This is a genomic window from Spirillospora sp. NPDC052242 (assembly GCF_040679555.1).
Classification (GTDB): domain Bacteria; phylum Actinomycetota; class Actinomycetes; order Streptosporangiales; family Streptosporangiaceae; genus Spirillospora.
In genome coordinates, this window is the sequence record NZ_JBFAUZ010000013.1 from 1 (window position 1) to 171,138 (window position 171,138).

The window sequence follows — 171,138 nt, forward strand, 5'->3', positions numbered from 1 at the left end:
GTGCCTCAAACGCTACGTCGCACGCGAGCTCTTCCAGATCATCACCGCTCACGATCTCGAACTCGCCGCTTGACATCCATAAGAGCATCCCCGGGCGGGCGCCGGCACCCCCGGCGCCCGTCCGCCCCAGGCCGTTCCGGGCGGACGCGTGAGACCCGCGGCGCCCGGGGTAGCACCCCCGTGGCGCGTCCGATCCGGGACGCGCCTTCACGGGACGTGGGGGGTTCGATGGCCGGGTTGCCGATGAAACTGCTCAAGACGCTGCTCGCCGTGGTGACGGCGGTGACGCCGGCGTCGCTTCCGGCGGTCGCGACGGCCGGGGTCCTGGGCGCCACCGCCGCCGTGACGGCCGGCTGCGGCGGGGGCGGCGACGAGGACGGCGACAACGAGCAGGAGCGGGACGACCGCAACGAGAACGAGCAGAACGAGGACGACGACGGCGGCTACTGACCCGCCGAACGCACCGGGACGATTCCGGCACGGGGCGCACCCGTAGCATCATCCTGCGGACGGACGGGTGCGAGGAGACGGCATGGTGCGGGACGGCGCGGAACCGAACGGCTCGGGACACGACGGCGCGGCGGAGCGGTGGGCGCGGGACGTGCGGACGCTCCGGGTGATCGGCGCCGGGGCGATGGGCCGCGGCATCGCGCAGCTCGCGGCGGCGGGCGGCGTGACCGTCGAGATCGCGGACGTCCGGATGGAGGCGGTGCGGGACGCCGTCGAGCACGTCTCCGGGATGTTCGACCGGCTGGTCGCGAAGGGCCGGATGACCGCGGCCGACGCGGCGGCCGCGAAGGAGCGGCTGCGTCCGGTGGGCGAGCCGCTGACGCCGTTCGGCGAGTGCGACCTCGTCGTGGAGGCCGTCCGCGAGGACATGGAGACCAAGCGCGCGCTGTTCGCCGCGCTGGAGAAGGCGTGCCCGCCGAAGACCGTGCTCGCCACCAACACCAGCTCGCTGCCGGTGACGGCGATCGCGGCGGCCCTCGCGGACCCGTCGCGGCTCGCGGGCCTGCACTTCTTCAACCCGGTGCCGCTGATGCGGCTGGTCGAGGTGATCCCGGGCGCGCGGACCGCCGGGTGGATCCCGGACGCGCTCGCCGCGCTCGTCCGCCGGCTGGGCCACGAGCCGGTGCGGGCGCCGGACGCGCCCGGCTTCCTGGTGAACCACGCGGGGCGCGGGCTGGTGACCGAGGCGATGCAGATCCTGTCGGAGGGCGCCGCCGAACCGGTGGACATCGACCGGATCGCCCGGGACGTCCTGGGCCTCAAGATGGGACCCTGCGAGCTGCTCGACCTGACCGGCATGGACGTCTCGCACCCGGTGATGGAGTCGGTGTGGACGGGCTTCTACACCGAGCCCCGGCTGCGCCCGTCGCGCGTGGGCCGGGCCCGGCTGGAGGCGGGGCTGCTCGGCCGCAAGACCGGCGAGGGCTTCTACGCGTACGCGGACGGCGCCAAGCGCGAGCCCGCGGAGATCACGCCGCCCGCGGACGCCGAGCGGCGCCCCGTGTGGATCCACGAGGACGCGGCGGACGGCGGCGAGCCGGGCGCCCGGGAGACGCTGGGCGCGCTGCTGGCGGCGGCGGACGTCGAGGTGGAGCAGGGGGACGCGCCGTCGGACCGGGCGGTCGTGCTGGTGACGCCGTACGGGGAGCCGGGCGGCTCGGTCGCCGTCCGGGCGGGGCTGCCGCCGGAGCGGACGCTGAGCGTCGACCCGCTCGGCGGGTTCTTCACGCGGCTCACGCTCGGCGTGCACCCGGCCGTGGACCGGGCGGCGGGACGGTCGGCCGTCGCGGCGCTCGCGGCGACGGGCCGTCCGGTGAGCGTCGTCCGGGACGGCCCGGCGCCGGTCGCGCAGCGGCTGCTGGCGTCGATCGTGAACGTCGCGTGCGGGATCGCCGAACAGGGCCTCGCCCGTCCCGCGGACATCGACACGGCCGTCCGGCTCGGCCTCGGCTACCCGCGCGGGCCGCTGGAGTGGGGCGACCACGTGGGCGCCGAGGTCGTCCTCGACATCCTGGAGGGGCTGTCGCTCGGCACGGGCGACCCGCGCTACCGGCCGTCCACGTGGCTGACCGAGCGGGCCGGCCTCGACCTCCCCCTGACCGAGACCGGCACCCGCCCGGCCGACCTCGTTTCGTAGCGGCCCGTAGCGCTCCGCCGACGTCCCCGAACGTTCCGGCGCCGTTCGGCCGCGGGCCGCGCCCCGTTCGGCGGCCGTTGGCCGCCCCGTCCGAAACCTCTATTTCGCGATCTTGATCCCGGCGGCCGGACGGCCCGGCCGCCGGGAGGCGGCGACACGGAGGTTCGGTTGATCGAGACGGTGTTCCGGACGGCGGACGCGGCCCGCGCGGCGGACCGGATCGGCCACTGGCGGGAGCCGGTGGGCCGGTCCCGCGCCCCGGTGGGGCCGGGCGGCGACCGCGATCGCCTCGACGCGGGCGAGCGCGCGCTGCGGCTCGGCACGGACCCCGACACGGTGACGGTCTTCGCGACCGCGACGACCCCGGAGACCTTCCGCCGGAGACCGGACCTCGTCCGGCGGTCCGATCCGGACGTCCTGTGCCTGTCGCTGGTGCTGCGCGGGTGCGTCGAGGCCGTCTGCGGCGACCGGGAGTTCCGGTACGGGCCCGCGCAGTGGCTGGCGCACGACCCGTCCCGTCCCGCCGCGATCCGCCCGGCCGGCGGCTCCGGCCCGGTCGAGTCGGTCGGGGTCGTGGTCCCGAAGCGGCTGCTGTCGGTCCCCGGGGACCGGCTCGGCCGGGCGATCGGGCCGCCGCTGCCGGGGCACGACGGCGTCGGCGGGCTGCTGGCGGGGACGGTGGCGAACATCCTCGCGGACCCCGGCGCCTACCGCGCGTCCGACGGGCCGCGCCTCGCGACCGTCCTGGCCGACCTGGCGTCGGCGCTCCTCGCCCACGCGATCGACGCGGGGGAGGCGGGCGAGGGCGCGCCGCCCGAGGTCCGCAGGCGGGCGCTGCTGCTGCACGCGCACGAGTTCATCGACCGGCACCTCCAGGACCCGGGGCTGACCCCGGCCGCCGTCGCCGCCGCGCACCACATCTCCGTCAGCTACCTGCACCGGCTGTTCAGCGCGGAGGGCCGCACGGTCGCGGCCTGGATCCGGCTGCGGCGGCTCGAGCGCGCCCGGCTGGCGCTGGCCGATCCCGCGCTGCGCGCCGTCCCGGTCCACCGCATCGCGGCCATGTGGGGGTTCACGCACCATTCCGCGTTCACCCGGGCGTTCCGCGACGCGTTCGGGCTGCCGCCCAGCGACTACCGGCACCGGACGCTCGGCGCGCCCACGTAGCCGCCCCGTGGACGCCCGCGGGCGCCGTGGGACGCCGTGGACGCCGTGGACGCCGTGGACGGATCGTCAAGGAACCGTCGACGGCAGGCCAAGGACTTCTCCCCCGATCGTGTCGAAGATCAACATGTGATGACACGACGTTTCGCCGTTCTCGGAACGGCACTGCTCGCGCTGGCGACGGCGGCCCCCGCCGCGGCGGCGCAGGCGCGGGAGACGCCCGCCGCGAACCCCTGGGCCGCCGCGACCGGCACGGCCGCCGGCTCCGCGTCGGCGCGGTCGGCGGTGCAGGTCGAGGAGTACTGGACGCCCGAGCGGATGGCCGCCGCGGAGCCGACACCGGCCCCCGCGGTGACCCCCGCCAAGGCCGCCGAGTCGGCGCAGGCCGCCGCCGCGGAGCCGCCGGTGGCCGAGCCCGAGGTCGGCGACGGCCACATCCCGTCCGCCGCCGCCTCCGGCGACCCGGCCTTCGAGACCAAGGCGCTGACCTACTTCTCCACCTCGAAGGTCTGGGCGGACCACGGGCGGATGCCCGCCCAGACCGTCGGGAAGCTCTTCTACACCCGCAACGGCTCCGGCTACTACTGCTCGGCCGCCACGATCAACTCGTCCAACCGCAACACGATCTGGACGGCCGGGCACTGCGTCACCGACGGCGGCGGCAACTGGTACTCGAACTTCGCGTTCGTCCCGGACTTCCATGACGGCAAGCGCCCGTACGGCACGTGGACGGGCCGGTCGTGGGCCGCGCCGAACGGCTACTTCGAGGGCAAGAACCACCGGTACGACATGGCCGCGATCGCGCTGAACCTCAGCAACGGCCGCAAGGTCGGCGACGTCGTCGGCTACCAGGGCTACCGGTTCGGCGAGGACTACAACGAGACGACGTTCCACGACACGCGGGCGTTCGGCTACCCGCAGAACACGCACCCGGCCCGCTCGGGGATCAGCTCGAACAAGCTGCGGTTCTGCGTCGGCTACGCCGCGGCGGACGCCCTCTACAAGCGGATCGGCTGCGACATGGGCGGCGGTTCCAGCGGCGGGCCGTGGATCACCGAGATGCCGCTCTCGCGCGGCTGGGGCTACATCATCGGGCACAACGCCTGGCACTACGGGAACGACCCGTGGGAGTACGGCCCCACGCTCGGGACGGCCGCCATCAACGTCCGCAACGCCGTCCACACCGACTGACACCGGCTGACGCCGGGCTCCGGCGGCTCGCCGCCACCCGGCCGACACCGCGCGCGGCGCGCCTCCGGCCACGAGGGCCGGAGGCGCGCCGCCGTCCTCAGGAGGCGTCCCGCGGCGGGGCGGGCTCGGTGTCGCTCCACCCCATGTCGCGGATGGCGGTGTAGTCGATGACGAACCCGGGCTCGCGGTCCTTGTAGGGGCCGCCCGGCTTCGTCAGCACGTTCTGCATGGCCAGCGCGTTGCCGGTCGCCTTGTCGAAGACGAGCTCCATGCGGCTGCCGTAGGCGCCCCGCTGCCCGGGCGGCGTGCCGAACTCGCCGGTGACCGTGGTGGTCCGGCTCCCGGACGTCAGCGCGACGCCCTTGCGGCCCAGCGGGTCGGTGGTCTCGCCGACGGCCTGCACGCCGGGCTCGGCCATCAGCGCCTTCATCAGCGCGGACCGCACCTTCGGCGGGACCGGCAGGTCGCTCAGCCGCCAGCCGACCATGCGGATCTTCTCGGCGGCGACGAACTCCTCGGTCTTGAGGTGCGCGGGAACGTCGAGCCCGCGCGACCGCAGCATCTCGGCCTCCGTCGTCGCCGGATCGAACGCCTCCTCGGCGAGCTTCTCCGGGTCGGTCGGCAGGTTCTGCAGCTCTTCGAGGGTGTACCGGCCCAGCCATTCCTTCTGCGTGTTGACGCCGTCCAGCTTCCACGGCGCCTTCTTCGCCATGTCGAAGGTGAGCCACTTGTCGCTCGACCACACCTTGATCTTCGACGGGGACCCGGCCTTCTTCCACGCCGCCTCGTCCGCCGGCGTCCACGTCCGGGGGCCGGGGAAGCTCTCGTAGTACGTCACCTTCGCCCCGGGCTCGAGCCCGGCCGCGACGAAGGTCGCGGAGCGCGCGCCGTCGATGGCGTACGCGCCGGTCCCGGCCGGCACGACGTACGACTGCCCGGACACGTGGTTCGCGAAGAAGTACTTGCCGGTCTCCTGCTTCGCGGCGTTCTCCGCCGCCACCAGGACGGCCTGCCTGCCGAGGTCGATCTCGCCCTGCGGGGCGCCCGCCTGCCCGCTCTCGGAAGGCCGCGTCCCCGATCCGATGACGGAGACCGCGACGGCCGCGGCGGCGCCGACCGCGACGATGCCCAGCCCGGCCTTGAACGGCCATCCGAAGCGGGCCCGCGCGCGCCGGCCCGCGGACGGGTTCGCGATCTCGCGCCGGAGGCGGCGGCGGCCCTCGTCGGCGGCCTTCTGGGTGGGGGGCTCGTTCAGCATCTCGGCGATCGCCTTCATCTCGTCCATGGTCAGTCTCCTTGCGTCGGGGCGAGAGCCGCCCGAAGCTTCTTGCGCGCCCGGTTCAGCCGGGACCCGACCGTGCCGAACGGGATGCCGAGCACGGCCGCGATCTCCTGGTGGGACAGTTCCGCGAGCGCGACGAGCAGGACGACGTCGCGTTCCTTGCGGGACAGCCCGGCCAGGGCGCGCGCGAGGCTCGGCCGCATCCCCGCGGCCGACACGGCGGTCGCGACGCGGTCCTCGTGGCCGCCCGCGTCCGGTTCGGCGCCGAGCCGGGCCAGCGCCCGGTACCGGCGGGTCTCGGCCCGCCGGTGCTGCGCGACGAGGTTCGTCGCGATGCCGAACAGCCAGGGCCGGACGTCGCCCTTCGCGGGGTCGAACGTGGCGCGGCGGCGGAACGCGGCGAGGAACGTCTCGGCGACGACGTCCTCGGCGGCCTGCGCGCCGAGGCGTCCCGCGACGTACCGGTGGATCACCGGGAAGTGCCGGTCGTAGACGTCGGTGAACCGGTCCGGGTCGTCGCGGGACGCGGTGACGAGCGCGGCGTCGTCGATCTCGGGCGCGGCGGTCACGGGGCCGTCCGCGGGTGCCGCGGGCGGGGGTCGTCGGGCATGTCACACCTCCGGGGGGATGGTCGTCACCCGGTACTCCACCGGTTCCGCGACCCGCTTTCGCTTTCCGTCGCCGCCGCCGGACGAGCGGAGGACGAGCGCGGCGAACAGCGCGGCGGCCAGCATCGCACCCGCCGCCGCGAACGAGCCGGCGGACACCGCGCGGGCGAACGCGTCGCGGGCGGCGCCGGCGAGCGCGGGGTCGCCCAGGGCGAGGGCGTCGCCGAGCGAGCGCCGCACGGCGGCGGGCGTCCCGTCCGGGAGGGCGCGGGCGTACGCGGCGGAGATGACGCTGCCGAGGACGGCGACGCCGAGCGCGTTGCCGAGTTCCTGCCCGGCGTCGTTCACCGCCGACCCGATGCCGGCCTCCTCGCGGGGGATCGCGCCCATGAGCGTGCTGTACGCGGGCGGCGCCCCGAGTCCGGCGCCGAATCCGAGCACGGTGAGACCGCCGACGAGCGCGCCGTAGCCGTCGCCGGGACCGGCCAGGCCCAGCGCCGCGAAACCGGCGGCGACGAGGACGAACCCGGCGACGAGGGCGTTCCGCGCGCCGATGCGTCCTTCGAGGGACGCGCCGACGCCGTTGCCGACCCCGGCGGCGACGGCGACCGGCAGCAGCGCGAGCCCGGCCGCGAGGGGCGTGAAGCCGAGGACGAACTGGAGGAGCTGCGTGAGCGCGAACAGCGTCCCGGCGAGCGCGAACCCGAACAGCGCGATGGTGACGGCCGCGCCGGTGAACTCGGGGCGCCGCAGCAGCCGCAGGTCGAGCATCGGCTCGGCCGCGCGGTGCTGCCGCAGGACGAACAGGGCGAGCGCGGCGGCGGCGAGGCCGAGCGCCCCGAGGACGTCCGCGCTCGTCCAGCCGTGCTCCGGACCGGAGATCACCGCCCACACGAGCGCGGACACGCCCGCCGTCGAGAGCACCGCGCCCGGGACGTCCGGACGGCGGCGCGGCCCGTGCGATTCGGGGACGAGCAGGAGCAGGCCGGCGACGGCCGCGACCGTGACCGGCACGTTCACCAGGAACACCGAGCCCCACCAGAAGTGCTCCAGCAGCAGCCCGCCCAGCGCGGGCCCGGCGGCGACGCCGACCATCGACGTCCCGCCCCAGATCGCGAACGCCTTGGCGCGCTCGTCCGGGCCGAACACCTGCGCCATGATCGACAGGGTGCCGGGCATGAGGAACGCGCCGCCCGCGCCCATCAGCGCGCGCAGCGCGACGAGGTGGCCGGGCCCGGCCGCGAACGCGGCGAGCAGCGAGGCGCCGCCGAACAGCGCGAACCCGGCCAGCATCGCGCGGCGGCGGCCGAACCGGTCGCCGAGGCTCCCGGCGGTGAGCAGCAGGCCCGCGAAGACGAGCGAGTAGGCGTCGATCACCCACTGGACGTCCGACGTCGTGGCGTCCGTCTCGGTCATCAGGGACGGGATCGCCACGTTCAGGATCGTGTTGTCGACGACGACCACGAACAGGCTGAGGCAGAGGACGCCGAGGATCCGCCATCGGTGCGGATGCGGTTCCGGGTGCGGATGCGGTTGCGCTTCGGCCATTGCGAGACTCCTTCTCGAACGGTGTGCGAGTCAATTCGCACACTGTACGAGTGCACTCGCACGCCGTTCAAGTCCCGGTACCATGTGCGGGACGAACGGGAGGGCGGTCGAATGGCGAAGGCGGCACCGGCATCTGTGTGGGTGCGTCCGGAGAAGGCCCGGCGCGAGCAGCCCGCGCTCGGCCGCGACCAGATCGTCGACGCGGCGCTCGAACTGCTGGACGCCGAAGGACTCGGCGGGCTGAGCATGCGGCGGCTCGGCACCCGCCTCAACGCGGGCGCGACCTCCGTGTACTGGCACGTCGCGAACAAGGACGAACTGCTCGAACTCGCCCTCGACCGCGTCATGGCCGAGGTGACCGTCCCCCCGCCCGACGGGGAGGACGGGTGGCGCGCGTCGGCCGCCGGGTACGCGCGCAGCCTCCGCACGATGATCCACCGGCACCCCTGGACGGTCACGCTGTTCGGCGTCCGTCCGATGCTCGGCCCCAACGCGACCCGGGTGATGGACGAGGCGATCGGCGCGTTCGCGGCCGCCGGGTTCGCGGGCCTCGACCTCGAGTACGCCTGGTCCCTCGTCGTCGACTACGTCATCGGCGCCGCCGGGGGCGAGGCCGGCTGGCAGGCGAACCAGGCCGGCGCCTCGCCCGCCGACTGGATCGGCGCGCTCGGCCCGTACCTCGAACGGGTCGGCGCGGAACGTCCGCTGCTCGCGTCCCACGTCCGCGACGTGTGGGCGAACGAGACCGGCGACGTCCTGGAGGGCCGGTTCGCGTTCGGGCTCGCGTGCGTCCTCGACGGCATCGAGGCCCGCCTCCCGCGCTGAACGCGGTAGGCCCCCGTCCCGGGCGTCCGGGGCGGGGCCTGAGCGGCGGCCGGCTCAGAAGGGCGGCTTCGCGGGCGGCTCCGGCTGTTGCCGCCGGACGGCCGGTCTCCCGGGTCAGCGCGGGGCGGGGCCGGTGGAGCGGCGGATGGCGAGGTGGGAGTCCAGGACGACCTGGTCGCGGGCGGGGCGGACCCCGTGCCGGTCGCGCACGGCCAGCAGCATGTCGACGGCGGTGCGGCCGGACTCCTCGAACTGGCCGGCGAGGGTGGTCAGCGGCGGCGAGCAGAAGTCCGCGCCGAAGATGTCGTCGTAGCCGACGACGCTGAGGTCCGCGGGCACGGCGACGCCGCGTTCGGCGCAGCGGCGCAGGACGCCGATGGCGAGCAGGTCGTTGTGCGCGACGGCCGCGGTCGCGCCCGTCCCGAGCGCGGCGTCGGCGGCGGCGGCGCCGCCCGCGACGGTGGGCGCGAAGGGGCCGATCCGCCGGGCGGCGATGCCGTGCCGCGCGGCGGCCGCGGCGAGCGCCTCCCAGCGCCGCGCGCCCAGCCAGGAGCGGGGCGGCCCGGCGAGGAAGACGATCGAGCGGTGCCCCAGCGAGGCGAGGTGCTCGACGATCTGGCGGGTGCCCTCGGCGTGCTCGACGATGACGCTCGGCACGCCCGCGACCTGCCGGCTGATCAGCGTGAGGCGGTGCCCGGCCGCGAGCTTCGTGATCTCCTCGTCCGACATCCGGCTCGCCGCGATCACGAACCCGTCGACGGACGGGCCGAGCCGCTCGATGTTGCGCGCCTCGACCTCGGGCGACTCCTCGGTGTCGCCGACGATGAGGGTGCAGCCCGCGGCGCGCGCCTGATGTTCGGCGCCCCGGATGACCCCGAAGAAGTGGGGGTTGGTGATGTCGGAGACGAACAGGGCGAGGGTGTCGGTCCGGCCGGACGGCAGCGCCCGCGCCAGCGTGTTCGTGCGGTAGCCGAGCCGGGCGGCCACCTCGGCGACCCGGGCCGCGGTCACGGCGTTGACGCGTCCCGGATTGGACATCGCGCGCGACACCGTGGACGGCGACACCCCGGCCTCCCGCGCCACGTCGTAGATCGTCGGCCGCGCCGCCCTGCCCTCCGCCCTGCCCTCCGCCATCCGCCGCCCCTCCGCTCGACCGCCGCCGCACGGCCCGCGCCGCCCGCACCAGTTTCACCGTGATGGAAAGTTTTGGCAACCGCTTGCCATGCCGCTGACCACGAATTTACTGTCAAACCGCACATTCCACCTCTGTGGCGGAGGTCACACGGCCGTGCCGCCCGGCAGCGAAGAACGGATGCCATGCGGGCGATCGTCCTGACGGAACCTCGGCGCGCCGAGGTCGTCGGCTCCCTGGCGGAGCCCGAACCCGGACCGCACGACGTGGTCGTCGAGATGACCGCGGTCGGCCTGTGCGGATCGGACCTCGCCGTCCACGACGGCACCCGCCCCGCCCCCGCCCTGCCCTGGGTGCTGGGCCACGAGGGCGGCGGCCGGATCGTCGCCGTCGGCGCGGCCGTCACCGACCGGCGGGTCGGGCAGCAGGCGGTGCTCGAACCCAACTACTGCTGCTTCGACTGCCCGCCGTGCCTGCGCGGCATGACCTCGGGCTGCGAGCGGCGGCTCAGCCCCGGCATCACGGTCCCGGGAGTGCTCGCCGAACGGGTCGCCGTCCCCGCGCGGTTCGCCTGGCCGCTGCCGTCCCCGGTCGACCCGGAGATCCTGGCGTGCGTCGAGCCGTACGCGGTGGCCCGGTCCGCGGTCCGCCGCGCCGGCGTGGCGCCCGGCACCGCGTGCCTGGTCGTCGGCGCCGGATCGCAGGGGCTCTTCACCTGCCTGACGTTGCTGGAGGCCGGGGCGCGGGTGTTCGTCACCGACTCCCGCGCCGACCGGGTCGCGTTCGCCGAGCGGATCGGCGCCCGCGCCGTCGCGCCCGGCGACGGACGCGCCTTCCCGTTCGTCTTCGACACCGCCGGGGTCCCCGCCTCCTGGGAGACGTCGGCCCGCCGGGTCGCGACCGGCGGGACCGTCATGGTGATCGGGATGAGCAGCGAGCCGGTCGGGCTGTCGACGATGGAGCTCACCCGGCGGCAGCTCCAGGTGCGCGGCTCGCTCATCTACGACCATCCGGACGACTTCGCCGAAACCGTCGCGGCCGTCGCCGACGCGGTCCCCCGGCTCGCGGGCGTGCTGCGGCCCGGCGTCCCCCCGGAGCAGGCGGAGCGCGCCTTCGCCGAGGCGCGCACGGCCCCCGGCAAATCCTGGATCGACCTGTCCGGCTGGGGAGAGGAGCGCCCATGACCGCCGACGACCCCGCGCCCCCCGAGCGGCCCCCCGGACGGCGTCCCGGCCCCGTCCTGCGGGCGCTCTCGCTCGCCGAGGCCGCCACCGCCGCCCTGCTGCTCGCGCTCATCGGCGGGCTGATGCTGCTCCAGGCCGTCCAGCGCTACCTGCCCGGCGGCGGCTGGGTCTGGACGGGCGAACTCGCGCGGTTCGCGTTCGTCTGGCTCACCTTCGCCATGGCGGGACACCTGATGGCCCGCGACGGCCACGTCGCCCTCAAGGTGATCGACATCGTGGCCGGGCCCCGGCTGCTGCGCGCCGTCGGCATCGTCGCCAACGTCACCGTCGCGATCGTGTGCCTCAACCTCCTCTACGAGGCGTGGGTGCTGGTCACGTCCGACGACGCGCAGACCTCGCCCGCGCTCGGCATGCCGATGCGCCTCTTCTACGTGATCCCGCTCATCGGGCTGGCCCTCACCGCCGTCCGTTCCGTCGTCGCCGTCTTCCGGCCGGAGCCCGAGACGGACGGGACGTCCGCGCACGGCGCCGGGGACGCGCAGGCCGGTCCCGACAACCGAGAGGAGGGGCGGCCGACATGAGCATGACGCTGCTCGCCGCCGCCATCGCCGCGCTCCTGCTGCTGCGCGTCCCCGTGGCGTTCGCGCTGCTCGGCCCCTGCCTGACCTACGTCTCCCTGGAGGGCTACTCCGCGGGCCTGAGCGTCCGGCAGACCACCGAGTCGCTCAACAGCTTCCCGCTGCTGGCCGTCCCGCTGTTCATCCTCGTCGGCGTCGTCGCGAACCGCGCGGGCATCGGCGACCGGCTGTTCGAGTTCGCGCTCGCCGCCGCCGGACGGGTCCGGGGCAGCCTCGGCTACGTCAACGTCGGGGTGAGCCTCGGCTTCTCCTGGATGAGCGGCTCGGCGCTCGCCGACGCCGCCGGCCTCGGCAAGGTCGAGATCCCGCACATGGTCCGCAACGGCTACCCGGCGCGGTTCGCCGTCGGCCTCAGCGCCTCGTCCGCCCTGCTCGGGCCGATCATGCCGCCGAGCATCCCCGCGGTGGTCTACGCGGGCATCGCCGGCATCTCGACGGGGGCGCTGTTCGCGGCCTCGATCGGGCCCGCGTTCCTCATGGCGGCGGGCATGGCGATCATGGTGTACGTCGTGATGCGCAAGCGGGACGACCTGCGCGGCGAGGCGTTCTCGTGGCGGCGGCTGCGCGCCGCCGGGGTGCGGGTCCTCGGCCCGCTGGGCGCCCCGGTGATCATCCTCGGCGGCATCCTCGGCGGCGTGTTCACGCCCACCGAGGCGGCCGCCGCGGCGGCGGCCTACGTGCTCGCGCTCGGCGCCGTCCAGCGCCGCATCGGCTGGCGCGACCTGTTCGGCATCGCCCGGGAGACCGCCGAGACCACCGCGTCCATCACGCTGATCATCGGCGCGTCCGGGCTGCTCGGCTGGATCCTCGCCCGGGAGCGGGTGCCGCAGGCGGTCGCCGACGCCATGCTGGGCTTCACCGACAACGCCCTCGTGTTCCTGCTGCTGGTCAACCTCCTGATGATCCTGCTGGGCGCCGTCCTGGAGGGCATCTCGGTCCTGGTGATCACGGTGCCGATCCTGCTGCCGATCGCCGCCGAGTTCGGCGTCGACCCCATGCACTTCGGCGTGGTCATCATCATGAACCTGATGATCGGGCTGCTCACGCCGCCGATCGGCGCGGTGCTCTACGTCATGAGCCCGGTCTCGGGGATGCCGGTCCACGAGGTCTTCCGCGGCACCCTGCCGTTCCTGATCCCGCTCCTGGCCGTCCTGATGCTGGTGACGTTCGTCCCCGGGACCGTCACCTTCCTGCCCGACCTGTTCGGCCTGTAGCGGCCGGCTCCCGCTCCCTTTCCGCCCCGACGCCTCACCCCACCCCTACCCCCACCCGTTGAGGAGCAGGCACATGCGCAAGACACCCGGAAAGGCGCTGCCGGTGCTGGCCGCCGCGGCCGTCCTGACGGCCGGTTGCAGCGCGATGAACAGCGGAGACGGCGACGGAACCGTCACGCTGTCGTTCGCCAACAGCTACGCCGACGACCATCCGCACACCCGCTGCGGGATCCAGGCCGTCGCCGACGCGGTCAACGGCCGGGACATCGGCGTGAAGATCGAGACGTTCGCCAACAGCCAGCTCGGCAACGACGCCACCCGCTTCACCTCCGTCAAGAGCGGCGACCTCGACATGGACGTGCAGGGCTCGTCCGCGCTCGCCTCGAGCTTCGCCCCGATCGGCGTCCTGGACATGGCGTACGCGTTCGACGGCCCGGACCACCTGTTCACCTTCTTCGACGGCGCGCAGGGCACCGAGCTGAAGAAGGACTTCGTCACCGCGACCGGGACCCGGGTCCTGGACGTCTGGTTCTTCGGGATGCGGCACTTCACCGCCAACTCGGCGATCCGGGAGCCCGCCGACCTCAAGGGCCTGCGGATGCGGTTCCCCGACTCCGAGATCTACCTGGAGAACGCCAAGGCCGTCGGCGCGGCGCCCACCGCGGTCGCGTTCGAGGAGCTGTACCTCAGCCTGCAGCGCGGGATCATCGACGGGCAGGAGAACCCGATCCCGACGATCGCGTCGATGAGCCTCGCGGAGGTCCAGAGCCACGTCAGCCTCACCGGCCACCAGACCGGCTCCCAGCTCATCGTCATCAACGACGACCGCTGGAAGGAACTGTCGGCCGAGCAGCAGCAGGCGCTGCAGAAGGCGGTCTCCGACACCCGCGCGAAGAACCGGACGTGCATCGAGGAGGCCGAGAAGAAGATCCTCGCCGAGTGGCGGAGCAAGGGGAAGCCCACGCTCGTCGAGGACGTCGACCGCGCCGCGTTCGCCGAGAAGGCCGGGGCGTACTTCACCGAGAACCTCAAGGGCGAGCAGGCCGAGCTCTACAAGGCCGTCCGCGCCTCCGCCCCCGCCGCGTCCTGACCCCGGCCGACTCCAGAAAGGACCCCTTCGTGCGGGTTCGCGTGCTGAACGGTCCCAACCTCGGCAGGCTCGGGGTGCGGGAACCGGACAAGTACGGCACCGCCTCCTATGCCCGGCTCGTCGAGACCTGCCGCGCGGCGGCCGGCGAGCTGGGCATCGAGGCGGTAATCCGGCAGACCGACGCCGAGCACGAGATGCTCGGCTGGATCCACGAGGCCGCCGACGACGGCGCGGCCGTCGTGCTCAACCCGGCGGCGTGGACGCACACGTCCGTCGCGCTGCGCGACGCCTGCGCGATGCTGACGGCGCCGCTCGTCGAGGTGCACCTGACGAACGTGCACGCCCGCGAGCCGTTCCGGCGGCACTCGTACATCTCGCCGGTCGCCGCCGCGGTGATCGCGGGCTGCGGCATCGACGGGTACGTCCTGGCACTGCGGTGGCTCGCGGCCCGCGACGCCGCCGACCGCGCGGCCGTCGGCGCCGCCGACGGCCGGCCCGGCGGATCGTGAACCGGCCGCACCCGGGAAGGGAGGGACCCGCCATGCGCCGATCGATCGCGACGGTGTGCCTGTCGGGCACGCTGGAGGACAAGCTGAGCGCCGCCGCGGCCGCCGGGTTCGACGGCGTCGAGATCTTCGAGAACGACCTGCTCGGCTGCCCGCTCCCGCCCGAGCGGGTCGCGGAGCGCTGCGCCGAGCTCGGCCTGGCCGTCGAGCTCTACCAGCCGTTCCGCGACTTCGAGGCCGTCCCGCCGGACCTGCACCGGCGGAACCTGCGCCGCGCCGCGCACAAGTTCGCGCTGGCGCGGCGGCTCGGCGCGGGCACCGTCCTGGTGTGCTCGTCGGTCGCGCCCGAGGCCGTCGACGACGACGCGCTGGCCGCGCGGCAGCTGCGCGCCCTCGCCGACCTCGCCGCCGAGCACGGGATCCGGGTCGCCTACGAGGCCCTCGCCTGGGGCCGGTTCGTGCGGACGTGGGAGCACTCGGCCGACCTCGTCCTGCGCGCCGACCATCCCGCGCTCGGCCTGTGCCTCGACAGCTTCCACGTCCTGTCGCGCGGCGGCGACATCGCGGGCCTCGCGGGGTTCCCCGCCGAGAAGCTCTTCTTCCTCCAGCTCGCCGACGCCCCGCACCTGCGCATGGACGTGCTCCAGTGGAGCCGCCACCACCGGCTCTTCCCGGGGCAGGGCTCCTTCGACCTCACCGGCTTCACCGCGCGGGTGCTCGCGGCGGGCTACGCCGGTCCGCTGTCGCTGGAGGTCTTCAACGACGTCTTCCGGCAGGCGCCGCCCGACCGCGCCGCCGTCGACGCGATGCGCTCGCTGATCGTCCTGGAGGAGTCGCTCGCCGGGCGCGGGGCCGCCCCCGCCGCCGGGGGACGCGCCGCACCGTCGCGTCCCGTGCCCCCGGCGGCGCCCGCGCCGGAGGGCTTCGCCTTCGTGGAGCTGGCGGTCGACGCCGAGGCCGGGACCGAGGTGGCCCGGACGCTCGCCGCGACCGGGTTCGCGCACGTCGGGCAGCACCGGTCGAAGCCGGTGCAGCTGTGGCGGCAGGGCGAGGCGCGGGTGCTGCTCAACGCCGCCGGCCCGCCGGGCGCGACCGGCGCCGCGATCGGCGCGTTCGCCGTCGAGACCGCCGACCCCGAACGCGCGGCGGCGCGCGCCACCGCGCTGCTCGCGCCCGTCCTGCCGCGGACCCGCGGCGCCGCCGAGGCCGACCTGACCTCGGTGGCCGCCCCCGACGGCACCGCCGTCTTCTTCTGCCGGACGGGCGCCCCGGACGGCTGGCGCGGCGACTTCATCCTCTCCGGGGCGCCCGGGGAGGCCCGGACCGGCGTCACCGCGATCGACCACCTCGCGCTGGCCCAGCCCTTCGACGCGTTCGACGAGGCCACGCTCTTCTACCGCTCGCTGCTCGGCCTCGCGCCCGAGCACGACGCCGAGCTCGCCGCGCCCTTCGGGCTCGTCCGCAGCCGGGCGGTCACCGATCCGGGCCGCCGGCTGCGGCTCGTCCTCGACGGCACGCTGCTGCGCCGCGGCGCCTGGGCCCCGGCCGTCCCCGATCCCCAGCACGTGGCGTTCGCGACCGACGACGTGTTCCGCACCGCGCGGGCCCTGCGCGAGCGCGGCGCCCCGATCCTCGCCGTCCCCGGCAACTACCACGACGACCTGGACGCCCGGATGCCGCTCGCCCCGGACCTGCTCCGCGCCCTCCGCGAGAACGACGTCTTCTACGACCGGGACGGCGACGCCGAGTACTTCCACCTCTGCACGCCGATCCTCGGGTCGCGGGTCTTCTTCGAGTTCGTCCAGCGCTCGCCCGGCTACACCGGGTACGGCGCCGCGAACGCGCCCGTCCGCATGGCCGCCCACCGCGCCGCCCACCGCGCCGCCCGCGCCGCGCAGTAACCTCCTGGGCGGGACGGACGAATCGGGAGGCGCGGCGTGCCGGTGAGCCACGACGACGACCTCGCCCGGCTGCTCGGCCGCGGCGAACTCGCCGACATGTTCAGCCTTCCGGCGGTCCCGCCGCCGGACTGGGAGCCGGTCTTCGTCCTCGACGGGCTGCAGATGGTCTGGGACGGGCCCGCCCCGGAGGACGAGCGCGGCGCGGACGTCGTCGAGCTGGGCGCGGACCGCGTGCCCGAAATGCTCGACCTCGCCGAACGGACCCGGCCGGGGCCGTTCTGGCCGCGCACGCCCGAACTGGGCGCGTACCTCGGCGTCCGGGAGAACGGCGGGCTGGCGGCGATGGCCGGCGAGCGGCTCCGGCCGCCGGGATGGACGGAGATCAGCGCCGTCTGCACCGTCCCCGAGGCGCGCGGGCGCGGCCACGCCGCACGGCTGGTGCGGGCGCTCGCCGCGCGCGTCCTGGCGCGCGGCGAACGTCCCTTCCTGCACGTGGCCGCCGTGAACACGGGTGCGGTCGCGCTCTACGAGCGGCTGGGCTTCGCGGTCCGGGAGCCCGTGACCTTCCGCGGGTTTCCGCGTCCCGTGACCGCCGCCGCCCGCTGACCGCCGTCCGCGCGGGGGTTACTCGGCGTAGGGCTGGTCTTCGCCCTGCTCGCTGTAGCCGAGGCTCCAGATGTAGCCGTCCGGGTCGGCGAAGGTGCCGCCGTACCCGCCCCACGGCAGCGCGCCGGCGGGCTTGAGGATCGTGGCGCCGGCCTTCTCCGCCTCCGCCATCACCTCGTCGACCCGCGCCTCGCTGCGGACGACGTAGGTGAGGACGAGCCCGCTGAAGCCGCTGCCCTCCGCGCTCGTGCCCACCTGGTCGGCCAGCCCCTCGCGGCCGTAGAAGCCGACGGGCGAGGCCCCGTCGGACTCGAAGAACACCGACACGCCCCAGTCGTTCTTGATCTTCCAGCCGAGGCCCTCGGTGTAGAACCGCTTGGACGCCTCCATGTCGCGGACGCCGAGGAGGATGGAGCTCACGTGCGCCTTCATGTCCGTCTCCTTGCTCGTGAATTCAGGGCGGACCCCGTCCGCCGTCTGGGGACCACGCTACGAACGGGCCGGGAGCGGGCGCTTCTCGATTCCTGACCGATCCGTTGACCCGGCCGCCGCGGGCGGGGTAGGACTACCCCCGTTCGGGGGTGGCGTGGGTCACGCTGGTTGGCCAACGATGCTCCGGAGGTGTTCGTCCGGCCACGAGGAGAGACCACATGCCGGCAGTCGAGTTCCGCGGGGCGCGCGACTTCCTGCTCGAGAACCGTGAGAACTACGCGGTGGCCTACGAGCGGTTCCGCTGGCCGGTGCTGACCGGCTTCAACTGGGCCCTCGACTGGTTCGACCGGATCGCCGAGGGGAACGACCGTCCCGCGCTGTGGATCGTCGAGGAGGACGGGACGGAGGCGAAGTACTCGTTCGCCGACCTGTCGCGGCGCTCGAACCAGGTCGCGAACCTGCTGCGGGAGAACGGGGTGCGGCGCGGCGACCGGATCATCCTGATGCTCGGCAACCAGGTCGAGCTGTGGGAGACGGTGCTCGCCGCGATGAAGCTCGGCGCGGTGATGATCCCGTGCACGCCGCTGCTCGGGCCCGCCGACCTGCAGGACCGGCTGACGCGGGGCGCCGCGAAGCACGTGGTGACGGGCGCGGAGCACGCGGAGAAGTTCGCCGGTCTGGAGGGCGGCTTCACGCGGATCGCGGTGGGCGCGCCCGTCGAGGGGTGGGTGCCGTACGCCGGCGCGTACGGGCTCGCCGAGGAGTTCGTCCCGTACGGGCAGACGATGTCGAGCGACACGCTGCTGCTGTACTTCACGTCGGGGACGACCGCGAAGCCGAAGCTCGTCGAGCACACGCACGCGTCGTACCCGGCGGGGCACCTGTCGACGATGTACTGGATCGGGCTGCGGCCGGGCGACGTCCATCTGAACATCTCGTCGCCCGGGTGGGCGAAGCACGCGTGGAGCAACATCTTCGCGCCGTGGGACGCCGAGGCGTGCGTGTTCATCTTCAACTACACGCGGTTCGACGCGGACCGGCTGCTCGACACGATCGAGCGGTGCGGCGTCACGAGCTTCTGCGCGCCGCCGACCGTGTGGCGGATGCTGATCCAGGCCGACCTGGGCCGGCTGAGCGCCCCGCCGCGCGAGGTGGTGGCGGCGGGCGAGCCGCTGAACCCCGAGGTGATCGAGCGGGTGAAGGACGCGTGGGGCCGCACGATCCGGGACGGCTTCGGGCAGACGGAGACGACCGTGCAGATCGCGAACACGCCGGGGCAGCCGGTGAAGCCGGGGTCGATGGGACGGCCGGTGCCGGGCTACCGGGTGGCGCTGATCGACCCGGTGACGGGCAAGCCCGGCGACGAGGGCGAGATCTGCCTGGAGCTGGAGGACCGGCCGCTCGGGCTGATGGTCGGGTACCACGGCGACGAGGCCCGGACGGCCGAGGCGATGGCGGACGGCTACTACCACACCGGCGACATCGGCTCCCGCGACGCGGACGGCTACATCACCTACGTCGGCCGGGCCGACGACGTGTTCAAGGCGTCCGACTACAAGATCTCGCCGTTCGAGCTGGAGAGCGTGCTGATCGAGCACGAGGCCGTCGCGGAGGCCGCCGTGGTGCCGTCGCCCGACCCGGTGCGGCTCGCGGTGCCGAAGGCGTACGTGACGCTCGCGGCGGGATGGGAGCCGGACGCGGCGACCGCGAAGGCGATCTTCGAGCACAGCCGGGCGCAGCTGTCCCCGTACAAGCGGGTGCGGCTGCTGGAATTCGGCGAGCTCCCGAAGACGATCTCCGGCAAGATCCGTCGGGTGGAACTGCGGACGAGCGAGATCGACAAGCATCCCGGCGCCGACGACCGGCCCGAAGGCGAGTTCCGTGAGGAGGACCTGCGATGACGCTCTCGTACGCCTCCGGCGCGTCGATGGCGCCGCTGCTCGGCGACACCATCGGCGCGAACCTGGACAAGACCGTCGCCCTGCATCCCGACCGGGACGCGGTGGTCGAGTACGCGACCGACCGCCGCTGGACGTACGCGCGGTTCGCCGCCGACGTCGACGCGGTCGCGCTCGGCCTGCACGGGCGCGGGATCCGCAAGGGCGACCGGGTCGGGATCTGGGCGCCGAACTGCGCCGAGTGGATGCTCGTGCAGTACGCGACGGCGAAGCTCGGCGCGATCCTCGTGAACATCAACCCGTCCTACCGGGTGCACGAGCTGGAGTTCGTCCTGAACCAGGCGGGCGTCCGCACGCTGGTCGCGACGCCGGTGTTCAAGACGTCCGACTACGCCGGGATGATCGACGAGGTGCGGCCGCGCTGCAAGCGGCTGACGGACGTGCTGCTGATCGGCACCCCGGAGTGGGACGAGCTGCTGGAGGCGGGGCGCGCGGGCGACGCCGGGGTGCTCGCGGAGATCGGCGCGACGCTGAGCGCCGACGACCCGATCAACATCCAGTACACGTCGGGGACGACCGGGTTCCCGAAGGGCGCGACGCTGTCGCACCACAACATCCTGAACAACGGGTACTTCGTCGGCGAGCTGTGCGGCTACGACGAGGAGGACCGCGTCTGCGTGCCGGTGCCCTTCTACCACTGCTTCGGCATGGTGATGGGGAACCTGGCGGCGACGAGCCACGGCGCCTGCGTCGTGATCCCGGCGCCGGCGTTCGACCCGCGCGCGACAATCCAGGCGGCGGCGTCCGAGCGGTGCACGTCCCTGTACGGGGTGCCGACGATGTTCATCGCGGTGCTGAACGAGCCGTCGCTGGGCTCGGCGGACCTGTCGAGCCTGCGCACCGGGATCATGGCGGGGTCGCCGTGCCCGGTGGAGGTGATGAAGCAGGTCATCGAGCGGCTCGGGATGGCGGAGGTCGCGATCTGCTACGGGATGACGGAGACGTCGCCGGTGTCCACGCAGACCCGCGCGAACGACACGCTGGACCGCCGCGTGTCCACGGTCGGGACCGTCCACCCCCACCTGGAGGTCAAGGTCGTCGACCCGGCCACGGGCGTGACGGTGCCGCGCGGGACGGCCGGCGAGCTGTGCACGCGCGGCTACTCGGTCATGCTCGGCTACTGGGAGGAGCCGGAGAAGACGGCCGAGGTGATCGACGCGGCGCGCTGGATGCACACCGGCGACCTCGCGGTGATGGACGACGAGGGGTACGTCAACATCACCGGCCGGATCAAGGACATGGTGATCCGGGGCGGCGAGAACGTGTACCCGAGGGAGATCGAGGAGTTCCTCTACACCCATCCCGACATCGTGGACGCGCAGGTCATCGGCGTCCCCGACGAGCGGTACGGGGAGGAGCTGATGGCGTGGGTGCGGTTGCGGGACGGCGCGGAGCCGCTGACCGCCGAGGCGCTCCGGAAGTTCTGCGACGGGAAGCTCGCCCGCTACAAGATCCCCCGGTACGTGCACGTCGTGGACGAGTTCCCCATGACGGTCACCGGGAAGGTCCGGAAGGTCCAGATGCGGGCGGAAGCCGTCGACATCCTGGGCCTCGGCGAGGCCGCGGCCGTGCGACACGCCTGAACGATCGGCGTCGGCAGGGTTACGGGACGGCCCCTTCCGGTGCATGCTCGACACATGGACGCGCGGTCATCGGAAGGGCGTCCCGCCGGCCCGGCCCCGGGACCGGAGCCGGGGCGGGGCGGCGACGCGGGCGCGGTGCGGTCGGCGGTGCTGGCGCTGCACCGCGCGACGGGCCTGCCGATGGTGTTCGGCGGGGCGCTGACCGGCCGGGACCGGCTGCGCATCACCGAACTGGTCGGCGGCCGCACCGACTCGCTGAACGGGCTCGTCGTGCGGCACGGCAACGGGCTGGGCGGCAAGGCGATGGCGCTGGGCCGCCCGGCGTGGGTGAGCGACTACCCGCGCGCGGCGACGATCAGCCACGACTACGACGGCCCGGTGGGCCGCGAGGGGCTGCTGTCGATCGTGGCGGTGCCGATCGTCGTGCGGCGCCGCGTCCGGGGCGTCCTGTACGGGGCGCTGCGGGAGCCGCTGGGGCTGGCCGACCGGGTGGTGGGCGCGGCGATGCAGGCCGCCCGCGACATCGAGCAGGACCTCGCCGTCCGGGACCGGGCGGACGAGGCGCTGACCCGGCTGCGGCCGGACGCGGCGGACTCGGCGGCCCGCTGGGAGGAGGTCCGCGCGGTGCACGCGGAGTTGCGGGCGCTGGCCGAGCGGGTGGACGACCCGGTGACCCGCGACCGGCTGCGGGAGGCGACGCTGCGGCTCGCCGCGGCGGGCCTGCCCGAGCCGGCGGCCGACGCCGACGGCGGGCGGGCGCCGCGGCCGGTGCTGTCGCCGCGCGAGCTGGACGTCCTGACGTACGTGGCGATGGGCTGCACGAACGCGGAGGCGGCGACGCGGCTCGGGCTGGTGCCGGAGACGGTGAAGAGCTACCTGCGGTCGGCGATGCGCAAGCTCGACAGCCACACCCGCATGGAGGCGGTGGCGGCGGCGCGGCGCGCGGGGCTGCTGCCGTGAGGCGGACGACCGTGAGGCGGACGACCGTGCTCGATCGGGCCCGGCGACGGGGTCAGGACGCGCGGGCGCACGCCCGTCGCCGCGGTTCGGCCCCCGCGGTCGTCCCGCTCGACGGATCGGCACCGCGCGGCTGCGCCGGGCCGTGATCGCTCGGCCGTCCCGCCGCGCGCGGCGCGGACGTCCGGCCCCCGATGCGTCGGCAACGGTAACACCTCCATGACCGGGCGTGTCCGGGAAATGCACCGATTCGGGGGCCGGACGGGCCGTCGTCCGGCGGCTACACGAACGCGCTGACGAGCAGCGCCATCGCGAAGCCGACGACGGACAGGATCGTCTCCAGCACGGTCCACGTCTTGAGGGTGTCGCGCACCGACATGTTGAAGTACCGGGAGATGATCCAGAAGCCGCCGTCGTTGACGTGCGACGCGATGATCGAGCCCGCGGAGATCGCGATGGCGATCAGCGCGATGCCCGCCTGCGAGTGGCCGCCGCTCTCCACGAGCGGCGCGACGATGCCGCCGGTGGTGACGATCGCGACGGTCGCCGAGCCCTGCGCGACGCGCAGCCCGCACGCGATCAGGTAGGCGAGGACGATCGTGGGCAGCCCCGCGTCCGACAGCGTCCCGGCGAGGGCGGTGCCGACGCCGGTCTCCGACACGACCTTGCCGAAGAACGCGCCGCCGCCGATGACCAGCAGGATCATGCCGACGGGACGCAGCGACGCGGTCGCGGTGTCGCGCAGTTCGGCGCCCGTGATGCCGCGCCGGATGCCGAGCAGGTACATCGCGAGGAGCACGGCGATGGTGAGCGCGACGACCGGGTTGCCGAGGAAGGTCAGGACGGGCAGGACCGACGCGTCCTCCCACCACACCGTGCCGAACGTGGCGAGCAGGATCAGCACGAGCGGGACGGCGATGATGAACAGCACGGCGCCGAGCGACGGCTCCGACGGCCTCTTGCCGGGCGTCCCGTCGTCCGCGCCGGCCTGCGGGCCCTGCTTCTCGCCGACGACGAACTCGTCGGGGACCTCGACGATGACGCGCTTGCCGATCCACGCGCCCCACGCGACGCCCGCGACCAGGAAGGCGGGGATGCCGCAGATCAGGCCGAAGATGATCAGCCAGCCGAGCGGGACGCCGAGCAGCCCGGCGGCGGCGACCGGCCCCGGGTGCGGCGGCAGGAACGCATGCGTCATGGACAGCCCGGCGAGCAGCGGCATCGCGTACAGGACGAGCGAGCGGCCGCCCCGCTTCGCCGTGATGTAGATCAGCGGCGCGAGAACGAAGATGCCGACGTCGAAGAAGACCGGGATGCCGAAGATGAGGCCCGCGAGGCCCATGGCGAGGGGGGCGAAGCGTTCGCCGACGAGCCCGAGGAGCCGCCGGGTGAGGACGTCCGCGCCGCCGGAACGTTCCAGGACGGCGCCGAGGATCGTGCCGAGCCCGACGATCGGCGCGATGTGCCCGAGCAGGCCGCCGAACCCGGTCTCCAGGATCGAGTCGCCGGACTTGAGCGCGGTCCCGACGATCTGCTCGACGCTCAGCCCCGCGACGAGCGCGAGCGCGAGGCCGGAGACGACGAGGGCGATGAACGGTTCCAGCTTGACCTTGATGATCAAGAACAGCAGCACCGCGATGGACAGGGCGCACAGCAGCAGCAGGCCGCCCGTCTCATGTTGCAGCCAGTGGACCATGGTGACCTTTCAGGGGGTGGGCGAGGGGTGGCGGGGGTTCAGCGGGTCGCGCCGTCCGGGGCGCGGCGCAGCGACCGTCCGGGGAGCGCGCCGGTGCGGGCGCCGTCGTCGACGACCGCGGTGCCGCCGACGAACACGTACGGGACGCCGTCGGGACGCCGCCGCGGCTCGTCGAACGTGGCGGTGTCGCGGACGGCCGCCGGGTCGAACAGCACGAGGTCGGCGTGGTACCCGGGACGGACGAGCCCGCGTTCGGCCAGCCGGAGCCGCCGGGCGGCCCGGCCGGTGAGGTGCGCGACGCACTCCTCCAGCGACAGGACGCCCAGCTCGCGGACGTAGCGGCCGAGGTAGCGGGGGAACGTGCCCCACGCGCGCGGGTGCGGCTTCGCGGCGGCCAGCAACCCGTCGGACCCGCCGGTGTGGCACGGGTGCCGCATGATCGCCTGGACGTTCTCCTCGTGCCCGACGTGCTGCAGGATCGTCGTCGCGAGGTCGTCCGCGAGGAGCCGCTCGACGTAGACGTCGAACGCCGCGCGTCCGGTCTCGGCGGCGAGGTCGGCGATCGTCCGCCCGATCACGGCCGGGTCCGGGGAGCCGGAGATCTCGATCGTGTCCCACTCGGACGGGACGCCGTGGCAGCCGTCGGAGCCCTCGACCTCCATCGCGTGCCGGATCCGGGCGCGTTCGTCCGGGTCGGTGAGCCGGGCGCGGAGCGCGTCCGGGCCGCCCGCCGACGCCCGGCTCGGCAGGAGGGCGGCGAGGGTGGTGGAGCCGGGGAGGTAGGGGTAGGTGTCGAGGCTGATGTCGCAGCCGTCGGCGATCGCGGCGTCGAGCAGGTCGAGCAGGGCGCCCGCGCGGCCCTTGTTGACGCCGAAGTTCATGGTGGCGTGGGCCAGGTGCAGGGCGCAGCCGGTGCGGCGCGACAGCTCGACCATCTCGGCGTACGCCTCCAGCGCGCCCGCCCCGTACGAGCGGTGGTGCGGCGCGTAGAACCCGCCGAGGGACGCCACGACGCGGAGCAGTTCGGCGAGCTCGTCGCCGTCCGCGTACATGCCGGGCGTGTAGGTGAGGCCGCTGGACATCCCGACGGCGCCCTCGCGCATGCCGTCCGCGACCAGCTCGCGCTGCCGGTCGAGCTCGGCGGGCGTGGGCGCGCGGTCGTCCCAGCCCATCGCCAGCATCCGGACGGCGCCCTGCGGGACCAGGTAGCAGGCGTTGACGGCGATGCCGGCGTCGAGCCGGTCGAGGTACTCGCCGACGCTCCGCCACGACCAGTCGAAGCCGTCCGGGTCGCCGTTCCAGCCGGCGATGGTGCGGCGGATCTGCGGGAGCGTCGCGTCGTCGGCGGGCGCGTACGACAGGCCGTCCTGCCCGAGGACCTCCAGCGTCACGCCCTGGCTCACCTTGGCGACGTGGTCGGGTTCGGTGAGCAGCGCCAGGTCCGAGTGGGCGTGCATGTCGATGAAGCCGGGCGCGAGGACGAGCCCGGCGGCGTCGATCGTCCGGCCGGGGCCGGTGAGCCGGCCGCCGATCTCGGCGATGCGGCCGTCCGCGATCCGCACGTCGGCGACGCGGCCCGGCGCGCCGGTGCCGTCGACGACCGTCGCGCCCTTGATCAGCGTCATCAGAACCACGTCCTGACGAGGTCGACGACGCGCGGATGCTCCGCGTCAGCGTCGTCCACGACGGGGATCAGCGTCCACTTGTCGAACGCGGTGCACGGGTGCGAGAGGCCGAGCCGGACGACGTCGCCGACCTCGACGGACGCGTCCCGCAGGAAGCCGTGCTGGTCGTTGACGGCGGTGACGCGCGCGCCGGCCACGGGCGCGGTGCCCTTGCCGCGGACGAGCTGCGGTTCGGGCATCCCCTCGTCGTACGGGACGTCGCGCTTGCCCGCGTCGAGGAGCGCGAGCGCGGGCTCGGGCCGGGACACGACGCGCGCCCAGCCGTGCATCGCCGACCGCAGGCTCGCTCCGGACGTCCCGCGCGCGAAGGGCGAGATGCCCCGGTAGAAGCCGTCGTCGTGGATCACGTACGCGCCCGAGCGCAGCACCGTCCGCCCGTGCAGCGGCCCGAGCACCTCGACGACCTGGTCGAAGTAGGCGCTGCCGCCGGCCGTCACGACCGGCTCGTCCGTCTCGTAGTCGAGGTCGCGGTGCAGGTCGGCGACGCGGCGCAGGTAGGCGTCCACGGCGGCGCGGCTCCCGGCGGACGCGTCGTGCGCGAACGCGCCCTCGTAGCCGCCCGCCCCCGCGAGCCGCAGGGTCGGCGCGCGGCGGACCGCGTCCGCGACCGCCCGCGCCTCCGCGTCGTCGCGGACGCCCGTGCGTCCGTCCGGGCCGCCGAGCTCCACGCACACGTCCACCGGACGGCTCGCGCGTGCGGCCCGCAGCGCCTCGTCCATCAGCCCGACCGTCCGGACCGAGTCGACCCACGACAGGAACTCGAATCCCGGATCGGTGTCGAGCTGGGCGCCGAGCCACGCGAGCCCGGCCGGGTCGACGAGCGCGTTCGCGAGCATCAGCCGGCGGACGCCGAACGCGCGCGCCACCCGGAGCTGCGGGAGGTTCGCGAGCGTGATGCCCCACGCGCCCGCGTCGAGCTGCCGCCGCCACAGCGCCGGGGCCATCGTCGTCTTGCCGTGCGGGGCGAGGTCCACCCCGGCGTCGCGCGTCCAGGCCGCCATCGCGGCGACGTTGTGGTCGAGGGCGCCGGCGTCGAGGGTCAGCAGCGGCGTGCCGAACGCGTCGAGCGGGATCGGATCGGCGCGCACGTCCGCGACGGACATGCCCTCCGCGGACGCGGGTACCGCCTTGAAGCGCCAGTCGAGCCGCTCGTCCCCGAGCGCGTCCACCGCCGCACCGTCGATGCTCTCCGCCATCACTGACCTCCCTTATTGCACTGTATGCAACGTACATTGCATTATGTGCTGCAGTGGTTGTAACATCACCGCCCGGAACCGGTCAACAGTGGAGAGGGCGGATGGAACCGACGGCCGTCTGCGTGGGCGAGACGATGGCGGTCCTGCTGCCCGAGCGGCCCGGACCCCTCGAGGACGTCCCGTCCTTCCGGCATTCCTGCGGCGGCGCCGAGGCCAACGTCGCCCGCGGCCTCGTCGCCCTCGGCGTGCCCGCCGCCTGGGCCGGCCGCGTCGGCGACGACGGGTTCGGCCGCCGCATCGTCCGCGAACTCGCCGCCTCCGGCGTCGACGTCCGCGGCGTCACCGTCGACCCCGAGCGCCCCACCGGCCTGTACGTCAAGGAGGCCGGGCCGTCCGGCAGCGTCCTGCACTACTACCGGGACGGCTCCGCGGGCTCGGCGATCGGCCCCGGCATGCTCGACGACCCCGGCGCGGGCCCGCTGCTCGCCGGCGCGCGGCTCGTCCACCTGTCCGGCATCACCGCCGCCCTGTCGGACTCCGCGCTCGCCCTCGCCCGCGCCCTCCTCGCCCGCCCCCGCGACCACCTGGTCAGCTTCGACCTGAACTGGCGGCCCGCGCTCTGGCGGCGCCGCGACCCGGCCGTCCTCCGCGAACTCATGGACGCCGCCGACATCGTCCTGCTCGGCGCCGACGAGGCCACCGCCGTCCTCGGCACCGCCGACCCCGACGCGCTCCGCGCGCTGCTCCCCGGACCGTCCACCCTCGTCGTCAAGGACGACGCGCACCAGGCGATCGCCGTCACCCGCGCGGACACCATCACCGAGCCCGCCCTCCGCGTCGAGGTCGTCGAGCCCATCGGCGCCGGGGACGCCTTCGCCGCCGGATACCTGGCCGCTACCCTTCGGGGGTACGGCCCGCGGCGCCGCCTCCGGCTCGGCCACCTCACCGCCGCCGCCACGCTCGTCGTGCCCGGCGACCACGGGCCCCCGCCCCCGCCGGACCTCGTGGAGGCCCTCCTCTCCGCGTCACCGGACGCGTGGGCGGCCACCACCGTGCGCGCCTCGGGCATCACCCGCCCGGTGGAGGAGACGACCCCATGAGCCAAAGCCTCGCGCGCGCGCTCGGCATCCTGATCGAACTCGGCGACGGCCCCCGCAACCTCGACGAACTCGCCGCGACCGCGGGCGTCCACAAGACGACCGTCCTGCGCCTCCTGCGGACCCTCGAAGAGGAACGGTTCGTCCACCGCGACGGCGACCACCGCTTCCACCTCGGCTCCCGCATGTTCGCGCTCGCCCGCGCGTCCCTCGAACAGCACGGCATCCGCGACGTCGCCGCCCCGCACCTCGCGCGGCTCAACGAGTCCACCGGCCAGACGATCCACCTCGGCGTCCTCGAAGGCGACCCTGGAACCGACGTCAGCGTCATCTACCTCGCCAAGTACGACTCCCGGCACGCGATCCGCATGTACTCCCGCGTCGGACTGCCGATGCCGCTGCACGCCACCGCCATCGCGAAGGTCCTCCTCGCCGACCTCCCCGCGCCCCGCCGCCGCCGCATCGCCGAATCCCTCGAGTACACCCGCTTCACCGAGAACACGATCACCGGCCCCCGCGCCCTGCTCGCCGAACTCGACCGCGTCGCCGAACAGGGCCACGCGATGGACGACGCCGAACACGAGACGTTCATCCGCTGCATCGGCGCCCCCGTCCGCGACGCCTCCGGCCGCGTCGTCGCCGCCGTCTCGATCTCCGTGCCCGAGGTCGTCCTCGACCGGGACGCCGTCCTCGCCCTGCTCCCCGACCTCCTCGCCACCGCACGCGCCATCTCCACCGACTACGGACACACGGAAGGAAACCCGGAATGAGCGACAAGACGCAGATCAGCACGACGGGCGCCCCGGCCGCCGCCTGGGCCTTCTCCCAGGGCGTCCGCAAGGGCCCGCTCCTGCAGGTGTCGGGCCAGGGCCCCCAGGACCCCGAGACCGGCGAGTACCTCCACCCGGGCGACGTGAAGGCCCAGACCACGCGCGTCCTCGAGAACCTGAAGGCCGTCCTCGAAGCCGGCGGCGCGACCGTCGACGACGTCCTCATGTTCCGCGTCTACCTCAAGACCCGCGACGACTTCCCCGCGATGAACGAGGCCTACGGCGAGTTCGTCAAGGCGAACTGCCCGAGCGGCGTCCTCCCCTGCCGCACCACCGTCGCCGTCGAACTCCCCCACCCGTCCATGCTGGTAGAAATCGACGCCCTCGCCTGCGTCGACTGACCGGTCGCCCGCACCGCCTGCGGGGGATCAGCGGTAGGTCCAGGCTCGGCCGGTGCCTCGGTAATCCTCGACGGGGATCGGGGCCAGACCTTCACGCATTCGGTCGGTGTAGAGGTGCCCGTAGAGGTGGTCGATCTCGTGCCCGGCCAGGCGGGCGAGTGCGGCGTCCAGGACAGTGATCACCGACTGTCCGTCCAGGCGTGTGTGGGCGACCTCCAGCCGGAGCGGCCGGGGCACCAGGCCGCGCACGTCGAAGAAGCTGAGGCAGCCCTCGTACTGCTCGTCGGTTTCGGGCGAGGCGTTGATCACGCGGGGGTTGAGCAGCACGAGCGGTTCGGCGTCCGGGTCGGGCGGGGCGACGACGGCGGCGGCGCGGTCGATGCCGATCTGCGGGGCGGCCAGGCCCATGCCCTTGCCGAACACGTGATGCTCGCGAACCCGCTGCATCGCGGCGAACAACCGGTCGATGACGTCGTTGGCCTCGGCGGCTTCGGCGGGGAGATCGAACGGACGGGCGGTGGCGGCAAGGATCGGTTCGCCTTGCTGGACGATCCCGGCGGCCTTCATCCGGTCGCTGGCGGTGCGCAGTTCGGGGCGGAGCTGGTCGGCATCGTCGTCACGGGCGCGGAATCGCCATTCCAGCCGGTAGCGGGCGCCCATCGGCGGGTCCTGGGTGGCCCACGAGAACACCAGCCGATCCCCGTCCTCAGTGCGGGTGATGGGGGTGCGCAGGGGGACGGCCTCGGCGGTGGTGGAGGTTTCGGTGCCCCACACCACCGGATCCAGCCTGGCCGGGAACACCAGCTCGACCGATAGGCGACGCGTCGGCAGCCGGACGGCGCGCTGGAACCATGGACCCCACCGTCCGTCGTCGACCTGGTAGCCGTACTCGATGGTCGAGTGCTGCCCAGGGTAGAGGGGGAAGCGTCCGCGGTCGTTGTCCAGGCACAGCCATGCCTCTTTGAACGAGTCGCGATCCTGCTTGGGGTGCCAGTTCATGGGTTCGCCGTCGCAGGTCGCGGTGAGCGCGAGTTCGTCCCAGGTGAGCGGCCGGGCCCGGTACAGGGCGTTGGACCGATCGGGCCGACCGGGGAAGCGGTCGACGCTGACGCGGATCAGGTAGCGAGTGACGGGTTCGGCGCCGCCGTTGAACAGCCGGCGCCGCTGCATCGGCCGGTAGGTCGTCCCGTCGTACTCCAGCCGGGCATGGTCCTCCTCAATGACCAGGCCCTCGGTGTTGCCCGCACCGGCCCCGGAGGCACGAGCGGGCCCGTCGGCTCGCCACGCCCGCCACAGAACGCCGCCCGCACCGAGCACGCCGTCGGCCTTGCGGGCGAAGTCCTCGCTGGCCGGATGGCGTCCGGCCTCCACGTGACTGACGTAGGACGGGTCGAACCCCATCGCCGCCGCCAGCTTCTTCTTCGACATCGCACGGCCCTCGCGCCATCGGGTCAGGGCCGCGCCGAACGGAGGCGTCCCCTCTGCGGAGGCGGTCACTGGATCCTCGGCCGGTTGCTGCGCGCCCATGGCCCCATCATCTCTTCGATTCGGGCTGAGGGACTGAATGAACCGTGAATGAGATCAGGTCAATGTGGCCTCACCGACCGTATCGAGAGTTTCCTCGCCTGTGACGACAACCTCGAGGAGACTCTCGATGACTCGCTTGGCTTCCCCCAACCCGCCGGACGCCGATCCGAATTTGCCGTTTCTGGTCCTCGGCGCAGGGCAGCGCACTCTCGAGGTGCTGCTGCCGGCGCTGCGCCGCGCCGTGCCGACCGCTCGGGTCGCGGCGATCTGCGACCCCGATCCCACCGTCGGCGTCCGGATCGCCGGGTTGACGCAGGCCGCTCGACCGACCGCGGACATTCCGGTGTTCTCCGAACTGGACCGGGCCCTGGCCGCGGGCCGATACCAGGTCGCGATCCTGGCCTGCCCACACGACCTGCACCAAGAGACGACGCTGCGGCTGACCGACGCGAACATCACGGTGTGGAAGGAGAAGCCCTACGCCCTCACTCTCCAGCACGCCGTCCAACTGGCGACCCGCGACGTACGGGTGCTGGCGCACCGTCCCCACGGGCAACTGCTGCAGATCGCGACCGACCGGATGGCGGCATGGGGACGGCTGCTGTCGTACCGGATCCGCATCACTCGCCCTACCGGCGACTACACCGGCACCTGGCGCGCCTCGGCCGAGCGGGCGGGCGGCGGAGCCATCTGCGACCTGGGCTACCACGCCTTCGACCTGATCAGCCGCCTCACCGTCCGGCCGTCCGCGCGACCCGCCACGGTGTACGCGGTCACCACCGGCTCGCCGGCGCACCGCCCCGCCGTCGAGGTCGAGGAGAGCGCACATCTGGTGATCGCCCACGTCGACGGATGCGCGGGCACCGTGCATCTGTCGCGCTGCGAAGAGCGTGCCGACGAAATCGACCTGGTCGCCGAGCAAGGACGCATCACGATCTCGGACGACCGGTCGGTGCTTCGCACCACCACTCCGGCCGGACGGACCCACCATGCCGAGGTGACCGCCGCCGACGACGACCCGTGGGCCGCGATGCTGTGCCACCACGCCCGGACCCTCGGCGACACTGCGGTCACCGCCGCCGAGGCCCGCATCGGCGTCGCCGCGACCGCGCTGATGGAGGCGGCCTACGCCTCGGTGCGACTCGGCCGTCCCGTCCAGGTGGCCTCCTGCGCCGGCGCTGGTCCGGCGACCGTCCCCGCACTGGAAGGGCGCGCATCATGACCTTCGCGTGGCCGCCCATCGACGACGAGGTCTCCGCCGCGGTCATGCGGCAACTGCACACGACGGTCTCCATCTACGACCGGTCGGGGATCATCGCCCGGTTCGAGGACGCCTTTGCCGCCCGCCACAACGCCCGGCACGCGTTGCTGACCTCCTCGGGTACTGCGGCGCTGCATTCGGCGTACTACGCGCTCGGCCTCGGCCCGGGCGATGAGGTGATCGTGCAGGACTACACCTTCTTCGCCACCGCCACCCCGCTGCTGCAACTGGGCGTCGTCCCGGTCCTGGCCGATGTCGACGTCCACGGCGAACTCGACCTCGGACGCGCGGCCGGACTGCTCACGTGCCGCACCAAAGCCGTGGTCATCACGCACATGTGGGGCAACCCGCAGAACACCCGGCGGCTGCGAGAATGGTGCGATGCGCGCGGGCTGGCGCTGGTGGAGGACTGCTCCCACGCCCACGGCGCCGCCCGCGACGGCGTGAGCGTCGGAGAACTCGCCGACGCCGCCTGCTGGAGCCTGCAAGGCCGCAAGGCCATCACCGCAGGAGAGGGCGGCATCCTCACCACCCCGCACCGGGAGGTCTACGAGAAGGCGACCCTTCTCGGGCATTTCAACAAGCGTGCTTTGGCCGAGGTGAGGACCGGATCACCGCTGTACCGGTTCGCGGATACCGGCCTCGGACTCAAATACCGGGCACACCCGCTCGGGCTGGCAATGGCCGAGGTGTACCTGCAGCGCCTGGACGACTGGCTGCTCGTGCGTCAGCGCCACGCCGCCCGCCTGGAGGACCTGCTGGCCGGACGAGCCGGCATCAGCGTGCTCACCCCGACCGGTCCCGACCGGACCGCCACCTTCTACGCCTTCGTGTTCACCATCGACCCGCACACCGCCGGGTTCTCCCGCGATGTCCTTCTCCACACCCTCCAGCGATGGGGATATGGCGAGATCACCACCTGCGACGCGATGCGCCCGCTGCACACCTACCCCGTCTTCGCCGCGCCCAGATCACCGGTCACCACCTACCGGGCCTCCTGCATCCGCTGTGAACCACACGTCGCCGAGCACCTGGCCGCCGCCTCGCTGCGGGTCCACGTTCCCGCCGACGACGGGCCGGAAGGACGCGCGTACATCGACGCCGCGATCAACACCCTCGGCCGGGCCCTGAACACCCTGTCCTCACCGCCCGGCCGGAATACCCTGCCGACGTGACCACCGCATCGGGCCTCGACATCCAGCAGTTGCACGCCGGCGCCGACCGCGACGGCATCACCAAACTCGTGGTCGGCGCCATCGTCCACACCGAGGGCCGTGTGCTCATCCTGCGCCGCTCCGCCGAGGACGCCTTCATGGCCGGCATCGAGGAACTCCCCTCCGGCGGCGTCGAGTCAGGCGAGAACCTGCTCACCGCACTCGAACGCGAACTCGCCGAAGAAATCGGCTGGACCGGGCCGCTCGCCCTAGATTCCGGTTTCGTCGCCCACTTCGACTACATCTCCGGATCCGGCCGCAATGCCCGCCAATACACCTTCGGCCTCGCCCACCGCGGCGGGCCCATCGTCCTGAGCGCCGAACACACCGCCTACCGATGGCTCCACCCCGCCGACCTGGACAATTCCGACGTCACCGACGAGACCGCTCGAACCATCCGGGACTGGGCCGCCTCATGATCCTCTCGGCGCAGCGAGAAAGCCGCCGATGCGGTCCGGCGCGGGACGGTTCCGGCCTCACCTAATCCGTCGGGCGGTGGAGGTGGCCGGTGGCCACCAGTTCGAGGGTGAGGAGGACGGCGATCGCTTCGACGGCCAGGAGGCCGATGAGGACGAGGAGTTGGATCGCGCCGGCCTCGATGGGGTCGGCGCCGCCCAGGAGGACGCCGACGAAGGCGCCGGGGAGGGTCACCAGGCCGACCGTCCGGGTCTGGTCCAGGACGGGGAACAGGGCCAGGGCGGCTGCGGGGCGGGCGACCTCGAGGGCCGCGTCGCGGGGGAGGAGGCCGAGGGCGAGGCCGCCCTCGTACTCGCCGCGCCGGGTCTCGAGTTCGTCCAGGGCGCGGCGGCCGGTCAGGCCGGTCGAGGTCATCGCGCCGCCGATCATGATGCCGGCGATCGGCAGGACCGCCACCGGGCGGGACGGGACGACGCCGGAGCCGACGAGGAGCGCGAGGACGGGCGCGACGCCGGCGGCGATCGGGGCGGCCGTCCACCAGCCGGGACCGCGGGTGCGGCCGGTGATGCGGCGGCCCGCCGTCGCGACCGCCACGACGACCATCCCGAGGATGAACAGGGCCGTCCAGCCCGCGCTCTCCAGGACCGCCGCGATCAGCAGGGACACCGCCGCGAGCTGCACCACGGCGCGGACGGACGCGATCACGACGTCGCGTCCCACGCCGAGGCCGCCGAACCGGGCGAGGAGGGCGGCCGACGCCGCGAGCGCCAGCAGGACCAGCCCGAGCACGGGGCCGATCTCCGGTGCCGCGTTCGTCACGGGGTCCATCTTCCCCTTTCACGGCGAATGTGATCACAGCGGGCCCGTCCGCCGATACCGTTGGACGCGTGGTGGACGACGAGACGACCGGGACGTCCCGCCGTCGGGCCCTCTGGCTGCTGGGGGCCGTCGCGGGGCTCGCACTCGCGGCCGACGAGGTGCGCCCCCGGCACGGGTACCGGACGGCGGAGGCGGAGATCGTCCCGGCGAGCCCGGCGGTGAATCCGACGCCGACCCCGCATCCGACGCTGCGTCCCGCGAGCTGGACGCCCGGACGGCTCGCGGCGCTCGACGAGCCCGTCCGGGTGCTGACGCGGCTCTCCCCGCCGCCGCCCGCGAAGACGATCGCGCTCACCATCGACGACGGCCCGCACCCCGAGTGGACGCCGCGGATGCTCGACCTGCTCGCCGAGCACGACGTCCGCGCGACGTTCTTCATCATCGGCGAGCAGGTGAAGGAGCACCGGGCGCTCACCCGGCGGATCGCCGACGCGGGCCACCAGATCTGCAACCACACGATGCACCATCCGCTGAGCCTCGCGGACATGCCGACGGGCGAGGTCCGCGACGAGGTCGCCGAGGCGCACGACCGCATCGCCGACGCCACGGGCGTCCTCCCCGGCCACTTCCGCGCCCCCGGCGGCAACTGGTCGGAGCGGGTCATGGACGTGATCGCCGAGTACGGGATGCTGCCCATCGACTGGTCCATCGATCCCCGCGACTGGGCGCGCCCCGGCGTCGGCCGCGTCCGGGACCGCCTGCTGGAGGCGGGGGACGGCGACATCCTGCTGTGCCACGACGGCGGCGGCGACCGCTCGCAGACGATCAAGGGGTTGCGGAAGGCGATCCCGGAGCTGAAGCGGCGCGGTCTGACGTTCGCGACGCTCTGACCGTCACGGGGCCGTGAGGGGTTCGTCCTCGTAGGCCCGGTGGAGGAGGGCGAGGAAGTCGCGGGCGGCGGGCAGTTTCGCGTCCTCGATCCGGTGGACCGCGACGCCCGGTGTCCACGAGTTCATGACGGCCGCCCCGGCGAGGGACGGCACGTCGCCGAGGGTCACCTCGGCGGTCCGCTGCGGGACGCCGAGCGCGTCGAGCCCGCGGCGGACGATGCCCATCGTCGTCCCGGTCAGCATCGCGGCCTCCGGCCAGACGACCGCCGAACCGTCCCAGAAGGCCAGGTTCCAGATCGTCGCCTCGCTGAGCCGTCCCCGGCGGTCGACGAACGCGGCGTCGTCGAAGCCCCGCGCCGCCGCGCGCCGCAGGTGGTACGTCTTGCCGACCTCGCCGACGTGCTTCACCGCCGGGAGGTCCCGCTCGTGCTCGACGGCCGCCAGGGCCAGCGGGCCCTCCGGTCCGGACGCCGGCGGCCCGGTGCGCACGAGCACCCGGGGCTCCGCGTCGGCGGCGGTGAACTCGCCCGCCGCACCGAACACGGTCGCCGTCAGCGACACGTCGTCCGGGCCGTCCGCGAGCGCCGTCCGGAGGAGCTCGCGGATCCGTTCGTCCGGTATCGCGCGTCCGAACATCTCGGCCGACGCGTTGCGGAGCCGCGCCAGGTGCAGGTCGAGGCCGCGGACGCCGCCGCCGCGCACCTGCATCGCGGTGAAGTGCGCGTACCCGGCGAACGCCAGCGGGCGCAGGTCCGCCTCGGTCGCCGTCCGCCCGTCCAGTTGCGCGACGTACTCGCTCATCGTCGATCCCCCCATGTCTCGTGGCTGCGTTCCCGACCGACTCTGCCGCCACCGGACGGGCGCGGCCAGTGCCCCGTTCGTCGTGCGACCACCGGTCCTGCCACCGGCAGGGTCAGGCACGCGGGCGCGCGACCGGCGACAATGGACGCCATGGACGATCGGCAGGCCACGCGGGAGTTCGACACCACCGGCGCCGAGGCGCCCGAGGGCGCGGCGCCCGCGCCCGCACCCGGCGAGGCGCCCGGGTCCGCCGTGCTGGATCCGCACGTCGAGCTCGGCGAGTTCCTGCGGAGCCGGCGCGGGCGGCTGACGCCCGAGGAGGTCGGGCTGCCGGTGTTCGGGCGGCACCGGCGGGTGCCGGGCCTGCGCCGCGAGGAGCTCGCGCAGCTCGCCGGGGTGTCCGTCGCGTACCTCACCCGGCTGGAGCAGGGCCGGGCCCACAACGCGTCCGCCGAGGTCCTGGACGCGCTCGCCCGCGCGCTGCGGCTCACCGCCACCGAGCGCACCCACCTGAACCACCTGGCCAGGTGCCGCCACCACGGCGGCGAGACCGCGCCCGAGGAGGTGCGGCCCGCGCTCCGGGCCATGCTCGCCGCCCTGGACGGGACGCCCGCGTACGTGACGGGACGCCGCACGGACGTCCTCGCGTGGAACGCTCCGGCCGCCGCGCTGTTCGGCGACTTCGCCGCCGCCGGCGGCAACCTGGCCCGGCTGGTGTTCCTGCGGCCCGACCACCCGTTCGCGGACCCGGAGCCGGAGGCGGCCGACGTCGTCGGCGCCCTGCGCCGGGACGCGACCTGCCACCCGGACGACCCGCTGCTGGCGGCGCTCGTCGGCGAGCTGTCGCTGCACAGCGACGACTTCGCGCGCCTGTGGGCGCGGCACCACGTGGAGGAGCGCGCCCACGGGACGCGGCGGCTGCGCCACCCGCTGGTCGGCGACCTCGACCTCGCGTTCGAGACGTTCCGGCTCCCCGACGGCTCCGAGCAGACGCTGACCGTCCACCACGCCCCGCCGGGCTCCGCCGCCGCCGACCACCTGCGTTTCCTCGCGAGCTGGGGCGGCGCCGACTCCTAGCCGGGGGTGTACCTGGGTACACCCCCGGTCCGGGGTCCGGGCACACTGTGCCGTGGGGGCGATCGCCGGAGACTGGACTCGGTGACGATGGCCGAGACAGACGGAGGAACCGGTGAACGGTCGACTGGTCGAGGAGACGCGGTGGCAGGCCCACGCGCGGGCTCCGTGGCGGGGGTTCCGGCTGGGGCTGCTGGGCGTCCCCGCGATGTGCGCGGGCGCCTGGTTCGTCACGGTCTTCATGATGATCTCGGGCCTGCTCGGGGTGCTGCTGTTCCCCCGCGCGACGGACCTGGCGCGCCGGATGACGGACGTGTACCGGCGGCTCGTCGCACGGTGGACGGGCGTCCGCATCGACCGTCCGTACCTGCCCGACCCGGAGCCGGTCGAGGACGGGATCACGCGGCGGGTGCGGCTGTTCGTGGCCCGGTTCCAGGATCCCGCGACGTGGCGCGACTACCTGTGGCTGGCCGCCGACCCGGTCGTCGTGATCTTCACGGCGGCGCTGCCCGGCTGGCTGATCCTGTACGGCGTCTGGGGCTACCTGCTCGCCGGGTTCGCCGGTGAGCTGATCGCGGACGCCGGCGGCAGCGACTGGTACGCGTGGGTGCACGTCACCACCGGGTACGGGACGGACGTCACCGCGCGTGCGACGACCGTCGCCCTCGCGACCGTGTTCATCGTCGCCGGGTTCCTCCTGGGCCCGCGGATGCTCGGCGTGTACGGGCGGTGGGCGCGGACGCTGCTCGGGCCGACGGAGAAGTCGCGGCTGGCGCTGCGGGTCCGGCACCTGACCGAGTCGCGGTCGGAGGCCGCGGACGCGTCGGCGGCGGAGCTGCGGCGGATCGAGCGGGACCTGCACGACGGGGCGCAGGCGCGGCTCGTCGCGATGGGGATGAGCCTCGGCGCGATCGAGCACCTTCTCGACAAGGACCCGGAGAAGGCGCGGATCCTGCTGGCGCAGACCCGCGAGTCGTCCGCGAAGGCCCTGCACGAGCTGCGGGACCTGGTGCGCGGCATCCACCCGCCCGTCCTCGCCGACCGGGGGATCGGCGACGCGATCAAGGCCCTCGCGCTCGACCACCCGATGCGCGCCGAGGTCGCCGTGGACCTCGACGGGCGGCCCGAGCCGCCGGTGGAGTCCGCCGCGTACTTCGCGGTGTCGGAGATCCTCACCAACGCCGCGAAGCACTCCGGCGGGACGCGGCTGTGGATCGACGTGCGGCACGAGCACGGGATGCTGCGGATCTCCGTCACCGACGACGGGCGCGGCGGCGCGTCCCTCGACGGCGGGACCGGGCTGCGCGGCGTCGAGCGGCGGATCGGTACATTCGACGGCGTCCTCGCCCTCAACTCCCCCGCGGGCGGCCCGACGATCGTGACCCTGGAGCTCCCGTGCGCGTTGTCCTCGCCGAAGACCTCGCCCTCCTGAGGGAGGGCCTGGTCAGCCTGCTGGAGGCGCACGACTTCGAGATCGCCGCCGCCGTCGACAACGGGCCGTCCCTGCGCCGGGCGCTGCTCGACCACCGCCCGGACGTGGCGGTGGTCGACGTGCGGCTGCCGCCGTCGTTCACCGACGAGGGCCTGCAGGCGGCGCTGGAGGCCCGCCGGCTCGTCCCCGGGCTGCCGGTGCTGGTGCTGTCGCAGTACGTGGAGCAGCTGTACGCGCGGGAGCTGCTGGCGGACGGCGGCGGCGGGATCGGCTACCTGCTGAAGGACCGGGTGTTCGACGCCGCCCAGTTCGTCGACGCGGTCCGGCGGGTCGCGGCGGGCGGCACCGCGATGGACCCGGAGGTCGTGTCGCGGCTCATCGCCGGCGGCACCCGCGGCACGCCCCTCGCCCGGCTGACGCCCCGCGAGACCGAGGTCCTCGAACTGATGGCGGAGGGCCGCTCGAACGCCGCCATCGCCGAACGCCTCGTCGTCACCGAACGGGCCGTCACCAAGCACACCGCGAACATCTTCGCGAAGCTCGACCTGCCGGTGACCGCCGACGACAACCGCCGCGTGCTGGCCGTCCTCGCCTACCTCAACCGCTGAGGCGTCCACGGGAACTCGGGGGCGCGGCGCTCCAGGAACGCCGCGACGCCCTCCCGCAGCTCGCCGCTGCCGTCCATCTCCGCGAGCCAGCGGGCGGCCCGGCCGCGGACGTCGCCGCCCGCGGCGACCGCGTCCACGATGTCCTTCGTGGCGCACTGCGTCAGCAGCGAGCGGGACGCGAGCGTCGCGGTGAAGTCCGCGACCCGCGCGGGCAGGTCGGCGACGACCTCGTTGAGGAAGCCGATGCGCAGGGCGTCGTCCGCGCCGATCAGCTCCGCCGAGAACAGCAGGTGCTTCGCCGCCGCGGGCCCGACCAGCCCGACGAGCCGGACGGTGGCGGCCACCGGGTAGACGATGCCGAGCCGCGCCGGGGTGATCCCGAACCGGGCGTCCGCCGCCGCGAACCGCAGGTCGCAGGCCGCCGCGAGCTGGCAGCCGCCGCCGACGCACACGCCCTCGATCGCCGCGATCGTCGGCTTCCCGAACGCGGCGAGGGCCCGCTCCGCGACCGTCGACAGGTGCGTGTCGTCGTCCCGGTGGATGTCCCCCAGTTCGCCGATGTCGGCGCCCGCGCAGAAGTTCCCGCCCGCGCCCGTCAGCACCACCGCCCGGACGGACGCGTCCGCGGCGAGCCCGTCGAGGATCCGGGGCAGCTCGCGCCACATGCCGGCCGACATCGCGTTCCGCTTGTCCGGGCGGTCGATCGTGATCGTCCCGACGCCCCCGGCGACCTCGCAGTGCAGCACCCGAGCATCGTAGAAGGGCCCCGGACCCCCGCCCGTACCAGGGTCGTCCTCCACCTGCAGAAGGACTTCCTTACGCCCCCGCCACACCCTCCAGGCGGATTTCGAGACACCCCCTGTGAGGGAGGAATTCCGGTGCCGTTCAGCGGATTCTTGTTAGTGGGCGGCTTTGAGGAAACGGAGTCCGTGGTGCAGCAGAGCACACGCGCCTTCTGGACGATCGGCCTGGACGATCCGCTGGCGACCGTGCCCGACCGGGCCGGCGCCAAGGCGGCGAACCTCGCGCGGGCCGCGTCGCACGACCTGCCCGTCCTCCCCGGGTTCGTGATCCCCGTGCCGTGCATGGACCGGCACGAGCGGTACGCCGACACCCACGACCTGCGGGCCGCGTGGGCGCGGCTGAGCCGCGACGGCGAGCGCGCCCTGGTGGTGCGGTCGTCCTCCACGCTGGAGGACGGCGAGGTCTCCTCGATGGCCGGCCGGTTCACGTCCGTCCTCGGCGTCGCCGGCTGGGCCGACTTCCGGCGCGCGGTCGACGAGGTCGCCGCGTCCGCGACCGGCCCGGGGACGATGGCGGTGCTCGTCCAGCCCGAGCTCGACGCCGCGTCCGGCGGGGTGATGTTCGGCGCCGACCCGGTCGACGGGCGCACCGACCGGGTGATCGTGTCGGCCGCGCCGGGCGGCCCGCAGGCGCTCGTCGGCGGCGAGGTCGACGGCACCCGCTACGACCTGACCCGCCGCGGCCGCCTCGTCGGCGCCGACCGCGACGGCGGCCCGCTGACGCCCCTCCAGCTCCGCCGCCTCGCCCGCCTCGCCGCGCGGACGGCGCAGGTGTTCGGCGGCCCGCAGGACGTCGAGTTCGCGTTCGGGCACGACGGCCGCCTGTGGCTGCTGCAGAGCCGCCCGGTGACGGCGCTCGCCCCGCTCCCCCCGCGCGGCGCCGTCCTCCTCGGCCCCGGCCCGGTCGCCGAGACTCTCCCCGACCCGCTGTCGCCCCTCGAGGAGGACCTCTGGCTCGTCCCGCTCGACCGGGGCCTCGGCGAGGCCCTCGCCACCGCGGGCGCCGTGTCCCGGCGGGCGCTGCGGCGCGCCCCGACCGTCCGCGCCGTCGGCGGCCGCGCCGCCGCCGACCTGCGCCGCCTCGGCGCCGGACCGGCCCGCCGCCGGCGCCTCGACCCGCTGAACCCGCTGCCGCCGCTGCGCCGCCTGCGCGCCGCGTGGCGCGTCGGCCGCCTGCGCGCCGAACTCCCCGCCCTCGCCGCCGGCGCCGCCGCGGGCGTCGACGCCGATCTCGCCGCCGTCCCGTCCCTGCACGAGCTCACCGACGCCGAACTGGCCGCCGCGCTCCACTGGACCCGCGCGACCCTCACCGCCCTGCACGGCCTCGAGGCCCTCGCCGGGACGATGGCGGGCGACGCTGCACCGGACGGCGCGACGGCCGCCGCCCACGGCCTCGCCGCACTGGCACGAGGCCGCGCCCGCGGCGACGACGACGCACGCATCGTCGCGTCCGAACCGGACGTCCTCACCCTCGCCCCGCCCGCGATACCCCCCGCCCTCGCCCTCCCCCCGACCCCCGACGTCCCCGCCACCGCCCGACCCCCCGCGTCCGGCGCGTTGGCGCCTCGGGAGGCTTTGCGGTTGCGCATCCGGTGGGTGCAGGAGCTCGGGGCCCGGCTCGCGTGGACGGCCGGGGTGCGGCTGGCGGACGGCGGGGCGCTCGCACGGGCCGAGCTGGTGCGGGCGCTGCGGCTGGACGAGCTGGTGTCGGCGCTCTACGGCGGGGCGCTGCCCGCCGACCTGGAGCGGCGCCCGGCGCCGCCGCGGACGGCGCCGCTGCCGGCGGCGTTCCGGCTGGCCGGGGAGCGGATCGTCGCGGAGGCGGCGCCGCCGGGGGACGGGGCGCGGCCCGCGGGCGGCGGGCGGGGCGAGGGGCTCGTGCACGCGGGCCCGGGGGAGCCGCCGCCCGGCGCGGTGCTGGTGGTCCGGACGCTCGCGCCGTCGCTGGCGTCGCGGCTGCCGGCGCTCGCGGGGCTCATCGCGGAGACCGGCAGCCCGCTGTCGCACCTGGCGATCCTCGCGCGGGAGATGGGGGTGCCGACGGTCGTCGGGCTGCGCGGCGCGGTCGAGCGGTTCCCGGACGGGACGCGGCTGCTCGTGGACGGCGACACCGGACGCGTCGAGACGCTGCACCGCGCGGACGAGGAGTCGGTCGCATGACGGCGCGGCGGCTCGGTTACCTGGTGCTGGGCGTGACGATCTTCTGGACGGCCGCGTACGTGGTCGTGTACCTGGTGCGGTGGGAGTGGCAGCGGGCGCTGATGTCCGGGGTGCTGCTGCTGATCGCGCTGGTGGTGGGGGTCGCGGCGGCGGGCGCGCGGCGGCTCGCGCGGATCGAGCGGGGGCTCGCGGAGCTGCGGGCCGAGCCGGCGCCCGTCCCGCGGGGCCGGTACGCGGAGGGCGGGACGGACGCGCCGCGGTTCCGGTGGCTCGAGGACGACGACCGGTACCGGGTGTTCATCCCGGTCCTGCTGGGCGCGGGGATCATCGTGTCGGGCGTCGCCGCGCTGGTCGAGCGGGTGTCGGGGGCGTTCGGCCGCGACGCGGGGCTCCCGCGGGGGCTGGCGCCGCCGGGCGGGGGCGTCCTCGCGGGCGCGCCGGAGCCCCGGCCGGACGGACGCGGCCGCGCGATCGCGCTCGGGCTCGCCGGGGCGCTCGTCACGGGGTTCGCCGTCGTCCAGCTCGCGGAGCTGACGCAGGACCGGCCGGACGATCCGGTCGCGGCGGCCGCGAGCACCCTCGTCATCGAGGCGGACACGCGGGGCGACACCGGTGCGGCGTCCGTGGACCCGCTGGTCGACCGGCTGTGGGAGTACTGCCGGGGGTCGACGCGGCCGTACGTGCAGGGCGGCGGGGCGGTCCCGCTGGGCGAGCGCCGGTACGCGATCGTGGTGCGTCCCGCGCTGGGCGAGCACGCGCTGCGGCGGATGCTCGGGTGCCTGCAGGACGGGCTGATCGACCGGGCGACGTTCCGGGTGGTGTCGGTGCAGCCGGGGTGAGCGGGAAATTCGCGCGGCCCCGGGAATGCGGAAGCGGTCGTACGTGCTGTAATGTCGAGGCAGCGTCCAAAGTTCGCCGCAGGCAGGCGGCGAAGGCGTTTTCTTCCCCGCCCGGGCCATCTGAGCGCCCGGTGATCGACCGTCCGGTCGCTTTCGGCCCGGACCGCCGCACCTAGGGAGCCGACGTCAGCCCGGTGAACCGAGCTGCTTCTCACATTTCCTCTCGCGTACGCGCCGCGGAAGCCGCCGCCGTACGCGGGGCATCGACCCCCGGCACGCGGTCTTTCGTCCGCATTCGCCGGAGAAGGGACACGAATGTCCATTTCCACCCTGAGCACCGGCCGCACCCCCGGCACGAGCAGCCCGCGGGGGCACGCCGTGCCCGCGCAGGCCGCCCGCAAGGGCGGGCAGCGGCGCCCCGCCGGTGACGAACCGCTCGTGCCGTTCAGCGGCGTCCTCGCCGTCCAGGACAAGCACGCGTTCGTGCGCACCTCCGGCTACCTCGCGGGGCCCGAGGACGTGCACGTCTCCCTCGCCCAGGTCAGGGCGCACCACCTGCGGCCCGGCGACATCGTGGCGGGCACGGCCCGGCCGCCGAAGACGGGCCGCGACAAGTTCCGCGCGATGGCGGGCCTGGAGACCGTCAACGGGCGCCCGCCCGCCGAGGCCGCGGGACGTCCCGACTTCGGCAAGCTGACCCCGCTGTTCCCGGACGAGCGGCTGCGGCTCGACACCGGCCCGCTCGCCACCCGGATCATCGACCTCGTCGCGCCGATCGGGAAGGGCCAGCGCGGGCTGATCGTGTCGCCGCCGAAGGTCGGCAAGACGATGATGCTGCAGGCGCTGGCGAACGGCATCGCGCGCGGCAACCCCGAGGCGCACCTGATGGTGGTGCTGATCGACGAGCGTCCGGAGGAGGTCACCGACCTGCAGCGGACGGTCGAGGGCGAGGTGCTGCACTCGACGTTCGACCGGCCCGCGCAGGACCACACGGCGCTCGCCGAACTGGCCGTCGAGCGCGCCAAGCGGCTCGTCGAGCAGGGCCACGACGTCGTCATGCTGCTCGACTCGATCACCCGGCTGGGCCGCGCCTACAACCTGGCCGCGCCGTCCAGCAGCCGCATCCTGGCGGGCGGTGTCGCGACGACCGCGATCTACCCGCCGAAGAAGTTCTTCGGGGCCGCCCGCAACATCGAGGAGGGCGGATCCCTGACGATCCTCGCGACCGCGCTCGTGGAGACCGGGTCGCGCATGGACGACGTCCTGTTCGAGGAGTACAAGGGCACCGGCAACATGGAGCTGAAGCTCGACCGGGGCCTGGCCGACCGCCGGATCTTCCCGGCCGTCGACGTGGAGGCGTCCGGGACGCGCCGCGACGAGCTGCTCATGTCGCCGCAGGAGCTGGAGCTGACGTGGCGGCTGCGCCGCGCCCTCACCGGCCTCGACCGGCAGCAGGCCGTCGAGCACCTGCTGGAGAAGATGAAGGGCACGTCGTCGAACGCCGAGTTCCTGCTCCGCCTCCAGCAGACGCTCTAACGCTCCGCAGGTTCCGCCGTGCCGCCGTCCGGGCGGAACGAGGCGAGGATCCGGTCGTAGAGGCGGAGATCCGGCCGCCACCGCGACTCGGGCGCGGAGAAGCACAGCTCGTACCCGGCCGTGCGGGTGCACAGCGCGTGCCGCCCGCCGCCCGCACCCCGCCAGGTGAACTCCCATTCGGCGCCGTCGCGGGGTCCCGGCCCGGACCCCAGCCGCACCCGGACGTACCCGGGGCGCCGCCCGTCCGCGACGAGCGCCCGCTCGGCGGCCCGCAGCCCCGCGAGGGGGTCGCCGGACGCCGGGGCGATGCGCAGCCCGCGCCCGGACGCGCCGTCCCGCCACCGCATCACCGCGCCGCGCCGCTCCACCCGCCAGGTCGCCGGGACCCGCACCGCGTAGGCGTCCACCTCCCGGTAGGGCGCCAGCTCGACGAACGGGTCCGCCGCCGGGGCGGTCGCGTGGCCCTTGCCGACCGACGTCCACCGCGCCGTCCACGTGCCGAGCCCCGCCGCGACGACGGCGAGCGCCGCGACGCTCGCGACCGCGCCGGGCCGGGCCCGCGTCCGCCGGCGCGCGGACCCGCCGGACCCGCCTGACCCGCCGGGCCGCCAGGGCGCGCGCGGGCGCGGGACGAGCGGTTCGTCCGGCCGCGCCGCCGCGTCCAGCAGCCGCGCGACCTCGCCGGCCGGGAGCCGGTCGTCCGGGTCGTGCCGGAGCAGCCCCTCGATGACCGGGGCGAGCGCCCCCGCCCGTTCGGGACGCGGATAGTCGCCGAGCAGCACCGCGACCATCGACCCGAGCGCGTGCGACCGCAGGAACGGGGACTCGCCCTCGACGGCCGCGTACAGGGTCGCGCCGAGCGACCACAGGTCGGACGCGGGCCCGCCCGGCAGGCCGTTGACCCGTTCGGGCGGCAGGTACGCGGGCGTCCCCTCGATCCCCGCGACCGCCCCGCCGGCCCCGCCCGCCGCAACCCAGGCTCCCCCCGCGTCACGCGCACCCAGCGTGTCCTGAAGATCCCGTCCGTCCCGAAGGCCCCGCTCGTCCCGGACGTCTTCGTCCTGCGGGCGTCCGGTGTGCAGGGCGAGGCCGAAGTCGGTGAGCAGCACGCGGCCGTCGTCGCGGACCAGCACGTTCGCGGGCTTGACGTCGCGGTGCAGGATCCCGGCGCCGTGCGCGGCGCGCAGCACCGACAGGACGGCCGCGCCGATCTCGGCGGTGCGCCGCACGCCGAGCGGTCCCCGTTCGTCGATCAGCCGGGCGAGCGACCGCGACTCGTGGAACTCCATGACGATCCACGGGCGCCCGCGCTCGACGAGGACGTCGTGGACGGCGACGACGCCGGGGTGCCGGAGCGCGGCGGTGGCGCGGGCCTCGGTGAGCAGCCGGCGGCGCAGCGCCGCGCGCTCGGCGTCGGTGGTGCGGGCGGGCACGCGGAGCTCCTTGACCGCGACGTCCCGGCCGAGGAGTTCGTCGCGGGCGCGCCACACCGTCCCCATGCCGCCGCGGCCGACCATCGAGAGCAGGCGATACCGTCGCGCGAGCGGCACCGGACGGTCCTCGGTCATGGGGAGGTTATGCGCGGGAACGCACCCAAGTCACGCCCCGCGCGGCCCCATGAATCCTTGACCGTCCGGCCGGGGGTCAGGAGGTCAGCACGCTCCTGGCCCACTTGTAGTCGGACTTGCCGACGGCCGTGCGCTGCACCTCGTCGACGACCGTGAGCCGGCGCGGCAGCTTGTACCCGGCGAGGCGGCCCCGGCAGTGCTCGGTCAGCTCGTCGAGGGTGATCGCCGCGCCGGGGCGGGGCGACACGACGGCGGCGACGACCTGCCCGAAGCGTTCGTCCGGGAGCCCGACGACGACCGCGTCGTAGACGTCCGGGTGGTCCTTGAGCGCGACCTCGACCTCCTCCGGGTACACCTTCTCGCCACCGGTGTTGATCATCAGCGAGCCGCGGCCGAGCAGGACGATCGTGCCGTCCTCCTCCAGGCTCGCGAAGTCGCCGGGGACGGACCAGCGGGTGCCGTCGGCGTCGGTGAAGAACGTCGAGGCGGTCTTCTCGGGGTCGTTGTAGTAGCCGAGCGGGATGTGCCCGCTGCGCGCCAGCTTCCCGATCTCGCCGGGCTCGACGACCTTCAGGTCGTCGTCGAGCACCGTGATGCCGGGCTTCATCATGAACCGGGCGGTGCCCTCCTTGCCGCCGACGGACGGGCCGCACGCGCCGGTCTCCGAGGCGCCGTAGTTGTCGAGGAACATCACGTTCGGCAGGTGCTCCTGGAGGGCGGCCTTCGCGCCCTCGGTGAGCGGCGCCCCGCCGGACGCGATGCCGAGCAGCGACGACGTGTCGTGGTCCCCGGAGGCGAGGGCCTTCGCGACCGGCCGCGCCATCACGTCGCCGACCAGCATCAGCACGTTGGCCTGCTCCTCCGCGACGAGCCGCAGCGCCTTGTCGGCGTCGAACGCGTGGTCGGTGTAGAGGACGACCTTCGCGCCGTTGAACAGCCCCATGAACGCGACCCACTGCCCGGCGCCGTGCATGACGGGCGCGCAGTCGAGCACGGCCATCCCGCCCTGCTCGGCGTTCTCCGCGAGCTGCTCGGGGCTCGTCACCGGGTCGCCGAGGACGTTGCCGCCGCCGAGGGCGCCGAAGAAGATGTCCTCGCAGCGCCACTCGACGCCCTTCGGGTATCCCGTGGTCCCGCCCGTGTACATGATGTACCGGTCGTCGTTCGACCGCGCCGGGAAGTCGTCGGACGGGTCGGCCGCGGCGAGCGCCGCCTCGTACTCGACGGCGCCGGGGACGTCGTCCGTCCCGCCGTCCTCCAGGACGACGACGTGGCGCAGCTTCGGCAGGTCGGCGCGGACCTCCTGGACGCGCGCCAGCAGCGACCGCTCGCCGATGAGCGCGACCGAGTCGGAGTCGGACAGGACGTGGTGCAGTTCGCCCGCGACGTACCGGTAGTTCACGGGGATCGGCACGGCGCTGATCTTGAACGCGCCGAGCATCGCCTCGATCCACTCGGCCCGGTTGTAGGCGAGGATCGCGACGTGCTCGCCGGCCCGCACCCCCGCGTCGGCGAGGTGGTGCCCGACGCGGCTCGCCCGCGCGCTCAGCTCGGCGAACGTGCGGCGTTCGTCCCCGGCCACCAGCGCCGGGCGGTCCGGCCCCGCCTCCGCCAGGATCTCGATCAGATCCGCCAGGTTGTAGCTTCGCGCCATGGCCGTCCTCGCCTTTCGGGGTGGGTGAGAAGGTTGTTCCGAATCATGCTCGGGTTGCCAGTAAGTACTCAATGACCCTGGACAGCGGGTCCAATGAGATGGATCACAAATCGCGCCCGGATCCGGCCACGCCGCCCGTCCTTACACGCCTCTTATCCGGGTACCGGCATGCTTGGTCGTAACGATTCAGCATCAGACGGGGGTAGTGGTGAGCCCAGGCGCAATGGCGTGGACGCCTCCGACGTGGGAGGAGATCGTCACCGAGCACTCCACAAGGGTGTTCCGGCTGGCGTACCGCCTGACCGGCAACCGGCACGACGCCGAGGACCTGACCCAGGACGTCTTCATCCGGGTCTTCCGTTCGCTGTCCTCCTACAGTCCGGGCACGTTCGAGGGCTGGCTGCACCGGATCACGACGAACCTGTTCCTCGACCGGGCCCGCCGCAAGCAGCGCATCCGCTTCGACGCGCTCGCCGACGACGCCGCCGAACGCCTCCAGGGCCGCGAGCCGAGCCCCGCGCAGGCGTACGACGAGCGGCACCTCGACGCCGACATCCAGCGGGCCCTCGACGGGCTCGCCCCCGAGTACCGCGCCGCCGTCGTGCTGTGCGACATCGAGGGCCTCACCTACGAGGAGATCGCCGCGACGCTGAACGTCAAGCTCGGCACCGTCCGCTCGCGGATCCACCGCGGCCGCGCCCAGCTCCGCGTCGCCCTGGAGCACCGCCGTCCCGCCGAGGTCCCCGAACCCGTCGCCGGCGCCTGACCCTGGCGGCCCCGGCGGCCCCGGTCAGGGCGGGGTCGTCGCGGTCGCGAGGTCCCTGACCTCCGGCCGCATCAGGTCCCCGAGCTTCGCGTAGGGGACGGACGTCGGCTTGAAGAAGTCGAACGTGAGGCAGAACTCGTCCGGGGTGAAGACCGTTTCCACGCGGTCCTTCGTGAGGGAGAACGACACCCCGGAGAGCGGATGGTCCGCCGCGAACTCGGTCCGTTCCGACAGCGTCCGGTAGCCGCACGCGGGGGTCTCGGGCGGCGGCTGGAAGCGCCGCGACAGCTCCGCCAGCTTCGGGTCCCGCAGCGCCGCCGCGGTGAAGATCTGCTCCGGCCCGAGCAGCCGCCCCGTCGCGAGCTCGATGTTGACGGCCTTCGGCGTGATGTGCTGCCCGCCGCCCGCGTACACCGGGACGCTCACCAGGTACCGGACCGACAGCAGCCGCGGCCCCCGGTACACGACGTCCGAGCGCATCTGGACGGGCCGCGGCGGCCCCGGCACCGCCTGGTTCGACAGCCCGCCCGCCTGCTCCAGGAACCGCCGGTAGTCCGCGACGGACTGGTCGACCGGCGCCCGCAGCGCCGCGTTGATCCGCTGCTGGACGGCCGGGTCCGAATGCCCGCTCACCTGCGCGAACCGGACCGTCCCCGAGGCCAGGTTGATGGACGGGTCGCCGATCGTCGCGGACGCGAGCGTCACCTCGCCGGGGGTGAACGCGCGCGGCGGCGGGCCGTCGTCGCCCGCCTGCCACACCGCGACGCCGCTCCCCGCCGCCACGACGGCCGCCGTGCCCCCGGCCGCCGCGATCGCCTTCGCGCCGCCGACCTTCGCGAGGAACCCGGCCGACGCCGACCCCGCCGACCCGCCCGCCGCGCCACCGGCCGCGCCCGCCGCGCCGCCCGCCGCACCCGCCGCGCCGCCGCCCGCGGCACCGCCCGCGAGCGCGCCGCCCGCGGCGCCGCCCGTCCCGATCCCGGCGGCCGCCAGCGGGAACAGCGACGCGAGCGCGACCGCCGCACCGGCCAGGACGCGCACGCCCCGGTCCTCCCAGCCGTCCCCGTACGCATCGCCCGCGACCCGCTCCAGCTCCTCGACGAACGCCGACGCGCTCGCCGGACGTCCGTCCGCGTCCTTCGCGAGTCCCGCCGCCACCAGGGGGCGCAGCGGCTCGGCGACGTCCTCGACCGGCGGCTCCTCCGACAGGTGCCCGCCCGCCCCCGCGAACGGGCGCCGCCCCGTCACGCACTCGAAGAACACGCACGTCGCCGCGTACACGTCCGTCGCGGGCGACACCGCCTCGCCGCGCCACTGCTCGGGCGCCATGTACGCGGGCGTGCCCGACGCCGACGCGGCCCCCGCCGCCACCGCCACCCCGAAGTCGATCAGCTTGCTGCGCCCGTCCGCCGGGACCATCACGTTCGACGGCTTGTAGTCGCGGTGCACCACGCCGACCGCGTGCGCCGCCGCGAGCCCCAGCAGCGACCCCTTCAGCACGACGAGCGCCGCCTCCGGCGCCAGCTCCCCGTGCCGGGCCAGCACCTCCTTCAGCGTGACGCCCTCGACCGCCTCCATGATCAGCGCGACGCCCTCGTCGCTCTCCACCAGCCGGTACAGCCGCGCCACGTGCGGGCTCTCGACCGTCCCGAGCATCCGCGCCTCGTGCCGCAGCGGCTCCCGGTCCGCCGCCGTCACGTACTTGATCGCGACCGGGGTGCCCGCGGTCTCGTGCCTGGCCAGCACCACGCGCCCCTGCCCGCCGCGGCCGAGCTCCATCACCTCGGTGAAACCGGAGACCCGCCAGTCGCCCACGCCTACCTCCCGAACGGCGCCCAAGGCCGCACCATGGCACAGCGCACCGGCTTCCTCCCAGCACCGTCGCGACCGAAATCACCGATACGGGCACGACGGAAAGCGCCGCGTGTTGGGGCGGGTAGGGTCGCGGCCATGCCGTCGCGTACCACCGTGCCGAAGGAACCGAAGGCACCCCGGATCCCGGCGTCGCTCACCCCCGCCGACCCCCTGCACGACGAACTGCGGGACGACGGCACCTACATCGCGCTCGCGTGGGGCCCGTTCGACCTCGTCGGGCACGACGTCGAGGGCGTCGACTTCGAGCGGTGCAGGTTCACCGACACGCGGCTGTCCGCCGGGACGCTGCGGCGCGCGGGATTCGCGGACGTCGCGCTCACCGGCTGCGACCTCGCGAACCTGCGGCTGTTCGACTCCCGGGCGTTCAACGCGCGGGTCGTCCGCTCGCGGCTGACCGGCACGTCCTGGACGGACTGCGGCTTCCGCGACGTCCTGTTCGACGAGTGCCGGGCCGACCTCAGCGACTACCGGTTCAGCAGGTTCAAGGACGTCGTGTTCCGGAACTGCGACCTGCGGGAGGCGAACTTCCAGGGCGCCGACCTGCCGGGCGTCCGGTTCGAGGACTGCCGGCTCGCGGGCGCCCGGTTCAGCGGCGCCACGCTGACCGGGGCCCGCTTCACCGGCTGCGACCTGTGGGACGTCGCGGGCGTGGAGAGCCTCGACGGCGCGGTGCTCGCGCCGTCCGACGCCCGCAGCGTCCTGCCGTCCCTCGCCGCCGCCCTCGGCATCACCATCGCCGACTGACCCGCCGGCGCGCGTATCCACATCCTGTGGACGGCCGGGCTTCACCGGCCGTTGCACCGGCGCACACCCCCGCGTGATGCGATCCCGCCCTGGACGCCGCCAGGGCGGAGGGACGCATGCGAGGAGACGGGATCCGGAGCCGCGGCACCGTGCCCGCCGGCATGGTGTTCGACCCGCTGCTGCCCGCCGGGACGCTCGCGCGGCTGCGGGCGGGCGAGGGGGCGCTCCTCCTCGACCGGCCCGGCACCCGGCCCGGTTCGCACCGGTTCCTGCGGCAGCGCCTGCTGGTGGGCGCGCTCGTGTTCGGGTGCGCGGTGGCCGCGGTCGAGACCGTCCGGCAGGTGGGCGGGACGGGCTGGGCGTCGGCCGCCGGGATCGCCGCGGCGTTCGCGTACGTCCCGGCCAACGCGTCCGACCGGCGGGCGACGGCGCTGTCGGGCGCGGGGCTGATCGCGTGCTTCTTCGGCGTCTGGGCGGTGTGGGCGATCGTCATGGCGGAGGCGTTCGGGACGGTGACGGTCCCGTTCGGGATCCTGCACGGGTTCGCGTTCGCGATCTTCCTCGCCTTCGGCGCCCGCGGCGTCACGCACGTGATCGGACGGGACCGCGCGATCGACCCCGCGGACCTCGGGCCCGTCGAACGCGCACGGCTCGCGGACGTCCGGCACGCGCGGGAGCGCGTCGCAGAGGCCGGGCGGCTGCTCGCCCCCGCGTTCGACGCCGCGCCCGTCCTGGCCGCGCTGCACGAGGCCGAGTGGGCGATGGCGGTCCGGATGCGCGACCGGGCGCCGCTGGTCGCCGAGATCGACGACCTCGCGGCGCACGCCGCCGCCGACCGGGTGCGGGAGGCGCCGCGGCCGGAGGCCGAGGCCGTCGCCGCGGCCCGGCGGGCCGACGCGGAGTTCATCGCGCAGATCTCCGCGTACCTGGAGCCCGTCGACGACGCCGTCCGCGCGCACCGCGAGTGGGAGCGGTACCTCCGGGCGGCCGGCGCCGCCCTCCCGTCCGACGCTCCCGCGGGCCTCGCCGGGCATCCCGACCTCACCGGCGACCTGGGGCTGGAGGCCGTCCGGCTGGTCCGCGAGGAGCTGACCGCCCGCGCGGTGGAGTCGAACGCCCGGTTCCTGGACGTCCTGCGCCCCGGCCCGCGGGGCACGCCGTCCAAGGGAGGGTGAGCGGACGGCGCGCCCCGCGGGGTCTCGGGTCAGCCGGTGACGGGGAGGTCGCCGGCCACCGGGGTCGGGACGGGCGCGGCCGACACCGGCGCGGACGGGGTCGCGGCCGGGGCGGAGGGCGTGCCGGCCGACGGGCCGCCCGGCTCGCCGCCACCACCGGGGGTACCGGGGTCGCCGGGCTTCGCGGCGGTCTTGCCGCAGGTGGCCGAGGCGATGCTCAGCTTCTGCGTCACGCCTCCGGGCAGCGGGAGGACGATCTCGATCGCGGTGACGGTGAGGGAGCCGTCACGGTCGCGGACGTGCCGGTTCAGCGTGACGGACGCGTTCCCGAGCTTCGGCAGGTCGATCTGCACGGCGCTGTTCGGCCGGGCGTTCGCCTGCAGCTTCCGGCCGTCCAGGGTGGCCCTGGCCAGGTGCGAGACGCCGTTGCCGTTCTCGCACTTGGCCGTGACGGCGGCGGCCTCCAGGCCGAGCCGCGACACGACGACGTCGGCGGCGGACGCGCGGGCGTGCCCGGACCAGGCGGCGGCGTTCAGGGCGCCCGCCCGGACGAGCGGGTTGTCCGGGAGCTCGGCGACGCTGTCGCGCTCGGGGCGCTGCGCGTCCGACGACACCGACGGCGTCGCGGGGATCGCGACCGGGCCGGTGGCGGCGACGGCGAACGCCGAGCCGGTCCCGCCGGCGGTCGCGGCGGCCGGGGCAGCCGGAACGAGGGGCAGGACGAGGGGCAGGGCGAGGGCGCCGAGGGCGACGGCGCAACGGGTGATCGTACGCATGGGGGTTTCTCCTTGGTCGTTCGTGTCAGGCCCGGATGTCGACGACGCTGCCGAGCGGCACCCGGGAGAGCCGGTCGAGGGCGTCGGCGGGGACGCGGACGCAGCCGTGCGTGACGGCCTCGCCGAAGACGGACGCGTCGCGCCAGCCGTGGAACGCGACCGTCCCGGGGCCGCCGCCGAAGGTGTCGAGGGTCGCCGAGTGGGCGCCGACGGGGAGGATCAGGGGGCTGTAGGTGGGTTCGGGCGGTGCCAGGGACGCGAGCAGGAACGTGCGTCCGGTGGGGGTGGGCGTCTTGGGGGCGCCGACCGCGACCGTCCACGTGCCCTTGTCCCGCCCGGACTCGGCCAGCGTCATCTCGCGGTCGCTGAGGTCGACCTTGATGACGTGCGTGCTGCGCGCGGCCCGCAGTCCCTTGTCGGGGATCCAGCCGGTCACCCGGTTGGGGCGGCTCGGCAGCAGGACGCGCCGCCAGCCGGGGCGGCTCTCCACGACGGGCACCCAGGTGGGGCCCTTGAGCTGCGTGGCGGGCAGCTCGGCGAGGGCGGGCCCGCCGGGTTCCGCCGACACCGGGACGGTCTTCTCCGGGTGCACGACGGTGGTGGGGCCGTCTGCGGGCGGCGCGGAGTCCCGCGGCAGCCCGTCGAGGGTGGTGTAGGTGGTGGCCTGGGGCAGGTCGCCCGCGGGGGCCGCGCCGGCGGCGCCGGCGGCGGCCTTCCCGCCTCCCCCGCAACCGGTCAGCAGCAGCGCGGCGGCGGCCGCGCCCGCCGCCAGCCCGAGCGGGACGCGGGACGGTTCCTCGCTCACGGAGCCTCCAGGTGGTCGTAGGGCCGGATTTGCCTCTGCGACCGCTCACTACGCACGGGGCGGGCGGAGGGTTGCACGCGGACGGGAACATCCCGGGGTTTGACAGTGTTTGAACACTCAACTAACCTGCGAACAGGTCGTTGAACTTTCAAGCACATAGGAGCACACCATGAGCATCGCCGCCGTCGCGCCCGAGCTGACCGCCGGGACCTGGAACATCGACCCGACCCACTCCGAGGTCACGTTCTCGATCCGCCACCTGATGACGAAGGTGCGCGGCTCGTTCACCGAGTTCTCCGGCTCCGTGCAGGTCGCCGAGGAGCTGGCCGACACGACCGCGACCGCCGAGATCACGATGGCGTCGATCGACACCCGCAACGCCGACCGGGACGGCCACGTCCGCTCGTCCGACGTGCTCGACGTCGAGAACCACCCCACGATGACGTTCGCCACCAAGGGCGTCCGCTCCGAGGGCGGCGACCACTACGTCGACGGCGAGCTGACGATCCGCGGCGTCACCCGCCCGGTGACCCTCGAGGTCGAGTTCCACGGCGTCGGCGAGGACCCGTGGGGCGGCACCCGCGCCGGCTTCTCCGCCACCACGCAGATCAACCGCCGCGACTGGGGCGTCGAGTTCAACATCCCGCTCAAGGGCGACAAGGCCATGCTCGGCGACAAGGTCGACATCCAGCTCGAGATCCAGGCCGTCAAGGCCTGACCCGCGCCTCCCGCGCGACGAGGGGCCGTCCACCCACCGGGTGGACGGCCCCTTTCACGTGCGCCGCTCCGCGGCGGGCAGGCGGGGAAGATCGTCGTCACGGTCTGACGGCGGTCACCGGCGGCGCATGCCGTGGCGGAGATCGACGTCGACGCCCGCCTCGGTGAACGCCCGCCGGACGCGCTCGGTCATCTCGTCGGTCAGGTAGTGGCGCCGCAGGTCCAGGCGGGCGAGGCCGCGGAAGGCTTCGTGGTCGAGGAGCGCCTGCGCTCCCTTGTCGGTGAGGGCGCTGCGGGACAGGTCGAGGCTCTCCAGCCTGGGCACCAGCGGCGAAGCGGCGAGCTGCTCGACCATGTCGTCGACGAACGTGAACTCGCGCAACCCGAGATGCCGCAGGCGGGGCATCGTGTCGCTGTGGAACAGCGCGTCGAGGGCCGCGCGCTCGTCGGGGTCCTGGGCGTCGGAGAAATCCTCGCTCGACCACAGGTCCAGGTGCTCCAGGGCGGGCAGCCGGCAGGCGGCGAGGCCCAGGACGTCGTCCGGGAACATCGGGCCCTGCAAGGCCAGCCGGCGGAGGCCGGTGTGCTCCGGGACCTGGAACCGCAGGCCGAACAAGGAGCACATGACGAATTCGGAGAGGTTCGGCAGCGCGCCCAGGAGCAGCGCCGTGTCGACGCCGTTGCAGGTGCAGCGCTGGTCGTCGTCGATCTCGCCGATGTACAGGGCCCGCAGGTTCGGGAAGTCCCCGGCGCGGCGCGCCATCGCCTCGACGGCGATCGCCAGCACTTCGTCGTCGCCCTGCTCGTCGGACCCGTCCGGCGGCGGGACGGTGAAGAGCGGCGGGCCCGCCGCGTCGATCGGTTCCTCCTCGTAGTCCTCGATCTGGCCGATGTCCAGCGTGCCGCCGAGGACGAGCGCCGTCACCTCTTCGCCCTTCACCCGCCGCGCGAGTTCCCGCAGGTGGTCGTCGGTGTAGGCGAACCGGTCGTCCGTCCGGGAGATCAGCGGCAGCCACCAGGCCACCGAGCCCGGGTCGGCGAGCGCCGCCCGCAGCCGCGCCGCGTCCCGCTCGGCGTCGGGTTCGAGGACGTCCGGCACCGGGGCGCCGAGCCGCGCGAGGGCCTCGGCGGCGCGTTCCCGCAGGTCCCAGCTGCCCCGCGACGGCAGCGCGTCCACCACGGGGAGCCCGCCGAACTCCACGATCTGGTTCCGCGGGTAGCCGGTGTGGACGATCTCTTCGGTCATGCCTCGATCTCCTCGGTCGGGAACGCCCCCTTAGGCGCCGCACCGCGCGCGCCGGTTCCCCCGCCGGAGCCCAACGGCCGCCAAACCTGCGGGCAAGACTCGTCGCGCCGAGTTGATCTTGTCGGGAGCGGGGGTACCCCCGTGGGCACCGGTCTTCGGGGGGAGGTCAGGACGTGGCGCGGAAATTCGCGGCGGAACTCGTGGGGACGCTGCTCCTCGTCTACTTCGCGGTGGGCGTGGCGACCCTGGCGGTGGTCGCGGTCGCCGCGCACGCCCTCCTGGAGCACCCGGTCAAGGCGACCCCGCTGCCGCCCCCGGACGCCGACCGGTAGGCGACGATCGCCCGTATGATCGACCCATGACCGCAGACGTCCCGGATCTCCCCCCTCGTGGTGACCTGCGGGTCTCGCACGCCGAGCGGGACGCCGTCGTGGAGCGGCTGCGCGAGGCGGCGGCCGAGGGCCGGATCGAGCTCGACGAGCTGGAGACCCGGCTGGAGGTGGCACTGACCGCCCGCACCCACGCCGATCTCGCACCGCTCACCGCGGACCTGCCGCCCGTCGTCGCGGCCTCTCCGCTCGTCCTCAAGGGCGGGGTGAACGGGGTCGCGCGGACCGGGCGCTGGGAGGTGCCGCCGCACATCACCGCGCACGGCGGCATGGGCGGCGTCAAGATCGACTTCACCCGGACGCAGTGCGCGCTGCCCGAGATCCGGCTGGACGTGGACGGCCAGACGGCCGGCGTCGTCATCGTCGTCCCCGCCGGCTGGGCGGTCGACAGCACCGGGGTGGACGGCGGCCTCGGCGGTCTCACGGACAAGACGACGCCCGACCGGCTCGCGGGCACGCCGCTGGTGCGCCTCACCGGCACCGGCGGCCTCGGCGGCGTCGTCGTCCGCCACCCCAACCGGTGGGAACGCCGCAAGCTGGACCGGGAGCCGCCCCGATGACGTACGTCGCCGAGCCCGCCCGCACCGGCGCGACCCGGCTGCCGGACGGACGGTCGTTCGGCTGGGCCGAGTGGGGCCCGCCGGACGGCGTCCCCGTGCTGCTGTCGCCGGGTGCCGCCACGAGCCGCCGGCTGGGGTTCGGCGCGGGCGCCGTGGACGCCCTCGGCGTGCGGCTGATCTCCGTGGACCGTCCGGGCCTCGGGGCGTCGACGCCCGCCCCCGGACGGACGTTCGCCCACTTCGCCGACGACGTGCGGGAGCTCGCGGGGCTGCGCGGCCTGGGCCGCCCGGCGATGGTCGGGAACTCGCAGGGCGCCCCGTTCGCGCTCGCGTGCGCGGTCGCGGGGGTCGTCTCCGGGCTCGCCGTCGTCTCCGGCTCGGACGAGGTGGCGGCGCCCGAGTTCGCCGCCGGGCTCCCCGCCGACCTGCGCGGGCTCGTCGCGGCGGTCGCGTCGGATCCGGCCGGCGCCGACGCCCGCTTCGCGGGCTTCGGCGCGGACGCCATGTGGGACATGGTGATGGGCGGCAGCCCCCCATCCGACCTGGCCGTGTACACCGAGCCCGGCTTCGCGGCGGCCTACCGCCGGGCCCTGGAGGAGGGCTTCGCGCAGGGCGCGGCGGCCGGGTACGCGCGCGACACGGTCCTGGCCATGGGGCGGTGGCCGTTCGACCTCGCGGACGTCGCCGTCCCGGTCGACCTCTGGTACGGCGAGCAGGACACGTCCCATTCGCCCGACAACGGGGCGTTCCTCGCGTCCCGGATCCCCGGCGCGCACCGCCGCGTCGTCCCGGGGATCGGCGGCGCGCTCCTGTGGACGCACGCCGCGGACGTCCTCGCCCGGCTCCTCGACCGGACGGCCGCCGCGCGGTAAGCGCCCGCCGGGTCAGTCGAGGCAGAACTCGTTGCCCTCGGGGTCGGCCATCACGATGTGGCCGAAGCCCATCGGCGGCGCGGGCTCGTGCCGTTCGAGCCGGGTCGCGCCGCGGGCGACGAGGCGCGCGGCCGCGTCCTCCAGGGCCGCCATGCGCGCCTCGCCCTCGAGTCCCGGGGCGGCCCGGACGTCCAGGTGCACGCGGTTCTTGGCCCGCTTGGGCTCCGGCACCCGCTGGAAGAACAGCCGCGGCCCGGCGCCCGCGGGGTCGACCGCCGCGGACGCGTCGTTGCGGTTCTCGGGCGGCACGCCCCACGCCTCCAGGGCCTGCTCCCACGTGTCGAAACCCGGCGGCGGGTCCTGCACGCGGTAGCCGAGGGCCTCGGCCCAGAACGCGGCGAGCGCGGCTGGGTCGGCGCAGTCGAAGGTGATCTGGACGTCCATGTCAGCTCGCCTCCCGACGAGAGTGCAGGTAGAGGTCGCGGAGCAGGCAGACCTCGGACAGGTGGTGGATCATCTCCCGGTTGATGTGCAGGACGAGCGTCGCCATCGGCCGTTCGGCGTACGGGCCCTCGGCCTCCCCGCAGGGGCGGGCGAGACCGTCCTCGCCGAGGGCCCCCACCCCGGCCGTCCACGTCGCGTACTCCGCGTCGAGCTGGGCCAGCGCGCCCGCGGCGGTGCCCGCGTACTCGAACGAGTAGTAGTCGGTGGGGGTGCGGCCGAAGTGCGAGGCGTTCCGCATCGCGAGCACGCCGACGACGACGTGCGCGAGCCGCCACGCGATCGTCGTGAACGGCGCCGGATCGGGCTGCGGGAACGCGAAGTCGATCGTCATCGCGCCGGACCCCGCCCGCACCGGCGCGGTGCCGGTGCCGCGCGGCCGCACGCTCCAGCAGCCGGGCACCGGCTCCCAGAAGTACTCGTCGTCGGTGAGGCCGTCGAGCCGCGCCCGCACCTGGCGGTCCCAGTGCCAGGTGAGCTGCTCTCTCAGCAGGGAATTCCACGTCATGGACCCGAGTCTTCCCCCAATAGCGGACAGGTACGTTCCGCGATTCGTGGAACGATGGCCCCGTGACCGTGGAGGGGACGACCGAGCGGGTGCTGCGGCTGCTCGCGCTGCTGCAGCGCCGCCCGTCCTGGACGGCCGCCGAACTCGCCGCCGAACTCGGCGTCACGGACCGCTCGGTGCGGCGGGACGTCGAGCGGCTGCGGGCGCTCGGCTATCCCGTGCGCGCGGCGGCGGGCGTCGGCGGCGGCTACCGGCTCGGCGCGGGCACCCGGCTGCCGCCGCTGCTGCTCGACGACGCGGAGGCGATCGCGACGGCCGTCTCGCTGCGCCTCGCGTCCGGCGGGACGGTCGCCGGGACGGGCGACGCCGCGCTGCGGGCCCTCGCCAAGCTCGACCAGGTCATGCCGCCGCGGCTGCGCGCCGAGGTGCGCGCGGTGCGCGGCGCCACCGACACCCTCGTCGGCCCCGGCGTCGAGGTCGGCCCGGACCTGCTCGTCACGCTCGCGCGGGCGTGCCGCGACGCCGTCCGGGTGCGGTTCCGGTACGCGGGCCGCGGCGGCGCCGAGCCCGAGCGGGAGCGGGAGCGGACGGTCGAGCCGGTGCGGATGGTCGCCACCAGCCGCCGCTGGTACCTGATGGCCTGGGACGTCGACCGCGCAGGCTGGCGCACCTTCCGGCTCGACCGGATGCGCGGCGTCGCGGCGACGACCTGGCGGTTCCGGCCGCGCGAGCACCCGGACCCGGTCGCGTACGTGCAGCGCTCGGTCACCGAGTCGCCGTACCGGTACGTCGCCCGGGTGCGGCTCCACGCGGCGGCCGACCGGGTGCGGGAGCTGGTGCCGCCGCAGGTCGGCCGCGTCGAGGACGAGCGCGACGGCCGGTGCGTCCTCGTCGCGGGCGGCGACGATCTCGACCGGCTCGCCGTCCACATCGTCCGGCTCGGCTTCGACGCCGAGGTGCTGGAGCCCCCCGAACTGCGGGAGGCCGCCGCCCGCCTCGCCCGCCGCCTGGCGGCGATGGCCGGCCCCGGCGAGGCGCCTCCGCCCTGACCGCGAAGGCGCCGGCGTGCGGTGGCGGCCGGTGCGCCATGCCCCGGTAGCGGTGGGCGGCCCGGCGCCGAGACGGGCGCTCCGCACCGCTCGCCCGTCCCGGGCCGCCGGGCGGGCTCAGCGGACGGCGATGGGGGCGGCCAGGAACGGGAGGGCGGTGAGCTCGCGGGTGAAGGAGACGCCGGTGATCTCGGCGGCGAGCGCGAACGTCCGGGCGAGCTTCTCCGGGTGCAGGCGCGCGAAGTCGTCCTTCCAGTCGTCCCCGCGGTCGGTCGGAATGCCGAGGCCGCGCAGCGCCGCGTCGATCCGGTGCGGGTCGCTCCCCCATCCGCCGTGCGGCAGGGGCGGCACGAACCCGCAGACGACCTCGCCGTCGACGGCGTAGACGAACCTGTCCTCGGCGTGGTCGTGCCGGGACACGGCGACCATCTCGCAGCCGCGCGAAAGCGCGGTGCAGCGCTCCGGCAGGACGGCGGTCCAGCCGCCGATCTCGACGGCGGCGCTGCCGCCGCTCGCCTGGACGACGCCGACGTGGCCGCCCTCGGCCTCCATCGCCGGTTCGTCGCCGAGGTGCCACAGCTCGGCGAAGGCGACCTCCCGGCCGGCCGCGCCGGGCGCGAACCGGCGCAGCACCTCGGACGGCGTCAGCCCGGGGTAGAGCGCCACGCAGAAGATCTCGTCCAGCGCGTTCTCGGGACGGTCGAACCGGCGGAACGGGGCGAGCGGATCGGCCATCCCGCCACCGTCTCACGGCGCGCCGGGCGCGCCTAGGCCGGTTCGGCGCCGGTCCGGCGGGCCCGGCGGAGGTTGCCGTACCGCAGGAGCATCGCGGCCGGGCCCGCGAGGAAGGACGCCCCGAGGATCGCGAGGGCCGCCAGGTCGGCGGCGTCCGGCTCTGTGACGCCCGCGAACCGCATTAGCACGAAGATCCCCATCACCCCTGAGGTGAACAGCCACGCCAGCCCCACCGCGAAGTCCGCCAGGGACGGACGCTCCATCCGGCGGGCGAACGTCGGGGCCGGGCCGGGGCGCGTCCGGGCCCGCCGCAGGGCCACCGCGGACCGGCCTGCGCCGGCCGCCGCGCCCACCGCCGCGGCGGCCGCGGGCCAGCGGTCCCCGACCTCCAGCGCCCAGACGAGCAGCGCGCTTGCGGCACCCGCCAGGACCGCCGCCGCGCCCGCGACCCGTGCCGCGCGCGCCCGCGCCGCCGGGGCGACCAGCCGCTCCGCCGCCTCGTGCGCGGCCATGACGGCGAAGGCGTGGCAGCCGAGAAGGCCGGCGCCTCCCGCGGCGAACACCGGCCAGGCGATGAGCGGAACGTCCACGATCGGCCTCCCAGGGTGTGATCACGTCTCCTTGGTGGACGCACCGGACGGCGCCCGGGTTCGGTGCCGGTTCACCGCTCGTCCGCCCCGGGGGCGGCCGGGCCGGGGCTCAGCGGGCGTCGTCAGCCCGGGGAAGAGCGCCACGCAGAAGACCTCGTCCAGCGCGTTCTCGGGGTGGTCGAACCGGCGGAACGGGGCGAGCGGATCGGCCATCCCGCCACCGTCTCAGGGCGCGCCGGGTCCGCGGAGGATGAGCGAGAGCCCGTGGTCGAAACGGTCGTCGAAGGCCGTGGAGGCGAAATGCGGGAGCACCCGCGCGAGGGCCGGATGCCGGTCCGGGTCGATGCGCTCGCCGAGCTCGGACGCCAGGGCGTCCGGGGCGGCCTGCTCCTCCTGGGCGAGCCCGAGGGTGAAGTAGATGAGGCTCCAGGCGGTCCAGGCCGCCTCGCGTTCCGGGCGGCCGCCGTCGAGGAGCGCGCCGATCAGGGCGTCCCCGAAGCGGAGGGTCGCGGGTTCCGCGGCGTACGTGCCCGCGACGACGGCGGCGCCGTCCCGGTGGGCGAGCAGGGCGCGGCGGTACCGGTGCGCGAGCTCGCGGGCGCGCTCGTCGCCGCGGGCGGGAAGGCCGTCGAGCGGCGCGCCGGCGACGATCGCGTCCGCCATCAGCTCCACCAGCCGGGCCTTGCTCTGGACGTGCCACAGGACGGTGTTCATGCGGACGCCGAGCCGGTCGGCGACGCCGCGGACGGAGACGGCCGCGGCGCCCCGCTCGTCCAGCAGGTCCAGGGCGGCGCGGACGACCTCGCCGGGGCCGAGCGGGCCGCCGCCCCCTTGCTTCTTGGTCACTGACCTAGTGTACTGGGCACCGTTGTTGGTCACTGACCAAGGAGGGATCTCGTGGAACAGGTCGTCATCGTCGGCGGCGGGCCGGTCGGGCTGTGGCTGGCCGCGGAACTGCGGCTCGGCGGAGCGGACGTCACGGTGCTGGAGGCGCGCGCCGAGCGCGACCCGCGGTCCAAGGCGCTGACCGTCCACCCGCGCACGCTGGAGCTCCTCGCGTCCCGGGGCGTCGTGGACCGCTTCCTGGCGGACGGCCGCCGCATCCCCGGCGGGCACTTCGGCGCCCTCGACGACCGCCTGCCGTTCGGCGGGCTGGACACCCCCTTCCCGTTCACGCTCGCGCTCCCGCAGGCCCGCACCGAGGAACTGCTCGAGGAGCACGCCGTCGCGATGGGCGCGCGGGTGCTGCGGCGCCACCGGGCCGTCCGCCTCGCCCAGGACGACGCCCGCGTGCGGATCGAGGCCACCGGGCCCGACGGGCCGTACGTCCTCGACGCCGAGTACGCCGTCGGCTGCGACGGGACGCGCAGCACGGTGCGGGAGGCCGCCGGGATCGGCTTCCCCGGCACCCCCGCGACCACGTGGGGCTGGCTGGCCGACGTCGTCCTGGACGACCCGCCGCCGGGCGGGGCGCTCAGCGTCTCCGGCCCCTCCGGCGGGGTCATGGTGGTGCCGCTGACGGAGACCCTGCACCGGGTCGTCGGCACCGACCCCGACTGGGTGCGGGCCGACTGGCCCGGCGACCCGACCCTGGACGACCTGCGCGCCAAGGTCGCCCGGATCGCCGGCGGCGACCTCGGCATGCGCGACCCGCACTGGCTGTCGTCCTTCGGCAACGCCGCACGGCAGGCCGACCGGTACCGCGCGGGCCGCGTCCTGCTCGCGGGCGACGCCGCCCACATGCACTTCCCCGCCGGCGGCGTCGGCCTGAACGTGGGCCTCCAGGACGCCGCGAACCTCGGCTGGCGGCTCGCCGCGACCGTCCTCGGCGCCGCACCGGACGGTCGCCTCCTGGACGGCTACCACGCCGAACGGCACCCGGTCGGCGCCGAGCTGCTCCTCGCCACCCGCGCGCAGACCGCGCTGATGACCGCCTTCGACTCCGACGGGCAGGCGCTGCGGACCCTGCTCGGCCGCCTCATCGCCACCGTGCCGGACCTGGCGGACGCGCTGGCCCTGCGGCTGACCGGCCTCGGCGTCGCCTACCCCGCCGCGCCCGGCGCGCACCCGCTGACCGGGCGCCGCGCCCCCGACCTGGCCTTCGCCGGCGCGACCCTCTTCACGCTCCTGCGCGCGGGCCGCCACGTCCTCCTCGACCTGGCGGGCGACGCGCGGCCGCTTGCGGGCGCGCACAGGCTGACGTACCACTCCGGCCCGGCGCTCGACCCCGGCGCGGAGTGGACGGGCGTCCGGGCGGCGCTCGTCCGTCCGGACGGGCACGTCGCCTGGGCCACCGAGGCCGCCGACCCCGGCGCCGCGGCGGCCGCCGTCGCCGAACGCTTCGCGGGTCTCGGCGAGGCGCGTCCGTCCGGCGCCCGGGTCAGCTCCGGGTCACCGGGCCGACCAGAAGCGGGAAGCCCAGCAGGTCACGGGTGAAGGGCACGCCGGTGATCTCGGCCGCGAGCGCGAACATGCGGGCCATCTTGTGCTCGTACAGGCGCTCCCACGACGCCTCCCACTCGTCGTCGTCCATGGGCTCGGTGGGCAGGTCGAGCCTGCGCAGGGCCGGGTTGAGCCGGTCCGGGTCGCCGCCCCAGCGGGTGGTGGGGCTGTGCGGGGTGAACCCGGTCACGAGCTCGCCTTCGGCGGCGTAGACGAAGCTGTCCTCGGCGTAGTCGTGCCGGGAGACCGCGACCAGCTCGCAGCCCCGCGAGAGGTCGGCGGCGTGGTCGGACAGGGTGGCGGACCAGCCCCACAGCTCGACGGCCACGCTCCAGCCGCTCGCCTGCACCACCCCGACGTGCCCGCCGCCGGAACCGCCGCTGGTCGCCGAGATGAACTCCGCGACCGTCTCCGACAGGTCGCCGAACGACATCTCCCTGCCGACCGTCCCGTCCGGGCCGAAGCGGCGCAGGACGTCGGTGGGGGCGACGCCGCGGAAGAACGACACGCAGAAGATGTCGTCGAGGACGCAGTCGTGGGCGTCGAGCCAGTGGAACGGGGCGAGGGGGTCGGCCATCTCGTCCTCCTTCGGGAACGGACGGCAGCTTCTCACGAACATGCGACACCCCCCGGAGCGCGGGACGCGCCGGGCGGGAGTCAGTCGGTGGTGGGGAGGCGGAGGGTGAGGTGGGCGCCGGTGTCGGTGGCGGCGACGGTGAGGGTGCCGCGGTGGGCGTGGGCGATCTCGCGGGCGATGGCGAGGCCGAGGCCGGTGCCGCCGGCGCCGCGGCTGCGGGCGGTGTCGAGGCGGGTGAAGCGCTCGAAGACGCGTTCGCGGTCGGACGGGGGGATGCCGGGGCCGTCGTCGGCGATGGTGAGGAACGCCCACCCGGCGGCGCGGCCCACCTCGACGGTGATGCGGGTGTCGGCGTAGCGCTCGGCGTTGTCGAGGAGGTTGCCGAGGAGCCGGACGAGCTGCATGCGGACGGCCGAGACGGTGACGCCGGGCGCGAGGTCGGTGACGACCTTGTGCGCGGACGTGCGGCGGCGGAGTTCGGCGGCGGCGAGGGCCGCGAGGTCGACCGGTTCGTGGGCGACGGTCCCGCCGGTGCCGATGCGGGCGAGGAGCAGGAGGTCGGTGACGATCGACTCGAGGCGGTCGGTGTCGCGGAGGGCGGACGTCACGACGGCCCGCAGGTCGTTGTCGTCCGGGTGCATGGCGGCGTCCTCGAGGTTGGCGCGCAGGCCGGTGATGGGGGTGCGCAGCTCGTGGGAGGCGTCGGAGGCGAACTGGCGCTGCCGGGCCACGGCCTTCTCGAGGCGGTCGAGGGTGGCGTTGGCGGTGCGGGCGAGCTGGGCGATCTCGTCCTCGCCCGGGGGCTGGGGGACGCGGCGGGACAGGTCGGTGGCGCTGATCTCGGCGAGCTGGGCGCGGATGGCCTCGACGGGGCCGAGGGTGCGGCCGACGACGCGCCAGGTGACCCAGGCGGCGAGGGCGGCGAGGGCGAGGACGCCGAGGGCCAGACCGGCTTCGAGGAGGCCGTTGTGCAGGTGGGCGGGGAGGGGCCGGGCGGCGTAGACGACCGGGGAGTCGGGGGCGGTGCTGACGCGGATGGCCTCGACGACGGCGCAGTCGCGGTTCGGCCAGGAGCCGCGGCATTCGGTGTAGTCGCGGACCCGCATGTGACTGGACGGCCAGAGTGTGCTCACCGGGGGACCGTCCGTAGCGGCGGCGTTCGCGTTCCGGACGCGCCCGCCCGGTTCGACCACCTGCAGGACGACGTCGCCGCGGGTGTCCGGGATGGGGGTGCGGAGGGTGCCGTCGCGGAGGCCGCCGCTGACGCGGCGGGCGTCCGCCTGCGTCTGCCGGAGGAGTTCGGCGCGGACGGTCGTGCGCACGGCGACGTCGACTCCGACGGCGGACGCGCCGAACACCAGGGCCGCGATCACGGCGGCGACGACGGTGTCCCGGGTCCTGATCGACCGGGGGCGCATCCGCAAGGGCCCTCCCATCATCACAGAGTGTCACGTGACCGGGACTTGACCCGCATGCTACCGAGCGGTCACAAATCGGCGGCCCGAAACTCCGCGACGGGTTTTCAGCCCTGCTCAGCGGGACATCCCGTTTTATGACGGTTCCCCCCAGAGCACCAGGGACGGACACATGGGCAGGGACGTGGCCTCGGCCAACATCAGCGGCGAGGATCGGCGGCGGTACAGGGAGAAGGTGCGCAGGTGCCTGGACGTCCTGGCGCGCATGCTGGGCGAGTCCCAGTTCGACTTCCGCCGCCCGCACATCGGCCTGGAGATCGAGCTCAACCTGATCGACGCGGTCGGCGACCCGCTGATGCGCAACGCGGACGTGCTGAAGGCGATCGCCGACCCCGCGTGGGCGACCGAGCTGGGCCAGTTCAACCTGGAGATCAACATCCCGCCGCGGGAGCTGGGCGGGGAGGGCGCGGGGGAGCTGGAGTCGGAGGTCTTCGACCATCTGCTGCACGCGGACGGACGGGCGCAGGAGGTCGGCGGCCGGCTCGTGATGATCGGGATCCTGCCGACGCTGCGGCGCAGCGACATCGGTGAGGAGACGCTGTCGGCCAACGCCCGGTACAAGATGCTGAACGACCAGATCTTCGCGGCGCGGGGCGAGGAGTTCCACATCGCGATCGACGGGGCGGAGCCGCTGCGGATGCACGCGGACAACATCACCCCGGAGGCCGCGTGCACGAGCGTCCAGTTCCATCTGCAGGTGAGCCCGGACCAGTTCGGCGCCTACTGGAACGCGGCGCAGGCGGTGGCGGGCGCGCAGGTGGCGACGGCGGCGAACTCGCCGTTCCTGTTCGGGCACCGGTTGTGGCACGAGTCCCGGATCCGGTTGTTCGAGCAGTCGACGGACACCCGTCCGGACGAGCTGAAGGCGCAGGGCGTCCGGCCGCGGGTGTGGTTCGGGGAGCGCTGGATCACGTCGGTGTTCGACCTGTTCGAGGAGAACACCCGGTATTTCCCCGCGCTGCTGCCGCTGTGCGACGAGGAGGATCCGCTCGCCGTCCTGGACGAGGGCGGCATCCCCCAGCTGGGCGAGCTGGCCCTGCACAACGGGACGATCTACCGCTGGAACCGTCCGATCTACGCGGTGTTCAAGGGGCGCCCGCACCTGCGGGTGGAGAACCGGGTGCTGCCGGCGGGTCCGTCCGCGGCGGACGTGGTGGCGAACGGCGCGTTCTACTACGGCGTGGTCCGGATGCTGGCGGAGGAGGACCGGCCGGTGTGGACGCGGATGTCGTTCACCACCGCGGAGGAGAACCTGCACCGCGCGGCCCGCGACGGCATGGACGCCACGATGTACTGGCCGGGCATGGGCAACGTCCCGGCCGCCGAGCTGGTGCTGCGGCGGCTGCTGCCGCTCGCCTACGAGGGCCTCGACCGGTGGGGCGTCGACCCGGCCCGGCGGGACCGGCTGCTCGGCATCATCGAGCGCCGGTGCGTGACCGGACGGACGGGCGCCGCGTGGCAGATCGAGACCGTGCAGGAGATCGAGCGGTCCGGGACGTCCAGGCACGACGCGCTGCGGATGATGACGCGCGCGTACGCGGCGCACATGCGGGGGAACGAGCCCGTCCACACGTGGCCGATCGGGGCGTGACCCGAGCATCTTCACAACATCCCCACATTTCACCCCCAGGGCCTCCATAGCGGGCTTCTAGAGTCGGGTGCCGTGACAGACCACGGCATCCGCGGGACGGACGTCCCCGCGCAGCGGGTCCTCGTCGTCGAGGACGAACCGACGATCGCCCGCGCGGTCGCGGACCGGCTCGCGGCGGAGGGCTTCGCGGTGGCGACCGCCGCCGACGGCCCCGCCGCCGTCGAGCGCGCCCGCGAGTGGCGGCCGGACCTGATCGTCCTCGACGTCATGCTGCCGGGCTTCGACGGCCTGGAGGTGTGCCGCCGCGTGCAGGCGGAACGTCCCGTCCCGGTGCTGATGCTGACCGCCCGGGACGACGAGACGGACCTGCTCGTGGGCCTCGGCGTCGGCGCCGACGACTACGTGACCAAGCCGTTCAGCATGCGCGAGCTGGTCGCCCGCATCCGCGCGGTGCTGCGCCGGGTGGAGCGTCCGGCGCCGGAGCCGCACGGCGGCGGACCGTCCGGCGAGGCGCGGCGGGCGGAGCCGCTGCGGGTCGGGGACCTGGAGATCGACCCGGAGGCGCGGCGCGTCCGCCGGGACGGCCGCGAGGTGCATCTCACGCCGATCGAGTTCGACCTGCTCGCCTGCCTGGTGCGCAACCGCGGCACCGTCCTGACCCGCGCCGTCCTGCTGGAACGCGTGTGGGACTGGACGGACGCGTCCGGAACCAGGGTCGTCGACAGCCACGTCAAAGCGCTGCGCCGCAAGCTGGGGCAGGGCCTCATCCGCACCGTGCACGGCGTCGGATACGGCCTGGAGGACGCGACATGAGCACGGTGCGGCGGCTGTGGGCGCGGCTGCCCCGGCCGCTGGACCCGCTGCGCTCCATCCGCGTCAAGTTCGGCGTCGTGGTGGTCGTGACCACGTGCGTCGCGGTGCTGACCGTGCTGTGGGGCTATCGGCTGGGCTTCCGGGCGCGGGAGACGCTGCCGGTGACGGTGCTGATCTCGCTCGGTGTCATCCAGCTCATCGCGCACGGCATGACCGCGCCGCTGCGCGCGATGACGGCGGCGGCGCGCGCGATGGCCCGCGGCGACTACAGCCGCCGGGTGCGGACGACGTCCCGCGACGAGGTCGGGGAGCTGGCGGAGGCGTTCAACCGGATGGCCGCCGACCTCGCGGAGGTCGAGCGGCAGCGCCGCGAGTTCGTCGCGAACGTCTCGCACGAGCTGCGCACCCCGATCAGCGCGCTGCGGGCCGTGCTGGAGAACGTCGCGGACGGCGTCACCCCCGCGTCGCCCGAGGTGCTGGAGTCGGCGCTCGACCAGACCGAGCGGCTCGGCCGGCTCGTCACGCAGCTCCTCGAACTGTCCCGCGCGGAGGCGGGCGCGACGCCGCTCGACCCGGCCCGGATGGACGCCGCCGCGTTCGTCGACGACGTCGTCGCGGAGGCCGCCGCGGGGCACCCGGACGCCGTGTTCGAGACCGACGTCCAGCCCGGCCTGCGGGCCGTCGCGGACCGCGACCGGCTGCACCAGATCGTCGCGAACCTGCTGGACAACGCCGTCCGGCACGGCCCGGCGGGCACGCCCGTCACACTCACCGCCCGCGCCGCGGGCCCGTCCGGCGGCCTCGTCGTGGAGGTCGCCGACGAGGGTCCCGGCATCCCGCCCGAGGAGCGGGCGCGGGTGTTCGAACGCTTCTCGCGCGGCGCCGCGTCCGGCCCGCGCGCCGGAACGCCCGGTGGCGGCACCGGGCTCGGTCTCGCCATCGCCCGCTGGGCGACCGACCTGCACGGCGGCGAGATCACCGTCCTCGACGTCCCCGCCGGCTGCCGCATCCGCGTCGTCATCCCCCCGAACCCCGGAGGTTCCGCATGACCGATACGCCGGTGTCGTTGCAGAAAACACCCTCGGCCCCGCCGCCCGCGCCGCGGGTGCCGCGCGTGCACGGGCCGGTGCCGCCGCCGTATTTCGTCAAGCCGACGAAGCTGCAGCGGATGTACCGGCGCTGGAAGCAGCCGGAGCCGCTGCGCCCCGCGTTCGTCGCGGCGACGGCCGGGGCGGGCCTGGTCGGCGCGCCGGCGCTCGGCCCGATGATGCTGGAGAACTCCTACGGCGTGGGCCTGCCGGTCGTCGCCGTCGCCGTCGCGGCCGTCGCCGCCGCGGCCGCGCAGCGCGCCGGACGGCTGGTGGCGCCCGCGACGCGCCGGCGCCGGGGCGTCCGCCGCGTCAACCTCACCGCGGTCGCGTTCGCGCTGCTCTCGCTCGCCCTGGTCGCGACGGTCGCGGTGCGCGACGCCGACTGGATCACGACGCTCGCGCTGCTGCTCGCCATGCCGGTCGCCTCGTACGCGGCGGCGGGCGGACGGTCGTGGGTGGAGCTGATCGGCGGCGGCCTCGCGTACCCGTTCAGCACCCTGCGGATGCTGCCGTGGGCGGCGCGCGGCGTGGGCCGCGCGGCGTCGTCGGGGCGCGGCGTGACCTGGCCCGTCATCCGCACCGGGCTGATCGCGGCCGGGCTGCTGCTGGTGTTCGGCGCGCTCTTCGCGGGGGCGGACGCGGCGTTCGGCGACCTCGCGGCCGGGCTGATCCCGGACGTCTCGGGCGGCAGCACGTTCGTCTACACGTTCGCGTTCGTCACCACGATGCTCGCCGCGCTCGCGGGCGTCCACCTCGCGCAGGCGCCGCCGCCGCTGCACCTGCTCACCCCGCCGCGCCCCGCCCCCGCCGGGCGCTGGTCGTGGATCGTCCCGATCGCCGCGCTCGACCTGCTGTTCCTCGCCTTCTGCGCCGTCCAGGCCCGGGTGTTCCTCGCCGCCGACAAGGACGCGCTGCTCGCCGAGACCGGCCTCACCTACGCCGAGTACGCGCGGCAGGGCTTCTTCCAGCTCGTGGTGGTGACGGTGCTCGTGATCGCCGTCATCGCGCTGGCGATGACGTGGGCCCCGTCGGCCGCGCGCGCCGACCGGGTGAGCGTCCGGGTCCTGCTCGGGCTGCTGTGCGCGCTGACGCTGGTGGTCGTCGCGGTCGCGCTGCGGCGCCTGTACCTGTACGAGGAGGCGTTCGGCTGGACGCGGCTGCGGCTGTGGGTGCACGCGTTCGAGATGTGGCTCGGGCTCGTCGTGGTGCTCGGCGCGGTCGGCGCGGTGTTCGGGTACCGCCGCTCGCTGCTCCCGCGCGCGATCGCGGCCAGCGGTGCCGCGTCGCTGCTGGCGCTCGCCGCGATCAACCCGGACGCCTTCATCGCGGAGCGGAACGTCGACCGGTTCGAGGCGACCGGCAAGATCGACGTGCTGTACCTGCGGAACCTGTCGGCCGACGCCGTCCCGGCGCTGGACCGCCTCCCGGAGCCGCAGCGGTCGTGCGCCCTCCGGCAGATCGCCGGGAACCTGGAGGAGGACGAGCCGGCGACGGCCGCGAACCTGGCGCGCGCCCGCGCCCGCGACCTCCTGGCCGACAGCCCGGTGAACGTCCACACCAGCGGCTACGACGTCTGCTACCAGATGACGAACCCCTACGCCCCGTCCCGGACGGAATCGCCGGGGTACTGACCGCCTGAGCACCGAGGGCCGGAAGGCCGAAGGCAGCGGGCGCCGTTCCGGGAGCGGCGCCCCCTTTCACGCGCCACAATTTGAACCATGGTACAAGTAGTACGATAGTTCAACTACTGATGGCGGGGTGGGACGGGCATGGAACGATCGGCGCGCGCCGGATGGCGCGAGTGGGGTGGTCTGGCGCTGCTGGCGCTGCCGACCATGCTGCTCGGGCTCGATGTGACGGCGCTCTACCTCGTCGTCCCGAACCTGGCCGCGGACCTCGATCCGACCGCGGCGGAGACCCTGTGGATCATGGACGCCTACGGCTTCCTCATCGCGGGCCTCCTCATCACGATGGGGACCCTGGGCGACCGGATCGGACGGCGCCGGCTGCTGATGATCGGGATGGCGGCGTTCGGCGCGACCTCGGTCTTCGCGGCGTTCGCGCCCAGTGCGCCATGGCTGATCGTGGCGCGCGCACTGCTCGGGGCGGCCGGCGCCACCCTCATGCCCTCCACGCTGTCGCTGATCGGCACCATGTTCACCGACGTCCGGCAGCGGGCCCTGGCGATCGGCGTGTGGGCGACGATGTTCGCCCTCGGGATGGCGGCGGGCCCGATCGCGGGCGGGGCGCTGGTCTCGGCCTTCTGGTGGGGAGCGGTCTTCCTCATCGCCGTGCCGGTCGCCGCGCTGGTGCTGGCCGGCGCGCCGGCGCTGCTGCCGGAGTACCGGACCCGCGCCGGCCGTATCGACCTGCCGAGCGTCGGGTCGTCCCTGGCGGCGATGCTGGCGCTCGTCTACGCGATCAAGCACGCGGCCGCCCACGGCGTCGACCTCCGGGCGGCGGCCGCCGTCCTCGTCGGCGGCGGCGCCGCGGTCGCGTTCGTCCGCCGCCAGCTGCGCCTGAGCGAACCGCTGCTGGACATGAAGCTCTTCACCGGCCGGGCCTTCTCCGCCGCTCTCGGCGTCCTGCTGATCGGCCTGGTCGGTTTCGGCGGGGTGATGTTCCTGGTCACCCAGTACCTCCAGCTCGTCGAGGGGCTCACGCCGACGAGGGCCGGGCTGCTGATGGGGCCGCCCGCCCTGGCCATGCTCGTCGGAGCCATCGGCGCCCCTCTCGTGGCCGGCCGGGTGTCGCCCGGGATCGTCATGTCCGCCACGTTGGCGCTGTCGCTGTCCGGATACGCCCTTCTCGCCCTGGCGGGAACCGGCGACGTGCCGAGCGTGATCGCCGGGTTCGCGTTCGTCTACCTCGGTCTCGGGGTCATCGCCGCGCTCGGCACCGACATCGTCGTGGGCTCGGCGCCGGCGGAGAGGTCCGGGTCGGCGGCCGCGCTCTCCGAGACCGTCCAGGAACTCGGCATCGCGGTGGGGGTCGCGCTCCTGGGCAGCCTCACCACGGTGATCTACCGGAGCACGGTCGAGGTACCGGCCGGGCTGTCCCCGGCCGCGGCCGAAGCCTACGGCGACAGCCTCTCCGGAGCCTCGTCCCTCGCGGCCGGGTCGCCCGCCTGGGCGCTCGACCCCGCGCGGACCGCGTTCACCGGCGGCCTCAACACCGCCGCCGTGGTGGCGGGCCTCGCCGTGGCGGCCGCGTCCCTGGCCTGCTTCGCGACACTGCGGCACCTCCGGCCGCTCGGCGACGCCGGCCGCCACGCGGAGCCGGTAGCCTCGACGAGCAGGAGCGACGATGACCGGTGAGCGGGATGACGGCGGCTGAACACGACACTCTCGACGGGCGCAGGCTGCGCGGCCGGCGTCGCCGGGCCCAGATCATCGAGGCGACGCTCGCGGTCGTCCGCCGCGACGGCGCCGCCGGCGTCACCCACCGCACCGTCGCCAAGGAGGCGGGGATCACCACCAGCCTGACCCTCTACTACTTCGCGACCTTGGACGACCTGCTGATCGCCGCCCTGACCAGCGTCACGGACGAGTACACCCGCCGCATCCGGGAACTCATCGAGTCCGACGACGACCCCGTCGACGGGCTCGCCCGGCTCATCGCCGAATCCGCCGGGGAGGGCCGGGAGCGCGCACTCGCCGAACGGGAACTGTCGACCCTCGCGGCCCGCCGGCCCGTCCTGCGGCCGGCCGCACGGCGCTGGCGCGACAACGTCGCGGAACTCGCCCGGACGCGAACCGACGATCCCGACGCGATCGAAGCCTTCGTCGCCCTGTCCGACGGCCTGTGCACGGCCATCCTCCTCGACGACGGGGAGGCCGACCCCGCCCACATCCGCGCGGTACTCGGCAAGGCGCTGCAGCGAACCCGCTGACCGCCCGGACGCCGCCCGGACGTCAGTCCGCCGGGAGGGCGTCGATGGTGAGGAGGGCGTAGGCGGCGAGGGTTGAGTCGTCGGTGATCAGGCCGCGCGCGACGAGCTCGCGGAACTCGGCGCGCGACACCCACCGCTGCCGCATGTCCTGCTCCTCGACCTCCCGGTCCGGCTCGCCGGGCGTCAGGTCGGTCGCGTGGAACACCGTGAAGCCCTGGCCGCTCGTGCCGTGCGCGCAGTTCAGGTAGCCGATGCGGCGCAGCCGTCCGGCGGTGAACCCGGTCTCCTCGGCCAGCTCCCGGCGGGCCAGCTCCGCGGGCTCGACCTCCGCGCGGCCGGGGGCCGACCCCTGCGGGAAGTTCCACGTCCGGCGGCCGATCGGGTAGCGGTACTCCTCCACCATGTGGAAGCCGCCGTTCTCCTCCGGGACGACCAGCACGAAGTCGGGCTTGTCGACGACGCCGTAGATGCCGCGCGAGCCGTCGAGGCGCTCGATCTCGTCCTCGCGGACGACCATCCACGGGTTCTCGTACACGACGCGCGACGCGATCCGGCGGACGGCGGGGCGCCCGCCGTCCGTCACGTCGCGGTCATGGAGGTCGGACATGTCAGACTCCCGCCCCGTATCGGTAGATGAGTTCGTGCCGGTGGCCCACCACCACCCGGTGGGTCACCTCGACCACCCGGTCGTCCTGGTCGTACGCGCGGCGCCACAGCGTCAGCACCGGCTGCTCCGGGCCGATCTCCAGCACCTCCTGCTCCTCCGCGCGCGGCAGCCGGCAGGTCACCGTCTCCTCGAACACGATCGCGAGGCCCGCCTCCTCCAGCCGCGAGTAGATCCCGCCGGGCCCGGTGTCGACCTCCCGCAGGACGGGGATCCGCTCGACGACGTCGAGCGGCACCCAGGTCGTCGCGGTCTGCACGGGCGGCTCGCCCTCGACGCCCTGGACGCGGGCGCGCCGCAGCAGCCGCGTCCCGGCGGGCACCGCGAGGCGCCGCGCGAGCCGCGCGTCCGCGACGACCTCGGCGACGTCCGTCCGGGTGAAGGGGGTGCGGCCGGAGCCCTGCGCGGACACGTGGAAGCCGCGCCAGCCGCCGACCTGCCGGGTGATGTCGGACGCCGCGCGGCGGATCCGCCCGGCGGTGCGGACCTGCACCCCCGAGCCGTGCTCGACGCGGACGAGGCCCTGGTCGGCGAGCATCCGCAGCGCCCGGCGGACGGTGGAGCGGTCGGCGCCGAACTCGCGGGCGAGCTCCCGTTCGGAGGGCAGCCACGCGCCCGGGTCGAGCTCGCCCTCGACGATCCGGGCGGCCAGCGCACTGGTGATCGCTTGCGCCTTCGTGGGGGGTCGCGGCATACCAGATCCTGCTCCGAACTGCGTACGTCGATCTCACGATCTCACACCGCGTCGGGGCACGGGGCCGGTACCGTCAGGCTCACCTTGCCCCGGCGCCACGTCGGGCACCGCGACAATCTCGGTCCGTGTTCTGCCGAACACGTTGTGACACGGGCCCCGGCGGCCTACGGTAGTCCTACCATAGGCCGACCAAGGAGTCCGCGGTGATGTCGGTGTCCATGTGCATGCCCGGCTGGCACAGCGAACGCTCGGACCGTGGCCTGCGCGCCACCCGGGTGACGCCCTTGACGGACTACCAGCTGCTGAACGGCTGCCTGGAGGAGATCGTCGCCCTCGACGAGGGCGAGCTGTGGCTGCTGTGCGACGCGCAGACCCGGCTGGCGGAGCGGGTCGCCACCGCCGAGCGGCTGCGGTTCAGGTCCGCCGGAAGCTGACGACCTCGCCGCTGTCCCCCACCGCGGCCTTCGCGGGCGGGATCAGGTGCTCGCCCGGCCCCGCCGCCAGCAGCGCGCGGGCGCGCAGCACGATCTCGAGGTCGAACCGCAGGTCCGGGTCGAGGAGCTGGTCACCGAACAGCTCCTCGAGCTGCCGCAGCCGGTACCGGACGGTCTGCGGGTGCACGTGCAGGCGCATCGCGACCTCGTTGGCGTTGCGGCCCGACTGCAGCCACGCCAGCAGCGTCTCGGCGAGCCGGTCCTGCTGGGACGGCCGCAGGTGCGCGAGCGGCGCGAGCCGCAGGTCCGCGAGCGCCGTGGTGAGCCCCTCGTCCTGGAACAGGATCAGCGTGGACATGTGCTCCACGCTCCGCACCACCCCGTCGCCCTCGATGACGCCGCGCTGCACCAGGCACAGCGTCTTGCGGGCCCACTGGAACGAGCGGCCCGCCTCCATGACCGGGACGGTCGGGCCGACGACGGCCGGGGTCCCGGCGAGCGCCCGGTCGACGAGCTTCGCACGGCCGGGGCCGTCCGGGTCCGGGATGATCAGGCTGGGGGTGCGGCGGGTCAGGTCGGCGAGCACGTCGGGCGGGAACGCCGTCTTGCGGTCGTCGCGGACCTGCCGGCCCAGCGCGACCGCCGCGACCGTCCGGGGCAGCGGCCAGTGCGCCGCCGCCGCGAGGTCCGCGACGGCCTCCGCCCCGGCCGGCGGGTCGGCGAACAGCAGGTCGAGCAGCCGCTTGCGGCGCCGCTGCATCTCCCCGGCCACCTCGGCCTTGGCCTGGGAGAAGCCCTCCGCCGCCGCGTGCGCCAGCTCGTCCTGGAACAGCATCAGCGCCTCGCCGACCGCGCCCAGCGTGCGGGGCTGGACGCGCAGCGCCTCGGCCCCCTCGGTGATACGGCGCCACGCGATCATGCCGCCGACCCGCATCGCGGTCTGCATGGCGTCGAGGCTGCGGCCCTCGCCGGCCTCGCCCCGCCCGATGGCGCGGAAGAAGTCGGTCACGGACGCGGGCTCGTGCTCCGGATCCGCCACCCGGTCGACGAAGTAGTGCAGCACGCGCTCCACGGCCTGCCGCAGGGTGCCCGAGTAGGCCCCGTCGCCCGGCCGGTCGTACTCGCGGACCCGCGTCTGGATCTCCTGCATCATGTCGTCCGCCACCTCGTCGAGGTGCGGCCGCATGTGATCGGCCAACTCCCTGGGCAGATCCGCCCAGGGTCGACCGGTGGCGCTCGAACCGTCGTCCGACACGTACCCTCCCCGCCGCTCGGTTCCCCTGCGTTCCGCGCCACACACACGGGGTAATTACCTACTTATGAGACCAGTGTGAGGCAAATCATGACCCGCCGACCGGCCAGGGCGAAAGTCTAGGTCGACATCCGACCAGAACCGGCCGCCCCTCCCGACGACTTCTCACATCTCCGCAGCGTCCGCCGACGATCACTTTGAGTGAACGCCCCTCTGATAGCATTCGATGCATATAGCGTCCAATGCATGGGCCTCTACGATGTCGAGATCGAGCCGGAGATCATGGAATGGCTGGACTCGCTCACCGACCGCGAGTACGGCCGTGTCGAACAGTTCGTCGAGATCCTCGCGGAGAACGCCGAAACGTTGGGCGAGCCGTGGTCGCGGCATCTGGGCGGCGGGCTGCGCGAACTCCGCATCCATCTGTATCCGCGTCAAGCGCGCATCACCTACTGGCTCGCACCAGGCAGGCGGGTCATCCTGCTCACGGTGTTCTACAAGACTCAAGACCGCGAGGTCGCGGAGATCGAGCGTGCGGAGCGGGCCATGAAGGTGTGCCGGGACGAGCACGGCCATGCACGGACGGACTACATCAGGGAGGTGTGAGGCAATGGGAGAGCAGCAGAGCCCCCATGCGCGCTGGGTGCCGGGCGCGGGCCGCGACAACGACGAGGTCCGCGCCGGGCGGGAGGAGGCCCGCATCGCCTTCGAGCTCGGGAACGCCGTCAGGGAACGGCGCCAGGCCATGGGCTGGTCGCAGGCCGAGCTCGCCCGGAGGGCGGGGATGACGCAGCCCGCCCTCTCCAGGTTGGAGGCGGGCGGCCCCACCCCGACCATCGGGGTGCTCGACCGCATCGCCCATGCGCTCGGGGCCAAGCTGACCGTGAAGTTCACCGACGCCGCCTGAGACCCGCGGTCGCGCGGGCGGGAGCGAGGGACCGGGCGGCGCGTGGGGGAGGGTACGCCGCCCGGGCCTCGGGGGGACGTGCGGGAGGGTCAGCGGCGGAAGCGGTTCAGGTTGTCCTCGCCGATGCGCTCGCGCATCGCGGGGTCGTCGACGCCCTGGCCCTCGGCGGTCGCGCCGCACAGGACCGCGACCTTCCCGACGTGCGCGTTCGTCTGGACGGCCCGGGTCGCCTCGCCGGCCTCGTCGAGGTCGTACACCTTCGACAGGGTCGGGTGGATCATGCCGAGCGAGATCAGCCGGTTGATCTCGACGGCCTCGTGGTAGTTGAAGCCGTGCGAGCCGATGATGCTCTTCAGCCGCATCCACAGGAAGCGGTTGTCGTACTCGTGCCGGTAGCCGGTCGACGAGCCGCACGTGACGATCCGGCCGCCGCGCTTGGCGACGTAGACGGACGCGCCGAACGTCTCGCGGCCGAGGTACTCGAACACGATCCCCGGGTCCTCGCCGACGAGGGAGCGGATCGCCTCACCGAGGATGCGGCCCGCCTTCGGGTTGCGCAGGCCCTGCTCGCCGAGATTCAGCTCGCTGCGGTTGATGATGTGCTCGCAGCCCTGCGACCGGACGATGTCGGCCTTCTCCTGCGACGACACCACCGCGACCGGGATGCCGCCGCCGTTGCGGACGAGCTGCGTCGCGTACGAGCCGAGCCCGCCCGTCGCGCCCCAGATCAGGACGACGTCGCCCTGCTTCATCCGCGCCCCGTGCGACCCGACGAGCATCCGGTACGCGGTCGCCGCGCACAGGATGTTCGAGCCCGCCTCCTCCCACGTGAGGTGCTTCGGCTTGCGGATGAGCTGGTTCGCCTTGACGATGCAGTACTCGCCGAGGGACCCGAAGTTCGTCTCGAAGCCCCACGCGAGCTGGCTCTCGCTCATCATGCCGTCGTCGTAGGACCCGTGGTCCTCCTCGTCCACGAAGAACGGGGACAGGACGACCTTGTCGCCGACCTTCCAGTTCCGGACGCCCTCGCCGGTGCGGACGACGACGCCGGAGCCGTCCGAGCCGAGGATGTGGTACGGCAGGTCGTGCCGGGCGCCGTACCAGCCCTGGCGGCCGAACTTCTCCAGGAACGCGAACGTCGGGACCGGTTCGAAGATCGCCGACCAGACGGTGTTGAAGTTGATCGCCGCGGACATCACCGCGACCACGCACTCGTCCGGGGCGAGCTCGGGCATCTCGACCTCGTCCACGTGCAGCGAGCGGCGCACGTCCTTGTCGGTCTCGCCTTCGAAGATCCCGACCTCGTCCTTGCGCGTGAACGCGGCGCGGAAGCGGGTCGGAAGGTCGATCTCCTGCAGCTCGGGGCCGCTGGCGCCGTTGCGGACGGCGTCGAGAAGCGGGTGGGACGAGCCGGGCTGAGCCATGGGTGTCCTCCGTGGAACGACGGGGTGGGGCGAGCCCTCAGCGGGCGGGGGTCGGCCGGCGGCGCGCGGCCGCGCCCGCGGCCTCCGGCGGTTCACTGTGCGGGACCGGGCCGGGCGCGCGCCCGGCGAGCCGGTCCTCCAGGTGCGCGGCGAGCGTCCGCACGCCGGGCGGGTCCAGCAGGTTGAGGTGGTGCACGCCCGGGATCGTCACCTTCTCCAGGTCGGAGCAGAGCCCGCCGAAACCGTTCGTCCCGTCGAGCACGTAGCGTGCGTCCCGGACGGCCCAGGGCGTCTCCTCGGGCGCGTAGTACAGGATGACGCGGCCGTCGTAGGGCCCCGGCCGGTACGCCTCCAGGGATCGGGTGTCCTGGTGGGACGTGAGCTGGTGGGTCAGCGCCGCGGGGGGAATGTGATCCACCAGCGGTGCCGCCCGCTCCATGACCAGCGCGAACTGCGCCTCCTCGTCCAGCCCGGACAGCTCCTCGTAGGTGAGCGCGACGTCCAGGCCGTACGTCTCGTTGATGTAGTCGGCGAACGCCGAGAACCGGCGCGCGAGCGTGTCGGACTCGTCGTCCACGGCGAGCGGGAGGCCCGCGTCGAACAGGGCGACGAACTCGACGTCGCGTCCGGCGGCGCGGAGCTGCCGGGCCGTCTCGTAGGCGAGGACGCCGCCGAACGACCAGCCGCCGAGCCGGAACGCGCCCTCGGGCTGCGCCTCCAGCAGGTGCGCGACGTACCGGGCGGCGCGCTCCTCGACGGACGGGGCGTCCTCGAACCGTTCGAGGCCGTACACCGGCTGGTCGTCGCCGAGCAGGTCGACGAGCTGCCGGTAGCAGGCGGTGGTGCCGCCCGCCGGGTGCGCGATGAAGATCGGGCGCCGCGTCCCGGTGGCCTTCAGCGGACGGACGGTCTGCCGTGCGGCCTCCTCGTCGGCGGTGCGGACGAACTCCGCGACGTGCTCGGCGGTCGCCGTCGCGAGCAGTTCGCCGCGCGTGACCTCGGTGCCGAGTTCCTTGGTGATCGTCGCGACGAGCCGGTCGGCCTGCGCGTCCGTCCCGCCGAGGTCGGCGAAGAAGTCCGCGGTGACGCCGACCCGGTCGACCTCGAGGACGTCCTCGAAGATCCGGACGGCGAGGCGTTCGGCCGCGTCGCGCGGCATCACGTACCCGGCCTCGGCGTTCGCGGCGGCCTGCGCGGGCGCGGGCGCGTCGGCGAGGCCGAGCTCGCCGGCCGCCCACTCCTCGAACACGTTGACGCTGGCGCCCTGCAGCAGCACGGACGCGGGGACGGTCAGGCCGAGGTCGTGCTCGACGCCGCTCTTGATCCGGACGGCGACGAGCGAGTCGAGCCCGAGGTCGGTGAGCGGGACGGCGGGGTCGAGGCGCTGCGGCTCGAACCCGAGCACGGCCGCGATCCGGTACCTGACCTGCGCGGCGATCGCCTTGCGGGCCTCGGCGGGCGGAAGGTCCTTCAGGGCGTCGACGCCCGGCCAGTCGCCGGTGTCGTCGTCCTCGCCGGCCGCTTCGGTGAGCGCCGCGAAGTACGGCATGTTCCGGATCTCGGGGAACAGCCCGACCGCGGTCGCCGGGTCGAAGCGCAGGACGCCCGTCGCCGGACGATCGTGCACCAGCAGGGCCTCGAGCGCCTCGGCGCCCTCCTCGGGGCTGATCGGCTCGATGACGGCGACGGCGAGGTCGGCGGCGCCGCCGACCCGGGACCAGGTGCCCCAGTTGACGGTCGTGCCGGGCCTGCCGTGCGCCCGCCGGTACGCCATGAGGGCGTCGATCGCGGCGTTCGCGGCGGCGTACGCGCCCTGCCCGGGCGAGCCGAGCAGCGCCGCGGCGGACGAGTGCATGACGAGCCAGTCGAGGTCGAGGTCCCAGGTGGCCTCGCTGAGCCGCCGCGCGCCCTCCACCTTCGCCGTCCACACCCTGTGGAGATCGTCCGGTCCGAGGTCGGCGATCAGCCGGTCGTCGATGGCTCCGGCGCCGTGCACGACGCCGCGCAGCCGCACGCCGCCCTCCTGCGCGACCCGCACCAGCCGTTCGGCGGTGCCGGGCGCCGCGATGTCGCCGAGGACGATCCCCACGTCGACGCCGCTCTCCCGCAGCCGCGCGATGACCTTCTCGGCCGCGTCGTCGGGTCCCCGGCGGCCCGACAGGACGATGCGTCCCGCGCCCCGCTCGGCGAGCAGCCGCGCGGTGACCAGGCCGATCCCGCCGTACCCGCCGGTGATCACGTACGCGCCGCCGCGCCGCACGATCCGCTTGCGCTTCGCGGGCGGCTCGGGCGCCGCGCCGGGCGCGAGCCGCGCGACGTACCGGACGCCGCCGCGCCACGCGACCTCGCGGGCGTCGCCGTCCGCGAGCAGTTCGGCGACGAGGTCGGCGGGCCGGTCGACGTCGACGTGCGTGGCGCGCTGGACCGTCCGCTCGAACGCCAGCACGCGGGTGAGCGCGCGGACGAACCCGTGCGCGGGCTCGCCGGCCTCGCCGTCCAGGACGGGCACGGCGGTGCGGGTCGCGACGTAGAGGCGGGGGCCGTCGGGCAGCGTGCGGCTGGTCCGCGCGACGGTGAGCACGAGTTCCTCGTCGACGAGCCCGGCGGACGGCACGAGCACGACGCCCGCGACCCGATGCTCGTCCATCGGGTGGTCGTCGGGCGGCGCCGCGCCGAGCCGGTGCCGGATCACGGTGTGCCCGCGCTCCTGCAGCCCGGCCGCCGTCGCGCCCGCGAGCGCGTCGTCCTCCTCGGCGAGCACCAGCCACGCGCCGCCCGTCTCGGGCGCCGGCTCCGGCGCCTCGGTCTCGTCCCAGACCAGTTCGACGAGCTTGTCGTGGAGGGGGACGGGGACGTCGGGGCGCTCGGTGCGGCGGAGCACGATGCCGGTGGCCTCGAGGAGGACCTCGCCGGCGGGGCCGAGCAGGACGACCGTGCCGGTCACGCCCTCCTCGCTCCGCCGGGCGGTCGCGTGGACGCGGCCGCCGCGGTGCGTCGGGCCGTGGACGCGCAGGCCGCCGATGGTCTCGGCGAGCCATACGCCGTCGCCGCCCGCGACGGCGGCGGCCTCGGCGGACAGGACGGCCAGGCACCGGTCGAGGACCTCGGGGTGCAGGCGGTAGTGGCGGCTGCCGCGCTCGGCGGCGGGGACCTCGGGCAGGTCGTCCGGGGCCTCGGCGGGGGCGGGGGCGCGGTGGTCCTCGCCGACGTCCGCGCTGGCCAGCCTGGTCCAGGTCCCGGCGGGGGTGCGGGCGTGGATCTCGACGCGCTGCTCGTCCTCGGTCCAGGTCGTGGTGACGATCGTGTGGTCGGCGAGCGCGAGGGGCCGCTCGATCCACAGGCTGTTGACGCGGACGGCGTCGGTGCCGAGGGCGCTCGCGCCGGCGGCGAGTGCCATCTCGGCGCACGCGGCGACCGGCAGGACGGGCAGCCCGTGGACGGCGAGGTCGGCGAGCCAGGGGCGGGCGGCGAGGCCCACGTCGGCGCGCCAGGCGTGCCGGTCCTCGCCGGGCAGTTCGACGTGCGCGCCGAGCAGCGGGTGCTCGTCGCGGCCACGGTCGGCCCGCGCGGACAGGTCGACCCAGTGGCGCTCGTGCCGCCACGGCGAGAACGGGACGTCGACGATCGCGCCGTCGGCGGGCGCGGCGACGGCGAGGCCGTGCGCGGCGAGCCGGGCGAGCTGCGCGTGGAAGGTGAGGGTGTCGTCGGTGTCCTGGCCCTTCGGCGCCCGCTTGAGGGTGTGGGTGACGAGCGCGCCGGTGCCGTCGAGGGTCTCCCCGACGGCGTGCGCGAGGATCGGGTGCGCGTTGACCTCGACGAACGTGCGGTGCCCGTCCTCGACCGCGGCGGCGACCGCGTCGGTGAGCCGGACGGGGTTGCGCAGGTTCGCGGCCCAGTACTCGGCGTCGAGCGTCGCGTCCGCGGCGGCGAACGCGCGCGGGTCGTCCAGGGCGGTGGTGTAGAGGACGATCCCGTCGGCGAGGGGCGTGCCCCGTTCGGCGCCGACGTCCGCGAGTTGTTCCCGCAGTTCGGGGAGCAGGGGGTCGACCTGCGGGGAGTGGCCCGCGCCCTCGGCCTTCACCATGCGGGCGAGGCGGCCTTCGGCCTCGGCGCGCTTCACGACCTCGGCGACCTGGTCGGCGTCGCCGGTGACGACCGTCTGCTTCGGCGACGAGTGGACGGCCGCGTACAGCTCGGGCAGGTCGTGGGCGAGGCGCTCGACCTCGGCGGCGGACGCGCCGAGCACGGCCATCGCGCCGCCGCCGACGAGGCGGGTGAGGAGGCGGGAGCGGCGGCAGATGACGCGGACGCCGTCCTGCGGGGTGAGGGCCCCGGCGACGACGGCCGCGGCGACCTCGCCCATCGAGTGGCCGACGACCGCGGCGGGCGTCACGCCGTAGGACGCCCACATGCGGGCGAGGCCGAGCTGAATCGCGAACAGGACGGGCATGGTCTCGGCCGGTCCGTCCGGTTTCGCTCCGGATTCGAGCAGGTCCCACAGGGCGGGGCCGCCCTCCTCGGCGAACAGCCCGTCGAGGTCGTCGATGGCCTCGGCGAACGCGGGCTCCTCCTCGAGGAGCCGCCGCGCCATGCCCGCGCGCTGCGCCCCGTACCCGGAGAACACCCAGACGGGACGGCCGGGCGCGCCGAGCGCCGAGCCGGTGACGACGCCCGGGTGGGGGCGTCCCTCGGCGAGCGCGGTGAGCCCGTCGAGCAGCCCGGCGCGGTCGCGGGCGGCGACGGCGGCGCGGGCCCGGCCGCGGCCGGCGCGGCGGTGCAGGGTGCGGGCGAGGTCGGGGAGTTCGACGTCGGCGTCGCGCAGCCAGGACGCGAGGACGGACGCGTGGTCGCGGACGCGGTCGTCGGCGGTGTCGGAGAGCGGGAACGTCCGGACGACCGCGGGCTGGACGCGCGGTTCGGGCGCCGGGGCCTCTTCGAGGACGATGTGCGCGTTCGTCCCGCCGAACCCGAACCCGGACACGCCCGCGCGGGCCGGGCGGCCGCGGTCGGGCCACGGCGTCTCCTCGGCGACGACGCGCAGCCGCAGGTCGTCGAACGGGATGTGCGGGTTCGGCTCGCTGTAGTGCGCGCTCGGCGGGATGACCCGGTGGTGCAGCGCGAGGACGGCCTTGATCAGCCCGGCGACGCCCGCGGCGGACTCCATGTGCCCGAGGTTCGACTTCGCCGAGCCGAGCAGCAGCGGCTCGTCCGGGGAGCGGCCCGCGCCGAGGACCTCGCCGACGGCCTTCGCCTCGATCGGGTCGCCGAGGAACGTGCCGGTGCCGTGCGCCTCGACGTAGTCGACCTCGCGGGTGTCGATCCCGGCGGACGCGTACACGTCGCGCAGGAGCGCGCGCTGGGCCTCGGAGTTGGGGGCGACGAGCCCGTTGGAGCGGCCGTCGGAGTTGACGGCGCTGCCCCGGACGACCGCGAGGACGCGGTCGCCGTCGCGCCGCGCGTCCGAGAGGCGCTTCAGCACGACCGCGCCGCAGCCCTCCGCGCGGACCATCCCGTCGGCGGACGCGTCGAACGCCTTGCAGTGCCCGTCGGCGGCGGTGCCCCCGGCGAGGTCGAACGTCATCGTGACGGTCGGGGACAGCAGCAGGTTCACGCCGCCCGCGAGGGCCACGTCGGCCTCGCCGCGCCGCAGCGCCTGCACCGCGAGGTGCGTCGAGACGAGGGACGAGCTGCACGCCGTGTCGACGATCATGCTGGGGCCGCGCAGGTCGAGCAGGTACGACAGCCGGTTCGCGATGATGCTGAGCGCCGCGCCGGTCGCGGTGAACGGCTCCAGGGCGGCCGGGTCGGACGCGGTGAACGCCGCGTACTCGGGCGCGGACACGCCGACGAACACGCCGGTGCGGCTGCCGCGCAGCGACGCCGGGCCGATCCCGGCGTGCTCGAACGCCTCCCAGGCGACCTCGAGGACGAGCCGCTGCTGCGGGTCCATGACGGCCGCCTCGCGCGGCGTGATGCCGAAGAACGCGGCGTCGAACTCGGCGACGTCGTCCAGGAAGCCGCCGAGGCGGGTGGTGTTGGCGAGCAGGTCGCCGACCTCGGGGGAGCCGTCGTCGAACGGGTCCCAGCGTCCGTCCGGGACCTCGCGGATCGCGTCGCCGCGGCCGGTGAGGAAGCGCCAGTAGTCGGCGGGGCCGGTCAGGTCGCGGTCGCCGCCGGGGAAGCGGCAGCCGATGCCGACGACGGCGATCGGCTCGTCGTCGGCGGGGGTCCGGGACGGGACGGACGGCGCCGCCGGCTCGGCGCTCGCGGCGGCGGCGAGGTCGGCGCCGGACGCGAGGGCCACGGACAGCTTGTTGATCGTCGGGTGTTCCCAGACGAGGGTGGCGGGGAGCGACCGGCCGAGCATCTGCTCGAGCTCGCCGGCGATCGCGACGGCGTCGCGGGAGGCGAGCCCGAACTCCTCGAGCGGGCGGTCGGGATCGATCTGGTCGGCGGTGGTCCGGGAGCGACGCGCGATCTGCTCGATCAGGTGCCGGCGAATCGAATCCTCGCTGATCCGAGCCCGATCCTGCGGGGTGTCCCGCGCGGCTCCGGAACGATCGTTGCTTGGCATGCGGTGGGTTCCCCCCATGAAACCGGGATCGTTCATCGAAGCGAGGGACCCACTTTGTCCCACGGTGCCCGGCTCACGATGCGCATCCAGACCACTTTTCTCCGCAGCCACTTGTCACGGCGATGACAAGACTCGGTAGTAACCATTGTGGCCTGATGGGATACTTGAGACACCCATCCCGGAGATGTGATGGGTAACCAGTAATGAACCAAAAGTAACAATAGTCCGACGAGACATTTTAGGGGGTAGCGGCGGATTTCCCGCGCGCGGGGGAGGTCACGCCGCGTGCACCGTTGACCCGGGGCAGATACCGATGGGCGCTGGCGGTCGTCGCCGTCAGCGCATTCATGATCACCATGGACAACACGGTGGTCTTCAACGCGCTGCCCACGATCATGGCCGACCTCGACATGTCGGACTCCGCCAAGGACTGGGTCGCCACCGGGTACATCCTGATGTTCTCGTGCCTGATGATCGCGGGCGGCCGGCTGACGGACGTCTACGGGCCGCGGCTCACGTTCACGTCCGGCATGATCGTGTTCACCGCGGCGTCCGCCGTCTGCGGGCTCGCGCAGTCCACGGACGTCCTGATCCTGGCCCGCATCACGCAGGGCGCCGGCGCCGCGCTCGCGCTGCCCGCCACCCAGGTCATGGTCACCGTCGGGCGCACCGACAAGCAGCGCTCCATCGGCAACATCGTGTGGATCGCCGCCGCGTCCAGCGCCACCGCCCTCGGCCCGACGATCGGCGGCATCATCGTCCAGCACTGGCACTGGGGCTGGATCTTCCTCATCAACATCGTGCCCGGCATCCTGGTGATCCTGCTCGGCATGTTCACCCTCACCGGGCACGGCGAGAACAAGGACGCCCGCGTCGACCTGCCCGGCGTGCTGATCTCCGCGACGATGCTGTTCGCGTTCATCTACGCGCTGGAGACCGGCACCAAGCACGGCTGGACCGACCCGTCGGTGCTCGCCGTCTTCGCCCTCGGCGTCATCGCGCTCGTCTGCTTCGTCATGGTCGAGAGCTGGGCCCCCGACCCGATGATCGACATGCGGTTCTTCCGCAACCGCGTCTTCACCGGCGGGCTCCTGTCGCAGATGCTCTACGGCATCGGCTTCAACGGCATGATGTTCTACTCCGCGACGTTCCTGCAGCGCTTCCTGGACTTCTCGCCGCCCGAGGCGGGCCTCGTCATGCTGCCCCCGGCCATCACGATCATGGTGCTGACGCCCGTCGCGTTCCTGCTCGCCGCCAAGATCGGCCCGCGCCCCGCGATCGGCGGCGGCATGGCGCTGATGGCCCTCGGCATGTTCCTGTTCTCCACGATCGAGCGCGGCGACGGCTACGCCGACCTCATGCCCGGCGTCATGCTCGTCGGCGTCGGCGCCGCCCTCGGCATGCCGCTCGTCATGTACGTGCTGAAGGCCGTCCCCGAGCAGCGGGCGGGCGTCGCGAGCGGCGTCATCAACGTGATCCGGGAGGCGTCCGGCGCGTTCGGCATCGCGATCGTCGGGCTGCTCATCCACCACGTCCCCGAGGAGGGCGCGAGCGCCGCCGAACTGGAGGTCTTCCGCGAGGGCACGTCGTCCGGGCTGATCCTCGGCGCGGCGCTCGTCCTGGTCGGCGGGCTCATCGGCGGCCTCACCCTGCCCAGCCGGCGCGGCTGGCTCGGCCCCAAGCACGGCAAGCAGCGCCCCCTCGTCGCCGACCCGCCCCCGCGCCGCCGCACCGCGACGCCCGCCCCGTCCCCGTCCCCCGCCCGCGCCACCGCGCCCGACCCGATCCCCGTCGGCGCCGGGGCCCCCGCCGTGGACGACCGCCCCGTCGCGGGCGCCGCCGCACGGGCGGCCGCCGAACCGCGCGACGTCCCGTCCGGCGGCGACGCCCCCGACGCCCCGCTCGCCTCCCCCTGGAAGGACGAGAGCATGCCCGACCCCACCCCCGGGCCCCACTGGTGGAACGACTGGGACGACCCCGCCCCGGCCCCCGCACCGCCGGAGCCGGCGCCCGCCCCGTCGGCCTGGCCCCCGCCGCCGAGCGCCGCCCCGCCCGCCGAGCCCGCGGCGCCCGCGCCGTCCGTCCCGACGGACGACGTCTGGTACGACCGGCCCGGCACCGTGCGGGACGGCGTCTCGATCGAGCCCGCCGACCGGGCGGACGCCCGCCGCCCGCCGCCCCCGCCCGCGGGCTGGTACCGGCCGTACACCCCCGACGAGGACCCGCCGGCCGGCCCGCCCGCCCCGCCGCCGCCCGGCCCCCGCGACGACGCCTGGTGAGGAGGCGCACGTGACCAGCATCGTGATCTTCGGCGCGGGCTCGCGCGGGGACGTCCAGCCCTGCGCCGCCCTCGGCCGCGCCCTCCGCGCGCACGGCCACGACGTCACCCTCGTCGCGAGCGCCCGCTACGCCCCGCTCGCCGCCCGCGCCGGCCTCGGCTTCGCGCCGCTGACCGCCGACCCCACCGAGATCCTCGAGTCGGACGCCGGGCAGGAGCTGCTCGCGGGCGGCCGCAACCCGGTGAAGTTCCTCGGCGGCTTCCGGCGCATCCTCGGGCCGATGGCCGAACGGCTCCTCGCCGAGTGCCTCGACGTCGCGCGCAAGCACGCCGACCTCGTCCTCGGGCCGACGCTCGGCGCGCTCCCCCGGCACATCGGCGAGCACCTCGGCATCCCGTGGGCGATGATCCACTTCCAGCCGAGCCGCGCCACCGGCGCTTTCCCGCACCCGTTCGTCCCGCGCGCGCGCCTGCTCGGCCCCCTCGCCAACCGGGCGAGCTACCACGCCGTCGACCAGCTCGCCTGGCTGCTGTCCCGCCCGTTCATCAACCCGTGGCGCGAGCAGGCCCTCGGGCTGCCCCCGCTGCCGCTGCGCAACGCGGCCGACGACCGCCCCGTCCTCGCGTGCTTCAGCCCGACCGTCGTCCCCCGCCCCCGGGACTGGCCGCGCAGCCTCGCCATGACCGGCTACTGGTTCCTCGACGAGCCCGGCTGGACGCCCCCGAAGGACCTCGCCGACTTCCTCGACGACGGGCCCCCGCCCGTCTACGTCGGCTTCGGCAGCATGGTCCCGAAGGACCCCGCGATGACCGGCCGGATCGTCCGGACGGCGCTGCGGCTCGCGGGCGTCCGCGGGATCGTCCAGGGCGATCCGGACACCTCGGACGAGCACGTGTTCGCCGTCCGCGACGTCCCGCACACGTGGCTGTTCCCCCGCACGGCCGCCGTCGTCCACCACGGCGGCGCGGGCACGACCGCCGCCGGCCTGCGCGCGGGCGCCCCCACGATCGTCTGCCCGTTCTTCGGCGACCAGCCGTACTGGGGCGAACGGGTCGCGGCGCTCGGCGCCGGGCCGTCCCCGCTGCCGTTCCGCGACCTCACCGTCCCGCGCCTGGCCGCCCGCATCCGCGCGGCCGTCGAGGACCCGGACATCGCCGACCGCGCCGACCGCCTCGGCCGCCGCATCCGCGCCGAGGACGGCCTCGCGCGCGCGCACGAGGCCCTAGAGCCGCTCCTGAACTGACGCGGGCGCCGTCCCGGGTTACTTCCAGGTCCAGCCGGTGCCGTCGGGCGAACGGACGATCTCGCGCCGTTCGCGCGGCGGGCGCGGCCGCCGCGGCTGCGGCGGCCCGTCCGCCCACGGCGCCCACGGCGCCCCCCGCCCGTCCGGCCGTCCGCCCGCACCGTTCCCGGCCCCACGCCCGTTCCCCGCCCCCGGCGCGGACGGGACGCCCGGTGCGGACGGCGCGGGCGGGGCGGGCGGGGGCTTCGGGCGGACGGGCTTGCCCGCCTTCCGCGAGCGCTTCGACGGCGCGGCGGGCTTCGTCCAGTGCAGCGTGTACGGGACGGGCTGCTCCTTCGGCAGCGGCGGCGCGACGCCGACGGGGCCGGCGGCGAGCGGGCCGCCGCTGCTCTCCCGCAGGTCCATCTTCGCGTGCAGGCCCCGCAGCGGCTTCGGCAGCCACCAGTTCGCCGACCCCATGAACCGCATCGTGGCCGGGACGAGCAGCGACCGCACGAGCAGCGCGTCCACGACGACGGCGACGAACATGCCGACGCCGATCAGCTTCACGACGGTGATCCCGGCGAACGCGAACGCGCCGATGACCACGAGGAACAGCAGCGCCGCGCTGGTGATGATGCTGCCGGTGTGCTGCATGCCGGACGCGACGGCGGTGCGGTTGTCGTGGGTGAGGTCCCACTCCTCGCGGATGCGGCTGAGCAGGAAGACCTCGTAGTCCATCGACAGGCCGAACACGACCGCGAGGATGAGGATCATGCTGGTGGCCTCGACGCCGCCGGTCGGCGTGAAGTCCAGCAGGTCCGCCAGGTGCCCGTACTGGAAGCCCCAGACGATCGCGCCGAACGACGCGCCGATCGACAGGACGTTCATCACGATCGCCTTCAGCGGCAGCACGATCGACCCGAAGAACATGAACAGCAGCACGAACGTCGCGACCCCGACGACGAGCGCCATCTTCGGCAGCGACTCCATCAGGCTGTCCATCAGGTCCATCTGCGCGGCCGTGCTGCCCCCGACGTCGATGTGCATCGGGTAGCCGTCCTTGGTGAGGTGCATGGAGCGGATCATCTCGACCAGCTCCTGCGCCTCCTCGGCCATCGGCTCGTACCGGTGCGTCACCGAGATCCGCACGCCTCCGTACTCGCCGGAGTAGCCGCTGAACTCGGCGGAGACGACCCCGCGCAGCTCGCCGAGCTCCTTGCGGAAGTCGTCCAGGTAGGGCGGGATCACGTCGCCCTCGGACGGCGACCAGTTGCGCGGGATGAGGTCGCCGGAGACGACGACGTCGATCGGCTCGGCGGACCCGTTCGGGAACTCCGCCTTGATCGTCTCGACGACCGTGCGGGTCGGGCTGTGCTGCGGCAGGACGCGCGCGTCGATGCTGCCGAACTGGACGTTCAGGAACGGCTGGAACATCACGGCCAGGATGGCGAGCACCACCGCGAAGTAGGGCAGCGGGTGCTTCATGACGCTGTGCCCGAGGCGGAACCAGAACCCGCTCTCTGGGTCCCGCTGCGCGCGCTTGGCGGACGGGCGCCGCCACGGCATCCGGCCGCCCTCGACGCGCGTGCCGAGCAGGGCCAGCAGCGTCGGGAGCAGGACGGTCGCGCCGAACACGGCGACCATGACGGTCGCGATGCCGGCGAGCCCGATCGTCCGCAGGAACATCTGCGGGAAGAGCAGGAGCCCGGCGAGGGCGGCCGACACCGTCACGCCCGACACCATGATCGTGCGTCCGGCCGTGGCCATCGTCGTGGCCAGCGCCGCCTCCCGGACCGGGCGCAGGGTCCGCTTGTACTCCTTCTTGGCGGCCCTGCGCGCGCGCCGGTCCCTTTCCCTCTTCCACGGTTTGCCCGGCGGGATGTCCTTCGCCGCCATGCCGCGTTCGAGTTCCTCACGGAACCGGCTGATGACGAACAGCGAGTAGTCGATGCCGAGGCCGACGCCCATCATCGTGACGACCTCGAGCGCGAACGACGTCACGTCCGTCATGTACGTCACCGCGTGCAGGACAGCGAAGCCGCCGATCATCGAGAACACCGCGACGCCGACCGGCAGCATCGCCGCGACCATCGCGCCGAACAGGATCACCAGCAGGACGATCAGCGGACCGGCGGTGATCATCTCCGCGCGGACGATGTCCGCGACGACCTGCGAACCGAACTCCTGCCCCAGCGGGACGCTCCCGCCGAGCTGCGCGTCGAGGCCCGGCGCGTCCAGCCGGTCCTTGATCAGCTCGTAGTTCTCCAGCTTCTCCGCGCCGGTGTCGCCCGCCAGCTTCACCGCGACGAACGTCTTGCGCCCGTCCTGCGACGCGAACGACTCCGCCGCCTCGCCGTTCAGCGACCAGTACGAGATCAGCTCGCCGACCTGCGCCTCCGGCAGCCGCGCGACCGTCGTCACCACGCTCGCCATGTACTCCGGGTCGTCCACCGTCATGGTGTCGCTGGAGTACAGGACGATCACGTCGGGGTTCGTGCTGCCGAAGTACGTCGCGCCGAGCTTCGCGACGAGCGTCGAGGACGCGTCCGGGTCCTCGAAGCCGCCCTCCTTGAACTTCCCGAGGACGCCGATGCCCCAGGCGCCCGCGACGCCGGTGAGCAGCACGATCAGGACGAGGCTGAGCCAGCGCCGCCGGTGGATGAGCCGCCCCAGCCCCGCGAGCATGGTCCTCCTTGTGTCGAGGTGACCCGTTACTTCCGCGACGCGAGCTTCGCCGCGGTCGTCGGAAGCACGCCGTCAAGGTAGCGCTGCCGGGTCGCCGCGCGCGCGATCTTCCCGCTGGACGTCCGGGACACCGCGCCCGGCTCGATCAGCACGAAGTCGTGCACGCTCATCTCGTGCTCGACGTTCACCGCCGCGCGCACCGCCGCCTCCACCTCGTCCAGGTCGAGCCGGCCCAGCGGCACCCGCCGGTTCCGTTCCGCGACGACCACCAGCCGCTCGGTGTCCGCGCCCGTCAGCGCGAACGCCGCGACGTGGTCCGGACGGACGGCCGGGTGCGCCTCCTGCGCGGTGACCTCGATGTCCTGCGGGTAGTGGTTGCGGCCGTCCACGATGATCAGGTCCTTGATGCGGCCCGTCACGTACAGCTCGCCCTCGTGGACCACGCCGTAGTCGCCGGTCCTCATCCACGGCCCCGCCGGCAGCTCCCCCGGCTCCGCCAGCTCGCCGCCGAACGTGTCCTGGCTGCGCTCGGAGTTCCGCCAGTAGCCCGGCGCGGTGTTCGGGCCGTGCACCCAGATCTCCCCGACCCGCCCGTCCGGCTGCTCCAGCCGCGCCTCCGGGTCCACGATCGCGACGAGCTGCCCGGACGGCCGCCCGCACGACACGAGCGTGCTCGTCCGGTCGGACTCCGGGTCGCCGAGCCGCAGCTCACCGCCCGTCAGCGCCGCCCGGTCCACCGCGATCGTCTTCGGCGGCGCGTCGTCCGCCGCCGCCGTCACGAACACCGTCGCCTCCGCGAGTCCGTACCCGGGCGCCTGCGCGCCCGGCCGCAGCCCCGCGGGCGCCAGCGCCTCCGCGAACATCGACAGCGTGGACGTCCGGATCGGCTCCGCGCCGTTCAGGCACGTCGTCAGCCCCGACAGGTCCAGCCCCTCGATCTTCTCCGGCGTCGCGGCCGTCGCCACGTACTCGTACGCGAAGTTCGGGCCCGCCGTGTACACGTTCTTGCCGGGCCGGTCGGCGATCAGCCGCATCCAGCGCAGCGGGTTCATGATGAACGACACGGGATCGGTGTAGATCGCGTGGTCGCCCCGCACCAGCGGCAGCGCCATCGTCGCGATCAGGCCCATGTCGTGGAACAGCGGCAGCCAGCTCACCAGCTCCGGGTCCGGCTTCTCCGGCGCCCAGCCCGACCAGAGCTGGATCGCGTTCGCCGTCACGTTCCCGTGGGTGATCTCCACGCCCGCGGGCCGCCGCGTCGAACCCGACGTGTACTGCAGGTACGCGAGATCGTCGAACCCGAACGGCTCGTCCGTCCAGCCCTCGCCCAGCGCCGGATCGACCTCCTCGGCGAACACGATCTCCTTCGGCTGCGGGACGTCGTGGTCCGCGAGGAACTTCTCCACGTGCGGCAGCGCGTTCCGCGTCGTGACGATCACCGCCGGTTCGGCGTCGGCGTACGCGCCGATCAGCCGGTCCGCGTGGCCCGGCAGGTCCGGCGAGAACAGCGGCACCGCCACCACGTGCGCGTACAGCGCGCCGAGCATCGTCATCATGTACTCGAGCGTCTGCGGCAGCAGCAGCGCCGCCCGGTCGCCCGGCTCCGCCACCTGCCGCAGGCGCACCGCCAGCGCGCGCGCCCGCCGGTCCGTCTCGGCCCAGTCGTAGGTGATGTGGACGCCGGACGGGTCCAGCGCGAAGTCCACGAACGTGAAGGCGGGGGCGTCCGGCTTCTCTCTCGCCCACCTCGCGAGCCGCTCGATCAGCGGGGTGCGCCCGGCGCCGCCGGGCAGGAGTTCGGGGAGCAGCGAGCCCAGTGCCATGGATGATCTCCCGGGGGGACGGGCCGGGCGGGCCGCACGAGATGGGCGCCGCCCGCGAGGGGTGGGCCCGGACGGCCGCTCTGCGGGGCGTCCGGCTACCTGCGAATGATCGTGAAGCTACCCGATGGTAGGCACCGCGCGATATTAGCCGCCGGGCACATTGGCGGACGCCCCGTTTGTCACGGCGATGACAAACGGAAACACCCGGTCACCCACCGTGCCCGGCACTTCGATCAGCGGGAGAAGATCTGCTGCATGATCCCCCGGCGATGCCGCCCCTGATACGTCGTGTCCGGGTTCTCCCCGTCCGGCAACTCCGCCAGGTAACGGCTCTCGGCGTCGATCAACTGCTCGAGTTCGCCGCGATCGAGAAACACGCCCTGGCATCCCGGGCATTCCTCGATCACGACCCCGTGGCGTTCGTGCGTGTCGAGCCTCGTCGAGCACTTCGGGCACTGCATCGTGGCTTCTGACATCCGGATCCCCTGTCCGTTAAGACGGTGTTGGCCGTCAGCGGGCCAGCTTATGACGCCGTTCCCGATTTGGCACGACCGGGTTCATCGCACGGATCCGCCGTCACCCGCCGGACCGGACCACCCGCACCCACGCCGTCCGCCGCCGCCACAGCCCCACGCACGCCGCCGCCCACACCAGCGCCAGCTCCGCGATCGCCGCGATGCCGAGCACGATCGCCCAGTCCCGGCCGTCCCCCCGCCCGAGCGCCGTCGGCGACAGCAGCGTCATCGCGTCGTCCTCGGCCGCCGGCGCGCTCGGCGGCGGCAGCACGACCGGCGCCGTGGGCGTCAGCGACGGCAACGGCAGCACCGGCAGCGCCTCCGGCGGCACCGGCGCCCCCGGATGGCCGCCCCCGCTGGGCAACCCGGCCCCCGAAGGCACATCCCCGCCGCCGTCCGCCCCCTCCCCGGACGTCACCTCACCACCCGCCCCACCTCCGGACGAGCCACCACCACCGCCGCCGGACTCATGCCCCGAGGGCCCATGTCCAGAAGAGTCGCCATTCGCCCCACCACCCGAACCCGACCCGCTCCCGGACGAACCACTGTTCGCCCCGCCGCCCGAACCCGAGCCGTCGCCGGACTCACTCCCCGACGAACCCGCCCCACCATCCGAGTGCGAGCCCGACCCGCCGCCTGACCCGTGACCCGAACTCGAGCCGCCACCCGAGCCCGAGCTGCCGCTCGAACCGGAGCCGCCGCTCGAACCGGAGCCGCCGCTTGAACCTGATCCGCTGCCCGAGTGCGACCCGTCATCCGAACCCGAGCCATCGCCTGAGTGCGACCCACCGTCCGAGCCCGAACCACCACCCGAGTGCGCCCCACCGCCCGAATCCGACCCACTACCCGAGCCCGAACCACCACCCGGGTGCTCGCCACCGGCCTCGCCCGTTCCGCCGCCGGACGGGCCGGCGGTCGGCGTCGCGTCGCCACCGGTCGTCCCGGCGTCTCCGGCCTCGCCGGGCTCGCCATCGGGCCCGGGTCCGGCACCCGAAGGGCCGCCGCCGGACGAGCCGTCCGGGCCGTCCTCGCCGCCGCCGGGTTCGGCGCCGGATTGGCCGCCGTCGGGCCCGCCCCCGGTCGGGCCGTCACCGGACGGGGTGCCGGTCGGGGTGTCCGATGCCGTGTCGTCGGGGGTCTCGCCCTTGGGGCCGGGAAGCACCAGGGCTTCGCACTCGTCCCGCGGCCCGGACGCGGGCGGGTCGTTCGGCGTGGGGAGGCAGTCGGGGGTGAGGGCGAGGACGGCGCGGGTGACGTCGGGCGGGGTGTTCTCGGCGGTGGCGACGACCTGGACGTCGATGCGGTCGTGGACGGACGCGACGGGGATCTGCAGGCCCGCTCGGCGCACGCGGGGGCGTTCGCCGAGGTCGCCGAGTGGGCAGCGCAGTTCCTGCAGGCCGGCGGTCTCGCACTCCCAGTCGAGGGGGGACCAGAAGGCGGGGCGGTCGGCGGTGAGGCGGAGGGCGGCGCGGTGCGCGGTGCCGCCGGTGGCGTGGACGCGGACGGTGTAGGTCATCGCGTAGTGGTGGCCCTGGGTCTCGCCGCCGCGCAGGGTGACCTCGGTGTGCAGGCGGACGTCCGGGACCGCGCGGGCCGCGGGGACGGCGAGCGCCAGCGGCAGTGCGGTGCCCGCCATGAGCGCGATCCAGCGCGTCCTGATCCGCCCCACCGGCTTCCCTTCTCGCTCGTTCTTTCGGTTTCCCGGGGGGTCGGCGGCACGGCGCCGGGCGTAGAGGGTTATTGCCAGGAGTACCGTGCTTCACTCCCGTCCAGATCATCTTTCGCAAGGCGAAAGCGGGTTTCCGTAGAATGGGCGGGTTCGCGAGGGAGAGGAGACGCCGGGTGGCGGAGTCCGTGCGGTCGCTGGAGCGCGCGTTCGAACTGCTGGAGCATCTGGCGGACGCGGGCGGCGAGATGGCGCTGTCGGAGCTGACGGAGGTGTCGGGGCTGCCGATGCCGACGATCTACCGGCTGATGCGGACGCTCGTCAACCGCGGGTACGTGCGCCAGGAGCCGTCGAAGCGGTACGCGCTGGGGCCGCGGCTGATCAGGCTCGGGGAGGGCGCGGGCCGGTTGCTGGGCTCGTGGGCGGGGCCGGTGCTGTCGCGGCTGGTGGACGAGGTCGGCGAGACGGCGAACATGGCGGTCCTGGAGGGGGACGAGGCCGTGTACGTCGCGCAGGTGCCGTCGCGGCACTCGATGCGAATGTTCACCGAGGTCGGGCGGCGGGTGCAGCCGCACTGCACGGGGGTCGGGAAGGCGCTGCTGTCGCAGCTGCCGGAGGCGAAGGTGCGGGAGATCCTCGCGCGGACGGGCATGGCGGCGCACACGCCGAACACGTTCACCGACGCGGAGTCGCTGATCGCCGAGCTGGCGCGCGTCCGGGAGCGGGGTTACGCGCTGGACGACGAGGAGCAGGAGGTCGGCGTGCGGTGCGTGGCCGTTCCGCTGCGGGGCGCGCCCGCGCTGACCGCGTTGTCGGTGTCGGGCCCGTCCGGACGGCTGACCCGCGAGACCGTCCCGGACGTGGTGCCGATCATGCTGGCCGCCGCCGAGCGGTTCGCGCGCGAACTGGGCCCGCTCGGTTGAGCGGCCCGGACGACCGGCTCGCGGTCATCGACGGGATGCTCGCGGCGCCCTTCCCGGAGACGGAGACCGGGACGGGCGGGCAGGGCTGGAGCGGGCCCGGCTACCACTGGCGCGTCCTGAAGGCCGGCCGGGACTTCTGGGACGACCGGAGCGAGGAGGTCGTCGAGGCCGCCGAGGAAGAGATCGAGGCGGCGCACGACGCGCTGGTCACGGCGCTCCGGGAGCGTTGGGGCGAACCTCGCGAGGTGGATCTGACGCCCTTCACGATGGGGGAGGCGCCGAGCAGGGAGCCGCAGGATCTGCTCTCCGCCCACACCTCCGGCATGCTCGTGTGGCCGCGACCGGACGGGCGGTGGCTCGCGATCGCGACCGGGCAGGCCGACGCGGAGTTCCCGATCATGCTGCTCGCGGCGGTCGGGGAAGGGGCGGTGGAGGCGTGAGTCAGTCGACGGGTTCGCCGACGACGACGCGGGGGCGGCCGCCGCGCTCCCAGGCGACGTAGTCGCCCGCGGCCTTGACGAGGGAGGCGGCGAGCCAGAGCGCGACGCCCGCGTCGTCGACGAGGCCGATGCCGAGCAGGATCTCGGGGATCGCGTCGATCGGCGACAGGATGTAGACGACGCCGAGCGCGAGGAGGCCGAGCGTCCCGTACGACATGCCCTTGTAGTCGCCGCGGACCACGGCCTTGATCATCCGGGGGACGGCGCGGGTGCGTTCCCAGAGGCCGGGGGCCTGCGGGTCGAGCGTCTCGCCGTAGATCTGCCAGGCCTGGCCGGCGGCGGCCGCGCGGCGCTTTCCGTCCACTGGCGCTCCCCTCGGGTGGCTTCGGTGCGGGCGCGCCCCCGCGGCGCCCGCGTTTACCTATGACGTGATGTCCGAGGGTTTTGTTCCCCCGGATCCGCTGTGACCCGGGCCTCACCGGATGTTCCGCGACCCGCGGTGAGGTGTTCATCACCCTGGAGGTCAAAGTCGGGTAATTCGGCCGCGCGTCCGGCCACGCACTGCGAGCATGGTGTCACGGGAGGTGCGACTCCCCTCACCCACGCGACCGGCACCGCCCGCCGAGCACCGCAGGGAGCTGACGCAGATGAGCGGCGATCGTCCGAACCGGCCCGTGCACGGCACCGTCGCAGGCGGCCGGTACGTCGCGCTGCCCCCGACCGCCGTGGACGCGGTCGCGTCCGGTCCGGTCCGGTTGATGGTGGTCTGGCCGGGGTTCGATCCGCCGCGGACGGCGGAGGCGCTGGCCGCGTCGATCCCGCTGACGGGCGTGCCGGTGTGGCGCGCCTACCTGGACCTGCCCGTGCAGCTCCCCGGGGGGCTGGGCAGCGCGGCGATCCTCGACGAGTCCGGTATCGGGCTGTACGGGACGGCGGTCGAGCAGGCGGCGGGGCGGCTGCCGGAGGCCGTGGACGGGCTGCGCCGCGACCTCGCGGTCCCGGACGGGCCGGTCGCGCTCGCGGGGTTCAGCACCGGGGGCGCGGCGGCGCTGCTCGCGGTGGCGCGCGGGGACGTCGCCGTGGCCGCGGCCGCCGCGGTCGCGCCGGTCGTCGCGCCGTCCCGGGCGGCGCGGGCGGTGGAGAAGCGCGCGGGCCGCGACCGGTCGTGGACGGACGCGTCCGTCGCGCTCGCCGAACGGCTCGACCTCGGCGCCCTCGCGGGCGACATCGCGGCGCGGGACGCCGAACTGCTGCTGGTCGGCGGCGCGAAGGACCGCGTCGTCCCGTCCGGCGAGCTGACCGGGCTGCGGGACGCGCTGCAGCGGCACGGCGCGGCGGTGGAGACGGCCTCGTTCCGGATGGGGCACGCGCTCGCCGCCGAGCCCGGCACCGAGGCGCGCCCGCCGATCACCGAGGCCGTCCGGGTGGACGGCGTCCTGTCCGACTGGTTCCGGGACCGGCTCGCCACGACCGACGCCCCGGACGGCGCGGACGCGGAGTCCGGCGACGCCCGGGGCGACAGGGTGGAACGGGAGCGGCACACGGCCGCGAGCGGCCTCGGTTAGCCGCGGGAGAGCACCTCGTAGCGGACGGAGACGACACCGGCGGACGTGCCGCCGATGTCCTTCATCGCCGCCTCGGACAGGTCCAGGCAGCGCCCGCCCGCGTACGGGCCGCGGTCGTTGATGCGCACGACGACCGACTCGCCGTTGCTCTTGTTGGTCACGCGGACCTTGGAGCCGAACGGGAGCGTCTTGTGCGCCGCCGTCAGCTCGCCCGGGTCGAAGCGCTCGCCGCTGGCCGTCATCTGGCCCTCGCCGTAGAAGGACGCCTTGCAGGAGCCGGAGTCGAGGACCTTCTTCCCCGACCCGCCCGACCCGCCGGAGCCGCCCGACCTGGACGTCTCGGTCTTCTTCGGCTTCGGCGGGGCGATCCGCGCCGCGACGGCGTCGGGCTCGTCGTCCCGCTCAGGCGCCGCCGCCGGCCGCCGCGGCTTGCGCGGCTCCGTCGGCTTCGCGCTCGGCGACGGGCCCACGCCCGGGCTCCGCCCGCCGGGCGGTGCGGACGGTTCGGGCGGTTCGGGCGGTTCGGCCTGCGGCAGTCCGTGCGCCGCCTGGGCCGCGCCCGCCGGGGCGCCGGTCTTGACGAACGCGAACGCGCCCGCCGTGAGGACGGCCACGGCCGCCCCGGAAACGATCAGAAGGGTGCGGATGCGCACCTGAGGTATGCGTACACGAGCACGCTTGCCACGCACGGGCAATTCCTTTGTTCGGGGACAGGACCCCGGACGCCCGGCGGTCGCACCGCCGTCCTCGGGCGCGTCCGGGCGACGTCGACGTCCCCGATCTCCGCGCCCTCCGCGTGCCGCTGCACGCCCGCGCCCGCGCCGTTCTCGACGGCTGCCGGCCGATGTGGCGTCCGGTACGTGCGGCGGTGCGAGTTCGCCGGTCCCGCGACGCCGTGCCGGGCAGGTCCCCGGTCACCGTCGCTCAGGTCCGGCGCGTCACTCTTTTCACTTTGGATCTCGATAGCGCCGCACAAGTCCAAGACCGTACGTTGCGTACCGCCTAGATCAAGACCGAACGCCGATGTTTGTGGGCTTTGTCACCCGCACTTTTGCCCTCGGAAGTCGATCAACTTCGCGGGGTGACCCCATTTCAAGATCGTCTTTACTCCGTATGGAGCCGATGATCTCGGCCCTATAACGGACGGGCGGGACGTTCCGGAGAACGCTCCGCCCGTCGTGCCGCCGGTGGTCACCGCAGGCCGCGCACCGGCGGCTTCGCCCCGCCGGACGGCCCCTGCGCGGGGCCGTCCGCCTTCAGTACCTCGACGACCTGGCCGACCACCTCCCCGGTCTGGCCGACGATGCTCTCCTCGGTGGTCGGCGCGGGGGGACGCCCCTTGACGGGCGGCACCGGACGCGCGGCGGCGCGCTCGGCCGGCGCCGCCGTGCCGGGCGCCGCCCGGTGGGACGACCGCAGGCCCGCGGCGCCGAGGTCCGGCGCGGCCCCCCGGGCGGTGCCGAGCACCCCGTCGACGGCGCCGGTGCCCAGCCCGGCGGCCTTCCCGGCCGTCGAGCCGACGGGCTCGGGCACCGCCTGCGTCACCGGGGCGGCCTGCGCCGCCGTCTCGTTGAGCAGCGCGGTCGCCGGGCCGGTCTGTGCGGCCGCGGGCGCGGCGAGGGCGGCGGGCACCGCGAGCGCCGGCGCGAGGACGAAGGTACGCAGCAGCCCTGTGGCGGACCGGTTCATTGTTTCCCCCCGGGAAATGTCAGTTGTTCGACCCTGAACGTTCGTGCGTCCGCTGGTGCGGCGCACCGTCAAGCGGGCACGCTAGTACACCCGGGAGGGGCCGCACGGAAATGCGGCGACGAGTTGGGGAAGACCATAATGATCCACAGAATGGATCAGCGACATTACGCCCGAAGCGGGGGCGTTCCGGAACGCCCCCGCCTTTCTCCGGCCGCCGGTCAGTCGGCGGCGCCGAGCGTGATGGCCTCGTCCACCTCCTGCTTGCGACCGGCCAGTTCGGCGGCGTAGCGCTCCTCGTCGACCTTCTCGGCGATCTCCTCGTCCTGCCGCATCAGCGCCTCGAGGTCGGCCTTGGCATTGTCGAGGACGCCCATGTCCGCGTACGCCTTCTTCACCTTGTCGCCCCACAGGCCGACGTCCCGGACGCACGGGACGATCCGGCTGAACAACAGCGACTGGTACAGCGTGTACATGTCGGAGTTGTCGACGTACTCCATGCACTTGTCCATCGGCAGTTCGAGCTGTTCGAACACCTCGCGCGCCTTGAACCGGTCGCGCATCAGGTAGCAGCCCTCGACGACGAATTCCTCGCGCTCGGCCCGCTCCTTGTCGGTGAGCTCGGCGTAGTAGTCCTTGAGCGCGAGCCGGCCGAACGCGACGTGCCGCGCCTCGTCCTGCATGACGTACGCGAGGAGCTGCTTGACGAGCGAGTTCGTCGACATGTCGCGGTACAGCCCGAACGCGGCGAGGGCGAGGCCCTCGATGAGGACCTGCATGCCGAGGTAGGGCAGGTCCCAGCGGCTGTCCTCCAGCGACTCCGCGAGCAGCTTCGCGAGGTCCTGGTTGATCGGGTAGTACATCCCGATCTTCTCGTGGACGAACTTGCCGTACAGCTCGACGTGCCGCGCCTCGTCCATCGTCTGGGTCGCGGCGTAGAACTTGGAGTCGAGGTCCGGGACGCTCTGGACGATCCGCGCGGACACGTTCAGCGCGCCCTGCTCACCGTGCAGGAACTGGCTGAACAGCCAGGAGCTCTGGTGCCGGCCGAACTCGTCCTTCTCCTTCTGGGTCATCTTGTCCCAGATGTCGGAGCCGAAGAGCGGGTTGAAGTTCTCCGGCAGGCCCGCGACGTTGATGGGATCGACCTCGAGGTCCCAGTCGATGCGCTTCTGCGCGTCCCACTGCTTGTCCTTGCCCTTCTGGTACAGGTTCAGCAGCCGGTCGCGGCCTTCGTCGTACTCCCAGGTGAAGCGGGTGTCGCCCGCCATGGGGACGTTCCACGTGTCCGTGGAGACGGGCTCGGTGTAGAAGTCGTAGGAACTCACCGGGGGGTCCTCCTCGGGGGGACGCGCCGCGCCGTCGCGACGCTGGGGTCTGGTTCCGCCCACCGCTTTACATGCCTTCGTAACATGTAAAGCGGGGGTAGATCCATACCCCCGGCCCAAACCCGGCCGCTCCGGTGCGGCCCGCGTTACCGCGACTGGAGGGCGTCCAGCGCGACGGCCTGCGCGATGACCAGGCGCCGGTCGAGCCGCGGGTCCCGGATGTCGACGACGTACCGGTCCCGGATCCCGATCTTCTTCTCCACCGAGAACACGACCTGGTCGCCCGCGTGGAAGTCGAAGTGGTACGGCCACGCGAACGGGATGGCGTCCACGAACGGGATGAACTGCCAGACCCGCCGCACCAGCGCGACCGCCTTGTTGCGCTCGCTGCCGGTCGCCACGCCCAGCCCCGGCTGCTCCAGGTGCCAGGTGGAGGCGAGCAGCGACTTCTTGAAGTCCTTGCGGAACACGCCGATCGGCCGCCCGTGCGCGTCCGTGATGTCGTACGCCGAGGCCAGGTCGATGCGCTTGCGGGCCTTGAACCCGAGGATCGGCGTCGTCTTGGAGTCGTCGGAGTACAGGGTGACCTGCTCCTTGAACGCCATCCGCTTCTGCTGCGCGAACGCGAGCAGCTCGCCCTCGCCGCCGCCGGGCGCCTCCGCGTGCACCTCGTACTGGTTCACCATCATCCGGATGCGCTGCCGGATCAGCAGCCGCGTCTGTGCCTGGAACCGCTCGTCGTCCACCGGAACCACCCGTTCCCTCTTCCGTTTCGCCCGGAGTCTGCCATACCCGGACGCGCCCGCTCAGGACTCGCGGATGTGCGCGGCGAGGTACCCGTGGATGAGCCGCTCGGCCTCCGCGACGATCACCGGGTCGCCGTCCGGGCGGCGCCGGAACGCCAGCTTCAGCACCGCGTCCCCCGCCTCCACCGCGATGGCCAGCGCGGTCGCCAGCTCGGGGGTGTCGCGCACGCCGAACGTGTCCACGATCAGCGTGCGGAGCCGGTCGGCGACCACCGCGTTGTTGTCGGCGTCGGAGTCGAGCAGGTGCACGTCGGCGACGTCCCCGAACCGCAGCACCCGGAACCCGGGAACGGTCCGGTGCATCTCCACGAAGATGTCGATGATCGCGCCGACGGTGTCGGACCAGTCGGCGAAGCCGCCCTCGGTGAGCCGCGCGGAGATGCGCCGCCCGAACTCCTCCAGGTTCCGCTGCGCGAGGGCCTGCGCGACCGCCCGCTTGTCGGGGAAGAACTGGTACACCGAGCCGATCGCCACCTCGGCGCGCTGCGCGATCCGCGTCGTGGTCAGCCCGTCGTAGCCGTCCTCGTCGAGGATCTCCGCGCAGGCGTCCAGCATCCGCTGGACGCGTTCGGCGCTGCGGCGCTGGGCGGGACGGCGGCGGAGCGGAGTGCGGATCTCGGTCACCCTGCCATTGTCCCCCCATTCCGCCGCACCCGCGGCACGCCCGCCGCCCCCGCGCCCGCCGCCCCGTCGTCCGGCGCCGCCGCACGGTCATGGGCGTCCCGTGACGGCGTGACATGATCGGCGGATGGAGGCCCCCGGATCCCTCGCGGACGTGCGCGCCCGCATCGACGGCATCGACGGCGAGCTCGTGCGGCTGCTGGCCGAGCGGCAGGCGCTGGTGCGGGCCGCCGCCGCGTTCAAGACGGACGAACGGTCGGTGCGCGCGCCCGACCGCGTCGAGCAGGTCGTCGCGCTGGCGCGGGCGCGCGCGGCGGAGGCGGGCCTGTCGCCGGACGTCGCCGAGCCGGTGTGGCGCGCCATGATCGGCGCGTTCATCGAGCTCGAACTCGGCGAGGTCGAGTCCCGCGACGCCTAGCCTGCGGTCGCGGAGGCGGTGTCGGTGGAGGCGGTGTCGGTGGAGGCGGTGTCGGTGGAGGCGGTGTCGGCGGAGGCTGTGTCGGCGGAGGCGGTGAGGAAGCCGTGCAGGGACGTCCGCGCGCGTTGCAGTTCGGCGATGCGCGTGTCGATGTCGTCGAGATGGCCCTGCAGGTGGCCGGTGACGCACGCCTGCAGCGTCTCGCCGTCCCAGCAGGGCATGAGGTCGCGGATCGTCCGGGTGGGCAGGCCCGCCGCGAGGAGCGACCGGATGCGCCCGACGGTCTCGGGCGCGTCGTCGGCGTAGCTGCGGTGGCCGCCGGGCGTGCGGCGGGAGACCAGGAGCCCCTGCTCCTCGTAGTAGCGGAGCAGCCGCACGCTCACGCCCGTCCGGCGTGACAGCTCACCGATCTTCATGTGTCCCACCCCACACGGAATCGCCTTGAACCTCACATACATGGCACCTTTTACGTTCGTGCCATGAACACAACACCGATCTCCCTGTACGGCTTCCTGCGTCCCAAGCCCGAACGCGCCGACGAGGTCAAGCGGCTGCTGTCGTCGCTCGTGGAACCTACACGGCGGGAGGAGGGCAACCTGCAGTACCACCTGCACGAGCACGAGGACGGGCGGCTCTTCCTGTACGAGGTGTGGCGGTCGCAGGAGGACCTCGACCTCCACAACCAGTACCCGCCGCTGCGCGAGTTCCTGGAGAACATCGACGAGTACCTGGCGGAGCCCGTGGACGGCTACTTCGACACGATGATCAGCCCGTATCCGGCGTGAGCGAGGACCCGTACACGGAGCTGTACGCGGCGTTCGCCGGGGTGCCGCGCCCGGCCGCGCTGGACGGCTGCCCCTGCTGCGTCGGCCCGGACGAGGGGCGGCGGCTGCTCGCGCGGCCGCCGCGCGCGCTCGGACCGGACGAGCTGTCCCGGTTCGCCGCGAAGGCGCTGAACACGTGGGGCGGGCCGGAGGACGTCCGGTACTTCGCGCCCCGCCTGCTCGAACTGGCCGCCGAGGACGCGTTCGTCCGGCCGGACGTCGAGGTCGTGTTCGGCAAGCTCGCCGGGGCCGGGTGGCGCGACTGGCCGGAGGCGGACGCGGTCGCGGGCTTCCTCGCGGGGTTCTGGACGCGGACGCTCGCCCGGTTCCCGTCGCGTCCCCGCGCCGGGACGGCGCTGTGCGCGCTCGCCGCGACCGGCCTCGACCTCGCGCCGTTCCTCGCCGCGTGGGCGGAGGCGGCGGCGCGGGCGGACGGCGCGGCCGTGCGGCACCTGCACGAGTTCGCGCGCGACGACCTGGTGTGGCGTCGCGGCGGGCGCGGGCTCGGCGGGTACTGGACGGACGACCGCGCGGCCGTCGCCTGGTTGACGGGCGGCCCCGCGGGCGCGGCCGTCGAGTCCGCCTTCGCCCGGACGGACGACGCCGGGCTGCTGGAGCTCCTCGCCGAGACGCACGGCCTCCTCGACGACGAAAACCCTGCGTGACCATGTGATCACGCTGGGGTTTTCCGTACCGGCCGCCGGGTAGTGCCCCTGCACCAGCATGATCACCCGCGTGGCGTCCCATGAGGAGATGTCCATGAACGGTTGCGAGGCGCGCGGCCTCCTGCATCCCTACCTGCTGCTCCTGATCTACGAGCGGCCCGGGCACGGTTACGACCTCATCGACCGGCTGTCCTGCCTCGGGGTGTCGGACGTGGAGCCGGGCCACGCGTACCGGGTGCTGCGCGGCATGGAGCGGGCGCGGCTCGTCGAGTCGACGTGGGTGCCGTCGGAGGCGGGCCCGGCGCGCCGCCGGTACGAGCTGACGCCGGAGGGCGTCGCCGACCTGGAGGCGTGGGCGCCGCGGCTCGCGCACCTCGGCGAGGTGATCACCTCGTTCCTGGCGCGCTGGAACTCGGCGGCGCGGGCGGCGGCCGCGGCGGCGCCGGGCGGCGCGCGCGAGCCGCGGGCCGTCTCGTGGACGTGACGGCGGGCGCGGCCGTCCGGGAGGCGTTCGACCGGCGGGCGGAGCCGGGCCGCGCGGTCGCGGGCGACGCGGAGGCGATCGCGCGGGCCTGCCACGCGATGGCGGTGCGGTTCCACGCGGGCGGGCGGCTGATCGTGTTCGGCAACGGCGGCCCGTGCGCGGACGCGCAGCACGTGGCGGTCGAGTTCGTGCATCCGGTGGTGGTGGGCAAGCGGGCGCTGCCCGCGTTCGCGCTGACCGGGGACGTCGCCACGCTGACGGCGATCGCGCTGGCGGAGGGGTTCGACGAGGTGTTCGCGGCACAGCTGCGGACGCTGGCCCGGCCGGACGACATCGCGCTGGGGCTGTCGGCCGACGGCCGCTGCGCGAACGTCCGGCGGGGCCTCGCGGCCGCGGACGCGATGGGGCTGCTGACGGTCGCGCTGACCGGCGGGGACGGCGACATGGACGGGGCCGCGGGCCGGTCGATCGACCACGTCCTGCGGGCCCGGACGGCCGACCCGCTGGTCGCGAAGGAGGTGCACGTGACCGTCTACCACCTGCTGTGGGAGCTGGTGCACGTGTTCTTCGAGCATCCCGGGACGCTGCGGCGGGAGACGTCCCGGTGAGCGCGGGGAACGTGCCGGAGTGCCACGGCGAGGTGTGCGTGACGTGCTCGGACGCCGCCGTGCGGGTGCGGATCCGGGAGCTGCTCGGCGACGGGCTGGCGATCGTCGACACCGCGGCGGGCCCGGAGGAGGTCAGCGTGGCGCTGGTCGACGCGCGGGCGGGCGACGTCGTGCTCGTGCACGCCGGGGAGGCGATCGCGGTGGAGGCGCCGTGAAGGAGGCGCCGTGAAGGAGGCGCTGTGAGGGAGGCGCTGTGAGGGAGGCGCCGTGAGGGAGGGCGCGTGAGCGGGATCGAGACGCTGTACCCGTTCCTGTACGACAACGGGTCGGACCTCGACGCGGTGCTGGCCGAGGTGCGCCGGTCGACGGAGGAGAAGGCGGCGGAGATCGTCGCGCTGCGGGAGTCGCTGGCCGAGGCGATGGCGGACGACCTGGTGGCGTGCGCGAAGCGCGTCGCGTCGTCCGTCATCGGCGGCGGGCGGCTGTACGCGTTCGGCAACGGCGGGAGCTGCACGGACGCGCAGGACCTCGCGCAGCTGTGCATGCGGCCGCCGCACGGCGCCCGGCCCGTCCCGGCGGCCTGCCTGACCGGGGACGTCGCGGCGCTGACGGCGCTCGCGAACGACGTCGGATTCGAGGCGGTGTTCGCGCGGCAGCTCGCCGCGTTCGGGCGCGCGGGGGACGTCGCGGTGGGGTTCTCGACGAGCGGCGGTTCGGCGAACGTGCTGGCGGCGTTCGCGGAGGCGCGCCGCGCGGGCATGGTGACGGTCGGGTTCGCGGGGTACGGCGGGGGTCCGATGGCGGAGGCGGGCACGGTCGACCACCTGTTCACGGTGCCGTCGGCGTCGGTGCATCGGATTCAGGAGGCGCAGACGACCGTGTACCACGTGCTGTGGGAGCTGCTGCAGCGGGCGCTGGACGGCCGGCTGTGAGCCTCCACGAGAAGGGCGCGGACGAGTCCGTCGCCGGAGAGACCGGCGCGGACGGGCGGGGGCGGCTCCGGATCCGCGTCGAGGGCACCGTGCAGGGCGTCGGGTTCCGGCCGTTCGTGCACCAGCTGGCCGGGACGTACGGGTTGTCGGGGTTCGTGGGCAACGACGCGTCCGGGGTGTTCGCGGAGGTCGAGGGGGACGCGGCGGCGCTGGCCCGGTTCGTCGGCGACCTCGGCGGCCGGGCGGCGCCGCCGTCGCTCGCGGTCGTCGAGCGCGTCGTCACCGAGCCGCTGCCGCCGCGCGGCGACCGGGGCTTCCGGATCGTGCCGAGCGAGGGGGCGGGCCCGCCCGCCGCGCTCGTCTCGCCCGACACCGCCGCCTGCGACGCGTGCCTCGCGGAGACGTTCGCCCCGGACGGGCGGCGGGCGGGGTACGCGTTCACGAACTGCACGCGGTGCGGGCCGCGCTTCACGATCGTCCGGGACGTCCCGTACGACCGGTGCAACACGACGATGGACGCGTTCGCGATGTGCGGCGCGTGCGCCCGCGAGTACGGGGACGAGCGGGACCGCCGGTTCCACGCCCAGCCCGTGTGCTGCCCGGACTGCGGCCCGGTCCCGCGCGCCGTCGAAGCGGACGGGCGCGCGGTGCCGGGCGATCCGGTCGGGACGGCGGCGCGGTGGCTGCTGGACGGGCGGATCGTCGCGATCAAGGGCCTCGGCGGCTACCACCTGGCGGCGCTCGCCGACGGGGAGGACGCGGTGGCGCGGCTGCGCGCGGGCAAGCGCCGGGAGCGCAAGCCGTTCGCCGTCATGGCGCCCGACCTGGCGGCGGCCCGCGCGCTGGTGCACGCGGACGCCGCGGCGGAGGCGCTGCTCGCCTCCCCGGCGCGGCCGATCGTGCTCGCGCCGCGCCGCCGCGGCGCGCGCGTCGCCGCCGCCGTCGCGCCGGGGAACCGGGAGCTGGGCGTGCTGCTGCCGTACACGCCGCTGCACCATCTGCTCGCCGCGCGGGTCGCCCGTCCGATCGTGCTGACCAGCGGGAACGTGGCGGACGAGCCGATCGTGACGGACGACGGCGAGGCGCTGCGGCGGCTCGCGGGCATCGCGGACGGGTTCCTGCTGCACGACCGCCGCATCCATGCGCGGGCCGACGACTCGGTCGTCCGGTCCTTCCGCGGACGGACGCTGCCGGTGCGGCGCTCGCGCGGGTTCGTCCCGGCGCCGCTGCGGGCGCCGCGGGCGTTCCCGCGCCCGGTGCTGGCGTGCGGCGCGGAACTGAAGAACACCTTCTGTGTGGCGCGCGCGCACCACGCTTTCCTCTCGCCCCATATCGGCGACCTGGAGAACTACGAGACCCTGGCGTCGTACCGGGAGGGCATCGAGCACTTCTGCCGGTTGTTCGGCGTGCGCCCGGAGGTCGTCGCGCACGACCTGCACCCCGAGTACCTGTCGACCAAGTACGCCCTCGACCGCGCCGCACTCGATGACGGGGTCGACCTCGTCGGCGTCCAGCACCACCACGCGCACATCGCGTCGTGCCTCGCCGACAACGGGGCGGACGGCCCGGTCATCGGCGTCGCGTTCGACGGGCTCGGCTTCGGCGACGACGGGACGCTGTGGGGCGGCGAGCTGCTCGTCGCGGACCTGGCGGGCTACCGGCGCGCCGGGCACCTGGAGGCGGTGCCGATGCCGGGCGGGGCGGCGGCCGTCCGGGAGCCGTGGCGGATGGCGGCGGCCTACCTGACGGCGGCGTTCGGGGAGCAGGCGCCGTGGCTTCCCGTCGCCGGGCGGCACCGGGACCGGTGGGCGGACGTCGTCCGGATGGCCCGGTCGGGGACGAACGCGCCCCCGACGTCGAGCGCGGGACGGCTGTTCGACGCGGTCGCGGCGATCGCGGGCGTCCGCGACACCGCCGGGTACGAGGGGCAGGCGGCGATCGAGCTGCAGCAGGCCGCCGACCCGCACGAGCGCGCCGCCTACCGCGCGACCGTGACCGACGACCTCGTCATCCGGGGCACGGACCTGGTGCGGGGCGCGGTGGACGACGTCCTCGCGGGGGCGGGCGCCGGCGCGGTCGCCGCCCGCTTCCACAACGGGCTGGCGTGGGCGGCCGTCCGCGCGGTCCGGCTGCTGCGCGACCGCACGGGCCTGGAGACGGTCGCGCTGTCGGGCGGCGTGTTCCAGAACGTCCTGCTGCTGGAGCGCGTCGTGTCCGGGCTGGAGGACTCGGGGTTCCGGGTGCTGACGCACTCGCGCGTCCCGCCGAACGACGGCGGCGTCGCCCTCGGCCAGGCCGTCGTCGCGGCGGCCCGCGACCGGGAGGGGTCCGCCCGGGACGCGGCCGCTTCCTGACCGTGTCCCGGGCGAGCAGGGCCGGGGGCGCGGGGGTCTCAGCAGATGCGGGGGAGCGGGTCGCCCACCAGCGTGTCGACGATGCGGGTGCCGCCGAACGCGGTCCGGAGCAGCACCAGGCCGGGCGGGTCGTCCCGGACGGTCCCGACGACCGCGGCGCCCGCGCCGAGCGGGTGCTCGCGCAGCGCGCCGAGCGCCGCGTCCGCGCGCGTCCCGTCCACGACCGCGACGAACCGGCCCTCGCACGCCACGTACAGCGGCTCGATGCCGAGCAGCTCGCACGCGCCCGCGACCGCCGGGCGCACCGGCACCGCCGCCTCGTCCAGCACGACGCCGCACCCGGACGCGCCCGCGATCTCGTTCAGCACCGTCGCGACCCCGCCGCGCGTCGCGTCCCGCATCATCCGGACGCCGCCCGGCACCGCGTCGAGCAGCGCGGCGGTGAGCCCGTGCAGGGCGGCCGTGTCGGACGCGACGTCGGCCTCCAGGTCGAGTTCGCCGCGCGCCAGCATGACGGTGACGCCGTGGTCGCCGATCGGCCCCGACACCAGCACCGCGTCCCCCGGACGGACGGCCGACGCACCGAGCTCTGCGCGCGCGCCCGCGCCTTCGAGGACGCCGATACCGGACGTGGTGATGAAGCACCCGTCGGCCTTGCCACGCTCCACGACCTTGGTGTCTCCCGTGACGACCGAGACGCCCGCGCGCGCCGCCGCGTCCGCCATCGACCGGACGACGCGGCGCAGGTCGTCCATCGGGAAGCCCTCCTCCAGGACGAACCCCGCCGACAGGTACAGCGGCCGCGCCCCGCACACGGCGAGGTCGTTGACCGTCCCGTTCACCGCCAGCTCGCCGATGTCGCCGCCCGGGAAGAACAGGGGCGAGACGACGTGCGCGTCGGTCGTGAACACGAGCCGCCCGGCGTCCACCGGCAGGACGGCGCCGTCGTCGAGCGTCTCCAGCGCGGGGTTGCGGAACGCCTCCAGGAACACGGCGTCGACGAGCGTCTGCGTGGCCTTTCCCCCCGCGCCGTGGGCCAGCGTCACCCGTTCCTCCCGGACGCGGGGCCGCCGCCGGCGCGCGCGCTCGATGCGCTCCAGGACCAGCTCCTCACGGGACGTCTCCGCGGTCATGTCCGGCTCGCCTCCCGCACGCGCTCCCGCGTGAACCGGCCGAAGTTGTAGTACGCGGCGCACGCCCCCTCGGACGACACCATGCACGTCCCGATCGGCGTCTCCGGCGTGCAGGCCGTCCCGAACACCTTGCACTCCCACGGTTTCAGGACGCCCTTCAGCACCTCGCCGCACTGGCACGCCTTCGGGTCCGCGACCCGCACCCCCGGCAGGTCGAACAGCCGCTCGGCGTCGAAGCGGGCGTAGGCGTCGCGCATCCGCAGCGCCGAGTGCGAGATGAACCCGAGCCCCCGCCACTCGAAGTACGGCCGCGGTTCCATGACGGTCGCGATCGCGTCGAGCGCCCGCGGGTTGCCGTCCCACGGGACGACCCGGGCGTACTGGTTCTCGACCTCGCAGCGGCCCTCGGCGAGCTGCTCCATCAGCATGTGCACCGACTGCAGGACGTCGAGCGGCTCGAACCCCGCGCACACGAGCGGCTTGCCGTAGTCGCCCGCGATGAACCCGTACGGGCGGCAGCCGATCACCGTCGAGACGTGGCCGGGGCCGAGGAACCCGTCGAGCCGCAGGTCCGGCGAGTCCAGGATCGCCTTGATGCCCGGGATGATCGTCACGTGGTTGCAGAAGACGGAGAAGTTGCGGACGCCGTCCGCCGCCGCGCGCAGCACGGTCATCGCCGTCGACGGCGCGGTCGTCTCGAACCCGATCGCCATGAACACGACCCGCCGCTCCGGATTCCGCTTCGCGATCTTGAGCGCGTCCAGCGGCGAGTACACCATCCGGATGTCGGCGCCGGCCGCCTTCGCGTCCAGGAACGACCCCGCGCCGCCCGGGACGCGCATCATGTCGCCGAACGACGTCAGGATCACGTCCGGGTGGTCGCGGGCGATCGCGATGGCGTCGTCCACCCGCCCCATCGGGATCACGCACACCGGGCACCCGGGCCCGTGCACGAGCTGCACCGTCTCGGGCAGGTAGTCCTCGAGCCCATGCTTGTAGATCGTGTGGGTGTGGCCCCCGCACACCTCCATGAACTTGTAGAGCCGTCCCGGCTCGCACAGGGCGGCGATGCGCCCGGACAGCATCCGGGCCCGCTCAGCGTCGCGGTACTCGTCGACGAACCGCAATGGTCGCGCCTTTCCGTTCGGGTTCCTGGTTCCGGTTCAGTTCCGGCCGGGATCGATGTCCGATCCGCGCAGCGCGTCCAGTTCGTCGTCGTACGCCGCGCCGAGCCCGCGCAGCAACTCCAGGGTCGCGGCGGCCTCCGCCTCGTCGATCTTCGACATCGCGAACCCGACGTGCACGAGCACCCAGTCGCCGGGCGCGAGCCGCTCGTCGTCGAGGAGGCCGACGTTCACGGCGCGGCGCACCCCGACGACGTCGACCTTCGCGACGTCCGTCCCGTCCCGCGGCAGCTCGACGATCTCCCCGGGAATCCCCAGGCACATCAGCCCCGCCCCCCGGCCGCGGCGGCCGCGGTCACATGCGTTCCATCTTGATGTAGCGCTTCATGGCCGGGTACTCCTTCACCAGCACGGTGAAGCAGGCCAGTGCGGCCACGGCCGCGGCGATCTTCCACATGCGCACGTCGTTCCCCTTCTCGGTCGGTCCCGGCGGTCAGCCGGGCGGCAGGTTGGGCATGATCGGCAGGATCGCGTCGTGCTTCTTCGGGCTGATCCCGGTCGAGCGCCGCGCGTCCGCCGTGCCGTCCTCGTGGTGGCCCGCCTGCTTGCGGTAGTTGCCTTCCTTGTTGCCCATGCGCACGCCCCGGGTGTGCGACGGCGTGTCGATCTTGATGTGGGGCTTGCCCACCCTGATCTCGGCCATGGTCACGTCACTCCCTTCTCGGCGGGGTGTTCCCCGGCACGGGCGCCCGTCCCCTCCCCCGCGCGGACGGCGAGGTCGGCGAAGAAGCGCCCGATCTCGGGCCACACGTCGCGGCCGCCGGACAGCCCCTTCCAGGACTGCCGGACGGCGGCGACGAGGCGGTAGCAGTCGTCGATCGGCACGAGCCAGCGCTCCTCGGCGAGCCCGTGCCGTCCGGCCGTGCCGGTGTGGACGAGCCCGGTGTGGACGAGCCCGGTGTGGACGAGCAGGGCTTCGACCTCGGGCACCATCGACCGCAGCGGTTCGCAGCGTTCGGCGGCCGCCGCCCAGGCGGCGGGGTCGACGTCGCAGCGGGTGGCACCGGCCGGGCTCGGGTAGTGCGCGGTGACCCGCCACCCGTCCCGGCCCTCGTCCCCGGCGTCGTCGTGCCGGACGAAGAACGCCAGGCCGACCGGGACGCCCAGGCCGTCCACCGGCACCCCGGGCAGCCGGATCCGGCGGCCGGGGACGAGCCGGAAGTGGCCGCGGCCCTCGGCGTCCCGGCCCGCCGCGTCCCGCTCGAACAGCAGCGCGCAGGCGCGGCAGGCGCACAGCAGGCCGTCCCCGCGCTCGTCGAGGACGTGCGCGTGCCCGCCGCCGTGGTCGTCCGGGATCGGCTCGGCGCACAGGTCGCAGCGCTCCGCGGCGCCGGTGTCGCGGCGCGCGGCGGCGCGGGCGACGAGGCGTTCGAGCGCGGTCATGCGAGCTCTCCCGCCGGCGGCGCGGTCCGGAACAGCGACTCGACGGGGACGAACGCGCCCGGGCCGGCGGCCGCGGGGCGTCCGGACGGCGCCCGGACCGGCTCGATCGCGGACAGTTCGGGCGCGACGCCGAGCACCGCGTCGCGGACCGCGTCCTCGACGCTCCCGGCGGCGCCCGCGGAGCCGCCGCAGGTCCCGCAGCCGCCGCCCGGCTCGTCCGGGAGCCGCACGCGCGCGACGCCGTCCTCGATGCCGTCGAGTTCCAGTTCGACGTCCGCGCCGTGCGAGCCGAGCTGCTCGCGGATGTCGGCCAGGGCGCGCGCCACCCGTTCCTCGACGGGCGCCGGGTGCACGTCGTGCAGCGCGAGCAGGTGCCCGACGAGGTCGTCGGCGGCGAGCGCGGAGACGAGCCGGGCGTCGTGCGCGGCGCGGTCCATGACGCGGGCGAGGGCCTCGCCGTAGACCTCGGCGAGGGTCGCGACCGTGTCGAGCGCGCTCTCCGCCGTCCGGCCGGGCGTCCGCTCCAGCGCGGCGAGCGCCTCCTCGATGCGGGTCAGCCGCTCGGCGACGTCGCCCTCACCGAGCCGCCGGTCGCCGGGCCGCCGGTCGCCGCCCCGCCGCCGGTCGTCCTTCCGCCGCTCGTCCCGCTGCTCAGCCATGGGTCGCGCCGAACATGGGCGAGTGGAGCTTCTCGAGCTTCTTCCCCTTGCCGAGGTACATGTGGACGCCGCACGGCAGGCACGGGTCGAAGCTGCGGACGGCCCGCATGATGTCGACGCCGCGGAAGTCGTCCGGGCCGTTCTCCTCGAAGATCGGCATGTCCTGGACGGCGTCCTCGTACGGGCCGGGCGTGCCGTAGCTGTCGCGCGGGCTGCCGTTCCACGGCGTCGGCGGGTACGGATGGTAGTTCGCGATCTTGCCCTTCTCGATCACCATGTGGTGGGACAGGACGCCGCGGACCGCCTCGTGGAAGCCGCAGCCGATCGCCTCGTCCGGCACGTCGAAGTCCTCGAACACCTTCGTGTCGCCCGCCCGGACGCGCTGCAGCGCCTCCTCGACGAACTGCAGGGCCATCGCGGCGGCGTACGCCACGAAGTACACGCGCGCGCGGTTCCGCTCGATGGCGTTCGACCACGGCGGGATCCGCCATTCGAGGGTCGTCTCGGGCAGCGCCTCGCCCTTCGGCAGGGAGATCTGCACGCTCTGCCCGGTCGACTTCACGTACGGCGTGTCGACGATCCCGGCGAGCGCCGTCGTGTAGAGCCGGGCATACGGGCCGCCGCCGGTGTCGAGCGCCAGGTGGTCGCCGGTGTTCTTGTCGAACCAACGCGGGCTCATCACCCAGCTGTACTTGTCGTCGAAGTCCCGCTTCTGCGGCGCCGGAAGCGTCGTCTGGTTCCAGGGGTGCCGCATGTCGACGGGGTTGCCGAGCGGGTCGTGGGTGACGAACGGGTCCTCGTTCACCCAGTCGTCGTAGTAGGAGCTGCCCAGCAGGATGCGGATGCCGAGGTTGATGTCGACGAGGTTCGTGGTCAGCAGCTCGCCGTCCACGACGATGCCGGGCGTCACGTACATCGCGCGGCCCCAGCGCTCCATGTTCTCGTACCTGTAGTCGACGACCTCGGGGTTCTGGAACGCGCCCCAGCAGCCGAGCAGGACGCGGCGGCGGCCGACCTCCTCGTAGCCGGGCAGGGCCTCGTAGAAGAAGTCGAACACGTCGTCGTTCATCGCGACGGCCCGCTTGACGAAGTCGATGATCCCGAGCAGCCGGCTGAGGTAGTCGGTGAAGACGGTCGGCTCCGGCATCGTCCCGACGCCGCCCGGATACACCGTGGACGGGTGGACGTGCCGGCCCTCCATCAGGCAGAACATCTCGCGGGTGACGCGGCTGACCTTGAGGGCCTCCTTGTAGAGGGCGCCCTCGAACGGGTTGAACGCCGCCATGATGTCGCCGATCGTCCGGTACCCGTGGATGCGGGCGTTCGGCGCCTCGGTGTCGCGGGCCCGCCGCAGCACGCTCGGGTTCGTGTCCTTGACCATCGCCTCGCAGTAGTCGACGAAGACGAGGTTGTCCTGGAAGAGCGTGTGGTCGAACATGTACTCGGCGGCCTCGCCGAGGTTCAGGATCAGCTCGCCCAGCGGCGGGGTCTTGATGCCGTACGCCATGTTCTGCGCGTACACCGAGCACGTCGTGTGGTTGTCGCCGCAGATCCCGCAGATGCGGGAGGTGATGAACCCGGCGTCCCGCGGGTCCTTGCCCTTCATGAAGACCGAGTAGCCGCGGAACAGCGAGGACGTGCTGTGGCACTCGGCCACCCGCCGGTTCGCGAAGTCGATCTTCGTGTAGATGCCGAGGTTGCCGATGATGCGGGTGATCGGATCCCACGACATCTCGACGAGCTGCTCGGATCCCGCCGCCCCGGCCGGCGCCGGCTTCGTCTGCGCGGTGTGCGCCATGGGTCGTTCCTCTTTCCGGTGTCGCGGGCGTCGCTACGGGCGGTAGCGCGGGTCGTAGCCGCTGGTCAGCACGTCCTTGTTGTGGTGCCACTTCGGTTCCCGGTTCGCGCTGTGGTTGGTGATCCCGCGCATCCGGCGGATGAAGGCCCCGTACGGCCTGATCAGCATCGAGGAGAGGCTGCCGCCGGGCGGCTGGTCCATGAACGGCATGAACTTGTCCGGGAAGCCCGGCATCGTGCAGGCGATGCAGATGCCGCCGACGTTCGGGCAGCCGCCGATCCCGCCCATCCAGCCGCGCTTGGTGACGTTGCAGTTCACCACCGGGCCCCAGCAGCCGATCTTCACCTGGCACTTCGGCGAGTTGTAGTCCCGGCCGAAGTCGGCCTGCTCGTAGTAGGCGGCCCGGTCGCAGCCCTCGTGGACCGTCTTGCCGAAGATCCACTGCGGGCGCAGCAGCTCGTCCAGCGGGGGCGGCGGCGCGGCGCCCGCCGCGTGGTACAGCACCCAGGTGAGGGTCTCCATGAAGTTCTCCGGCTGCACCGGGCAGCCGGGGACGTTCACGATCGGCAGCGCCCCCGCCGAGCGGAAGTCCCACCCGAGGTAGTCGGCGAGGCCCATGCAGCCGGTCGGGTTGCCCGCCATCGCGTGGATCCCGCCGTACGTCGCGCACGTCCCGGCCGCGACGACCGCCCACGCGCGCGGCGCGAGCATGTCGATCCACGTGTTCAGCGTCATCGGCTCGCCGGTGTCCGGGTCGTTGCCGAACGACGTCCAGTAGCCGTCCCCGTTGATCTTCTCGTTGGGGATCGACCCCTCGATGACGAGGATGAACGGCTCCAGCTCGCCGCGCGCCGCCGCCCGGAACGCCGCGAGGAACTCCTCGCCGCCGAGCGTCGGCGACAGCACCTTGTTGTGCAGGTTCACCTTCGGCAGGCCCGGGATCAGCCCGTTCACGACGTCCTCGATCGCCGGCTGGGACGCGGCCGTCACCGACACCGTGTCGCCGTCGCAGCTCATCCCCTCGGATATCCACAGGATGTGGATTTCGTCGAAACCGTCCGGGGCCGTGGTACCGCCTCGCTCGCGCGTCTGCGTCATGTCCGGGGCCTCCCTTGCATCCGATCGCGCAACCGGTCGTAGACGGCGGCCACCGGGGCCGCCACCGTGAGCGCCGGGGGACGGTCCGGGGCGTGCGGGTGCGGGCGCGTCGGCGCCGTCCCCTTCGCCTTCTCCAGCGCCCGCCCGAGATCCCGCAGCGCCGCCTCGTCCACCGCGTCGCGCAGGCGCGGCATGAGCACGTCCTCCTCGTCGCGGACGTGCTCCTCGACGTCGCGGCGCAGCAGCTCGATCAGCTCCTCCGCGCGCCCGCCGGCCCGGCCGTCCGACCGCGCCAGGGCGTCCAGCTCGGCCAGCGCCTCCTTCACCGCCATGTGCTCGGCCAGGTGCCGCCGCACCAGCGCCTCGTCCCGCAGCGCCTTCCCGGCGAACGGGTAGAAGATCAGCTCCTCGACGGCGGCGTGCTTGGACAGCTCGCGCACGAGGATGTCGATGACGCCGTTGCGCTGCGACGCGGACGCCGCCGCGTGGAAGTCGCGGAAGAGCTGCTCCACCATCCGGTGGTCGTGCTTGAGCAGGTCGATCGCGTCCATCGCCATCACGCGCTCCCCCGCCCGGGCTCCGGCTCGGCGTCGGGAGCCGTGCCGGGCGCGTCCGCCGCGACGGTGATCGACTCTAGGACCACGTCGTCGCGGCCCCGGGTCTCGACGTCCACGCCGCCGCACACGGGGCACGCGGCGAGCTGCGCCGCCGACCCGACGGGCGTCGTCCCGCCGCAGTCCCGGCAGTGCACCGACAGCGGCTCCATCACCAGGTCGATGCGCGCGCCCTCGATCTCCGTGCCCTCGGCCGCCAGCCGGAACCCCTGGTCGATGACGTCCGGGTCGACGGGATGGCCGCCGACGCGCACCCTCACGCCGCTCACCGGGCGCCCCCTGGCGCGCCTGCGCGCGGCGTCGACGATCGCGTCGCACATTCCCATTTCATGCACTGGTCGCCTCCGTGTCGGTCCTGCGGGTGTGGTCCGTGCGGGGGTCGTGCCGGTCGTGCCGGACGTCCCGGTCGTGCGCCGTCGCGAGCCGCGCGGCCTCCTCGCGGGCGAGCCGCCCCACCAGCCGGACGGCCTCGTCCAGCGCGGCGGTCACCGGTGCGGACAGTCCCATCCGCTCCCCGACGTCCGCGGGCCGGCACCCGACGACGAGCACGCGCCCCACCCGGCCGCCGAGCCGGTGCAGCAGCCGCAGCACCGCGAGGGGATGCATGCCGTGGCCGTCCACCGGGGGAGCGCCGAACGGGCCCGCGCCGTCCGCGTCCTCGCCGGCGTCCGCGTCCTCCCCGGCGTCCGCGTCCGCCCCGGCGCCGGTCGCGTCCAGGACGGCCAGTTCCCCGGGCCGCGCGCCGTCCAGCGGGACGGCGTCGACCATGATCAGCGTGTCGTGGCGGCCGTCGAGCAGTTCGTAGGCGAGGTGGACGCCGCGGATGCCGTAGTCGGCCACGTCCACGTTCTCCGGCAGGCCCGGCGCGTCCAGCCGCCGGACGACCTCGACGCCGAAGCCGTCGTCGCCCAGGAAGATGTTGCCGATGCCCGCGACGAGCACCCGGCGCGGCCCCGTCACCGCGCGCTCCGCTCGTCCGCGAGGGGCTCCACCTCGTCGAGCGCGAAGTACCGGAAGCGCCCGTACCAGCGGTTCAGCTCGGAAGCCGGGTCGTCCTCGAGGGACACCGCGAGGTGGCAGGCGTCGTCGACGTCGGTGAGGACGGCCTCGACGGTCGCGGCGCGGCCGTCGAGGAAGCGGTCCTGCGGGTCCGTGCCGTGCGGCCGGGGGCGCAGCCGCACCCGGCTGCCGCGCGACACCGCGACGCCGTCCACCAGCACCGTCCCGCCGTCCGCCGGGTCGTCCTCCGCCCGGTCGTCCGCCTTCGGCGGCGGGCTCAGGGACCGGACGGCGCCGTGCAGCCGCTCGAACACCTCGTGCGGCATCGCGTCGACCCGGTCGAGGATCGCGGCGGCGCGGGGATCGGTGGCCCGCGCCTCCCGCTTCTCCGCGTCGGTCAGCGTCATCGTCCGCAGCGACAGGATCTCGTCGATCTCCGTGGCGTCGTGCAGGTCGCCGGGGCTCTCCGGCGCGATCCGCGGGTGGTCGTACAGCAGGATCGGCGCCGACAGGACGAGCCCGCGCTCGCCCTCGGGCCCGGCGAGCACCGGGAACGCGTGCACGTTCGCGCACTCGCGGGTGGCGTGCTCGGCCCACTGCGGCGGGTCCAGCAGCGACACGAACGCCCCGTCGACGGCGGCGATCATCGTGTGCGCGGCGAGCAGCGACCAGCGCAGCGCCTCGTCGCGGGACGCGGCGGCCCGGTCGGCGGTGTGCCCGTTCTCGACCCGGATCCGCAGCCGGTGCAGCGGGAACGGCGCGTCGCAGCGGAACGCGGACATCGTCACGACCGCGTCGACGTCGAGGCGGCGCCGGACGACCCGGCCGCCCGCGGGGTCCCCGGGCGCCGCGACGTCCTCGTGCTCCTCGCCCGCCGGGGCCCGGACGGCGAACCGCCGCTCGCCCGCGAGCAGGTCGGCCAGCGGCGCGGCGACGTCGAACTCGTGCGGGACCGCCTCGTCGAACGGGACGTGCGCGCCGAGCGCGGCGACGTCCTCGAACGTCCCGTCGGGGCGGCGGCGCTCGACCGTCCGGCGCTGGACCTGCAGGAACCGCAGCCGGCAGGTGATCGCGGCGTCGGCGGGGGCCTCCAGCAGGCATTCGGTCTGCTGCCACCACGACTCGGCGGCCCCGGCGACGCCCGTGTCGTCGAGCCCGTGCGCGTCCGCCCACGAGCGCGGCGTGAGCACCCCGAACTGCCAGCGGACCCGGTTCTTGCCCGACGAGCGGCGGTACGGGTAGAGCAGGTAGCCCTCGTACAGAATGGCGTCGGCCACCGCCCGCACGCTCTCGAAACCGGTCGCCGCCATCGCCTCTCTCCCATGCCCGGAACGCTCCGCACGTCCTTTTCCGGGTCTATCAACGGGCCGTCGGTCCAGGTAAGTGGCGCCCGCCGATAAGTGACGGCGTCACCTACCGGCCGGCGCGCGGCCGTGCTGTAATCGCGGTGCGCGGAACGCGGCAGTCCGGAGGGCCGGGATGGGAAGGCGCAGGCGGCGGCGGTACGGAAGCGTCGTACGGGCGGGCGCCCGCGGCGGGGTCGCGGCCATGGCGATGACCGGGCTGCGCACGGTCACGGCGGCGGCCGTGCCGCGGCAGACGAGCCCGCCGGCGGCCATTGTCGAAGAGCACGCCTCGGAACGGGTCAGGCAATTGTCGGAACGGCAGCGCGAAGCGTTGACCGAAGTGTTCCACTGGGTTTACGGGGCGGGCGGCGGCGCGCTTTTCGGCCTGCTGCCGGACCGGGTCCGCGGCCACCGCCTGTCCGGTCCCGCGTACGGGCTGGCGGTCTGGCTCGGCTACGAGCTGGTCGTCGCTCCCGTCCTCGGCGTCGAGCACTCCCCGCACCGCCGCGCGACGTGGCGGGCGGCGATCGCGCTCGACCACCTGCTCTACGGCGTCGTCGTCGCCGGCCGCCTCGCCCCCGAACCGGCCGACGTCAGGCGGCCCCGCCGCCCGTGCCGTCCGTGCCGTCCGCGCCGTCCCGGACGCGGCGCATGAAGTAGTGGACGGTGACGACCGCGAGCAGCGGCCCCCAGGCGAGGAACGGCGCGTACGCGAGCGTCATCAGCCAGGCCGCCGCGCCCTCCGGGGCCTCCGGCGCCGCCATCGCGTCCGTCCAGTTCGCGGCCGCCGCGAACCCGATCAGCGTCACCGCGACCGCGCCGAGCGACGCCGCGCCGACCGCGAACGCCACCGGCACGCGGCGCCCGCCGACCAGCGGGATCCACCGGGGGAACACCTCGCCCCACGGCCGCACCAGGCCGAGCGTGAGCAGCGCGAGGCACTCCGACAGGACGCTCAGCGCGAACACGTACGGGGTGCCGACCGGGTGCGGGAAGTCGGTCATGTCGCTGCCCTCGGCGAAGCCGAGCGGCACGCCGAGGCCGAGCGCGATCCGCCAGAGCCCGGACGGCAGGACGGTCAGCGGCACGAGGTGCGCGACCCGTTCGGCCCACCGCGGCACGGGCCGGGCGGTGCCGCGTCGGGCGGGACGGCCCGCGTCGGGCCGGACGGTCGCGGGCTGGGCGGTGGCGGTCATGGGGCCTCCCGGGGGCGCTGGTCAGGACGCCTCCATGCTCGCCACCGCGCCCCTTCGGGCACGTCCCTCGCGGGTACCCGGACCCTCACCCGCGCGGGGGAACGCCGCGGGGAGCACCGCAGGGCCGGGCGGCGGGCTCAGCCGCCGCGGGCCTCGCGCTCGATGCGGTCGAACTGGGCGCCCATCGCCTCGGCGAGGGCGTTCGCGCCCGACAGCGGCCGCACCATCACCATGAACTCGGCGATCTTCCCCTGCGCGTCGTGCCGGATGAAGTCGCAGCCGTCCAGTTCCCGGTCGCCGACGCGGGTCTTGAACACGAGCGCGTGCTCCCGGCCGTCCGCGCCCTCCAGCTCGCCCACGTACCGGAAGTCCTCGAACACGCGGAAGACGCCCCGCAGGATCGCGCCCGTGATCGCCTTGCCCTCGTAGGGCTTGTGCGCGACCGGGCTGACGAACACGACGTCGTCGGCCAGCAGCGCGATCGCGCCGTCGACGTCGCCCGCCTCCACGGCCTTCCGGAACGCGTGCATGCCGCACCTCCATACCCAACTCGTTTACTAGGTGCGGACGACACTACCGAGTAGACAACTCGTTGCATAGTCAACGTGGTTGGTAGGTTGGCGGGCATGGCACTGCGACACGCGATCCTGGCCGCGCTGCTGGAGGGCGAGGCGTCCGGCTACGACCTCGCCAAGATCTTCGACTCCTCGGTCGCGAACTTCTGGATGGCCACGCCGCAGCAGCTCTACCGCGAGCTCGACCGCATGGCGGGCGACGGGCTCGTCGCCGCCCGCGTCGTCCGGCAGGAGCGCCGGCCCGACAAGCGGCTGTTCGCGCTGACCGGCGCCGGGCGCCGCGCCCTGCACGACTTCACCGCCGCGCCGCCCCGTCCGGGCGCGATGCGCGACGACCTGCTCGTCCAGGTGCAGGCCGTCGACGCGGGCGACGCCGACGCCGTCCGCCGGGCCGTCGCCGAACGGGCCGAGGGCGCGCGCGCCAAGCTCGCGCGCTACGAACGGCTCCGCGCGATCCTGCTCGGCGGACGCACCGAGGAGGAGCACCTCGCGCACGCCGAGCGCGTCGGCCCGTACCTGACGCTGCTCGGCGGGATCGCGTTCGAGCAGGAGAACATCCGGTGGGCCGAACGGGTCCTCGAGGTGCTGCGGCGGCGCGCGTCCAGCCGGGCCTGACCCGTGCGGACGGCGGCAGGCCCGGGGCGTCGCGGCGCCGGGGCTCCGGTCAGGGGGTCGCGACGGGCTCGGCGTTCAGGCCGGTGCACTCGCGCAGGCCGTTCCAGCGCTTCACCTCGGCCTGCGCCGCCGCGCCCTTGAGCGGGATCGGGACGCCGCCCTCGATGCGGACGGGCATCCACTTGTCCTTGGTGACCTTGCCGTCCTCCACCCGCAGCGCCAGGATGCCGGAGCGCGCGCTCTGGCCCCGGGCGGAGGAGAACAGGAAGTTCCCCATGCCGTAGTGGATGTAGGCGCCGTTGTCCATGTAGCCGCCGCCCAGCGGGATGTGGGCGTGGCCGCCGACGATGATGTCGGCGCCCGCGGCGGTGAGCTCCTGGGCGAGCGTCTTCTGGCGCGGCAGCGGGCAGGGGTTGAGCTCCTGCCCCCAGTGCAGGTGGACGATGACGAGGTCGGAGCCCTCCGCGGCCTCCTTCACGGCCTGCACCATCCGGGGAACGTCCTTGGCGGACGCGAGCCCGGGCTTGGTGTCGGTCGCCGTCCACTCCTCGATGAGGTGGTCGTCGAGGACCTGGGTGGCGCCGACGATCGCGATCTTGTTGCCCTTCACCGTGACCCGGTACGGCTTGTACGCCTCTGCGGCGTTCATCCCGATCCCCACGGTGGGGAACCTGCTCTTCTTGATCGCCGCCATGGAGTCGCGCAGCCCGGACACCCCGTAGTCCATGCCGTGGTTGTTCGCCATGGACGTCACGTCCACCCCGGCGGCCTTCAGCGCGGTGAACGCCGAGGCCGGGGCGCGGAACGCGTACGTCTTCGGGGCCTTCGTGCCGCCCTCGGTGATCGCCGTCTCCAGGTTCACCATCGCGAGGTCGGCCTTGCGGAGGGTCGCCGCGGTCGGGCCGAGCGCCGTCTTCGGATTCTGAAGGCGGGCGCGGAGGTGGTCGTGGAAGTGGCTGTCGCCCGCGAACGCCAGCACGATCGGTTCCTTGACCGGTTCGGCCGGGCTGGGCGGCGCGGCGGGCGGCGCCGAGCTCGCCGGGGAGGTGGCGCCCGCGGCCGGGGGCGTGTCGCCGCCCGTCAGCCCGCACGCCGCCGAGGCGAGGAGCATCCCGCCGGCCGCGGCGGCCGCCGCGATCCTGCTCCGCCGCATGTTCCCGCGCACCTTGTTCATGGACCGGCCTCCGCTCGGGCTCCCGTGACGGGACGAGCATGCCATGCGACCGGCACCGCGATGCGCCGCGACCTGCGGTTTCGAGGAAATGGTGATGCAGGTGAGACATCCGGCACACCGCCGGCCGGGCGGCCGGGACACCCCTCCAAGCCTGTACGATTCGTTTTCTTGAATCATTCGTGTTTGTGAGGGTACGTTGGGACGCATGACCGCCACCGAGACGCCGAGCATCGCCGCCGAACTGCGCGGCGCCGGGCTGCGCGTGACGGCGGCCCGCGTCGCGATCCTGGAGACCGTCCGCGCCGGGAACCACCTCGGCGTCGACGCCGTCGCCGAAGGGGTCCGCGAGCGGGTGGGCCACGTCTCGCTGCAGGCCGTGTACGAGGCCCTGCACGCGATGACCGCGGCCGGGCTGGTGCGGCGGATCGAGCCGGCCGGCAGCCCCGCCCGGTTCGAGGGCCGCACCGGCGACAACCACCACCACCTCGTCTGCCGCCGGTGCGGCGCCGTCCGGGACGTCGACTGCGCCGTGGGGCACCCGCCCTGCCTGGAGCCCGTCGACGACTCCGGGTTCCTCATCGACGAGGCGGACGTCACGTTCTGGGGCCTGTGCCCCTCCTGCCGTCCCGGCCCCCGATGACCACGCACTCGACGAGCACGAACCCCATCAGCGGAACGTCAACCCCGCGCAGCACCATGCACCAGAGAGGAACCGCGCCCATGTCCGAGAGGCCGACCACCACCACCGACGCCGGAATCCCCGCCCCCAGCGACGCGCACTCCCAGTCCGTCGGTCCGAACGGCCCCCTGCTGCTGCAGGACCACTACCTCATCCAGAAGATGGCGCACTTCAACCGCGAGCGCGTCCCCGAGCGCGTCGTCCACGCCAAGGGCGGCGGCGCGTACGGCGTTCTGGAGATCACCGAGGACGTCAGCCAGTTCACCCGCGCGAAGCTCTTTCAGAAGGGCGCCCGCACCGAGTCGCTGGTGCGGTTCAGCTCCGTCGCGGGCGAGCTCGGCTCGGCCGACGCGGGCCGCGACCCGCGCGGCTTCGCGATCAAGTTCTACACCGAGGAGGGCAACTACGACCTCGTCGGCAACAACACCCCGGTCTTCTTCATCCGGGACCCGCAGAAGTTCTCCGACTTCATCCACTCGCAGAAGCGCCGCGCCGACAACCACCTGCGCGACAACAACATGCAGTGGGACTTCTGGACGCTCTCGCCCGAGTCGGCCCACCAGGTGTCCTGGCTGATGACCGACCGCGGCACCCCCGCGTCGTGGCGGCACATGAACGGGTACGGCTCGCACACCTTCATGTGGTACAACGCCGCCGGTGAGAAGTTCTGGGTGAAGTACCACTTCAAGACCGACCAGGGCATCAAGAACTTCACCGCCGAAGAGGCCGACGCCCAGGACCCGGACGTCCACATCCGCGACCTTTACACCGCGATTCAGCGCGGCGACCACCCGTCCTGGACCGTCCAGGTGCAGATCATGCCGTTCGAGGACGCGGCCGACTACCGGTTCAACCCGTTCGACCTCACCAAGGTGTGGCCGCACGCCGACTACCCGCCGATCACCATCGGAAAGTGGACGCTGAACCGGAACCCGGAGAACTACTTCGCCGAGATCGAGCAGGCCGCGTTCGAGCCCGCCAACCTCGTCCCCGGCATCGCCCCGTCCCCCGACAAGATGCTGCAGGGCCGGCTGTTCTCCTACCCGGACGCCCACCGCTACCGGATCGGCGCGAACTACCTGCAGCTCCCGGTGAACCGCCCGCACTCGCCCGTCCACACCTACAACAAGGACGGCGCGATGGCGTTCTCCAACTCCGGCGACCCGGTGTACGCGCCGAACTCGGTCGGCGGGCCGCAGGCGGACCCGGAGCTGTGGAAGGGCGAAAGCTACGAGGTCGCGGGCGAGATCGTCCGCAGCGCCTACCGGCTGCACAGCGAGGACGACGACTTCGTGCAGCCGCGCGCCCTGTGGGAGAAGGTCCTCGGGGAGACCGACCGCGACCACATGGTGCACAACATCCTGCTGCACGCGAACGCGCCCGAGGTCACGGGCGACATGAAGAAGCGCGTGGCCGAGTACTGGCGCAACGTCCAGAAGGACCTGGGCGACCGCGTCGCGCAGGGCCTCGGCGTCAACGGCTCCTGACCACTCCGGTCCAGCGCGATGCGTCAAAGATGAGCCGGTAGATCGGCGGACCGCGGGCACGCGGTCCCCGAGTCGCGAACGACGAACGCGGTTCCCGATGGACGGGGACCGCGTTCGCATGTCGCCCTCCCCGCCCGAACCGAGGACGCATGGGCCGACCGTCCCGCGTGGGCACCCGACATCCCGCGCGCCGGAGGTCGTCCGCCCGCACGCAGCGCCGCCGTCCCCCGCACGGCGCGATTTGGCACAACTTGCCGATCGGCGCCTGTCGTTGACCGCGACAATGCCGGGGCGACCACGGGCCATCGAAATAAACCTCCAAATGGGGCTTGACAGAAGATCACGGCACGCTGATGATCAATATGTTCAAGATCCCCGAAGGGAGTTAGAAATGCGGGCGAAGAGCAAGCGAATCGCGTCCATGGCGGCCGTGGCACTTACCGTGGGTTGGGCACCTGTGACGTTCGCCATTCCAAGCGCAACGGCGAACGAGAAGGCCGCCGCCGCCCCTCTGGCGGCCGGGTGTCAGAACTGGACACCGCACATGAGGCGGGTCATCGAGCCCGGCGGCGCGGCAGTGCACACCAGTTATTACGGGTCGTCCACGGTGATCGACAGGTGGTCGTACCGCACGCTTTTCCGTGTCGACAAGCGATGCGTGAACAGTCACGGAAACCTGTGGTGGCACTCGGACTGCTGCACGGGCACCAAGGGCTATATCTGGAACGACTACACCCAGTTCGCCAATTACACCTAAGAAATCCATTCGGGGTGATCACCGATACCGCCGCACTCAGCGGCGGTATTGGTGATCAGTGAGCGTTTTGCCGGGGGCGCCGACGAGCAGGCGCCGCCGTTGGACCCAAGGGGGTTCGCGTCCAGCATCGGCAGGTGACCCGGTACGGCGTGGCGACGCACGTCCTGCACAACCACCGGCGGAGCCCGCGGCGACACCGGGCGTCCCGCGCCGCCGCCCGGCCCGTCCTGCGCTGTGCACCGAGTGGTCGCGGTCGATCTCCCCGAGGGCCTTCTCCCACAGGGCGCGCCGCTGCACGAGGTCGTCGTCCTCGCCGTGCAGGCGGTAGGCGCCGCGGACGACCTCGCCCGCGACCTCGTAGCCCTCGCCTTTCCACAGCTACCCGGCGTCTGTGAGGGTGTGCGCGTTCATAGTCGTTCTGTGTCCGGTCACCGATCTGAGTTCGCAGGGTGTGGATTACCGGCTAGGTCATGACGTTTCGGGGGATCGTACGTCACCATGTAAACCCGATTCCGGTTCGGTTTGGAGCTCCGATGGGCGACCGCACGGCTTTCCGCACCTGTCCGCTCTGCGAGGCCCTCTGCGGGCTCGAACTCACCCTGGACGGCTCGGGCCGCGTCACCCGCGTCCGCGGCGACGAGCAGGACCCGTTCAGCAAGGGGTTCGTCTGCCCCAAGGGCGCGACCCTCGGGAGCCTCGACGGCGACCCCGACCGGCTCGCGGAACCGCTCGTCCGCAAGGGCACCGAGCACGTCGCGGTGAGCTGGGACGAGGCGTTCGAGGCGGTGCGCGCCGGGCTCGCCGACGTGGTCGAGCGGCACGGCCGCGACGCCGTCGCCGTCTACGTCGGGAACCCGACCGCCCACTCGGTCGCCGGGCCGCTGTACGTGGGCGCGCTCGTCAAGGCCCTCGGCACGCGGAACCTCTACTCGGCGAGCACCGCCGACCAGATGCCGAAGCACGTCGCGTGCGGCCACATGTTCGGCGACCCCCTCGCGATCCCCGTCCCCGACCTGGACCGCACCGACCACCTGCTGATGCTGGGCGCGAACCCCCTCGAATCGAACGGGAGCGTCTGCTCGGCCCCCGACTTCCCCGGCCGGCTCAAGGCGATCAGGGCGCGCGGCGGCAAGGTCACCGTCGTCGACCCGCGCCGCACCCGGACCGCCGCGCTCGCCGACGAGCACCTGTTCATCCGCCCCGGCACCGACGGGTTCTTCCTCATCGCGCTCGTCCACACCCTGTTCGCCGAGGACCTCGTGACCGGCCTCCCGGACAGCCCGGACGGCCCGCGCGCCACCGGCCTCGACGACCTGCGCGCCCTCGCCGCCGACTTCGCGCCCGAACGGGTCGCGGACGCCACCGGCGTCCCCGCCGACGTCGTCCGCCGGACCGCCCGGGAACTGGCCGCCGCGCCGCGCGCCGCCGTCTACGGGCGCATGGGCACCACCACGCAGGCGTTCGGCACGCTGAACAGCTGGCTCGTCGACGCCCTCAACGTCCTCACCGGCAACCTCGACCGCCCCGGCGGCGCGATGTTCCCGAAGGCCGCGCACGTCCCCGCGTACCGGCGGCGCAAGCCCTTCACGACCGGCCGGTGGCGCAGCCGCGTCCAGGACCTCCCCGAGGTGAACGGCGAACTGCCGATCGCCACGCTCGCCGACGAGATCGAGACGCCGGGCGACGGGCAGGTCCGGGCCCTCGTCACGATCGGCGGGAACCCGGCGCTGTCCGCGCCGAACTCCGCGCGGCTCGACCGCGCGTTCGCCGGGCTCGAGTTCATGGTGTCGGTCGACCCGTACCTGAACGAGACGACCCGGCACGCGAGCGTCGTGCTGCCCCCGCCCCGTCCCGTCCAGACGCCGCACTACGACATCGCGCTCTCCGCGCTCGCCGTCCGGAACTACGCGCGCTACTCGCCGCCCGCGGTGCCGCTGGACGGGCGGCCGAGCGAGGCGGAGATCATCGGGCGGCTCGCGCTGCTCGCGTCCGGGACGGACGGCGACGTCGCCGCCCTCGACGACACGATCATCGCGTCGACGCTGGCGAAGGCCGCCGCGCACCCGGGGTCGCCGGTGCACGGCCGCGACCCCGAGGAGATGCGCGCGACGCTCGCCGGCTCCGGTACCCCGACCGAGCGGCGGCTCGACATGATGCTGCGGCTCGGCCCGTACGGCGACGCGTTCGGCGCCGTCCCCGGCGGCCTCACCCTCGACCGGCTCCGCACCGACCACCCGCACGGCATCGACCTCGGCGCCCTCGAACCCCGCCTCGGCGAGGTGCTCTGCACGGCGTCCGGGCGGGTCGAGCTGTGCCCGCCGCCGCTCGCCGCCGACGTCGACCGGCTCCGCGCCGCGCTGGCCGACGGGCCGCACACCGGGACCGTCCTGATCGGCCGCCGCCACCTGCGGTCCAACAACAGCTGGCTGCACAACGTCCCCGAACTGGTGCGCGGCTCCAACACCTGCACGCTCCACCTGCACCCGGACGACGCCGCGCGCATCGGCGTCGCGGCGGGCGACGGCGTCCGGGTGACGTCGCGGGCCGGCTCGGTCGACGCGGTCGCCGAACCGACCGACACGATCATGCCGGGCGTCGTCAGCCTCCCGCACGGCTGGGGCCACGACCGTCCCGGCACCCGGACGGGCGTCGCGCGGCGGAACCCGGGCGTCAACGTCAACGTCGTCACCGACGAGCGGGAGATCGACCCGCCGTCGGGCACCGCGGTGCTGAACGGCGTGCCGGTCACCCTGGAGCGCGTCGGCTGACGCCCCGCCCCGCACTCAGGACGCCGGGCGATCGCCCTCCGGCCCCGCCTCGCCGTCGTCCGAGGTCGTCTCGGTGTTGACGTAGAGGATCTCGCGGGCCTGCTCGGCGGCGCGGAGGGTGCTCTCGCTGACGAAGTCGACGAAGCGCGCGATGCTCTCCAGCCGGACGGCGGCGGGACTGTCGGGGCCGAGGATGGGCGGCCCCTGCCGCGCGATCTCCACGAGCGCCATGAGGGACCGCGCGCTGCCGAGCATCGACTGGTACCAGACCTCGTTGTCGACGGCGTAGCGCTCGCGCCGCCCCTCGCCCCGGATCCGGCGGATGAGGTTCTGGCTCTCGAGGTACTTGACCGTCTTGGAGATGGACGCCGGGCTGACCTGCAGCCGCTCGACGAGCTCGGCGGCGGTGAGGCTGCCGGAATCGGTCGTGTAGAGGCAGACCAGCACCCGGGCCATCATCTTGTTGGACAGGCCCGACTCCATGAGGACGTCGGTGAACCTCTCCTCGTACTCCTTCAGGGCCTCCCCGTCGCGCCCGTCCGGCTGCGCGGCCGTCCCCGCCGCTCTGCTCGACGAGGGCCTGCGCTGGCGGGTGCGGCGCTCGGTCGCGCGATGCGCCAGGTCGGCGCGGTACCCGGCGGGCCCGCCGTTGCGCATCACCTCACGCGTGATCGTGGAGGTGGGCCGGTCGAGACGTCTGGCGATCTCGGCGTAGGCGAGGCCGTCGGCCAGCCCGAGTGCGATCTGCTGGCGGTCCTGCTGAGTGAGCCTGCCTCCCGGCATCCCGACCCCCTTCGTGTCGTTCCGATACCCGCACCTTAGCGTTCACGCACAGACTATTGCAACGCGCGAGCGTCGCATGTTGCGTTCCATGCAGGAGTCAGTGCAACGAAATTCTTCCTCTGACCTGCGATATCGCTGTTTTGATGCAAAGATCTTGTTGCGGGATCAGTGAAGGCAACGTAGCTTTTGCGTTGTCGGAAACAAGCAACAAGCCGCAAGGCGAACCGCAAGGGAGAAGCACGATGAACACGTTCCAGACCCCCGCCCCGATCGCGACCGTGGTGAACGTCCCGGCCGGGCGGCTGCAGATGATCGCCGCCGACCGGACCGACACGCAGGTCGAGGTCCGGCCCGCCGACCCCTCCCGGGGCCGGGACGTGAAGGCCGCCGAGCAGACCACGGTCGAGTTCGCCGACGGCGTCCTGCGCGTCGAGGCCCCGGCGGCCGGCAACCAGTACTTCGGCCGTTCCGGGTCGGTGGAGATCACGGTCAAGCTCCCCGCCGGTTCCCGGGTCGAGGCCCGCGCCGCCAGCGCCGAGTTCCGGGCGGTGGGCCGGCTGGGCGAGGTCGCCTTCGACGGCGCCCACGGCCAGGCCAAGATCGACCAGGCCGCGAGCGTCCGCCTGACCGCGCTCGACGGGGACGTCGAGGTCGTCCGGCTGGACGGCCCCGCGCAGATCAGCACACAGCGCGGCGACATCCGCATCGCCGAGGCCACCGGCGGCGAGGTCGCCCTGTCCACCCAGTCCGGCGACATCACGGTCGGCGCCGCCGCCGGTGTCTCGGCCGCCCTGGACGCCCAGACCGGCCGCGGCCGGGTGAGCAACGCGCTGAGGAACGACGGGACCGCCGGGCTGGAGATCCGCGCGACCACCGCCCACGGCGACATCACCGCCCGCAGCCTCTGACCGACCCCCTCAATCGACCCCACCCACCCCGGAGGTGCCCCCATGACCGACCTTGCGATCGCGGCCGAAGGGTTGCGCAAGTCCTACCGAGACAAGAACGGCGAGAATGTCGTCCTGGACGGCATCGACCTCCAGGTCCCCGAAGGAACGATCTTCTCCCTGCTCGGCCCGAACGGCGCCGGGAAGACCACCACCGTGCAGATCCTGTCCACCCTGGCCCGCGCCGACGCCGGCCAGGTCCGGGTGGCCGGGTTCGACCTGAACCGGCAGGCCGACGACGTCCGCGGCGCCATCGGGGTCACCGGGCAGTACTCGGCGGTCGACAAGCTCCTCACCGGAGAAGAGAACCTGCTGCTGATGGCCGACCTGCGGCACCTGTCACGCCGCGACGGCAAGCGGCGCGCGGCCGAACTGCTGGAGCAGTTCGACCTGGTCGACGCGGCCCGCAAGCCCGCCTCGACCTACTCCGGCGGCATGCAGCGCCGCCTGGACCTGGCCATGACCCTGGTCGGCGACCCCCGGCTGATCTTCCTGGACGAGCCCACCACCGGACTGGACCCCCGCAGCCGCCGCTCCATGTGGCAGATCGTCCGCGACCTCGTCGCGGGCGGCGTCACGATCTTCCTCACCACCCAGTACCTCGAAGAAGCCGACCAGCTCGCCGACCACATCGCCCTGCTCGAAGGCGGACGCCTCATCGCCGAGGGCACCGCCGACGAACTCAAGCGCCTCATCCCCGGCGGCCACGTGTCGCTGCGGTTCACCGACGACGACGCCCTCGCCCGCGCCCTGGACACGCTCGGCCGGGGATTCGTGGACCCCTCCGACGACGACCGCCTCACCCTCCAGGTCCCCTCCGACGGCAGCGTCCGCGCCCTGCGCGACCTGCTCGCCCGCCTGGACGCGGCCGGCATCGAACCGGCCGAACTGTCGGTGCACACCCCCGACCTCGACGACGTGTTCCTCACCCTGACCGGCCAGAAGGAGACCACCCGATGAGCACCCCCGCCCTCGCCCTGCGCGACTCGGCCACCATGACCCGCCGCCAGCTCAAGCGCATCGCCCGCTACCCCTCCATGACCATCCAGCTCATCATCACCCCCGTCATCCTCCTCCTGCTCTTCGTCTACGTCCTCGGCGGAACCCTCGGCAACGGCCTCGGCGGCGGACGCGACGCCTACATCAACTACGTCCTCCCCGGAATCCTCCTCATGGCCGCCGCCACCGCCGCCACCGGCACCGCCGTCATGGTCGCCACCGACATGACCGAAGGCATCATCGCCCGCTTCCGCACCATGCGCATCGCCCGAGCCTCCGTCCTCACCGGCCACGTCGCAGGCAGCATCGTCCAGCAACTTCTCGGCGCGGCCGTCCTGGTCGGGGTCGCCTTCGCCATCGGATTCCGGCCCAACGGCACCGCCCTGGAATGGGTCGCGGCGGCCGGGCTGCTCACCCTGTTCATCCTGGCCATCACCTGGCTGTCGGTCGCCCTGGGCCTGAAGTCCCCGACCCCCGAAGCCGCCAGCAACGCCCCCATGCCCCTGGTCCTGCTCCCCTTCCTCGGCTCCGGCTTCGTCCCCACCGACTCCATGCCCACCGCCATCCGCTGGTTCGCCGAATACCAGCCCTTCACCCCCATCATGGAAACCCTCCGCGGCCTCCTCCTCGGCACGCCCATCGGCAACAGCGCCGCCATCGCCACCACCTGGTGCACCACCATCGCCATCGCCTCCTACCTCTGGGCCCGCAACACCTTCAACAAGGCCTGACCATGAAACCGGCCGACAGGGCCGTCAGACCCACCGGTCTGACGGCCCTGAGCCGTTCGCGCCCATCGGACCGAACGGGGCCACGGTTTAGCGGTTCGCGCGCCAGGTAGGTAGTCCTCACCACGGGGCAACGGCACGGACATCCCACCGCCCCCGGTTGGCCGCATGAGAACGCGACAACTAACCTCAGGGCGAGCGTCCCGATCACAGGCCGCGAGGAGGGACATGAACCGACGGGCGGGGAACATCTTCCGGCGCGCGTCCCGGCAGCAGGCGGCGGGACGGCTCACGGACGTCACCGACGGGATCGAGCACGCCCGCGCGCTCGACCGCACGATCCGCGTTCTGTCCACCGGTGTGAAGCGGGTGCTTCGGCCGGGCCCGGTGAAGGACGCCCTGCACGGCGTCCCGCTCGGGCATCCGGCGCACCCGCCGCTGACGGACGTGCCGATGGGCTGCTGGACGTCGGCGGCCGTGCTGGACCTGCTGCCGGGCACCCGGCGGGCGTCCGAGGCGCTGGTCGCGGCCGGTCTCGTCGGCGCGGTCCCGACCGTGCTCACCGGTGTCGCCGACTGGTCGGCGCTGCACCGCGGGCAGCAGCGGGTCGGGCTCGTCCACGCGGGCGGGATGGCGATCGCGACGGCGCTGTACTCGGCGTCGTACGCGGCGCGCTACCGGGGACGGGACGACGCGGGCCGCGCGCTCGGGTTCGCGGGGCTCGGGGTGCTGCTCGCCGGCAGCTACCTCGGCGGGCATCTCGCCTTCCGGCAGGCCGCCGGCGCGAGCCACGCCGACCAGGTCGCGCACCTGGTGACGCTCGGCTGGCACGACCTGTGCAAGGCGGACGAGCTGCCCGACGGCTGGCCCGTCCACCGCAGCCTCGGCTACATCAGCCTGTTCGTGCTGCGCACCGGCGACGAGGTGCACGTCCTCGCCGACCGCTGCAGCCACCTCGCGGGGCCGCTGCACCAGGGCCGCATCGTCAGCGACGACAACGCCGACCTGTGCGTCGTCTGCCCCTGGCACGGCAGCACATTCCGCGTGCGGGACGGCTCGGTCGTGCACGGCCCGGCCACCGGACGGCAGCCGGCGTTCGAGTCGCGCGTGACCGAGAACGGCACGCTCCAGGTCCGCCCGCTCGGCTGACCACCGGCCACCGGCGGGACCCCTAGGACGGGGCGTCGCCGTCGGCGGGGGACTCGTCGGCGATCGGGTACTCGACGAGGGCCAGCACGCGGCTGGACATGAACCGTGCCGTGCGGACCGGGGTGCCGGTGCGGGTGACCTCGCTGACCTCCACGACGCCGCGCCGCGTCTCGATCTCGACGCGGCGGCCGGCGCGGGTCGCGGTGACCTCGTACGTCCGCGTCCCCTCGCCCCCGGCGTCGATCACGATCTCCACCCTGTCGCCCTTCATCGGCGCCCACCTCCGCGATCGTCGAACGTATATTCGACTTATACCCGCCGAGGGCGTCCGCGAACCCTTCCGAAGGGCCTCGAAACCCCGGAAAACCGCAGGTCAGCGTACGAGATTCACGATCGCGACGAGTCCGACGGCGACGATGACGCCGCGCAGCACGGGCGGCGGGATGCGGCGCCCGACCTTCGCGCCGAGCAGCCCCCCGACGGTCGACCCGGCCGCGATCATCAGCACCACCCACCAGTCGATGACGGTGTCGGAGAGGATCGACAGCGAGATGAACAGGACGGCCGCCGACCCGTTCACGATCGCCGACAGGACGTTCTTGGCCGCGTTGACGCGCTGCAGGTCGTCGGCCAGCGCGATGCCGAGGACCGCGATCAGGATGATGCCCTGCGCCGCGCCGAAGTAGCCGCCGTACACGCCCGCGAGCAGCACCGCGACCCACAGCAGCGGCCCGCCGTGCCGGGGCTGCTCGCCGTCGCCCTCGCGGCGCCGCTTCACCCACGCCTGCAGCCGGGGCTGCACCACCACCAGGACGAGCGCGACGGCGATGAGCGCGACCACGATCACCTGGAACGCCTCGGCGGGCAGGCCGAGCAGCAGCAGCCCGCCGATCACGGCGCCGATCACGGACGCGCTGCCCAGCCGCAGGAGCCGTCCGCGCTGCCCCGCCAGCTCCGCGCGGTACCCGTAGGCGCCCGTCATCCCGCCCGGCACGAGCCCGATGTTGTTGGAGACGTTCGCGACCACCGGCGGGTACCCGAGCGTCACCAGCGTCGGGAAGGTGATCAGCGACCCGGACCCGACGACCGTGTTGATGCCTCCGGCGGCGACTCCGGCCGCGAACACCGCGGCCGCCTCCAGCAGGTTCAAATCCGTCCCATCCCAGTGCCCGACGATCCCACGAGGCCCCGATCGTAGGGACACGCCTGCTCGGCGCCCCGCACCGGGTCCCCCATACGGGCACACACCCGACACACGGGACGGCCGCCGCCGGACCGGACGGGACGGCTCAGCGCGCGGCCCGCGCGTACCAGCGGCCGTCGCGGCGCTCCACGGCGAGCGGCAGCCCGAAGCAGTCCGACAGGTGCTCGGGCGTGAACACCTCGTCGACCTTCCCGCGCGCGATGATCTCCCCCTGGCGGAGCAGCAGCGCGTGCGTGAACCCGTCGGGGACCTCCTCGAGGTGGTGGGTCACCATCACCATCGTGGGCGCCGCCGGGTCGTCGGCGAGCCCGCCGAGCCGGGCGACGAGGTCCTCGCGGCCGCCGAGGTCGAGGCCCGCGGCGGGCTCGTCCAGCAGCAGCAGTTCCGGGTCGGGCATCAGGGCGCGGGCGATCTGCACGCGCTTGCGCTCGCCCTCCGAGAGGGTGTCGAACCGGCGCCGCAGCAGCCCGGCGCAGCCGAGCGCCTCCAGCAGCCCGACGGCGCGGCTGACGTCGGTGCTGTCGTACTCCTCCTGCCAGCGGCCGAGGATCGCGTACGACGCGGTCAGCACCAGGTCGACGACCGTCTCACCGGACGGGACCTTCTCCGCCAGCGCCGTGCTCGCGAACCCGATGCGGGTGCGCAGCTCGGACACGTCCGTGCGGCCGAGCCGCTCCTCGAGGACGTCGGCCGTGCCCTCGCTCGGATGCAGCAGCGCCGCCGCGATCTGCAGCAGCGTCGTCTTGCCCGCGCCGTTCGGACCGAGGATCACCCACCGTTCGCCCTCGCTCACGTCCCACGTCACATCGCGAAGGAGGGTCGCCCCTTCGCGCCTGACCCCGACTCCTCGGAGTTGAAGTACCTCGCCGGTCATCGCGCGCCTTCGTCCCCAATCCGGTGATCCCGTTTCCCGCACAAGAACCTATGCGATACTCCGGGCCGGCGCGGCCCCGGGTTTCCACGGATTTCCGCGGGACGTCGCGCGCCCGACGTCACCCGCCGTCGCGCCTCCACTGCCGCCGGGCCCCCTTCGCCCGGCTCGCCGCGGCCTGCTGCCTGCTCGCCGCGTCGTGGCTCGTCGGGCGGCGCCGCGCGGTGGTCTGCGCGGTCATCCGCCGCACGTCCGGGGGCGCGGTGCCGGGGGCGGCCGCGCGGGCGGGGTTCGCGTCGGCGATCCGCTGCGCCTTCAGCTCGCCCGCGCTGCGCCGCGCGGCGCGCGCCAGGTGCCAGCTCACGCGGGCCAGCGCGTCCTCGAACACCTCGGCCCGCTGCGCGTTCCGCTGGTTCTTCGGTCGCGCGACCCCGCGGCCGCCGTACTCCTCGACCCGCGCGCTCGCCGTGCGCCGGTACAGCTTCGCGTACTTGTTCCGGGCGCGCCGGATCCGTTCGTGCAGGTCGACGAGCCCGTCCTCGTCCATCGCCGCGAGTTCGCCGCCGTCGGCCTCGCGGACGAGCGCCAGTTCGTCCTCGTTCAGCGAGTTCAGCAGGGCCCGCATGGGCGACCTCCTTCGATCACGTGCGAGGTGTCTGCCCGAGAGGCCCGCGCGACAATGCCGTCAAGACGGATAAATGCCCATCTTCATCCGCGGGCTTGACCGGGCCGGCCGGGCGGGCGCCGCACCGGCGCGGCTCCCGAAACGACGGCAGCCGCGACGAGAGACCTGCCTTACGTCCGGTGGCACGGGCCGGGCGAACGCTTATGGTGGATCGCATGCCCATTGGGACGTGTTGGGAACGGCGATGATCAAGGACGTAGCGACCGCACTGGTGGCGTGGGGCAACGCCTGGCTGACCGGCAACGTCGGCCTCGACGAGGCGGTGGACGCGGTCGAGAAGGCCGCGGGACCGCAGATCCTCGGCGGCGAGCCGGCCGAGGTCACGCTCCGCCGCGGCCTCGGCGACCTGCGCATCGGCGGCCTGACCGCGTTGCGGCTGGCGCTCCCCGCACCCGGCGACCCGCTCGGCCTCACCGGCCCGCCCGAGTTCAACCGCGCCGCGATCGACGCCGAGGCCGCCGTCGTCGCGGTGCTCGGCGACCGTGCGATCGGGCTCGTCCCCGCCGAGGACCGGCGCGGCTCCTCCTACGTCGGCGTGCGCTGGACCACCCTCGACGCGTCGCCGAGCCTGCCGGACGTCCCGTCCCTCGCGGAGGCCGACCGGCGGCTCACCCTCGCGATGCGCGACGCCACCGAGACGCTCCTCACCGTGAACGACTTCGCCGGCGTCCCCCCGGAGATCGCCGACGCGCTCGTCGACCTGCGCGACCCCGGGCGCGGCGACCACCTGCTCGCCCCCGGCTACCCGCAGCGCGCGCACCGCGTCGCCGCCCTCGCCGGGCGGCTGTCCCTGGTCGTCGACCTGGCCCGCCGGATGGACGAGCGGGGCCTCAGCGCCGACCAGATGCACCGCCGCGGCGACGCGCTCCGGCTGCTGGACGGCGCCGTCCGGCGGGCGCTCGTGGCCGCGTGCAACAGCGCCTTCGACCCCGTCCCGTAGCCCCCGCCCCTTGCCTCCGCCCCGTCCGGCCCCGGAAACAGAAGCGGGACGCCCCTGGTGGGGACGTCCCGTTCGTGAAACCTCGGTCGCGGCGCCTCAGTGGCGGACGACGAGGGTGTTGCAGATCTTGTCGGCGAACGTCTGCTTGCGGTCGTCCCACAGCGGCCAGAGGTAACCGACGTAGCACGCGAAGCTGTCGGCCGCGTGGCAGATCTTCCGCAGGAACGCCATACCGAAGCCGATCGGCTGACCGGTCTGCGCGCTGACGAGGCGGATGTTCATCTGCCGCTTGCCGATGGTCTGCCCGGTGGTCCCCTCCTGGTAGATGAGCCACAGGCCCGCCGCGAACGCGGCGAGGTAGCCCAGGAGGATGAGGAGGCCGCCGATCGCCACGCCGGCGTCGCCGGCGGCGGCGAGCACCATGCCGAGGATGTACAGCACCGCGACCGGAGCGCCGATGATCAGGCCGTCGATGATGTAGGCGCCGGCGCGCGAGCCCCACTCGGCGAGCTGGCCGCCGCCGGGGGTGCCGTAGTGGTGGTGGTGGACGTCCGCCGCGGGCTGCCCGTAACCGGGCTGCGCGGCGGGCTGGCCGTACCCGGGCTGCGGCTGGCCGTACCCCGGCTGCGCGGCGGGCTGGCCGTAGCCGGGCTGGGCGGCGGGCTGGGCGGGCTGCTGGCCGTAGCCCGGCTGCGCCGGGGGCTGGCCGTAACCCGGCTGGGCGGGGGGCTGACCGTACCCGGGCTGGGGCTGGCCGTACCCGGGCTGCGGCTGCTGGCCGTATCCCGGCTGCTGACCGTAGCCCGGCTGCTGACCGTACGGGTCGTAGGGGTTACCCACACTTGCTCCTTATTGATTGACCCTGTGGTTATGTGACGCCCGCCGGACCCGGTGGGCTCCGCAAGTCTGACCGAGGACGCACCCCGGCTCAAACCGGCAGGACACCGAACCGGACGAGCTGCCACAGCTCCGACCCCACGAGGGCGATTCCGAGGACCCACGTGCGGGTTCTCGGCGCGAGTGCCCACCACCGTCGTCCCGGGCCCAGCGGCGCGACGGCGAAGCCGATCGCACCCGCGAAGATCACCGGGTTCGCGAGCACGGCACGGGCCGGATGGCCCGCTCCAAGCTCCATGAACACGGTCGTCCCTCCGCAGATTGGGCACGGGATGCCGGTGAGCGCCCGCAAGGGGCAGAGCACGCCGGGGTCGTTGACACGGTGGATCCATGACGCGCCGACGGCCGCGACGGCCATCGCCGCAACACGCAGCAGCGCCCCCGCGGGGCCGTGCCGCGCTGCGGTGAGGGTCCGGCTGACGATTCCCCCGAGTGCACCTTGCGATGCGCCGGTGACCGCCGCCCCGGGCGCTCCCCCCAACGGATCCTCCGTGTCGATGACAAAAGGTGAGTGACCCGTATACAGGGTGCACCCAGAGGCCGGTCAAGCCCCGACCACGATCCGCGATGGGACCGTTACGCGGACCGCGCTCTCGACAGCCTCGGGGCAAGAGTAGGACAAAACGCCATCTACGTGCGTGCTCTTTGACGTTCCGCCGTGACTTCGCGCCACGGGTTCGGGCCGCGGCATCGGCACAGGACCGCCGCCGCGGGTGTTCATTGCGGCGTCTTGGCGTCAGGCCCTCCGCGGGGCCTGGCGCCGAGACGCCGCAATCACGCGCTCCCCGCGGCGCCGACCGTCAGCGGGGCGTCCGGCTCGGTGACGTGCTCGGCCTCGATGACGTCGGCGACGACCGCGGTGATGTTGTCGGGGCCGCCGTTCTCGCGGGCGAGCTCGATGAGCCGGTCCACGGCGCGCTGCGGATCGGCCTCCGCCGACAGCACCTCGTAGATCGTCTGCGCGTCGACCGGCCCGCTGAGGCCGTCCGAGCACAGCAGGTACCGGTCGCCGAGCCGGGCCTCGCGCAGCCGCAGGTCGGGCTCCCGGTCGTCCCGGCCGTCCAGCACCCGGTACAGGACGTGCGAGAGCCGCGACGTCTCGGCCGGGTCGGGCGTCTGCCCGGACTGCTCGGCCTCCGCCTTGAGAAGCTCGTCCATGGTGTGGTCCTGCGTCATCTGGAAAAGCTCGCCGTCGCGCAGGAGATAACCGCGCGAATCGCCGATGTGCGCGAGCGCGACCGACGAACCCGACCAGAGCATCGCGGTGAGCGTGGTGCCCATCCGGCTCAGATCCGGACGTTCCTCGCGGACGATGCGGAGCTTTTCGTTGGCCTCGGCGACGGCGCGGCCCAGCATGTCGACAAGGTCGTCACCGCGCGCATCGGCGTCCAGCGAGCGCAGCGACCCGATGACGGTCGAACTGGCGACCTCGCCGCCGGCGTAACCGCCCATTCCGTCCGCGACCGCGATCAACCGCGCACCGGCGTAACCCGAGTCCTCGTTGTTCTCCCGGTTGCACCCGATGTCGCTGCCTGCTGCGTACCTGATTGCTACGTTCATACCAGTTTCGATGACGATCCTGTCAGAGGAGTTGTATCAGTCACGAGCGCCTTCCCCAACCGTTCCGACACCATGCCGGACCGCGTAAAGGGCGGCCTGCGTCCGATCCTGGACTCCCAGTTTCATGAGCAGATTACTGACGTGCGTCTTGACCGTCTTCTCCGAGACCACGAGCGCGCGGGCGATCTCCCTGTTGGACCTTCCCCGCGCGATGTGCACGAGCACCTCCCGTTCCCGATCGGTCAGCGCGGCCAGGCCGCGGTCGTCCACCGACGCCGGCTCCGCCAGCATCGCCTCGGCGGCGTCGGGCGCGAACAGGACGTGCCCGTCGTGCACCGCCCGGATCGCCTGGACGAGCGCCTGCGGGTCGACGTCCTTGTAGAGATACCCGGCGGCGCCCGCCTGTACAGCGGGCAGCACGTGCCCGCGCTCCGTGACGCTCGTCAGGATCAGGACCCGTGCGGAGACCCCGCGTGCCCGCAGCTCCGTCAGCGCGGTCAGCCCGTCGGCGCCCGGCATCTTGAGGTCCATCAGCACGATATCGGGCTCGAGGGATTCGGCCAGTGACACGGCCGACGCGCCGTCGGCGGCCTCGCCCACGACGTCGATGTCGTCCTGGATGCCGAGGAACGTGCGCAGCCCCTGCCGGACGACCGGGTGGTCGTCGGCGATCAGCACCCGGATCGGCGGCCGCCCCGCCCGTCCCGTCCCCGCCGGAGCCGTCACAGCGGCACCTCCAGCCGGACGGTCGTGCCCGCCCCGGGCGCCGAGGAGACCGTGAGCTCCCCGCCGATCGACACCGCCCGCTCCCGCATCGACGCGAGCCCCAGCCCGTTCTGCGGGTCGTCGCCCGGGTCGAAACCCGAACCGTCGTCCGACACCTCCAGCACCGCCCGTCCGCACTCCGTGCCCAACCGCACCCGCACCTCCCGCGCCCTCGCGTGCCGCAGGGCGTTGTACAGCGCCTCCTGGGTGATGCGGAACGCGACCGCCTCGTGCTCCTCCGGCAGAACGACCGCCTCGTCTCCGCTGAACCGGACGGACGTCTCGTGCGCCCGGTCGAGCACCGCCACGTGCTTGCGCAGCGACGGGACGAGCCCGTCCGCGAGGTCCGCCGGGCGCAGCTCGTTGATCACCGCGCGCAGCTCGGCGAGCGCCTCCGCCGCGAGCCGCTCCACCTGCTCCAGCTCCCGGACGGTCCGCGCCGCGTCCCGCTCGGCGAGCGCGGACGCCGTCCGCGCCGTCAGCCGCAGCGAGAACAGCTTCTGCGCCACCGCGTCGTGCAGCTCGCGCGCCAGCCGGTTGCGCTCCGCGACGACCGTCAGCTCCCGGTTGTGCTCGTACAGCCGGGCGTTCGTCATCGCGATGGCGGCGTGCGCGGCGAACAGGGTCAGCAGTTCCTCGTCCTCCCGGGTGAAGCCCCCGGGGCTCCGCCTGTTGGCGAGGAACACGATGCCGAGCACGTCCTCGCCGTCGCGGATCGGGACGCCGAGGAAGTCCTTCAGGACGGGGTGCGCGTGCGGCCAGCCCTCGAACTCGGGCTCGCGGCGGATGTCGGCGAGCCGCTTCGGCGCGTCGTCGCGCAGCATCGCCGCCAGCATCCCGTGCTGGCGCGGCAGCGGCCCGATGCGCTCCCAGTCGTCGTCGGAGACGCCCTCGACGACGAACTCGGCGAACGACCCCTCGTCGTCGGGCACCCCGAGCGCCGCGTAGCGGGCGTCCAGCAGCTGCGCCGCCGCCCGGACGATCACCTGGAGCACCTCGTGGACCGACAGGTGCCGGGTCACCGCGAGCACGGCGGAACTGACGGCGTGCAGGGTCGCGCCCTGCTCGCCGCGGCGCCCGTCGTCGTCGCCCATCCCGCCCTCTCGTCCGGCCGTCTCCGGCGGCCCGCCCCGCGTCCGCGCGGGCGCCCGCCGCCCGCCTGACAAGCACCGTACTCGCACGCAGGGTCATCGCGAATCAGCCGCCGGGAGGAGGTGCGGCCGTGTCCGGACGCCCCCGCCCCGCCGGGGCCGCGGGACCGGGGACCTACGACCATCTGCCGAGGCCCCTCCGGGCCCGCGCCCGATGCTCCTGACATGCGCCGATACCTAGGTTTCCGGGTATGAAGACCGCACTGATCACCGGAGCCTCCCGGGGGCTCGGCCGGGCCCTCGCCCGCGAACTCGCCCGGGACGGCTGGACCCTCGTCGTCGACGCCCGGGACGCGGCCGCGCTGCGCGCCGCGGCCGCCGGACTCGGCCCCGCCGCCACCGCGATCGCGGGCGACGTCGCCGACCCCGCGCACCGCGCCGACCTCGCCCGCGCCGTCGCCGGCGGGCTCGACCTGCTCGTCAACAACGCGTCCACGCTCGGCACGACGCCGCTGCCCCGGCTCGCCGACCAGCCGATCGACGACCTCGCCGCCGTCTACGCCGTGAACGTCCTCGCCCCGCTCGCGCTCACCCAGGCCGTCCTGCCCGCCCTGCGGGAGCGGCGCGGCGCGATCCTGAACATCACCTCGGACGCCGCCGTCGAGGACTACCCGGCGTGGGGCGGCTACGGGTCGTCGAAGGCCGCGCTGGAGCAGCTCTCGCACGTCCTGGCGGCCGAGGAGCCCGGCCTGGCCGTGTGGTGGGCCGACCCGGGCGAGATGCGCACCGGCATGCTGCGCGCCGCCGGGGAGGACGCCGACGCCGCCCCGCCGCCCGAGGAGGCCGCGGCCGCCCTGCGCCGCCTGATCGCCGACCGCCCCCCGAGCGGCCGGTACCGCGCCGCGGACCTGCACGTTTCCGGCCTGCACAGCGGCGACGAGGCGGGTGCCCGATGACGACCGCCCTGCACCCCGACGACAGCAAGGCGCGGGACGAACCGCGCGTGCTCGGCCCCGGCTACCGCGGGCCCACGTTCGGGATCGTCTTCGTCGTCACCCTGCTGGCGTTCGAGGCCATGGCCGTCACGACCGTCATGCCCGCCGTCGCCGCCGACCTCAACGGCCTCGGCCTCTACGCGTGGGGGTTCAGCGCCACGCTGATCGCCGGGCTGCTGTCCACGGTCCTCGCGGGCGGCTGGATCGACCGGTCCGGCCCGATGCGCCCGTTCCTGATCGGACTCGGGACGTTCGTCACCGGGCTCGCCGTCGCGGGCGCCGCGCCCACCATGTGGGTGTTCGTCGTCGGACGCGCCGTCCAGGGCATCGGCACCGGATTCGCGATGGTCGCGATGTACGTCGTGGTCGCCCGCATCTACCCCGAATCGCTGCGGTCGCGGGTGTTCGCGGCCGAGTCGGCGGCGTGGGTGCTGCCCTCGCTGCTCGGCCCCGCCGCCGGCGGCGTCCTCGCCGAGCACGTCGGCTGGCGGTGGGTGTTCCTCGGGCTCATCCCCCTGGTGATCCCGCCGACCCTGCTGCTCGTCCGCGCCCTGCGCGGCACCGAACGCCCCGAACGGGCCTCCGCTGCGTCCGTCCCCGGCGGCCGGGCCGTCGCGGCCGTCGCCGTCGCCGTCGGCGCCGCCGTCCTCCTCTACGGCCTCGACGCGCCCGGCTGGGCGCTCGTCCCCGCCGTCGCCGCCGGGCTCGCCGGCCTCGCGTTCGGGCTGCCCCGCCTCCTGCCCGCCGGCACCTTCCGGATGCGCCGCGGCCTGCCGAGCGTCATCCTCACCCGCGGGCTGCTGTCCGGTGCGTTCATGGGCACGGACGTCTTCATCCCGCTCGCCCTCACGTCCCTGCACGGATTCGGCCCCACCGAGGCCGGGATCGTCCTCACCGTGGCCGCCCTCGGCTGGTCCGCCGCGTCCCAGTACCAGGGACGCTCGAAGCGGTCCCGCGCGTTCTTCGTGCGGCTCGGCGCCCTGTGCGTCACCGTCGGGATCGCCGCCGTCACCGTCGCGCTCCAGCTCACCGGCTGGGCCGCCGCCCCCGCCTGGCTCATCGGCGGCGCCGGGATGGGCCTCGCGGTCGGCAGCCTCAGCGTCCTGCTGCTCGACAACTCCGGCGAGGACGAGCAGGGCGTCAACTCCTCCGCGCTGCAGATCGGCGACATGCTCGGCACCTCCGTCGTCGTCGGGACCGCGGGCGCCCTCGTCGCCGCGTTCGGCACCGACCGCCTCGAACTCGGCCTCGCCGCCGCCGGGACCCTGCTCGCCGCCATCGCCGCACTCGGCGCCGTCACCGCACTCCGACTGGAGGCCCGGACATGACCACCGAACCCGAGACCATCGACTTCGCCCTGCCCCCCGACCTCGAGGCCCACGAGCCGCCCGAGGCCCGCGGCCGCCCCCGCGACGGCGTCCGCCTCCTCGTCGGCCGCCGCGCCACCGGCGAGGTGTCCCACCACGCCTTCCGCGACCTGCCCGACCTCCTGCGCCCCGGCGACCTCCTCGTCGTCAACACCTCCGCGACGCTGCCCGCCGCCGTCCGCCTCGACCGCATCGGCGTGCACTTCTCCACCCCCGTCCCGGACGCCGACGACCGCCTCTGGCTCGTCGAACTGCGCCGCCTCACCGGCAAGACGACCCGCCCCTACACGGGCGGGTCCCCCGGCGAGTGGATCCCGCTGCCCGGCGGCGCCACCCTCACCCTCGTCGACCGCCGCACCGACCGCCTCTGGCGCGCCCGCCTCAGCACCGACGTCGTCCCGTACCTGCGCCGCCACGGCGCCCCCATCCGCTACGGGTACGTCCCCCGCGACCAGCCCATCGCCGCCTACCAGACCGTGTTCGCGCACGACCGCGCGTCCGGCGGCGCCGAGATGCCCAGCGCCGCCCGCCCCTTCACCGCCGAACTCGTCACGCGCCTGGTGTCCCGCGGCGTCCTGCTCGCCCCGATCACCCTGCACACCGGCGTCGCGTCCCCCGAGGCCCACGAACCCCCGTACGCCGAGCGCTACGACGTCCCCGCCCCGACCGCCGCGCTCGTCCGGCACGTCCGCGCCGAGGGCGGACGGGTGATCGCGGTCGGCACCACGGCCGTCCGGGCCCTCGAAACGGCCGCCGCGTCCGGGCGCGTCGAGGCGTCCACAGGATGGACGGACCACGTCGTCACCCCCGCATCGGGCGTCCGCGCCGTCGACGGGCTCCTCACCGGCCTGCACGAGCCCCGCTCGTCCCACCTGATGATGCTCACCGCCATCGCAGGTCACGACCTCCTGAACACCGTCTACCGGGCCGCACTCGACGAGCGTTACCTGTGGCACGAGTTCGGCGACGTCAACCTGCTCCTGCCTTGACCTGTCTCACATGGCGGACGTCACACCCGGGTGCGGCGCCGCGAGCCGGTAGCGTGGACCACACGATGGACGGGTCAGCCGAGCGCACGCTGCTCATCACACTCACCGGACGCGACCGCCCCGGCGTGACGTCGCGACTGTTCAGGACGTTGTCGGACTTTCCGGTCACCGTCGTCGACGTCGAACAGGTCGTGATCCGCGGCCGGCTCGTCCTCGGCGTGCTGGTCGCCTACTCCGCCGACGCCGACATCGGCAGCGTGTGGAACGCCGCCGAACGCGTCGCGGGCGACCTCGACATGGAGGTCGAACTCTCCACGGGCCGCGAATCGCGCACCCCGAAGCGGCGCGGACGGCTGCACGTCACCGTCCTCGGCGCGCCCCTCACCCCCGCCGCGATGGCCGGGATCGCCGGCCGCATCTCCGCGCACGGCGCCAACATCGACCGCATGGAGCGCCTCGCCAGCACCCCGGTCACCTGCATCGAGATGGACGTCTCCGGCGCCGACCCCGACGCCCTGCGGGCCGGTCTCGCCGCCGAGGCCGCGCAGCGCCAGGTCGACGTCGCCGTCCAGCCCGGCGGGCTGTCCCGGCGCGCCAAGCGGCTGATCGTCATGGACGTCGACTCCACCCTCATCCAGGGCGAGGTCATCGAGCTGCTCGCCGAGCACGCCGGCTGCCTCGCCGAGGTCGCCAAGGTCACCGAGGCCGCCATGCGCGGCGAACTCGACTTCGAGGGCTCCCTCCGCGAACGCGTCGCGCTCCTCGCCGGACTGGACGCCGCCGCCATCGACGACGTCCGCGACCGGCTCAAGCTCGCCGCCGGCGCCCGCACCATGGTCCGCACCCTCAAGCGCCTCGACTACAAGTTCGCGATCGTCAGCGGCGGGTTCACCCAGGTCACCGACGCCCTCGTCGACGACCTCGGCATCGACTACTCGGCCGCGAACACCCTCGAGATCGAGAACGGCAAGCTCACCGGCCGCGTCGTCGGCCGCGTCATCGACCGTCCCGGCAAGGCCGCCGCCCTCGAACGCTTCGCCCGCGAGGCCGGCGTGCCCCTCGCCCAGACCGTCGCGATCGGCGACGGCGCCAACGACCTCGACATGCTCCAGGCCGCGGGCCTCGGCATCGCCTACAACGCCAAGCCCGTCGTCCGCGAGGCCGCCGACACCGCCGTCAACGTCCCCTACCTGGACACGATCGTCTTCCTCCTCGGCATCTCCCGCGAAGAGGTAGAAGCCGCCGACGCTGCTGATTTTGGGGGGGCGACCCCCCAAACCCCCCGGTAGTCGCGGCACGATCCTCGCGTGCTGTGCAAGCCGGTCGAATTCCGTGCAGCCGTCGTACGCACGCTGCGGTCGCGCCGCTCCTCGCGCCGGACGGTCCTCGCGCCCGGCTGCGAGCCACCGTGTACATGCGTGCTCGCCGAGGCGCTGCGGTCGCCCGGCGCGTACACGCTCGTGAACGGATCGATCGCGGCGTTGGTCCTCGCCACCGGGTCGCGCGCGGGGGCCGCGGCCGGGGCCGGGGTGGTCCGGGTCACGGGAGGGGCGTTAACGGAATGAAACGGGGCGGTGTCGCCGTTCACCGTTCGTACCGTTGATCACCAGGGTAGGCCGGTGGTGCGGTCGGTGATCTTGGAGGGCAACGGTGTGGGAGCGTGCGCGCGAAGCGTACGCGCAGGCTGAGGGGAGTGCGGCGCCCTGGTACGGGGTCGCGGCCGCGCTCGCCGTCGCCGTGCCGCTGCTCGCGGGCGCGCTCACCGGGCACGCCGCGCAGGGCTCGATGGTCGCCCTCGGCGCGTACCTGGTCGCCCTGCGGACGCCCGAGGGCCCGTACGGCGCGCGCGCACGCGATCTGGGGCTCGCCGTCGTCGTCGTGGCCGTCGGCTCCACCATCGGGGGGTTGCTGGCCGGGAACACGTGGCTCGCCGTCGCGGTCGTCCCGCCGCTGATCGCGCTCGGCGTCGCGGTGCCGCGCATCGGGCCGACCGCCGGGCTCGCCGTGCTGCTCGCCGCGGTCCGGCCGCGGCAGCCGGACGTCGTCCTGGACGTCGGGCTGCTCGAGCTGATCGGCGGGGCGTTCACCACCGCGCTGCTGCTGGCGCCGTGGCCCGCACGGCGGCTCCGTCCGCTGAACACCGCGCTGAGCGACGCCGCCGACGCGGTCGCCGAGGCCCTCGACGCCGTCGCCGAGCACGTCGACGCGCCCGACCCCGCCCCGCTGGACGCCGTCGAGCTGACGAACCCGGACCTGCTGGCCGTCACCCGGCTCCCCGACTGGGAGCAGCGGCGCCGCGCCGCGTCCGAGGCGCTCACCGCCGCGCGCACCACGTTCGGCCTGTACCGGTCCGACCGGGGGCGGGAGGACCCCACGCGGCCGGAACGGCTCATCGACGCGCTCGCCCGCGTCCTGCACGAGACCGTCACGCTGCAGGCCGTCGTGGAGGCCGCCCGCAACTACCCGCCGGACCGCGAGTGGAAGATGGAGGCGCAGACCGCCATCTCCGCGCTCGCCGCCCGGCTGCGGCTGCTCGCGGGCGCGATCGCGACGTCCGGGGAGGCGCCGCTCGGCGGGGAGGAGTCCGCGGCCGTCCGCCGGATGGGGCGGGCCGCCGAGGGCGTCCGCCGCGCCGGGCTCGCGGGCGAGGAGGACCTCGTCGCGGTCGCGCTCATCGGGCAGGTGCGCCGGTCGATCGACCGCATCGCCGGCGAGGTGGCGTCCGCGCGGCGCATCACCGCGGGCGGGCTGCGGCTCGGGTTCGGGCCGCCCCGCATCCCCGAGGCGCACCCGGTGACGGCGTGGGAGCGGATCCGCACCGCCGTCGCCACCCGGTCGCCCCGGTTCCGGCAGGTGTCCCGCGTCCTCCTGACGGCCGTCGTGTCGATGGCGCTCGCCGCCGCGCTCGGGCTGTCGCACGGCCACTGGATGACGCTGACCGCGATGCTCAGCCTCCGCGCCACCTACGGCGAGACGGTCGAACGGCTCGTCCAGCGGGTCGGCGGGACGGCCGCCGGGTCGATCGTCGCGGCGGTGCTGCTGACGCTCGCGCCCGGGCAGCTCACGGTCGCGCTGATCGTCCTGCTCTTCGCGTTCGCCGGGTTCGCCATGCGTTCGGTCAACTTCGCGTACTGGGCCCTGTTCGGCACCCCGCTCGCGATGATGCTGCTCGACTTCTCCGTCCCGTCCGACTGGCGCACCGCGGGGGAGCGCGTCGCCCTCACCGTCGCCGGGACCCTGCTCGCCTACCTCGCCGTCCGGCTGCTGTGGCCCGCCGGTCACCTCGAACGGCTGCCCGTGCAGCTCGGCAGGCTCACCGACACGCACGCCGCGCTCGTCCGGTCCACGGCGGACGTCCTCGCGGGCGAGCAGGTGCGGCTGCCGCACGACGTGATCGTCACCGCGGAGCGGGCCGCGGAGGCCGTCGCCGAGACCCGCGACCGGCTGGCGCAGGAACGGGTGCCCGACACCGAGCTGATCGCCCGTCTCCGCTCCGCCGTCCGCGCCGCGCACCGCGTCCGCGACCACCTCATCGCGGTGTCGCGGATGTCGCGGGAGGAGGCCGTCGACACCGGCCCGATCCCCGAGATCCTCGACCGGATCGCCGACGAGCTGGAGGAGGCCGGGGCGGTGCTCGAGGACCCGCCGGACGAGCGGGACGAAGGGGACGCCGCGTCCGTCGCGGAGCTCCGCGAGCAGCTCGCCGACCTCGACGACCACCTCTCGACGATCACCCGGCGGCGGCGCGCGGAGATCAAGTCGGGCATCGGGCGGGACGAGTTCACGCCGCTGCGGCACGCGCTGCTGCAGGTGTCGGGCACCCGCTACGCGATCCGGTCGCTGCGCCGCGACGCCGGACGGGTCATCGAGGCGTCGTTCGCGGCGACCGGCCGCCGCTGACGCCCGTCCCGCTCAGTCCTTCGGCGTGCGCACGGTGACGAGCGTGCCCGCGCCCGCGCGGACGTCCGTCCAGTCGCCGGGAAGGTCGATGACCGCGAGGGCGCACGTCGGGAACGCGTCCGGCGACTCCCCGGCGAGGTCGTGGACGAACAGGTGGACGGACGGGTTGTGCCCCACCAGCAGGACGGTCGGGACGTCCTCGGGGGCCTCCCGCACGAGGTCGAGCAGCGTGCCGGGGTCGTTGGCGTAGATGCGCGACTCGAACGACGTCTCGGCACCGTCGAACGCCAGGTGCTGCAGGGTCTCGCGTGTGCGCGCGGCCGTGGAGCAGAGGACGTACCCGGGGACGAGTCCGCGCGCGCGCAACCATTCGCCGGTGGCCGCGGCGTCGCGGCGTCCCCGGTCGGCGAGCGTGCGGTCGATGTCGGCCTTGTCCAGCCCGGACTCGGCCTTGGCGTGCCGGAGCACGATCAGGGTCGGCATGCCCGCACCCTACGGCAGGGGGCGGCGTCGGAGGGGCCGCGTCAGGGCGCCACGAGCGCGGCGAGCCCCCACAGCACGGCCATGATCCCGAGCATCCCGGCGAGCACAAGGGCGAACCCCTTGGGCCCTGACATCGTCGACTTCCCGCCGGCCACCACGCCTCCCGGTTTCTTACACGCGCCCGGACCGCCGGGCAGTATCCATGTGCAGCGATCCACGTACAGCGTACGACCGCTTTCCCGTGCTCCCGACAGCACCCGTGCGAAAGGGGGCCGGCCCGGCGGCCGGCCCCCTCCCGCCGCGCGGTCACGCCTTGTTGACCTGCGACTCCTCGCCCTCCACGCGCGGAGCGGCCTCGACCGGCGGCTCCTGCGGCACCGGCCCCTCGACGGCCTCGGCGCCGCCGCCGCCGACCGACGGCCCGGGGCCCGCGACCGCCGGTTCGGCGATCGGGTCGACCCGGCGCTTGGAGATCACGATCGCGGCGACCACCACGAGGACCGCCCCGATCGTCACGCCGACGCGCAGCGGGACGTTGCCCGCGTACGTCACGACGGCGTCCGCGATCAGCAGCGCCACCAGGTTCATCACCTTGATCAGCGGGTTGATCGCGGGGCCCGCGGTGTCCTTGAACGGGTCGCCGACGGTGTCGCCGATGATCGTCGCCTCGTGCGCCTCGCTGCCCTTGCCGCCGAGCTCGCCCTCCTCGACCAGCTTCTTCGCGTTGTCCCAGGCGCCGCCCGAGTTCGCGAGGAACACCGCCATCAGCACCCCGGCCGCGATCGCGCCGCCCAGGAACGCCCCCAGCGGCGCGTACCCGAGCGCGAACCCGACCGCGATCGGCGTCATGATCGCCAGCAGGCCCGGGGTGGCCAGCTCCCGCTGCGCGTCCCGGGTGCAGATGTCCACGACACGGTCGTAGTCGGGCTTCTCGGTGTAGTCCATGATGCCGGGCTTGGTGCGGAACTGCTCGCGCACCTCGACGACCACCCGTCCCGCCGCCCGTCCGACCGCCATGATCGCGAGGCCGGAGAACAGGAACACCACCGCGGCGCCGATGATCAGCCCGATCAGGACGTTCGGGCTGTCGATCGACAGGCTGAACGTCTGGAAGTCGCCGAGCGCGTCCCGGGCGTCCCGCGACGCGTCGTCCAGCGCCGACACCACCGTCTCCCGGTACGAGCCGAACAGCGCCGTCGCCGCCAGCACCGCCGTCGCGATCGCGATGCCCTTCGTGATCGCCTTCGTGGTGTTGCCGACCGCGTCGAGCCGCTCCAGCACGCCCGCCGCCTCGCCCTGGACGTCCCCGGACATCTCCGCGATGCCCTGCGCGTTGTCCGACACCGGACCGAACGTGTCCATCGACACGATCACGCCGACCGTCGTCAGCAGGCCCGTCCCGGCCATCGCGACCGCGAACAGCGCGACCGTCGTGTTGCCGAAGCCGAGCAGGAACGCCCCGTAGACCGCGCCGCCGATCACCAGCGCCGTGTAGACCGCCGACTCCAGCCCCAGCGAGATCCCCGACAGGATCACCGTCGCCGGGCCCGTCCGGGCGCTGCCGGTCACCTCCTTGACGGGCTTGCGGTGCGTCTCCGTGAAGTACCCGGTCAGCAGCTGGATCGCGCTGGCCAGCACGATCCCGATGAGGACGGCGCCGAGCGCGATCCAACGCGGGTCGGCGTCCATGCCCGCGATCTCGGTGTTGGTGACGCCGTCCAGCTCGGCGAACGAGCCCGGCAGGTACGTGAACGCGGCGATCGCGACCAGCACCGCCGAGATCAGCGCGGAGATGAAGAAGCCCCGGTTGATCGCCGTCATCCCCGACCGGTCGCCCGCCCGCGGCGCCACCGCGAAGATCCCGATCACCGCCGTGATCACGCCGATCATCGGGACGAGCAGCGGGAACACCAGCCCCTGCGTGCCGAACGCCGTGGTGCCGAGGATCAGCGCCGCGACCAGCATCACCGCGTACGACTCGAACAGGTCCGCCGCCATGCCCGCGCAGTCCCCGACGTTGTCGCCGACGTTGTCCGCGATCGTCGCCGCGTTGCGCGGATCGTCCTCCGGGATGCCCTGCTCGACCTTCCCCACCAGGTCGGCGCCGACGTCGGCGGCCTTGGTGAAGATGCCGCCGCCGACCCGCATGAACATCGCCAGCAGCGCCGCGCCGAACCCGAACCCCTCCAGCACCCGCGGCGCGTCCCCCTGGTAGGCGAGCACGACGACGGCCGCGCCGAACAGCCCCAGCCCGACGGTGAACATCCCGGCGACGCCGCCCGTCCGGAAGGCGATCCGCATCGCCGTCCGCTCGCCGCCCTCCTCCCGCGCGGCCGCCGCCACCCGCACGTTGCCGCGCACCGCGAGCCACATGCCGGTGAAGCCGGTCACGGCCGAGAACAGCGCCCCGATGACGAAGAACACCGACCGCCCGATGCGCTCGCCCGTCCCGTCGGCGGGGAGGAGCAGCAGGACGAGCGGGATCAGCACCACGAAGATCGCGACCGTGCGGAACTGGCGTTTCAGGTAGGCGCCCGCGCCCACCTGCACCGCCTTCGCGATGTCCTGCATCTTCTCGGTGCCCTGACCCGCGGCCAGCACATCGCGTACCAGTCCCGCGGCGACGGCCAGTGCCAGCAGCGCGATCACCGCGACGACGACGACCAGGGACAGGTCGCCGCCGCCGAGATCCACTTCAGCGCCGGCCGGGCTTGCAAGGGAAAGCCCAGACATCCGTCCTCCTCGACAGGGGCGTTGCGATCTCGACCGTCAAAGTCGATCTTTACCGCTTACCCCGCAAGTCGTGATTTCGAACGCCTCTCGCGGCAACGCGCGTGCCGCGTGTCTACGCACGCGACTTATGATCAAGAAGGGCACAGGAGCCTTAACGAAAGCGTCACCATCGTGCAATGGAATTTACTCTCGAATTTGACCTTCACCGGAAATCCGGCCACATCTCCGCAGGTCAACCCCGGCAAGGATCCTCTTACTCCAAAGCAACCTTGACACCGGACATCCGGCACACCCCGCACACGAATCACTCGCGCCACCTCGTTCAGGGCGAACAACAACCCCGATTAAGATCAGCCCGCAAACGCCGGCGATTCGCGATCTTCCGGCAAGACGATCTCATATCAAGATCCCCGAGCGACACCCGCCCCCGCCATTACCGGGATCCGCGCCGCCCCGCCCGTCCGCCGCGGGACCGGGGCGCGCATGGCGAAGGCCCCGCCGGGGCGGGGCCTTCGGGATGCCGGGGGCTCTCAGACGTTCGCTTCGGCCTCGGCCGGCCAGCTCATCCTGATCTGGACGCCCTTCGGCGTCGCGGAGATGTCGACGTCGTCGGCGAGGCCGGCGATGACGGCCAGTCCCAGCTCCGCCGCGCCCTCCCCGAAGCCGTACTCGAGGTCGTCCGCGTCCGGCGCCGACGGAAGCCCGCCCGGGTCGTCCCCGGGCACCGTGTCGCTCACCGTGACCTCGAAGCGCCGATCACCGCCGGTCAGTTCCAGCCGGATCGGCTCGTCCGGGCAGTGCCGGACGTGCGCCTCCACGGCCCGCGAGAACGCCTCGCCGACCGCGAGCCTGACCTCGTCCAGGATGTCCTCGCCGACCCCGTTCAGGCGCGCCACGGAGGTCACGATCAGCCGGACGGTCCGAACATGGACGGGCCGGGCGTTGATGGACAGTTCAACCGTCTCCACAGCCGCTTCGCCTACTTGGCGCCCTTGCGCTTTTCCTCGGCGTCGGCGATCGAGTCGTGGATGCCGAACACCTTGGTCAGCCCCGTGATCCGGAAGATCTTGAGGATGCGCTCCTGGGTGCACACCAGTTCCAGGGAGCCGTCGTGCGCGCGCACCCGCTTCAGCCCACCGACCAGGACGCCGAGGCCCGTCGAGTCGAGGAACTCGACCTTCTCCATGTCCACGAGCAGGTGGAACTTCCCCTTGTTGACCAGATCGATGAGCTTCTCGCGAAGCTTCGGCGCCGTGTAGACGTCGATCTCGCCCTCCACGTTGATGACGGTGAGGCCATCGTCGGTGGTGTAGTCGTTCACCTTCAGGTCCACAGATCCTCCAGCGCCGTGCAGCACAATCCGGTCCCGCCATCCCCGACCGGGGCCGGTCATGCGGGACATCGCCGTGATTCAACCACGCTCCGGCGCGGCGTACGCACGTTATCGCCCACTCGGGCGAAAGTCAGCGCCTCCCGTCTGACCTGCTGATCCGCTGCGAGGGCAGGGGGGATCGGCCACCGGCGCCGGGGCGTTCCCGTAGTTTTGCCCAGGCTGGCAAACTGAAAACCTGATGGGCGCGCACAGATCTCCCCTGGACCGGCTGCTGGCCGACCCCACGCGCCGGGACCGCATCACGCACGTCGAGCGCGTTCCCGCACGTGAGGGCCGCCGCACGCCCTGGCCGTCCTGGGCGCCGCCGCTCCTCGTGGAGCGCCTCGCCGCCGCGGGCATCGACGCCCCCTGGGAGCACCAGGCCGCCGCCGCCGAGCACGCCCGCGCCGGACGGTCTGTGATCATCGCCACAGGCACGGCGTCCGGGAAATCCCTCGCCTACCTGCTGCCCTCCGTCGCCGCCGTCTACGACGAGGACCGCGAAGGCACGACCCTCTACCTCTCGCCCACCAAGGCGCTCGCCGCCGACCAGCTCCGCTCCCTGCGCGCCCTGCGGCTCACCCGCGTCCGCGCCGCCACCTACGACGGCGACACCCCCCGCGAGGACCGCACCTGGGTCCGGCAGCACGCCAACTACGTGCTGACGAACCCCGACATGCTGCACCGGTCGATCCTGCCGTCCCACTCCCGCTGGTCGTCGTTCCTGCGCCGCCTCCGCTACGTCGTCGTCGACGAGGCCCACGGCTACCGCGGCGTCTTCGGCTCGCACGTCGCGCAGATCCTCCGCCGCCTCCGCCGCGTCTGCGCCCGCTACCACGCGTCCCCCACGTTCGTCCTCGCGTCCGCCACCACCTCCGACCCCGCCACCACCGCGTCCCGCCTCACCGGACTGGACGTCGTCGCCGTGCAGGACGACGCGTCCCCCCGCGGCCCCGCGACGTTCGCGCTCTGGGAGCCGCCGCTCACCGACCTGCGCGGCGAGCGCGGCGCCCCCGTCCGCCGCACCGCCACCGCCGAGACCGGCGACCTCCTCGCCGACCTCGTCGTCGAGGACGTGCAGACCCTCGCGTTCGTCCGCTCCCGCCGCGGCGCCGAATCCGTCGCCCTCGGCGCCAAGCGCGCCCTCGCCGACGTGTCCCCCGACCTCCCCGACCGGATCGCCGCCTACCGCGCCGGGTACCTCCCCGAAGAGCGGCGCGCCCTCGAGGCCGCCCTCCGCTCCCGCGACCTCGTCGGCCTCGCCAGCACCAACGCCCTCGAACTCGGCGTGGACGTCTCCGGGCTCGACGCCGTCATCGTGTGCGGCTGGCCCGGCACCCGCGCGTCCCTGTGGCAGCAGGCCGGACGCGCGGGACGCTCCGGCCAGGCGTCCCTGTCGATCCTCGTCGCCCGCGACGACCCCCTCGACACGTTCCTCGTGCACCACCCCGAGGCGATCTTCGGCACCCCCGTCGAGGCGACCGTCCTCGACCCCGACAACCCCTACGTCCTCGAACCCCACCTCTGCTCCGCGGCCGCCGAACTCCCCCTCACCGAGGCCGACGCCGAACTGTTCGGCCCCGCCACCGCCGACCTCCTCCCCGACCTCGTGCGCCGCGGGTTCCTCCGCCGCCGCCCCGCCGGCTGGTACTGGACGCGCCGCGACAAGGCCGTCGAGCTCGCCGACATCCGCGGCGCCGGCGGCGCGCCCGTCCAGGTCGTCGAATCGTCCACGGGACGCCTCCTCGGCACCGTCGACGAGGCGTCCGCGCACACGACCGTCCACGACGGCGCCGTCTACGTGCACCAGGGCGAGTCCTTCATCGTCCGGACCCTCGACCTCGACGACTCCGTCGCCCTCGTCGAACCCGCGGAACCCGACTACTCCACCACCGCCCGGGACGTCACCGACATCGGCATCGTCGAACGCCTCCGTTCGTCCGCGTGGGGCGAGGCGACCCTCAACTTCGGCACCGTCGACGTCACCCGGCAGGTCGTCGCGTACCAGATGCGCCGCGTGCAGACCGGCGAGATGCTCGGCGAGAAACCCCTCGACCTGCCCCCGCGCACGCTCCGCACCCGCGCCGTCTGGTGGACGCTCTCCGAGGAGCAGACGGCGAACCTCGACCTCGACCTCCCGGGCTCCGCGCACGCCGCCGAGCACGCGTCCATCGGCCTCCTGCCGCTGTTCGCCACCTGCGACCGCTGGGACATCGGCGGCGTCTCCACCGCCCTGCACCCCGACACCGGCCTGCTCACCGTGTTCGTCTACGACGGCCACGAGGGCGGCGCCGGCTTCGCCGAACGCGGCTACGCCGACGCCGCGTCCTGGCTCCGCGCCACCCGCGACGCGATCGACTCCTGCGAGTGCGCCACCGGCTGCCCGTCCTGCATCCAGTCCCCGAAGTGCGGCAACGGCAACGACCCCCTCGACAAGGAAGGCGCCCTCGTCCTCCTGGACGCCCTCCTCAAGAAAGCCCCCTGACCCCGAGGTAACCGCTCAGCCCGTCCGCCAGCTCCTCCTCGTCCCCGTCGCGGACGGCGGCGAGGGCCTGCTGGAGAGCGAAGGTCGCGCGGATCGCGGCGACACGTGAGGCGAGGCCCTCCTCCTGCCCGGGGCCGAGCGCGAGCACCCGCCCCAGGAGCTCGTCCCCGTGCCCGGCGGCGAGCGCCGCGAGGTCCTCGGCGGGGTCGCCGAGCGCGACGTCGTCCCAGTCGAGCACTCCGGCCAGACGCGGCAGACCGTCCCGCCACTCCCACAGGACGTTCTCGGCACCGAGATCGCCGTGCACCACCGCCCGCCCGAGGTGCGGCAGCCCATCGACCGCCGCGAGCTCCCGTTCGGCCCGCCTGCGCCCGTCGTCGGACATGCGCCGGAACAACTCCGCGCGGACGCCGTCCCCGAACCGGCGCCACCGGTCCTCCGGCTCCCGGGGCAGCACCGCACGCACCGTCTCGTCGGCACCGGCACGGCGAAGCCCGGCCAGCAGCGCGGCGTACTGCCCCGCCACCGCCTCGGCCATCAGGGGATCGCGCAGCACGGCACCGTCCAGCGGCTCCCCGGGGATGCGGTCGAGAACCAGGAACGGCACCCCTCCGGCACCACCTTCGAGCAGCGGCTCAGGTGTGCGAAACCCCAGGTCGAGCCCGCCAAGGGTGCGGAGCACAGCCGCCCGCCCAGGCAGCCGCGCCGCCGCCGCCCGAGTACGAGCCAGGCACACCACACGATCCGAGCCGATGACGACGTGGTGGAACTGCCCTCGGCGCACAGCAACAACCGCAGGATCGTCCTCAGGCAGCAGACGGCTCAACAAGGCACGATGCGTAATCCGAATATCCACGACAGCGCCCATTCTCAACGACACACAGACGTCACCGAGCACCACCACAAGCAGCTCGGTCCCCCGGCCACCAGCCACCCCACCACACGGCCAGGCCGAGCAGCAGCCACCAACCACCCCACCGCCCGTCCAGCCGACGCGGTCAGGCCGAGCGTCGGCCACCGCTAACCCCACCACGCCGTCGGGCCAGGCAGCGGCCACCAACCACGCCACCGCGCCGTCGGCCGGGCTTCGGGCGCCAGGCAAGCGCGGGCTCCACCGGACGCGCCGCCGCGTCGTGGGAGCGGCGCGGGCACGCAGCGCGCTCACCGGTACGTGCGGCAGGGGCGCCGGGGCGGGGAAGGAAGAAGGCGCGACACCCGCGCGTGCCGATGGCCGCGGACGCCGGGGCGTGGCAGGCGAGGACGTCCCGGGTGCGGGGTCGTACGGCCCTCGGGGTCTACCGGGCTACGGAGCTACGGGGCTACGCGCTGGGCTGGGATGGACGGCTCGTCGCCCATGCCGCGGCGGGCCTGGGCCAGCGCCTGCTGCAGCTTCCGCCGCTCCATCTCGAGGGTCTGCAGGGACTCCTCGTGCTCGTCCCGGAGGTCCCGCAGTTCCCTGCGCATCTCGATCGCGCGCTTGAACCCGAACGCCGCCACCATCACGCCGGCCATGAACACCACGGCGACCACGGCACCGGCCATGAACACGTGCCATTCCTCGGTCACTCCGGGCACCGCGTCACCGAACGCCGTCAGCCCGGCCTCGCCCGTGTTGTCCAGCACCACCGCCACCGCCGCGAGCACGGCGGCCAGCACCAGGACCAGCCCCAGGAAGATCATGCGGGAGGTTCTCCTCTCCGGGAGTCCGACTGGCACCGCAGCCTAGACCGCGGACAATTCGGTCGCCACCCCTGACGATCACTTGCGCCGCGAGCGCGCCACCTTCACCTCGACGCCCGTCGGGCGACGCCGTCCCTTCACGTCGCCGCCCTTGCGGGCGGGCGCACGCCTGGCCCCGGGCCGGGTCGGCATCGTGGCCGTCGCGGACGGCGCCTGGCCCGGCGCCCCCTTCGCGACCGGGGCCTTCGCAGCGGGAACCTTCGCGGGGTCGGCCTTCGTGGAGTCGGCCTTCGTGGAGGACGCCTTCGCCGGCGCGGCCTTGGCGGAGTCGGGCTTGGACGTCTTCGGCTTCGCGGGGCCGGTCTTCGCGATGGCCTCGGCGCGCGCGATGTGCTCGCGCGCCTTGATGACCCGCTTGCGTCCGGTGCCGCCCCGCGCGATCCGCGCCGCCGTCCCGCGGGCGCTCGTCGCGGCCGACGCGACGCGCAGGCTCCGGGTCCACGTGCCCAGGTGCGCCGCGACGACCAGCAGCACCAGCGCGATCCCGATGCTCTTGCCCCACTGCAACCGGTCGGTGGCCGCGACGTTCTGCGCGACCGGCGCGTCGCCCGCGATCTCCGGCGCCGGATAGACCAGGCCCGGGGTCGCGCCGTCGGGCTGGACGGACGGCAGCGTGATCGGCGACTGCTCGTTGAACGGCGTCAGCGGCGTCGTGGCGCTCGGCACCGACCCGCCGGCGGGCAGCGACGTCGATCCGCCGCCGGACGGGACGTTCGCCGCGGCGACGACGTCGCTCGCGCTCGCGGGCTCCGAGTACACCGAGCCGCCGGCGCCGTCCGAGCGCTTGGCGCGTACCTCTACCGCGAAGGTGCCGCTCTCCTGGGTCAACGGCAGGCTCGCGGAGCAGGCGCCGCCGCTGCAGAAGGTGCCCACCGATCCGGCCGCGGGCTTCACGCCCGACCCGCTGAGCGTGTAGCCCTCCAGGTCGGCTTCCTTGCCCATGCCCCACTTCACGACGAGCTTGTCACCGGACACCCCCGCGGACACCCCCGAGGGCGTCGCCGGGGGAACCTTCACGGTGAAGTCGCTGGACGCGAGCTCTCCGGTCCAGTGGGTGAGGTAGACCTTGTAAGCCCCGTTCTGCGCGATCGGGAACGTCCCGGAGAGTTCACCCGCCGCGAGGGAGTGCTCGTCCAGGAGCTTGTCCCCGAGACCGGGCCCGCTCACCCGCAGCTCGACCTTCGCCAGCTTGAGGTCGGCGTTCGCCTGGGCGGTGATCTCGGTTCCGCTGGTGATGACGGCGCCGTCCTTGGGGGCCACCACGACCGATTCGGCCGAGGCGGGCGGCGCGGCGATGACCGGGATGCTCATCGCAAGAGGGGTCGCGAGCGCGATCGCACCGATCCTGCGAATGATGGTCACGGCGTCAATCCCTTCGACTGCGTCCGGGTCGCGGGGCTCACTGTGCCGAGTGCTGAGCGGGGGCTTACGGCAGCGTAACGTACCAACCGGTAACGAAAGTCACAGATGGGTGACAAATGAGATGACAGTGGCTCCGGTCGCGACCTATTGACGTTCAGTTCAACGAACTGCGTCGCGTCAGGTTACGCCCATATCCCCCCACAGGACCAGCCCTGGCCCGCGAAACGATCCGCAGATCACCGATCTCCCCAGGTCCCTTCACTCTCACGACCACCCGCACCTCCACGACGTCCCCTTGCACCGTGCACGTCTCCAGCCGCGCCCCCGAGGCCGCCGCGATCTCCCGCGCTCGCCCGCACGCGGCCTCGCGCCCGCTCGCCACGTGAGCCGCTCCGGCGAGCGCCGCGAGATCCGCCGCCGCGTCCCCCCGATGCCGCGCCGCCCGCACCCCGCCCACCGTCAGCGCGGCCACCCCGCCCACCCAGATGACCGCCATGAAGGCGACGACCCACACCGTCCCCGCCCCCCGCTCACCGCCCCGCCACACCACCCCCTCACGCCCCACCCGTGCAGCCACCCCCGCGCCCCACCACCCCCTCGACCGGCGACCGCCCCCACCGGCACCCCCACATGTCCGCCCCACGCCCACTCGTCCGTCCGCGTCATCCACGCTTCGCATGCGTCCTCCAAGGGCTCTCTCCCAAGGGCTCTCTCTCCCAAGGGCTTTGTGACACCGAGTCCGGCCCCGACCACAACGCCCTCTGTCCACTCCCAGCCGCAGGCTGGCCCAGCCACAGATCCGCCCCCAGGCCGGGCCACGCCCCCGCCGCCCAGCCCATCCACCGCCCCGCCCGGTCGCGGCCCACCGCCCGACCCGTTCACGGCCACCCCGCCCCGGTAGGCCGTGGGCCGCGACGCCCGGCTCGGGCACGGCCGCGCCGACTCGGCTCGCCCCTTCCTAAGCCGGTCGTGGCCCCGCCGCCCGACATCATCGCGGCGACGCCACCGGCCCGGTCGCCGTGCCCGTCTCGGTCGCGAATCCGCTGTCCGGCCGGTCATGGTGCGGGTTCCGGCTCGGTGGTGGAGGCGCCGGGTTCGGTGGCGGCTGCGGCGTGGGCGTGGACGATCAGGGCGGGGAGGCGGGCTGCCGCCGGGGGCTCGACGGGGGTCGATACGTCGACGTGGACGGTGGCCTCGTCGCGGGTGACCGTCACCGTCGATCCTTCGGGGACGGCCTTGGCGACCAGCTCCCGTACCGCGGTCAGGGATTCGCCTCTGGCGGCGGCGCGTGCGCCTGTTCGGGCGGCGTCGTTGCACGTGAGCTGGGTCGAGACGGCCGCCATTCCCCACAGCACGATCGCGGTGACCAGGACCAGGGCGGGGAGGGCCACGGCGATCTCCGCCGTGGCCATGCCCCGGTCCCTCAGTCGGCGAGTTGGAGGGCCCGCTCCACGATCGCTAAGAGCAATTCCTGTACCTCCGAACTCGTGACGATCTTGAAGAGCAGGCCCGCGAAGGCCGCCGCGGCAATCGTGCCTACGGCGTACTCGGCGGTGGACATGCCCGCGTCCTTGTTCTTCCAGCGCTGCTTCAGGTTCATGGGTCCTCCCGTGTCGGTCGTTTTCAGGTTCTGGCATGGGGTGTGAAGGCGTCAGGGGAAACGTGGCCTGTGGATAACTCACGGGGCGGGGACGAGGATCGTCGAGGCGATGCCGGCCACGGCGGGGACGACGCCGAGCAGGACGAACGCGGGCAGGAAGCACAGGCCCAGCGGGGCGAGGACGCGGACGCCCGCGGCCCGCGCGCGTGCGGCGGCCGCGGTGCGGGCCGTCCGCCGCTGGTCGCGGGCGAGCCGGGCGAGGGACGGCGCCAGTGCGGCGCCGTGGGAGGTCGCGCGGACGGCGGCCCGGGCCAGGGGCGCCAGCGTCGGCTCCGCGGTGAGGGCGAGCCAGGCGGCGGCCGGGTCGGCGCCGAGGCGGATCTGCACCGACACCCGTTCGAGCTCGTCGCCCAGCGGGCCGCCGATCGCGCCCGCGACGGCGTCGACCGCGTCCTGCCAGGGGGTGCCGCCGCGCAGGCAGGCCGCGAGCAGGTCCACGGCCACGGGCAGGTCGGCGACGAGCCGTGCCCGGCGGCGGGCCCGGTCGGCGCCGCCCAGGCGGGTGAACCAGTACCAGACGGCCGCGGCGGCGGGTGCGGCCAGCAGGGGCCCTAGGGGGAGGCCGAACAGGAGGACGGTGAGGACGCCCGTGGCGGCGGCCGCGATGCGGCGGAGCAGTTCGTCGTTCGGGCGGGCGTTGTTCTTTCGTGGGGTGCGGAAGCATCTGGCGAGCCTTCGGCCGGAGGTGCGTCTGGTGCGGATGTGGACGGCCGTCGCCGCGCAGAGGACGGCCGCCAGGGCTGTGATCACTCAGCGTCCCGGTGGTCGGGGCGACTCGGCGTTCCTGGCCAGGCGCGCCGTCCAGTAGAGGCCGGTGACGTTGAGGGCGACACCGGCGATCAGGCAGGCGAGGCCGGGGAGCGAGCCGCAGAGGAAGGACAGGGGGCGCGCGCCGAGGGCCGCCGCCATGGCGATGCCGAGGAGGGGCAGCACGGCGAGCAGGCGGGCGGTGGCCCGGGGGCCCGCGAGCTGGACGGAGACGTCCTGGCGCTGGGCCTCCTCGTCGCGGAGGGCCGCGGCCAGGCCGTCCAGGACGGTCGCCAGCGTGCCGCCGCGTTCGGCGCCGACGCGCCAGCACGCGTCGAGGAGGCGCAGCCCCTCGGCGCCGGGGGTGTCGGCGAGGTTCGCCAGGTCGCGGCATTCGAGCAGCTCCTTCGCGATGGGCGGGTCGAGGACGGCGGCGGACGAGGCGAAGGCGTCCTCGGGGGCTCTGCCGGCGGCCAGTTCGGCGGCCATCCCGTCGCAGAGCTCGATGACCGAGGTGCGCCACCGGCGGGTGCGGGTGCGGCGTTCACGGAGGGTTCGCAGGTGGGCGGTGAGGGCGGGCCGGGGTTCGCGGGGATCGAGGACGTTCCGGACGCGCCCGGACGCCCGGGGCGGGGCCGCGAGCGTCCAGACCACGGCGGAGACGCACAGGGCGGCCAGTGCGGCGGTCATGTCCAGTGCGGGTGGAGCCGGGCCGCCAGGGCCGCCGCGCCGGGATGGTGCACCGTCTCGCCGGCGGGGGTGAACGAGACGGCGGGGTGGACGGCGACGAGCCCGTCGGGCGCGCGCTGGAGGAGGCTCACCTCCGCGACCCGGCGGGCTCCCGAGGGGGCCCGGGCGAGGTGGACGACGACGTCGAGGGCGGCGGCGAGCTGGCTGTGGACGGCCTCGCGGGTGAGCCCGGCGGCGCACGCGAGCGCCTCGAGGCGCGCGGGGACGTCGGCGGGGGTGTTGGCGTGCAGGGTGCCGCAGCCGCCCTCGTGGCCGGTGTTCAGCGCCTGGAGCAGGTACACGACCTCCGGGCCTCGCACCTCGCCCACGACGAGGCGGTCGGGGCGCATGCGGAGGGCCTGGCGGACCAGGTCGTTCAGCGTGACGCCGCCCGCGCCCTCCATGTTGGGCGGGCGGGCCTCCAGCCGGACGACGTGCGGGTGGTCGGGGCGCAGCTCGGCGGAGTCTTCGACGAGGACGAGCCGTTCGGACGGGGCGGCGGAGCCGAGCAGCGTGCTCAGCAGCGTCGTCTTGCCGGTGCCGGTGCCGCCCGTGACGAGGAACGCCGCGCGGGCGGCCACCACGGCGGCCAGCAGGGCGGCGCCCTCGGGCGGGACGGTCGCGGTGGCGACGAGCTCGTCGAGGGTGAACGCGCGGCGGCGGGGGAGCCGCAGCGACAGGCACGTGCCGCCGGGCGCGATGGGCGGCAGGACGGCGTGCAGGCGGACGCCGCCGGGCAGCCGGGCGTCGGCGTAGGGCGCGGCGTCGTCGAGGCGGCGGCCGGCCGCCGCGGTGAGCCGCTGCGCGAGGCGGCGCAGCGCGGGCTCGCCGGGGAACCGGACGTCGGTGCGGACGAGCCCGCCGCCCGCGTCGGCCCAGACCTCGTCGGGCCCGTTGACGAGGACGTCCGTGACGTCGGGCGAGCGCAGGAGCGGTTCGAGGGGGCCGGCGCCGACGAACTCCGCGCGCAGCTCGTCGGTGAGGGCGAGGACCTCCCGGTCGCCGAGGAGGCGCTCCTCGGCCCGGAGGGCGGCGGCGACCCGCCCGGCCGTCGGCTCGGCGCCCGTGTCCGCCAGCCGCCCGCGCACCGCGTCCGACAGCCGGGTCATGCCGCCTCCCAGGGGGTGTCACCTGTGTGCGTGCCGTGAGTCGCGCCTGCCCGCGGCCGTGCGTCCGTGTCGGTTCGCGTCGTGCCGGTTCCGAGCGCAGGCATGACGGTTCCCCGCCGTGCGGCCGCGCCCGTTCGCGTGCGCGTCATGCCGCCTCCTCGCGGTAGGCGTAGGGCTGGAGGGCAAGGTCGTCCAGGAGGGCGCGGCAGAAGTCGGTGAGGGGGCCGCGGCGGGTCACGGCGGCGAGTTCGCCCTCGTCGATGGCGGGCGGGAGGCGGCGGTCGCGTTCGAAGGCGCCGGCGGACGGGAGGTCGAGGGCCTTGGCGACGGCGTCGGCGCTGAGGCCGCCGGGGGACGGGCCCTGGACGACGAGGCGGAGGTCGGCGGTCTCGCGGCGGAGCGCGGCGGCGAGGCCGTCGGCGGCGACCGTGGCGCGGACCTCGGCCGGGACGAGCAGGTAGGTGACGTCGGCGGTGCGCAGGGCGGCCCGGCCGAAGTCGCCGGGGTAGCGGGGGACGTCGGCCACGACGAGGTCGAAGCCGCGGACCGCCGCCTCCAGGAGGGACGTCACCGCCTCGCCGGTGAGCGGGACGGGTTCGCCGCGGCGCCAGGAGAGGACGGACAGGTCGCCGTCGCCGGGGAGGGTGTCGCGGAGGGCGGCGGTGCCGAGCCGGCCGCGCCGCTCGGCGAGGTCGGGCCAGCGGACGCCCTCGTGCTCCTCGAGGCCGAGGAGGAGGTCGACGCCGCCGCCGAGGGGGTCGGCGTCGGCGAGGAGGGTGCGCAGGCCGATGCCGGCGGCGGTGACCGCGAGGGTGGCGGCGAGGACGCTGGCGCCCGCGCCGCCGCGGGCGCCGACGACGCAGACGACGGCGGCGCGGTTCGCGTCGGGTTCGGCGGCGGTGGCGAACGCGCCGATCAGCCAGTCCTCGTGGTCGGGGAGGACGGCGACGTCCTGGGCGCCGGCCTGGACGGCCATCCGGTAGGCGTCGGCGGTGGCGGCGGAGGTGACGAGGACGACGCCCGCTCTGCGGGGCAGGCCGCTGGCCGCGACGTCCCCGGCCGCGTCGGCGCCGACGAGGACGAGCGCGGGCCACGACCAGGCGGGGCGCGCCTCGCCGACGTCGTGGGCGACCTCCGCGTGGGCGTCGGCCGCGGCGGCGAGCCGCAGGAGGGCGTCGGCGGTGCCGGGATCGCCCGTGACGATCAGTGCCGCGAGGTTCATGGAGGCTCCTTCGGGTCGGAGGTCTCCACCTTGCGGCGGCGCCCGAGGGAACGGCACGGAATCGGCGGCCTGTGGATAACTTCGCGGGCGGGCGGCGGCCGAGGGGGTGCCGCACGCCCGCCCGCGTGAGATTGGGCGACCCCCGCCGGGGGGGGGAGAGCGGGGGTCGCCGAACGGATCCGGCTCCGGGGGGGTAGAGCCGGTCCGCTTTCCCGAGAAAGACTCAGGGGAGATCAGGCTAAACCGGACGTAAGCCCGTCCTATAGGGCGGGCAAAGTCGCTGCATCACCAGTCTAGGCGGATACAACATATGCTGCCCGACCGTCGAGAGTTCCGTCGAGTCGCAAACTCGCCCGATGGATGACGTTTTTTCTCGTCTGACCAGAAGATCGCGCCATCCAGGCGGCCGGCCGCGACCGCGCGGCCCCGCCCCGCCGCACGCGCTGCGCACCACAGGGCGGAAGTGGGAGCGTACCGGAACGGCAAAGATCCTTCGGGCACCGCAACCAAAAAGCAATCATTACCGTCCGTGATCGTTTTCGGTTCTGGGTGATAGTTGTGGTTAGTCCGGAATGGCGGGTGCCGAGGGAGAGGGGACGGCGGCGGGCGGACCGTCACCGTTGTGGCGACTAGTCACCCTTTTTCCGAATAGCCCTTGCCAACTGGGCAAACAGGGCGTACACCAGGAGTACGGACATCTGTCCGGGCACGGCAGCCGGGCACCCACGCGCGACCAGCCGCGGGAGGCGCGTCGAGACGGGCTTGACCCGATCCGACGGATATGAGGTGCACGCTTGGTAACCCGGTGTGACGTGCCAGGCGGCGGCGTCTCTCGGCGAGGCGCCGCTCGTCGCGTCCGGGAACGGTGCGGGCGAGCGTTCCGGAACCCTCAGCGGACGTCGAGGCCGAGCGATTCGGCGATCACGATCGCCTGATGCGGATCGATCCGCGCGCCCCGCAACTCGACCGTCAAGGGATCGATGGTCGAAATGTCGCTGCCGCGGAGATCACACCGGGACAGGTCCGCGGCCCGGAGCCACGCGCCGGACAGATCGACTCCGCGCAGGGTCGCCCCCGCGCAGCGCGCGCCCGTGAGATCGGCCTCCCGCAGGCGCACGTCCGTGAAGGACGCGCGACGCAGGTCGGCGCCCGGCAGGCCGGTGAACGACCAGTCGCCGCCCTGCACCTTCATGAGGTCGTACGTACAGCCGTCGAACATGCTGCCGAGAAGTTTGCAGCCTTCGAACGTCGAGTCGAAGAAACCGCAACGAACGAACGTGCAGTTGATGAACGCGGTGTCCGTGTGAGCGGAGACATTGAAGCGGACGCCCCGGAATGTGCAGTCGACGAAACTCGCGCCCGTGCCGTGGGCCTCGGTCATGTCGACGTCCAGGAACAGGACGCGTTCGTGTTCCTCGCCCGTCAGGTCACGCGAGTCCCAGTCGGCACTTCTGATCGTGCTCTCCGTGGGCGGGGCGGGACGTCCGTCCTTGCGTTCGGCCATGCCGCCAGGCTCACACACCCCTCCGACACGTCCCGCACCCACGCCTACGAGGGACGTCAGCCGCGCATCAGGGCTTCGCAGATCGCCTGGGAGTCGCGGGCGGCGGCGGCCACGGCGGCCGAGCAGTGCCGGATCCAGGCGGTCATGCCGTCCGGGGTGCCGGACGCGTAGGCGCGCAGGGCGTCGGGGTAGTCGGCGCCGAGCTCCAGGTGGCCGACCTCGGGCGCGGCGAGCGACTTGGGGTCGAGGCCGCGCGCGACGAGCGTGAGCCGCTGGGCGGCGCGGGCGACGATGCCGTCGCCCCAGCCGAACGGCCGCAGCGTGAGCAGCTCCCCGTGGACGATCGCCGCGACGACGAGGGCCGGTGCCTTCGTCGTCCCGGTGAGCAGCCCGCTGAGCGCGTCGAGGCGGGCGGCGACCTCGGCGGCGGACGGCGGGTCGCCGAGCCCGAGGACGTCGGTGACCGGACGGCCGTCGGGGCGCGGGCGGCCGAGGTCGGCGGCGTCCACGGCGTCGGCGGCGGCCAGGACGTGCAGGCGTGCGAGGACCTGCCGGGGCGCGTGCCGCCACGTCTCGGCGAGCGAGCCCAGTTCGGCGGACACGCGCAGCGCGCCGTGGACGATCGGGTCGCCGGGGTCGTCGGTCGTGCGCAGCACTTCGAGGTCGACGGCGGCGCCCTCGAGGACGGCCGTCGCGCGCGCGCCGCGCAGCGCGGACTCGGTGGAGACGTCGGCACTGCGGCGCCGCAGGATCCGGTGACCGAGCAGCCGGTCGACGGCCTTGCGCGCGTCGTTCACGGCGTCGGTCACGCCGGGGAGGTTCGCTACTTGTGCGAGGGCATCGGTCACGGCCCGACCCTATGCGGTGGCCGCCGCCGCCCGGACGGCGCCCCGAGGCGGCCCGGAGACGGCCCCGGAACAGGCCCGGAACCCGCCAGGCGCGTACGGTTCCGGGGCGCTCCACCTGGGAAGGTGGGGTGTGTCGATCGTCACTGCGAGCAACGGGGGCGGGCGCGTCCGGAGGCCCGCGCCCTCGACACACGGGAACACGGCTTGTGAGAGCGGGACCTTCCTGGTGGAGTGGGCATACCGGGCGACCCGTCTCAGCAAGCGAGGAGTACTGCGTTGAGCCAGAGCCAAGAGACACTGTCGAACCTGTTGCAGGAGACGCGGCGCTTCGCCCCCCCGGCCGATCTCGCCGAGTCGGCGAACGTCAAGGCCGACGCCTACGAGGAGGCGGCCGCCGACCGCCTGGGCTTCTGGGCCCGGCAGGCGGAGCGGCTGTCGTGGTCCAAGCCGTGGGACGAGGTCCTCGACTGGAGCGACCCGCCGTTCGCGAAGTGGTTCGTGGGCGGCGAGCTGAACGTCGCGTACAACTGCGTCGACCGGCACGTGGAGGCCGGGAACGGCGACAAGGTCGCCTACCACTGGGAGGGCGAGCCGGGCGACACCCGCACCCTCACCTACGCCGACCTGCGGCGCGAGGTGAGCAAGGCCGCGAACGCGCTGCTGGAACTCGGCGTCCGCAAGGGCGACCGGGTCGCGATCTACCTGCCGATGATCCCCGAGCTGCCGATCTCGATGCTGGCGTGCGCGCGGATCGGCGCGACGCACTCGGTCGTGTTCGGCGGGTTCTCGGCGGACGCGCTGCGCACCCGCATCGACGACGCGCAGGCGAAGGTCGTCATCACCTCGGACGGCGGGTACCGGCGCGGCAAGCCGTCCGCGCTGAAGGCGACGGTGGACGAGGCCGTCGCCGAGACGCCGTCGATCGAGCACGTCCTGGTCGTCCGGCGGACGGGCGAGGAGGTCGCGGCCCACGAGCGGGACGTGTGGTGGCACGACGTCGTGGAGCGGCAGAGCGACGAGCACGCGCCGGAGCCGGTGGACGCCGAGCACCCGCTGTACATCCTGTACACGTCGGGGACGACGGGTAAGCCGAAGGGGATCCTGCACACGACGGGCGGGTACCTGACGCAGACGGCGTACACGCATCACGCGGTGTTCGACCTGAAGCCGGAGACGGACGTGTACTGGTGCTCGGCCGACATCGGCTGGGTGACCGGGCACTCCTACATCGTGTACGGGCCGCTGGCGAACGGCGCGACGAGCGTGATGTACGAGGGGACGCCCGACACGCCGCACCAGGGCCGCTGGTGGGAGCTCATCGCCAAGTACAAGGTGTCGATCTTCTACACGGCGCCGACGGCGATCCGGACGTTCATGAAGTGGGGCGACGACATCCCGGCGGCGCACGACCTGTCGTCGCTGCGGGTGATCGGCAGCGTGGGCGAGCCGATCAACCCGGAGGCGTACGTCTGGTACCGGGAGCACATCGGCGCCGGCCGGGCGCCGGTCGTGGACACCTGGTGGCAGACGGAGACCGGCAGCATCATGATCAGCCCGCTGCCGGGGGTGACCGAGGGCAAGCCGGGCGCGGCGATGCGGCCGCTGCCGGGGATCGCCGCGGACGTCGTGGACGACCGGGGCGAGCCGGTGCCGAACGGCGGCGGGGGCTTCCTGGTGGTGAAGGAGCCGTGGCCGTCGATGCTCCGCACGATCTGGGGCGACGACGAACGGTACGTGAAGACGTACTGGTCGCGGTTCGAGGGCCTGTACTTCGCGGGCGACGGCGCCAAGAAGGACGAGGACGGCGACATCTGGCTGCTCGGCCGGGTCGACGACGTGATGCTGGTGTCGGGGCACAACATCTCGACGACCGAGGTGGAGTCGGCGCTGGTGTCGCACCCGAAGGTCGCGGAGGCGGCGGTCGTCGGCGCGACCGACCCGGTGACCGGGCAGGCGATCGTGTCGTTCGTGATCCCGCGGGGCAGCGCGGGCGGCGAGGTCGAGGGCGAGGAGTTCCTGAAGGAGCTCCGCGACCACGTGGCGAAGACGCTCGGGCCGATCGCGAAGCCGCGCCAGATCATGATCGTTCCGGAGCTGCCGAAGACGCGGTCCGGGAAGATCATGCGGCGGCTGCTGCGGGACGTCGCGGAGAACCGCAGCATCGGTGACGTGTCGACGCTCGCCGACAGCACGGTCATGGACCTGATCTCGGAGAAGCTGCCGAGCGCCAAGTCCGAGGACTGACCCCCGGCCGAACCCGAAGGACGGACGGACGCGGCGCGGGCACCCGCGCCACGTTCGTCCGTCCGGCGTTCGTCCGCCCTTCCACCGGTTCGGCACGGCGAGGACGGTTCCGTCCCCGGTCGACCCGAAGGTCAACTGTGGGCGATTTCGCACGAAATGACGATGATTCGGCGGAGATCTTGCGGGTAAGGTGCAGGGAGGTGCGCCGGGAAGTCTGGTCGGCAGGGTCCGGCCCGTGATGTTCCGCGGGGCGGCTCTTCGCCATGCCGTCCACCGCCCCGGGGGTTGTTTTGCCGCGCCCGTCCACGCGCCCCTCGCGCTCCAAGCGCGTCACCCGTCCGCGCCGTCCCGTCGCCGCCGTCTGGCCGTTCCGCCCCACCGTCCGCTACAGCCAGCAGGTCGCCAAGGCGCTGCGCCTGGAGACGGTCGGCGGCATCATCATGCTCGTCGCGGCCGTGCTCGCGCTCGTCTGGGCCAACACGCCCTGGTCGGACGCCTACTACGACCTCCAGAAGTTCGAGATCAGCCCGCATTGGCTGCACATCGGGCACATGGACGTGGCGCACTGGGCGTCCGGCGGGCTGCTGGCGGTCTTCTTCTACCTCGCCGGCCTGGAACTCCGCGAGGAGCTCACGCACGGCGAGCTGCGCAACCCGCGCGACGCGGCGCTCCCGGTGCTCGCCGCGACCGCCGGGGTCGTGCTCCCCGCGCTCATCTTCCTGCTGGTCAGCGCCGGTGCGGACGGCGCCTCGCGGGGCTGGGCGATCCCGACGGCGACCGACATCGCGTTCGCGCTCGCCGTGCTCGCGGTGACGTTCTCGGCGTGCCCGGCGCCGCTGCGCGCGTTCCTGCTGACCCTCGCCGTCGTGGACGACCTCATCGCCATCACGATCATCGCGCTGTTCTACACGAGCTCGCTGGAGTGGGGCTGGCTCGGTCTCGGCGTCGCGCTGATCGCGGTGTTCGGGACGCTGCAGGCCCGGGGCGTCCGGTCGCCGTGGCTGTACGTGCCGCTGGCCGTCCTCGCCTGGTACTGCGTCCAGCGGAGCGGCGTGCACGCGACGGTCGCCGGGGTGGCGCTCGGGATGCTCACCAGCCCGCGGGAGGCCCCGGACGGACGTCCGACGAACGCGGAGCGCGCCGACCACTTCCTGCGCCCGTTCTCGGCGGGGTTCGCGGTGCCGGTGTTCGCGTTCCTGTCGGCGGGCGTGACGCTGAGCGTGTCCGCGCTCGGGGACGTGTTCACCGATCGGATCGCCCTGGGCGTGATCGCCGGTCTGGTGATCGGTAAGTTCGTCGGTGTCTTCGGCGGGGCCTGGCTGGCCGTGCGGTTCGGGCTGGCCACGCTGGGGGCGGATCTGCACTGGCGGGAGATCGCGGGCGTCGCGATGCTCGCCGGGGTGGGTTTCACCGTTTCACTGCTGATCGGCGGTTTGGCCTATACCGACCCGTCACAATTGGAGAGAGTGACGACTGCGGTCCTGATCGCGAGCGTGCTCGCCTCGGCGGCCGCCACCGTCGTCTTCCGGAGGAGGACGCGCGCCCGCGCGCTGCTCTCCGACTGACCGGGCGCCCCGACCGGGCCGGCCGACCCGGATGACACGGTGCCACCGGGTGGCCGGACGCGCCGTCCGGCTGTCAGGCTGGGACGCCGTGGCAGTCGGGGGCGCTGGAAGGAGAGAGCGATATGTCCGAGGCAACGCCGGGCGAGCGCGTCGAGGACAAGTCCCTCGGCGAACTCGTCGCGCTGGCGTCCAGCAACGTGTCCGACCTGGTCAGGGCGGAGATGGAGCTGGCCAAGATGGAGCTCAAGTCGGACGCGAAGAAGGGCGCGATCAGCGGTGTGATGCTCGTCATCGCCGCGGTGATGGGCGGGATCATCGTGATCCTGCTCTCGATCTCGCTGGCGTTCGGGCTGATCGAGCTGGGCATCTGGCCGTGGCTGGCGTTCCTGATCGTCGCGGGCCTGTACGGTCTGCTCGCCGTCGTGCTGGGCCTCATCGCCAAGCGCCTCATCGGCAAGATCGAGGGAGCGAAGCGGACGCGCCGGACGTTGAAGGACACTCCTGGAGCGCTGCGGCACCGCGGCGGCTCCGACACCCCCGCGCTGACGGACTGAGCGGGGCAGGCAGGCAGGGGGGCGGGCCATGCCCGGGCACGACGCGTCGTTGATCGAGGTCGACGGTCCGTGGACCCACCGCGCGATCAGCGCGGGCGGGACGCGGTTCCACGTCGCCGAGGCCGGGGAGGGGCCGCTGGTCCTCCTGCTGCACGGCTTCCCCGAGTTCTGGTGGTCGTGGCGCGACCAGCTCGTGTCGCTGCCGGCGGCGGGCTACCGCGCGGCCGCGATCGACCTGCGCGGCTACGGCGGCAGCGACAAGCCGCCGCGCGGGTACGACCTGGTGACGCTGGCCGGGGACGCCGCCGGGCTGGTCCGGGCGCTCGGCGAGGCGAACGCGATCGTGGTGGGGCACGACTGGGGCGGGCTGCTCGCCTGGACGATGGCCGTCTACCACCCGAAGATCGTGCAGCGGCTCGCGGTCGTCGGCGCCCCGCACCCGCTGCGGTTGCGGCGGTCGGTCCGGGAGAGCCCGCGCGAGCAGGGGTGGGCGGCGCGGCACACGCTCGGTTTCCAGCTCCCCGTCCTGCCGGAACGCCGCCTCGTGCGCGACGACGCCGCGCTCGTCGGCCGGCTGCTGCACGAGTGGTCGGGGCCGAACTGGCCGGACGCCGAGACGGAACGGCTCGTCCGGCGGGCCGTGCAGATCCCGGGGGTGGCGCACAGCGCGCTGGAGTACCACCGGTGGTTCCTGCGGTCGCAGGCCCGTCCCGACGGCATCCGCTACGCGCACCGCATGCGCGCCCCGGTACAGGCCCCGACGCTCCAGCTGCACGGCGCCCTGGACAAGTGCATCCTCCCGGAGAGCGCGCAGGGGTCCGGGCAGTACGTGGCCGCCCCGTACCGGTGGCGGCTCATCGAGGGGGCGGGGCATTTCCCCCACCAGGAGCGGCCGGAGGAGTTCGACGCGCACCTCCTCGGCTGGCTGGCCGACCCGGAGCCCGACCGCTGAACGGCCCCCGGGCGCCGCGGCGGCGCGGCGGGGGGGGGGCGCGCGCCCCGCCGGGGGCCGGCCGGGGGGGTGTAGGGGGGGGGGGGCTGGGCGGGG

General features: G+C 74.0%; 163 protein-coding genes and 1 pseudogene. 80 read left to right on the top strand and 84 right to left on the bottom strand.

Translation table 11 applies throughout. The features are described 5' to 3' along the window. Positions 1 to 243 precede the first annotated feature (243 nt). From AB0L25_RS12870 to AB0L25_RS12885, 4 genes are all read left to right on the top strand, one after another. Positions 244 to 450: a hypothetical protein gene (locus AB0L25_RS12870; RefSeq protein WP_500171498.1), complete on the top strand. Its 207-nt coding sequence runs from the start codon at positions 244 to 246 to the stop codon at positions 448 to 450. 82 nt (positions 451 to 532) lie between these two features. Next, positions 533 to 2,146, top strand: coding sequence for a 3-hydroxyacyl-CoA dehydrogenase (locus AB0L25_RS12875; protein ID WP_500171500.1), 1,614 nt, complete (start codon positions 533 to 535; stop codon positions 2,144 to 2,146). A gap of 168 nt (positions 2,147 to 2,314) precedes the next feature. Beyond that, positions 2,315 to 3,313, top strand: coding sequence for a helix-turn-helix domain-containing protein (locus AB0L25_RS12880; RefSeq protein WP_500171501.1), 999 nt, complete (start codon positions 2,315 to 2,317; stop codon positions 3,311 to 3,313). A gap of 129 nt (positions 3,314 to 3,442) precedes the next feature. Then, the gene (locus AB0L25_RS12885) at positions 3,443 to 4,501 is read left to right on the top strand and encodes a trypsin-like serine peptidase (RefSeq protein WP_500171503.1); all 1,059 of its coding nucleotides are present in this window, start codon (positions 3,443 to 3,445) and stop codon (positions 4,499 to 4,501) included. A gap of 97 nt (positions 4,502 to 4,598) precedes the next feature. Here AB0L25_RS12885 and AB0L25_RS12890 read toward each other — a convergent pair whose 3' ends face one another. Genes AB0L25_RS12890 through AB0L25_RS12900 form a run of 3 tightly spaced genes read right to left on the bottom strand, consistent with a single transcriptional unit; the run spans position 4,599 to position 7,939 of the window. After that, positions 4,599 to 5,786, bottom strand: a complete 1,188-nt coding sequence (locus tag AB0L25_RS12890; protein WP_500171505.1) for a hypothetical protein — start codon at positions 5,784 to 5,786, stop codon at positions 4,599 to 4,601. 2 nt (positions 5,787 to 5,788) lie between these two features. After that, entirely contained in the window at positions 5,789 to 6,352 is a 564-nt protein-coding gene (locus AB0L25_RS12895) for an RNA polymerase sigma factor (RefSeq protein WP_500171507.1), read from the bottom strand. A 42-nt stretch (positions 6,353 to 6,394) separates the two neighbouring features. After that, a complete protein-coding gene (locus AB0L25_RS12900) occupies positions 6,395 to 7,939 on the bottom strand; it encodes an MFS transporter (RefSeq protein ID WP_500171508.1) in 1,545 nt (514 codons plus the stop codon). A 111-nt stretch (positions 7,940 to 8,050) separates the two neighbouring features. Between AB0L25_RS12900 and AB0L25_RS12905 the strand changes: the two genes are divergently transcribed. Next, positions 8,051 to 8,764 (top strand): TetR/AcrR family transcriptional regulator, encoded by a 714-nt coding sequence (locus AB0L25_RS12905; RefSeq protein WP_500171509.1) that lies wholly within the window; start codon positions 8,051 to 8,053, stop codon positions 8,762 to 8,764. A gap of 114 nt (positions 8,765 to 8,878) precedes the next feature. On the opposite strand, the gene AB0L25_RS12910 is transcribed toward AB0L25_RS12905, so the two are convergent. Next, positions 8,879 to 9,898, bottom strand: coding sequence for a LacI family DNA-binding transcriptional regulator (locus AB0L25_RS12910; protein WP_500171511.1), 1,020 nt, complete (start codon positions 9,896 to 9,898; stop codon positions 8,879 to 8,881). A gap of 183 nt (positions 9,899 to 10,081) precedes the next feature. Here AB0L25_RS12910 and AB0L25_RS12915 point away from each other — a divergent pair, with 183 nt between their 5' ends. The 7 genes from AB0L25_RS12915 to AB0L25_RS12945 all read left to right on the top strand — a co-directional run bounded on the left by AB0L25_RS12915 (position 10,082) and on the right by AB0L25_RS12945 (position 17,035). After that, positions 10,082 to 11,080, top strand: coding sequence for a zinc-dependent alcohol dehydrogenase (locus tag AB0L25_RS12915; protein WP_500171513.1), 999 nt, complete (start codon positions 10,082 to 10,084; stop codon positions 11,078 to 11,080). After that, positions 11,077 to 11,661 carry a TRAP transporter small permease gene (locus AB0L25_RS12920; RefSeq protein WP_500171515.1) on the top strand — a complete coding sequence of 195 codons (585 nt, stop codon included), beginning with the start codon at positions 11,077 to 11,079 and terminating at the stop codon, positions 11,659 to 11,661. Before AB0L25_RS12915 ends, AB0L25_RS12920 begins: the two co-directional genes overlap by 4 nt. Next, positions 11,658 to 12,932, top strand: a complete 1,275-nt coding sequence (locus AB0L25_RS12925; protein WP_500171516.1) for a TRAP transporter large permease — start codon at positions 11,658 to 11,660, stop codon at positions 12,930 to 12,932. Before AB0L25_RS12920 ends, AB0L25_RS12925 begins: the two co-directional genes overlap by 4 nt. A gap of 73 nt (positions 12,933 to 13,005) precedes the next feature. After that, positions 13,006 to 14,022 (top strand): DctP family TRAP transporter solute-binding subunit, encoded by a 1,017-nt coding sequence (locus AB0L25_RS12930; RefSeq protein ID WP_500171518.1) that lies wholly within the window; start codon positions 13,006 to 13,008, stop codon positions 14,020 to 14,022. Positions 14,023 to 14,051: 29 nt separating this feature from the next. Next, positions 14,052 to 14,531 carry a type II 3-dehydroquinate dehydratase gene (gene aroQ, locus AB0L25_RS12935; protein WP_500171520.1) on the top strand — a complete coding sequence of 160 codons (480 nt, stop codon included), beginning with the start codon at positions 14,052 to 14,054 and terminating at the stop codon, positions 14,529 to 14,531. 32 nt (positions 14,532 to 14,563) lie between these two features. After that, positions 14,564 to 16,429 (top strand): sugar phosphate isomerase/epimerase and 4-hydroxyphenylpyruvate domain-containing protein, encoded by a 1,866-nt coding sequence (locus AB0L25_RS12940; protein ID WP_500171521.1) that lies wholly within the window; start codon positions 14,564 to 14,566, stop codon positions 16,427 to 16,429. 36 nt (positions 16,430 to 16,465) lie between these two features. Further along, positions 16,466 to 17,035: a GNAT family N-acetyltransferase gene (locus tag AB0L25_RS12945; RefSeq protein ID WP_500171523.1), complete on the top strand. Its 570-nt coding sequence runs from the start codon at positions 16,466 to 16,468 to the stop codon at positions 17,033 to 17,035. Between the two features lie 18 nt (positions 17,036 to 17,053). Here the strand turns inward: AB0L25_RS12945 and AB0L25_RS12950 are convergent, their stop codons facing one another. Further along, positions 17,054 to 17,467: a VOC family protein gene (locus AB0L25_RS12950; RefSeq protein WP_500171524.1), complete on the bottom strand. Its 414-nt coding sequence runs from the start codon at positions 17,465 to 17,467 to the stop codon at positions 17,054 to 17,056. A 218-nt stretch (positions 17,468 to 17,685) separates the two neighbouring features. On the opposite strand from AB0L25_RS12950, the gene AB0L25_RS12955 reads away from it, so the two are divergent. From AB0L25_RS12955 to AB0L25_RS12965, 3 genes are read left to right on the top strand one after another with little or no spacing between them, the layout of a single operon-like run. Beyond that, positions 17,686 to 19,368, top strand: coding sequence for an AMP-binding protein (locus AB0L25_RS12955; protein WP_500171526.1), 1,683 nt, complete (start codon positions 17,686 to 17,688; stop codon positions 19,366 to 19,368). Beyond that, on the top strand, positions 19,365 to 21,008 hold the full coding sequence (locus tag AB0L25_RS12960; protein WP_500171527.1) for an AMP-binding protein: 1,644 nt from the start codon (positions 19,365 to 19,367) through the stop codon (positions 21,006 to 21,008). The genes AB0L25_RS12955 and AB0L25_RS12960 overlap by 4 nt, the downstream gene beginning before the upstream one ends. Positions 21,009 to 21,062: 54 nt before the next feature. After that, on the top strand, positions 21,063 to 21,968 hold the full coding sequence (locus AB0L25_RS12965) for a helix-turn-helix transcriptional regulator (protein WP_500171529.1): 906 nt from the start codon (positions 21,063 to 21,065) through the stop codon (positions 21,966 to 21,968). A 277-nt stretch (positions 21,969 to 22,245) separates the two neighbouring features. On the opposite strand, the gene AB0L25_RS12970 is transcribed toward AB0L25_RS12965, so the two are convergent. Genes AB0L25_RS12970 through AB0L25_RS12980 form a run of 3 tightly spaced genes read right to left on the bottom strand, consistent with a single transcriptional unit; the run spans position 22,246 to position 26,542 of the window. Further along, positions 22,246 to 23,661 (bottom strand): GntP family permease, encoded by a 1,416-nt coding sequence (locus AB0L25_RS12970; RefSeq protein WP_500171531.1) that lies wholly within the window; start codon positions 23,659 to 23,661, stop codon positions 22,246 to 22,248. A 38-nt stretch (positions 23,662 to 23,699) separates the two neighbouring features. After that, positions 23,700 to 25,286 carry an N-acyl-D-amino-acid deacylase family protein gene (locus AB0L25_RS12975; protein WP_500171533.1) on the bottom strand — a complete coding sequence of 529 codons (1,587 nt, stop codon included), beginning with the start codon at positions 25,284 to 25,286 and terminating at the stop codon, positions 23,700 to 23,702. Then, complete coding sequence (locus AB0L25_RS12980; RefSeq protein WP_500171535.1) at positions 25,286 to 26,542, bottom strand: amino acid deaminase; 1,257 nt, start codon at positions 26,540 to 26,542, stop codon at positions 25,286 to 25,288. Before AB0L25_RS12980 ends, AB0L25_RS12975 begins: the two co-directional genes overlap by 1 nt. Positions 26,543 to 26,643: 101 nt before the next feature. Here AB0L25_RS12980 and AB0L25_RS12985 point away from each other — a divergent pair, with 101 nt between their 5' ends. Genes AB0L25_RS12985 through AB0L25_RS12995 form a run of 3 tightly spaced genes read left to right on the top strand, consistent with a single transcriptional unit; the run spans position 26,644 to position 28,810 of the window. Continuing rightward, positions 26,644 to 27,642: a sugar kinase gene (locus tag AB0L25_RS12985; RefSeq protein ID WP_500171537.1), complete on the top strand. Its 999-nt coding sequence runs from the start codon at positions 26,644 to 26,646 to the stop codon at positions 27,640 to 27,642. Then, positions 27,639 to 28,409, top strand: a complete 771-nt coding sequence (locus AB0L25_RS12990) for an IclR family transcriptional regulator (RefSeq protein ID WP_500171539.1) — start codon at positions 27,639 to 27,641, stop codon at positions 28,407 to 28,409. Before AB0L25_RS12985 ends, AB0L25_RS12990 begins: the two co-directional genes overlap by 4 nt. Continuing rightward, the gene (locus tag AB0L25_RS12995) at positions 28,406 to 28,810 is read left to right on the top strand and encodes a RidA family protein (RefSeq protein ID WP_500171541.1); all 405 of its coding nucleotides are present in this window, start codon (positions 28,406 to 28,408) and stop codon (positions 28,808 to 28,810) included. The genes AB0L25_RS12990 and AB0L25_RS12995 overlap by 4 nt, the downstream gene beginning before the upstream one ends. Before the next feature lie 27 nt (positions 28,811 to 28,837). On the opposite strand, the gene AB0L25_RS13000 is transcribed toward AB0L25_RS12995, so the two are convergent. Then, positions 28,838 to 30,337 (bottom strand): peptide deformylase, encoded by a 1,500-nt coding sequence (locus tag AB0L25_RS13000; RefSeq protein ID WP_500171542.1) that lies wholly within the window; start codon positions 30,335 to 30,337, stop codon positions 28,838 to 28,840. Positions 30,338 to 30,464: 127 nt separating this feature from the next. On the opposite strand from AB0L25_RS13000, the gene AB0L25_RS13005 reads away from it, so the two are divergent. The 3 genes from AB0L25_RS13005 to AB0L25_RS13015 are packed head-to-tail and all read left to right on the top strand — an operon-like array spanning position 30,465 to position 33,231. Further along, positions 30,465 to 31,559: a Gfo/Idh/MocA family protein gene (locus tag AB0L25_RS13005; protein ID WP_500171544.1), complete on the top strand. Its 1,095-nt coding sequence runs from the start codon at positions 30,465 to 30,467 to the stop codon at positions 31,557 to 31,559. Further along, positions 31,556 to 32,773 carry a DegT/DnrJ/EryC1/StrS family aminotransferase gene (locus AB0L25_RS13010; RefSeq protein WP_500171546.1) on the top strand — a complete coding sequence of 406 codons (1,218 nt, stop codon included), beginning with the start codon at positions 31,556 to 31,558 and terminating at the stop codon, positions 32,771 to 32,773. Before AB0L25_RS13005 ends, AB0L25_RS13010 begins: the two co-directional genes overlap by 4 nt. Further along, on the top strand, positions 32,770 to 33,231 hold the full coding sequence (locus AB0L25_RS13015) for an NUDIX domain-containing protein (RefSeq protein WP_500171548.1): 462 nt from the start codon (positions 32,770 to 32,772) through the stop codon (positions 33,229 to 33,231). Before AB0L25_RS13010 ends, AB0L25_RS13015 begins: the two co-directional genes overlap by 4 nt. 61 nt (positions 33,232 to 33,292) lie before the next feature. Here the strand turns inward: AB0L25_RS13015 and AB0L25_RS13020 are convergent, their stop codons facing one another. Next, the gene (locus AB0L25_RS13020) at positions 33,293 to 34,048 is read right to left on the bottom strand and encodes an ABC transporter permease (protein ID WP_500171549.1); all 756 of its coding nucleotides are present in this window, start codon (positions 34,046 to 34,048) and stop codon (positions 33,293 to 33,295) included. A 68-nt stretch (positions 34,049 to 34,116) separates the two neighbouring features. On the opposite strand from AB0L25_RS13020, the gene AB0L25_RS13025 reads away from it, so the two are divergent. Further along, entirely contained in the window at positions 34,117 to 34,938 is an 822-nt protein-coding gene (locus AB0L25_RS13025; RefSeq protein ID WP_500171551.1) for a polysaccharide deacetylase family protein, read from the top strand. Positions 34,939 to 34,941: 3 nt separating this feature from the next. Here AB0L25_RS13025 and AB0L25_RS13030 read toward each other — a convergent pair whose 3' ends face one another. Next, positions 34,942 to 35,739 carry an aminotransferase class IV family protein gene (locus AB0L25_RS13030; RefSeq protein WP_500171552.1) on the bottom strand — a complete coding sequence of 266 codons (798 nt, stop codon included), beginning with the start codon at positions 35,737 to 35,739 and terminating at the stop codon, positions 34,942 to 34,944. Positions 35,740 to 35,889: 150 nt separating this feature from the next. On the opposite strand from AB0L25_RS13030, the gene AB0L25_RS13035 reads away from it, so the two are divergent. The 3 genes from AB0L25_RS13035 to AB0L25_RS13045 all read left to right on the top strand — a co-directional run bounded on the left by AB0L25_RS13035 (position 35,890) and on the right by AB0L25_RS13045 (position 38,853). Then, complete coding sequence (locus tag AB0L25_RS13035) at positions 35,890 to 36,816, top strand: helix-turn-helix domain-containing protein (RefSeq protein ID WP_500171554.1); 927 nt, start codon at positions 35,890 to 35,892, stop codon at positions 36,814 to 36,816. A gap of 112 nt (positions 36,817 to 36,928) precedes the next feature. After that, positions 36,929 to 38,245 carry a sensor histidine kinase gene (locus AB0L25_RS13040; RefSeq protein ID WP_500171556.1) on the top strand — a complete coding sequence of 439 codons (1,317 nt, stop codon included), beginning with the start codon at positions 36,929 to 36,931 and terminating at the stop codon, positions 38,243 to 38,245. After that, positions 38,209 to 38,853, top strand: a complete 645-nt coding sequence (locus tag AB0L25_RS13045; RefSeq protein WP_500171558.1) for a LuxR C-terminal-related transcriptional regulator — start codon at positions 38,209 to 38,211, stop codon at positions 38,851 to 38,853. Before AB0L25_RS13040 ends, AB0L25_RS13045 begins: the two co-directional genes overlap by 37 nt. Here AB0L25_RS13045 and AB0L25_RS13050 read toward each other — a convergent pair. Then, the gene (locus tag AB0L25_RS13050) at positions 38,838 to 39,599 is read right to left on the bottom strand and encodes an enoyl-CoA hydratase/isomerase family protein (protein WP_500171559.1); all 762 of its coding nucleotides are present in this window, start codon (positions 39,597 to 39,599) and stop codon (positions 38,838 to 38,840) included. The two genes, AB0L25_RS13045 and AB0L25_RS13050, sit on opposite strands and share 16 nt — an antisense overlap. A gap of 186 nt (positions 39,600 to 39,785) precedes the next feature. Here AB0L25_RS13050 and AB0L25_RS13055 point away from each other — a divergent pair, with 186 nt between their 5' ends. From AB0L25_RS13055 to rho, 3 genes and pseudogenes are all read left to right on the top strand, one after another. Continuing rightward, complete coding sequence (locus AB0L25_RS13055) at positions 39,786 to 41,816, top strand: PEP/pyruvate-binding domain-containing protein (protein WP_500171561.1); 2,031 nt, start codon at positions 39,786 to 39,788, stop codon at positions 41,814 to 41,816. Then, positions 41,813 to 42,655 carry a hypothetical protein gene (locus AB0L25_RS13060; RefSeq protein WP_500171562.1) on the top strand — a complete coding sequence of 281 codons (843 nt, stop codon included), beginning with the start codon at positions 41,813 to 41,815 and terminating at the stop codon, positions 42,653 to 42,655. The genes AB0L25_RS13055 and AB0L25_RS13060 overlap by 4 nt, the downstream gene beginning before the upstream one ends. Before the next feature lie 426 nt (positions 42,656 to 43,081). Then, positions 43,082 to 44,191: pseudogene (rho, locus tag AB0L25_RS13065) on the top strand (transcription termination factor Rho); the annotation flags it as partial. On the opposite strand, the gene AB0L25_RS13070 reads toward rho, so the two are convergent. Together AB0L25_RS13070 and AB0L25_RS13075 are read right to left on the bottom strand one after the other, a co-directional pair. Further along, entirely contained in the window at positions 44,188 to 45,759 is a 1,572-nt protein-coding gene (locus AB0L25_RS13070) for a serine/threonine-protein kinase (protein WP_500171564.1), read from the bottom strand. The pseudogene rho and the gene AB0L25_RS13070 overlap by 4 nt on opposite strands. Before the next feature lie 76 nt (positions 45,760 to 45,835). Next, a complete protein-coding gene (locus AB0L25_RS13075; RefSeq protein WP_500171565.1) occupies positions 45,836 to 47,413 on the bottom strand; it encodes an acyl-CoA synthetase in 1,578 nt (525 codons plus the stop codon). Positions 47,414 to 47,636: 223 nt separating this feature from the next. Between AB0L25_RS13075 and sigE the strand changes: the two genes are divergently transcribed. Continuing rightward, entirely contained in the window at positions 47,637 to 48,179 is a 543-nt protein-coding gene (gene sigE, locus AB0L25_RS13080) for an RNA polymerase sigma factor SigE (RefSeq protein ID WP_500171743.1), read from the top strand. A gap of 24 nt (positions 48,180 to 48,203) precedes the next feature. Here sigE and AB0L25_RS13085 read toward each other — a convergent pair whose 3' ends face one another. Beyond that, positions 48,204 to 49,994 carry a serine/threonine-protein kinase gene (locus AB0L25_RS13085; RefSeq protein ID WP_500171567.1) on the bottom strand — a complete coding sequence of 597 codons (1,791 nt, stop codon included), beginning with the start codon at positions 49,992 to 49,994 and terminating at the stop codon, positions 48,204 to 48,206. A gap of 135 nt (positions 49,995 to 50,129) precedes the next feature. On the opposite strand from AB0L25_RS13085, the gene AB0L25_RS13090 reads away from it, so the two are divergent. Then, positions 50,130 to 50,798: a pentapeptide repeat-containing protein gene (locus tag AB0L25_RS13090; protein ID WP_500171569.1), complete on the top strand. Its 669-nt coding sequence runs from the start codon at positions 50,130 to 50,132 to the stop codon at positions 50,796 to 50,798. A 116-nt stretch (positions 50,799 to 50,914) separates the two neighbouring features. Next, positions 50,915 to 51,973, top strand: coding sequence for a hypothetical protein (locus AB0L25_RS13095; RefSeq protein ID WP_500171570.1), 1,059 nt, complete (start codon positions 50,915 to 50,917; stop codon positions 51,971 to 51,973). Between the two features lie 29 nt (positions 51,974 to 52,002). On the opposite strand, the gene AB0L25_RS13100 is transcribed toward AB0L25_RS13095, so the two are convergent. Next, a complete protein-coding gene (locus AB0L25_RS13100) occupies positions 52,003 to 52,749 on the bottom strand; it encodes a choice-of-anchor P family protein (RefSeq protein WP_500171572.1) in 747 nt (248 codons plus the stop codon). Between the two features lie 25 nt (positions 52,750 to 52,774). Then, positions 52,775 to 53,554, bottom strand: coding sequence for a L,D-transpeptidase (locus AB0L25_RS13105; RefSeq protein WP_500171574.1), 780 nt, complete (start codon positions 53,552 to 53,554; stop codon positions 52,775 to 52,777). 169 nt (positions 53,555 to 53,723) lie between these two features. On the opposite strand from AB0L25_RS13105, the gene AB0L25_RS13110 reads away from it, so the two are divergent. Then, entirely contained in the window at positions 53,724 to 54,272 is a 549-nt protein-coding gene (locus AB0L25_RS13110; protein ID WP_500171576.1) for a YceI family protein, read from the top strand. Positions 54,273 to 54,386: 114 nt separating this feature from the next. Here the strand turns inward: AB0L25_RS13110 and AB0L25_RS13115 are convergent, their stop codons facing one another. Further along, entirely contained in the window at positions 54,387 to 55,517 is a 1,131-nt protein-coding gene (locus AB0L25_RS13115; protein WP_500171577.1) for a hypothetical protein, read from the bottom strand. 173 nt (positions 55,518 to 55,690) lie between these two features. On the opposite strand from AB0L25_RS13115, the gene AB0L25_RS13120 reads away from it, so the two are divergent. The 3 genes from AB0L25_RS13120 to AB0L25_RS13130 are packed head-to-tail and all read left to right on the top strand — an operon-like array spanning position 55,691 to position 57,338. Beyond that, positions 55,691 to 55,849 carry a hypothetical protein gene (locus AB0L25_RS13120; protein WP_500171579.1) on the top strand — a complete coding sequence of 53 codons (159 nt, stop codon included), beginning with the start codon at positions 55,691 to 55,693 and terminating at the stop codon, positions 55,847 to 55,849. A 26-nt stretch (positions 55,850 to 55,875) separates the two neighbouring features. Next, positions 55,876 to 56,466, top strand: a complete 591-nt coding sequence (locus tag AB0L25_RS13125) for a DUF1707 SHOCT-like domain-containing protein (RefSeq protein ID WP_500171581.1) — start codon at positions 55,876 to 55,878, stop codon at positions 56,464 to 56,466. After that, complete coding sequence (locus tag AB0L25_RS13130) at positions 56,463 to 57,338, top strand: alpha/beta fold hydrolase (RefSeq protein ID WP_500171583.1); 876 nt, start codon at positions 56,463 to 56,465, stop codon at positions 57,336 to 57,338. The genes AB0L25_RS13125 and AB0L25_RS13130 overlap by 4 nt, the downstream gene beginning before the upstream one ends. A gap of 12 nt (positions 57,339 to 57,350) precedes the next feature. On the opposite strand, the gene AB0L25_RS13135 is transcribed toward AB0L25_RS13130, so the two are convergent. Next, a complete protein-coding gene (locus AB0L25_RS13135) occupies positions 57,351 to 57,782 on the bottom strand; it encodes a VOC family protein (protein ID WP_500171585.1) in 432 nt (143 codons plus the stop codon). Between the two features lies 1 nt (position 57,783). Then, positions 57,784 to 58,347 (bottom strand): DinB family protein, encoded by a 564-nt coding sequence (locus tag AB0L25_RS13140; protein WP_500171586.1) that lies wholly within the window; start codon positions 58,345 to 58,347, stop codon positions 57,784 to 57,786. 68 nt (positions 58,348 to 58,415) lie between these two features. Here AB0L25_RS13140 and AB0L25_RS13145 point away from each other — a divergent pair, with 68 nt between their 5' ends. Beyond that, complete coding sequence (locus tag AB0L25_RS13145) at positions 58,416 to 59,396, top strand: helix-turn-helix transcriptional regulator (protein ID WP_500171745.1); 981 nt, start codon at positions 58,416 to 58,418, stop codon at positions 59,394 to 59,396. 117 nt (positions 59,397 to 59,513) lie between these two features. Here the strand turns inward: AB0L25_RS13145 and AB0L25_RS13150 are convergent, their stop codons facing one another. From AB0L25_RS13150 to AB0L25_RS13165, 4 genes are read right to left on the bottom strand one after another with little or no spacing between them, the layout of a single operon-like run. Next, positions 59,514 to 60,131 carry a DUF6461 domain-containing protein gene (locus tag AB0L25_RS13150; RefSeq protein WP_500171588.1) on the bottom strand — a complete coding sequence of 206 codons (618 nt, stop codon included), beginning with the start codon at positions 60,129 to 60,131 and terminating at the stop codon, positions 59,514 to 59,516. Positions 60,132 to 60,163: 32 nt separating this feature from the next. Beyond that, on the bottom strand, positions 60,164 to 60,721 hold the full coding sequence (locus AB0L25_RS13155) for a hypothetical protein (RefSeq protein ID WP_500171590.1): 558 nt from the start codon (positions 60,719 to 60,721) through the stop codon (positions 60,164 to 60,166). Between the two features lie 21 nt (positions 60,722 to 60,742). Next, on the bottom strand, positions 60,743 to 60,934 hold the full coding sequence (locus tag AB0L25_RS13160) for a hypothetical protein (RefSeq protein WP_500171592.1): 192 nt from the start codon (positions 60,932 to 60,934) through the stop codon (positions 60,743 to 60,745). A gap of 12 nt (positions 60,935 to 60,946) precedes the next feature. Further along, positions 60,947 to 61,567, bottom strand: coding sequence for a TetR/AcrR family transcriptional regulator C-terminal domain-containing protein (locus AB0L25_RS13165; RefSeq protein WP_500171593.1), 621 nt, complete (start codon positions 61,565 to 61,567; stop codon positions 60,947 to 60,949). A gap of 51 nt (positions 61,568 to 61,618) precedes the next feature. On the opposite strand from AB0L25_RS13165, the gene AB0L25_RS13170 reads away from it, so the two are divergent. After that, positions 61,619 to 63,157, top strand: coding sequence for an FAD-dependent monooxygenase (locus AB0L25_RS13170; RefSeq protein ID WP_500171595.1), 1,539 nt, complete (start codon positions 61,619 to 61,621; stop codon positions 63,155 to 63,157). Here AB0L25_RS13170 and AB0L25_RS13175 read toward each other — a convergent pair. Further along, positions 63,102 to 63,740, bottom strand: a complete 639-nt coding sequence (locus AB0L25_RS13175) for a DUF6461 domain-containing protein (protein WP_500171596.1) — start codon at positions 63,738 to 63,740, stop codon at positions 63,102 to 63,104. The two genes, AB0L25_RS13170 and AB0L25_RS13175, sit on opposite strands and share 56 nt — an antisense overlap. 80 nt (positions 63,741 to 63,820) lie before the next feature. Next, positions 63,821 to 65,158 carry a sensor histidine kinase gene (locus AB0L25_RS13180; protein WP_500171747.1) on the bottom strand — a complete coding sequence of 446 codons (1,338 nt, stop codon included), beginning with the start codon at positions 65,156 to 65,158 and terminating at the stop codon, positions 63,821 to 63,823. A 169-nt stretch (positions 65,159 to 65,327) separates the two neighbouring features. Between AB0L25_RS13180 and AB0L25_RS13185 the strand changes: the two genes are divergently transcribed. The 6 genes from AB0L25_RS13185 to AB0L25_RS13210 all read left to right on the top strand — a co-directional run bounded on the left by AB0L25_RS13185 (position 65,328) and on the right by AB0L25_RS13210 (position 72,602). Beyond that, entirely contained in the window at positions 65,328 to 66,806 is a 1,479-nt protein-coding gene (locus AB0L25_RS13185) for a glutamate-cysteine ligase family protein (RefSeq protein ID WP_500171598.1), read from the top strand. Between the two features lie 72 nt (positions 66,807 to 66,878). Continuing rightward, entirely contained in the window at positions 66,879 to 67,619 is a 741-nt protein-coding gene (locus tag AB0L25_RS13190; protein ID WP_500171599.1) for a response regulator transcription factor, read from the top strand. Beyond that, positions 67,616 to 68,668: a HAMP domain-containing sensor histidine kinase gene (locus AB0L25_RS13195; RefSeq protein ID WP_500171601.1), complete on the top strand. Its 1,053-nt coding sequence runs from the start codon at positions 67,616 to 67,618 to the stop codon at positions 68,666 to 68,668. The genes AB0L25_RS13190 and AB0L25_RS13195 overlap by 4 nt, the downstream gene beginning before the upstream one ends. Next, entirely contained in the window at positions 68,665 to 70,341 is a 1,677-nt protein-coding gene (locus tag AB0L25_RS13200) for a DUF4153 domain-containing protein (protein ID WP_500171602.1), read from the top strand. Before AB0L25_RS13195 ends, AB0L25_RS13200 begins: the two co-directional genes overlap by 4 nt. Positions 70,342 to 70,479: 138 nt before the next feature. Next, a complete protein-coding gene (locus AB0L25_RS13205) occupies positions 70,480 to 72,027 on the top strand; it encodes an MFS transporter (RefSeq protein ID WP_500171603.1) in 1,548 nt (515 codons plus the stop codon). A gap of 5 nt (positions 72,028 to 72,032) precedes the next feature. Continuing rightward, positions 72,033 to 72,602 (top strand): TetR/AcrR family transcriptional regulator, encoded by a 570-nt coding sequence (locus AB0L25_RS13210; protein ID WP_500171605.1) that lies wholly within the window; start codon positions 72,033 to 72,035, stop codon positions 72,600 to 72,602. 22 nt (positions 72,603 to 72,624) lie between these two features. Here the strand turns inward: AB0L25_RS13210 and AB0L25_RS13215 are convergent, their stop codons facing one another. Both AB0L25_RS13215 and AB0L25_RS13220 read right to left on the bottom strand, forming a co-directional pair. Continuing rightward, a complete protein-coding gene (locus AB0L25_RS13215; protein WP_500171607.1) occupies positions 72,625 to 73,209 on the bottom strand; it encodes an NUDIX domain-containing protein in 585 nt (194 codons plus the stop codon). Position 73,210: 1 nt separating this feature from the next. Next, complete coding sequence (locus AB0L25_RS13220) at positions 73,211 to 73,960, bottom strand: GntR family transcriptional regulator (protein WP_500171609.1); 750 nt, start codon at positions 73,958 to 73,960, stop codon at positions 73,211 to 73,213. Positions 73,961 to 74,166: 206 nt separating this feature from the next. Between AB0L25_RS13220 and AB0L25_RS13225 the strand changes: the two genes are divergently transcribed. Then, positions 74,167 to 74,394 (top strand): hypothetical protein, encoded by a 228-nt coding sequence (locus AB0L25_RS13225; RefSeq protein WP_378303633.1) that lies wholly within the window; start codon positions 74,167 to 74,169, stop codon positions 74,392 to 74,394. Here AB0L25_RS13225 and AB0L25_RS13230 read toward each other — a convergent pair. Next, a complete protein-coding gene (locus tag AB0L25_RS13230) occupies positions 74,375 to 75,694 on the bottom strand; it encodes a PucR-like N-terminal domain-containing protein (protein WP_500171610.1) in 1,320 nt (439 codons plus the stop codon). The genes AB0L25_RS13225 and AB0L25_RS13230 overlap by 20 nt on opposite strands. A gap of 198 nt (positions 75,695 to 75,892) precedes the next feature. Between AB0L25_RS13230 and AB0L25_RS13235 the strand changes: the two genes are divergently transcribed. Continuing rightward, a complete protein-coding gene (locus AB0L25_RS13235; protein ID WP_500171612.1) occupies positions 75,893 to 76,252 on the top strand; it encodes a type II toxin-antitoxin system RelE/ParE family toxin in 360 nt (119 codons plus the stop codon). A 4-nt stretch (positions 76,253 to 76,256) separates the two neighbouring features. After that, a complete protein-coding gene (locus AB0L25_RS13240; protein ID WP_500171614.1) occupies positions 76,257 to 76,553 on the top strand; it encodes a helix-turn-helix domain-containing protein in 297 nt (98 codons plus the stop codon). Between the two features lie 89 nt (positions 76,554 to 76,642). On the opposite strand, the gene ccrA is transcribed toward AB0L25_RS13240, so the two are convergent. Further along, a complete protein-coding gene (gene ccrA / locus AB0L25_RS13245; RefSeq protein ID WP_500171616.1) occupies positions 76,643 to 77,977 on the bottom strand; it encodes a crotonyl-CoA carboxylase/reductase in 1,335 nt (444 codons plus the stop codon). A gap of 37 nt (positions 77,978 to 78,014) precedes the next feature. After that, on the bottom strand, positions 78,015 to 84,551 hold the full coding sequence (locus AB0L25_RS13250; protein ID WP_500171617.1) for an SDR family NAD(P)-dependent oxidoreductase: 6,537 nt from the start codon (positions 84,549 to 84,551) through the stop codon (positions 78,015 to 78,017). Between the two features lie 293 nt (positions 84,552 to 84,844). Here AB0L25_RS13250 and AB0L25_RS13255 point away from each other — a divergent pair, with 293 nt between their 5' ends. Together AB0L25_RS13255 and AB0L25_RS13260 are read left to right on the top strand one after the other, a co-directional pair. Beyond that, entirely contained in the window at positions 84,845 to 86,830 is a 1,986-nt protein-coding gene (locus AB0L25_RS13255; protein WP_500171619.1) for an MFS transporter, read from the top strand. A gap of 10 nt (positions 86,831 to 86,840) precedes the next feature. Beyond that, the gene (locus tag AB0L25_RS13260) at positions 86,841 to 88,073 is read left to right on the top strand and encodes a glycosyltransferase (protein WP_500171621.1); all 1,233 of its coding nucleotides are present in this window, start codon (positions 86,841 to 86,843) and stop codon (positions 88,071 to 88,073) included. 18 nt (positions 88,074 to 88,091) lie between these two features. Here the strand turns inward: AB0L25_RS13260 and AB0L25_RS13265 are convergent, their stop codons facing one another. The 4 genes from AB0L25_RS13265 to AB0L25_RS13280 form a co-directional block, all read right to left on the bottom strand. Then, positions 88,092 to 90,740: an MMPL family transporter gene (locus AB0L25_RS13265; protein ID WP_500171623.1), complete on the bottom strand. Its 2,649-nt coding sequence runs from the start codon at positions 90,738 to 90,740 to the stop codon at positions 88,092 to 88,094. Positions 90,741 to 90,766: 26 nt separating this feature from the next. Beyond that, positions 90,767 to 92,563 (bottom strand): fatty acyl-AMP ligase, encoded by a 1,797-nt coding sequence (locus AB0L25_RS13270; protein WP_500171625.1) that lies wholly within the window; start codon positions 92,561 to 92,563, stop codon positions 90,767 to 90,769. Positions 92,564 to 92,796: 233 nt separating this feature from the next. Continuing rightward, entirely contained in the window at positions 92,797 to 93,039 is a 243-nt protein-coding gene (locus tag AB0L25_RS13275) for a TFIIB-type zinc ribbon-containing protein (protein WP_500171627.1), read from the bottom strand. Positions 93,040 to 93,139: 100 nt separating this feature from the next. Beyond that, positions 93,140 to 94,747, bottom strand: coding sequence for a hypothetical protein (locus AB0L25_RS13280; RefSeq protein WP_500171628.1), 1,608 nt, complete (start codon positions 94,745 to 94,747; stop codon positions 93,140 to 93,142). A gap of 173 nt (positions 94,748 to 94,920) precedes the next feature. Between AB0L25_RS13280 and AB0L25_RS13285 the strand changes: the two genes are divergently transcribed. Together AB0L25_RS13285 and AB0L25_RS13290 are read left to right on the top strand one after the other, a co-directional pair. After that, positions 94,921 to 95,667 (top strand): IclR family transcriptional regulator, encoded by a 747-nt coding sequence (locus tag AB0L25_RS13285; protein ID WP_500171630.1) that lies wholly within the window; start codon positions 94,921 to 94,923, stop codon positions 95,665 to 95,667. Beyond that, positions 95,664 to 96,107 (top strand): hypothetical protein, encoded by a 444-nt coding sequence (locus AB0L25_RS13290; protein WP_500171631.1) that lies wholly within the window; start codon positions 95,664 to 95,666, stop codon positions 96,105 to 96,107. The genes AB0L25_RS13285 and AB0L25_RS13290 overlap by 4 nt, the downstream gene beginning before the upstream one ends. A 1-nt stretch (position 96,108) precedes the next feature. Here the strand turns inward: AB0L25_RS13290 and AB0L25_RS13295 are convergent, their stop codons facing one another. Then, a complete protein-coding gene (locus AB0L25_RS13295) occupies positions 96,109 to 96,471 on the bottom strand; it encodes a YkvA family protein (RefSeq protein ID WP_500171633.1) in 363 nt (120 codons plus the stop codon). Positions 96,472 to 96,754: 283 nt separating this feature from the next. Here AB0L25_RS13295 and AB0L25_RS13300 point away from each other — a divergent pair, with 283 nt between their 5' ends. Continuing rightward, positions 96,755 to 97,672, top strand: coding sequence for a hypothetical protein (locus tag AB0L25_RS13300; protein ID WP_500171634.1), 918 nt, complete (start codon positions 96,755 to 96,757; stop codon positions 97,670 to 97,672). On the opposite strand, the gene AB0L25_RS13305 is transcribed toward AB0L25_RS13300, so the two are convergent. From AB0L25_RS13305 to AB0L25_RS13325, 5 genes are all read right to left on the bottom strand, one after another. Continuing rightward, the gene (locus AB0L25_RS13305; protein ID WP_500171636.1) at positions 97,669 to 98,325 is read right to left on the bottom strand and encodes a septal ring lytic transglycosylase RlpA family protein; all 657 of its coding nucleotides are present in this window, start codon (positions 98,323 to 98,325) and stop codon (positions 97,669 to 97,671) included. The genes AB0L25_RS13300 and AB0L25_RS13305 overlap by 4 nt on opposite strands. Before the next feature lie 538 nt (positions 98,326 to 98,863). After that, complete coding sequence (locus tag AB0L25_RS13310) at positions 98,864 to 99,361, bottom strand: hypothetical protein (RefSeq protein WP_500171637.1); 498 nt, start codon at positions 99,359 to 99,361, stop codon at positions 98,864 to 98,866. A 218-nt stretch (positions 99,362 to 99,579) separates the two neighbouring features. Continuing rightward, positions 99,580 to 100,686 (bottom strand): ferritin-like domain-containing protein, encoded by a 1,107-nt coding sequence (locus tag AB0L25_RS13315; RefSeq protein WP_500171639.1) that lies wholly within the window; start codon positions 100,684 to 100,686, stop codon positions 99,580 to 99,582. A gap of 146 nt (positions 100,687 to 100,832) precedes the next feature. Then, positions 100,833 to 101,432, bottom strand: coding sequence for an LURP-one-related family protein (locus tag AB0L25_RS13320; RefSeq protein WP_500171640.1), 600 nt, complete (start codon positions 101,430 to 101,432; stop codon positions 100,833 to 100,835). A gap of 60 nt (positions 101,433 to 101,492) precedes the next feature. After that, positions 101,493 to 102,116, bottom strand: a complete 624-nt coding sequence (locus AB0L25_RS13325) for a TetR/AcrR family transcriptional regulator (RefSeq protein ID WP_500171641.1) — start codon at positions 102,114 to 102,116, stop codon at positions 101,493 to 101,495. A gap of 124 nt (positions 102,117 to 102,240) precedes the next feature. Here AB0L25_RS13325 and AB0L25_RS13330 point away from each other — a divergent pair, with 124 nt between their 5' ends. Beyond that, positions 102,241 to 102,531, top strand: coding sequence for a chorismate mutase (locus tag AB0L25_RS13330; protein ID WP_500171643.1), 291 nt, complete (start codon positions 102,241 to 102,243; stop codon positions 102,529 to 102,531). Here the strand turns inward: AB0L25_RS13330 and AB0L25_RS13335 are convergent. Next, positions 102,528 to 102,947: a MerR family transcriptional regulator gene (locus AB0L25_RS13335; protein ID WP_500171644.1), complete on the bottom strand. Its 420-nt coding sequence runs from the start codon at positions 102,945 to 102,947 to the stop codon at positions 102,528 to 102,530. The two genes, AB0L25_RS13330 and AB0L25_RS13335, sit on opposite strands and share 4 nt — an antisense overlap. A 63-nt stretch (positions 102,948 to 103,010) precedes the next feature. On the opposite strand from AB0L25_RS13335, the gene AB0L25_RS13340 reads away from it, so the two are divergent. The 7 genes from AB0L25_RS13340 to hypF all read left to right on the top strand — a co-directional run bounded on the left by AB0L25_RS13340 (position 103,011) and on the right by hypF (position 108,398). Continuing rightward, a complete protein-coding gene (locus AB0L25_RS13340) occupies positions 103,011 to 103,316 on the top strand; it encodes a putative quinol monooxygenase (protein ID WP_500171645.1) in 306 nt (101 codons plus the stop codon). Next, a complete protein-coding gene (locus tag AB0L25_RS13345; protein ID WP_500171647.1) occupies positions 103,313 to 104,020 on the top strand; it encodes a hypothetical protein in 708 nt (235 codons plus the stop codon). Before AB0L25_RS13340 ends, AB0L25_RS13345 begins: the two co-directional genes overlap by 4 nt. A 94-nt stretch (positions 104,021 to 104,114) precedes the next feature. Next, entirely contained in the window at positions 104,115 to 104,504 is a 390-nt protein-coding gene (locus AB0L25_RS13350) for a PadR family transcriptional regulator (protein ID WP_500171649.1), read from the top strand. Then, on the top strand, positions 104,501 to 105,112 hold the full coding sequence (locus AB0L25_RS13355; protein ID WP_500171651.1) for a D-sedoheptulose-7-phosphate isomerase: 612 nt from the start codon (positions 104,501 to 104,503) through the stop codon (positions 105,110 to 105,112). The genes AB0L25_RS13350 and AB0L25_RS13355 overlap by 4 nt, the downstream gene beginning before the upstream one ends. Next, entirely contained in the window at positions 105,109 to 105,327 is a 219-nt protein-coding gene (locus tag AB0L25_RS13360; RefSeq protein WP_500171652.1) for a HypC/HybG/HupF family hydrogenase formation chaperone, read from the top strand. Before AB0L25_RS13355 ends, AB0L25_RS13360 begins: the two co-directional genes overlap by 4 nt. Positions 105,328 to 105,393: 66 nt before the next feature. Next, entirely contained in the window at positions 105,394 to 106,044 is a 651-nt protein-coding gene (locus AB0L25_RS13365) for a D-sedoheptulose-7-phosphate isomerase (protein ID WP_500171653.1), read from the top strand. After that, positions 106,041 to 108,398 (top strand): carbamoyltransferase HypF, encoded by a 2,358-nt coding sequence (gene hypF, locus AB0L25_RS13370; RefSeq protein WP_500171655.1) that lies wholly within the window; start codon positions 106,041 to 106,043, stop codon positions 108,396 to 108,398. Before AB0L25_RS13365 ends, hypF begins: the two co-directional genes overlap by 4 nt. Before the next feature lie 38 nt (positions 108,399 to 108,436). Here the strand turns inward: hypF and hypE are convergent, their stop codons facing one another. The 13 genes from hypE to AB0L25_RS13435 are packed head-to-tail and all read right to left on the bottom strand — an operon-like array spanning position 108,437 to position 118,576. Beyond that, positions 108,437 to 109,531, bottom strand: a complete 1,095-nt coding sequence (gene hypE, locus AB0L25_RS13375; protein ID WP_500171656.1) for a hydrogenase expression/formation protein HypE — start codon at positions 109,529 to 109,531, stop codon at positions 108,437 to 108,439. Further along, entirely contained in the window at positions 109,528 to 110,658 is a 1,131-nt protein-coding gene (gene hypD, locus AB0L25_RS13380; protein ID WP_500171658.1) for a hydrogenase formation protein HypD, read from the bottom strand. Before hypD ends, hypE begins: the two co-directional genes overlap by 4 nt. Before the next feature lie 36 nt (positions 110,659 to 110,694). After that, positions 110,695 to 110,979: a HypC/HybG/HupF family hydrogenase formation chaperone gene (locus AB0L25_RS13385; protein WP_500171659.1), complete on the bottom strand. Its 285-nt coding sequence runs from the start codon at positions 110,977 to 110,979 to the stop codon at positions 110,695 to 110,697. A gap of 31 nt (positions 110,980 to 111,010) precedes the next feature. Then, a complete protein-coding gene (locus tag AB0L25_RS13390) occupies positions 111,011 to 111,112 on the bottom strand; it encodes a DUF6893 family small protein (RefSeq protein ID WP_500171749.1) in 102 nt (33 codons plus the stop codon). A 36-nt stretch (positions 111,113 to 111,148) separates the two neighbouring features. Then, positions 111,149 to 111,358 carry a hypothetical protein gene (locus AB0L25_RS13395; RefSeq protein WP_500171750.1) on the bottom strand — a complete coding sequence of 70 codons (210 nt, stop codon included), beginning with the start codon at positions 111,356 to 111,358 and terminating at the stop codon, positions 111,149 to 111,151. A 2-nt stretch (positions 111,359 to 111,360) separates the two neighbouring features. Next, positions 111,361 to 112,098 (bottom strand): DUF5947 family protein, encoded by a 738-nt coding sequence (locus AB0L25_RS13400; RefSeq protein WP_500171660.1) that lies wholly within the window; start codon positions 112,096 to 112,098, stop codon positions 111,361 to 111,363. Next, complete coding sequence (locus tag AB0L25_RS13405) at positions 112,095 to 112,757, bottom strand: NifU-related iron-sulfur-binding protein (RefSeq protein WP_500171662.1); 663 nt, start codon at positions 112,755 to 112,757, stop codon at positions 112,095 to 112,097. Before AB0L25_RS13405 ends, AB0L25_RS13400 begins: the two co-directional genes overlap by 4 nt. After that, positions 112,750 to 114,555, bottom strand: coding sequence for a nickel-dependent hydrogenase large subunit (locus AB0L25_RS13410; protein WP_500171663.1), 1,806 nt, complete (start codon positions 114,553 to 114,555; stop codon positions 112,750 to 112,752). Before AB0L25_RS13410 ends, AB0L25_RS13405 begins: the two co-directional genes overlap by 8 nt. Before the next feature lie 33 nt (positions 114,556 to 114,588). Beyond that, positions 114,589 to 115,653: an NADH-quinone oxidoreductase subunit B family protein gene (locus AB0L25_RS13415; protein WP_500171664.1), complete on the bottom strand. Its 1,065-nt coding sequence runs from the start codon at positions 115,651 to 115,653 to the stop codon at positions 114,589 to 114,591. Further along, on the bottom strand, positions 115,650 to 116,210 hold the full coding sequence (locus AB0L25_RS13420) for a hemerythrin domain-containing protein (protein ID WP_500171666.1): 561 nt from the start codon (positions 116,208 to 116,210) through the stop codon (positions 115,650 to 115,652). The genes AB0L25_RS13415 and AB0L25_RS13420 overlap by 4 nt, the downstream gene beginning before the upstream one ends. Further along, positions 116,210 to 116,593 carry a hydrogenase maturation nickel metallochaperone HypA gene (locus AB0L25_RS13425; protein WP_500171752.1) on the bottom strand — a complete coding sequence of 128 codons (384 nt, stop codon included), beginning with the start codon at positions 116,591 to 116,593 and terminating at the stop codon, positions 116,210 to 116,212. Before AB0L25_RS13425 ends, AB0L25_RS13420 begins: the two co-directional genes overlap by 1 nt. A 1-nt stretch (position 116,594) precedes the next feature. After that, complete coding sequence (locus tag AB0L25_RS13430; RefSeq protein ID WP_500171667.1) at positions 116,595 to 117,227, bottom strand: hydrogenase maturation protease; 633 nt, start codon at positions 117,225 to 117,227, stop codon at positions 116,595 to 116,597. After that, positions 117,224 to 118,576 (bottom strand): hypothetical protein, encoded by a 1,353-nt coding sequence (locus AB0L25_RS13435; RefSeq protein ID WP_500171668.1) that lies wholly within the window; start codon positions 118,574 to 118,576, stop codon positions 117,224 to 117,226. The genes AB0L25_RS13430 and AB0L25_RS13435 overlap by 4 nt, the downstream gene beginning before the upstream one ends. A gap of 169 nt (positions 118,577 to 118,745) precedes the next feature. Here AB0L25_RS13435 and AB0L25_RS13440 point away from each other — a divergent pair, with 169 nt between their 5' ends. Then, positions 118,746 to 119,267 carry a hypothetical protein gene (locus AB0L25_RS13440; RefSeq protein WP_500171669.1) on the top strand — a complete coding sequence of 174 codons (522 nt, stop codon included), beginning with the start codon at positions 118,746 to 118,748 and terminating at the stop codon, positions 119,265 to 119,267. On the opposite strand, the gene AB0L25_RS13445 is transcribed toward AB0L25_RS13440, so the two are convergent. Next, a complete protein-coding gene (locus tag AB0L25_RS13445; protein WP_500171671.1) occupies positions 119,206 to 119,808 on the bottom strand; it encodes a hypothetical protein in 603 nt (200 codons plus the stop codon). The genes AB0L25_RS13440 and AB0L25_RS13445 overlap by 62 nt on opposite strands. A gap of 137 nt (positions 119,809 to 119,945) precedes the next feature. After that, positions 119,946 to 120,338 (bottom strand): nuclear transport factor 2 family protein, encoded by a 393-nt coding sequence (locus AB0L25_RS13450; protein ID WP_500171673.1) that lies wholly within the window; start codon positions 120,336 to 120,338, stop codon positions 119,946 to 119,948. Positions 120,339 to 120,434: 96 nt separating this feature from the next. Here AB0L25_RS13450 and AB0L25_RS13455 point away from each other — a divergent pair, with 96 nt between their 5' ends. Next, on the top strand, positions 120,435 to 120,998 hold the full coding sequence (locus AB0L25_RS13455; protein ID WP_500171674.1) for a PadR family transcriptional regulator: 564 nt from the start codon (positions 120,435 to 120,437) through the stop codon (positions 120,996 to 120,998). A 49-nt stretch (positions 120,999 to 121,047) separates the two neighbouring features. Here the strand turns inward: AB0L25_RS13455 and AB0L25_RS13460 are convergent, their stop codons facing one another. Further along, the gene (locus AB0L25_RS13460; RefSeq protein WP_500171676.1) at positions 121,048 to 122,151 is read right to left on the bottom strand and encodes a CapA family protein; all 1,104 of its coding nucleotides are present in this window, start codon (positions 122,149 to 122,151) and stop codon (positions 121,048 to 121,050) included. A gap of 226 nt (positions 122,152 to 122,377) precedes the next feature. On the opposite strand from AB0L25_RS13460, the gene AB0L25_RS13465 reads away from it, so the two are divergent. The 4 genes from AB0L25_RS13465 (at position 122,378) to AB0L25_RS13480 (ending at position 127,863) form a co-directional block, all read left to right on the top strand. Then, positions 122,378 to 122,812, top strand: coding sequence for a Fur family transcriptional regulator (locus AB0L25_RS13465; RefSeq protein ID WP_500171677.1), 435 nt, complete (start codon positions 122,378 to 122,380; stop codon positions 122,810 to 122,812). A gap of 80 nt (positions 122,813 to 122,892) precedes the next feature. Then, the gene (locus AB0L25_RS13470; RefSeq protein ID WP_500171678.1) at positions 122,893 to 124,338 is read left to right on the top strand and encodes a catalase; all 1,446 of its coding nucleotides are present in this window, start codon (positions 122,893 to 122,895) and stop codon (positions 124,336 to 124,338) included. A gap of 391 nt (positions 124,339 to 124,729) precedes the next feature. Then, positions 124,730 to 125,095: a hypothetical protein gene (locus tag AB0L25_RS13475; protein ID WP_500171680.1), complete on the top strand. Its 366-nt coding sequence runs from the start codon at positions 124,730 to 124,732 to the stop codon at positions 125,093 to 125,095. 533 nt (positions 125,096 to 125,628) lie between these two features. Continuing rightward, positions 125,629 to 127,863: a molybdopterin oxidoreductase family protein gene (locus tag AB0L25_RS13480; protein WP_500171682.1), complete on the top strand. Its 2,235-nt coding sequence runs from the start codon at positions 125,629 to 125,631 to the stop codon at positions 127,861 to 127,863. A 15-nt stretch (positions 127,864 to 127,878) separates the two neighbouring features. On the opposite strand, the gene AB0L25_RS13485 is transcribed toward AB0L25_RS13480, so the two are convergent. Then, the gene (locus AB0L25_RS13485) at positions 127,879 to 128,646 is read right to left on the bottom strand and encodes a helix-turn-helix domain-containing protein (protein WP_500171683.1); all 768 of its coding nucleotides are present in this window, start codon (positions 128,644 to 128,646) and stop codon (positions 127,879 to 127,881) included. A gap of 242 nt (positions 128,647 to 128,888) precedes the next feature. Between AB0L25_RS13485 and AB0L25_RS13490 the strand changes: the two genes are divergently transcribed. The 4 genes from AB0L25_RS13490 (at position 128,889) to AB0L25_RS13505 (ending at position 132,469) form a co-directional block, all read left to right on the top strand. Continuing rightward, positions 128,889 to 129,554, top strand: coding sequence for a DUF4097 family beta strand repeat-containing protein (locus AB0L25_RS13490; RefSeq protein WP_500171684.1), 666 nt, complete (start codon positions 128,889 to 128,891; stop codon positions 129,552 to 129,554). Positions 129,555 to 129,596: 42 nt separating this feature from the next. Next, a complete protein-coding gene (locus tag AB0L25_RS13495; protein ID WP_500171686.1) occupies positions 129,597 to 130,553 on the top strand; it encodes an ATP-binding cassette domain-containing protein in 957 nt (318 codons plus the stop codon). Next, a complete protein-coding gene (locus tag AB0L25_RS13500) occupies positions 130,550 to 131,323 on the top strand; it encodes an ABC transporter permease (RefSeq protein ID WP_500171687.1) in 774 nt (257 codons plus the stop codon). The genes AB0L25_RS13495 and AB0L25_RS13500 overlap by 4 nt, the downstream gene beginning before the upstream one ends. 225 nt (positions 131,324 to 131,548) lie before the next feature. Next, entirely contained in the window at positions 131,549 to 132,469 is a 921-nt protein-coding gene (locus AB0L25_RS13505) for a Rieske (2Fe-2S) protein (protein WP_500171689.1), read from the top strand. A 22-nt stretch (positions 132,470 to 132,491) separates the two neighbouring features. Here AB0L25_RS13505 and AB0L25_RS13510 read toward each other — a convergent pair whose 3' ends face one another. The 4 genes from AB0L25_RS13510 to AB0L25_RS13525 form a co-directional block, all read right to left on the bottom strand. After that, positions 132,492 to 132,740: a DUF8836 family protein gene (locus tag AB0L25_RS13510; RefSeq protein WP_500171690.1), complete on the bottom strand. Its 249-nt coding sequence runs from the start codon at positions 132,738 to 132,740 to the stop codon at positions 132,492 to 132,494. 102 nt (positions 132,741 to 132,842) lie between these two features. Continuing rightward, positions 132,843 to 133,619, bottom strand: coding sequence for a sulfite exporter TauE/SafE family protein (locus AB0L25_RS13515; protein ID WP_500171691.1), 777 nt, complete (start codon positions 133,617 to 133,619; stop codon positions 132,843 to 132,845). A gap of 139 nt (positions 133,620 to 133,758) precedes the next feature. Beyond that, on the bottom strand, positions 133,759 to 134,547 hold the full coding sequence (locus tag AB0L25_RS13520) for an ABC transporter ATP-binding protein (protein WP_500171693.1): 789 nt from the start codon (positions 134,545 to 134,547) through the stop codon (positions 133,759 to 133,761). 118 nt (positions 134,548 to 134,665) lie between these two features. After that, positions 134,666 to 135,169: a hypothetical protein gene (locus tag AB0L25_RS13525; RefSeq protein WP_500171695.1), complete on the bottom strand. Its 504-nt coding sequence runs from the start codon at positions 135,167 to 135,169 to the stop codon at positions 134,666 to 134,668. 244 nt (positions 135,170 to 135,413) lie between these two features. Between AB0L25_RS13525 and AB0L25_RS13530 the strand changes: the two genes are divergently transcribed. Then, complete coding sequence (locus tag AB0L25_RS13530; protein WP_500171697.1) at positions 135,414 to 136,169, top strand: Rv1486c family protein; 756 nt, start codon at positions 135,414 to 135,416, stop codon at positions 136,167 to 136,169. A gap of 96 nt (positions 136,170 to 136,265) precedes the next feature. Here the strand turns inward: AB0L25_RS13530 and AB0L25_RS13535 are convergent, their stop codons facing one another. The 5 genes from AB0L25_RS13535 to AB0L25_RS13555 all read right to left on the bottom strand — a co-directional run bounded on the left by AB0L25_RS13535 (position 136,266) and on the right by AB0L25_RS13555 (position 140,485). Next, on the bottom strand, positions 136,266 to 137,009 hold the full coding sequence (locus AB0L25_RS13535; protein ID WP_500171698.1) for an RDD family protein: 744 nt from the start codon (positions 137,007 to 137,009) through the stop codon (positions 136,266 to 136,268). Between the two features lie 88 nt (positions 137,010 to 137,097). Next, positions 137,098 to 137,424: a DUF2752 domain-containing protein gene (locus AB0L25_RS13540; protein WP_500171753.1), complete on the bottom strand. Its 327-nt coding sequence runs from the start codon at positions 137,422 to 137,424 to the stop codon at positions 137,098 to 137,100. Between the two features lie 416 nt (positions 137,425 to 137,840). Further along, complete coding sequence (locus AB0L25_RS13545; RefSeq protein ID WP_026402929.1) at positions 137,841 to 138,626, bottom strand: PP2C family protein-serine/threonine phosphatase; 786 nt, start codon at positions 138,624 to 138,626, stop codon at positions 137,841 to 137,843. Positions 138,627 to 138,662: 36 nt separating this feature from the next. Beyond that, complete coding sequence (locus AB0L25_RS13550) at positions 138,663 to 139,352, bottom strand: response regulator (protein WP_500171700.1); 690 nt, start codon at positions 139,350 to 139,352, stop codon at positions 138,663 to 138,665. Beyond that, entirely contained in the window at positions 139,349 to 140,485 is a 1,137-nt protein-coding gene (locus AB0L25_RS13555) for a GAF domain-containing sensor histidine kinase (RefSeq protein WP_500171702.1), read from the bottom strand. Before AB0L25_RS13555 ends, AB0L25_RS13550 begins: the two co-directional genes overlap by 4 nt. A gap of 248 nt (positions 140,486 to 140,733) precedes the next feature. Between AB0L25_RS13555 and AB0L25_RS13560 the strand changes: the two genes are divergently transcribed. From AB0L25_RS13560 to AB0L25_RS13580, 5 genes are all read left to right on the top strand, one after another. After that, positions 140,734 to 141,438, top strand: a complete 705-nt coding sequence (locus AB0L25_RS13560; protein WP_500171703.1) for an SDR family NAD(P)-dependent oxidoreductase — start codon at positions 140,734 to 140,736, stop codon at positions 141,436 to 141,438. Next, positions 141,435 to 142,805, top strand: a complete 1,371-nt coding sequence (locus tag AB0L25_RS13565; protein WP_500171705.1) for an MFS transporter — start codon at positions 141,435 to 141,437, stop codon at positions 142,803 to 142,805. Before AB0L25_RS13560 ends, AB0L25_RS13565 begins: the two co-directional genes overlap by 4 nt. After that, the gene (locus AB0L25_RS13570; RefSeq protein WP_500171706.1) at positions 142,802 to 143,833 is read left to right on the top strand and encodes an S-adenosylmethionine:tRNA ribosyltransferase-isomerase; all 1,032 of its coding nucleotides are present in this window, start codon (positions 142,802 to 142,804) and stop codon (positions 143,831 to 143,833) included. Before AB0L25_RS13565 ends, AB0L25_RS13570 begins: the two co-directional genes overlap by 4 nt. Before the next feature lie 65 nt (positions 143,834 to 143,898). After that, positions 143,899 to 145,122, top strand: a complete 1,224-nt coding sequence (gene serB, locus AB0L25_RS13575; protein WP_500171708.1) for a phosphoserine phosphatase SerB — start codon at positions 143,899 to 143,901, stop codon at positions 145,120 to 145,122. 361 nt (positions 145,123 to 145,483) lie between these two features. Continuing rightward, positions 145,484 to 147,733 carry an FUSC family protein gene (locus tag AB0L25_RS13580; protein WP_500171709.1) on the top strand — a complete coding sequence of 750 codons (2,250 nt, stop codon included), beginning with the start codon at positions 145,484 to 145,486 and terminating at the stop codon, positions 147,731 to 147,733. Positions 147,734 to 147,745: 12 nt separating this feature from the next. Here AB0L25_RS13580 and AB0L25_RS13585 read toward each other — a convergent pair whose 3' ends face one another. The 4 genes from AB0L25_RS13585 to AB0L25_RS13600 all read right to left on the bottom strand — a co-directional run bounded on the left by AB0L25_RS13585 (position 147,746) and on the right by AB0L25_RS13600 (position 152,282). Beyond that, a complete protein-coding gene (locus AB0L25_RS13585) occupies positions 147,746 to 148,216 on the bottom strand; it encodes a SixA phosphatase family protein (protein WP_500171711.1) in 471 nt (156 codons plus the stop codon). A gap of 306 nt (positions 148,217 to 148,522) precedes the next feature. Continuing rightward, the gene (locus AB0L25_RS13590; RefSeq protein ID WP_500171713.1) at positions 148,523 to 150,949 is read right to left on the bottom strand and encodes a sodium-translocating pyrophosphatase; all 2,427 of its coding nucleotides are present in this window, start codon (positions 150,947 to 150,949) and stop codon (positions 148,523 to 148,525) included. A 530-nt stretch (positions 150,950 to 151,479) separates the two neighbouring features. Beyond that, complete coding sequence (locus AB0L25_RS13595) at positions 151,480 to 151,917, bottom strand: ATP-binding protein (protein WP_500171715.1); 438 nt, start codon at positions 151,915 to 151,917, stop codon at positions 151,480 to 151,482. An 11-nt stretch (positions 151,918 to 151,928) separates the two neighbouring features. Beyond that, the gene (locus tag AB0L25_RS13600) at positions 151,929 to 152,282 is read right to left on the bottom strand and encodes an STAS domain-containing protein (protein WP_026402937.1); all 354 of its coding nucleotides are present in this window, start codon (positions 152,280 to 152,282) and stop codon (positions 151,929 to 151,931) included. Positions 152,283 to 152,520: 238 nt separating this feature from the next. On the opposite strand from AB0L25_RS13600, the gene AB0L25_RS13605 reads away from it, so the two are divergent. After that, positions 152,521 to 154,806: a DEAD/DEAH box helicase gene (locus AB0L25_RS13605; RefSeq protein WP_500171716.1), complete on the top strand. Its 2,286-nt coding sequence runs from the start codon at positions 152,521 to 152,523 to the stop codon at positions 154,804 to 154,806. Here AB0L25_RS13605 and vph read toward each other — a convergent pair. The 12 genes from vph to AB0L25_RS13665 form a co-directional block, all read right to left on the bottom strand. Continuing rightward, a complete protein-coding gene (gene vph / locus AB0L25_RS13610) occupies positions 154,790 to 155,674 on the bottom strand; it encodes a viomycin phosphotransferase (RefSeq protein WP_500171754.1) in 885 nt (294 codons plus the stop codon). The two genes, AB0L25_RS13605 and vph, sit on opposite strands and share 17 nt — an antisense overlap. 443 nt (positions 155,675 to 156,117) lie before the next feature. After that, positions 156,118 to 156,486, bottom strand: a complete 369-nt coding sequence (locus AB0L25_RS13615; RefSeq protein WP_500171718.1) for an ATP synthase subunit B family protein — start codon at positions 156,484 to 156,486, stop codon at positions 156,118 to 156,120. 78 nt (positions 156,487 to 156,564) lie between these two features. Further along, the gene (locus tag AB0L25_RS13620) at positions 156,565 to 157,908 is read right to left on the bottom strand and encodes a hypothetical protein (protein ID WP_500171719.1); all 1,344 of its coding nucleotides are present in this window, start codon (positions 157,906 to 157,908) and stop codon (positions 156,565 to 156,567) included. A gap of 154 nt (positions 157,909 to 158,062) precedes the next feature. Beyond that, entirely contained in the window at positions 158,063 to 158,587 is a 525-nt protein-coding gene (locus AB0L25_RS13625) for an Rv3654c family TadE-like protein (RefSeq protein WP_500171721.1), read from the bottom strand. 376 nt (positions 158,588 to 158,963) lie between these two features. Further along, entirely contained in the window at positions 158,964 to 159,320 is a 357-nt protein-coding gene (locus tag AB0L25_RS13630; protein ID WP_500171723.1) for a TadE family type IV pilus minor pilin, read from the bottom strand. 11 nt (positions 159,321 to 159,331) lie between these two features. Further along, positions 159,332 to 159,508 carry a DUF4244 domain-containing protein gene (locus tag AB0L25_RS13635; protein WP_500171724.1) on the bottom strand — a complete coding sequence of 59 codons (177 nt, stop codon included), beginning with the start codon at positions 159,506 to 159,508 and terminating at the stop codon, positions 159,332 to 159,334. A 78-nt stretch (positions 159,509 to 159,586) separates the two neighbouring features. After that, complete coding sequence (locus AB0L25_RS13640) at positions 159,587 to 160,318, bottom strand: type II secretion system F family protein (RefSeq protein WP_500171726.1); 732 nt, start codon at positions 160,316 to 160,318, stop codon at positions 159,587 to 159,589. Further along, positions 160,319 to 161,005 carry a type II secretion system F family protein gene (locus AB0L25_RS13645; protein WP_500171728.1) on the bottom strand — a complete coding sequence of 229 codons (687 nt, stop codon included), beginning with the start codon at positions 161,003 to 161,005 and terminating at the stop codon, positions 160,319 to 160,321. It abuts the gene before it with no gap. Next, positions 161,002 to 162,153 carry a TadA family conjugal transfer-associated ATPase gene (locus AB0L25_RS13650; protein WP_500171729.1) on the bottom strand — a complete coding sequence of 384 codons (1,152 nt, stop codon included), beginning with the start codon at positions 162,151 to 162,153 and terminating at the stop codon, positions 161,002 to 161,004. The genes AB0L25_RS13645 and AB0L25_RS13650 overlap by 4 nt, the downstream gene beginning before the upstream one ends. A gap of 145 nt (positions 162,154 to 162,298) precedes the next feature. Next, positions 162,299 to 163,375, bottom strand: a complete 1,077-nt coding sequence (gene ssd, locus AB0L25_RS13655) for a septum site-determining protein Ssd (RefSeq protein WP_500171731.1) — start codon at positions 163,373 to 163,375, stop codon at positions 162,299 to 162,301. A gap of 889 nt (positions 163,376 to 164,264) precedes the next feature. Next, a complete protein-coding gene (locus AB0L25_RS13660) occupies positions 164,265 to 164,879 on the bottom strand; it encodes a pentapeptide repeat-containing protein (protein WP_500171733.1) in 615 nt (204 codons plus the stop codon). A gap of 56 nt (positions 164,880 to 164,935) precedes the next feature. Next, the gene (locus AB0L25_RS13665; protein ID WP_500171735.1) at positions 164,936 to 165,727 is read right to left on the bottom strand and encodes a Fic family protein; all 792 of its coding nucleotides are present in this window, start codon (positions 165,725 to 165,727) and stop codon (positions 164,936 to 164,938) included. 276 nt (positions 165,728 to 166,003) lie between these two features. Here AB0L25_RS13665 and acs point away from each other — a divergent pair, with 276 nt between their 5' ends. The 4 genes from acs to AB0L25_RS13685 all read left to right on the top strand — a co-directional run bounded on the left by acs (position 166,004) and on the right by AB0L25_RS13685 (position 171,042). Next, positions 166,004 to 167,971 (top strand): acetate--CoA ligase, encoded by a 1,968-nt coding sequence (gene acs / locus AB0L25_RS13670; RefSeq protein WP_500171737.1) that lies wholly within the window; start codon positions 166,004 to 166,006, stop codon positions 167,969 to 167,971. Positions 167,972 to 168,261: 290 nt separating this feature from the next. Then, positions 168,262 to 169,536: a Na+/H+ antiporter NhaA gene (gene nhaA / locus AB0L25_RS13675; RefSeq protein ID WP_500171738.1), complete on the top strand. Its 1,275-nt coding sequence runs from the start codon at positions 168,262 to 168,264 to the stop codon at positions 169,534 to 169,536. Between the two features lie 122 nt (positions 169,537 to 169,658). Further along, on the top strand, positions 169,659 to 170,090 hold the full coding sequence (locus AB0L25_RS13680) for a phage holin family protein (protein WP_500171740.1): 432 nt from the start codon (positions 169,659 to 169,661) through the stop codon (positions 170,088 to 170,090). A gap of 28 nt (positions 170,091 to 170,118) precedes the next feature. After that, positions 170,119 to 171,042 carry an alpha/beta fold hydrolase gene (locus AB0L25_RS13685; RefSeq protein WP_500171741.1) on the top strand — a complete coding sequence of 308 codons (924 nt, stop codon included), beginning with the start codon at positions 170,119 to 170,121 and terminating at the stop codon, positions 171,040 to 171,042. Positions 171,043 to 171,138: the final 96 nt, after the last annotated feature.

Excerpts from the sequence above, each read along its gene's own strand:
- AB0L25_RS13490 (WP_500171684.1), top strand. The coding sequence starts at position 128,889 with ATGAACACGTTCCAGACCCCCGCCCCGATCGCGACCGTGGTGAACGTC.
- hypE (WP_500171656.1), bottom strand. The coding sequence starts at position 109,531 with ATGACCGCGGAGACGTCCCGTGAGGAGCTGGTCCTGGAGCGCATCGAG.
- AB0L25_RS13645 (WP_500171728.1), bottom strand. The coding sequence starts at position 161,005 with ATGACCGCCGCACTGGCCGCCCTGTGCGTCTCCGCCGTGGTCTGGACG.
- AB0L25_RS13475 (WP_500171680.1), top strand. The coding sequence starts at position 124,730 with ATGCGGGCGAAGAGCAAGCGAATCGCGTCCATGGCGGCCGTGGCACTT.
- AB0L25_RS13545 (WP_026402929.1), bottom strand. The coding sequence starts at position 138,626 with ATGAACGTAGCAATCAGGTACGCAGCAGGCAGCGACATCGGGTGCAAC.
- AB0L25_RS13180 (WP_500171747.1), bottom strand. The coding sequence starts at position 65,158 with ATGCGCCCCCGGTCGATCAGGACCCGGGACACCGTCGTCGCCGCCGTG.
- AB0L25_RS13405 (WP_500171662.1), bottom strand. The coding sequence starts at position 112,757 with ATGGCTGAGCAGCGGGACGAGCGGCGGAAGGACGACCGGCGGCGGGGC.
- AB0L25_RS12955 (WP_500171526.1), top strand. The coding sequence starts at position 17,686 with ATGCCGGCAGTCGAGTTCCGCGGGGCGCGCGACTTCCTGCTCGAGAAC.
- AB0L25_RS13625 (WP_500171721.1), bottom strand. The coding sequence starts at position 158,587 with ATGCGAAGCGTGGATGACGCGGACGGACGAGTGGGCGTGGGGCGGACA.
- AB0L25_RS13410 (WP_500171663.1), bottom strand. The coding sequence starts at position 114,555 with ATGGCGCACACCGCGCAGACGAAGCCGGCGCCGGCCGGGGCGGCGGGA.
- AB0L25_RS12970 (WP_500171531.1), bottom strand. The coding sequence starts at position 23,661 with ATGGTCCACTGGCTGCAACATGAGACGGGCGGCCTGCTGCTGCTGTGC.
- AB0L25_RS13095 (WP_500171570.1), top strand. The coding sequence starts at position 50,915 with ATGCGAGGAGACGGGATCCGGAGCCGCGGCACCGTGCCCGCCGGCATG.
- AB0L25_RS13510 (WP_500171690.1), bottom strand. The coding sequence starts at position 132,740 with ATGAAGGGCGACAGGGTGGAGATCGTGATCGACGCCGGGGGCGAGGGG.
- AB0L25_RS13505 (WP_500171689.1), top strand. The coding sequence starts at position 131,549 with ATGAACCGACGGGCGGGGAACATCTTCCGGCGCGCGTCCCGGCAGCAG.
- AB0L25_RS13650 (WP_500171729.1), bottom strand. The coding sequence starts at position 162,153 with ATGACCCGGCTGTCGGACGCGGTGCGCGGGCGGCTGGCGGACACGGGC.
- AB0L25_RS12965 (WP_500171529.1), top strand. The coding sequence starts at position 21,063 with ATGGACGCGCGGTCATCGGAAGGGCGTCCCGCCGGCCCGGCCCCGGGA.
- AB0L25_RS12920 (WP_500171515.1), top strand. The coding sequence starts at position 11,077 with ATGACCGCCGACGACCCCGCGCCCCCCGAGCGGCCCCCCGGACGGCGT.
- AB0L25_RS13335 (WP_500171644.1), bottom strand. The coding sequence starts at position 102,947 with ATGAAGATCGGTGAGCTGTCACGCCGGACGGGCGTGAGCGTGCGGCTG.
- AB0L25_RS13130 (WP_500171583.1), top strand. The coding sequence starts at position 56,463 with ATGACGTACGTCGCCGAGCCCGCCCGCACCGGCGCGACCCGGCTGCCG.
- AB0L25_RS12930 (WP_500171518.1), top strand. The coding sequence starts at position 13,006 with ATGCGCAAGACACCCGGAAAGGCGCTGCCGGTGCTGGCCGCCGCGGCC.
- AB0L25_RS13685 (WP_500171741.1), top strand. The coding sequence starts at position 170,119 with ATGCCCGGGCACGACGCGTCGTTGATCGAGGTCGACGGTCCGTGGACC.
- AB0L25_RS13555 (WP_500171702.1), bottom strand. The coding sequence starts at position 140,485 with ATGGGCGACGACGACGGGCGCCGCGGCGAGCAGGGCGCGACCCTGCAC.
- AB0L25_RS13630 (WP_500171723.1), bottom strand. The coding sequence starts at position 159,320 with ATGGCCACGGCGGAGATCGCCGTGGCCCTCCCCGCCCTGGTCCTGGTC.
- AB0L25_RS13485 (WP_500171683.1), bottom strand. The coding sequence starts at position 128,646 with ATGCCGGGAGGCAGGCTCACTCAGCAGGACCGCCAGCAGATCGCACTC.
- AB0L25_RS13420 (WP_500171666.1), bottom strand. The coding sequence starts at position 116,210 with ATGGCGATGGACGCGATCGACCTGCTCAAGCACGACCACCGGATGGTG.
- AB0L25_RS13225 (WP_378303633.1), top strand. The coding sequence starts at position 74,167 with ATGTCGGTGTCCATGTGCATGCCCGGCTGGCACAGCGAACGCTCGGAC.
- AB0L25_RS13160 (WP_500171592.1), bottom strand. The coding sequence starts at position 60,934 with ATGGCCGATCCGCTCGCCCCGTTCCGCCGGTTCGACCACCCCGAGAAC.
- AB0L25_RS13635 (WP_500171724.1), bottom strand. The coding sequence starts at position 159,508 with ATGAACCTGAAGCAGCGCTGGAAGAACAAGGACGCGGGCATGTCCACC.
- AB0L25_RS13270 (WP_500171625.1), bottom strand. The coding sequence starts at position 92,563 with ATGGCACTGGGCTCGCTGCTCCCCGAACTCCTGCCCGGCGGCGCCGGG.
- AB0L25_RS13125 (WP_500171581.1), top strand. The coding sequence starts at position 55,876 with ATGACCGCAGACGTCCCGGATCTCCCCCCTCGTGGTGACCTGCGGGTC.
- AB0L25_RS13660 (WP_500171733.1), bottom strand. The coding sequence starts at position 164,879 with ATGGCCGAACGCAAGGACGGACGTCCCGCCCCGCCCACGGAGAGCACG.
- AB0L25_RS12905 (WP_500171509.1), top strand. The coding sequence starts at position 8,051 with ATGGCGAAGGCGGCACCGGCATCTGTGTGGGTGCGTCCGGAGAAGGCC.
- AB0L25_RS12890 (WP_500171505.1), bottom strand. The coding sequence starts at position 5,786 with ATGGACGAGATGAAGGCGATCGCCGAGATGCTGAACGAGCCCCCCACC.
- AB0L25_RS12910 (WP_500171511.1), bottom strand. The coding sequence starts at position 9,898 with ATGGCGGAGGGCAGGGCGGAGGGCAGGGCGGCGCGGCCGACGATCTAC.
- AB0L25_RS13135 (WP_500171585.1), bottom strand. The coding sequence starts at position 57,782 with ATGGACGTCCAGATCACCTTCGACTGCGCCGACCCAGCCGCGCTCGCC.
- AB0L25_RS12990 (WP_500171539.1), top strand. The coding sequence starts at position 27,639 with ATGAGCCAAAGCCTCGCGCGCGCGCTCGGCATCCTGATCGAACTCGGC.
- ccrA (WP_500171616.1), bottom strand. The coding sequence starts at position 77,977 with ATGGCTCAGCCCGGCTCGTCCCACCCGCTTCTCGACGCCGTCCGCAAC.
- AB0L25_RS13385 (WP_500171659.1), bottom strand. The coding sequence starts at position 110,979 with ATGTGCCTGGGGATTCCCGGGGAGATCGTCGAGCTGCCGCGGGACGGG.
- AB0L25_RS13240 (WP_500171614.1), top strand. The coding sequence starts at position 76,257 with ATGGGAGAGCAGCAGAGCCCCCATGCGCGCTGGGTGCCGGGCGCGGGC.
- AB0L25_RS13460 (WP_500171676.1), bottom strand. The coding sequence starts at position 122,151 with ATGCGGCGGAGCAGGATCGCGGCGGCCGCCGCGGCCGGCGGGATGCTC.
- AB0L25_RS13395 (WP_500171750.1), bottom strand. The coding sequence starts at position 111,358 with ATGGCCGAGATCAGGGTGGGCAAGCCCCACATCAAGATCGACACGCCG.
- AB0L25_RS13565 (WP_500171705.1), top strand. The coding sequence starts at position 141,435 with ATGACGACCGCCCTGCACCCCGACGACAGCAAGGCGCGGGACGAACCG.
- AB0L25_RS13140 (WP_500171586.1), bottom strand. The coding sequence starts at position 58,347 with ATGACGTGGAATTCCCTGCTGAGAGAGCAGCTCACCTGGCACTGGGAC.
- AB0L25_RS12975 (WP_500171533.1), bottom strand. The coding sequence starts at position 25,286 with ATGACGCTGATCAAGGGCGCGACGGTCGTCGACGGCACCGGCGCGCCG.
- AB0L25_RS12925 (WP_500171516.1), top strand. The coding sequence starts at position 11,658 with ATGAGCATGACGCTGCTCGCCGCCGCCATCGCCGCGCTCCTGCTGCTG.
- AB0L25_RS13010 (WP_500171546.1), top strand. The coding sequence starts at position 31,556 with ATGACCTTCGCGTGGCCGCCCATCGACGACGAGGTCTCCGCCGCGGTC.
- AB0L25_RS13340 (WP_500171645.1), top strand. The coding sequence starts at position 103,011 with ATGAACACAACACCGATCTCCCTGTACGGCTTCCTGCGTCCCAAGCCC.
- AB0L25_RS12950 (WP_500171524.1), bottom strand. The coding sequence starts at position 17,467 with ATGAAGGCGCACGTGAGCTCCATCCTCCTCGGCGTCCGCGACATGGAG.
- AB0L25_RS12915 (WP_500171513.1), top strand. The coding sequence starts at position 10,082 with ATGCGGGCGATCGTCCTGACGGAACCTCGGCGCGCCGAGGTCGTCGGC.
- AB0L25_RS13100 (WP_500171572.1), bottom strand. The coding sequence starts at position 52,749 with ATGCGTACGATCACCCGTTGCGCCGTCGCCCTCGGCGCCCTCGCCCTG.
- AB0L25_RS13560 (WP_500171703.1), top strand. The coding sequence starts at position 140,734 with ATGAAGACCGCACTGATCACCGGAGCCTCCCGGGGGCTCGGCCGGGCC.
- serB (WP_500171708.1), top strand. The coding sequence starts at position 143,899 with ATGGACGGGTCAGCCGAGCGCACGCTGCTCATCACACTCACCGGACGC.
- AB0L25_RS13220 (WP_500171609.1), bottom strand. The coding sequence starts at position 73,960 with ATGCCGCGACCCCCCACGAAGGCGCAAGCGATCACCAGTGCGCTGGCC.
- AB0L25_RS13110 (WP_500171576.1), top strand. The coding sequence starts at position 53,724 with ATGAGCATCGCCGCCGTCGCGCCCGAGCTGACCGCCGGGACCTGGAAC.
- AB0L25_RS13465 (WP_500171677.1), top strand. The coding sequence starts at position 122,378 with ATGACCGCCACCGAGACGCCGAGCATCGCCGCCGAACTGCGCGGCGCC.
- AB0L25_RS13585 (WP_500171711.1), bottom strand. The coding sequence starts at position 148,216 with ATGCCGACCCTGATCGTGCTCCGGCACGCCAAGGCCGAGTCCGGGCTG.
- AB0L25_RS13605 (WP_500171716.1), top strand. The coding sequence starts at position 152,521 with ATGGGCGCGCACAGATCTCCCCTGGACCGGCTGCTGGCCGACCCCACG.
- AB0L25_RS13115 (WP_500171577.1), bottom strand. The coding sequence starts at position 55,517 with ATGACCGAAGAGATCGTCCACACCGGCTACCCGCGGAACCAGATCGTG.
- AB0L25_RS13310 (WP_500171637.1), bottom strand. The coding sequence starts at position 99,361 with ATGAACCGGTCCGCCACAGGGCTGCTGCGTACCTTCGTCCTCGCGCCG.
- AB0L25_RS13350 (WP_500171649.1), top strand. The coding sequence starts at position 104,115 with ATGAACGGTTGCGAGGCGCGCGGCCTCCTGCATCCCTACCTGCTGCTC.
- AB0L25_RS13030 (WP_500171552.1), bottom strand. The coding sequence starts at position 35,739 with ATGAGCGAGTACGTCGCGCAACTGGACGGGCGGACGGCGACCGAGGCG.
- AB0L25_RS13070 (WP_500171564.1), bottom strand. The coding sequence starts at position 45,759 with ATGACCGAGGACCGTCCGGTGCCGCTCGCGCGACGGTATCGCCTGCTC.
- AB0L25_RS13615 (WP_500171718.1), bottom strand. The coding sequence starts at position 156,486 with ATGATCTTCCTGGGGCTGGTCCTGGTGCTGGCCGCCGTGCTCGCGGCG.
- AB0L25_RS13330 (WP_500171643.1), top strand. The coding sequence starts at position 102,241 with ATGGAGGCCCCCGGATCCCTCGCGGACGTGCGCGCCCGCATCGACGGC.
- AB0L25_RS13450 (WP_500171673.1), bottom strand. The coding sequence starts at position 120,338 with ATGCACGCGTTCCGGAAGGCCGTGGAGGCGGGCGACGTCGACGGCGCG.
- AB0L25_RS12995 (WP_500171541.1), top strand. The coding sequence starts at position 28,406 with ATGAGCGACAAGACGCAGATCAGCACGACGGGCGCCCCGGCCGCCGCC.
- AB0L25_RS13195 (WP_500171601.1), top strand. The coding sequence starts at position 67,616 with ATGAGCACGGTGCGGCGGCTGTGGGCGCGGCTGCCCCGGCCGCTGGAC.
- ssd (WP_500171731.1), bottom strand. The coding sequence starts at position 163,375 with ATGAACCTCGCGGCACTGATCGTCACGGGCGATCCCGGCACCGCCGAC.
- AB0L25_RS13300 (WP_500171634.1), top strand. The coding sequence starts at position 96,755 with ATGAGCGGCGATCGTCCGAACCGGCCCGTGCACGGCACCGTCGCAGGC.
- AB0L25_RS13235 (WP_500171612.1), top strand. The coding sequence starts at position 75,893 with ATGGGCCTCTACGATGTCGAGATCGAGCCGGAGATCATGGAATGGCTG.
- AB0L25_RS13590 (WP_500171713.1), bottom strand. The coding sequence starts at position 150,949 with ATGTCTGGGCTTTCCCTTGCAAGCCCGGCCGGCGCTGAAGTGGATCTC.
- AB0L25_RS13520 (WP_500171693.1), bottom strand. The coding sequence starts at position 134,547 with ATGACCGGCGAGGTACTTCAACTCCGAGGAGTCGGGGTCAGGCGCGAA.
- AB0L25_RS13530 (WP_500171697.1), top strand. The coding sequence starts at position 135,414 with ATGATCAAGGACGTAGCGACCGCACTGGTGGCGTGGGGCAACGCCTGG.
- AB0L25_RS13075 (WP_500171565.1), bottom strand. The coding sequence starts at position 47,413 with ATGGCGCGAAGCTACAACCTGGCGGATCTGATCGAGATCCTGGCGGAG.
- AB0L25_RS12870 (WP_500171498.1), top strand. The coding sequence starts at position 244 with ATGAAACTGCTCAAGACGCTGCTCGCCGTGGTGACGGCGGTGACGCCG.
- vph (WP_500171754.1), bottom strand. The coding sequence starts at position 155,674 with ATGGGCGCTGTCGTGGATATTCGGATTACGCATCGTGCCTTGTTGAGC.
- AB0L25_RS12940 (WP_500171521.1), top strand. The coding sequence starts at position 14,564 with ATGCGCCGATCGATCGCGACGGTGTGCCTGTCGGGCACGCTGGAGGAC.
- AB0L25_RS13060 (WP_500171562.1), top strand. The coding sequence starts at position 41,813 with ATGACGGCGCGGCGGCTCGGTTACCTGGTGCTGGGCGTGACGATCTTC.
- AB0L25_RS12875 (WP_500171500.1), top strand. The coding sequence starts at position 533 with ATGGTGCGGGACGGCGCGGAACCGAACGGCTCGGGACACGACGGCGCG.
- AB0L25_RS12985 (WP_500171537.1), top strand. The coding sequence starts at position 26,644 with ATGGAACCGACGGCCGTCTGCGTGGGCGAGACGATGGCGGTCCTGCTG.
- AB0L25_RS12885 (WP_500171503.1), top strand. The coding sequence starts at position 3,443 with ATGACACGACGTTTCGCCGTTCTCGGAACGGCACTGCTCGCGCTGGCG.
- AB0L25_RS13185 (WP_500171598.1), top strand. The coding sequence starts at position 65,328 with ATGGGCAGGGACGTGGCCTCGGCCAACATCAGCGGCGAGGATCGGCGG.
- AB0L25_RS13175 (WP_500171596.1), bottom strand. The coding sequence starts at position 63,740 with ATGGCCGACCCCCTCGCCCCGTTCCACTGGCTCGACGCCCACGACTGC.
- AB0L25_RS13275 (WP_500171627.1), bottom strand. The coding sequence starts at position 93,039 with ATGTCAGAAGCCACGATGCAGTGCCCGAAGTGCTCGACGAGGCTCGAC.
- sigE (WP_500171743.1), top strand. The coding sequence starts at position 47,637 with ATGGCGTGGACGCCTCCGACGTGGGAGGAGATCGTCACCGAGCACTCC.
- AB0L25_RS13435 (WP_500171668.1), bottom strand. The coding sequence starts at position 118,576 with ATGGCGGCGACCGGTTTCGAGAGCGTGCGGGCGGTGGCCGACGCCATT.
- AB0L25_RS13090 (WP_500171569.1), top strand. The coding sequence starts at position 50,130 with ATGCCGTCGCGTACCACCGTGCCGAAGGAACCGAAGGCACCCCGGATC.
- AB0L25_RS12980 (WP_500171535.1), bottom strand. The coding sequence starts at position 26,542 with ATGGCGGAGAGCATCGACGGTGCGGCGGTGGACGCGCTCGGGGACGAG.
- AB0L25_RS13150 (WP_500171588.1), bottom strand. The coding sequence starts at position 60,131 with ATGGCCGATCCGCTCGCCCCGTTCCGCCGGTTCGACCGTCCCGAGAAC.
- AB0L25_RS13525 (WP_500171695.1), bottom strand. The coding sequence starts at position 135,169 with ATGCGGGCCCTGCTGAACTCGCTGAACGAGGACGAACTGGCGCTCGTC.
- AB0L25_RS13455 (WP_500171674.1), top strand. The coding sequence starts at position 120,435 with ATGGCACTGCGACACGCGATCCTGGCCGCGCTGCTGGAGGGCGAGGCG.
- AB0L25_RS13425 (WP_500171752.1), bottom strand. The coding sequence starts at position 116,593 with ATGGGAATGTGCGACGCGATCGTCGACGCCGCGCGCAGGCGCGCCAGG.
- AB0L25_RS13250 (WP_500171617.1), bottom strand. The coding sequence starts at position 84,551 with ATGCCAAGCAACGATCGTTCCGGAGCCGCGCGGGACACCCCGCAGGAT.
- AB0L25_RS13540 (WP_500171753.1), bottom strand. The coding sequence starts at position 137,424 with ATGGCCGTCGCGGCCGTCGGCGCGTCATGGATCCACCGTGTCAACGAC.
- AB0L25_RS13470 (WP_500171678.1), top strand. The coding sequence starts at position 122,893 with ATGTCCGAGAGGCCGACCACCACCACCGACGCCGGAATCCCCGCCCCC.
- AB0L25_RS13415 (WP_500171664.1), bottom strand. The coding sequence starts at position 115,653 with ATGACGCAGACGCGCGAGCGAGGCGGTACCACGGCCCCGGACGGTTTC.
- AB0L25_RS13200 (WP_500171602.1), top strand. The coding sequence starts at position 68,665 with ATGACCGATACGCCGGTGTCGTTGCAGAAAACACCCTCGGCCCCGCCG.
- AB0L25_RS13570 (WP_500171706.1), top strand. The coding sequence starts at position 142,802 with ATGACCACCGAACCCGAGACCATCGACTTCGCCCTGCCCCCCGACCTC.
- AB0L25_RS13400 (WP_500171660.1), bottom strand. The coding sequence starts at position 112,098 with ATGACCGCGCTCGAACGCCTCGTCGCCCGCGCCGCCGCGCGCCGCGAC.
- AB0L25_RS13210 (WP_500171605.1), top strand. The coding sequence starts at position 72,033 with ATGACGGCGGCTGAACACGACACTCTCGACGGGCGCAGGCTGCGCGGC.
- AB0L25_RS13205 (WP_500171603.1), top strand. The coding sequence starts at position 70,480 with ATGGAACGATCGGCGCGCGCCGGATGGCGCGAGTGGGGTGGTCTGGCG.
- AB0L25_RS12960 (WP_500171527.1), top strand. The coding sequence starts at position 19,365 with ATGACGCTCTCGTACGCCTCCGGCGCGTCGATGGCGCCGCTGCTCGGC.
- AB0L25_RS12900 (WP_500171508.1), bottom strand. The coding sequence starts at position 7,939 with ATGGCCGAAGCGCAACCGCATCCGCACCCGGAACCGCATCCGCACCGA.
- AB0L25_RS13500 (WP_500171687.1), top strand. The coding sequence starts at position 130,550 with ATGAGCACCCCCGCCCTCGCCCTGCGCGACTCGGCCACCATGACCCGC.
- AB0L25_RS13680 (WP_500171740.1), top strand. The coding sequence starts at position 169,659 with ATGTCCGAGGCAACGCCGGGCGAGCGCGTCGAGGACAAGTCCCTCGGC.
- AB0L25_RS13495 (WP_500171686.1), top strand. The coding sequence starts at position 129,597 with ATGACCGACCTTGCGATCGCGGCCGAAGGGTTGCGCAAGTCCTACCGA.
- AB0L25_RS13480 (WP_500171682.1), top strand. The coding sequence starts at position 125,629 with ATGGGCGACCGCACGGCTTTCCGCACCTGTCCGCTCTGCGAGGCCCTC.
- AB0L25_RS13390 (WP_500171749.1), bottom strand. The coding sequence starts at position 111,112 with ATGTGGAAGATCGCCGCGGCCGTGGCCGCACTGGCCTGCTTCACCGTG.
- AB0L25_RS13005 (WP_500171544.1), top strand. The coding sequence starts at position 30,465 with ATGACTCGCTTGGCTTCCCCCAACCCGCCGGACGCCGATCCGAATTTG.
- AB0L25_RS13215 (WP_500171607.1), bottom strand. The coding sequence starts at position 73,209 with ATGTCCGACCTCCATGACCGCGACGTGACGGACGGCGGGCGCCCCGCC.
- AB0L25_RS13445 (WP_500171671.1), bottom strand. The coding sequence starts at position 119,808 with ATGACCGCCACCGCCCAGCCCGCGACCGTCCGGCCCGACGCGGGCCGT.
- AB0L25_RS13440 (WP_500171669.1), top strand. The coding sequence starts at position 118,746 with ATGGGAAGGCGCAGGCGGCGGCGGTACGGAAGCGTCGTACGGGCGGGC.
- AB0L25_RS13035 (WP_500171554.1), top strand. The coding sequence starts at position 35,890 with ATGGACGATCGGCAGGCCACGCGGGAGTTCGACACCACCGGCGCCGAG.
- AB0L25_RS13000 (WP_500171542.1), bottom strand. The coding sequence starts at position 30,337 with ATGGGCGCGCAGCAACCGGCCGAGGATCCAGTGACCGCCTCCGCAGAG.
- AB0L25_RS13265 (WP_500171623.1), bottom strand. The coding sequence starts at position 90,740 with ATGCTCGCGGGGCTGGGGCGGCTCATCCACCGGCGGCGCTGGCTCAGC.